The sequence below is a fragment of the Microbacterium daqui genome (assembly GCF_050408675.1).
Taxonomy (GTDB): Bacteria; Actinomycetota; Actinomycetes; order Actinomycetales; family Microbacteriaceae; genus Microbacterium.
Genome location: NZ_JBNTKF010000002.1, coordinates 1 through 230,686 on the forward strand (window position 1 = coordinate 1; position 230,686 = coordinate 230,686).

General features: G+C 63.7%; 201 protein-coding genes and 1 pseudogene (1 of these 202 cut by a window edge). 162 read left to right on the forward strand and 40 right to left on the reverse strand.

The genetic code is table 11. From position 1 onward, the window contains the following. Positions 1-122: 122 nt before the first annotated feature. Positions 123-1,319: an LCP family protein gene (locus ACQUSY_RS01395; RefSeq protein WP_428902739.1), complete on the reverse strand. Its 1,197-nt coding sequence runs from the start codon at positions 1,317-1,319 to the stop codon at positions 123-125. Between the two features lie 125 nt (positions 1,320-1,444). Then, positions 1,445-2,437, reverse strand: a complete 993-nt coding sequence (locus ACQUSY_RS01400) for an o-succinylbenzoate synthase (RefSeq protein ID WP_428902740.1) — start codon at positions 2,435-2,437, stop codon at positions 1,445-1,447. A gap of 85 nt (positions 2,438-2,522) precedes the next feature. On the opposite strand from ACQUSY_RS01400, the gene ACQUSY_RS01405 reads away from it, so the two are divergent. The 6 genes from ACQUSY_RS01405 to ACQUSY_RS01430 all read left to right on the forward strand — a co-directional run bounded on the left by ACQUSY_RS01405 (position 2,523) and on the right by ACQUSY_RS01430 (position 9,120). Then, positions 2,523-3,431 carry a 1,4-dihydroxy-2-naphthoyl-CoA synthase gene (locus ACQUSY_RS01405; protein ID WP_428902741.1) on the forward strand — a complete coding sequence of 303 codons (909 nt, stop codon included), beginning with the start codon at positions 2,523-2,525 and terminating at the stop codon, positions 3,429-3,431. A gap of 30 nt (positions 3,432-3,461) precedes the next feature. Further along, positions 3,462-4,580, forward strand: a complete 1,119-nt coding sequence (locus ACQUSY_RS01410) for an AMP-binding protein (RefSeq protein ID WP_428902742.1) — start codon at positions 3,462-3,464, stop codon at positions 4,578-4,580. 155 nt (positions 4,581-4,735) lie between these two features. After that, positions 4,736-5,260: a PadR family transcriptional regulator gene (locus tag ACQUSY_RS01415; protein ID WP_428902743.1), complete on the forward strand. Its 525-nt coding sequence runs from the start codon at positions 4,736-4,738 to the stop codon at positions 5,258-5,260. Beyond that, a complete protein-coding gene (locus tag ACQUSY_RS01420; RefSeq protein WP_428902744.1) occupies positions 5,257-5,946 on the forward strand; it encodes an ABC transporter ATP-binding protein in 690 nt (229 codons plus the stop codon). Before ACQUSY_RS01415 ends, ACQUSY_RS01420 begins: the two co-directional genes overlap by 4 nt. Beyond that, entirely contained in the window at positions 5,943-8,069 is a 2,127-nt protein-coding gene (locus ACQUSY_RS01425) for an FtsX-like permease family protein (protein ID WP_428902745.1), read from the forward strand. Before ACQUSY_RS01420 ends, ACQUSY_RS01425 begins: the two co-directional genes overlap by 4 nt. 52 nt (positions 8,070-8,121) lie before the next feature. Beyond that, positions 8,122-9,120, forward strand: a complete 999-nt coding sequence (locus ACQUSY_RS01430; RefSeq protein ID WP_428902941.1) for a 1,4-dihydroxy-2-naphthoate polyprenyltransferase — start codon at positions 8,122-8,124, stop codon at positions 9,118-9,120. Between the two features lie 80 nt (positions 9,121-9,200). Here ACQUSY_RS01430 and ACQUSY_RS01435 read toward each other — a convergent pair whose 3' ends face one another. After that, positions 9,201-9,488: a DUF4229 domain-containing protein gene (locus tag ACQUSY_RS01435; RefSeq protein WP_428902746.1), complete on the reverse strand. Its 288-nt coding sequence runs from the start codon at positions 9,486-9,488 to the stop codon at positions 9,201-9,203. Positions 9,489-9,569: 81 nt separating this feature from the next. On the opposite strand from ACQUSY_RS01435, the gene ACQUSY_RS01440 reads away from it, so the two are divergent. The 5 genes from ACQUSY_RS01440 (at position 9,570) to ACQUSY_RS01460 (ending at position 15,435) form a co-directional block, all read left to right on the forward strand. Then, a complete protein-coding gene (locus ACQUSY_RS01440) occupies positions 9,570-9,992 on the forward strand; it encodes a PLD nuclease N-terminal domain-containing protein (RefSeq protein WP_428902747.1) in 423 nt (140 codons plus the stop codon). Beyond that, complete coding sequence (locus ACQUSY_RS01445; protein ID WP_428902748.1) at positions 9,943-11,772, forward strand: thiamine pyrophosphate-binding protein; 1,830 nt, start codon at positions 9,943-9,945, stop codon at positions 11,770-11,772. The genes ACQUSY_RS01440 and ACQUSY_RS01445 overlap by 50 nt, the downstream gene beginning before the upstream one ends. Positions 11,773-12,079: 307 nt before the next feature. Then, positions 12,080-12,943 carry a polyphosphate kinase 2 family protein gene (locus ACQUSY_RS01450; protein WP_428902749.1) on the forward strand — a complete coding sequence of 288 codons (864 nt, stop codon included), beginning with the start codon at positions 12,080-12,082 and terminating at the stop codon, positions 12,941-12,943. A 24-nt stretch (positions 12,944-12,967) separates the two neighbouring features. Next, positions 12,968-14,656, forward strand: a complete 1,689-nt coding sequence (locus ACQUSY_RS01455; protein ID WP_428902750.1) for a glycerol-3-phosphate dehydrogenase/oxidase — start codon at positions 12,968-12,970, stop codon at positions 14,654-14,656. A 50-nt stretch (positions 14,657-14,706) separates the two neighbouring features. Next, complete coding sequence (locus tag ACQUSY_RS01460) at positions 14,707-15,435, forward strand: tyrosine-protein phosphatase (protein WP_428902751.1); 729 nt, start codon at positions 14,707-14,709, stop codon at positions 15,433-15,435. A gap of 324 nt (positions 15,436-15,759) precedes the next feature. Here ACQUSY_RS01460 and ACQUSY_RS01465 read toward each other — a convergent pair whose 3' ends face one another. The 3 genes from ACQUSY_RS01465 to ACQUSY_RS01475 all read right to left on the reverse strand — a co-directional run bounded on the left by ACQUSY_RS01465 (position 15,760) and on the right by ACQUSY_RS01475 (position 18,039). Next, entirely contained in the window at positions 15,760-16,194 is a 435-nt protein-coding gene (locus tag ACQUSY_RS01465; RefSeq protein WP_428902752.1) for an iron chaperone, read from the reverse strand. Between the two features lie 2 nt (positions 16,195-16,196). Further along, on the reverse strand, positions 16,197-16,448 hold the full coding sequence (locus ACQUSY_RS01470; RefSeq protein WP_428902753.1) for a VOC family protein: 252 nt from the start codon (positions 16,446-16,448) through the stop codon (positions 16,197-16,199). 343 nt (positions 16,449-16,791) lie between these two features. Then, positions 16,792-18,039 carry an isochorismate synthase gene (locus tag ACQUSY_RS01475; protein ID WP_428902754.1) on the reverse strand — a complete coding sequence of 416 codons (1,248 nt, stop codon included), beginning with the start codon at positions 18,037-18,039 and terminating at the stop codon, positions 16,792-16,794. 387 nt (positions 18,040-18,426) lie between these two features. On the opposite strand from ACQUSY_RS01475, the gene ubiE reads away from it, so the two are divergent. From ubiE to ACQUSY_RS01495, 4 genes are all read left to right on the forward strand, one after another. Next, a complete protein-coding gene (ubiE, locus tag ACQUSY_RS01480; RefSeq protein ID WP_428902755.1) occupies positions 18,427-19,179 on the forward strand; it encodes a bifunctional demethylmenaquinone methyltransferase/2-methoxy-6-polyprenyl-1,4-benzoquinol methylase UbiE in 753 nt (250 codons plus the stop codon). A 9-nt stretch (positions 19,180-19,188) separates the two neighbouring features. Next, on the forward strand, positions 19,189-20,250 hold the full coding sequence (locus ACQUSY_RS01485; protein WP_428902756.1) for a polyprenyl synthetase family protein: 1,062 nt from the start codon (positions 19,189-19,191) through the stop codon (positions 20,248-20,250). A 69-nt stretch (positions 20,251-20,319) separates the two neighbouring features. Continuing rightward, on the forward strand, positions 20,320-21,711 hold the full coding sequence (locus ACQUSY_RS01490; RefSeq protein ID WP_428902757.1) for an FAD-dependent oxidoreductase: 1,392 nt from the start codon (positions 20,320-20,322) through the stop codon (positions 21,709-21,711). Between the two features lie 67 nt (positions 21,712-21,778). After that, positions 21,779-22,798, forward strand: a complete 1,020-nt coding sequence (locus tag ACQUSY_RS01495; protein ID WP_428902758.1) for an alpha/beta hydrolase — start codon at positions 21,779-21,781, stop codon at positions 22,796-22,798. A 25-nt stretch (positions 22,799-22,823) separates the two neighbouring features. Here ACQUSY_RS01495 and ACQUSY_RS01500 read toward each other — a convergent pair whose 3' ends face one another. From ACQUSY_RS01500 to hemE, 5 genes are read right to left on the reverse strand one after another with little or no spacing between them, the layout of a single operon-like run. Beyond that, positions 22,824-24,152 (reverse strand): glutamate-1-semialdehyde 2,1-aminomutase, encoded by a 1,329-nt coding sequence (locus ACQUSY_RS01500; RefSeq protein ID WP_428902759.1) that lies wholly within the window; start codon positions 24,150-24,152, stop codon positions 22,824-22,826. Further along, a complete protein-coding gene (gene hemB, locus ACQUSY_RS01505; RefSeq protein ID WP_428902760.1) occupies positions 24,149-25,123 on the reverse strand; it encodes a porphobilinogen synthase in 975 nt (324 codons plus the stop codon). The genes ACQUSY_RS01500 and hemB overlap by 4 nt, the downstream gene beginning before the upstream one ends. Positions 25,124-25,139: 16 nt before the next feature. Further along, positions 25,140-26,069, reverse strand: coding sequence for a hydroxymethylbilane synthase (gene hemC, locus ACQUSY_RS01510; protein ID WP_428902761.1), 930 nt, complete (start codon positions 26,067-26,069; stop codon positions 25,140-25,142). Beyond that, positions 26,066-27,298, reverse strand: a complete 1,233-nt coding sequence (locus ACQUSY_RS01515; RefSeq protein ID WP_428902762.1) for a protoporphyrinogen/coproporphyrinogen oxidase — start codon at positions 27,296-27,298, stop codon at positions 26,066-26,068. Before ACQUSY_RS01515 ends, hemC begins: the two co-directional genes overlap by 4 nt. Further along, a complete protein-coding gene (gene hemE, locus ACQUSY_RS01520; RefSeq protein WP_428902763.1) occupies positions 27,288-28,343 on the reverse strand; it encodes a uroporphyrinogen decarboxylase in 1,056 nt (351 codons plus the stop codon). Before hemE ends, ACQUSY_RS01515 begins: the two co-directional genes overlap by 11 nt. 74 nt (positions 28,344-28,417) lie before the next feature. Between hemE and ACQUSY_RS01525 the strand changes: the two genes are divergently transcribed. The 3 genes from ACQUSY_RS01525 to rpoC all read left to right on the forward strand — a co-directional run bounded on the left by ACQUSY_RS01525 (position 28,418) and on the right by rpoC (position 37,390). Next, positions 28,418-29,653 carry a glutamyl-tRNA reductase gene (locus ACQUSY_RS01525; protein ID WP_428902764.1) on the forward strand — a complete coding sequence of 412 codons (1,236 nt, stop codon included), beginning with the start codon at positions 28,418-28,420 and terminating at the stop codon, positions 29,651-29,653. 325 nt (positions 29,654-29,978) lie between these two features. Then, positions 29,979-33,473 (forward strand): DNA-directed RNA polymerase subunit beta, encoded by a 3,495-nt coding sequence (gene rpoB / locus ACQUSY_RS01530; protein WP_428902765.1) that lies wholly within the window; start codon positions 29,979-29,981, stop codon positions 33,471-33,473. A gap of 47 nt (positions 33,474-33,520) precedes the next feature. Beyond that, on the forward strand, positions 33,521-37,390 hold the full coding sequence (gene rpoC / locus ACQUSY_RS01535) for a DNA-directed RNA polymerase subunit beta' (RefSeq protein ID WP_428902766.1): 3,870 nt from the start codon (positions 33,521-33,523) through the stop codon (positions 37,388-37,390). Between the two features lie 150 nt (positions 37,391-37,540). On the opposite strand, the gene ACQUSY_RS01540 is transcribed toward rpoC, so the two are convergent. After that, positions 37,541-38,170 carry a flavin reductase family protein gene (locus ACQUSY_RS01540; protein ID WP_428902767.1) on the reverse strand — a complete coding sequence of 210 codons (630 nt, stop codon included), beginning with the start codon at positions 38,168-38,170 and terminating at the stop codon, positions 37,541-37,543. 62 nt (positions 38,171-38,232) lie between these two features. Between ACQUSY_RS01540 and ACQUSY_RS01545 the strand changes: the two genes are divergently transcribed. From ACQUSY_RS01545 to eccCa, 14 genes are all read left to right on the forward strand, one after another. Beyond that, positions 38,233-38,397 carry a hypothetical protein gene (locus tag ACQUSY_RS01545; RefSeq protein ID WP_428902768.1) on the forward strand — a complete coding sequence of 55 codons (165 nt, stop codon included), beginning with the start codon at positions 38,233-38,235 and terminating at the stop codon, positions 38,395-38,397. 111 nt (positions 38,398-38,508) lie between these two features. Further along, on the forward strand, positions 38,509-39,612 hold the full coding sequence (locus ACQUSY_RS01550) for a glycosyltransferase family protein (RefSeq protein WP_428902769.1): 1,104 nt from the start codon (positions 38,509-38,511) through the stop codon (positions 39,610-39,612). Between the two features lie 2 nt (positions 39,613-39,614). Next, the gene (locus tag ACQUSY_RS01555; RefSeq protein WP_428902770.1) at positions 39,615-40,088 is read left to right on the forward strand and encodes a DUF6121 family protein; all 474 of its coding nucleotides are present in this window, start codon (positions 39,615-39,617) and stop codon (positions 40,086-40,088) included. A 35-nt stretch (positions 40,089-40,123) separates the two neighbouring features. Further along, positions 40,124-40,783: a spermidine/putrescine ABC transporter substrate-binding protein gene (locus ACQUSY_RS01560; protein WP_428902771.1), complete on the forward strand. Its 660-nt coding sequence runs from the start codon at positions 40,124-40,126 to the stop codon at positions 40,781-40,783. A gap of 127 nt (positions 40,784-40,910) precedes the next feature. Next, complete coding sequence (locus ACQUSY_RS01565; protein ID WP_428902772.1) at positions 40,911-42,020, forward strand: serine/threonine-protein kinase; 1,110 nt, start codon at positions 40,911-40,913, stop codon at positions 42,018-42,020. Position 42,021: 1 nt separating this feature from the next. Next, positions 42,022-48,315 (forward strand): Ig-like domain-containing protein, encoded by a 6,294-nt coding sequence (locus tag ACQUSY_RS01570; protein WP_428902773.1) that lies wholly within the window; start codon positions 42,022-42,024, stop codon positions 48,313-48,315. A gap of 32 nt (positions 48,316-48,347) precedes the next feature. Then, positions 48,348-49,313, forward strand: coding sequence for an AAA family ATPase (locus ACQUSY_RS01575; protein WP_428902774.1), 966 nt, complete (start codon positions 48,348-48,350; stop codon positions 49,311-49,313). Positions 49,314-49,396: 83 nt separating this feature from the next. Continuing rightward, positions 49,397-50,662 (forward strand): DUF58 domain-containing protein, encoded by a 1,266-nt coding sequence (locus ACQUSY_RS01580; RefSeq protein ID WP_428902775.1) that lies wholly within the window; start codon positions 49,397-49,399, stop codon positions 50,660-50,662. Beyond that, entirely contained in the window at positions 50,659-53,070 is a 2,412-nt protein-coding gene (locus ACQUSY_RS01585) for a transglutaminase domain-containing protein (RefSeq protein ID WP_428902776.1), read from the forward strand. The genes ACQUSY_RS01580 and ACQUSY_RS01585 overlap by 4 nt, the downstream gene beginning before the upstream one ends. A 5-nt stretch (positions 53,071-53,075) precedes the next feature. Beyond that, on the forward strand, positions 53,076-54,773 hold the full coding sequence (locus ACQUSY_RS01590) for a DUF5684 domain-containing protein (protein ID WP_428902777.1): 1,698 nt from the start codon (positions 53,076-53,078) through the stop codon (positions 54,771-54,773). Further along, on the forward strand, positions 54,774-55,667 hold the full coding sequence (locus ACQUSY_RS01595; protein ID WP_428902778.1) for a hypothetical protein: 894 nt from the start codon (positions 54,774-54,776) through the stop codon (positions 55,665-55,667). A 141-nt stretch (positions 55,668-55,808) separates the two neighbouring features. Beyond that, entirely contained in the window at positions 55,809-57,173 is a 1,365-nt protein-coding gene (locus tag ACQUSY_RS01600) for a hypothetical protein (protein WP_428902779.1), read from the forward strand. Between the two features lie 32 nt (positions 57,174-57,205). Then, on the forward strand, positions 57,206-59,059 hold the full coding sequence (locus tag ACQUSY_RS01605; RefSeq protein ID WP_428902780.1) for an RDD family protein: 1,854 nt from the start codon (positions 57,206-57,208) through the stop codon (positions 59,057-59,059). Next, entirely contained in the window at positions 59,056-63,015 is a 3,960-nt protein-coding gene (gene eccCa, locus ACQUSY_RS01610) for a type VII secretion protein EccCa (RefSeq protein WP_428902781.1), read from the forward strand. Before ACQUSY_RS01605 ends, eccCa begins: the two co-directional genes overlap by 4 nt. 374 nt (positions 63,016-63,389) lie before the next feature. On the opposite strand, the gene ACQUSY_RS01615 is transcribed toward eccCa, so the two are convergent. The 4 genes from ACQUSY_RS01615 to eccD form a co-directional block, all read right to left on the reverse strand. Continuing rightward, positions 63,390-65,540 carry an HNH endonuclease signature motif containing protein gene (locus ACQUSY_RS01615; RefSeq protein ID WP_428902782.1) on the reverse strand — a complete coding sequence of 717 codons (2,151 nt, stop codon included), beginning with the start codon at positions 65,538-65,540 and terminating at the stop codon, positions 63,390-63,392. Between the two features lie 683 nt (positions 65,541-66,223). Next, positions 66,224-67,384, reverse strand: a complete 1,161-nt coding sequence (locus ACQUSY_RS01620) for a S8 family serine peptidase (RefSeq protein ID WP_428902783.1) — start codon at positions 67,382-67,384, stop codon at positions 66,224-66,226. 247 nt (positions 67,385-67,631) lie between these two features. Further along, entirely contained in the window at positions 67,632-68,972 is a 1,341-nt protein-coding gene (gene eccB, locus ACQUSY_RS01625; protein WP_428902784.1) for a type VII secretion protein EccB, read from the reverse strand. 3 nt (positions 68,973-68,975) lie between these two features. After that, a complete protein-coding gene (gene eccD, locus ACQUSY_RS01630) occupies positions 68,976-70,313 on the reverse strand; it encodes a type VII secretion integral membrane protein EccD (RefSeq protein WP_428902785.1) in 1,338 nt (445 codons plus the stop codon). A 272-nt stretch (positions 70,314-70,585) separates the two neighbouring features. Here eccD and ACQUSY_RS01635 point away from each other — a divergent pair, with 272 nt between their 5' ends. From ACQUSY_RS01635 to tuf, 14 genes are all read left to right on the forward strand, one after another. Beyond that, the gene (locus tag ACQUSY_RS01635) at positions 70,586-70,906 is read left to right on the forward strand and encodes a WXG100 family type VII secretion target (protein WP_428902786.1); all 321 of its coding nucleotides are present in this window, start codon (positions 70,586-70,588) and stop codon (positions 70,904-70,906) included. Between the two features lie 30 nt (positions 70,907-70,936). Beyond that, the gene (locus ACQUSY_RS01640) at positions 70,937-71,227 is read left to right on the forward strand and encodes a WXG100 family type VII secretion target (protein ID WP_428902787.1); all 291 of its coding nucleotides are present in this window, start codon (positions 70,937-70,939) and stop codon (positions 71,225-71,227) included. An 83-nt stretch (positions 71,228-71,310) separates the two neighbouring features. After that, complete coding sequence (locus tag ACQUSY_RS01645) at positions 71,311-71,775, forward strand: hypothetical protein (protein WP_428902788.1); 465 nt, start codon at positions 71,311-71,313, stop codon at positions 71,773-71,775. Continuing rightward, positions 71,775-73,094: a S8 family peptidase gene (locus tag ACQUSY_RS01650; protein WP_428902789.1), complete on the forward strand. Its 1,320-nt coding sequence runs from the start codon at positions 71,775-71,777 to the stop codon at positions 73,092-73,094. The genes ACQUSY_RS01645 and ACQUSY_RS01650 overlap by 1 nt, the downstream gene beginning before the upstream one ends. A gap of 10 nt (positions 73,095-73,104) precedes the next feature. After that, positions 73,105-74,679: a hypothetical protein gene (locus ACQUSY_RS01655; protein WP_428902790.1), complete on the forward strand. Its 1,575-nt coding sequence runs from the start codon at positions 73,105-73,107 to the stop codon at positions 74,677-74,679. A 15-nt stretch (positions 74,680-74,694) separates the two neighbouring features. After that, positions 74,695-75,024 (forward strand): hypothetical protein, encoded by a 330-nt coding sequence (locus ACQUSY_RS01660; RefSeq protein WP_428902791.1) that lies wholly within the window; start codon positions 74,695-74,697, stop codon positions 75,022-75,024. Next, the gene (locus ACQUSY_RS01665) at positions 75,021-76,544 is read left to right on the forward strand and encodes a hypothetical protein (protein WP_428902792.1); all 1,524 of its coding nucleotides are present in this window, start codon (positions 75,021-75,023) and stop codon (positions 76,542-76,544) included. Before ACQUSY_RS01660 ends, ACQUSY_RS01665 begins: the two co-directional genes overlap by 4 nt. A gap of 27 nt (positions 76,545-76,571) precedes the next feature. After that, positions 76,572-76,943 carry a YbaB/EbfC family nucleoid-associated protein gene (locus ACQUSY_RS01670; RefSeq protein WP_428902793.1) on the forward strand — a complete coding sequence of 124 codons (372 nt, stop codon included), beginning with the start codon at positions 76,572-76,574 and terminating at the stop codon, positions 76,941-76,943. Beyond that, positions 76,943-77,236, forward strand: a complete 294-nt coding sequence (locus tag ACQUSY_RS01675) for a hypothetical protein (RefSeq protein WP_428902794.1) — start codon at positions 76,943-76,945, stop codon at positions 77,234-77,236. The genes ACQUSY_RS01670 and ACQUSY_RS01675 overlap by 1 nt, the downstream gene beginning before the upstream one ends. Before the next feature lie 15 nt (positions 77,237-77,251). Next, positions 77,252-77,701, forward strand: coding sequence for a hypothetical protein (locus tag ACQUSY_RS01680; RefSeq protein WP_428902795.1), 450 nt, complete (start codon positions 77,252-77,254; stop codon positions 77,699-77,701). Between the two features lie 381 nt (positions 77,702-78,082). Then, positions 78,083-78,451: a 30S ribosomal protein S12 gene (gene rpsL / locus ACQUSY_RS01685; protein ID WP_040162881.1), complete on the forward strand. Its 369-nt coding sequence runs from the start codon at positions 78,083-78,085 to the stop codon at positions 78,449-78,451. A gap of 5 nt (positions 78,452-78,456) precedes the next feature. Next, on the forward strand, positions 78,457-78,927 hold the full coding sequence (rpsG, locus tag ACQUSY_RS01690; RefSeq protein WP_147825120.1) for a 30S ribosomal protein S7: 471 nt from the start codon (positions 78,457-78,459) through the stop codon (positions 78,925-78,927). A gap of 77 nt (positions 78,928-79,004) precedes the next feature. Further along, complete coding sequence (gene fusA, locus ACQUSY_RS01695) at positions 79,005-81,119, forward strand: elongation factor G (protein ID WP_428902796.1); 2,115 nt, start codon at positions 79,005-79,007, stop codon at positions 81,117-81,119. 166 nt (positions 81,120-81,285) lie between these two features. Then, the gene (gene tuf / locus ACQUSY_RS01700) at positions 81,286-82,479 is read left to right on the forward strand and encodes an elongation factor Tu (RefSeq protein WP_428902797.1); all 1,194 of its coding nucleotides are present in this window, start codon (positions 81,286-81,288) and stop codon (positions 82,477-82,479) included. A 307-nt stretch (positions 82,480-82,786) separates the two neighbouring features. Here tuf and ACQUSY_RS01705 read toward each other — a convergent pair whose 3' ends face one another. Then, positions 82,787-84,034: an IS256 family transposase gene (locus tag ACQUSY_RS01705; RefSeq protein ID WP_298745532.1), complete on the reverse strand. Its 1,248-nt coding sequence runs from the start codon at positions 84,032-84,034 to the stop codon at positions 82,787-82,789. 59 nt (positions 84,035-84,093) lie between these two features. Between ACQUSY_RS01705 and ACQUSY_RS01710 the strand changes: the two are divergent. The 9 genes and pseudogenes from ACQUSY_RS01710 to ACQUSY_RS01750 all read left to right on the forward strand — a co-directional run. Beyond that, a pseudogene (locus ACQUSY_RS01710) lies at positions 84,094-84,177 on the forward strand (EF-Tu C-terminal domain-related protein); the annotation flags it as partial. An 87-nt stretch (positions 84,178-84,264) separates the two neighbouring features. Further along, on the forward strand, positions 84,265-84,693 hold the full coding sequence (locus ACQUSY_RS01715) for a VanZ family protein (RefSeq protein ID WP_428902798.1): 429 nt from the start codon (positions 84,265-84,267) through the stop codon (positions 84,691-84,693). Beyond that, on the forward strand, positions 84,686-85,219 hold the full coding sequence (locus ACQUSY_RS01720) for a VanZ family protein (protein ID WP_428902799.1): 534 nt from the start codon (positions 84,686-84,688) through the stop codon (positions 85,217-85,219). Before ACQUSY_RS01715 ends, ACQUSY_RS01720 begins: the two co-directional genes overlap by 8 nt. A gap of 28 nt (positions 85,220-85,247) precedes the next feature. After that, positions 85,248-87,251, forward strand: coding sequence for an acyltransferase family protein (locus ACQUSY_RS01725; protein WP_428902800.1), 2,004 nt, complete (start codon positions 85,248-85,250; stop codon positions 87,249-87,251). 143 nt (positions 87,252-87,394) lie between these two features. Beyond that, positions 87,395-88,654: an O-antigen polymerase gene (locus ACQUSY_RS01730; RefSeq protein WP_428902801.1), complete on the forward strand. Its 1,260-nt coding sequence runs from the start codon at positions 87,395-87,397 to the stop codon at positions 88,652-88,654. Positions 88,655-88,794: 140 nt separating this feature from the next. Beyond that, positions 88,795-90,192 carry a lipopolysaccharide biosynthesis protein gene (locus ACQUSY_RS01735; protein WP_428902802.1) on the forward strand — a complete coding sequence of 466 codons (1,398 nt, stop codon included), beginning with the start codon at positions 88,795-88,797 and terminating at the stop codon, positions 90,190-90,192. A gap of 2 nt (positions 90,193-90,194) precedes the next feature. Then, entirely contained in the window at positions 90,195-91,100 is a 906-nt protein-coding gene (locus tag ACQUSY_RS01740) for a nitroreductase family protein (RefSeq protein WP_428902803.1), read from the forward strand. After that, positions 91,093-92,226 (forward strand): polysaccharide pyruvyl transferase family protein, encoded by a 1,134-nt coding sequence (locus tag ACQUSY_RS01745; protein ID WP_428902804.1) that lies wholly within the window; start codon positions 91,093-91,095, stop codon positions 92,224-92,226. The genes ACQUSY_RS01740 and ACQUSY_RS01745 overlap by 8 nt, the downstream gene beginning before the upstream one ends. Next, complete coding sequence (locus ACQUSY_RS01750) at positions 92,223-93,254, forward strand: glycosyltransferase family 2 protein (protein ID WP_428902805.1); 1,032 nt, start codon at positions 92,223-92,225, stop codon at positions 93,252-93,254. Before ACQUSY_RS01745 ends, ACQUSY_RS01750 begins: the two co-directional genes overlap by 4 nt. A 96-nt stretch (positions 93,255-93,350) precedes the next feature. Here the strand turns inward: ACQUSY_RS01750 and ACQUSY_RS01755 are convergent, their stop codons facing one another. After that, positions 93,351-94,118, reverse strand: coding sequence for a DUF4422 domain-containing protein (locus ACQUSY_RS01755; protein ID WP_428902806.1), 768 nt, complete (start codon positions 94,116-94,118; stop codon positions 93,351-93,353). Between the two features lie 190 nt (positions 94,119-94,308). On the opposite strand from ACQUSY_RS01755, the gene ACQUSY_RS01760 reads away from it, so the two are divergent. From ACQUSY_RS01760 to ACQUSY_RS01945, 38 genes are all read left to right on the forward strand, one after another. After that, the gene (locus tag ACQUSY_RS01760; RefSeq protein WP_428902807.1) at positions 94,309-95,730 is read left to right on the forward strand and encodes a sugar transferase; all 1,422 of its coding nucleotides are present in this window, start codon (positions 94,309-94,311) and stop codon (positions 95,728-95,730) included. Between the two features lie 207 nt (positions 95,731-95,937). After that, positions 95,938-97,878, forward strand: a complete 1,941-nt coding sequence (locus ACQUSY_RS01765) for a DUF4012 domain-containing protein (protein ID WP_428902808.1) — start codon at positions 95,938-95,940, stop codon at positions 97,876-97,878. A gap of 117 nt (positions 97,879-97,995) precedes the next feature. Continuing rightward, positions 97,996-98,211, forward strand: coding sequence for a hypothetical protein (locus ACQUSY_RS01770; RefSeq protein WP_428902809.1), 216 nt, complete (start codon positions 97,996-97,998; stop codon positions 98,209-98,211). Positions 98,212-98,287: 76 nt separating this feature from the next. After that, positions 98,288-98,641, forward strand: coding sequence for an LPXTG cell wall anchor domain-containing protein (locus tag ACQUSY_RS01775; protein ID WP_428902810.1), 354 nt, complete (start codon positions 98,288-98,290; stop codon positions 98,639-98,641). A gap of 407 nt (positions 98,642-99,048) precedes the next feature. Next, on the forward strand, positions 99,049-108,198 hold the full coding sequence (locus tag ACQUSY_RS01780; RefSeq protein WP_428902811.1) for a prealbumin-like fold domain-containing protein: 9,150 nt from the start codon (positions 99,049-99,051) through the stop codon (positions 108,196-108,198). Positions 108,199-108,799: 601 nt separating this feature from the next. After that, complete coding sequence (locus ACQUSY_RS01785) at positions 108,800-117,604, forward strand: DUF7927 domain-containing protein (RefSeq protein WP_428902812.1); 8,805 nt, start codon at positions 108,800-108,802, stop codon at positions 117,602-117,604. A gap of 587 nt (positions 117,605-118,191) precedes the next feature. Continuing rightward, positions 118,192-118,500: a 30S ribosomal protein S10 gene (gene rpsJ / locus ACQUSY_RS01790; RefSeq protein WP_040162964.1), complete on the forward strand. Its 309-nt coding sequence runs from the start codon at positions 118,192-118,194 to the stop codon at positions 118,498-118,500. 14 nt (positions 118,501-118,514) lie between these two features. Further along, positions 118,515-119,174: a 50S ribosomal protein L3 gene (gene rplC / locus ACQUSY_RS01795; protein ID WP_428902813.1), complete on the forward strand. Its 660-nt coding sequence runs from the start codon at positions 118,515-118,517 to the stop codon at positions 119,172-119,174. A 5-nt stretch (positions 119,175-119,179) separates the two neighbouring features. Continuing rightward, on the forward strand, positions 119,180-119,836 hold the full coding sequence (gene rplD / locus ACQUSY_RS01800; protein ID WP_428902814.1) for a 50S ribosomal protein L4: 657 nt from the start codon (positions 119,180-119,182) through the stop codon (positions 119,834-119,836). Next, entirely contained in the window at positions 119,833-120,129 is a 297-nt protein-coding gene (rplW, locus tag ACQUSY_RS01805) for a 50S ribosomal protein L23 (protein ID WP_428902815.1), read from the forward strand. Before rplD ends, rplW begins: the two co-directional genes overlap by 4 nt. 20 nt (positions 120,130-120,149) lie before the next feature. Next, entirely contained in the window at positions 120,150-120,989 is an 840-nt protein-coding gene (gene rplB / locus ACQUSY_RS01810) for a 50S ribosomal protein L2 (RefSeq protein ID WP_147825098.1), read from the forward strand. Positions 120,990-121,000: 11 nt separating this feature from the next. Further along, entirely contained in the window at positions 121,001-121,282 is a 282-nt protein-coding gene (rpsS, locus tag ACQUSY_RS01815; protein WP_147825097.1) for a 30S ribosomal protein S19, read from the forward strand. A gap of 22 nt (positions 121,283-121,304) precedes the next feature. Next, complete coding sequence (rplV, locus tag ACQUSY_RS01820) at positions 121,305-121,700, forward strand: 50S ribosomal protein L22 (protein ID WP_428902816.1); 396 nt, start codon at positions 121,305-121,307, stop codon at positions 121,698-121,700. Then, the gene (gene rpsC / locus ACQUSY_RS01825; RefSeq protein WP_428902817.1) at positions 121,700-122,464 is read left to right on the forward strand and encodes a 30S ribosomal protein S3; all 765 of its coding nucleotides are present in this window, start codon (positions 121,700-121,702) and stop codon (positions 122,462-122,464) included. The genes rplV and rpsC overlap by 1 nt, the downstream gene beginning before the upstream one ends. After that, a complete protein-coding gene (gene rplP, locus ACQUSY_RS01830; protein WP_428902818.1) occupies positions 122,464-122,883 on the forward strand; it encodes a 50S ribosomal protein L16 in 420 nt (139 codons plus the stop codon). Before rpsC ends, rplP begins: the two co-directional genes overlap by 1 nt. Then, on the forward strand, positions 122,883-123,194 hold the full coding sequence (rpmC, locus tag ACQUSY_RS01835) for a 50S ribosomal protein L29 (RefSeq protein WP_428902819.1): 312 nt from the start codon (positions 122,883-122,885) through the stop codon (positions 123,192-123,194). Before rplP ends, rpmC begins: the two co-directional genes overlap by 1 nt. Continuing rightward, entirely contained in the window at positions 123,194-123,484 is a 291-nt protein-coding gene (gene rpsQ / locus ACQUSY_RS01840) for a 30S ribosomal protein S17 (RefSeq protein ID WP_428902820.1), read from the forward strand. Before rpmC ends, rpsQ begins: the two co-directional genes overlap by 1 nt. A 34-nt stretch (positions 123,485-123,518) precedes the next feature. After that, complete coding sequence (gene rplN, locus ACQUSY_RS01845; RefSeq protein ID WP_428902821.1) at positions 123,519-123,887, forward strand: 50S ribosomal protein L14; 369 nt, start codon at positions 123,519-123,521, stop codon at positions 123,885-123,887. Between the two features lie 2 nt (positions 123,888-123,889). Further along, positions 123,890-124,249, forward strand: a complete 360-nt coding sequence (rplX, locus tag ACQUSY_RS01850) for a 50S ribosomal protein L24 (RefSeq protein ID WP_428902822.1) — start codon at positions 123,890-123,892, stop codon at positions 124,247-124,249. Continuing rightward, positions 124,249-124,839 (forward strand): 50S ribosomal protein L5, encoded by a 591-nt coding sequence (gene rplE / locus ACQUSY_RS01855; protein ID WP_217336889.1) that lies wholly within the window; start codon positions 124,249-124,251, stop codon positions 124,837-124,839. Before rplX ends, rplE begins: the two co-directional genes overlap by 1 nt. 156 nt (positions 124,840-124,995) lie before the next feature. Further along, positions 124,996-125,394 carry a 30S ribosomal protein S8 gene (gene rpsH / locus ACQUSY_RS01860; RefSeq protein WP_428902823.1) on the forward strand — a complete coding sequence of 133 codons (399 nt, stop codon included), beginning with the start codon at positions 124,996-124,998 and terminating at the stop codon, positions 125,392-125,394. A 6-nt stretch (positions 125,395-125,400) separates the two neighbouring features. After that, positions 125,401-125,937 carry a 50S ribosomal protein L6 gene (gene rplF, locus ACQUSY_RS01865; protein ID WP_428902824.1) on the forward strand — a complete coding sequence of 179 codons (537 nt, stop codon included), beginning with the start codon at positions 125,401-125,403 and terminating at the stop codon, positions 125,935-125,937. Positions 125,938-125,939: 2 nt separating this feature from the next. Beyond that, positions 125,940-126,299: a 50S ribosomal protein L18 gene (gene rplR / locus ACQUSY_RS01870; protein ID WP_147825086.1), complete on the forward strand. Its 360-nt coding sequence runs from the start codon at positions 125,940-125,942 to the stop codon at positions 126,297-126,299. 20 nt (positions 126,300-126,319) lie between these two features. Continuing rightward, positions 126,320-126,997, forward strand: coding sequence for a 30S ribosomal protein S5 (gene rpsE / locus ACQUSY_RS01875; protein ID WP_367948806.1), 678 nt, complete (start codon positions 126,320-126,322; stop codon positions 126,995-126,997). Continuing rightward, positions 126,997-127,182, forward strand: coding sequence for a 50S ribosomal protein L30 (gene rpmD / locus ACQUSY_RS01880; protein WP_018171461.1), 186 nt, complete (start codon positions 126,997-126,999; stop codon positions 127,180-127,182). The genes rpsE and rpmD overlap by 1 nt, the downstream gene beginning before the upstream one ends. Beyond that, complete coding sequence (gene rplO / locus ACQUSY_RS01885; protein WP_428902825.1) at positions 127,182-127,736, forward strand: 50S ribosomal protein L15; 555 nt, start codon at positions 127,182-127,184, stop codon at positions 127,734-127,736. Before rpmD ends, rplO begins: the two co-directional genes overlap by 1 nt. A gap of 92 nt (positions 127,737-127,828) precedes the next feature. After that, the gene (gene secY, locus ACQUSY_RS01890; protein ID WP_428902942.1) at positions 127,829-129,166 is read left to right on the forward strand and encodes a preprotein translocase subunit SecY; all 1,338 of its coding nucleotides are present in this window, start codon (positions 127,829-127,831) and stop codon (positions 129,164-129,166) included. Next, the gene (locus tag ACQUSY_RS01895; protein WP_428902826.1) at positions 129,163-129,774 is read left to right on the forward strand and encodes an adenylate kinase; all 612 of its coding nucleotides are present in this window, start codon (positions 129,163-129,165) and stop codon (positions 129,772-129,774) included. Before secY ends, ACQUSY_RS01895 begins: the two co-directional genes overlap by 4 nt. A gap of 3 nt (positions 129,775-129,777) precedes the next feature. Next, positions 129,778-130,623 carry a type I methionyl aminopeptidase gene (gene map / locus ACQUSY_RS01900; RefSeq protein WP_428902827.1) on the forward strand — a complete coding sequence of 282 codons (846 nt, stop codon included), beginning with the start codon at positions 129,778-129,780 and terminating at the stop codon, positions 130,621-130,623. A gap of 8 nt (positions 130,624-130,631) precedes the next feature. Continuing rightward, positions 130,632-131,333, forward strand: a complete 702-nt coding sequence (locus ACQUSY_RS01905) for a DsbA family protein (protein ID WP_428902828.1) — start codon at positions 130,632-130,634, stop codon at positions 131,331-131,333. Positions 131,334-131,477: 144 nt separating this feature from the next. Beyond that, positions 131,478-131,765 carry a hypothetical protein gene (locus ACQUSY_RS01910; protein WP_428902829.1) on the forward strand — a complete coding sequence of 96 codons (288 nt, stop codon included), beginning with the start codon at positions 131,478-131,480 and terminating at the stop codon, positions 131,763-131,765. Between the two features lie 169 nt (positions 131,766-131,934). Then, positions 131,935-132,156, forward strand: coding sequence for a translation initiation factor IF-1 (gene infA / locus ACQUSY_RS01915; RefSeq protein WP_116648310.1), 222 nt, complete (start codon positions 131,935-131,937; stop codon positions 132,154-132,156). Positions 132,157-132,214: 58 nt separating this feature from the next. After that, positions 132,215-132,331, forward strand: a complete 117-nt coding sequence (rpmJ, locus tag ACQUSY_RS01920) for a 50S ribosomal protein L36 (RefSeq protein ID WP_071644008.1) — start codon at positions 132,215-132,217, stop codon at positions 132,329-132,331. Positions 132,332-132,469: 138 nt separating this feature from the next. Further along, positions 132,470-132,847: a 30S ribosomal protein S13 gene (gene rpsM / locus ACQUSY_RS01925; RefSeq protein ID WP_428902830.1), complete on the forward strand. Its 378-nt coding sequence runs from the start codon at positions 132,470-132,472 to the stop codon at positions 132,845-132,847. A 27-nt stretch (positions 132,848-132,874) separates the two neighbouring features. Then, complete coding sequence (rpsK, locus tag ACQUSY_RS01930; RefSeq protein WP_428902831.1) at positions 132,875-133,273, forward strand: 30S ribosomal protein S11; 399 nt, start codon at positions 132,875-132,877, stop codon at positions 133,271-133,273. A 117-nt stretch (positions 133,274-133,390) separates the two neighbouring features. Further along, positions 133,391-134,371: a DNA-directed RNA polymerase subunit alpha gene (locus ACQUSY_RS01935; RefSeq protein ID WP_428902832.1), complete on the forward strand. Its 981-nt coding sequence runs from the start codon at positions 133,391-133,393 to the stop codon at positions 134,369-134,371. 43 nt (positions 134,372-134,414) lie between these two features. Next, entirely contained in the window at positions 134,415-134,951 is a 537-nt protein-coding gene (gene rplQ / locus ACQUSY_RS01940; RefSeq protein ID WP_428902833.1) for a 50S ribosomal protein L17, read from the forward strand. Positions 134,952-135,120: 169 nt separating this feature from the next. Further along, entirely contained in the window at positions 135,121-136,152 is a 1,032-nt protein-coding gene (locus ACQUSY_RS01945) for a GNAT family N-acetyltransferase (protein ID WP_428902834.1), read from the forward strand. A gap of 3 nt (positions 136,153-136,155) precedes the next feature. Here ACQUSY_RS01945 and ACQUSY_RS01950 read toward each other — a convergent pair whose 3' ends face one another. After that, on the reverse strand, positions 136,156-136,992 hold the full coding sequence (locus ACQUSY_RS01950; protein WP_428902835.1) for a MaoC/PaaZ C-terminal domain-containing protein: 837 nt from the start codon (positions 136,990-136,992) through the stop codon (positions 136,156-136,158). Between the two features lie 165 nt (positions 136,993-137,157). Here ACQUSY_RS01950 and ACQUSY_RS01955 point away from each other — a divergent pair, with 165 nt between their 5' ends. The 4 genes from ACQUSY_RS01955 to ACQUSY_RS01970 are packed head-to-tail and all read left to right on the forward strand — an operon-like array spanning position 137,158 to position 140,407. After that, positions 137,158-138,318, forward strand: a complete 1,161-nt coding sequence (locus ACQUSY_RS01955; protein ID WP_428902836.1) for an acyl-CoA dehydrogenase family protein — start codon at positions 137,158-137,160, stop codon at positions 138,316-138,318. Positions 138,319-138,323: 5 nt separating this feature from the next. Then, entirely contained in the window at positions 138,324-138,917 is a 594-nt protein-coding gene (locus tag ACQUSY_RS01960) for an FAS1-like dehydratase domain-containing protein (protein WP_428902837.1), read from the forward strand. Between the two features lie 3 nt (positions 138,918-138,920). Then, a complete protein-coding gene (locus ACQUSY_RS01965) occupies positions 138,921-140,009 on the forward strand; it encodes an acyl-CoA dehydrogenase family protein (RefSeq protein ID WP_428902838.1) in 1,089 nt (362 codons plus the stop codon). After that, positions 140,006-140,407, forward strand: coding sequence for a MaoC family dehydratase (locus ACQUSY_RS01970; RefSeq protein ID WP_428902839.1), 402 nt, complete (start codon positions 140,006-140,008; stop codon positions 140,405-140,407). The genes ACQUSY_RS01965 and ACQUSY_RS01970 overlap by 4 nt, the downstream gene beginning before the upstream one ends. A 93-nt stretch (positions 140,408-140,500) precedes the next feature. On the opposite strand, the gene ACQUSY_RS01975 is transcribed toward ACQUSY_RS01970, so the two are convergent. Next, positions 140,501-141,409 (reverse strand): SDR family NAD(P)-dependent oxidoreductase, encoded by a 909-nt coding sequence (locus ACQUSY_RS01975; RefSeq protein WP_428902840.1) that lies wholly within the window; start codon positions 141,407-141,409, stop codon positions 140,501-140,503. Between the two features lie 223 nt (positions 141,410-141,632). On the opposite strand from ACQUSY_RS01975, the gene ACQUSY_RS01980 reads away from it, so the two are divergent. From ACQUSY_RS01980 to ACQUSY_RS02025, 10 genes are all read left to right on the forward strand, one after another. Then, the gene (locus ACQUSY_RS01980; RefSeq protein ID WP_428902841.1) at positions 141,633-142,055 is read left to right on the forward strand and encodes a Zn-ribbon domain-containing OB-fold protein; all 423 of its coding nucleotides are present in this window, start codon (positions 141,633-141,635) and stop codon (positions 142,053-142,055) included. Next, a complete protein-coding gene (locus tag ACQUSY_RS01985) occupies positions 142,052-143,236 on the forward strand; it encodes a lipid-transfer protein (RefSeq protein ID WP_428902842.1) in 1,185 nt (394 codons plus the stop codon). The genes ACQUSY_RS01980 and ACQUSY_RS01985 overlap by 4 nt, the downstream gene beginning before the upstream one ends. Further along, positions 143,233-145,434 (forward strand): acyl-CoA dehydrogenase family protein, encoded by a 2,202-nt coding sequence (locus ACQUSY_RS01990; RefSeq protein ID WP_428902843.1) that lies wholly within the window; start codon positions 143,233-143,235, stop codon positions 145,432-145,434. The genes ACQUSY_RS01985 and ACQUSY_RS01990 overlap by 4 nt, the downstream gene beginning before the upstream one ends. After that, positions 145,431-146,024, forward strand: coding sequence for a PaaI family thioesterase (locus ACQUSY_RS01995; protein WP_428902844.1), 594 nt, complete (start codon positions 145,431-145,433; stop codon positions 146,022-146,024). The genes ACQUSY_RS01990 and ACQUSY_RS01995 overlap by 4 nt, the downstream gene beginning before the upstream one ends. Before the next feature lie 111 nt (positions 146,025-146,135). After that, positions 146,136-147,788, forward strand: coding sequence for an ABC transporter substrate-binding protein (locus ACQUSY_RS02000; RefSeq protein ID WP_428902845.1), 1,653 nt, complete (start codon positions 146,136-146,138; stop codon positions 147,786-147,788). A gap of 78 nt (positions 147,789-147,866) precedes the next feature. Beyond that, positions 147,867-148,823, forward strand: coding sequence for an ABC transporter permease (locus ACQUSY_RS02005; protein WP_428902846.1), 957 nt, complete (start codon positions 147,867-147,869; stop codon positions 148,821-148,823). Next, positions 148,816-149,910, forward strand: a complete 1,095-nt coding sequence (locus tag ACQUSY_RS02010; protein WP_428902847.1) for an ABC transporter permease — start codon at positions 148,816-148,818, stop codon at positions 149,908-149,910. Before ACQUSY_RS02005 ends, ACQUSY_RS02010 begins: the two co-directional genes overlap by 8 nt. An 8-nt stretch (positions 149,911-149,918) precedes the next feature. Next, complete coding sequence (locus ACQUSY_RS02015; RefSeq protein ID WP_428902848.1) at positions 149,919-150,887, forward strand: ABC transporter ATP-binding protein; 969 nt, start codon at positions 149,919-149,921, stop codon at positions 150,885-150,887. Positions 150,888-150,889: 2 nt separating this feature from the next. Beyond that, entirely contained in the window at positions 150,890-151,879 is a 990-nt protein-coding gene (locus ACQUSY_RS02020; RefSeq protein ID WP_428902849.1) for an ABC transporter ATP-binding protein, read from the forward strand. After that, positions 151,876-153,528 (forward strand): AMP-binding protein, encoded by a 1,653-nt coding sequence (locus tag ACQUSY_RS02025; protein ID WP_428902850.1) that lies wholly within the window; start codon positions 151,876-151,878, stop codon positions 153,526-153,528. Before ACQUSY_RS02020 ends, ACQUSY_RS02025 begins: the two co-directional genes overlap by 4 nt. 98 nt (positions 153,529-153,626) lie before the next feature. Here ACQUSY_RS02025 and ACQUSY_RS02030 read toward each other — a convergent pair whose 3' ends face one another. Continuing rightward, positions 153,627-154,325, reverse strand: coding sequence for an enoyl-CoA hydratase/isomerase family protein (locus ACQUSY_RS02030; protein ID WP_428902851.1), 699 nt, complete (start codon positions 154,323-154,325; stop codon positions 153,627-153,629). A 138-nt stretch (positions 154,326-154,463) separates the two neighbouring features. Here ACQUSY_RS02030 and ACQUSY_RS02035 point away from each other — a divergent pair, with 138 nt between their 5' ends. From ACQUSY_RS02035 to glmM, 10 genes are all read left to right on the forward strand, one after another. Then, positions 154,464-155,603, forward strand: coding sequence for a steroid 3-ketoacyl-CoA thiolase (locus ACQUSY_RS02035; protein WP_428902852.1), 1,140 nt, complete (start codon positions 154,464-154,466; stop codon positions 155,601-155,603). Next, positions 155,600-156,412, forward strand: a complete 813-nt coding sequence (locus ACQUSY_RS02040; protein WP_428902853.1) for an SDR family NAD(P)-dependent oxidoreductase — start codon at positions 155,600-155,602, stop codon at positions 156,410-156,412. The genes ACQUSY_RS02035 and ACQUSY_RS02040 overlap by 4 nt, the downstream gene beginning before the upstream one ends. 17 nt (positions 156,413-156,429) lie before the next feature. Beyond that, on the forward strand, positions 156,430-158,082 hold the full coding sequence (locus ACQUSY_RS02045; protein WP_428902854.1) for a class I adenylate-forming enzyme family protein: 1,653 nt from the start codon (positions 156,430-156,432) through the stop codon (positions 158,080-158,082). 232 nt (positions 158,083-158,314) lie between these two features. Further along, positions 158,315-159,931, forward strand: a complete 1,617-nt coding sequence (locus tag ACQUSY_RS02050; RefSeq protein ID WP_428902855.1) for an AMP-binding protein — start codon at positions 158,315-158,317, stop codon at positions 159,929-159,931. Positions 159,932-159,946: 15 nt separating this feature from the next. Then, the gene (locus ACQUSY_RS02055) at positions 159,947-160,780 is read left to right on the forward strand and encodes an IclR family transcriptional regulator (RefSeq protein ID WP_428902856.1); all 834 of its coding nucleotides are present in this window, start codon (positions 159,947-159,949) and stop codon (positions 160,778-160,780) included. 111 nt (positions 160,781-160,891) lie between these two features. Beyond that, a complete protein-coding gene (truA, locus tag ACQUSY_RS02060) occupies positions 160,892-161,734 on the forward strand; it encodes a tRNA pseudouridine(38-40) synthase TruA (RefSeq protein WP_428902857.1) in 843 nt (280 codons plus the stop codon). A gap of 49 nt (positions 161,735-161,783) precedes the next feature. Next, positions 161,784-162,479 (forward strand): endonuclease/exonuclease/phosphatase family protein, encoded by a 696-nt coding sequence (locus ACQUSY_RS02065; protein ID WP_428902858.1) that lies wholly within the window; start codon positions 161,784-161,786, stop codon positions 162,477-162,479. Positions 162,480-162,733: 254 nt separating this feature from the next. Continuing rightward, complete coding sequence (rplM, locus tag ACQUSY_RS02070; RefSeq protein WP_428902859.1) at positions 162,734-163,180, forward strand: 50S ribosomal protein L13; 447 nt, start codon at positions 162,734-162,736, stop codon at positions 163,178-163,180. A gap of 25 nt (positions 163,181-163,205) precedes the next feature. After that, complete coding sequence (rpsI, locus tag ACQUSY_RS02075; protein ID WP_147825068.1) at positions 163,206-163,691, forward strand: 30S ribosomal protein S9; 486 nt, start codon at positions 163,206-163,208, stop codon at positions 163,689-163,691. A 17-nt stretch (positions 163,692-163,708) separates the two neighbouring features. After that, the gene (gene glmM / locus ACQUSY_RS02080; protein WP_428902860.1) at positions 163,709-165,070 is read left to right on the forward strand and encodes a phosphoglucosamine mutase; all 1,362 of its coding nucleotides are present in this window, start codon (positions 163,709-163,711) and stop codon (positions 165,068-165,070) included. Between the two features lie 525 nt (positions 165,071-165,595). Here glmM and ACQUSY_RS02085 read toward each other — a convergent pair. After that, positions 165,596-166,546, reverse strand: coding sequence for a Ppx/GppA phosphatase family protein (locus ACQUSY_RS02085; RefSeq protein ID WP_428902861.1), 951 nt, complete (start codon positions 166,544-166,546; stop codon positions 165,596-165,598). Between the two features lie 168 nt (positions 166,547-166,714). Between ACQUSY_RS02085 and coaA the strand changes: the two genes are divergently transcribed. Next, entirely contained in the window at positions 166,715-167,662 is a 948-nt protein-coding gene (gene coaA / locus ACQUSY_RS02090) for a type I pantothenate kinase (RefSeq protein ID WP_428902862.1), read from the forward strand. A gap of 241 nt (positions 167,663-167,903) precedes the next feature. On the opposite strand, the gene ACQUSY_RS02095 is transcribed toward coaA, so the two are convergent. After that, complete coding sequence (locus tag ACQUSY_RS02095) at positions 167,904-168,986, reverse strand: LacI family DNA-binding transcriptional regulator (protein ID WP_428902863.1); 1,083 nt, start codon at positions 168,984-168,986, stop codon at positions 167,904-167,906. Between the two features lie 162 nt (positions 168,987-169,148). Here ACQUSY_RS02095 and ACQUSY_RS02100 point away from each other — a divergent pair, with 162 nt between their 5' ends. The 13 genes from ACQUSY_RS02100 to ACQUSY_RS02160 all read left to right on the forward strand — a co-directional run bounded on the left by ACQUSY_RS02100 (position 169,149) and on the right by ACQUSY_RS02160 (position 180,887). Continuing rightward, positions 169,149-170,189 (forward strand): SIS domain-containing protein, encoded by a 1,041-nt coding sequence (locus ACQUSY_RS02100; protein WP_428902864.1) that lies wholly within the window; start codon positions 169,149-169,151, stop codon positions 170,187-170,189. A gap of 2 nt (positions 170,190-170,191) precedes the next feature. Beyond that, a complete protein-coding gene (locus tag ACQUSY_RS02105; RefSeq protein WP_147825062.1) occupies positions 170,192-171,019 on the forward strand; it encodes a PfkB family carbohydrate kinase in 828 nt (275 codons plus the stop codon). Between the two features lie 18 nt (positions 171,020-171,037). Continuing rightward, the gene (locus ACQUSY_RS02110) at positions 171,038-172,348 is read left to right on the forward strand and encodes an ABC transporter substrate-binding protein (RefSeq protein ID WP_428902865.1); all 1,311 of its coding nucleotides are present in this window, start codon (positions 171,038-171,040) and stop codon (positions 172,346-172,348) included. A gap of 61 nt (positions 172,349-172,409) precedes the next feature. Then, the gene (locus ACQUSY_RS02115; protein ID WP_147825060.1) at positions 172,410-173,297 is read left to right on the forward strand and encodes a carbohydrate ABC transporter permease; all 888 of its coding nucleotides are present in this window, start codon (positions 172,410-172,412) and stop codon (positions 173,295-173,297) included. Next, positions 173,297-174,208 (forward strand): carbohydrate ABC transporter permease, encoded by a 912-nt coding sequence (locus tag ACQUSY_RS02120; RefSeq protein WP_147825059.1) that lies wholly within the window; start codon positions 173,297-173,299, stop codon positions 174,206-174,208. The genes ACQUSY_RS02115 and ACQUSY_RS02120 overlap by 1 nt, the downstream gene beginning before the upstream one ends. A 236-nt stretch (positions 174,209-174,444) precedes the next feature. Then, entirely contained in the window at positions 174,445-176,295 is a 1,851-nt protein-coding gene (gene glmS / locus ACQUSY_RS02125; protein ID WP_428902866.1) for a glutamine--fructose-6-phosphate transaminase (isomerizing), read from the forward strand. 2 nt (positions 176,296-176,297) lie between these two features. Continuing rightward, positions 176,298-176,684, forward strand: a complete 387-nt coding sequence (locus ACQUSY_RS02130) for a holo-ACP synthase (protein ID WP_428902867.1) — start codon at positions 176,298-176,300, stop codon at positions 176,682-176,684. Further along, positions 176,668-177,792, forward strand: coding sequence for an alanine racemase (gene alr, locus ACQUSY_RS02135; protein WP_428902868.1), 1,125 nt, complete (start codon positions 176,668-176,670; stop codon positions 177,790-177,792). Before ACQUSY_RS02130 ends, alr begins: the two co-directional genes overlap by 17 nt. Continuing rightward, positions 177,789-178,274 carry a tRNA (adenosine(37)-N6)-threonylcarbamoyltransferase complex ATPase subunit type 1 TsaE gene (gene tsaE, locus ACQUSY_RS02140; protein WP_428902869.1) on the forward strand — a complete coding sequence of 162 codons (486 nt, stop codon included), beginning with the start codon at positions 177,789-177,791 and terminating at the stop codon, positions 178,272-178,274. Before alr ends, tsaE begins: the two co-directional genes overlap by 4 nt. A 9-nt stretch (positions 178,275-178,283) precedes the next feature. Continuing rightward, complete coding sequence (tsaB, locus tag ACQUSY_RS02145; protein WP_428902870.1) at positions 178,284-178,892, forward strand: tRNA (adenosine(37)-N6)-threonylcarbamoyltransferase complex dimerization subunit type 1 TsaB; 609 nt, start codon at positions 178,284-178,286, stop codon at positions 178,890-178,892. Beyond that, positions 178,889-179,374, forward strand: a complete 486-nt coding sequence (gene rimI, locus ACQUSY_RS02150; protein ID WP_428902871.1) for a ribosomal protein S18-alanine N-acetyltransferase — start codon at positions 178,889-178,891, stop codon at positions 179,372-179,374. The genes tsaB and rimI overlap by 4 nt, the downstream gene beginning before the upstream one ends. Further along, entirely contained in the window at positions 179,371-180,438 is a 1,068-nt protein-coding gene (gene tsaD / locus ACQUSY_RS02155) for a tRNA (adenosine(37)-N6)-threonylcarbamoyltransferase complex transferase subunit TsaD (RefSeq protein ID WP_428902872.1), read from the forward strand. Before rimI ends, tsaD begins: the two co-directional genes overlap by 4 nt. After that, the gene (locus ACQUSY_RS02160; protein WP_428902873.1) at positions 180,435-180,887 is read left to right on the forward strand and encodes a hypothetical protein; all 453 of its coding nucleotides are present in this window, start codon (positions 180,435-180,437) and stop codon (positions 180,885-180,887) included. The genes tsaD and ACQUSY_RS02160 overlap by 4 nt, the downstream gene beginning before the upstream one ends. A 71-nt stretch (positions 180,888-180,958) precedes the next feature. Here the strand turns inward: ACQUSY_RS02160 and ACQUSY_RS02165 are convergent, their stop codons facing one another. Next, complete coding sequence (locus ACQUSY_RS02165) at positions 180,959-182,146, reverse strand: THUMP-like domain-containing protein (RefSeq protein ID WP_428902874.1); 1,188 nt, start codon at positions 182,144-182,146, stop codon at positions 180,959-180,961. Positions 182,147-182,370: 224 nt separating this feature from the next. Between ACQUSY_RS02165 and groES the strand changes: the two genes are divergently transcribed. From groES to ACQUSY_RS02180, 3 genes are all read left to right on the forward strand, one after another. Further along, positions 182,371-182,667, forward strand: a complete 297-nt coding sequence (gene groES / locus ACQUSY_RS02170; RefSeq protein WP_428902875.1) for a co-chaperone GroES — start codon at positions 182,371-182,373, stop codon at positions 182,665-182,667. 132 nt (positions 182,668-182,799) lie between these two features. Then, positions 182,800-183,732 (forward strand): EamA family transporter RarD, encoded by a 933-nt coding sequence (rarD, locus tag ACQUSY_RS02175; protein ID WP_428902876.1) that lies wholly within the window; start codon positions 182,800-182,802, stop codon positions 183,730-183,732. 149 nt (positions 183,733-183,881) lie between these two features. Continuing rightward, entirely contained in the window at positions 183,882-185,171 is a 1,290-nt protein-coding gene (locus ACQUSY_RS02180; RefSeq protein WP_428902877.1) for an ABC transporter substrate-binding protein, read from the forward strand. A 247-nt stretch (positions 185,172-185,418) separates the two neighbouring features. On the opposite strand, the gene ACQUSY_RS02185 is transcribed toward ACQUSY_RS02180, so the two are convergent. The 4 genes from ACQUSY_RS02185 to ACQUSY_RS02200 form a co-directional block, all read right to left on the reverse strand. Continuing rightward, the gene (locus ACQUSY_RS02185) at positions 185,419-186,156 is read right to left on the reverse strand and encodes an ABC transporter ATP-binding protein (RefSeq protein ID WP_428902878.1); all 738 of its coding nucleotides are present in this window, start codon (positions 186,154-186,156) and stop codon (positions 185,419-185,421) included. Next, a complete protein-coding gene (locus ACQUSY_RS02190) occupies positions 186,153-187,034 on the reverse strand; it encodes an ABC transporter ATP-binding protein (protein ID WP_428902943.1) in 882 nt (293 codons plus the stop codon). The genes ACQUSY_RS02185 and ACQUSY_RS02190 overlap by 4 nt, the downstream gene beginning before the upstream one ends. Positions 187,035-187,248: 214 nt before the next feature. After that, positions 187,249-188,232: a branched-chain amino acid ABC transporter permease gene (locus ACQUSY_RS02195; protein WP_428902879.1), complete on the reverse strand. Its 984-nt coding sequence runs from the start codon at positions 188,230-188,232 to the stop codon at positions 187,249-187,251. Position 188,233: 1 nt separating this feature from the next. Beyond that, complete coding sequence (locus ACQUSY_RS02200; RefSeq protein ID WP_428902880.1) at positions 188,234-189,532, reverse strand: ABC transporter permease subunit; 1,299 nt, start codon at positions 189,530-189,532, stop codon at positions 188,234-188,236. 426 nt (positions 189,533-189,958) lie between these two features. Here ACQUSY_RS02200 and guaB point away from each other — a divergent pair, with 426 nt between their 5' ends. After that, on the forward strand, positions 189,959-191,461 hold the full coding sequence (guaB, locus tag ACQUSY_RS02205) for an IMP dehydrogenase (protein WP_428902881.1): 1,503 nt from the start codon (positions 189,959-189,961) through the stop codon (positions 191,459-191,461). Between the two features lie 131 nt (positions 191,462-191,592). Beyond that, the gene (locus tag ACQUSY_RS02210) at positions 191,593-193,296 is read left to right on the forward strand and encodes an ABC-F family ATP-binding cassette domain-containing protein (RefSeq protein ID WP_428902882.1); all 1,704 of its coding nucleotides are present in this window, start codon (positions 191,593-191,595) and stop codon (positions 193,294-193,296) included. A gap of 58 nt (positions 193,297-193,354) precedes the next feature. On the opposite strand, the gene ACQUSY_RS02215 is transcribed toward ACQUSY_RS02210, so the two are convergent. Continuing rightward, positions 193,355-195,475 carry a RecQ family ATP-dependent DNA helicase gene (locus ACQUSY_RS02215; RefSeq protein WP_428902883.1) on the reverse strand — a complete coding sequence of 707 codons (2,121 nt, stop codon included), beginning with the start codon at positions 195,473-195,475 and terminating at the stop codon, positions 193,355-193,357. 109 nt (positions 195,476-195,584) lie between these two features. Next, positions 195,585-196,457 (reverse strand): EamA family transporter, encoded by an 873-nt coding sequence (locus ACQUSY_RS02220; RefSeq protein WP_428902884.1) that lies wholly within the window; start codon positions 196,455-196,457, stop codon positions 195,585-195,587. A 38-nt stretch (positions 196,458-196,495) separates the two neighbouring features. On the opposite strand from ACQUSY_RS02220, the gene ACQUSY_RS02225 reads away from it, so the two are divergent. The 7 genes from ACQUSY_RS02225 (at position 196,496) to ACQUSY_RS02255 (ending at position 202,726) form a co-directional block, all read left to right on the forward strand. Next, positions 196,496-197,002, forward strand: coding sequence for a MarR family winged helix-turn-helix transcriptional regulator (locus ACQUSY_RS02225; RefSeq protein WP_428902885.1), 507 nt, complete (start codon positions 196,496-196,498; stop codon positions 197,000-197,002). Between the two features lie 3 nt (positions 197,003-197,005). Beyond that, complete coding sequence (locus ACQUSY_RS02230; protein WP_428902886.1) at positions 197,006-197,218, forward strand: DUF2277 family protein; 213 nt, start codon at positions 197,006-197,008, stop codon at positions 197,216-197,218. Between the two features lie 72 nt (positions 197,219-197,290). Beyond that, positions 197,291-198,409 carry a GuaB3 family IMP dehydrogenase-related protein gene (locus ACQUSY_RS02235; protein ID WP_428902944.1) on the forward strand — a complete coding sequence of 373 codons (1,119 nt, stop codon included), beginning with the start codon at positions 197,291-197,293 and terminating at the stop codon, positions 198,407-198,409. Continuing rightward, positions 198,410-199,228, forward strand: coding sequence for an SURF1 family protein (locus tag ACQUSY_RS02240; protein ID WP_428902887.1), 819 nt, complete (start codon positions 198,410-198,412; stop codon positions 199,226-199,228). A gap of 81 nt (positions 199,229-199,309) precedes the next feature. Further along, positions 199,310-199,792, forward strand: a complete 483-nt coding sequence (locus tag ACQUSY_RS02245) for a DUF3817 domain-containing protein (RefSeq protein ID WP_428902888.1) — start codon at positions 199,310-199,312, stop codon at positions 199,790-199,792. After that, positions 199,789-201,369 carry a glutamine-hydrolyzing GMP synthase gene (gene guaA, locus ACQUSY_RS02250; RefSeq protein WP_428902889.1) on the forward strand — a complete coding sequence of 527 codons (1,581 nt, stop codon included), beginning with the start codon at positions 199,789-199,791 and terminating at the stop codon, positions 201,367-201,369. The genes ACQUSY_RS02245 and guaA overlap by 4 nt, the downstream gene beginning before the upstream one ends. A 22-nt stretch (positions 201,370-201,391) precedes the next feature. Next, on the forward strand, positions 201,392-202,726 hold the full coding sequence (locus ACQUSY_RS02255) for a glycosyltransferase (protein WP_428902890.1): 1,335 nt from the start codon (positions 201,392-201,394) through the stop codon (positions 202,724-202,726). 70 nt (positions 202,727-202,796) lie between these two features. Here the strand turns inward: ACQUSY_RS02255 and ACQUSY_RS02260 are convergent, their stop codons facing one another. Further along, positions 202,797-203,810 carry a Bax inhibitor-1/YccA family protein gene (locus ACQUSY_RS02260; RefSeq protein ID WP_428902891.1) on the reverse strand — a complete coding sequence of 338 codons (1,014 nt, stop codon included), beginning with the start codon at positions 203,808-203,810 and terminating at the stop codon, positions 202,797-202,799. Positions 203,811-203,944: 134 nt separating this feature from the next. On the opposite strand from ACQUSY_RS02260, the gene ACQUSY_RS02265 reads away from it, so the two are divergent. After that, positions 203,945-204,955, forward strand: a complete 1,011-nt coding sequence (locus tag ACQUSY_RS02265) for a glycerophosphodiester phosphodiesterase family protein (protein ID WP_428902892.1) — start codon at positions 203,945-203,947, stop codon at positions 204,953-204,955. A 151-nt stretch (positions 204,956-205,106) separates the two neighbouring features. On the opposite strand, the gene ACQUSY_RS02270 is transcribed toward ACQUSY_RS02265, so the two are convergent. Both ACQUSY_RS02270 and ACQUSY_RS02275 read right to left on the reverse strand, forming a co-directional pair. After that, positions 205,107-205,493: a hypothetical protein gene (locus ACQUSY_RS02270; protein ID WP_428902893.1), complete on the reverse strand. Its 387-nt coding sequence runs from the start codon at positions 205,491-205,493 to the stop codon at positions 205,107-205,109. Further along, on the reverse strand, positions 205,490-207,100 hold the full coding sequence (locus ACQUSY_RS02275) for a PspC domain-containing protein (RefSeq protein WP_428902894.1): 1,611 nt from the start codon (positions 207,098-207,100) through the stop codon (positions 205,490-205,492). The genes ACQUSY_RS02270 and ACQUSY_RS02275 overlap by 4 nt, the downstream gene beginning before the upstream one ends. 113 nt (positions 207,101-207,213) lie before the next feature. Between ACQUSY_RS02275 and ACQUSY_RS02280 the strand changes: the two genes are divergently transcribed. The 4 genes from ACQUSY_RS02280 (at position 207,214) to ACQUSY_RS02295 (ending at position 212,509) form a co-directional block, all read left to right on the forward strand. After that, positions 207,214-208,422, forward strand: a complete 1,209-nt coding sequence (locus tag ACQUSY_RS02280; RefSeq protein ID WP_428902895.1) for an ATP-binding protein — start codon at positions 207,214-207,216, stop codon at positions 208,420-208,422. Next, positions 208,419-209,084, forward strand: coding sequence for a LuxR C-terminal-related transcriptional regulator (locus tag ACQUSY_RS02285; RefSeq protein WP_428902896.1), 666 nt, complete (start codon positions 208,419-208,421; stop codon positions 209,082-209,084). The genes ACQUSY_RS02280 and ACQUSY_RS02285 overlap by 4 nt, the downstream gene beginning before the upstream one ends. 61 nt (positions 209,085-209,145) lie before the next feature. Beyond that, a complete protein-coding gene (locus ACQUSY_RS02290; RefSeq protein WP_428902897.1) occupies positions 209,146-210,078 on the forward strand; it encodes a hypothetical protein in 933 nt (310 codons plus the stop codon). Between the two features lie 40 nt (positions 210,079-210,118). After that, positions 210,119-212,509 (forward strand): ATP-dependent helicase, encoded by a 2,391-nt coding sequence (locus tag ACQUSY_RS02295; RefSeq protein WP_428902898.1) that lies wholly within the window; start codon positions 210,119-210,121, stop codon positions 212,507-212,509. Here the strand turns inward: ACQUSY_RS02295 and ACQUSY_RS02300 are convergent. Next, the gene (locus tag ACQUSY_RS02300; RefSeq protein ID WP_428902899.1) at positions 212,506-213,240 is read right to left on the reverse strand and encodes a MerR family transcriptional regulator; all 735 of its coding nucleotides are present in this window, start codon (positions 213,238-213,240) and stop codon (positions 212,506-212,508) included. The genes ACQUSY_RS02295 and ACQUSY_RS02300 overlap by 4 nt on opposite strands. Before the next feature lie 355 nt (positions 213,241-213,595). Here ACQUSY_RS02300 and ACQUSY_RS02305 point away from each other — a divergent pair, with 355 nt between their 5' ends. The 4 genes from ACQUSY_RS02305 (at position 213,596) to ACQUSY_RS02320 (ending at position 216,610) form a co-directional block, all read left to right on the forward strand. Further along, the gene (locus ACQUSY_RS02305; RefSeq protein WP_428902900.1) at positions 213,596-214,678 is read left to right on the forward strand and encodes an SseB family protein; all 1,083 of its coding nucleotides are present in this window, start codon (positions 213,596-213,598) and stop codon (positions 214,676-214,678) included. Positions 214,679-214,745: 67 nt separating this feature from the next. Then, positions 214,746-215,771, forward strand: a complete 1,026-nt coding sequence (gene ligD, locus ACQUSY_RS02310; protein ID WP_428902901.1) for a non-homologous end-joining DNA ligase — start codon at positions 214,746-214,748, stop codon at positions 215,769-215,771. 87 nt (positions 215,772-215,858) lie between these two features. Continuing rightward, positions 215,859-216,236 (forward strand): LAVTG motif-containing sortase-dependent surface protein, encoded by a 378-nt coding sequence (locus tag ACQUSY_RS02315; RefSeq protein ID WP_428902902.1) that lies wholly within the window; start codon positions 215,859-215,861, stop codon positions 216,234-216,236. Then, positions 216,233-216,610: a YchJ family protein gene (locus ACQUSY_RS02320; RefSeq protein ID WP_428902903.1), complete on the forward strand. Its 378-nt coding sequence runs from the start codon at positions 216,233-216,235 to the stop codon at positions 216,608-216,610. Before ACQUSY_RS02315 ends, ACQUSY_RS02320 begins: the two co-directional genes overlap by 4 nt. 62 nt (positions 216,611-216,672) lie before the next feature. Here the strand turns inward: ACQUSY_RS02320 and ACQUSY_RS02325 are convergent, their stop codons facing one another. Continuing rightward, the gene (locus tag ACQUSY_RS02325; RefSeq protein ID WP_428902904.1) at positions 216,673-217,323 is read right to left on the reverse strand and encodes a hypothetical protein; all 651 of its coding nucleotides are present in this window, start codon (positions 217,321-217,323) and stop codon (positions 216,673-216,675) included. Between the two features lie 11 nt (positions 217,324-217,334). Next, positions 217,335-217,682, reverse strand: coding sequence for a PadR family transcriptional regulator (locus ACQUSY_RS02330; protein ID WP_428902905.1), 348 nt, complete (start codon positions 217,680-217,682; stop codon positions 217,335-217,337). Positions 217,683-217,773: 91 nt separating this feature from the next. Between ACQUSY_RS02330 and ACQUSY_RS02335 the strand changes: the two genes are divergently transcribed. From ACQUSY_RS02335 to ACQUSY_RS02350, 4 genes are all read left to right on the forward strand, one after another. Then, the gene (locus ACQUSY_RS02335) at positions 217,774-218,238 is read left to right on the forward strand and encodes a hypothetical protein (RefSeq protein WP_428902906.1); all 465 of its coding nucleotides are present in this window, start codon (positions 217,774-217,776) and stop codon (positions 218,236-218,238) included. A gap of 27 nt (positions 218,239-218,265) precedes the next feature. Continuing rightward, positions 218,266-219,180, forward strand: coding sequence for an oxygen-dependent tRNA uridine(34) hydroxylase TrhO (gene trhO / locus ACQUSY_RS02340; protein ID WP_428902907.1), 915 nt, complete (start codon positions 218,266-218,268; stop codon positions 219,178-219,180). Positions 219,181-219,293: 113 nt separating this feature from the next. Then, positions 219,294-219,857 (forward strand): NADPH-dependent FMN reductase, encoded by a 564-nt coding sequence (locus ACQUSY_RS02345; RefSeq protein ID WP_428902908.1) that lies wholly within the window; start codon positions 219,294-219,296, stop codon positions 219,855-219,857. Between the two features lie 58 nt (positions 219,858-219,915). Continuing rightward, positions 219,916-221,019: an NAD(P)-binding domain-containing protein gene (locus tag ACQUSY_RS02350; protein WP_428902909.1), complete on the forward strand. Its 1,104-nt coding sequence runs from the start codon at positions 219,916-219,918 to the stop codon at positions 221,017-221,019. Here ACQUSY_RS02350 and ACQUSY_RS02355 read toward each other — a convergent pair. The 3 genes from ACQUSY_RS02355 to ACQUSY_RS02365 are packed head-to-tail and all read right to left on the reverse strand — an operon-like array spanning position 220,997 to position 223,140. After that, positions 220,997-222,049, reverse strand: coding sequence for a class I SAM-dependent methyltransferase (locus ACQUSY_RS02355; RefSeq protein WP_428902910.1), 1,053 nt, complete (start codon positions 222,047-222,049; stop codon positions 220,997-220,999). The genes ACQUSY_RS02350 and ACQUSY_RS02355 overlap by 23 nt on opposite strands. Before the next feature lie 26 nt (positions 222,050-222,075). Continuing rightward, positions 222,076-222,741 (reverse strand): TetR/AcrR family transcriptional regulator, encoded by a 666-nt coding sequence (locus ACQUSY_RS02360; RefSeq protein WP_428902911.1) that lies wholly within the window; start codon positions 222,739-222,741, stop codon positions 222,076-222,078. 24 nt (positions 222,742-222,765) lie between these two features. After that, the gene (locus ACQUSY_RS02365; RefSeq protein WP_428902912.1) at positions 222,766-223,140 is read right to left on the reverse strand and encodes an SseB family protein; all 375 of its coding nucleotides are present in this window, start codon (positions 223,138-223,140) and stop codon (positions 222,766-222,768) included. Between the two features lie 185 nt (positions 223,141-223,325). Between ACQUSY_RS02365 and sucC the strand changes: the two genes are divergently transcribed. Together sucC and sucD are read left to right on the forward strand one after the other, a co-directional pair. Further along, positions 223,326-224,492 carry an ADP-forming succinate--CoA ligase subunit beta gene (sucC, locus tag ACQUSY_RS02370; protein WP_428902913.1) on the forward strand — a complete coding sequence of 389 codons (1,167 nt, stop codon included), beginning with the start codon at positions 223,326-223,328 and terminating at the stop codon, positions 224,490-224,492. Positions 224,493-224,523: 31 nt separating this feature from the next. After that, on the forward strand, positions 224,524-225,426 hold the full coding sequence (gene sucD, locus ACQUSY_RS02375) for a succinate--CoA ligase subunit alpha (protein WP_428902914.1): 903 nt from the start codon (positions 224,524-224,526) through the stop codon (positions 225,424-225,426). Between the two features lie 136 nt (positions 225,427-225,562). On the opposite strand, the gene ACQUSY_RS02380 is transcribed toward sucD, so the two are convergent. Then, positions 225,563-226,960 carry an NCS2 family permease gene (locus ACQUSY_RS02380; RefSeq protein ID WP_428902915.1) on the reverse strand — a complete coding sequence of 466 codons (1,398 nt, stop codon included), beginning with the start codon at positions 226,958-226,960 and terminating at the stop codon, positions 225,563-225,565. A gap of 58 nt (positions 226,961-227,018) precedes the next feature. Between ACQUSY_RS02380 and ACQUSY_RS02385 the strand changes: the two genes are divergently transcribed. The 4 genes from ACQUSY_RS02385 to purH all read left to right on the forward strand — a co-directional run. Further along, positions 227,019-227,468: a nitroreductase family deazaflavin-dependent oxidoreductase gene (locus tag ACQUSY_RS02385; RefSeq protein ID WP_428902916.1), complete on the forward strand. Its 450-nt coding sequence runs from the start codon at positions 227,019-227,021 to the stop codon at positions 227,466-227,468. An 82-nt stretch (positions 227,469-227,550) separates the two neighbouring features. Then, complete coding sequence (locus ACQUSY_RS02390) at positions 227,551-228,981, forward strand: cell division protein PerM (RefSeq protein ID WP_428902917.1); 1,431 nt, start codon at positions 227,551-227,553, stop codon at positions 228,979-228,981. Between the two features lie 9 nt (positions 228,982-228,990). After that, entirely contained in the window at positions 228,991-229,596 is a 606-nt protein-coding gene (gene purN / locus ACQUSY_RS02395) for a phosphoribosylglycinamide formyltransferase (protein WP_428902918.1), read from the forward strand. An 11-nt stretch (positions 229,597-229,607) separates the two neighbouring features. Then, on the forward strand, positions 229,608-230,686 hold the 5' portion of the coding sequence (gene purH, locus ACQUSY_RS02400; protein ID WP_428902919.1) for a bifunctional phosphoribosylaminoimidazolecarboxamide formyltransferase/IMP cyclohydrolase. It continues 529 nt past the right edge of the window; the window shows 1,079 of its 1,608 coding nt (coding positions 1-1,079); its start codon is at positions 229,608-229,610; its stop codon lies off the right edge, out of view.

Below are 230,686 nucleotides of genomic sequence, written 5' to 3' on the forward strand. Positions count from 1 at the left end.
TGGAGCACGTCGAGGTCTTTCGGGATGGTGAGCGTGAAGAACTTCCATCCTCCGGGAGACCTCGACCCCTACCCAGCCAGCGACGCGCTCAACCCACTACACCCTCGTTCGTGAAGAGCCGGTTATCCGCCACCTCTCGAACACGCATTGTCTGCCGGCGTGAATCCGGTGACCGTCGGTGGCAATACAACACCGTCTCCGCTCCCGCCATTGTCTGCGGGGCTTGAGGATGGTTCCGGAACCACGGGGTCCGGTGATGAACCCTCGTCGCCGTCAATGACCGCGCCGCCATACTCGCCGCCGTCGTTCTGCACCACGAGGGGACGATTCTCGGCGATGGCCTGAAACAGAATCGCGGCGTCGTCTTCGAGCGGAACGAGTCGGTCTTTGTCCCACGGAGCGTCGGCGACCGGGTACTTCACAAACGTGAACTCCTCCAGCGGCATATCTTTCACGGCGAGGGCAAGCTGCACGATGGTGGCGGGGTTCGCGAGGGCGGTCGTTGGTGTGATGGCGTCGATCGTGGTTTGCGCGAGACGAAGCACCATTGGCAGATCGCTGAGCACCTGCTCGTTCATGATTTTTCGCACCAGCGCCGACAAGTAGACCTGCTGGTTACCGACGCGGGCCACGTCGCTCTCACCCTCCAGGCCGTAGCGCGTTCGCAAGAACTGCAGCGCCTCGAACCCTTCGAACGTGTGGTTTCCGGGCGGAATATCGAGGCCGGTGTGCGGGTCACGAATGCGCTCGGCGACGCACACCTCGACGCCGCCGATCGCGCTGGTGAGTTCGATCACACCCTTCCACGTGATCATCGCGCCAAATTGAATGTCAAGCACGCCGCCGGAGAGGCTCTCAATCGTTTGCGCGACACACGAAATACCGCCGTACTCGTAGAGCGCGTTGATCATGATGCCGTCTTGAGCGGGCAACACATCGCCGCGCGGTGTCTTGCATTCGGGGGAGTTAACAATCAGGTCGCGCGGAAACGTGATCGCGACGGCGCGCCGCGGCTCATCTGAAATGTGCACGACGATGTTCACGTCGTTGAGGGTGGCTTCGTTTTCGGGGTTCTTGCACCGGTCGCCGAAAAGATCTTTGATGTCGTCTTCGCATGCGTCGACGCCCATCAGCAGGATGTTCGCGCCGCCCTGGAGCTCGGCGATGTTTGGCGCTTGTGCGGGCGAGCCGGCGAGTTCGACGGAGCCGGTAACGAGGGTGTTCACCCATGAACTCGCGATCGTCGCGGCCACGCCCCCGGCAGCGACGAGTACGGTTGCCAGTACGACGGCGACGGTGCGAAAGATCTTCGGAACCACGGAGCGGCGAGTGAAGTGGGTGTGCTGTGCCAGCGGGGCACGGGTGCGCCGCCATCGTCCCCGTCGTGCAGCGGGCACGGTGGGGTGCGCCCCCACAACGTCACCCCAGTTCTCGTCCACCGGTGTTAGACCACGCCATCGGCGTTCTCGAGCACGCGATAGCAGCGCTCAATGCGCGCGCGCCACCAGTTCGCGCGGTCCGCGTCGGCGGCGTGTGTCTTCAGCGCCGCGGCGTCGGGTGCGATGCGCTCGGAGGAGATCATGCCGTCGTGTGGGCGAGAATCGCCGACGTCGGCGCGGAACAGCGAGGCGGTGCCCAGCCCGCAATCGTAATCGAGCGTTGGCAGAGCGGCGGCGAGGGCAGCGCCCATGCGCAGGCCAATCGCGGTGTCGAGCGCGGAGGAGACGACGGCGGAAAGCCCCGTCTCGGCAACGATGTCGAGCGCGCGGTGGAGGCCGCCCAGCGGCTGGGCCTTCACCACAATGAGGTCGGCGGCGCCCGCCCGTGCGACGGCGAGGGGGTCGCTTGCTTTTCGTACGCTCTCATCGGCGGCGATGGGAATGCCCGCATACTTCACCCGCCGACGAATATCCTTCAGCTCGTCAACCGTGGCGCACGGCTGTTCAACGTACTCGAGGTCGTATTCGGCCAGCGCGTGAATGGCCCGCTCAGCCTGATCAACGTTCCACCCGGCGTTCGCGTCGACGCGAATGCGCCCGTCCGGCCCCATGATCTCGCGCACCTCGCGCACCCGGGCGACATCGTCGTCGAGGGTTTGGCCCGCCTCAGCCACCTTGACCTTGGCCGTGCGGCACCCGTCGAAGCGGGCGAGTACCGTCGCAACCTGATCTGCCGCAACCGCAGGCACCGTCGCATTCACCGGCACCTGGTTCCGCTGTGCTTGCGGCACCGCGCGCCAACCGTAGTCGATCGCCCCCGCCAGCCACGTGGCCGACTCATCATCGTCGTACTCGATGAACGGGCTGAACTCGGTCCAGCCCTCCGGGCCTTCGAAGAGCGCGGCCTCGCGCACGTCCACGCCGCGAAAGCGCACGGCAAGCGGCAGCGCCACCACATGCAGCGAGCCGAGGATATCGTCGAGCGGGGGCAGAGTCATGGCTCTATTGTGGCCCTCGCGGCCCGGGTTTGGTGGGAGGTGGCCCGGACTAGGCTGGAGGGAGTGTGACGCCCGGGAGGTAGCCATGACTGACACCGTGTCAGACCTGTTCGATGCCAATGAGTGGAACCTCGCCCCCGGCGCGGAAAACTTTACCGACATCACGGCGCACGTTTCGAAAGACGGAACCATCGCGCGCATCGCGTTTGACCGCCCGGAAGTGCGCAACGCGTTTCGTCCGCACACCGTCGACGAGCTGTACCGTGCGCTCGATCGTGCGCGCCAAGACCCGCGTATCGGTGCGGTGTTGCTGACGGGCAATGGCCCGAGCCCGAAGGATGGCGGCTGGGCATTCTGCTCCGGTGGTGACCAGCGCATTCGTGGCCGTGATGGCTACAAGTACTCCGACGACGAGACCACGGTGCACGACTCGGCACGCGCCGGACGCCTGCACATTCTGGAAGTGCAGCGGCTGATTCGCTTCATGCCCAAGGTTGTTATCGCCGTGATTCCGGGGTGGGCGGCCGGCGGCGGACACTCGCTGCACATTGTGTGCGACCTGTCGATTGCCTCGGCCGAGCACGGCAAGTTCAAGCAGACCGACGCCGACGTGGGATCGTTCGACGCCGGCTACGGTTCGGCGTACATGGCCCGCCAGGTGGGCCAGAAGGTTGCCCGCGAAGTGTTCTTCCTGGCCGAGGAGTACTCGGCGCAGCGCGCCTTTGAGATGGGCGCCGTTAATAAGGTGGTGCCGCACGCTGAGCTTGAGGTTGAGGCCATCAAGATGGCGCGCACGATTCTCACGAAGTCGCCGACCGCGATTCGCATGCTGAAGTTTGCGTTTAACGCGGTTGACGATGGCATGGTCGGCCAGCAGGTCTTTGCCGGCGAGGCCACGCGACTCGCATACGGCACAGACGAGGCCGTCGAAGGCCGCGATAGCTTTCTGCAGAAGCGCGATCCCGACTGGTCTGCCTACCCGTACCACTTCTAAGTTCTCAGCCCCTGGTTCCGGAGCCCTGCCATGACGCTTGCGGTGTTTGATGCCGACGCCGATCCCCGCGATGTGTATGCGGCCGTGAAGGCGGCGTTCAACGGTTCGGGCGGACCGGTGTTGCTCGGGGGTTCCGTGGCGCGTGCTGGCGACCTGCCGGCCGGAACCATCGCTGTCGTCACGACATCGGGGTCGACGGGCGTGCCGAAGAGTGTGGTGTTGTCGCGGGCATCGTTGACGGCATCGGCGCTGTCGACGATGAAGCACGTGGGCGAGGGGGCGTGGATGCTCGCGCTGCCGGCAACCTACGTTGCCGGGTTGCAGATGCTGGTGCGCTCGGTGATTGGTGGGCACGAGCCGACGTTCTTGTCTGGGCACTTCACGACCGACGCGTTTATTCGTGCGGCGGCTGAGATGGCCCGCGTCGCTCCCGGGGTGCCGCGGTACACGTCGCTGGTTCCCGCGCAGCTTCAGACGATCGTGGAAGAGGCCGAGGACCCCGCCGTCGTGGGTGCAGCGCGATCGTTCACTGCGATTCTTGTGGGTGGGCAGGCGCTGCCTGCGGCCATGAGCGAGCACGTGGAAGCGCTGGGTATCCGTGTGGTTCGTACCTACGGCTCGTCAGAAACCGCGGGCGGTTGCGTGTACGACCAAGTGCCACTCGAGTTCGTGAGGGCGCGCACGGTCGACGGTGAAATACAGCTCGCGGGCCCGATGCTCGCCGACGGGTACTGGGACGACGCAGCACTGACGGACGCCACATTCGTGCGCGATGGTGACGACGTGCGGTGGTATCGAACGGGCGACGCGGGTTTGGTTGAGGACGGCCTCGTCACGGTCACCGGCCGCATAGACAACGTGCTGATCTCCGGCGGCGTGAACGTGTCGCTCGACCGTGTGGAGCGAGCCGTTCGCAGCGTGCCCGGCGCCGAACGCGGCGTGATCGTTGCCGCCGATGATGACCGCTGGGGCCAGGTTCCGGTGCTCGTTGTCGAGGCCGACCGTGCGGGACTGCTTGACGAGGCGCGCGCCGTGGCCGAAGCCGCAGTCGGCGTGGCCGGACGCCCCGCGCGCGTCGTGGTGATGGTTCCGCTGCCCACGCTCACGTCAGGCAAACCCGACCGCCGCACCATCACCGCCCGCCTCTAACCCACCGCCCCGCGCCCCTCTGAATTCCGCGAAACACGTTCTGGTCGGTTGGGTCGCGCACACGGGGCACGCATTGCCGCGCCGGCCAGGGGGTCGGTCGCGCGAAGCCTCCCCACCACTTGCGCAGGTATACATTGAGTGTATACGCTCGGTGTATGGAGAGTTCGAAGGCCCTGCTGGGGCTCTTGGGGGTGCGGGCGAGCTACGGGTATGACCTGAAGCATGACTACGACCGGCTCTTTGGCGCGCGCAAACCACTCGCGTTCGGGCAGGTGTATGCCACGCTCGCGAGACTGGTGCGCGACGGCAAGATTGAGGCGGTCGGCGACGAAGCGGGCGATGGGCCCGATCGCAAGAAGTATGCCGTGACCGAGGCCGGACAAGCGGCCATCGCGGAGTGGATCACCACGCCCGATGTGCCCAACGAGGCCATGCAGTCGAATCTCTTCGCCAAGACCGTCATCGCGATCGTCAACGGTGGCGATGCGCAGCAGATTCTCGACGCGCAACGGGTCGCGCACATGGCGCGCATGCGGGAACTCACGCGAGACAAGCAGGGCGCCGACATTGGCCCGATGCTGCTCGCCGACTACACGCTCTTTCACATCGAGGCGGATCTCCGCTGGATCGACATCACCATTGCTCGCCTCGGCGAGCTCCGTTCGGAGGTAACGGCATGAACCGCGTTCCGCTTCTCACTGCCCACGGCGTGACAAAATCGTTCGGCCCGCAGCCCGCGCTGCAGGGCGTTGACCTCACCATTCATGCGGGCGAGGCCGTCGCGATCATGGGCCCGAGTGGGTCGGGAAAATCCACCCTGCTGCACGCGCTGGCCGGTGTGGTCGGCATCGACGGCGGTGAAGTGCACTTCCACGGCAACCGCATCGACAACCTTCCCGAGTCAGATCGCGCCAAGCTGCGCCTGGACGCCTTCGGCTTCGTGTTCCAGTTCGGGCAGTTGATTCCCGACGTGACGGCACTCGAAAATGTTGCTCTCCCGCTTCTCTTGCGCGGCGTGAGCCGGGCCGAGGCCACCACGCAAGCCCTGGCCTATCTCGAGATGCTCGACGTCGCCGACAACGGTCACGAGGTTCCGGCGCTGCTCTCCGGCGGTCAGGCGCAACGCGTTGCGATCGCCCGCGCCATGGCCGGATCGCCCGGCGTCATCTTCGCCGATGAGCCAACCGGCGCGCTCGACACCCTGACATCTGAAAAAGTGATGACCGCGCTGATGACGGTCGTGCGAGAAACCGGAACCACGCTGATTATCGTCACGCACGATCCGCGCACGGCGGCATTCGCCGACCGCGAGATTGTCGTTCGCGATGGTCAGGTGGCAAGTGACTCCGGGGGAGTGAGCGAATGACCGTGCGTTCCGCCCTTCGCATTGCGATTGCCCCAGGCCCGGCGGATCGCCGTCGCCTCCTCGGCATGGCCGCGGGAGTCGCCGTCGGCGTCATGCTGGCTGCGCTGTTGTGGGCAGGGTTTACCGGGCTCGGAGACCGTAGCGAACGATCGACATGGGTTTCTCCGCACAGCAACACCGCATGGACGCCCGAGACTCAACTTTCCGCCGACCAAGTTGCCGCGCGTGGTTCCACCGACATGTTTGACGGCCAGGCCATCTCCGTGGTTCATGCTTACGGTGCCGACGACACAACGGTCAGCATTCCTGGCATCCCTGACGGAGTGCCGGCCGGAACCTCGTGGGTATCCCCAGCGCTAGCTGAACTCATCGAGCAGACCCCGAGCGATCAACTTGGTGACCGCTTCGGAACGGTCAAGGGTACGCTCCCCAACAGCGTCCTCGCCGGACCCGACTCACTCGTCGCTGTCGTTGGTGTTGACGATTCCCGGGTCAATGAAGCGTTCTCTGTCCTGTACGAGTTCGAGGGCTTCCGCTACACGTCCGACACCTATGAGGCGATCGCGCTGCTGGGTGCGGTCGCCGTTCTGATCCCCGTGCTGATGTTGCTCGGCGTCGTGACCTCGTTCGGATCCATCGACCGTACCGCCCGCATGCGCGCACTGCACTTGCTCGGCGCGACGGCTGCTGACCGTGCCCGATTCGCGGCGGTAGAGGCGGGGGCTGTTGCCCTGGTCGGAAGCATCGTCGGCGTGCTTCTGGCGTGGCTGGCGGCGATCCCCGCGTCGCTGGTGTCGATCAACGGTTCACGGCTTTTCCCTGACGACCTGCGTCTCGAACCGTGGGAAGGAATCGTTGCTATTGTCGTCGTTCCGCTCGCCTTTGCGGTCGTCGCTGCCGTGCGCGCAGCGCGTGCCGACGCGCAACCGTCTTCGGTACGCGATCGCCCAGAGAAACCGCTGAGTCTCTGGCGCCTCGCGGTGCCGTTCGGCGGGGCGCTTCTGATGTTCGCTGGCCTCTTCGCGACACGCTATGCCGAGTACGTGCTGGTCACCGGGTTCGCCGTCACCGCGATTGGCATTGTGATGGTTGGCCCAATCTTAACCCGCAACATTGCCAGGCTGGCGCACCGACGGGCCCAGTCCGTAGCAGGGCTCATGGCGTACGCGCGCATTCAGCGGCACCCGCGACAGATCTTCCGTGCTGTGAGCGGCGTCGTGATCGCAGTGTTCCTGGTGTCGTTGTTCATGTCGGGCGTGACGTCGGTGCGTGGTGGCGGTCCGGGTGGCGGTGACGGGTACCTCGCGGACGACGTTCTCATCGTGCAACTCGATGATCAGATGGGCTGGGGCGCCCAAGGCGGCGCCAGTGATGCAGAGAACGAAGAAATCGTTGCTGCAATCGAACGGATGGACGGTGTCACGGGTGTCGCCCGCACGTTCATGAACGACCGCGCCGAGACTCTCAGCACCCGTGAGGAGCTCGCGAAGGTGGGCATCGCATCAGATGCCGACGTCTCCATGGTGCAAGCGGCGCCGTTTGATGTGCCGGTTGTCCAAACGAGCGGCGGCGATCTATCAGGGGCGAAACTGTCCACCGTATTCATCGCGACAACCGATGCCAATGTTCGCGAGCGCGTGCGCACGTTCCTGGCCGAGAATTACGATTCATTGTCAATCAGTGCTACTCCCGCGGAGCAGCGAAGCTTCGTCGATTCGTCGGCCGAGGAATATCGCACCCTCGCGATCCTCGGCATCATTGTGGCCGCAGGTGTGTCAGCCGTCGCGCTGGCGGCGGCGACGATCTCCGCGGTGCGCGACCGTCGCCGCACGCTTGGTCTGATGCGGCTGACTGGGATGCCGTTCTCCGCCGTCAAGGGCATCATGCTCCGCGAAGCCGTGGTTCCGCTGGCCGCAGCGGTGGCGTTGGCCGCGCTCACGGGGTATGGCGTCGGTGCGCTCATCGTGACGGGCCTCAGCGCTGGCGGGCGCACGGTGACGGCGCCTCCGCTGGAGTACTACATCGTCATCGCGGCAACCCTGGGGCTGTCACTGTTGGCGGTGCTGGCCGCGTTCCCCGCGGTCCGCCGCGCCACCGGAGGCGAAGCGACGCGGTTCGAGTAGCCCCGTCGGGCGCGGTTTGGCGTAATGGCGGCCGACGGCCGTAGGATCATCGATTGTGAGCAGCCAGAAGAAAACCCGTAAACCGCGCTCCGGAGTTTCCGGCAACCCTGCCAAGCGTGGCATCGTGCGCGCGCATGCGGCTGCCATCGAGGAACGCCGCGCGACGCCGGGCGACTGGATTTCCGGAGCGCGCCTGCGCACCCTGCCACTCAGCATCGCTCCGGTCGTGGCCGGAACGGGTGCGGCCATGCTCGTCAACCGTGAGTTTCACTGGGTTATCGCCCTGGCGTGCCTCGCCGTCGCGGTCTTCTTGCAGATCGGCGTGAACTACGCCAATGACTACAGCGACGGCATTCGCGGCACTGATCAGTTCCGTGTCGGACCGGGGCGCCTGGTCGGCTCGGGCAAGGCAACAGCCAAGAGCGTGCTTACGGTCGCCCTGGTGTTTTTCGCGCTCGCCGCCATCGCTGGCCTCGCCATCACCATTCGCACGCAGCAGTGGTGGTTCCTCGCGATCGGAGCCGTTGCGATCGTCGCCGCGTGGTTCTACACCGGCGGCAAACGTCCCTACGGTTACAACGCGCTCGGCGAGGTTTTCGTCTTCGTGTTCTTCGGCCTGGTCGCAACGCTCGGAACCACGTGGGCGCAGGTGCAGTACCTGCCGCAAGAGGCATGGTTCTCAGCGGTGGCGATCGGCCTGCTGGCGTGCGCCGTGCTGCTGGCCAACAACCTGCGTGACATCGATCAAGACCGCATCGCCGGCAAGCGCACACTCACGGTGCTGATCGGCAAGCTGCCGACGCAGATTCTGTTCTCGCTTTTTCTGATGCTGCCGTTCGGGCTCAGCGTGTGGTTTGCCATGTTCTATTCGATGGCGTGGCTGTCGCTCATGGCACTCTTGGCGGCGCTGCCCGCCCTGCTGATCGTGTGGACGTACCGCACTCCGCGCGAGCTCGTCACGTGCCTCGCGCTGACCTCGTTCACGGCGTTGCTGTGGGCGGTGTTTATCGGCTGGGCATTCTTCGGCGGCCCCGTCACGGTTCTCGGCTAGCGGGCGATCCGCCCAACAAACGCACGATCCGTGCGCGGCCAGCGGGTGGTACCGCTGCGATACCGCCCAGCTCGCGAGTCTTACAGGCGGGGTTGGCCGTCGTCGGCGGGCACATCGCCCGTGGCATCAACAGCGTCGTCTTCGACGTCTTCATCGCGCACGGTCACCGTGTTGCGGCGGGCGGCCATCTGCGAGGTGGCCTCGTTCAGCGGCTTGCGCAAGAAGATGATCGACAGCGCTAGACCGATCAGCGCAGCAAAAATCGCCGCTAACCACGGCAACTCCCGGAACACCGCAAACTGCCACATGATGACGAACGGAACCACAAACGCGGCAAGACGGAGCAGGGAGTAGACGAGCAGCTTCACCGTTTCAGTCTACGGCCGTGGTTCCGCTCCCGCTAAGAAGAGCCGGAGCGACCTTCCAGGCGAAGAGCCTAGGATGAAGTCATGAGGTTTCTCCTGATCGGTATCGTGATTGCGGTCATCTTCTGGGTGGTCAGCATCATTGACTGCGCCGTTCAGCCAGAAAACCGTCACCGTGGCGTCGGGAAGAAGGCGTGGATCGCCATCGTCGTGTTGATTCCGGTGATTGGTGGTGCGCTGTGGTTTGCCGTCGGTCGCACCACAACGAACGCCCGTCGGGCTCCCATCGCACCCGACGACAACCCCGAGTTCTTGTCGTCGATCGGATCGACCTACGACCAGAATGAGCGCATTCGCCGTATCGAAGAAGAGCTCGCTCGTCTCGACGCAGAAGAGACGGCAGCCGACACGCATCGGCCCGACCCTGCGCCCACCGACGAATCTGACCGCCCTGCGGATGGCGACGACTCCGCACCGCGCGGCGGCTCCACCGGCGCGACCAACTAAGGTGACCGACACCCGTCACCTGGCATCGCCTGCAACCGATGCCGCGTACGCCCTCCTTGACGAACTCGTTCGCCTCGGAATGCGCGACGTGGTTGTCTGCCCCGGGTCTCGCTCGCAGGCGCTCGCGCTCGCGGCCGCCGCCGAAGCCCGAACCGGTCGACTGCGCGTGCACGTGCGCATCGACGAGCGTGTCGCCGGCTTCACCGCTCTCGGTCTGGCTCGGGAAACAGGTGTGCCGACCGCGGTGGTCGTGACCAGCGGTACCGGCGTTGCTAACCTCGCCCCCGCCGTATGGGAGGCGCATCACAGCGCGGTTCCGCTGCTCCTGCTGACGGCCGACCGCCCCGATGAACTCCGTGGCATCGGAGCCAACCAGGCCACCGTACAGCCCGGCGCATTCGCGGGCTTCGTGCGCGCGGAGTGGGATGCTCCCACCCCCACGAGCCTCGACAACGATGGCACCGGTTCCGCGACCATCCGGGGCCTCGCCGGCGCGGCATTCGCGGCGGCGAGCGGAACCGGCAGTGACGATGGCGACGCAACCATGGGTTCCGCTGCCACCAGCTCGGCGAGCGATTCCCCTGTTGCGGCGCTCCGGCCGACGCCCGGACCGGTGCACCTCAATGTGCCGTTCCGTGACCCGCTGTCGGGGGAAGCTCCCGCGTGGGCACTCGCAGCGGAGTCTGTCGAGGTGCCGGCGGCGCCCTCCCGCACGCCGCGCCGCGTGATCGAACTGGAGCGTGGTCCTCGCACCGTCGTGATCGCCGGCGCCGACGCGGGGGCCGACGCGGAGGAGATTTCCCACGCCGGATCATGGCCGCTCATCGCCGAGATTGTGAGCGGTGCGCGGTTTGGGCGCCTGGTTGTCCACGGCTACCGCGCGCTGCTGCGTCACCCCGAACTCGGTGGACGCATCGAGCGGGCCATCGTCATCGGACACCCCACACTCTCGCGCGAGGTGAGCCGCCTGCTGAGCGATCCCACCGTTGATGTGATTGCCGTGCGCACCGGGGGCGTGCCCCTGAATCTCAACGGGCAGACGACCCATGCCGATGCCGTGACGGTTGCTCCCGGTTCCGCTGACCGCGAGTGGCTCGGGGCATTTCTGACTGCCTCGCGCGACCAGATGATCGACCTCTCGACGCCCGCGCCCGATCTCGACGGCCTCGCCTCGCTCAGTGGCAAGGAACGTCGGGCGGCGCTCGACGCCGAACTCGCCGCCGTGCGCGAACCGCTGACGCGCGAGCTTGTCGCCGACGCGGTCTGGCGCGCGACCTGGCCGCACGACCGCCTGGTGTTCGGATCGTCGCGTCTCGTGCGCGTGGCCGATGCCGTGCTCGGCGGCAAGAAGGTTCCGGTGCATGCCAACCGCGGCCTCGCCGGCATCGACGGAACCATCGCGACCGCCCTGGGAATCGCCATCGCGAGCCAGGGTGACGGGGCGCATGGCATCACCCGCGTCCTGCTCGGCGACCTCACTTTCTTGCACGACGTCGGCGCGCTGCTGCTGCCTGCCGATGAGGCGGAGCCGCGCATCCAGCTGGTCGTGGGCAACGACGGCGGCGGAACCATTTTCGACGGACTCGAGGTCGCTGCGGTGGCGAGCGCGGAAGACATGACGCGCGTGCAGTACACGCCGCAGACCGTCAGCCTCGAACACCTCGCCGCCGCCTACGGTTGGGGGTACCAGCGCGTCGCGACCCGGTCAGAGATCGACCAGGCCCTCACCACGAGCGCCGTGGGTCGCCAGATCATCGAAGTCACCCTCCCGCGCGCCTAGCCCGGCGTCCCCACGCCCGTGGTTCCGGTGTCCCCACGCCCGTGGTTCCGGTGTCCAGCGCCCGGCCCGGCCTGCCCCGTGGTTCCGACCGCCCGGCCCCGCCCCCGGCTCTGCCCCGTGGTTCCGGCCGCCCGCGCCCGGCCCCCGCGCCTCCGCTGGCCGCGGCATTATGTCGCGGGAGAAGCGTTATGTCACCCGATTTCGGGGTGTGCGTGCGGTTTTCGGCCCATCGATGTTGCATAACGTCGGGGCGGGGGCCTCGTCGGCCCCTAGCCCAAGCACGCGGCGCGGTGTCAGAATGGGTGCCATGACGAGAGCGCCGCAAGCAGCCTGGGCCAGCAATCCGATCAGCACCCTGCGGGTATCGGAGGGGTTTCGACTCGCCGATGTCGACCCGCGATCCACACCCGGTTTCGGGGGCGACAAGGAGATGGGGGAGGTTGCTCTGCAGTCGGGTCTCGCCGAACTCAGCGAGCTGCAGGAACGCCTGTTCGCCGCAAGTCGCGGTGGCGATGCGCGGGATTCAGTTTTGTTGGTGTTGCAGGCGATGGATTCGGCGGGCAAAGGCGGCATCGTGCGTCACGTCGTCGGCGGGGTCGACCCCCAGGGCGTTCTGATCACCTCATTCAAGAAACCCACACCTCTCGAGCTCGAACACGACTTTCTCTGGCGCATCGAACGGCGATTGCCGGGCGCCGGAATGATCGGCGTTTTTGACCGGTCGCACTACGAAGACGTTCTGGTTGGCCGCGTGCGTGAACTCGCAAGCCCGGAGGAGATCGAGCGCCGGTACACCGCCATCAACGATTTCGAGAAGCGCGTCGCCGACACCGGAACCCGCATTCTCAAGGTGATGCTGCACATCTCTTACGAGGAGCAACGTGAACGTTTGATGGAACGTCTGGATCGTCCGGACAAACACTGGAAGTACAACCCGGGCGACGTCGATGAACGGCAGCTGTGGCCCGCGTATCAGGAGGCTTACCAAACCGTCTTTGAACGCACCGCTACCGATGTCGCCCCCTGGTACGTGGTTCCGGCCGATCGCAAGTGGTTTGCACGATTGGCTGTTCAAGAGCTGCTTTTGCAGGTCTTGGCGGGCATCGACCCACAGTGGCCGGTTGCACAATTTGATGTTGCTGAAGAAAAGCAGCGACTCGCGGCCACCTAATCCGTCGCCCCGTAGGATAAAGGCATGGCCACCACTTCACGCGCGAGCGTCGAGGCGCTGCGTACTCGACCGACGGCAGATTTTCTCGTGATCGGCGGAGGTGTCAACGGTGTCGGCATCTTCCGTGATTTGGCGTTGCAAGGCGCCGATGTGGTGCTCGTCGAACGCGCCGACTATGCGTCGGGAGCATCGAGCGCCTCGAGTCACATGATCCATGGTGGCGTGCGATACCTCGAAAACGGCGAACTGCGTCTCGTCAAAGAATCGGTGGTGGAGCGCAACGGCCTGTTGAAGATCGCGTCGCACGTGGTTAAGCCTTTGCCCACGGTGATTCCGATCTTCTCGACCTTCTCTGGCCTCCTGTCGGCGCCGCTGCGTCTGCTGACGCACAAAGCCGGCAAACCGAAAGAGCGCGGCGCGTTTCTGATCAAGGTCGGCCTCATAATCTACGACTTCTTCTCTCGCGACGGTGGCTCTGTTCCGCGCCATGTGTTCCATGGGCGAAAGAAGTCGCTGGCAGCGCGCCCTGATTTTCCCTCGAGCATCAAGTACACCGCGACCTACTACGACGCGTCCGTTCACGACCCGGAACGGCTCGTGCTCGACATTCTGTGGGACGGCATCGATAACGGCGGTCGCGCCAGCAACTATGTTTCGGCGGTCGGGTTTACCGGCAATGCCGTGACGGTGCGAGACGAGATCACCGGCGACGAGTTCGACATCACGGCCAAGACCATCATCAATGTGTCGGGATCGTGGACCGACCTCACCAATGAGGCACTCGGGGCCGCGACCACGTACATGGGCGGAACCAAGGGTTCGCACATCATTCTCGACAACCCGGAGCTGCTCCAAGCCACCGGCAAGAGCGAGATCTTCTTCGAAAACAGCGACGGCCGCATCGTGCTGATCTACCCGTTCCGTGATCGGGTGATGGTTGGAACCACGGATCTGGACGCTGATCCACGCGAGATCACGCGTTGTACGGAAGCCGAAGTTGACTACTTCTTCGGGCTGGTCAGCAAGGTGTTTCCGACCATCACCGTCGATCGGTCGCAGATCGTGTACCGCTTCAGTGGCATTCGCCCGTTGCCCCGGCACGGAGATCTCGAGCCGGGATTCGTCTCACGCGACTATCGCGTCGTTGAATCAGCCCTCGGTTCCGTTCCGCTGTTGAGTGTTGTCGGTGGCAAACTCACCACCTTCCGTGCCCTTGCCGAGCATGTGTCGCGCGACGCGCTGGCCCTGCATGGCGAAGAGCGCATGGTGACAACGGCGCGGATGCCCATCGGTGGTGCCCGCGACTTTCCGCGGGATGACGCGGGTAAAAAGGCGTGGGCCGTGCGGCATGGCGCCGTGGTTGGGGAGGTGCGCGCGGATCGGTTGTTGCGCCGATACGGAACCACGGCGGCTGCGTTCATCGCGACGGTGACGCAACCCGAGGCGATGCTGACGTCGACGGACAAATACTCGCGCGAAGAGATCACGTGGCTGGCACGTACCTACCAGGTCGTGCGGCTCGTTGACGTGATTCAGCGTCGAACGTCGATTGCGATGGCTGGTCGCGCCACCGATGAGGTGATCGACGAGGTGGCCGACGTCGTCGCCGAGGCGCTCGGCTGGAGCGACGACGAACGTGACGAACAGCGCGCGCACGCCCGCGAATACCTCGCCGATGTGCACGGGCTGACGAACCTCGTTTCGGTGCCGTAACCGCGCTCATTGCACAGGCATTTCTCACCCGTATCGGGCAGGGTGCAGGTATGCGCGATGTTGCCTGGGATACCTATCCGAATGCCCGCGATTTGGGTGGTCTTCCGACGCTTCATTCGCCCACGGGGCTGACCCAATTTGGGCGCGTGGTGCGGGGTCCGCGTCGCGAGCTACTGACAACCGACGGCTGGACGAAAGCCCGCGCGTGGGGTCTGTCGAGCGTCGTCGATATTCGCAACGCCGTCGAGGTGGGGCGCCGCGCCACTGACCCCGCGGTTGATGAAGCGGTGTGGGAGGGCGTGCGGGTGAGTAACCACCCCACCGAGGATCAGGACAATCCCGACTTCATCACCTTTTGCATGCCCGTGCTCGATTCGCCCGCATACTGGGAGCACAACATTCGCATCCTTCCCGGCCTCATCGCCGCGGCGCTGCGCGCCGTGCTCGACGCGGGTCCCGGCGTGCTCGTGCATTGCGCCGCCGGGCGCGATCGAACCGGACTGATCACGATGCTGTTGCTGGCCAACGCCGGTGTACCGCCCGAGGCCGTGGCTGCTGACTACGCGATGAGCGTGCGCGCCATGGCAGGCGCCTCACATCACGGCGGCGCAGGCGACGACCGCCAGGCCACCTGGACCACGGAGCAGACCGACGCGTTCCTGAACGAAGCCATGCCGATCGTGGAGCGCAACGTGCGGGCCATCACAAAGACGATGGCTGATCTGGGAATTACGCCCGACGAACGCCAAGCGCTCCGCGCTCTCCTCGTCGCGCCGTAGTCGCGCGTACCTGCGTGTGGCCCCGGGAGGTTCCGCAGGTGCTTGGCACCGCCGTTCTGCACGCGGCGCCTGCGGAGGTTCTGCAGGCGCTTAGCCCCGGCCGTTCCGCCGCGTGTAGCCCCGGCCGTTCCGTTCGTTTGCTCACGCTTATCGGGCGCGAAACACATTCTGGTCGGCGATAAACATGCGGCCCGGTGGGGTTTCGCCGACCAAAATGTGTCTCGTAGATGGCGGGGCGGAACCGCAGCGCGGGGCGGAACCGCGGCGCGGGCGGGCGGAACCGCGGGGCCGCGGGGTTCCGGAACGCGGACGTAGCAGCGGGCGCTAGCTGATGGCCTTCTTGACGAGCGCGATGATCTGCTTCTCGACGGCGGGGGTGATCTCGGTCACGGCGTAGCTGGTTGCCCAAAAAGTGCCGTCGTCGAGGTTGGTGTTGTCTTGAAAACCCAGCGTGGCGTAGCGGGCCTCAAATTTGGCCGCGGGTTGGAAGAAGATCATGACCTTGCCGTCGCGTGCGTAGGCGGGGAAGGAGTACCAGGTCTTTGGGTCGAGCTCGGGAGCGTGTTTCGAGACAATCGCGTGGATCTGCTCGGCCAGACCACGGTCCGGCTGGGGCATCTCCGCGACCTTCTCGAGGAGGTCTTTCAGGCCCGCTTCGCGCTTGCCCGCGTTGCGCGCCTGACGCTTGAGTTCGGCAGCACGCTCCTTGAGAGCCTGCTTCTCGAAATCGCTCAGCACATCACTCGATTTTTCAGCCATGATCAGCCTTTCTGCTGCATGCGGATGAGGTTACCTGCCGGGTCGCGAAATGCGGCATCACGAACACCGTAATCCTGGTTGATGGGTTCTTGCACGACCTCGGCGCCCAGACCAGCAATCCGCTCGAAATCAGCGTCGAGGTCGTCACTGGCGAGGTTGATCGAGAAGTAGCTCCCCTTCGCGATGAGCTGCTCGATGACGGTGGCTTCCTCGTCGGTCAGGCCGGTGCCTGACACGGTGGCGGGGTGCAACACGTTAAGACGGTCGCTGCGCCGGCGCTTCTTGATTTCTGATCGGTCTACTCACGTGCTTCGCGATGCACGGAAGCATGCCCGGAATCACACTCGCCCCGCGCTCGCGGTAGGCGCTGGGTGAACTGCCTGCTGAAATGCCCCGCTGACATGAGAGCCCCGCGCGCGAGCTGATCCACATCGGCAGTCACGTTGGGTATCGTCGCGCGATTGCCCCGCCGTCACCAGCGTGCTCCCACACGGCGTGTCGCGAGAACTCTTCCGACACTCGGTAACGCACCGAAACATCGCGCCGAAACCACGCACCGGAACCACGCGCCGGAACAGCGCGCCGGAACAACGGGGGCTAAGCGATGGCGTCGATGATGGGGCGGAACTTGACCCGGGTCTCGAGCATTTCTTTTTCGGGGTCGCTGCCGGCGACGATGCCCGCACCCGCGTGGGCGGTGACACGGATGTGATCGTCGACAGGCTCAAACTGGGCACAGCGCAGGGCGATCGCCCACTCGCCGTCGCCCGCGGCATCGATCCAACCCACGGGACCGGCATAGCGGTGTCGATCGAAGGGTTCGATCCGGCGGATCACGTCGAGCGCGACCGCGGTCGGTGTGCCGGCAACGGCAGCGGTCGGGTGCAACGCGGCGACGAGGTCAAGGCTGGACTCACGCTCGCCGAGCGTGGCTTCAATGTCGGTCGCGAGGTGCCACACGTTGGGCAGCTTCAGCATGAAGGGTTGTTCGCTCGCGGCCAGCGCGGTCGTGTGGGTGGCCAGTGCCGCAGTCACGCTGGCGACGGCATAGCGGTGTTCGTCTTGATCCTTTTGCGAGGTTACAAGAGCCGTCGCGGCCGCCGTGTCGGCGTCGGCATCGGCTCCGCGCGAGGCGGTGCCGGCCAGCACGCGTGCGGTCAGGGTGCCGTTTGACACGGTCACAAGGGTCTCGGGCGAAGCGCCGATCAGCCCGTCAACCGCGAAGTTCCAGCAGTCGGGGTATCCGGCCTGCAGTGCCCGCGACAGGCGGCGCAGGTCCGCGTCGGCGGGGATGGTTCCGACGATGTCGCGGGCCAAGACGACCTTGCCGACGGTGCCATCGGCGATCGCCGCCAAGCCGTCGCGCACGGCCTGTTGATAGCCCTCAGGAGTCAGAAGCCCGGGGCCAAGGGTTGCCGGCCAATAGTCACCGAACCCGGTTTCGACCGGGTCGATCGGTGCGGCGCCCGCCGGTGTGATCGTGGTGACCCACGCCGCGTCGTGGCGCTGGCCGACAATCACACGCGGAACGATCAGGGTGCTGGTTGCGGCTGATTCGGCGTCGAACGCAATCGCACCGAAGGCCACCAGACCGGAGCCCATGACCCCCACCGTGTCGTCGATCGACGCAGAAGCAACAAAGTCACGCCATTGCGCGGCGAGCTCTGCCGTGCGGTTCGCTCCCGACGCCGTGAGCGTGGCGGCGACCCCAAATCCGACAAAGCCATCGCCTCGCCGCCACCATGCGAGAGGGGTGTCGGGGGAGGTGAAGGTGAGAAGCTCGTCGACGCGGTCAGTCGGCCGCGAGACGACGCTCACCAGAGCAGGCGAATCCGCAGAAGTCACCGCTCTAGCCTACCGTTCGGCGCTCGGCGGGCAGCTTCCGGCCGCCGCGCCCCGCGATGGCTCTAGCGCCACGAGGTGATGAGCTCGGTGAGCTTAACCACAAACGCGGGGTTGTCTCCGCCGCAACGATACGTGCCCCACTCATCCGTGGTTCCGTCTGACCAGGTGAGCTTCAGGTCGGTGCTGGTTGCGCCGGTGCATCCGTCGCGGTCGGTGTGGGGGCAGCGGGGGAGCACCCACTCAGAACGAGTGCGAAACCCACGACGATGGCCGCGATCGCTGTGCGCATGATGTCCCCTTACGTCTGCGTGAGGACAGCGTACGCCGACCCCGCGTGAAACCACCGACATTCAGCCGCACAACAGACGCACCCCATAGACTCGACGGGTGACTCCAGAGCCCAATCGCGCCGACCTCGGCAAAGATCCTGCCCGCGTGAGCGGGATGTTCGACCAGGTTGCTGCCAACTACGACCGCACCAATTCGGTGCTGAGCCTCGGGCAAGACAAGCTGTGGCGCATCGCGACGGTCAAAGCTATTGACCCCCGCCCCGGCCAGAAGATTCTTGACCTGGCCGCCGGCACGGGTGCCTCCTCCGTTGTTCTGGCGAAGAGCGGCGCACAGGTTGTTGCGGGCGATTTCTCGCGCGGCATGATCGCCGAGGGTGAGCGCCGTCACGGCCACATCGACAACCTCACCTTCGTTGAGGCCGACGCGATGAACCTCCCGTTCGGCGACGACGAGTTCGATACGGTCACCATTTCTTATGGACTGCGCAACGTCGCGGAACCACGCATTGCGTTGCAAGAGATGCTGCGGGTCACCAAGCCCGGTGGCATGCTCGTGATGAGCGAGTTCTCCACTCCCCGCAACGCGGTCTTTCGTGCGCTGTATCGCTTCTACAACGACATGATTCTGCCGACGATCGCGCGCTTCGTTTCGTCGAACGCGGAGGCATACGACTACCTCAACGAGTCGATTGCGACGTGGCCTGACCAAAAGAAGTTGTCGGCGTGGATTCGTAACGCCGGTTGGGTGAACGTCGCTCACCGCGACCTCACCTTCGGGATTGTTGCCCTGCATCGAGCAACCAAACCGTTCGCCGAGCACAGCGCGAACGATCCCTCCCGCAACGGGTAGTCTGGACTCGTGACTCCGAGCCCCTCCGCGCCCGGTTCCCGTGTAGCGAACCGCCTTGGACTGAGCGACCGCATTTTCGTTGGACCGCGCTTGCGCAAGTTGCTGACGGCAATCGAAGACGGACTCGATCGCGTCGAGACCGAGCTCTCGCAAGACCTGCGGATGACAGACCGCCTTGCCGACGCTGCCAGCCGGTACCTGCTGGAGGCGGGCGGCAAACGGTTGCGTCCGATGCTGGTGTTGCTGACCGCGCAATTGGGTGACGGAACGACCGATGGTGTCATCGACGCAGCAAAAGCCCTCGAGATGACGCACCTGGGTTCGCTGTACCACGACGATGTCATGGACTCGTCAGACAAGCGCCGCGGTGTGCCCAGCGCCCACCAGGTATGGGGCAACAACATTGCGATTTTGACGGGAGATTTGCTCTTCTCCCGGGCTAGCCAGCTCATGTCCAAGCGAGGAGAGCGCGCCATGCAGCTGCAGGCCGACACGTTTGAGCGCCTCGTGATCGGTCAAATGCACGAAACCGTCGGCCCCGAAGAGGGCGACGACGAGATCGAGTTCTACCTGCGCGTCCTGGCTGACAAGACCGGTTCGCTGATCGCGGCGGCCGCGCAGTGCGGAATCATCTTCTCGAACGCGCCCGAAGAGTTTGAAGCAGCGGTCGTCGAATTCGGCGAAAAGGTGGGCGTTGCCTTCCAGCTCCAAGACGACGTGATTGACCTCTCGGCCGATCCCGAGCAGACCGGCAAGGTTCCGGGCACGGATCTTCGCGCTGGCGTCATGACCATGCCCTACCTCTTGTTGGCGGCCGCTCCCGATGAGGCATCCCGTGCGCTCAAGTCGCGCATCGACGCTGGTGTCGCCGAGATCGCGGCCGGGGCAGACCCAGCAATTCTTGATGCAGCTCTGGAAGAATTGCGCCTGCACGACGTCACGACGCAGACCACGGCGCTCGCTCGCCGGTGGTCGGATGAAGCCGTTGCGGCGCTGAGTGTGTTGCCCTCGGGGCAGGTACGCGAAGCACTAACTCGTTTTGCTGACGCGGTCGTAGATCGCTCGGCCTAAGTACTCCACGCCGGGATGCGCTCCCGCGTTCAGAACTCGTGAGCATCGCTCACCGCAGGAAGGAACCGAATGACCAAGCTGAGGCTTGCGATCGTGGGCGCTGGCCCCGCTGGCATCTACGCCGCCGACATTCTTCTGAAGGCCGAGCGTAAGTTCGATGTCTCGATCGACCTTTTCGAGGGTCTTCCTGCACCGTATGGCCTGGTTCGCTACGGTGTCGCGCCTGACCACCCGCGCATCAAGGGCATCATCAACGCGCTGCGTGATGTGCTTGATCGCGGTGACATTCGTCTGTTCGGCAACGTGCACTTCGGAACCGACATCACGCTGGATGACCTGAAGAAGCACTACAACGCGGTCATCTTCGCAACCGGCGCCGTGCGTGACACGTCCCTCGACATCCCCGGCATCAACGCGGAGGGCTCCTACGGGGCCGCCGACTTCGTGAGCTGGTTTGACGGCCACCCAGATGTGCCCCGCGACTGGACGCTGGACGGTGAATCGGTTGCCGTCATCGGAAACGGAAACGTTGCGCTGGATGTGGCTCGCATGCTCGCAAAGCATGCCGAAGATTTGCTGGTCACCGAGGTTCCGGACAACGTCTTCCAGGGGTTGAAGAAGAGCCCCGTGACCGATGTGCACGTGTTCGGGCGCCGTGGCCCCACCTCGGTGAAGTTCACGCCGCTCGAGCTACGCGAACTGGGCGAGTTGCGCGACGTTGACATGGTCGTTTACGACGAAGATTTCGACTATGACGAGGCAGCCCAGACCGCTGTTGCCAGCAACAAGCAGGTCATGGTGATTGACCGTGTGCTGCAGTCGTGGCGCAAGCGCCCGGGCGTCAATAACGCCGGCGGCGAGGCCTCACGCCGCCTGCACCTGCACTTCTATGCGAAGCCCGTCGAAGTCAAGACCGACGACGAGGGTCGCGTTGCCGGGTTCGTCTACGAGCGCACCCGCCCGGACGGACAGGGCGGCGTTGTCGGCACGGGCGAGCTTCGTGAAGTGCCGATTCAGCAGCTGTACCGTGCGATCGGCTACTTTGGTTCCCCGTTGGATGGCGTTCCCTTCGACAAGAAGCACGGTGTCATTCCGAACCACGAGGGCCAGGTGCTGCGCAAAGACTCCAACGAGCGCGTTCCCGGGCTCTACGCAACCGGATGGATTAAGCGCGGCCCGGTGGGTCTCATCGGTCACACGAAGTCTGATGCCATGGAAACGGTGCGGCACCTGATCAACGATCAGGGCTCGTGGTGGCACCCCGAGAACCCGGCCGAAGAAGCGATCATCGAACTGCTTGAGAGCCGTGGCGTTCAGTGGACCGACCTCGATGGCTGGCACCGCCTCGACGCGCACGAAGTGAGCCTCGGCGAACCGCACGAGCGCGCACGCGTCAAGCTGGTTCCGCGCGATGAGATGGTCACCGTGTCACGCGACGTGACCCGCCCGACGAAGTCATAAGCCCATCCCAGGCCCCTGAGGCCTGGGAAACGAGTGTCGCCCCGAGCATGCTCCGGGCGTTTCTCGTATGGTCGAAGACATGTGGGACTGGAAGCCGGATATTCTGGGTGCGCCGTTTGAGCAGACGACGCTGACGCTCGGCGAAGACAGCGAGGGTGACGTGGTTGCCACGGTGGTGCGATCGCTCGCCGCACCGGCGACGTGGTGGCGCACGCTGTCGGGCGATCAGCGCCGACTGACCGACGTCGACGTGCTCTACGTGCACGGGTGGAGTGATTACTTCTTTCAACGCCGCTTGGCGAAGTTCTGGAACGATCGCGGCGCGAACTTTTACGCGCTCGACCTGCGCAAGTACGGTCGCTCCCTACGGCCGGGGCAGACGCCGGGGTACGTTGCCGACCTCGCAACCTACGACGAAGACATCGCGGCAGCGCTCGCGGCGATGGGGTGGAAAACCGATCGCGCCCGTTCCGATCGACGCCTCGTGCTGATGGGCCACTCAACGGGCGGCCTCACGCTGTCGTTGTGGGCGGCTCGACACGCCGGCTTGGCCAGTGCGATTGTCTTGAACAGCCCCTGGCTTGAACTACAGATCACCGGTATCACCCGCCAGGCGATTGCCGCTTTTGTGCAGTTGACCGCACGGGTGCGCCCGATGGAGGTCGGCCCGCAACTTGATCTCGGGTTCTACTCCCGAGCGCAACAAGAAGTGGCTTACGCCGAAGATCCGTATGAGGTCAATCCGCAGTGGCGCCCCGAGCGCACGATGCCGGTGCACGCCGGATGGATGAACGCCATCGTGAACGGTCAGCACACCGTTGAAGCGGGCCTCGGCATTGCCGTGCCCGTGTGTGTCTTACTGTCGCAGCGCACCTGGATTGGCGTTCGGTGGTCCGATGAGGCGAAGGCCGCTGACACCGTCTTGGTCGTTGACGATATTGCCAAAGCGTCGCTGAAGCTCGGTCGATCGGTCACCGTGGAGCGCATTGACGGCGCACTCCACGACATCTTCTTGTCGGCAAAGCCCGCCCGCGACGACGCCTACGCGACGCTCGGGCGCTGGGTCGATCACATGCTCGTGAACTGAGCTCCGCTCGACCCAGCGCCGCGCGTTAGGCAGGTTCCGCTTGGGCTGTGGCTCGGGCAGCGGCCGGAAGAGCCGTGACGATGCGCTCGATGGCGTCATCGTCGTGAGCCGCGGTCAAGAACCACGCTTCAAAAACGCTTGGCGGAAGCGAGATGCCCTGCTCGCGCATGGCATGGAAGAACGCCGGGTATCGCCACGACTCTTGGTCTCGTGCATCGTCGTATGTCGCGATGGAACCGCTCCGGAAGGCGAGCGAAAACAGGCTGCCTGCGTGGGAGATGACGTGCTCAACGCCCTCATCTTCCAGTGCTTCGCTCAGCGACGACGCGACCACCGCGGCCGCGTGATTGACGTGCTCGTAGACGGCGTCGTCAGCCAATCGCAGCGTGGCGATCCCGGCGGCGACCGCAAGCGGGTTTCCGCTCAGGGTGCCTGCTTGATACACCGGGCCGAGCGGCGCGAGTTGATCCATAATCTCGGCGCGGCCACCGAGGCCAGCCAGGGGCATGCCGCCGCCAATGACCTTGCCAAACGTCACAATGTCGGGTCGCCAGCTTGCGCCTTCCGCACGCTCCAAGCCCCACCAACCGGCAGCGCTGACGCGGAACCCGGTCAGCACCTCATCGAGAATGAGCAGGGCTCCGTTCGCGCGCGCGGTCGCGACCAAGAACTCATTGAAGCCGGCCTCGGGAGCGAGGATTCCCGCATTAGCGCCCGCCGCTTCTGTGATGATCGCCGCGATCTTGCCCGGGTGCGCTGCGAAGGCCGCCGCAACGGCGTCGCGGTCGTTGTAGGGCAAGACCAGTGTTTGCGCAGCGATCGGGGCCGGAACGCCCGCGGAGCCGGGAATCGCGAGGGTGGCAAGACCAGAGCCGGCATCGGCCAGCAGCCCGTCGGAGTGGCCGTGGTAGTGGCCGGCAAACTTGATGATCACGTCACGACCGGTGACGCCGCGTGCGAGGCGAACCGCGGTCATCGTCGCTTCCGTGCCCGTTGACACCAGGCGGAGTTTATCGATGCCACGAACGCCGTCGATGGTGAGTCGGTCGATGACGAGTTCGGCCAGCTCGGCTTCGGCTGGCGTCGATGCGCCGAACGACAGTCCGTTGGCGGCAGCACGTTGCACGGCAGCAACAACCTCGGGGTGTGCGTGCCCGATCAGCGCCGGGCCCCACGATGCGACCAGGTCAACATATTCGTTGCCCTCGACATCCCACACGTGTGCACCCTCGGCTCGCGTGATCGCGAGCGGCGTGCCGCCCACCGAGGCAAAAGCGCGAACGGGTGAGTTCACACCGCCGGGAATGACGGCGCGCGCCCGTTCCGCAGCGGCGGCGTTGGTCAGCGTGGTCATCGTGCCCACCTTTCTGCGACCTCGGCCGCCCAGTACGTCAAGATCGCGTCGGCTCCGGCGCGACGGATAGAGATGAGAGATTCGTCGATGGCGCGCTCGCGGTCGATCCAACCGTTGGCGGCTGCCGCCTCGATCATCGCGTACTCGCCAGACACCTGATATGCCCACACCGGAACGGGGCTGGTAGCCGCGGCATCGGCGAGAACGTCGAGGTAGGGCAGCGCGGGCTTCACCATCACGATGTCAGCACCCTCGGCCACGTCGAGTGCGACCTCGCGCGCACCCTCGCGACGATTCGCCGGGTCCATCTGATAGGTCTTGCGATCGCCCACCAGGCTGGAGTCGACAGCCTCGCGGAACGGCCCGTAGAACGCTGAGGCGTACTTGGCCGCATAGGCGAGAAGAGCGACGTCGGTGTGTCCGGCGTTGTCGAGGGCCGCGCGGATCGCGGCCGTTTGGCCGTCCATCATGCCGGAGAGCCCGAGCAAGGCCGACCCGGCTTCGGCCTGCGCGAGTGCCATCGCCACATAGCGTGCCAGCGTCGCGTCGTTGTCGACGCCGCCGCGTTCGTCGAGCACGCCGCAGTGGCCGTGGTCGGTGAATTCGTCAAGGCACAGGTCGGTTTGCACGACAAGGGCGTCGCCGACTTCGCTCGCCGCGATTCGCGTCGCCTCCTGCAGGATGCCGTCGGGGGCGCTCGCCCCGGTTCCGGTTGCGTCCTTGTGGAGGGGAACGCCGAAGAGCATGACACCGCCCACACCGACGCGGGCAGCGTGGTTCAGCGCATCGCGGAACGAGTCCAGGCTGTGCTGCACGACGCCGGGCATCGATGACACCGGCGTCGGCGTGGTGGCGCCATCGCGAATGAACATCGGCAGGATGAGCTGCTCGGGGGCGATGTGCGTCTCGCTCACGAGGCGACGCCAGGCCGGCGTTGCCCGCAGGCGGCGCGGACGAATCGGGAGGGTCATGACAAATCTCCTGCTCTCAGTCGTTCAAGCGGCGTTGCATGGGCGCAAGATCGGCGGCGCCCTGGTGTAACAGGCTGGCAGCGACGGCGTCAGCCACGATGTCAGCTGCATCCGGCTCGTCGGCTGCGGCCGCGTGCGAGGCCGAGACGGATTGCGTGCCATCGAGGCTGTACACGGTGGCGTCGAGGAACAACAGCCCGTCTTCGACGAAGGCGTGCGCGCCGAGGGGAGCAGCGCAGCCGGCATCCAGGCGGGCGAGCAGTCCGCGTTCGGCATCGGCCGTGATCCGTGTCTCGCGGTGATCGAGATGCGCGGCGATGCTCTCGTTACCCGTGGGAACCTCAACAGCGAGAGCGCCCTGGCCGGGTGCCGTTGGCCAGGCGTCGAGGGCAAAGTACTGCGTAATACGGTCGGCGTACCCGACGCGCTGCAGGCCGGCCGCGGCGAGCACGATGGCGTCGAGGCGTCGCGCGGGGTCGTCCGTCGTGAGGCGCTCAAGGCGCGTGTCGACGTTGCCGCGAATATCAACCAGCTCGATGTCGGGGCGCGCGGCCAAAAGCTGAGCGCGTCGGCGCGGGGAACCTGTTCCGATTTTCGCGCCGGCGGGCAGTTCATCGAGGCGCAGGCCATCGCGCGAGCACAGCACGTCGCGAGCGTCGGCACGCGGCGGAACCGCGGCGATCGACAGTTCGGCGATCGTCACGGTGGGCAGATCCTTGTACGAGTGCACCAGCAGATCGACCTCGCCGCGCAGCATCGCATCACGCAGGGCGTTGGCAAAGATGCCCTGCCCACCGATTTCTAGCAGTGACTGCGTTGAAATATCGCCCTCGCTGGTAATGGTGACGAGTTCGGCTCCCACCTGCTCTGCGATCATCCCCGCCTGCGCGACAGCGAGTTTTGAGGCGCGCGTTCCCAACCGGTACGTCATTTCCTGTTCCTTCATTGCGTGAGTATGTCTGCGGCTGTGCGTCGAGCATGGGCCACGACGGCGGCCAATCCGGTCCCGGAGACCGATTCGCCAACCCAGCGCATCCCGGCGCGGTCTGCTTTTGCCAGCGGCGTGGCTCGAGCCCAGCGGCGCTCGAGCACCGTGTGCACCGCTTCGGGCGCCGACCCCATCAGTATGGTCGCATCGTTGACGGCTTTGGCCAGCGGCTCGCTCGTCGCACCGTCGTACGACAGTCGAACCACCTGTTTTCCTGCGAACGCCCGCGACACCCATTGCCATTTGGCGCTGACGTGCGTGAGGGCGCGTGCGCTCACGCCGGGGGAGCCGGGGGTGACGAGAACGCCCGTGCCGCGCGGTACAGCGGCCCATGTCGGTGCCGAGGCAACCACCGTGACCAGGGTCACCGCGCGTGTTGGTGCTCCCTGCGGCGGAGTAGCCATGATCACGTCGCCCCGGTGTTTGGCGCCGTCGAAGGTCACCGATGAGGCCGACACTTCCGTTGCCGTCATGCCCCGGTGAATCTGCACGCCCGCCTCGGCTGCGCTCTCGGCGAGGGCGATTGGCAGGGTGTGCATACCGCCGTGCAGGCTGGCGACGGCGGAACCAGCGGGAGCGGTGCGTCGAATGTGGCGAATGGACCGCGCGAGCGAGCGGTCATCGCGAGAAGCGAGTGCGGGGTGTGCCGTCGCGATCGCCAACGCGTGTGGTTCGACGGAATGCACGCCCCGCGTGATGGGGCCGACGAGGCGCTCGGTGACGCGACGCCCCATCCGGGCGGTTACGAGGTCTCCGAACGAGGTCGCTTCCGAGCCGACGCTTCGCGGAAGCACCGTATCGGCCCAGGCTCGAACCGCACCGACGACGCCGATCGATTGGCGTACATCACGAGCCAGAGGATCCGAGGGGACACCCAGGAGTCCCGTCGCTGGCAGCGGCATGGCGGTTCCGTCTTCGCGGTGAATCCAGGCGGGCGCGCCTAAGGGTGCCAAGACGCGGTCGCTCAGGCCGAGCTCGGCGATCAACCCAACCACAGCATCCGTGCGCGTGGCAAAGGACTCGGCTGCCGCATCGAGTTGATGCGACTCGACATCGATGGCGGTGACTTGACCGCCGGTGCGTTCTTCGCGCTCGATGACATGCACCTGGCGCCCACCGATGGCGAGGTCGCGGGCCAGAGTCAGGCCAGCGACGCCGCCACCAACAATGAATATGTCAGAGTGCATGAACGTGCTCGACGATACGCGTGAGCAACGCCGGTTTGGTGTCAGGGGTGACGCCGTGGCCCAGGTTCACAATGTGTGACCGCGCCGATCGGCCGCGTGCTACGACGTCGTTCACGTTGTCGCGGATGACATCCCATCCGGCACCCAGCACAGTGGGGTCGATGTTGCCCTGTACGCCCGCGCGGTCACCGAGCACCGTGGCGGCGTCATCGAGCGGCGTACGCCAGTCGATGCCGACCGTGGTGGCGCCGAGATCGGGAATCAGGTCGAGCATGTCGCGCATGCCCAGACCGAAATGGATGCGCGGAACCTCGAGGTCGCTGAGGGCAGAGAAGATGGCCGCCGAGTGGGGCGCGACGGCGCTCGCCCAATCAGCGCGCGACAGCGAGCCCGCCCAGGAGTCAAACAGTTGGACGACGCTAGCGCCCGCTTCAACCTGTGCGCGCATGAACTGAGCCGTGGCGTCGGCGCACCAGGCCAACAGGGCGTTCCAGGTCGCGGGATCTGATTTCATCAGGGCGCGGGCGCGGGCCTGGTCTTTCGACGGGCCACCCTCGACGAGGTAAGAAGCGAGAGTGAAAGGCGCGCCACCAAATCCGATGAGCGGCTTCGAGCCCAGCTCTGCCGTAATGATCGCGATGGCCTCGCGAATGCGAGAGAAGTCGAGGCTGTCGAGTGCGGGCAGGGCGGCGACATCGGCCGCCGTGCGAACGGGTGAAGCGAAGATCGGGCCGCGCCCGGGCACGATTTCGACGTCGAGGCCGGCGACCAGCGGTGGAATCACAATGTCGCTATAGAACACGGCGGCATCGACGTCATGGCGCCAAACCGGCTGCAACGTAATTTCTGCCGCCAAATCGGGCGTGAGGCATGCTTCGAGCATTCCCGTGGTTCCGCGCACCTGGTGGTACTCCGGCAACGACCGCCCCGCCTGGCGCATGAACCAAATCGGGGGAGTTGCTTGCTTCTCGCCGCGGGCTGCGAGAACGAGGGGAGACGATGACGTACGGCCATCGACAAGGGGATGCTCAGGTGCAAGGGGCATACAAAAGAGAGTATCGTCTGATGAAGTTTGTAACATCAGATGATTACCAGGAAAGTCTGTGAGGGTAGGCAATCGTGCTGTTATGTCTCACGGCTAATCACCGAAACACGGAGTTCGACGTGCTCGATCGCGTCGCCCGTTCGGTTGACGCCGCTACCGCGTCCGCCTTTGCGGCCCACGACCAGGTTCGTGGTGCCGTCGTGCTGGCCACGTGCAACCGGTTTGAGGCATACCTCGACGTTGACGACACCGCCGCAGAGCCGGTGACGATCGGAACCACCGCGCTGCAGGCACTGCTGGAAGATGGTGCTGAACTCGCTGCCTCCGTCACAGCGCTGAGCGGAGACGATGCGATTCGTCACCTGTTTTCGGTGAGCTCGGGGCTTGAGTCCATGGTGATGGGCGAAGACGAGATCTCGGGTCAAGTGCAGCGGGCACTCGTCGCATCGCGCGAAGCCGGCGCGGTGACCGGTCATCTGGAGCAGGTCTTTCAACGCGCCGCCACGACCAACCGTGCTGTTCGCGCCCGCACCGATCTCGCGGCCTCGGGCCGCACCCTGGTGCGCACCGTGCTCGACATGCTCGAACTGCGGGTTGCCGACTGGTCGCCCATTCCCGTGCTGATTGTCGGCACCGGATCGTATGCTGCGACGACGATTCAGTCGTTGCGTGCGCGGGGCGCGCAGAACCTCCGCGTCTTCTCGGCGACCGGTCGAGCGCAGCGCTTCGCCGAGAAGTTTGACGTCACGGCAGAGCATGATCTGCCCGATGCGATTTCTCGTGCCCGCATCGTCATCACATGCACGTCGCGTTACACCGTCACGGTCGACCAGATCATTGACGACAAGTCACGGCTCATCATCGACCTCGGGTTGCCACGCAACGTTGACCCGGCGGTGGGCGAATTGGAGCACATCGAGCTCATCGACCTGGCGGTCATCGGTAAGCACGCCGAGCTGCCAGAACTCGCCGACGCCGCCCGTGATGTCGTGGGTACGCACGCCGCCGCTTATCTCGCTCAGCGCGCGGCCGCGCCGGCCATTGTGGGGTTCCGCCGACACATCACGCAGGCGCTCAACGATGAGCTGGCGCGCCTGCCGCGCGCTTCCCGGGGCGAAGGCGCCGGCGAGACGATGGGCGCAGGCCCGGTCGCTGAGGCCGCGGCTGACACCGACGCGACGGAGCGGGCACTCCGGCGCCTCGCCGCCGTCATCGCGCACGGCCCCTCGGTACGGGCTCGAGAATTCGCCGAAGCCGGTCGCCTCGACGAGTACGAAGAGGCCCTCCGTATCGTGTTTGACCTGCCATAACCCGGCGCTTTCGCGCCTCCGGGTTACGCCACCCCTGGTTCCGCCACCCGGCCCATCGCCCACGCGTCGTGCTGCGGACTCCGCCGATGACACCGGTGCGGAACCATATACACCGACACTCAGCAAACCCTCGGCATTGGGGGTGGACATGTCGAATAACGGTGTGTATTGTTGATAGTTGCGCTCACTTCCCCCTGCCCTCATATGGTGGTCGGCAGAATCTGTGTCTCCGTTTGCGAGAACGGTGCAGGTTTTGGGAAGAGATGAGCACCACCCTACGACAAGGAATCACGAGACCCCGCCGGGTCCCCTGGAGGTAATTCCCTTGGCAGCTGCGCGCAACGCATCCACCACCACACCCAAGAACGGACGCGGAGCTTCCCGCCTCTCGTTCGCCAAGATTTCTGACACCCTGACGGTTCCCGACCTGCTTGCTCTGCAGGTCGAATCGTTCGACTGGTTGGTCGGAAACGAGAACTGGAAGGCCCGCGTCGCTGAGGCGCAGGCTGAGGGACGCACTGACGTCCCCGAGGTTTCGGGTCTTGAGGAGATCTTCGAGGAGATCAGCCCCATCGAAGACCTGAGCGAGACCATGCAGCTCTCGTTCACGAACCCGTACCTGGAGCCGGAGAAGTACTCGATCGACGAGTGCAAGGAGCGTGGCAAGACCTACGCCGCGCCTCTCTACGTCGAGGCCGAGTTCATGAACCACCAGACCGGTGAGATCAAGACCCAGACGGTCTTCATGGGCGACTTCCCGCTGCAGACCAGCAAGGGTACGTTCATCATCAACGGCACCGAGCGCGTCGTCGTTTCGCAGCTCGTCCGTTCGCCTGGTGTCTACTTCGACCGCACGCCCGACAAGACGAGCGACAAAGACATCTTCTCGGCACGTATCATCCCGAGCCGTGGTGCTTGGCTTGAGTTCGAGATCGACAAGCGCGACCAGGTTGGCGTTCGTGTTGACCGCAAGCGTAAGCAGTCGGTCACCGTCTTCCTCAAGGCTCTCGGCCTGACCAGCGAAGACATCCTCGCTGAGTTCGCCGGCTTCGACTCGATCGAAGAGACGCTGTCGAAGGACACGATCCTCACGAAGGAAGATGCGCTCCGCGACATCTACCGCAAGCTTCGTCCGGGCGAGCAGGTTGCTGCTGAAGCTGCCCGCGCGCTGCTCGATAACTTCTACTTCAACGCTAAGCGTTACGACCTGGCTAAGGTCGGTCGCTACAAGATCAACCAGAAGCTCGGCCTGGACGCGCCGTCGACCGAGTCGGTGCTGACCGTTGAAGACATCGTCGCCACCATCAAGTACCTGGTTCGCCTGCACCGCGGCGACACCTCGTTCGAGGGTGTTCGCAACGGCAAGACCGCTGACATCACGCTCGCAACCGACGACATCGACAACTTCGGTAACCGTCGTATCCGCGCCGTCGGTGAGCTCATCCAGAACCAGGTTCGCACCGGTCTTTCCCGCATGGAGCGCGTCGTTCGCGAGCGCATGACCACGCAGGACATCGAAGCGATCACGCCGCAGACGCTCATCAACGTGCGTCCGGTTGTGGCAGCGATCAAGGAGTTCTTCGGAACCTCCCAGCTGTCGCAGTTCATGGACCAGAACAACCCGCTCGCGGGTCTTACGCACAAGCGTCGCCTCTCGGCCCTCGGCCCGGGTGGTCTTTCGCGTGAGCGCGCAGGTGTTGAGGTTCGTGACGTTCACCCGTCCCACTACGGCCGTATGTGCCCGATTGAGACGCCTGAAGGTCCGAACATTGGTCTGATTGGTTCGCTCGCATCGTTCGCGCGCATCAACGCTTTCGGTTTCATCGAGACCCCGTACCGTCGTGTTATCGACGGCAAGGTGTCGTCGACGATCGACTACCTCACGGCTGCTGAAGAGCAAGACTTCGTGGTGGCACAGGCAAACGCAGTCCTGAAGAAGGACGGCGCGTTCGCTGACGCCCGCGTTCTGGCTCGTTCGGGCCGCGACGGTGAGGTTGACCTCTTCCCGGCTGACGAAATCGGCTACATGGACGTTTCGCCGCGCCAGATGGTGTCGGTTGCTACGTCGCTCATTCCGTTCCTCGAGCACGACGACGCGAACCGCGCCCTCATGGGTGCCAACATGCAGCGTCAGGCTGTGCCGCTGCTCCGTTCGGAGTCGCCGCTCGTCGGTACCGGTATGGAGGGCTTCACCGCTATTGACGCTGGTGACGTTGTCACCGCTGACAAGGCTGGTGTGATCTCCGAGGTTTCGGCTGACCGCGTTGTTGTTCAGCTCGACGAAGGCGGAACGCAGGAGTACTACCTCCGCAAGTTCGACCGTTCGAACCAGGGCACGTCGTACAACCAGCGCGTTATCGTTTCGCAGGGTGAGCGCATCGAGGCTGGCGAGGTCATCGCTGATGGCCCCGCTACCGAGAACGGTGAGCTCGCACTGGGTAAGAACCTCCTCGTCGGCTTCATGACGTGGGAAGGCTACAACTACGAAGACGCGATCATCCTGAGCCAGGATCTGGTGAAAGACGACACGCTCTCCTCGATTCACATCGAAGAGTACGAAGTTGATGCCCGCGACACGAAGCTCGGTAAGGAAGAGATCACCCGTGACCTTCCGAACGTTTCGCCTGAGCTTCTGAAGGATCTCGACGAGCGCGGCATCATCCGCATCGGTGCTGAGGTTCGCCCCGGTGACATCCTCGTCGGTAAGGTCACGCCTAAGGGTGAAACCGAGCTGTCGGCTGAAGAGCGCCTGCTGCGCGCCATCTTCAACGAGAAGAGCCGCGAAGTTCGCGACACCTCGCTGAAGGTTCCGCACGGTGAGCAGGGCACCATCATCGCGGTGAAGGAATTTAACGCAGAAGATGGCGACGACGAGCTCGGCTCGGGCGTCAACCGCCGCGTCGTGGTCTACATCGCTCAGAAGCGAAAGATCACCGCTGGTGACAAGCTCGCTGGTCGCCACGGAAACAAGGGTGTTATCGCCAAGATTCTTCCCGTGGAAGACATGCCGTTCATGGCTGACGGTACCCCGCTTGACATCGTTCTGAACCCGCTGGGTATTCCTGGTCGAATGAACTTCGGTCAGGTTCTGGAGACCCACCTCGGTTGGATCGCGAGCCGCGGTTGGAAGGTCGAAGGCACCCCCGAGTGGGCAACTCACCTCCCGGAGCAGGCTTTTGAAGCGGCTCCCGGAACCAAGGTGGCAACGCCGGTGTTCGACGGTGCAGAAGAGCAAGAAATTGCGGGTCTCCTCGACTCGACGCTGCTGAACCGCGACGGTGTCCGTCTCATCGACTCCACCGGTAAGGCCCAGTTGTTCGATGGCCGTTCGGGTGAGCCGTTCCCGGCTCCGATCTCGGTCGGTTACATGTACATCCTGAAGCTGCACCACCTTGTCGATGACAAGATCCACGCGCGTTCGACGGGTCCGTACTCGATGATCACGCAGCAGCCTCTTGGTGGTAAGGCGCAGTTCGGTGGACAGCGCTTCGGTGAGATGGAAGTGTGGGCCCTTGAGGCCTACGGTGCGGCATACGCACTCCAGGAGCTCCTCACGATCAAGTCGGATGACATCCTTGGCCGCGTCAAGGTGTACGAGGCGATCGTTAAGGGTGAGAACATCCAGGAGCCGGGTATCCCCGAGTCCTTCAAGGTCCTCATGAAGGAAATGCAGTCGCTCTGCCTGAACGTCGAGGCTCTCGGCGCAGACGGTCAGCCTGTCAACCTCCGTGAATCGGACGACGAGGCATTCCGCGCAGCGGAAGAGCTCGGCATCAACATTTCGACCCGCTTCGAGTCGGCATCGATCGACGAGATTTAATCTCGCCGACCGTCCACACGATTTAAAGAACCGACACAGGAGAAGACGTGCTCGACGCACCTACTTTTGAAGAGCTTCGCATTGCACTGGCGACCGCTGACGACATCCGTAAGTGGTCGTTCGGTGAGGTCAAGAAGCCCGAAACGATTAACTACCGCACCCTGAAGCCCGAGAAGGACGGTCTGTTCGGTGAGCAGATCTTCGGCCCCTCGCGCGACTGGGAGTGCGCATGTGGCAAGTACAAGCGTGTCCGCTTCAAGGGCATCGTTTGTGAGCGCTGTGGCGTGGAGGTGACCAAGAGCGCCGTTCGTCGCGAGCGCATGGGTCACATCGAGCTGGCAGCTCCCGTTACCCACATCTGGTACTTCAAGGGCGTTCCTTCGCGCTTGGGCTACCTGCTCGACATGGCTCCGAAGGACCTCGAAAAGGTCATCTACTTCGCGGCATACATGGTCATCTCGGTTGACGAGGATGCTCGTCACCGCGACATGGCAACCCACGAGGGTGGCATCCGTCTCGAAATGAAGACGATCGCCGACCGCCGTGACGCGACGGTCAACGACCGTCTCGCGAAGCTGGAAGAGGAGCTCGCTGCTCTCGAGGCTGAAGGTGCCAAGGCTGACGCCAAGAAGAAGGTCAAGGACGCAGCCGAGAAGGAAATGGCTCTCGTTCGCAAGCGTGCGGACGAGCAGGTCAACCGTCTCGAGCGCGTTTGGGATGAGTTCCGTACCCTCGAGGTCGGTCAGCTCAAGCCCGAAGATGACGTCTTCCAGGAGCTGCAGGACCGCTTCGGTCAGTACTTCGAGGCCTACATGGGCGCGGAGTCGATCCAGAAGCGCCTGGAGGCATTCGATCTGCAGGCTGAGGCTGAGAGCCTTCACCTGCAGATCTCCGAGGGCAAGGGTCAGCGCAAGATCCGTGCGATCAAGCGCCTGAAGGTTGTCAACTCGTTCCTGATGACCGGCATGTCGCCTGCCGCCATGGTTCTTGACGTGGTTCCGGTTATTCCGCCGGAGCTTCGCCCGATGGTTCAGCTTGACGGTGGTCGCTTCGCAACGAGTGACCTCAACGACCTGTACCGCCGCGTGATCAACCGCAACAACCGCCTCCGTCGCTTGATCGACCTCGGTGCCCCCGAGATCATCGTCAACAATGAGAAGCGCATGCTGCAGGAGGCTGTCGACGCACTGTTCGACAACGGCCGCCGTGGTCGCCCGGTGACGGGTACCGGTAACCGTGCCCTCAAGTCCCTGAGCGACATGCTCAAGGGTAAGCAGGGTCGTTTCCGTCAGAACCTGCTCGGTAAGCGTGTTGACTACTCGGGCCGTTCGGTCATCATCGTTGGTCCGCAGCTGCAGCTGCACCAGTGTGGTCTGCCCAAGCAGATGGCTCTGGAGCTGTTCAAGCCGTTCGTGATCAAGCGTCTGATCGACCTGAACCACGCTCAGAACATCAAGGCAGCGAAGCGCGCCGTTGAGCGCACCCGCCCCGAGGTGTGGGACGTTCTGGAAGAGATCATTCGTGAGCGCCCGGTTCTGTTGAACCGTGCACCTACGCTGCACCGTCTCGGTATCCAGGCGTTCGAGCCGCAGCTCGTTGAGGGTAAGGCTATTCAGCTGCACCCGCTCGTCTGTGCAGCCTTCAACGCTGACTTCGACGGTGACCAGATGGCTGTTCACCTGCCGCTGTCGGTTGAGGCGCAGGCTGAGGCACGCGTGCTGATGCTCGCATCGAACAACATCCTGAAGCCGTCTGACGGCCGCCCCGTGACCCTGCCTTCGCAGGACATGATCATTGGTCTCCACCACCTGACCACGGTCAAGGCTGGCGCAACCGGTGAAGGCCGCGCGTTCGGTTCGGTTGCCGAGGCGATCCTGGCTAAGGACGAGGGCACCCTCGACCTGCAGGCTAAGGTCCGCATCCGCATCCCGGGCATGACGTTCCTTGAGGGTGAAGCACCCGAGCGCTACGAAGAGCACGGACTGATCGACGCATCGCTCGGTCAGATCATGTTCAACGACACGCTCCCCAAGGGCTACCCGTTCGTTCGCGAGCAGGCAGACAAGGGCAAGCTGAGCCAGATCGTCAACAAGCTCGCCGAGGAATACCCCAAGGTTGAGGTTGCTGCATCGCTCGACCGCATCAAGGACGCCGGTTTCTACTGGGCCACCCGTTCGGGTGTCACGGTTGCACTGAGCGACGTTCTTACGCCCCCGCGTAAGAAGGAGATTGTTGCGGAGTACGAGAAGAAGGCCGCGAAGATCACCGGCCAGTTCGAAAAGGGTCTGCTGACCGACGATGAGCGTAAGAAGGAGCTCATCGAGAACTGGACCAAGGCAACCGACGAAGTTCAGGCCGCTATGCGCGAGAACTTCCCGGAAGACAACACCATCAACCGCATGGTGTCGTCGGGTGCTCGTGGTAACTGGCTGCAGATTCGTAACATCGCCGGTATGCGTGGTCTGGTGAACAACCCGAAGGGTGAGATTATCCCTCGCCCGATCATCTCGTCCTACCGCGAGGGTCTGTCGGTTGCTGAGTACTTCATTGCAACCCACGGTGCTCGTAAGGGTCTGGCTGACACCGCTCTGCGTACCGCAGACTCGGGTTACCTGACGCGTCGTCTCGTCGACGTTTCGCAGGATGTCATCATTCGTGAAGACGACTGTGGCACCTCGAAGGGTCTCGAGTTCGTCATCGCTAAGGCTGACCACACCGGAACGCTCGTGCGCGACGAGAACGTCGAAAACTCGGTGTTCGCTCGTACCCTGTCGGCTCCGGTCGTCACCGCAGAAGGCAACACCATCGCTGAAGCAGGCGACGACGTGGGCGACGTGCTCATCGACCGTCTCGTTGAGGCTGGCGTTGAGACCATCAAGGTGCGCTCGGTTCTGACGTGTGACTCCGCTGTTGGTGTGTGTGCACAGTGCTACGGCCGTTCGCTCGCAACGGGCAAGATCGTTGACATCGGTGAGGCCGTCGGCATCATCGCTGCTCAGTCGATTGGTGAGCCCGGTACCCAGCTGACGATGCGTACCTTCCACACCGGTGGTTCCGCATCTGCTGATGACATCACGCAGGGTCTTCCCCGTGTGCAGGAGCTCTTCGAAGCTCGTACCCCGAAGGGTGCATCGCCGATTGCTGAGGCAGACGGTCGCATCACGATCGAGGAGACCGAGAAGCAGAAGAAGGTCATCCTGACGCCTGACAACGGTGACGAGCCGGTTGTTTACCCGGTGCTGAAGCGTGCAACGCTTCTCGTCGAAGACGGCCAGCACATTGCTGTCGGTCAGCCGCTGCAGCTCGGCACGCTTGACCCCAAGGAGGTCATGCGTGTGCAGGGTGCACGTGCCGCACAGAAGTACCTCGTTGGTGGCGTGCAGGGCGTTTACCGCTCGCAGGGTGTGCCGATTCACGACAAGCACATCGAGGTCATCGTGCGTCAGATGATGCGCAAGGTCACGGTTGTTGACCACGGTGACACCGATCTGCTGCCTGGTGAGCTCGTTGACGCACGTCGTTACCGCGACCTCAACCGTGCGGCCGTCGGTGAGGGCAAGCGCCCCGCATCGGGCCGTCCGGAGCTGATGGGTATCACGAAGGCGTCGCTTGCGACCGAGTCGTGGCTGTCGGCTGCATCGTTCCAGGAGACGACCCGCGTTCTGACGCAGGCCGCCATGGAGGGCAAGAGCGACCCGCTCGTTGGCCTCAAGGAGAACGTCATCATCGGTAAGCTCATCCCGGCTGGTACGGGTCTGTCGAAGTACCGCAACATCATTGTTGAGGCGACGGAAGAGGCTAAGAGCGAGCGCTACCCGAACCGGATCTTCGCATCCGACGGCGCGTACAGCGAAGCTGACCTGAGCTACACGGAGTTCGACGGTTTCTCGACCGACGGATTCACGACGTACAACTAAGCTGCAAAGCTGGGGCCCTCACCTTCGGGTGGGGGCCCTTCGTCGTTCCCGGGATTTCGTGGGCTGCAAGGGGTGCGAAACCACGGGGCGGCGGCGCAACGAAAAGCCGGAACCACGCATGCGCGGTTCCGGCAGTTACATAGTGGGGAGTTACATGCCGGGGCGGCGGAGGTCGAAGCGGGTGTCGGCGGCGAGGCCGTAGTAGGCGGAGGGGCCGCCGGCACGCATGACGGGGTTCGCGGCGGTGATGTCGTACACACCATCGCGCACGGTGTTGCGGGCGACGTGCACGCGCACGGCCTGGCCGATCACGAACCAGCTCTCCGCACTCGCACCATTACGGTCAACGAGCGCAACAATCTGCGTCACAACGCACTCGATCGACACCGGGCTTGCGGCGACGCGTCCCGGCTTCACGACCTCACTCGGCAGCGACTCCACACCGGCCAGCGCAAACTCATCGACAGACGGCGCGACGACAGCCGACGTCTCATTCATGACCTCGGCGAGGTCGCGGGGCACGAGGTTCCAGGTGAATTCGCCCGTAGCTTCAGCGTTAGCCAGCGAGTCTGACCGCCCGTTCGACGAGAATCCCAACAGTGTGGGAGACGCCGCGAGCATCGTGAAGAAGCTGAACGGCGCGAGGTTGCGGGTGCCGTCAGCGGCGACGGTCGACATCCAACCGATCGGACGCGGTGCCACAAACGACTTGATCGGGTCGTGGGCCAGCGGGTGTCCGGCGGCAGGGTCGTACGAGTAAAAATCAGAGGCTTCGGGCACGGCTCCGGCGTAGCCGCGAGTGTTGCACGCAATCTGAGAGCAAGAGGCGTAGCGTGTGGGCCATGGCACGAGTATCCGGACGCAACCCCATCGCCGCATGGGTCGTCGGCGTGCTGTGTGCGGCCATCGTTGTCGCGATCGTGGTGGTTTCGGCTCCTCTTTGGGGCGACCTGGGCATCATGGTCAGCGATTGGTGGGAGTCGAACGCGCCGTTCCAGGGTGAGTGACAACCCGAGAATCTGCCCTTTTTCCGCGTGTTGTCGCGGCATGCCTCCGCGCTAGCCGTGAAACGCGGGGCTAATCTGGGCACGCACATCCATGCGCGCAAGGAGATTCTCATGAGCGACAGCAAGACCCCTGAGCCGGAGTTCGGCGAACCGGTTGCAGAGCCCACCACTGAGGCCAACGTCGTCGACCGCGCCAACGAAGCGCTGGCCGACGCCCAGGCTGCCCGCGACGAGGTCGCGTCTGCACAAGACGCCGCTGAGCCCGCACCTGAAGCCGATGTGCCCGCCGCAGACGCCGCAGACAGCGCCGCCGACAACAACGCCGACGCGAAGACCTACAACAACGCCGACGCGAAGACCACTGACCCCGACGACGGCCTCGACTGGGCCGCTCTCGATGACGTGATGGCCGCTGAAGCTCAGGCCACCGGAACCACAGACTCCGCTGCCGAGGCCGCACCAGCTGACAAGGCTGACGACTCCGACATCGCCGCCGAAACTGCTGCCGCCGCAGCGGCTAAGCCCGCGTGGTACGACAGCCCCGAGGTCGCGGAGTCCACCGCGAACCTGCCGGCCGAAGTGCAGGGCGTTACCGAGGTTCCGCTCACGCCGCCGGCCGTTGCAGACGACCCCGTGCTCATGGGCACTGCCCCGGCGCAGCCGATTTTCGTGCAGGCTCCCGAGCCGCCGCTGATTCGCGGCAACCGTGGCGCTGCCGGTCTCATCGGACTGCTCGTCGCGATCGTATTCGCGGTCATTTACCTCGCCGCGCGCCTGCTGTTCAGCGGCATCAACGTGGTCGACACGACGGCGCTGCTCGACGAAACCATCGCCCAGATTTCGAGCTTCGGCTTCTGGGTTCCGGTCGTCGTGTTCTACCTCACCTTCTGGTTGCTCGGCGCCTTCATTAACCGTGGCCGCTGGGCGTACTGGGTGATCTTCGGCCTGTTCGTTGGTCTTGCGGCCTACGCCGGTCACGTCCTGGGTGCCGTCATTGACGCGCACCCGTGGCAGATCAGCTGGAACCAGGCTCTCGGCATCATGGCCGACGAACTCGTCGCGCCGTCAGCCATCGTCGCTCTCGTCATTGGCCGCGAACTGCCGGTCTGGTTCGGCGGTTGGATCGCGAAGCGCGGCCGCAAGGTCACCGCGTTGAACAACGAAGCGCAAGAAGAGTACGAGCGCACGCTCGAGGCGGGCCCGCAGCTCGACTAGTCATGACAACAAACGACGGCTCCCCGCACCCGCCGAGCTTCATGCTCGCGGCGCTGGGAGCCGTCGTTTTTGTTTCCCTCATCATCACAGGCGACGCCATCACCAGTGTGATGACCGCGACCAATGTGATCGAGGTTCCGAACGCCAGCCCGCTGATCCCGATCGTGGCGATCGGTGCCGCAACGGTCGTGTGGGGCCTTATCGTGATTCGTGGCATCCGCCGGCGGGGGAGCTTCGGAACCGCGACAATCGCGGGGCTGTTGGCAAGCCTCGCGTACTTGGCAGGCCTGTTCTTCTCGAGCCTGGGCTCCGGGATCGCGGCGGCCGCCGTCGTAACGCACAACATGGTGAACGGCTACACCCTCGTCGTGCTGATCGCTGGGGTTGTCACGGCGGCGGCAACCCTCGCGCTCAGCCGGGCATCCGGCGAGACCCCGCAGTGGCCGTGGGAACAGCATTCGGACGACGACGAATAACGCCAAATTCGCGCATTGGGGCTTACGGTGTGAACGTGGAGCGATCGCTCGAGACTCAGGTGAGTCAGGCCGTTGAGGCCTGGCTGGCGTGGTTGCCACGATGGCAACCCGCGACCCACCGTGGCCGCGTCGCGCCCTGCCGCCGGTGCTTCGGTTCGCCCGTGCTCGCCGCCGCCGGTCTCGGCGCGGATGTTCCGCACGCCGTCCAGCACGGCCTTTCGACCCGCATGAAGACGATCGTCGACAAAGCCGTCTCCACCTACACCGAGCGCAACCTTCCGATGCTGCAGGCCGAGCTTGACCACCAGGCCGCCCGCAACCGCGCCCGCCGCTACCGCCCGAGCGACGACCTCGACCCCGAGTTCGATGGGCTGCCGCTCGACCCGGAGCCGGAACCCGGTGCCCCCTTTCTCTTTACGATCGCCGGGCTTGCCGACGAAGCCGACCAAGAGGTTCCGGCCCTCCCACCGTTGTCGGCTGAAGCTAAACAGGCGCTTCGCCAAGAGGTTGGTCTTGCCGACGACTACGCCAATATGATCGGCCGCGAAATCTGTGGGCTGCTCTATAAACACCGGTTGCGATTGCGTAACGCCATCGTCGAATATGTCGAACCGCAGATCGAGGCGATGCTCGCAGAACTCTCGCTAACACTGGATGCGCCCTTCGACCCTGGAGACGGAAATACACTGACCTAACTGCGAATTGTCAGAGATTTCTCGTCTTCCGGCGTGTCTTCGGACTGTTACGATTGCTGACGTTCGTGTGTTTTGAAGACGCACTGAACGGCGCTGACCGGAGGGGAGACTGTTGGCCAAGCGAGTTGTGTCTACTCCGCCGGTTCTGGCGGGGCTGACTTTTGTGCGCCCACTGGGCTCAGGCGGGTTTGCTGACGTCTTCCTCTACGAGCAGGCCATGCCGCGTCGCGAAGTCGCCGTCAAGGTGTTGCCGAGCAACGTCGCCGACGCTGAGCTGGTGCGCATGTTTAACGCTGAAGCCGACGTGCTCGCCCGGCTCTCCGCGCACCCATCGATCGTCACCGTGTACCAGGCCGGCATTTCTGCTGATGGCCGCGCGTACATCGTGATGGAGAACTGCCCCGGCGCCCTCTCGCCGCGCTACCGCACCGAGAAAATTCCAGTTGCCGAGGCGCTGTCGATCGGCGTGAAGATGGCGTCGGCCATCGAGACCGCGCACCGCGCTGGCCTCGTGCACCGCGACATTAAGCCCGGCAACATTCTCACGACCGCGTTCGGCGCCCCGGTGCTTGCCGACTTCGGTATTTCGTCGTCGCTCGCTCGGGCAACGCCCGACGGCATGATGGCGATGAGTGTGCCGTGGACGGCTCCCGAAGTCATTGCCGAGCAGACGAGCGGCGACATCCTCTCCGAAGTGTGGAGCCTCGGCGCCACCGTGTATTCGCTGCTCGCCGGGCACAGCCCGTTCGAAAAGGCCGAGCAGGGTCAGAACACACGTGAGCAGCTGCGCAAGCGCATTCTCAAGGCGTCGTACGTTCCGATCACCCGTGGCGATGTTCCGCCTGCCCTCCAGCAGGTGCTCGAAGCCGCGATGCGGCGCAACCCGCGCGACCGCTATGCGACGGCCCTCGCCTTCGCCGAAGCCCTGCGCCAGGTGGAGAGCTCGATCGGCCTGTCACCGACGCCGCTCGAGGTCGCCGACGACGTGTGGGCTGCGCCTCCGGTCGACTTCGCCAACGACAGCGCGCGCGATCACGTGCGGGTTCAGGTCGCTACCCCCGTCACCCGCAAGGTGCGTCAGAGCACCGGTATGCGGGGCCATCAACGTTCAGAAGACAGCGAGTTCGTGCCGCTTCGCAAGAAGACGTCGCACGTTGTGCTGTGGATTACCGTGGGTGCCGTCGCGCTCATGGCCGCCGGAATCACCGCCGGCATTGTGATTGCAGGCTTGTTCTAACATGAAGCGCAGTACAGTCATCGGCTCCGTCTCGGCTATCGCTGCGGCGGGAGTCATCGCCGGTATCAGCATTGTCTGGCCGGGCCTTGACGCTCAAGACGCCCCGCCCGCCGAGACGGCTGTGTGGGCGTTGCAGACCGGTGACGGCCACCGCTACGCTCGCGTCAATACGGCCGTCGGTGAGCTCGACACGGTGCGCCGCGTGACAAACCCCTCCTCGATTGCGCAGACCGCTGGTTCCGCCTTCGTCTTCGCCGACGGCAAGGTCGCGCGCATCAACGAAGCGATGCCCACCAACCTCGATGACGAAGCGCTCGCCGAGGCCGGCATCATGCCGGCGGGCACACAAGATGTCGCCACGTCGGGCGCATGGGTCGCGTACCGCACCGACGCCGGCGAAGTGTTGGCCGGCGTGCTGTCCAGCGGGCTCGTCGAAGAGGTCTCGCCGTACGTTGGCCAGGAAGAGCCGACACCGGAACCATCGGCTAGTTCTGAAGGCGAAGACGGCGAAGAAGATAGCGGCCCGGAGTACAAGGCCGACGCGATCGCGCTGAACGAAGACGGTCTCGTGTTCTCGTACTCGCGTATTGATGGCGCGGTGCTGACGTTTGACGCGCGCTCGCGTGAAGTGATCTCGATCGATTCGGTCGAAGACGCGGGCGAGACGCCGCTTCTGACTGCGGTGGGTTCTGCCTGGTTCTTGTACAACCCGGAGACCGATGAGGTGTTGCGTTCTGGCGGCGACACCCTCACCGTAGACACGCTCGGTGACGCTGTGCTGTCGCGCTCGATGACGTCGGGTGATGAAGCCTTCATCGCCGATCGGGGTGGTCTCATTAGCCTGCCCATCGACGAGGGCGACGCCGAACGTCTCGTCGGCGGTGCTGACCGCGATCTCGGTGTGCCCGCGCGCCCGGTCGCGCGCGACGGCGTCGTTTACGCCGCCTGGCTGGGCCTCGACTCGGGAACACTGTGGCGCTCCGGCGAGGGAGAATCGTCGCTCGACTACAACGGCGTGACGCTTGATGAGCAGCGTCGCCCAGCGTTCCTCTCCAGCGCCAACGCCATGATTCTTAACGAGACCCGCAAGGGTTGGGTGTGGACGATGCCTGACGGCGCGCTCGTACCCTCCAGCCAAGACTGGTCACTCGGCGCCGATGACGCCGACAACACCGTGCAGAGCGACGAGCAGGCCACGGTCGTCGTCGACCCGAAGCCGCCCGTCGCCGTCAATGACTCGTTTGGCGTGCGCGCGTCGTCGCTCACGGCGTTGCCGGTCATTCTCAATGACCACGATCCCAACGAAGACGTGCTCAGCGTTGACCCGGCGAGCATCGTGCAGCCCGACCCTGAGTTCGGCACAGTCGCACTGACCGACGATGGCGGCCGCCTCGTTGTGAAGACCACGCCGAACGCGTCGGGCTCTGCCACGTTTAGCTACCGCCTCACCGACGGCACGTCGACCGAGGGGCTCTACTCCAACGTCGCGACGGTGACCCTCACGATCGCGAGCGACGAAGCGAACGAAGCCCCCGAGTTCTGTGGCGTCGACCGCTGCCTTGCGACGTGGCCCGCACCCGAAGTCTCTCCGGGTGGCACGGTCTCGACCGCCGTGCTGAACGGCTGGGTCGACCCCGAAGGTGACCCCCTGCTGCTCTTGGCGGTAAACAATCTCTCTGGTGTTGGTTCCGCCGCCACCACGCCCACCGGCGAAGTGGTATACCAGCACCACGACTCGTCGTCGGGGGAGACCACCGATGTTGACCTTGAGGTCATCGTTTCTGACACCCGCGGCGCGACGACGTCGAAGGTCCTCACGGTGCGCGTCGCGCCTGCCCCCGAACTCGTGGCCGAGTCGTTTACAACGCTTGACGCCTTTGGCTACGACATTTCGGTCGATGTCGCGCGCCACGTGACCGGCACCGTCGGCAAGCTGGCCCTCACTGACGTGCGCGTGATGGACAGCGAAAAGGCGACCGTCAGCAACTCCACGACCGGCACGAGCTTTGATTTCACGGCGCAAGAGCCCGGCACGTACCGCGTTTCGTACACCGTGACCGATGGCCTGAGCACGGCGAGCGCCACGGCGCGCATCACGATGCTCGCGGCCGATGCTCCCGCTCAGCTCGCGACCGCGCCCGTCGTGGCATTCGTGCGCCCGCAGGAAGACACTACGGTCAACGTGTTCGACGCCGTCTCGAACCCGACGCGTCGCGTGCTCCTGCTGAACGACGTGGTCGGCACGGCCGCCCCCGGCGCTCGCCTGCAGGTCGACACGGTTGCGCAGCAGTACTTGCGAGTCTCCGGAACCACGGCGTCGGGTGAAGCAGGAATGCTCGGCAAGGTGACGTACGCGGTTGGCGACGGTACCGAAGACATAGGCGCGAACATTCTGGGTGAGGCGACGGTCTTCCTGTTGCCGCCCGCACAGGATGTAGCGCCAATCGCGGTTGATGACGCGGTTGTCGTGCGCGCCGGAGCCCAAATCGATATTCCGGTGATGCAGAACGATGTTGCTGCCGCCGGCGCGGGCATTACGCTCGACCCGAGCCGCGTCACCTCATCGACCGAGAAGGCGCTCGCGTTCGGCTCGTCGTCGCATATTCGTTACCTCGCTCCGAAAGACCCGGGCACGTACGGCATCACGTACACGGTCTACACGACCGGGTCGCCGTCGCTTGCTGACACCGCAACGGTCACGGTCACGGTGCTGAGCGAAGACCTCAACCGTGCACCGCGCCCGAAGATGCTCGAGGGGCGTGTGCTCGCCGGCTCGACCGTCACAATTCCGTTCGACGGGTTTGGCGTTGACCCCGACGGCGACAATGTGATGCTCGAAAAGATCACGTCGCAGCCCGCGGCCGGCACGGCATCGATTACGGCCGATGGCACCGGCATCACCTACACGAGCGCGCTCGGCAAGCCTGGTCAGTACTCGTTTACGTACAGGGTTGTCGATGCCGCTGGTGAATCCAGCTCGGGTATCGCCCGCGTGGGTGTGCTGAACGATCGCGCCAACCCGAGCCCCATCACCTACACCGACTACGTGCAGGTGCAGGTGGGCGAGAGCTCGAAGGCTTTCGTCACGCCGCTCGGCAACGACTTTGACCCCACCGGCGGCGTCATGACCGTCACGAGCGTGGTTCCGAACCTCGCAGAGACCCTCGACGACGGCTCGCCGAACCCCGAGTACACGCGGTGGAACTGGCAAATCGTCAGCAACAAAGACAACGTGCTGGAGATCGCGGCGGGCGCCAACCCCGGCACCATGTCGTTCATCTACAGCGTCGAGAGCGCATCCGGCAACACCGGGCGCGGTCTCATCGTGATCAAGGTCGTGCGCGAACAGGTGCCGTCGTACCCGGTCGTGGCTGACACTGTGCTCACCGCCGAAACGCGCGACAAGTTCAGCGCCGGCGTTGACGTGCTCACTGGTCGTGTGAACTGGGGTGGCGGCGACACCGCGGGCCTCACCGTTGACCTGTGGGGTAAGTCCTCGGGCGTCTCGATCTCGGGCCGCGAAATCAAGGGCGAGCTGCCGGAGAAGATGCGGGTCATCCCGTTTGCCGTGACCGGAACCACGAGCGAAGGTGCCGAGGTCACGACCTACGCCTTCTTGCGCGTGCCGGGCAAGAAAGACACCCCGCTGTCGTTGCGTGCGAGCGCCGTCGCGCAGGTCGTCGAAGAAAAGGCCACCGTTTCGTTCAACATGGTCGACCTCGTCGGCATGCCGCGTGACGCGACCCTCCAGGTCGACAACGCCGTCGCTGCCAGCGGCGCGCGTGCCGAAGGAACGTGTCAGTCGACGGGCGGAACCACGGTGCAGTATTCCGCCGGAAAGGGTGCGCCGTTTACCGACTCCTGCACCGTTCCGGTGCGGTTGAAGGGCGACGACGACTGGACCTTCCTGTCGGTGCCGATCATCGTGACGCCGCTCGCTCCCGTGCCGGAGCTACGCCCCGGCGCGATGACGGTCAGCCCCGGCGAGACCGCGACGTTTGACCTCACCTCGATGACGGTGTGGCAAGGCGAAAACGACAACGCCAACACCGTGTGGGCGATTGACGGCACGTCCGCTGACTTCGAAATCAAGCAGTCGGGTTCGGCTGTCACCGTCACAGCGACCGACACATCGGTACCCGGCCGCGAGTCGGCGATTCTCGTGTTGATCACGAGCCACGAATCGGTCGCACCTGCCCGCCTGGTGCTGCGCGTCGGCCCGGCACCGGAGACCGCGCCGCGTGGTGGCACGACCTCGATGCAGTGCTCGCAGGCCGAAGGCAACTCGTGCACCGTGTCGGTCATCGGTGCGCCCGGTGAAGTGAACCCGCTGCCCGGCACCCCGCTGACGCTCCAGAGCGTGACGTCGACGGCATCGTGCACGGGCGTGACGTTCAGTGTGGCATCGTCGACCTCCGTCACCGCGACATGGACGGGCGATGCGCCCGGCGCCACGTGCCGCACGAGCTTCACTCTGCAGGATGCCCAGGGCCGCCTCACCACCGGCGAGCGCAATGGCTCCGTTACCCTCGATCTGCAGGGCTACCCGCTCGCACCGGCCGCCATTAAGCAGACCGGCTACGACGAAGGCATCGTGCAGTTGCAGGTTGACCCGGGCGGCGCACGCTCGGCATACCCCGCTATTTCTGGCTTCACGGTGACGTGGGGCGGCAAAGTTGTCGCGACGTGTTCGGCCGACGGCGTATGCCCGCCGATCGCGGCGCCGAACGGCGAATCCCGCGTCTACGAAGCCGTCTCGGTCAACGCTGTCGGAACCTCGAAGTCGTCGGTCTCGACGACCGGTTGGGCCTACGACCCGCCGGCAAAGCCGGAGTCCTTCACGGCCACCGCTATTCCGACGCAGGGCCAGGGGCACATGGTGCGCCTCGACTTCACGGGCGTTGACCCGGAGACCGGCCACATCGAGGTGTCGAGCCCGAAGGGTGACACCGTTTCAATCCCGGTTTCGGGCGGCGGCACCGTTTCGCTCGGTAGCTACCGGGTGGGCACGAACGAACCATCGCAGATCACGGCCAAGCCGTTCTCGAAGTTCCCGATTCCGTCGGGCCTCGTGGGCTCCACGTCGGGTGCAGAAATCACGACGAACGGCAACGGTATCGGCTCGCCCGTCAATCCGCAGATCAGCGCGACCAGCACCGCAACCGAGAATGACACCGCGACGATCAACGTCACCGCGGCCGCGCAGCCCAACGGCTCGCCGTCGAAGATTTGGTACGGCGTGACGGCGTCGAACGAGCGGTGTGTGCCGACGCAGCAGAGCGGTCAGTTTGAACTGACCGGCCTGCAGGGTGGCGCCGAATACACCGTCATGATGTGTGCCGAAGCGCGCGTCGGCGAGAAGGTCTTTGGTTCTGCCACCGCGTCGACGACGCTCGTGACTAAGCAGTCCACCGCACCGCCCATCGGGTACGAGTTTGTCGTGGACCCGGCGGGTGCGATTCAGTCGGACGACCGTTCTGCGCTGTGGACGATTAAGGACGCCCCGACGTCGACCGCGCCGGTGCCCAATCGCAACGACGTTGTCATTTCGGGTCTACCGAGCAGCATCATCGGTAGTGACCCGAACATTACGGTGTTCTACCAGCACGAATCCACGGGTGCCCGCACCGACTCGGCGACGGCCGTTGCGGCGGCTGGTTCGGCACCGTACCAGGTGCAGGCCAATTGGGGTGTGACCGCGTGCGTCGGTGACGCCACATTCGGGTTCGACTACAGCTCGACCGACAACAAGGCGACGACTACCGTCACGAACCTCACGTACTACAACGACCGCGGCCACAAGATCCGCGACGTACCGCCGGACAACGTGGTGCCCGCGCGGGCCGAATCGGTCAAGGTTGAGTACACGACCACGTGGGACGTGTGGGGTCTGCAGAGCGTTTCAGGCAGCTTCACTGAAGACTGCGAGCCCGCTCCCGAGCCCGAACCGACCCCGGAGCCGACGCCGACGCAGGAGCCGACGCCGGAGCCTTCGCAGGAGCCGGAACCCACGCAGGAGCCCGAGCCTTCGCAAGAGCCGGAGCCTTCGCAAGAGCCGGAGCCTTCGACCGGCGCTGTCGCCCCGAGCCTGTCGCGCCAGGCCGCGCCGATCGCTGAGATGCCCGCCACCGTCGATGCGCCGAGCGGACCGACGGAACCAGTGCTCTCGACGAGCGCGCCTCCCGCAGATTCTGTAGCGCGTGCTCCGGATTCAGCACCTGGTTCCGGAGTCGACAGCAACGCTCTGCCAAGCGCGTCACCACCAGACGAGTCGCCGCCCGAACCGCGAATCTGACCCCCTTTGGATTTCCCACAGCAAGGACACACATGACCATCTCGCAAGAGCAGGCCACCTGGTTCGCCCAGTCGTTTGCACAGCTCGGCGACAACGTCGAGCACGCTGTGCTCGGCAAGCGCCCCGTCATTGACCTCGTGCTCGTCGCGATGCTGAGTGAGGGCCACGTTCTTCTCGAAGACGTGCCCGGAACCGGTAAGACGTCGCTCGCACGTGCGCTGGCGCAGTCGGTGCAGGGCACGAACACGCGTATTCAGTTCACGCCCGACCTGCTGCCCGGTGACATCACGGGTATCACGGTGTATGACCAGAAGGTCGGCGAGTTCGAGTTTCACGCGGGCCCGATCTTCGCGAACGTTGTGCTTGCCGATGAGATCAACCGTGCGAGCCCGAAGACGCAGTCGGCACTGCTCGAGGTTATGGAGGAGGGCAACGTCACGGTCGACGGTATCTCTCGTGCCGTGGGGGTGCCGTTCCTCGTGATCGCCACGCAGAACCCCGTCGAGCAGGCCGGTACGTACCGTCTGCCCGAGGCGCAGCTGGACCGCTTCCTGATGAAGACATCGCTCGGCTACCCCGACCACGCGTCGACGCTCCGCATTCTCGGCGGCGGCGCCACGTCGACGAAGCAGATCACGCCGGTCGTCACGCCGCAGACGCTCGTGTCGATGACCGACCTGGCGAAAGACGTCTACGTTGACGCCCTCGTGCTCGACTACATTGCCCGCGTTGTTGACGCGACGCGTTCGGCCGACCAGGTGCGCCTGGGTGTGTCGATTCGTGGCGCTCTCGCGCTGACGCGGGCAACGCGTGCGCGTGCCGCGTCGCAGGGGCGCACGTACGCGACGCCCGATGACGTCAAGGCTCTCGTCATTCCGACGCTCGCGCACCGCCTGATTCTGCAGGCGGAGGCCGAGTTTGACGGTGTGACGGCAGAAGCCGTGCTCGGTCAGGTGTTGCTGGAGGTGCCGCCGCCCACGCAGCGCGAAACCGTATGACCAATGAACTGAGCGGGTCACACTCACACTCCCGCACCGCCACGCACACTCGCACCAAGGTCCGCCAAACGCAGCGGAGCCCCATGGTGCGGTTTGTGCTGGGCATGACCCGGTTCGGGCAGCGCGTCAGCGAGCTCTACACGAAGGTTCGTGACGAGATCAGCCGGTCGGTCACGACCGCGGGTTGGCTCGTGCTGGCCGTTGCCATCGGTGGCACGGCGCTCGGCTGGATCTTCGGCTGGGTGGAGTGGCTCATCGCCGGCATCATCGGCGTCGTGCTGCTGCTATTGAGTGTGCCGTTCTTGTTCGGTGCCCGCGCGTACGACGTGGCCCTTGAGCTGGAGCACGACCGCGTGATCGCCGGTGGCAGTGTTCCGGGCCGGTTGACCGTGCGCAACCAGAGCTCGCGCATGGCGCTGCCCGGCAAGCTCGACCTGCCCGTTGGTGATGGTCTGCTCGAGCTCGAAGTTCCGCTGCTGCGGGCCGAGCACCACATGGTGCACGAGGTCGACATTCCGACCCCGAAGCGCGGCATCATCACGGTGGGCCCGGCGACCGCCGTGCGTACCGACCCGATCGGCCTGCTGCGTCGCGAGCACGAGTGGGAAGACCGCCACGAAGTGTATGTGCACCCACGCGTTGTGTCGGTGCCGTCGACGAGTGCGGGCCTCGTGCGTGACCTCGAGGGCAACCCGACCACGCGCCTGGTTGATGCGGATATGTCGTTCCACGCGATCCGCGAATACATGCCCGGTGACTCGCGCCGCCAAGTGCACTGGAAGTCGACCGCGAAGACCGGCAAGCTCATGGTGCGCCAGTTCGAAGAGTCGCGCCGCTCACGCATGGCTGTTGCCGTGTCGGTCGCGAAGAGCGACTACGCGACCGAAGAAGAGTACGAAATCGCGATTTCGCTCGCGGCGTCGCTCGGTGTTCAGGCGCTACGCGATGGCCGCGACCTTGACGTCGTCGCCGGAGCCGAGATTCCCCGCGTCGTACGCGGACGCCTTCGCGCGATTCGCCAGCTCGGCGCCTTTACGCCGCGCGGCCTGCTTGACGAGTTCTGCGCCGTCGACAGCCTCGACAACACGATGTCGCTCGAAGACGTGTGCGCGCTACAGGCCGAAGCCAACACCGGTCTGTCGGTCGCGTTTGTGATTTGTGGTTCGCAGACCGGCCTCGAGCGCTTGCGCCGTGCGGCCCTCGCCTATGACCCCGCGACCGCGGTTATCGGTGTCGTCTGCGATGAAACCGCGCACCCCCGCGTGCGCCCGATCAGCGGCCTCACCATCATGACGGTAGGCCTGCGCGAAGACATGCCGCAACTGCTCTCCCGAGGAATGAAGTCGTGACGAAGCAGATTGTGGGCTCCCTTTACGTCGCCGCGATGGTGGCCCTGGCCGGACTTGCCGCGTGGCCGATTTACGGCAGCGTGTGGTTCATTCTCGCGATCGCCGTGAGCGCCGCGGTCGGCGCTGGAATTGCGGTGCTGGCCCTGCTGGTGAAGTGGAACGGCTGGCTCATCACGCTGCTGCTCGTGGCCGCGAGCTACATGGTTGCGGTTGCGATGGGCGTGCCGGAGCACTGGAGCGGCGGAACCATCGTGCCCGATGGTCTGCGCGAAGCCGCGTTGGGCTTCGTCACCGGTTTCAAGGATCTGGCCACCTCGCCACTGCCCGTCGGCACGTATCGCAACCTGTTGGTTCCGGCGATCGCTGTCTTCGTCTTTGGCACGTTCGTCGCCGTGCGCTTCGCGTTCGTCACCGGCCGCCGCGCGGGCTACACCGTCGTCGCCGTCGGTGCGATGCTCGCATTTGGTCTGTTGTTTGGCCGTACGTCGGTGTCGTCGCCGCTGCACCTGGGGCCCATTACGATCAACGCGCCGATCGAGACCGCCATCGGTATTCTCGGCGTGCTCGGTGGCATGTGGTGGTTGGCGTGGCGGGCGCGCGATGAGCGTCGCCAGGCGATCGCTCGTGCCGCCGCCGCAACCGGTATTCGCGGCGCCCAGCAGAGCACGGGCGCGTACTTGCGTCGCACGGGTCTTGCCGCCGCGATGGTCGTCGTGGCCGTTGGTGCGGGCGCTGCCCTGACGCCGCTCGTGACGAATTCGCACACGCGTGACGTTATTCGTTCGACCGTCGGCCCGGAGGTGGCGATCGCCCAGGCGCAGACGCCGCTCACCGGCTACCGCACGAACTTCACGAACGAGAACGTGTCGTCGGTGTTGTTTAGCTACACCTCGACCGGCACGGTGCCGAGCCGCATTCGCCTCGCGACGCTCGGTGCGTACGACGGGGAGTCGTACCGCGTCGACATTGACGCCGCGAATTTGTACCAGCGGGTGCCGTCGCGGCTGGATGTGAGCGGAACCACGTCGACGGTGCGCTTTGAGATTAGTGCGTTGCGCGGCATCTGGTTGCCGACGTTCGGCACCCTCGAGAGCGTCGACTTTCAGGGTGCGAACGGCCCCGACATGGCCGATGGTTTCTACTACAACGAGAAGTCCGGCACGGGTGTCGTGACCGGTGGCGTTGATGAGGGCAATTCATACGTCGTGACGGCGGCTGAGCCGCGGGCGACCGACCTCGTTGAGGCGAAGTCGCCGGGGGCGAACCCGCATACGGCCGCTCCCGAAAGTCTCATCACGTGGCTCGATCAGCAGGCGGTGCCGTCGACGGGCGCTGGCCTTGCCGAGGCTATTGACCGGTTGCGTTCGCGCGGTTATTTGAGCCACGCGCTGTTGTTGCCGGAGGGTGACACCGCACAGTGGATGTCGCTGCTGCCCGACTACGCCGGGTTCCAGTCGAGCGCCGCCGGACACTCGCTTGCCCGCATCGATGCAATGTTCACGCAGTTGTTGGAACACGAATCACAAGTGCAGGGCATTACGAACGCGTCGCTCGTCGCCGCCATTGGTGATGACGAACAGTTCTCGGTGGCGACGGCGCTGATCGCCGAACAGTTGGGCTTCCCGTCACGGGTTGTGGTGGGTGTGCGTACGTCGAGTGACACGTTGCCCGCGTGCGACGGCGACTGCGTTGCGTCTGACCTTGCGGTGTGGACCGAAGTGCAGGACGCCTCGGGCACGTGGATTGCGGTTGATGTCACGCCGCAGTTCACCGAGCCGATCGATGTCGAGTCGCGCACGCAGCGCGACCCGGAAAACATCACCGATGTGCTGCCCGATGAGGTCACCGAGGTTGCACCTCCGGACCCGGACCAGCACGAGTCTGATGACTCCGCCCCGCAGCAGGAAGAAACCGTTGACACCGCTGTCGTTACGTCAGTGATGCGCGGGATCGGTATCGGTGTGCTCGGTCTGATTTTCTTGCTGGCACCGTTCTTGACGGTGTTGCTTGCGAAGCTCGCGCGCCGCAAGGAACGTGCCACGGCCGCCGACGGCGCCGAACGCATTACCGGCGGGTGGGACGAATACGTCGATGCCGCCGTCGACGCGGGTTTGGTGTCGCCGACAATCCACACACGTCAAGAGCTCGCTGAAGAGTATGCGACCCCGGCCGGTGTCTTGCTCGCCGCTCAGGCCGACCACGCGCAGTTCTCGAACGCGGTGATCAGCGAAATGGAATCTGACGAGTTCTGGGAGATTGTTGCGGCCGAGCGTCGTGCCATCACGCAGCGTCTCGGATGGTGGCGTCGCGTTCGTGCGGCTCTATCGTTGAAGTCATTCGTCCGCCAACTCGGTAAAACTGCTGAAAGGGGGAAGCGCCCGACCCGTCGAGCGCGAAGCACCTCATGATCCCCATGGATTACGGACTAATTGTCGCGATCTACGTCGGTACCCTCGTCGCCATTCTCGCGGTCTACGTGTGGATGGGTCTGGCGTTGTCTGCGGTGTTCCGCAAGGCGGGTGCGCCGGCGAGCCACGCGTGGATTCCGATCATGAACATGTTCACGCTGGCGAAGATCAGCGGGCGCGCGGAGTCACCGTGGCTGCTGTTCATCCCCTTCTACGGCATTTACGTGCTGTACCTGTTTGTTGCGGGCGTCTCGAACCGCTTCGGGCGTTCGAACGGTTTCGGCGTTTTCGGCACCATCTTCTTCCCAATTTGGGCTTCAATTTTGGGTTGGGGTTCGGCGCGGTGGGTTGGTGCTCCGGTCGGTGGCTTCGGTGCTGCCGGTGTCGCGGGTGTTCCTGGCGCACCCGGCGTTCCCAATGCTCCGGGCATCGCCATCCCGGCGTGGATGACTCAGCAGTCGGAAGAGCCTCAGCCGAATTCTGAATTGAGCTGGCTCGATCAGAGTCGGCCGCATCGTCAGGCGGTTCACCCTGACGCGCCGTCGAGCAGTACGTGGGATCCGTTCGCTCCGCTCGGTGTCACACCGCCGCCGGCACCGGGGCCGGTTACTCCGCAGATTCCGGCCCCGCCGGCAACCCCCGTGGCACAACCGGAAACACCGTGGGTGGCAACGCCGTCTGCTCCCGCAGTCAGCGTTCCGCCCGCTCCTGACGCCCACCCGTTCGCGCCGCCGCCGGCTGCGCCCGCAGCTGCACCCGCTGCATCTGCCGCTGTGCCCCCGGTACCGCCGAAGCTGCCCGCCGGTTTCGGCAACCCGGGTTCCACGCGCATGCACGAGGATTCTGAGGTCGTCGCACAGGCTCGTCGCGCACAGGCCATGACCCCGCCGCCGCTGCCGCCGCGCCCCGAAAGTTTCGATGCCCCGGCAACGCCCATCGTGGTTCCGGGCGCCGCGAATCTGATTCCGGCACCTCCCGTGCCGCTCAGTGGTTCCGTTCCGGTCGTTGAGGGTACGCCCTTCGAGGATTCGGAGTGGATGCAGAACAGCCTCAGTACCGGAATTGCGAATGTCGCGATCCCGGTGAGTGCGAGCGACAGCGTGAGCACGCAGGAAATTGACGACGATCAGTGGGCTCCGCAGTTGCGTCGCGAGGCGGCTCCCGAGCCAGCGAATGATGAGCAGTGGGCCAATTCGGCGTCGATTTCTGCCGTTTCGGCGATTGAGTCGTCGGTTGAAGTGAGTGCGGTTGCGGCCGTGCCCGATGCGGGCATGCCTCGTGCTGCGCGCGCGTCGGTTTCGGCACACCACGCGGACGCCGGTGTGCCCTCGGAGGATGGCATCGACGACCAGACGGTCGTTGCGTCGCGTCGACGTTCCACGTGGAACCTTCATCTTCCGGTCGGCACGAGCGTCGCTTTGACGAGCGACTACGTAATTTTGGGGCGCAAACCCGATGACGAGCCGGAATTCCCGTCGGCCCAGCTGATTTCGGTGGCTGACGGCACCCGCACGATTTCGAAGACGCACGCTGTGCTGGCGCTCGTTGACGGCGCCTGGACGATCACCGACCTCGGTTCGACGAACGGCGTTGTGCTGATTGATGAAGACGGCAGCGAGCGTGAGCTTGAGCCGCACCAGCCTGCCGTGCTGACGAAGCGCTTTCTGCTGGGCGATGCCGAACTGACCATCGAGGCGGAATAAGTGTCTGACGCAGCCGGTCCCCGTCGTCGCTCGACGCATGTGTCGAGCGACGCTATTGACGACGTTGACGAGCAGACGTTCATTGCGGCGCGTCGGTCGAACTCGGCTGTGCTCCCCGAGCCGGTTGCTGATGACGAAGATCTCGACGAGAACACGGTGATCGGCACACGTCGGTCGGCTGTGCCGTCGGAGCCGGTCGCCGATGATGACGATTTCGATGAGAACACCGTGATCGGGTCACGCCGCTCAGGCGCTGCCGCAGAATTCGAGGCCGCCCCCGAAGTTGACGAGGCAACCGTCATCGTACGGCGCCGCTCTTCGGCCGCCAGCCCCGAGGTTCCGGAACCCGCAGACCCCGACGCCACTGAACCTGGCGAGCCCGACGATATCGGGGCCACCCAATTGGGTGGGCGGCGCGCGGCGCGGTTAGCGGCAGGTGAGCTGCTTGAGCCGACCGATCCGGGGCAGCGTCGCGCACAGGTCGACGATGCCACCGCGGTTAGTAAGCGTAAAAGCGGACTCGAGGCGACGATCAAGTCGCTGCGCAAGCCGAAGATCAACCCGCCCGCGAAGATCGAGACCCTGTCGCTCGCGAATCGGCGCACGACGCAGATTCTTGACGACGCCGGGCAGCGGGTGTCGCGTGAGGCGTTCACACCCGAAGAGGCGATCCTCAAGGCTCCCTATAAGCCGCGCAAGCAGACCATCATTCCGGTCGTGCATCTCGATCGGCAGCTGGACACTCGTCCGCCCAAGCCCTTCGCCGAGAGCATGACGGCGCTCGCTCGCCAACGGTCGGCTGCGCGTCGTCGGGTGGCCGTCATGGCGGCGGTTGGCGGCGGAACCATCGTGCTGTCTGTGGGCGGAATTATCGCCCTGCTGCTGCTCGGTTAGACGGCTGTCAGAAAGGGCTTTTCCCACGTCCGCGCGGGTGCGGGGATGCTAGGGTCGTTCTGTTAGGTGCGGTATCGCAGTTCTGCACCGACGTGAAGGGGGCTTGGTGTCTTTTGTGAACCTTGACACTGACCTACGCCCATGACTGCCCTCATTCCTGATTCTGAGCAGCGCCGCATCGGTATTCGCGTGGGCGAGCATCGGCGCGACATCATTGCGCCGGAGTCCATGCCGATCATTGACGTGTTGCGGGCGAGTGGCGCCACGATGCGCACTTCGCAACGTATTTATCGCGAGCGATCGGGCGAGTTCGTTGATCCGCGCAGCAGGCTGGGCACGCTCAGCGACGGCGATGTGGTCGCCATTGTCGACGCTGTTGCGCCGCAGCGCAAGCACCGCCCGGTCGATGAAGCCGTGCAGAGCAACGCGATCTTCGCGTGGTGGCTCATGGGTGTCGCGGGGCTCGTCTCCGGTGCCATCTTCTTTGTTGCCCCAGCGACGCAACCTGCCGGATGGTTCCGCGCCCTCTTCATCGTGTTGGTGGCCGCGAGCGTCGTGACTTCGGTGCTGTATGTGCGGCGGCATCGCACCGACAAGGTGGCGCGGGGTGCGTTCGCGCTGGGGCCGGCCGCGTTGGTTGCGGCGTGGGCGGTCACGGTGTCGTCGCCGGCGCAGTTCAGCCCGATCGTCACGCTCATCACGATCAGCGTTTTCGAGGCGGTTTTCTTCTCGCTCATTGCCGTGCTGGCGCGGTATTCCGCCGAGCGGGCGCAGCTCAATTCGCTCGGAGCGGTCGCGGTCGGCGTCGCCCTCGTACTGACCGTTGTGCTCGTGCTCAACCTGCGCGGTGTTGTCGCGGCCTGCATCATCGTGGGTGCTGCGCCCCTGCTGTTGCGGGCGCTGCCGACGACGATGATGCACGTTCCGCCCGGAATCTTCATCGACTTCGCCGAACACCAAGAGGCGCGGTTTGCGGTTCGTGAGGTGATTCCGACGGCGATCACGACCGTCGATATGAAACGCGTGACCGACCTGGTGACGCGTTCGACCGCCCGCATGCACGTCATCACGATGGCGGCATGTGCGCTCGTGGTCGTGAGTCTGCCGTTTGTCGTGGTTCCGCTCGCGACCGTGCCGATGATTGAGTTCATTGGTCGTGTGGTGCTGATCGGTTGCCTCGTGCTGACCCTTTCGCTTGGTGCGCGGCGGTTCTCGTCGCGGGTGCTGAAAGCGTCGATGCGGGCGACCGCGTTTTTTGCCGCGCTCATCACGATCGTCGTGGTGTTGTCCGGTTTGTCAGAAGTAGCGCGCTGGAGCGTTGCCATCGGCTGCCTGCTCGGATGCCTCGCCATTGCGGCGTCGGTCATCCTGCTGGCCCGCGGCGCGCGCAGTGTGTATTGGTCGCGGTTCGCCGACATCGTGGAGGGTATCGCGCTGGTCTTCGCGTTGCCCGCCGCTTTCGTCGGTGCCGGGCTGATCCAGGCCGTGCAGGGGGCGATGAACTAATGCAAGCTCAGGTGTGTTGGCAGTGCGGTTCTATGCTGCAAACCGGAACCATGGTCTGCCCCGTCTGCGGTGTGCAGCAGCGTTCGCAGGCGGCTCCGGTAGACATGCAGGGCGGGTATCCGGGGTATGCGCGGCAGATGCAGCCGGCTGTACCGCAGCCTGTTGGTCAGCAGCCGGCGCAGCAAATGGTTCCGCAACCATCGGCGCCACCGATGTCGTACGGTGTCTCGAACACCGACAGCGCTCCGCCCAGCAGCGGACGATCGGCCCAACGCATCGCGTCAATGTACTCGCTCGGTGACGCCTTCGTGGGTTCGCCCGCGAGTGTCGGCAAGCGCATGTTGTCGCTACTCATTGACCTTGTCGTGATCGCCGGTGTCGGCGTCGGTGCGTGGCTGCTGTCGTCGTCGTGGACTCTCGGCGTCGTCGCCGGTCTCGAAGTCGCCATCATCTTCACCGTGACGCAGGCCCGCACCGGTGCGAGCCTCGGCAAACTTGTCACTCGTACGCGAGTCTCGCGGGCGGATTCCCCACAGTCACCCGGACTCGCGCGCGCTGGCGTGCGTTCGGCGATCACGGGTGCCGGCGCGTTGCTGGCCGCTGTCGGTGCGTTCATCGTTGAGTTGACGGCTGCGGCCGATTCGTCGGGCAAGCGTCGCACGATCGCTGATCGCGCGGCTCGCACTGTCGTGGTGTCGATTCCGACCGAACAGGCGCGTATCGAGGCGGAGGAGGTCGCCCAGGAGGCGGCGCACTCCGAGTACCTCGCGACGCTGTCGGGTTCGGGTATGGAACTTGCGGGAGGTGTTGCGTCGGGTGACGTCGCCGCTGAGTCGCCGATGATGGGTGTCCGTTCTGCTGAGTTGGGCAGTGGGCAGTCGGGTGGTGCGGCCGGTGCACCTAGTGCGGCTGTACCTGGTGTTGGCGGGGTGGGCATTCCCGGTGCGGGTGTTGGCGCCGGTATGCCCGGTGCTGGGGCGTCAAGCTCCGGTGTCCCTGGCCTCGGTCGATCAGGTGCTGAGATCGAAGATGCTCCCGGCCCCCGTCGTTCGTCGGGCGGTGCTTCGCCGGCTGATGCCGACCTCGATTCGGTCGGTCCCCGTCGCACGCTGTCTGGTGCTTCGCCGGCCGACCCAGACGCGTCGGGTCCGCGTCGCACGGTGTCTGGTGCGTCGCCTATTGACGCCGACCTGGACTCGGCTGACCCCCGTCGCACATCTGCTGCGGTCGGCGATGAGTCTGACCGTGCTCCCGGCCCGCGCCGTCGCCGCACGGCTGCTGGTGTCGACGAGCCACAGCCAGCGGTCGCCTCGGCTGCCGAGCAATCTGCAGTTCCGCCGAAGTCGGGCAGCGCGGCACCCGTAACCCCGTCCGCTCCGGCTGACGGACGGCCCGCCTCGCAATCGCCAGCCGTTGTTCCGGTAACCCCCGTAACTCCGGCGATTCCGGACGCGCCGGCAACCTCCGTAGACCGTGCCGGCCAGCCCGTGGTTCCGGCAACCCCAGCCGCCCCGGCGGAGCAGCCACGGCGCAGGAGCTCCGGCCAGACGGTTCTCACGTTCGACACCGGTCAGCGTGAGGTCGTCGCGGCGAACAGCATCGTGGCGCTCGGCCGGGCGCCGAGTGCGACGGGCGGCGAAGACCAACTGATCGTGGTGACTGACTCGTCGACGACGATTTCGAAGAATCATGCGCGCTGGGAAGAGGATCGCGGAGGCGTGTGGGTGACCGATCTCGGGTCGACCAACGGCACCGAACTCATGTACGCCGACGGTCGCACCCAGGTGCTGACCCCCGGCGTGCGCACTTCTGCTCAGGGTGTCGCGCGCATTCGCCTCGGCGATCGCACGTTCACGATGAGCCCGCTGAACGGAGGTTCCGCATGAGCCGCGGTTCTCGACTGACCCCGCCACGCATGCCCTCGGGCAAGGTGACGCTGGAAGCTCCCCCCGAGCTTCAAGAGAAGGAGGCCGGGGGCGGCCTCATGACGTCGCTGCTGCCGATGGTGGGTAGCCTCGGAGCGGTCGTCATGGTTGTCACGATGAACCCGAACCCGCGCGGATTCCTCATGGGCGGCATGTTCTTGATGTCGGCCCTCGGCTTCGTCGCCGTGAACGGATGGCGTCAGCGTGCACAGCGCAACGCTGAGGTGCTGACGGCCCGCCGCGCATACCTCGCATACCTCGGCGAACTGCGTGAGACGGTGCGCACCGCCGCCGACCAGCAGCGCAAGCACGGCAACTGGGTTTCGCCGGATCCGTCGACGTTGACCTTCTTGGTGGAGGAGGGTGCGCGCGTGTGGGAGCGGTCATCGACCGACGATGACTTCTTGCTCAGCCGTGTCGGAACCAACGATCAGCCCCTATGTTTGGCGCTCGAGGCGCCGCCGCTGCCGTCGCTCGCTTCGCTCGACCCGGTCGCGGCGTCGGCGGCGCACCGCCTGATGCTGACGCACGAGATTCAGAAGGATCTGCCCGCCGTCGTGTCGCTGACCGACTATGCGCGCGTTGAGATCGTCGGCAATAACGAGGACGACGTTCGTGCGCTCGCGCGTGCGATGACGATGGGCATCGCGACGTTCCACGCGCCCGAAGACGTGCTGATCGCCGTGGTCGCTGACCCCGCGTATATCGAGCACTGGGAGTGGATGAAGTGGCTGCCTCACGCTGCGTCGCCGCGTGCGCGGGACAAGGTCGGCCCTTCTCGTATGGTGGTGTCCTCGTTCGATGAATTGCGTGAGCTGTTGCCCTCCGATATCTCTGAGGCCCCGCGCTTCGCACCCGACGTTCGTCAGGAGCGCCACGTCATCGTGCTTGTTGACGGAGTTCCCATTCCGCACAACGAGCCGCTCATTGGTTCCGACCCTCTTGCTGGCTTCACCGTGCTGGAGATGCCGGCGATGTGGGAGACGCTGGAAGACCCGCGCCGCATGCGCATTGCTTTCCCGTCGACGGGCAAGCAGGGGGAGCTGGTTCGCGTGCGCACGCGCGCCGAGTTTGTGAACCCGGATGCGATGTCGCTCGCCGAGGCTGAGGCCGCCGCGCGTCGCCTGCTGCCGCTGTATTCGGCCGAGCCGGTGGCTACGGGCGAAGACCAGCGCATCGTCGGTCAGGCCGAACTGACCGACCTGCTGCACATGCCTGACGTGCGCGAGATTGACTTCGACAAGGCGTGGGCGCGTCGCCCGAAGCGTGATCGCCTGCGTGTGCCGATTGGTCAGACCACGGATGGCCTGCCGATTTACCTCGACTTGAAGGAAGCCGCTGAGCAGGGCATGGGCCCGCACGGTGTGCTGATCGGTGCGACCGGTTCGGGTAAGTCTGAGGTGCTGCGTACGCTGCTGCTGTCGCTCGTGCTGACGCACTCGCCCGAGCAGCTGAACCTGGTTCTCGTGGATTTCAAGGGCGGTGCAACGTTCTCGGGCATGTCGGATATGCCGCACGTTTCTGCCGTGATCACGAACCTCGGTAGTGAGGTTGGTCTGGTTGATCGCTTCCAGGATGCGCTGACCGGTGAGGTCGTGCGCCGCCAGGAGCTGTTGCGTGCCGCGGGCAACTTCGCGAACGTCAACGACTACGAGAAGGCTCGTCGTAATGGACGGACCGATTTGGAGCCATTGCCTGCGTTGCTGATCATTGCGGATGAGTTCTCGGAGCTGCTGGCTGCGAAGCCCGAGTTCGTGGAGAGCTTCATCAACATCGGGCGTGTGGGTCGTTCGCTGCAGATTCACCTGCTGCTCGCGTCGCAGCGTCTGGAAGAGGGCAAGTTGCGTGGTCTCGACACGTACCTGTCGTACCGCGTGGGCCTGCGTACGTTCTCGGCGGCCGAGTCTCGCACGGTGCTGGGTGTGCCCGATGCGTACACGTTGCCGCAGGAACCAGGTGTCGGCTACCTGAAGTCGGACCAGGAGACGATGACGCAGTTCCGTGCCGCGTATGTTTCTGGCCCACCGAAGACGGTTATGAAGCACGGCAAGCAGGAGGAAGAGGTCGTGCACGACTTCTCGCGCGATATCGCCCTGTTTACCGCGAGTGCACAGCCGCTGGATATTGAAGAAGACAGTGATTCTGCTCCCGTTGCACCGCAGGGGCCGGTGGAAGAGCGTGCGACGATCGACATTGCCGTGTCTCTTATGGCTGGGCGGGGGCCGCTGGCCCACAAGGTTTGGTTGCCGCCGCTGAAGGTGCCGGCGACGTTGGATCACCTGATGAGTGATCTGACCGTTGACCCTGCTTTGGGTCTCGTGTCGCCGACGTGGCGCTCGCGGGGTGACCTGACGGTTCCGCTCGGCATCGTGGATATTCCGCTGGAACAGCGTCGTGAGCAGTTGACGGTTTCGCTCGCTGGTGCGGGTGGAAACATGCTCATCGTCGGTGGCCCGCTCAGTGGCAAGTCGACGCTGTTGCGTACGTTGGTTGCTTCGCTGTCGCTGACGGCGACGCCGCTCGAGGTGCAGTTCTATGTGCTCGACTTTGGTGGCGGTAGCTTCATCGGTATGCGCGATATGCCGCATGTCTCGGGTGTTGCGATGCGCACCGAGGAGGAGGCCGTTCGTCGTGTGGTCGCCGAGGTTGAGGGCGTGCTGAATACGCGCGAAGTTTATTTCCGCGATAACGGCATCGACTCGATGGATACGTATCGTCGCCGCCGTGCCGAGGGCAAGGTGGATGACGGCTACGGTGATGTGTTCTTGCTCGTGGATGGCTGGGGCACGCTGCGTAGTGAGTTTGAGGTTCTGGAGCAGCGCATTCAGGGGATCGCGGCTCGTGGTCTCGGTTTCGGCGTGCACATCATCGTTACGGCGAACCGGTGGATGGAGATTCGTGCGGCGCTGAAGGACTCGATTCAGACACGTATTGAGCTGCGTTTGGGTGACCCGACGGACAGTGAGATTGACCGCAAGATCGCGGTGAACGTGCCGGCGAATGCGCCTGGTCAGGCGTTGACCGCTGGGAAGTTGCATGCGCTGACAGCCTTGCCGCGCATTGATGGTGATCAGCAGGCGTCGACGTTGGCGGATGGTGTGGAAGATCTGGTTGCTCGGATGAACTCGGCCTGGAAGGGGCCGCGTGGTCCGAAGCTTCGTCTGTTGCCGACGATGATTTCGCTGGACGAGGTGCGTGCGCTGACGTCGCCGGATGATCCGCGCATTCTTCTCGGTGTCGAAGAGACGCAGTTGTCGCCGTTTGGTTTGGATCTGCGTAATGAGTCGCATCTGTTCTTGTACGGTGATTCGGACTCGGGTAAGTCGTCGTTCTTGCGTGGCATTGTTCACGAGATCATGCGGTTGTATACGCCGGATCAGGCGAAGATCTTCATGATCGACTATCGTCGTGCGAACCTCGGTGAGGTGCCGGCGGAGTACCTGGGTGCGTATCTCACGTCTCATGACATGGCGACGAGTGGCATGCAGGAGCTGGCTGCGTTCTTCCAGTCGCGTATGCCGGGGCCGAATGTCACTCCGGAGGAGCTGCGGAATCGCTCCTGGTGGAAGGGTGCTGAGGGCTTCATCCTCATCGATGACTACGACCTGGTGTCGACGAGTCAGGGTAATCCGGCTGCCGTGCTGCAGGGGTTGTTGGCGCAGGCGAGTGACCTTGGTTTGCACGTTGTCGTTGCCCGTCGTTCGGGTGGTGCTTCGCGTGCCGCGTTCGATCCGATTCTGCAACGCTTCACCGATCTCGGTGTCACGGGTATCTTGCTCAGTGGTTCGCCGGAGGAGGGCGGTCTCATCGGCCGTATCAAGCCTGTTCCGAGTGAGCCCGGTCGTGCTCAGGTGGTCAGTCGTGACGCCGGTCACTTCGCCGCGCAGTTGGGTTACGTGCCGGGACAGAACGGATAGTCGGAACCGCGGGTTAGTTGTCGCCCGCGGTTCTCGTTTGTGCTCTTGTCGGTTGGATGAACGTCACGAGACGAATTGCATCGCCGTATCGCGCGTTGAGCGAGGACGCGTAGCGCCCGGGACGAAACGCATCGGCTGAATTGAATCGGCCGGGCTCCGGTGGTTGGGTTGCGACGGTGGAACGGCGGATAGTGAATCTCCGGGCCGTCCCTGCGGGTCGGCCTGCCAGACCCGCCAGTATTCCCTCCGCCATCCGCCGCTCCTTCTTGGACCGGCTTGCGCTCCCGAGATGGTTGGTTTGGTGCGTCACGGAGATGGCTCGATTCGCGAAGCGCGCGGTGCCGTCTGCACTACATGCCTGATGGCACGGGGGTCTACTGGCGTATCGGGTACGCGTTGCTGGGGAGTGTGATGTAGCCGCGTCGGCGGGCAGAGTCGTGCCGTGCGGGCCGCGACGGTGGAGCTGTGGCCGGGGAAGTTGAGGGTGGCGACGAGGGCCGCCGATCCGAATTCGGCGGGTTGGACGCGGTGTTGGCCCGCGATCGCCCGCCTGATGAACCACTGCCCGGCCGGCCTGCGCTTGACGTGCCGACGCCTGGCCGAACTGTGCCGGACGAACTGGTTCCGGACGGACCCGTGCCGCGCGGTGCGGGGGTGTTTCGGGTGGGTCGGGGCGTGCGTGAGCCCGATGGTGGGGAACCGGCGCCGCCGGTGGGCCGGGTGTTCGTGCGGTTTGGCCGGAATTGGCGGTCGGGGAGGGTGAGGTGGTGCCACGCGTAGGTTAGTGGGGCGCGGGGTGGGAGGATCTGGGGTGGGTGGTCGGCGTGGGTGAGGATGAAGTCGCCTGTGCCTTCGCGGGTGATGCGCCAGTGGTTGTTGTGCAGTGTGAGGTGGTGGTACTGGCAGAGCAGGATGCCGCGGTGGATGTCGGTGTTGCCGCCTTCTTCCCACGGATCGATGTGGTGCGCTTCGCAGTAGGAGGCGGGGCGTTCGCAGCCGGTCCAGCGGCAGCCGCCGTCCCGGGCGGCGAGTGCCATGCGCTGCTTCGCGGTAAACATTCGCGACGTGCGGCCCAGATTCAACGGGTTGCCGTCACCATCAACGAGGATGCGGGTCGCACCAACGTCGCAGAGGTGTTGGTCGGCGATCGTGCCGGGCAGCGTGCCGAGACCATCTTCCGCATGCGCAACAGCGGCACGCTGACCATCGTCCGTGACGACCTGCACGAGACGAACACCAGCCTGACGCGTGCCGAACACCGACTTCGCGTCGGCGAGGATCCCGGCACGAAAGATGTCGGCCATGAGGTCGTGAGCGAGTTGATCGGTGCGGCGGGGATCGTTCGCGAGCTCTTTCGCCGCCGCATCCTCCGCAGAGTCCACGAACCTCGGGCCGCCGGTGCGAGGGCGAAGGGCCGCGTCGAGGGCGGCCTTGACGGCAAGGCCGGTGATGTCGTCCATGATCCACGTCGCACTCAGCGCCCCGGTATCGAGCTGACGGATACGAAACGCGCGCGCTTCATACCGCTGCGCAAACCGACGCTCCGCACCCTCCGGGTCGAGAACGTCGCGCACGGATCGGGCGTGGGCTTGGAGGTCGCTGAGCATCCGCACCTGCGCCTCCGCAATCAAATCAACCGCAGCCTGCCGCCACGCCTCCCGCGTCAGCAAATCGAAAGCATCAGCGTCGTCGCGAGTCACGGCCGCGCCGTCGTCGCCGACGAGGGGCGTGAAGTCATCGTTCACGGGATTACCGTTGACGTCGCGTTTGATCTGCGGCGGTTCACCGAGGGCAGCAGTGATCGCGTTGAACTGCGAACCACTAAGCACACCCGACCGATTCGCGACCTTCAACGCGTCATCCCACGGCAGCAGCGTCTCATCAACCTCGTCATCGAGGTCGGCGTCTTCGCCGCTCTCCCCGCGTGCTTTCGCTTCAGCTTCGGCTTTGGCGCGTGCTTCAGCTTCGGCGACGGCTTGCGCTTCACGCTCCGCATCAGTCGTCGCCCCATCCGGACGCGCCGCCGCACCGGTGACCTCCGTCACACTTTCAGCGACATTAACGAGACGCGTGGCCTCAGCCTTGCTGATGCCGAGGTCTTCTTGCACCATCGAAACCGCCGACCGGTGGCCCCGCTTCGCCGCGAGCCCACCATGACCAAACTCACGACTCGACCGCGCCGCAACAATACCGGTCATCGACTGCATCATCGCAGCCCACCGCCGGTTCACCGCAAGCATCTGGTCTTTCACAACCAACAACTGCTCATCACTCAGCGCACCCAACCGGGCAGCAAACTCACGACCCGCAGCCAACTCGGCCGCATCACGTGTGGCATCAGAATCGCATTCAGCCGCAGAACTACGCCCTGTGCCGCCATGACGCGTCGCAGAATCAGGGCCGGTCGAGCCCGTATCAAGCCCGGCACTGCCGCCATGGGGAGCGTCGGCATCACGCCCAGTCGAATCACTCTGACGCCCGCAGAGCGCGGGGATCAGAGTTTCGAGACCAGTGGTGATTGCCATGCTCTATTCTCGCACTACTGTTCTAAACGTGTCAATAGCTTTCTGAAATGAATTGGTACATATTTACCAATCTGGTGTCGAGTCTGGGGGAGGTTGGCTCAACGACTTGTGCGTTGGTGCCTGGTCTACCGTTTCCGCATGCTCAGGTGGCACGTTCGACGGGATTGTGGAGACGTACCTCAATCAGCACGGGTGGGGAGGAAGCGCCGACGTGCACCGATGCGGGGTGCATGGCCAACCGAGCGCCGGGTACGCGGCCGAGTGGAGAGTCATGGGTCGCGCGTCCAGGCTCAACGAGCCGCTGGGTGGTGCCGGGCTGTGCTGGTCAGGGCGACGCGGCGTGTGCGAGTGCGCGAGGGAGCAGGCATGTGCTTCGGAGCCCAGCCGGGTTGATGGTGAGGCGTCGAAGGAGTCGACGGTGCGCTGCGATGGCCCTGCGCTGGGGTGCGTGGTTGAGCGGAAGGCTGCAGACGGCGCGTATTGCCTCGGGCGCTGCGCGTCCCCGTCCCGCGGCCGACACGACCAGAGGCCCTCACCCAACGGGTGGTGAGGCTGCGCACCTCCGCCCAACGCGCGACACGACCGGCCCCCACTCAACGGCCGACACGACGAGGCCTCCGCCCGACGCGCCACACGACGAGGCCCCCACCCAACGGGCGACACGACGTGCCACCCCACAAAACCTACCGCCGCACCCCGCGGTTCCTAAACGCCACAACAGACCCCACAAGCGCGAGAGACGCAAAGGCGCTCACGCCGATCAGCACGACACGATCCAGGTCAACCTCGTGCTGATTTCCGGGAGGCTCAACGGCGATCGGAACCTCCGGCTCAGCCGACTCCGACGCCTCAAAGAAGGGGGATTCCGGGCCACGCGTATCCGGCCCGAGAACAGCGGTCAGCGCCTGGAAAGGCTGCACAACGCCCCAGCCGGACACATCGGTGCGCTGGTCAGGATTACCCCGCAGCGCGGTCGCCGTCAAGCGGTAGGTCCATTGCTCCGGGGTCTCGTCTGGATACGCCGCCGCAACCAACGCCGCGACAGCACTCGCGTACCCGGTCGCATAGCTCGATGCCGGCGCATCGGTGGCGTACACGCAGTCGCCGGTGTTCAAACCGAGCGTGAGCACGTTTTGTCCGGGCGCGGCGAGATCAACGTGCGCACCGTGCACGCTCGCATCCGTCACCATATTCCCGGGCACCGACGCTGCCGTCACGCCCAGCGCTCCCGGCGACGCAGCCGGATACCGCAACTGCGTGGTTCCGCCCGCCGACAAATCGAGCGAACCCTTGACATTGCCCGCGCTCGCCACGACGAGGCTGCCCTTCGCCGTCGCATACGCGACCGCGCGGTCGATGTCATCCGACGCAGACTCGCTCGAAATCGCAACATTAATGATCTCCGCGCCCGCATCAGCCGCCGCGCGAATACCCGCAACGAGCCGACTCGTCACCAGGCCGTGCCCCGCCTCAGCGGTGCGCTCATCGGTGCCCGCATACACGCGCACCGGCAAAATCTTCACGCTCGGCGCGAGCCCCACGAGCGACGACGAATCCGTCGCGCTCGCCACAATCTGCCCGGCAATCGCGGTGCCGTGGCCGTACTGGTCGGTCCACCCGTTCTTATCGGTGCCGTCCTCGACAAGATTGATGCCGGGCAGCAGGGCCTTTTCAAGGCGGGGGTCGGAACCATTGACTCCGGAATCAACGATGGCAACAGTGACGCCGGAACCACGGGTGACGTTCCAAGCGGCCGCCACCTGCATCGCGGCGAAAGTCGGCATTCCGGTGTCAAGCCGGATGAACGACGGATTGCCTTCGTGGCACGAGTCGCCCTCCGCCATCGGCCGAATCCCCGAAGCTAGCGCGCCCGAAGCCGCCGAACCCGTGCCCGAAGCCGCCGCGCCAGCAGCCAACGAGCCCGAACTCGAACCCGCCGAGCCCGAGAGTACCGAAGCCCCCGAACCGCCCCCGAAACCAACCGCCGCAGCCGGCCCCGCCGACAACGCCACCATCGCCCCAACGGCCAACCCAGCAACGACCCCGCGCACTCGCAAACGCACCCGAGACCGAAGCAAGACCCCTCGCACGCTACCCGACCGAACCATCGCTGCGCGCTCCGGCGGCGGCCTGCGTCAGATCCGGACCACCGTGAAACAGCTGAATCCACGGCGCCAGCGCCAATCCCACGTCCTCCGGCACATATCCGAGCTTCGCGAGAATGTCAGCGTCCGCACCCGGCACCGCATAGCTCGTCGCGGTCGAGTCGATGAGCAGCGTCACGGCGCCCGCCTCCTGACCGAATCCGGCAACGTTCACGAGCGCACCCATCGACGGCTCAACGATCGTCTGCCCAGTCAATTCTTCTGAGGCCCCCACCGATGCCAGCACCGAGGTCGGGGTTCCGTCTTCGTCAACGGTCAGGGCGCACGGCGCCTCGGTAGCCGGCATCATCCCAAAAGTGGCGCGCGGCCAGTCGGCCGACGTGACCGGCTTATTCGAGTTCGGCATCGACGAAATCGCCTGGCTGTCTACCTCAAACGTGCGGTCTGCCGAGTACGACGACCCCTGCTGATACAGCGCGAACGCGAGCGGCGACAGCTCGGCGAGCGACCCGTCTTTCAGCACCAAGAAACGCATCGACGCGTCGGTCGTGGTGGTGAAAATCACGTCTCCGACGCGCAGGTCCGAGTCGGGCAGCTTGTCGCCCGCACCCGGCGTCGTGAGCGGCGCGAGCGCGTCGCCCTCTTGAAAAAGGTTGAGCCAGTTCGTCGTCACAACGTGTTGGGGCGCGGAACCAAGACCCAGGTCGCGAAGGATCGCATCAGCATTCGACGCGGGCACCTCCATACGCAGCCCACCCGAAACCACAAAGAATCGGCCTTCGAAGGTCACAACGGCGGCTTCGTCAACCGCGGCACGGTCAGCGATCGGCGTCGTCAAAATACGCGTGTCAATCGCGCCCTCGTCGGCGACGCACGCCGTCCAGCCCGTGTTCACGAGCTTGTCGGGGGAGGGGACCGTGTCGGGCGCACCCGGAATCCCAATCGTGTCGCGCACCGGAATACCCGTCAGCAATCCGCCACTCACCACAATGGGGTTGGCAGAAGCGTCAGGCTCAATCAGCAGGCGGGCGCTCGCGATGTTGAGCACTGGCCACAACTCTTCGTCAATCGTGACGTAGCGCGAGCCCGTCGATTCGTCGATGATGAGCTGCCCGTTGCCCCAATCCGACGGCAGCCCCTTCTGCAGCATCGACATAAACAAACCGACCAGCAGCACGACTACCGAAAGCGAGATACCCGCAACCACTCCGCGCAACGGCTTCGCTGGTTCCAATTCGCGTCCGCCGGGCGCCCCGCTCACGAAAGCCGTCAGCAGGCGCCGGCGAGAAAACCCTTGAGCGTCGAGAAGATCGCTTTTACTCGCCACGCGCTACACCAGCCCCGACGCGATCATGCCCAGCGGCAGCACGCCCGCCAGCACAATGACCTCGGCCGTGTCGGCGAGTCTCGCGAGCCGCAACCGCGCGCGCGGCGACAGCACCGTGATCACGATCGTCGCCCCGGCAACGCTGGCCAGAACGACGAGCATGACCGGAATCAGCTCAGGCTGCGACAGCGCCGCCACAATCGACGTGACCGCAATACCCAGCGCACCCAGCACGAGCAGCACGAGCACATGCGAGCGCGCGAAACTCATGCGCGCAGGGAACATCAGCCCGACAAACGCGAACGCGCACAGCAGCACCGACCACCCGTTGCCGGTCGCGACGAGCGGCGTCGCAAACAGCATCGCAAGCCCCAACGCACAGCGCAGTGCGGTGAGCGACTGGTGGCCGGTCGCGGTCTTCTTGTACACCGTTTCAGTGTTGATCGGCACCGGGTCAGCAAAAACTTCGGCATCCGTGTGCGGCGAAATCACGCGGATCTGAGTGGAACCAAGAGCGAGCCACGGCAGTGCGTTCGCCAATACGGCGGTGACGGCAAGCATCACGGTGTACGACGCGAACGCCGACGAGGGCCACATTGCGGCAGCGACGCCGGCGAGGCCGATGGCGCCGCCGGTGATGAGCGGAACATATTGCACGCTGGGGCGAATCGGGTTGAGTGCCAGCGCGGCGGCACCACCGATGACGGCACCGCCACCCGCGGCGGCCATCGGCCAGCCCCAAAAGCCTGCGGACTCCGGAACCGCGAGGTACGCCGTGAGGGCGCCGAACGCGGCAGCGGCAAGACCGAGGGCACTACCGGATTCACCTTCTCCCATGCGGGAGACAAAAGCGCTGACGGCCAGCAACAGCACAAAGCCGCTGCCGCCGATGATGAGGGGGAGAAGTTCGCCACGTCCGCCGGTCAGCAACAGCACCGCACACACGGCAACAAAGCTGAGCGCAATCGCGAGTGCGGTGCGGGAATTGTCTTTTGCGCTCCACGGCTGCTGGGCGCCGGTCACATCAAGCACGGCCTCGACGATGTCGTCATACACGCGCGGCGTCTCAACGAGACCGCCGCGGCTCAGCGTGAGAACGTCGCCACTCTCCACGTCTTGATCGCCAGCGCTCATGGCGGGCTTCAACGGGGTTCCGTCAACCCGCTGCAAAACGTAACCGGTCGTCGTGATACGCGCGTCAAGCAACCCCAAATTGCGGGCGAACGTCGGCATGACCTCGATCAGCGGAACCTGGCGGGGAATGGCGACATCGAGCCGTCGTCCTTCGCCCACCACCGAGATGCGCAATAGGTCGGTTGGTGCGGTTTGCGCCTTGGCCACGTGGAGTCCCCTCTTCCCATGGTTTTCGCGCGTATCTGCGAGCGCGCGAAGGTACCGTGCACAACAATACCTATGGTCTTGCACGTTGGCCACGAACCGACTAACCAAGCACTCCCGTACCTGGATGCGAGCCGTGAATGACCCAAGATGAGTGAACTCTAAGGTTATTTGGCTTGGTTCGGGCCCCCATGCCCCCGTATTGTTTTGGCTGTCAGACGACAGACAGCGATCGCACGCTGTTTGCATTCGGGGATATTGAGGGGAAGTTCAAAATGGTTGAACGCATTTCTGCCGAGGCGGGAGCGCTTGTTGCTGGTGCACAGGCCGCCGTCGAAGCCAAGCAGGAAATTGTGCAGCGCGTTAACGCTGTCCAGTCTGCCGCCAGCGGTACGCGTGGTGCATGGTCGGGTCCGGCCGCACAGCGCTACTACCAGCTGATCGACAACTGGGAGCTGGAGGCGAAGAAGATCGCCAACATTCTTGACCAGCTCGAAGAGTCGCTCCGCCGCACCGCCGGCGACCAGGCGTCTGCTGACGAGTCCTTCCAGGGCACGATTGGCAACCTCGGTTCGATGATGGGCGGCGCGTCCTAAGGGGCGCCCGGAGACTAAGGAGAGATTCTGATGGATTCATTTTCCGTAAACCCCGCCGCTCTTGAGGCTCTCGCAACCGAGATCCGCAACAACGACCGTCGCATTGACGCCGCGCTCGCTGAGTTGCAGAGCAAGGTCAACCGCCTGAGTGCTGCGTGGGATGGTGACGCGAAGGCTGCGTACGCCACCGCTCAGGCTCAGTGGACCCGCTCGATCACGGCGATGAACGTGCTCCTGGCACGCATCTCGACCGAGACGACGAACATCCAGCAGGGCTACATGCAGCAGGACCGCTCATCGGCAGGTCGCTTCGGCGCCTAACTCGCTGAGTCACCTTTTATCGGTGGGGCGGGCGCTGTGGCGCTCGCCCCATCGTGCGTCAATAAAGATTGAGGGGATCTGAAATGGCACACCACATTGCGTTTAATCCGGACTCCGTTCGTACCGCGATGAACAATCTCCTACTGGAGATGGACAACGGCGGCGAGGGTTCGCTCAACAACATGCCGACGAACGTGCGTAGTTACACGATCAACGGCCAAGAAGACTCCGACGGCGGCATCACGTCGCTGTCAAACCTGCGCACGAAGCTGCACATGTCGCTGTCCGCACGCTCGCAGGAGGCAACAACGTTGCAGACCGAGCTCCTTGCGGCCCTTGACGCGCTCGAGCGCATCATTGCCGACCTCAACGCGCGCGAAGACGACCAGTCGATGAAGTCGGCGAACATGCTGGAGAACGTGCAGGAGTTCATGACGAACACGATGGCTGAAGCGCCGTCGGGTACGAGCTCGGGCGCCAACCCGACGCGCGAGCAGATCAACGCCGCGGGTGGTTTCGAAGCTGGCACCGGAAACATTCCACTTTGATGCCAATAACACATCAGCGCTCACCCCGCACCCGGCTGAGCGCTCTCACACTGACCGTGGCTTTCGCCGCGGCCTTTGTGGCGCCTGCGGTCAGCGCGCCAGCGCCGGCAACCGCAGCAATTGACGCAACGGGGTGGTGGTATCCGGCAATGGGTATCGATGATGCCCACGCAGCTGGCTGGACGGGCGAGGGCGTGAAAATCGCCGTCATCGAATCACACTTCAACCCGGAAGCGCCCGCCGTTGCCGGCGCGAATGTGACGGTGAATCAAAGCTTCGAGTGCGGTGGCACGCCGGGCGTGACCACCGAAACAAGCGAAGATGCCTTGCACGGTGTCGGCGTCGTGCAAATGATCGTAGGGCCCTTCGGGCTCGACGGTGATATCGGTGGCATCGCCCCGAAAGCTGCGATTGAGGTCTTCACCCTGGGCGGCCCCGAGTGCCTGGTGACCGACATTGACGACAACGATCAGTCGCCGCTCGGGCGTGCGATCGTCGGCGCGGTCGATGCCGACAACGACATCATTTCGATTTCAGCCGGCCAAACCCCGTTCGCGGGTGACTACGCGGCCATCGCCTACGCGATTGCGCACGATGTCGTGGTTGTTTCGTCGTCGCCCAACAAACTTGCGCAGCAAGACTTGCTGTTCCCGGTCGGCGCTAACGGCGTCGTGTCGGTTGCGGCCGTGGCCCAGAACCTCGATCTACTCAACGACAACGGCACAACCGTCGTGACCCCGGAGATCACGGTTGTCGCACCCGGAATCAACATCGGCTCCGTCGGCAAACCGGGGGATTGGTCAGGGCTGTCAGTAACGAATGGTTCGTCGACCAGCGCGCCGCTGGTTGCCGGCGCCCTCGCGCTCACAAAGCAGAAGTACCCGGACGCGACGGGCAATCAGCTCATCCACGCGCTCATCAACTCGACGGCGAGTGCGCAGAACGAGTTGGGTCGCGACACGGTCAACGGATACGGCTACGGCCTGATCTCACTCGCAGCGCTTCTGGCGTCTGACCCATTGTCGTATCCCAATGAGAATCCGCTGATGGATAAGTCACTCGGACTCCCGTCACAATCTGACGTCGACGACGTGAAGGGGATCACGCCGCCGCCGACGACAGCGCCAGCGGAGAGTGCGTCACCGGAGCCGTCGAAGACGGCTGATGACGTAGAAGCGGAACCATCGACTCCTGAAGAGAGCGGCCCCGATGGTCCTGGGGCACTGCCCTGGCTCATTGGCGGCGCGATCATGGTTGTCGGTGTCGGAGTAATTGTTTTTTCTGTCATGAGGTTCCGGCGCGACGCCGGACGGTCTTAAGGGGGCTGTGATGTCACAGGGCATATGGGAACAGAGGTTGCGTGAACTGTCGTGGTGGAACGTTGATGTGCGGCTGACGCACAACCAGCGCATCTCCACCGCGCTGGACGCGCTGTCGCGGGAGCTGGCAAATGCCATTCCCGACGATCTGAAGGGCGACGTGCGCGTTGCCGCAGATAACGCGATGAACGAAGTACGAAACAAGGCCATCGCGCTGGCGACGAGGCTGAACACCGTTGACTCGACGGTGACAAACGCCAATGAAACGCGCCGCGATCTCGCGCAGCGCGGTATTTCTGAGCTCGACAACTACCCGAGTGAGCTGTCGCCATGGCAAGAAGCCCTTGTGCGCGGCGCTGTCGCCGGGAGCATGCTTCATTTCGGACCGCTCTCGTGGATTGCCGGCGAGGGCGTAACATGGTCGATCAACAACTACTTGGCAAACGCTCGTGAGGCTGAGGCTCAGCGTCAGGTTCGTAAGATCAGCGACGCAATGGACCGTTACACCTTCGACGGCGTGGCTCCCGGCGGCCCGAGCACGACCGACCAGAACGACCGCGAAGACCGTGGCGGCGGCCCCGGCCCGTCGTCATACGACATGATCCCGGGCTCGGACTACAACCCGATCAACAACGTGACCAACCCGCAGGGTCCGAACGTTGGCGACCCGCAGAATCCGAACATCCCCGACCTGCCGTTCTACGGTCCGTTTATTGGGCCCAACCCGAACGACCCCGACTTCGACCCCGACAACCCGGTGTCTTGGAACCCGCAGCCGTGGAACCCTGAGCTTCCTGATTGCCCGCCGCCGCCGAATTGGAACGACGACAACGGCGGCGGCGGTGGCGACGGCTACAACCCCGACTTCGGCAACTCCGGCGACCCCAACTTCAACTGGCCTATCGGCACGGCCGACCCGCCCTACGTCGGCTGGACGCCCGATGACCCGACCGGCAACGGCTCCAACACGTGGCCGCGCCCCGGTGGCATTGGTGGCCCGGGTGTTCCCGGCGGCCCCGGCGGATTCGGTGGCGGCGGTGGTGGCGGCGGATACGCCGGCGGAACCGGTGGCACTGGTGGCGGTAGCGCCCTCGTCGGTGGTGCCGGCGGCGGTGTCGCCCTGGGTGGCGCCAAGTTGATGGCCGGTGCCCGCACGGGTGCGGGCCTTGCCGGTGGCGGCATGATGGGTGGCGGCATGATGGGCGGTGGCGCGGCTGGCGGTGCTGGTCGTGGTGGCGCTGGTGGTGCCCGCGGGCTCAGTGCCGGTGCTGCGAGTGGCGCAGGCCGTGGTGGCGCAGGTGCAGCCGGTGGCGCTGCCGGTCGCGGTGGCATGGGCGTCGCGGGTGGCGCTGCTGGTCAGGGCTCCGCATCTAAGGGCGCCGGAACCAGGGGTGGCGCGGGTCGCACCGGTGCCGGTATGGCTGGTGGTGCTGCTCAGAACCGCGACTCCGACAAGAAGAAGCGCGGCGTTGGCATGGGTGCTGGCATCGTGGCTCCGTCGCTGGACGCAGACGAAGAGATTGGCGCACGTTCGCAGGCCGCCGAGGCTGGCGGTCGCGCGGCATCTCACGACTTCGACGCGTAAACGAGGCGCGAGAGCATGAGCGGCAACGGTGCCGGTGCGGCTCGCACCACAATCATTCTCAACGCAGATGTTTTGCGTGGTCAGGGCCGGTCGCTGGCAGCACATGCCAGCGACCTGGCCTCGGCCGCAGGCCAGGCTCGAGTGAGCATGCCGGCGACGGCGTTTGGCAGGTTGAACTCCTACCTTCCCGGCCCGTGCAACGCACTCGCTGGGCGGGCGGGCGACCTCTTGACGTCAGCGTCGGAGTTGCTTGCGGCGATGGGCGAAGGCGTCGACGGCGTGCTGAAGCAATTCGAGACGATCGAGGCCGAAGCCGCCGCTGAACTTGAAAAGTGGGAGCCATGAGCTCGGCCAGTGCGATCGCAGGTAGCCTGCGAAGTGAATCGTGGGTGGGTGGCGCACCCCGTTCTGGCGGCGACCCGTGCGCGAGCATTCCGGGCTTCGCCGGCATGGCGCTGCAATACATTCAGCCGCTGAATACGTGGTTCAACGACCTGCTCGGTGACCCGTCGGCGGTTGCCAGTTTCGCGTACGGTTGGCAAAACGTCGAAGCGCAGGCGCGCGGCGTCGCGGGCAAACTTTCCGGCGAAAAAGCTCGGTTGGCTGACCTCGATGGTCGATCTATCCGCAAGCTGCGCGAGCGCTACGACGACCTCGAACCGATCGTCACCGACACGGCCGAGTGGAGCGGTGCGGCCGCGGCGGCACTGAAGCTTGCCTCCACGATCGTCACGGCTGTTCGCCAGTTTGTGTGCGACTTCTTGGTGCAGCTGCGCCGGTACTGGGACGAGCTGTTCGAGTGGAGCTGGAACCCGCTCGACAAGGTCGACGACCTCTGGAAGTTCGCCGACGCGGCGTTCGATCTGGTGCAGGCCGGCGGCCGCCTGATCGAGACGATGTTCACCGCGCTCGAACAGCTCGGCACACTCCTCAATAAGCTGCAGCCGCTCGTGATGGAGGCCTTCGACGAGATGCGCCGCCTCCTGGCGTGGATGTACAAGACGACTGTTCCAGTCATTGGCGGCTCCATCAGCGACATGCTGCAAGACGACCCCGACGTGGAAGAGCTTGATCCGGGCATTCTCGATAGCGAGGGGCAGCAGGCGTACAACGACCTGATGGACCGTGGAGAGATCAACGGTCTCACCGACCTGCTCGACCAGAACGGACTCATCGACAAGATCAGCGGTGGTGATTCCACGGCGATCAGCGTGCAAACGATCCGCCGCCCCGATGGTTCCGAGTACACCCTCGTCAACCTGCCGTCGACGCTCGACTGGGCCGGTCTCGACGTTGCCAAGTGGATGGAAGGCGGCCCGATCAATGACTGGGACGCCAACGTTGCTCAGGTGCTGTTCGACAACCCAGTGTTGCGCACGCAGTATGAGCGCGCGGTGATGGATGCGATGCGCGACGCGGGTGTGCCGCCCGGGTCAGATGTGGTGTGGTCGGGCTTTAGCCAGGGCGGCATTATGGCCGGCAACATGGGCTCAGACTCTTCAGCGCACGGCTACAACACCGTCGGCATCGTGACGAACGGTTCACCGATCGATCACTTCCCGATTCCGAACAACATTCCGGTGTTGCAGGTGCAGCACGCGCTCGACCCGGTGCCGCTTCTTGATGGGCAGCAGATTCCTAACCTCGGCCCGAATGTTGACTGGGTGATGGGCAACCCGATAACGGCGCCGGATGGCGGCTTCGGTCCGCACAACGCCGGAACCTACAGCGACACCCTGAAGGACTACGTTGCTGGCGGCGGGCAGTTCCGCAATGACTGGTCATTCTTGAATGGCGACGTCGTCGACACCTATCTTGGTCATACTGGCGAGGGTAATTACAGAACCCAGCCGACGACCAACTAGCTGACCGCGAGATTGCGACAACCCAGCATGATTGATGACATCACGGAACAGGTGCAGGCCGCGCGCGAACGCGTGTACGGCCAGATCGAAGACGCACGAGCGCGCCACACGGCGCTACGCGAGGCGATCAACGAGGTTCGTGGCCTCACCGCGACGGTGCGCTCGCCACGCGGCGAAGTGTCGGTGACGGCGGCGATGAGCGGTGCGGTGACCGACGTGCGGGTGCTGCACGACGACCTCGACGCCCGCACGCTGAGTGCGCTGCTCACCCAGACGGTTGCGGCCGCACAGCAGGCGGTGCGCGAGCAAGCTGCTGACCGCATGATGGAGGTTGCAGGGGCTGATTCGAGCATCATTGCCGACCTCCGCACGCCGTTGGCTCGTGAGGGAGGGCTCTAATGTTTACCGACATCCATATCGAAACTGGCCCCATGCTCGACCTTGCCGTCGAGCTCGAAACGCAGGCCCGGCACCTCTTGGCTGCCGCTGATCGGCACCAGGAGCGTCGCACGGAGCTACTGCAGAGCACCTCGGGTGCCGCATCGCAGGGGGCGAGCATAGACATGCAGACCGCGATCGACGCGCTCTACATTCGTGCCGGCAAGCTCAAGAACAATGCCGGGGTGCTGCGCTCGCTCGCGGCGGTGTACGACCAGGCTGACCTTGACGGGGCCCGCTCGTTCGGCCCATAACCTCGAAAGTCACTCGTGAAACGCTCCACACACCGCGCCGCGGGCTTTGCGGCGCTCGCCGCAGTTGCCGCACTGGCGCTCTCTGCCTGCGCCAGCGGTTCCGGAACCACCAAGGCAGCGGAAGTAGCGCAACAGCAGGTTGTCGACTCGGGGGCGTTTGTCGACGTCGACATCGCGAAGAGCACGGAGAAAAACGCCAACGCGATTTTCGCGTGGGTGAAGGTCGCGGGGGAGTTGACCGCTGAGCAGTTGGCCATCATCGTCACCGCCGTCGGCACGGCGACCAGTAGCGACAACCGGTGCACCGTTGAGATCGTCGCGAAGCACGATGATGCGACCGAGTCGAAGGCCGACATGCATCTCGCCGCGCGCGATCTCGGCCTCACGCAATACCTCACCCGCAACGACTACAGCCTCGAAATGCCCTGCAGCGAGGCCCGCGCGTTCGCCGACGCGAACAGCTGAGGTCCGTGCCCGTTGAGCGGGGTGTGGAAAACTCACATGCAGGTGGGTGGGGGAATGCGGGGCGCGACACGCGGAAGCGACGGAATTGGGGCCGAGCGCGTTTGACCGCATGGCAAAAACCCGCGTATCATTGATCGGGTGTGCGCTCGCGCGCGTCGTGAGTTGTGTCTCGGCACAGATCAGGGCAAAACGCGAAACCACACATCTCTGGGAACGGCTTGCAAACAGGCCACCCCCACGGCATATCCACCAAGAAGACCGTGCAGATATTCTGCCTGGTCGGCGGATTAGCGTGAAGCCCCTCGACACGAAACGTAAAACTTTCTCACTGCGGGGACGAGAACACGACGCTGTCACCGTGCAGCAAACATAGGAGAAGAAGTGCCAACTATTCAGCAGTTGGTTCGCAAGGGACGCACGCCGAAGGTCACCAAGACCAAGGCTCCCGCTCTGAAGGCGAACCCGCAGCAGCGCGGCGTGTGCACCCGTGTGTACACCACCACCCCGAAGAAGCCGAACTCGGCGATGCGTAAGGTCGCTCGTGTGAAGCTCTCGAACGGTACCGAAGTTACCGCGTACATCCCCGGTGAGGGCCACAACCTCCAGGAGCACTCGATGGTGCTCGTTCGTGGTGGTCGTGTTAAGGACCTCCCCGGTGTCCGTTACAAGATCGTCCGTGGTGCACTCGACACCCAGGCAGTCAAGAACCGTAAGCAGGCTCGTAGCCGCTACGGCGCGAAGAAGGGCTAAGGAATATGCCTCGTAAAGGTCCCGCGCCCAAGCGCCCCGTAGTTAACGACCCGGTATACGGTGCTCCGATTGTCACGTCGCTCGTGAACAAGATCCTCGTTGACGGCAAGAAGTCGCTCGCTGAGGCTATTGTCTACGGCGCCCTCTCGGGTGTCGAAGAGAAGAGCGGCCAAGACGCTGTGGCAACCCTCAAGAAGGCGCTCGACAACGTGCGCCCGACGCTTGAGGTTCGTAGCCGCCGCGTTGGTGGTTCGACGTACCAGGTTCCGGTTGAGGTCAAGCCGCACCGTGCAAACACCCTTGCACTGCGCTGGCTCGTTTCGTACGCAAAGGGTCGTCGTGAAAAGACGATGACTGAGCGTCTGCGCAACGAGATCCTCGACGCTGCGAACGGTCTGGGTGCCGCTGTTAAGCGTCGCGAAGACACGCACAAGATGGCTGAGTCGAACCGCGCGTTCGCTCACTACCGCTGGTAACCAGCACTTTCGTTCCGCCCCTGGCATCTGCTGGGGGCGGAGCGATCCACATACGAACCTGACGTAAGGAAGAACCCGTGGCACAAGAGGTGCTCACTGACCTCAAGAAGGTCCGCAACATCGGCATCATGGCGCACATTGATGCTGGAAAGACGACGACGACCGAGCGCATCCTGTTCTACACGGGCGTCAACCACAAGATCGGTGAAACCCACGACGGTGGCGCAACGACCGACTGGATGGAGCAGGAGCAGGAGCGTGGCATCACGATCACCTCTGCTGCTGTGACGTGCTTCTGGAACGGCACGCAGATCAACATCATCGACACCCCCGGTCACGTTGACTTCACGGTTGAGGTGGAGCGTTCGCTCCGCGTTCTCGACGGTGCTGTCGCCGTGTTCGACGGTAAGGAAGGTGTCGAGCCGCAGTCTGAGACCGTTTGGCGTCAGGCTGACAAGTACGACGTTCCGCGTATCTGCTTCGTCAACAAGATGGACAAGCTGGGCGCTGACTTCTACTTCACCGTTGACACGATCGTCAACCGCCTGAAGGCAACCCCGCTGGTCATCCAGCTTCCGATCGGTTCGGAGAGCAACTTCGTTGGTGTTGTCGACCTCGTCGAGATGCGCGCCCTGGTTTGGGCTGGCGACTCGAAGGGTGACGTCACCATGGGCGCCAAGTACGACGTTCAGGAGATCCCGGCTGACCTCGCAGAGAAGGCAGCGGAGTACCGCGCCAAGCTCCTCGAAACGGTTGCTGAGAGCGACGACGAACTGCTCGAGAAGTACTTCGGTGGCGAAGAGCTCACCGTTGCAGAGGTCAAGGGTGCAATCCGCAAGCTGACGATCTCGTCGACCGTTTACCCGGTGCTGTGTGGTTCCGCATTCAAGAACCGCGGTGTTCAGCCGATGCTGGACGCTGTCGTTGACTACCTCCCCTCGCCCCTCGACGTGCCGGCTATCGAAGCTCACGACCCGAAGGACGAAGAGATCGTCATCGAGCGCAAGCCCTCGAAGGACGACCCGTTCACGGCTCTCGCCTTCAAGATCGCTGTTCACCCGTTCTTCGGTCGTTTGACCTTCGTTCGCGTGTACTCCGGTCACCTTGACTCGGGTGCTCAGGTCATTAACTCGACCAAGAGCAAGAAGGAGCGCATCGGAAAGATCTTCCAGATGCACGCCAACAAGGAAATGCCCGTTGAGTCGATGACCGCAGGTCACATCTACGCTGTGATCGGCCTCAAGGACACCACGACCGGTGACACGCTTGCCGACATGGCAAACCCGGTTGTGCTTGAGTCGATGACCTTCCCTGAGCCCGTTATTGAGGTCGCTATCGAGCCCAAGACGAAGGCTGACCAGGAGAAGCTGGGTACCGCTATCCAGAAGCTCGCTGAAGAAGACCCGACGTTCCGCGTCGAGCAGATTCAGGAGACCGGTCAGACGCTCATCAAGGGTATGGGTGAGCTTCACCTTGACATCCTTGTTGACCGCATGAAGCGCGAATTCAAGGTCGAGGCAAACGTTGGTAAGCCGCAGGTTGCTTACCGCGAGACGATCAAGAAGGCCGTCGAGAAGCACGACTACACCCACAAGAAGCAGACGGGTGGATCGGGTCAGTTCGCAAAGATCCAGTTCAACCTCGAGCCGCTTGAGGTTGAGGGCGACAAGACGTACGAATTCGTCAACGCCGTCACCGGTGGTCGTATCCCGCGCGAGTACATCTCGCCGACCGACCAGGGCTTCCAGGATGCAATGAACGTGGGTGTCCTCGCCGGATTCCCCATGGTCGGCGTCAAGGCAACGCTCGTTGATGGTGCTTCGCACGATGTTGACTCGTCTGAAATGGCGTTCAAGATCGCGGGCTCCATGGGCTTCAAGGAGGCTGCACGCAAGGCAAACCCCGTTATCCTCGAGCCGATCATGGCTGTTGAGGTGCGTACTCCTGAGGAGTACATGGGTGACGTCATTGGTGACATCAACTCCCGTCGTGGCCAGATCTCGTCGATGGAAGACGCACAGGGTGTCAAGGTCATCCGTGCACAGGTTCCGCTGTCCGAAATGTTCGGCTACATCGGTGACCTGCGCTCGAAGACCTCGGGCCGCGCTGTGTACTCCATGGAGTTCTCGAGCTACGCAGAAGTTCCGCGTAACGTCTCCGACGAAATCGTTCAGAAGGCAAAGGGCGAGTAATTGCCCTGGGGGCGTGTCGGCAACGTCGCGCCCCCAATGCCGACTGGCAAATACAACTTCACAGAATCAGTAGGAGCTTTCCTACTACACTGAAACCATCCCCTGTAGACAACCGGTCGCAATCCAGTGCCCGGAAGATCTACACGAATGTCCTTAGGAGGACCTAGTGGCTAAGGCCAAATTCGAGCGGACCAAGCCGCACGTAAACATCGGAACCATCGGTCACGTTGACCACGGTAAGACCACGCTTTCGGCTGCAATCTCGAAGGTTCTGGCTGACAAGTACCCGTCGGCCACGAACGTTCAGCGCGACTTCGCGTCGATTGACTCGGCTCCTGAAGAGCGTCAGCGCGGTATCACGATCAACATCTCGCACATCGAGTACGAGACCCCGAAGCGTCACTACGCACACGTTGACGCTCCTGGTCACGCCGACTACGTGAAGAACATGATCACCGGTGCTGCTCAGATGGACGGCGCAATCCTCGTGGTTGCTGCTACCGACGGCCCGATGGCTCAGACGCGTGAGCACGTTCTGCTCGCCAAGCAGGTCGGCGTTCCGTACCTGATGGTTGCACTGAACAAGTCGGACATGGTTGACGACGAAGAGATCCTCGAGCTCGTTGAGCTTGAGGTTCGCGAGCTCCTCTCGAGCCAGGGCTTCGACGGCGACAACGCTCCCGTTATCCGCGTTTCGGCGCTCAAGGCACTCGAGGGTGACGAGAAGTGGGCTGAGGCAATCGTCGAGCTCATGCAGGCTGCTGACGACAACATCCCCGACCCCGAGCGTGACCGCGACAAGCCGTTCCTCATGCCGATCGAGGACGTCTTCACGATCACGGGCCGCGGAACCGTTGTTACGGGCCGTGCAGAGCGCGGTACCCTCGCGATCAACTCCGAAGTTGAGATCGTTGGTATCCGTCCGACCCAGAAGACGACCGTCACGGGTATCGAGATGTTCCACAAGCAGCTCGACGAGGCTTGGGCCGGCGAGAACTGTGGTCTTCTCCTCCGTGGTCTTAAGCGCGACGACGTCGAGCGTGGCCAGGTTGTTGTGAAGCCGGGCTCGGTTTCGCCGCACACCAACTTCGAGGGCACCGCCTACATCCTTTCGAAGGAAGAGGGTGGCCGCCACAACCCGTTCTACACGAACTACCGCCCGCAGTTCTACTTCCGTACCACGGACGTGACCGGCGTCATCTCGCTGCCCGAGGGCACCGAAATGGTTATGCCTGGTGACACCACCGACATGTCGGTCGAGCTGATCCAGCCGATCGCTATGGAAGAGGGCCTCGGCTTCGCTATCCGTGAGGGTGGCCGCACCGTTGGTGCTGGTACCGTCACCAAGATCAACGCGTAATTTCGCTTAACTGATCTGCGAGGGCCCCTGGGAAACCAGGGGCCCTCGTGCGTTGTTTGGGAGGCCGGAACCACGTCTTCCGCCCGAAGCTTCTATGTTTGTCAACCGTTTTCGAGGAGGCGGTAGATGTGTCGGGCGAGGAGTCGTTTGAGGCTGCGTCGGATGTTGCGGTCGGTGTCTCCGTCTGCTCGGCGGCGGGCGGCGTAGGCGAGGGTTTCGGGGTGTGATCGCCATCGGGTGATGATGACGCGGTGCAGGGCCGCGTTGGGGTCTGTCAGATTAACGGTGGATCTGGCCTGGCGGTTGGTTAGTTGATTCGGCCTTCGAAGGTGATCGCGAAGGCGTTGAGCGCGGGCTTCCACCTCGTCACCCAGCGTGCCCGACCGCGGCCGGTCGGGTCAAGCGAGCGTGTCACGAGATAGAGGCACTTCAGTGCTGCGGCGTCGTTGGGGAAGTGCCCGCGCGCCCGCACGGCACGCCGGTATCTCGCATTGAGGGACTCGATCGCATTGGTGCTGCAGATGATGCGGCGGATCTCGACGTCGTAGTCCAGGAACGGGATGAACTCGGACCAGGCGTTCTCCCACAGCACCCGGATCGCGGGATACATGCTCGCCCACTTCTCCGCGAACTCCTCGAACCGTGCTTGCGCGGCGGCCTCGTTCGGTGCCGTATAGACCGGCCGCAGGTCGCGGGCGATCTGGTCCCAGTACTTCCGCGACGCGAACTTGAAGGTGTTGCGGATCAGGTGGATGATGCACGTCTGCACCGTCGTCTGCTCCCACGTGGTGTTGATCGCGTCCGGGAGTCCCTTCAGCCCGTCGCAGACCACGATGCACACGTCCTCGACGCCCCGGTTCTTGATCTCGGTGAGCACGCCGAGCCAGAACTTCGCGCCCTCACCGCCGTCGCCGGCCCAGATGCCGAGGATGTCGCGTTCTCCGCCCGTGGTGACGCCCACAGCGACATAGAACGGCTTGTTGCGCACCTGCCCGTCGCGGACCTTCACCACGATCGCGTCGATGAACACGACCGGGTAAACCCGATCCAGCGGCCGGTTCTGCCACTCGGTCATCTCCTCGATCACCTTGTCAGTGATCTTTGAGATCGTGTCCTTGGACACCGAGGCGCCGTAGACGTCGTCGAAATGCGCCGCGACCTCACCGGTGGTCAGTCCGCGTGCGGTCAGCGAGAGGACGATCTCGTCGATACCGTCTAGCCGACGCTGCCGCTTCCTCACGATCTTCGGCTGAAACGACCCCTCACGATCCCGCGGAACGTCGATCTGCACGGCACCGACCTCGGTGAGCACCGTCTTGGACCGCGTCCCGTTACGGGCGTTGCCGCTATCGCTGGCCTGGTGCTTCTCATAGCCGAGGTGCTCGGCCATCTCGACCTCGAGCGCGGTCTCCAACACGGTCTTCGTCAACCCGGCGAGCAGCCCACCCGGGCCGACGAGGCTGACGCCCTGCTCTTTCGCCTGCGCGAGCAACTGCTCAGCGATCTGCTGTTCATCGATGATCTCTCCCGTCACAGGATCGATCATCTCGGTCATCTGATTCACTGCCTTACCTTTCGGTCAAGCCAGTCCCAGATCCACCGTTTTTCTGACAGTCCCTGGAAGAGGGCCTCGGCTTCGCTATCCGTGAGGGTGGCCGCACCGTTGGTGCTGGTACCGTCACCAAGATCAACGCGTAATTTCGCTTAACTGATCTGCGAGGGCCCCTGGGAAACCAGGGGCCCTCGTGCGTTGTTTGGGCATAGTTTCTTCAGGGGGGCGGAACCATGAGTCGATGGGTTGCGCTCGGTGGCTATGCGGTGTTCGTGCTGTGGGTAACGCTGATGCCCCGCCTAGAAGACGTGGGCGCCGATTCGCTTGCCTGGCGCTTGCTCGCCGTTGTGCATGGGTGGGGTGTGCCGGCGTGGTTTGACTACGCCATGCTGGAGTTCATGGCTAATGTGGCGATGTTTGTTCCCATCGGCATGTTCGGGGTTGCGATTTTGCCTCGGCACCGCTGGTGGCTTGCGATCGTAACGGCATTCTTCTTTAGCTGCGCTATCGAGCTTGCGCAGCTGTGGTGGCTTCCCGATCGCGTGGCTGACTGGCGCGATGTGCTGGCGAATTCGCTCGGTGCCGCTCTGGGTGCAGGGCTAGCTCTCGGGCTTCGCGCCCTACGATGGAAGTCGGTCAACCGAGAGGACGCTCATGTCTGACGCCCCCACGCAGGTCTTACCCGGTCTGCGCGCGCCTGCAACGCGTGGCACACGCCCGCCGAAAAGCCACCTGCGCGCCTGGCTGGCATGGCTTGGCCTGCTTGCATACGGCGCCGTGGTTCTGGCTGCGACGATGAGCCCGACCCCACTTGACAGCGGCTATCGCGGTGCGATTGACAAGGTGCTCGCCGTTCTGCACCGCAATGGCCTGCCGACTCGAATTGACTACCCCGAGGTTGAGTTTGGCGCGAACGTGCTGATGTTCATTCCGCTGGGCTTCTTCATTGGCTTGGTGCTGCCTCGTATCGCGGTGTGGGCAGGAATCTTTGTCGTGCCGGCTCTGTCTGGCGCGATCGAGTTCATTCAGGGTCAGTTGCTGGCAGAACGTTTTTCGACTCTGCAAGACGTGCTTGCCAACTCTTTGGGTGGCTGGACTGGCCTCCTGATCGCGATGATCATCCGCGCGGTCGTGCACGCGCGAGACGAGAAGGTTGTAGCACGTGCGCTCTGGGAGATTCGACGCTAGACGATTGCGGCGCATACACTCGATGTTTGTGCCCACCCCTCAGCGTCTCGATATCCAGGGACTACGAGCCCTAGCAGTCGCGCTCGTCGTAATCTTCCATTTAGCTCCCGCTGTGGTGCCGGGTGGCTATATTGGTGTCGATGTTTTTTTCGTCATCTCAGGCTTCCTCATCACATCGCATTTGCTGAGAGAAGTTGACCGCACGGGTTCGATCAAATTGAGCGAGTTCTGGGCGCGACGGATCAGACGACTGCTTCCCGCCGGGCTACTCGTCTTGGTCGTATCGGCGGCAGCAGTGCTCTTCTTGTTGCCCGAAGCATTCCGGCAACAGAATCTGATCGAGATCTTCCTCGCTTCGATATACGTCGTGAACTGGAACTATGCGGCTAACGCAGTGGACTACCTCGGGGCGGACACGACTGGTTCAATTGCGCAGCATTACTGGTCGCTATCAGTAGAAGAGCAGTTCTACATTGTGTGGCCGATATTGATCCTCGCGGCCGCTTGGTTCGGTCGACGCGTAATTCGGGCAGACGCACGCCGAGTGATAGTAGTCACGCTACTGCTTGTATTTACCGTCTCGTTTGTCTTTTCTGTTTTCGAGACAGCGCGCTCGCAACCTTCTGCGTACTTCATAACAACGACACGCGCGTGGGAGTTTGCAGCCGGGGCGCTGGTAGGTTTGCTACCGTTCGTCAGGCTCCGGCAGAGCGTGCGCGTGATATTGAGCTGGGGGGCGGTGGCGGCTGTCGCTGCATCAGCGCTGCTGTTCGACTCAGGAACTGAATTCCCTGGATGGATTGCAATAGTTCCGGTGGCGGCGACAGCGTGGCTCCTGTATGTCGGGGACATCGAGTCCAATAACTCACCCCAATACCTGGCGCGCGCCGGGTGGGTGCAACGACTAGGGGATCTCTCCTACTCCATTTACCTCTGGCACTGGCCAATCATTGTTGTGTTCGTGGCGTTGCGCGGTGCTCAGCCCGGTTGGAAGGGGATGGTGGTTCTCCTACTGGTCACGATTGTGCTCGCGGAACTTACAAAGCGGTTCGTGGAAGATCCGGTGCGCCGCGCACCAGGCATCATCGGGCGCCCCCTACCGACTTACGTAGCTATGGTGAGCTCGATTGTGGTCATTGCTGCAGCGACGTTGATTCCGTCTCTGGTGTGGGACGCAACGCAGCAGGACAAGCGCGAGCAAGTCGCAGCACAGATACTGATCGAGGATGGGTGTTTCGGCGCATACGCCGTACAAAATGGTTGTGATCCCGACGATGTACCCACGGGGCTCATCACTCCCGCCATCTCGGCAAAAGACGGGTACACGCCGGACACATCCTCAGATGCTTGCCGGGTAGAGAGTATCGAAGGGCAGCACCTCACGACCTGTGAGTTCAATACGGGTACCGACACAATGGTCCTCTTTGGCGACTCCCATGCCGCACACCTCATCCGCCCGTTGGTGAAGCTTACAGATGAGCGAGACCAAACACTGGCGGTGCATTCACGAACAGGCTGTTCCGGATTCCCGGGCATGGAAGGGGAGCAAACTGAGAACCGTCGCCTGTGTAGCGAATGGGCGAACTCCACGCTCGCCGCGGTAGCCTCTGACCCCGACGTCTCCGCTGTGGTCTTGAGCGTAAGAACCATGCTCACTGCGGGCGACCGCGACCTGGCGATCTCGCAAATCAATATGCTCCAGGAAGCAGGCAAGAGCGTATATGTGTTCCGGACAGTTCCAGGGATGCCGGATCAATGGCCGGTGGACTTCGGCGACCGTGCGCAATTCGCGCCCGAGTGTGTGGAACGGCGGGGCCAATGCGACTGGACACCTGGCCCATGGGAAGACTGGCTCGTAGCCGCAGCCGAGGAGGCCGGAGCGACCGTACTCGACACGTGGGAGATGGTCTGCCCGGACGGCGTGTGCAGGGCCGTGATCGGTGGAACAATAGTGTACTTCGATGAGAGTCACCTGACCCGCACTTTTGCCGAAACGCTGACGCCGTGGTTACGCAGCGAGATCCGAAGATAGGTGCTGAACGGGCAAATGCTTCCAGCTCGCGACGAGGCGAGCTCTCGCTCGTCGTTCAAGGCGCCCTGACGTTTCAATATGCGTCCCCAAGGTAGGCTGGTCAGGTTAACCAGCTCACGCCCATGACGGAGAGGACCCAGTCGATGCAGGTAGCTCTATTGTTGCTGGCGTTAATGGTCGTGATCTCGTTGCTCAATCGATCGATTCTCAATCCAACGTCGATCACGCTTGGTGTCTTAGCTCTATCAACGGGGCTCGCATCATTGCGCCTGTACGGGCTCTTCTCCTTTGACCCAATTGCCGAGAGCATCATCCTGGCGGGTGGTGCATCATTGTTCGTCGGTGCGGTCATAATGCGTCGATTCGGTAACACGGTCGCGCTGTTTCCGGATCCTGATGCGGGCCAAGACCACCTCATTAGATATCGCGTGCTGACGGTCGCGCTGGTTGCGGCTATCGTCGTGATGATGGTCTCGCGCGCGGGGCAAATTGGGATACTTCTGGGCGGTGGGTCGCTGGCGGAGGTCCGCAATTCCTATCTCGGCTATGGCGGCAATGATGCGACGATCGCCCTCGTTGATCGCCTATTTGTGGGCCCGTTGATGATATTGGCTCTGCCGATTTTTCTGTGGAGCCTTCTCCGTGGAAAGATTAACGTCGGCTTCGCCGTGTCCTTCGCATCTGTGGTTCTGCTCAATCAGCTCACCTCGGGTGGTCGATTCATCTTCCTGTATGCGGGAGTGATGGTGCTCGCGCTGTTAGCTCGGCCCGGAGCAACTCGACGCCACAACACCTGGGCCAAAGCAATACTCGTCGTGCTTGCTGTCGGCGTACTCGGGTTTACCATCGCCCGAGGCAACTCTGTACTGTTCGAGGCGTACACCTACTTTGCGATACCGGTCCCGCTCCTCGCGCATTGGGCGACGACGGTCGACGCGATGGGTGCGCAGACCTTCGGCGCTGGGTTTGCATACGGCGGTTTGACGCTCCTATTCCGAGCCTCCGAACTCGTCGGACATCCCATCGGCTCCGAAATCTCTACACTCGTCGCGCTCCCGCAGGAGGTTTGGGTCGACCTTCTCCCGGGCCGTCATTTCAACGCATTCGTGACACTGTTCTACTACTTCTACCTTGACTTCGGTTGGGTCGGCGTGGTTTTGGGGGCGTTGGCGTGGGGTTTCATCGCACAATGGAGTTTCAATCGCATGTGGGGGTTTGGCCCCCGCAGCACAATCTTCGGCCTACTCATGTTGCAGGTTGCGGTGCTCTCGTTCGTCAGGTGGGAGTTCACAAACGGCAGCCTCATCATCGCGCTTGTGATGCTCCCTCTAGTTATCAAGTCATCCAAGCGCGCGCTGGCGGCTTCGGAAAACCGCCCGTCTTCCAGTGCCCAGGAGTCTTGAAGCGTGGGAGTGGACGATATTTCGAGAGTTCCTGTTCTGTCGATTGAGCATTCGGTCAGCCCATCGAGATCGGTAGGTGGGCTCGCGCAGACTGGTTGTTTACAGCTATGACCCGACTCGGCCCAAAGTTCAGGCGAGCCATGCGCCTGTTCTGGTCATTCATGCTTGGCTCTGGCCTATCAAGCTTGATCACGTTCGTCGCCATGCCGGTCTACACGCGGTTATTGGCTCCCGATGAATTCGGTTACTTCGATCTTGCTAACACGATCGCAACAGTGGCAGCCGCCCTCATCTATGCGGATATCTGGGTGGGGGTCATGCGGCTGGCCCTGCGAGGATCAGACTTCGATCGCTGGATAAAGCCTGGCCTCGCGCTATTTGGGGCATCCACCGTTGTCTTATCGCTTGGCGCGGTCGCAACATGGGTGATTGCCGACCCGCGCGATATCTGGTGGGTCTTGTTGGCCACGGTAGCGCGAAGCGCCGCACAGTTCTGGGGGTTCGCTGCTCGGGGAGTGGGATTTGTTCGGCTCTTCGCGATCTCGGGAGTAGTGAACGCTGCCGTGACATTTGCGGCGTCAGTGCTCGCACTTCAATGGCTATCGATGGGGTCAGCTGCGCTCTTCCTCGGAATTGCCCTCGGCTGTTTGTCGCAGGTGCTTCTGGTCGAGGCGCGAGTTGGACTATTGCGCCGAGCGTGGCGTTCCGGTGCTCCTGCTTGGTCCTCAGTGCTGTTCAGGTTCACTGTGCCTTTGGGTATCAATTCGGTGGCTTTCTGGCTATTCACGAGCACCGGCCGATTCGTCGTCGCAATTGAAATGGGTCTGGATGCGAATGGAATCTTCGCTGCAGCCTCGAAGCTCGCTGGCCTGGTCGCCGTCGTCTCAGGTGTCGTTACTCTGGTCTGGCAACAGCTTTCCTTCGAGGGGCAATCCAAGGAGTCATCGTTCTATCGAAAAGGCACAGCGTTCGCGGCGCTTCTCTACGGCGTCGGAGGAGTATTCGCGGTTCCGTTGGGAACCTGGTTCTATCAGGTCACCGTTGACGATCGATACGCCCTCGGTTGGGTCACGGTCCCTGGGTTCCTACTTGTCGCTGTCCTCGCGGGATACTCCAACTTTGTCGGGAACATTTTTTATGGACTTGAGCGCACAGTCGAGTTGTTTATTTCAACGCTGGTCTGCCTCGCTGTCGTCGGCGTAGCCACCTTCCCGTTGGTTCGGGAACTCGGGATCAATGGTGCCAACCTGGCACTTGTACTGGGGTACGTTACGAATATTGGTACTCGGCACCTCATCCTGAATCGAAGGCTCGGCCTATGGATCCCGATGCGGAACGCCTGGATCGCGACCTTCGGTGTGCTGCTTTCGAGTTATTTGGTCATTGTTTATGGTGTGGTACCCGCGCTCAGTGTCGCCGTAGTTTACTCGGCATTGTTCGGGTGGTGGAGCTTGCGATTCGGCGGCATTCGTACGCGCGAGAGCAGTAGGATGCGCGGCCACGACACCGATCGCGCTCAGGAGATTTTGGAGGATTAGTCATGAGTTTCAGGGTTAAGCGCGCGCTACGCAGATTCAAGTTTTCTGGGGGATCGTTAGTCGAGTTTGCTCGCGATTGGCGCCGATACACGAAGTTCGCGTTTACGGGAGTCCGAGACGCTCAAGTAAACGAGAAGCACCTTGAGGCGCAACTTACGCTCGATTATCACCGAGTCGAGAAGGGTTTGACGTTCAAGGAACCCAAGCGCCCATTTGGGGCCTCCATGGCCGAGCATTTCGACCAGCTCGTTCCACTTGCGGCCGCGAAATCAGAACATGGTGACGCTTTCTGGTACAAGGCCGCAGTGAATGCGGACGAAGCGTTGCGACGATGGAATGACACAGGAGAGGTCGATGAGCGGGTCGCCCGCGCCCGGCGCCCCCGTGAACCGCTGAAGAATCCGGAACGTTTCTTTGAGAGCCGACAGTCAATCCGGAACTTTTCCGGGCGACCAGTCGAGGAGTCGATTCTGGATCGAGCGGTCGGGATCGCGGGCAACGCGCCATCAGTCTGCAATCGGCAGCCATGGCAGGTTCGATTCCTCACGGGTGCGCAGGTTGCAGAGGCACGCGTTTTCCAGAATGGCAACCGAGGTATAGACCCGATTCCCGTCTTGGCAGTTGTTACAGTTGACGCCCGCATGTTCAACGGCCGAGGTGAACGAAACCAAGGTTGGATCGAGGGTGGGATCTTCGGGGCCTCGTTGGTTTACGCATTCCACGCCTTGGGAGTCGACACATGCATGCTGAACATGTCGGTCACCAACGCGGTCGCGGATGGGCTGCGCAAGTCGATCGGGCTTGCGGATCATGACTTGGTTATCACGATGATCGCGGTGGGATACGCCGAAGAGGGCGCGTTGGCTCCTCGTTCTGCTCGACGTGGTGTGGGAGGCATCCGTGCCTGATAACAAATTTGCGGCCAAGGCCGCCGTAATTACGATGCATCGTGTTGGGAACTACGGGTCGGTCCTTCAAGCGGTTGCAACCAAGGAGTTGCTCGAGAGCTTGGGGCTCGACGTAGAGTTCATTGACTATTGGCGACCTGATCAGATTGACCCTGCGAAATGGGCGTCATCCCACTCGCGATTTGTCAGGGGGCCTATCACCAAAAGGATCCAGTCTTTGAGCTCGAGGGAGTACTTCTCGCGGTTTGCAGATGTCTTCCATGCGTTCGTCGAGGAGAATCTACCTCTCACCCAGCGATACACATCCCTCGACCAGTTGAGGAAAGAGCCGCCGAAGGCTGATATGTATATTGTTGGGTCGGATCAGGTCTGGAACACGGACTACAACATTGGGGGAACTGAGCCCTACCTCCTCCAATTCGGATCGCCCGATACCCCGCGTCTATCGCTATCGTCGTCAATCGGAAAACAAGATTTCTCCGATGCTGACGTTGATTTGTTCAAGTCCACCCTCCCCAAATTTGACTGGCGGTCGGTGCGCGAAGAGTCAGCTCACGCTGACCTGCACTCGATGGGCATTGAGAGCGAGGTGATCCCTGACCCCACGTTGCTATTGCCGGCCGAGACCTGGCGTTCGATCGGTAGCGCGAAGGGGAACTCGGGCGGTTTTGTTCTCCTTTATACGCTCAACCGAGGGACAAACATTCGAGCCAAGGCGCGGGCCGTCGCTCGTGATCTCGGATTGCCGCTTGTCACCCTCAATCCGAGGCCCCTCCCATGGGTTCGTCATCGTAACGAGTATCGCGTGCCCGAGGTGCCGAAGTTCCTTGAACTGCTCTCTACTGCATCCCACGTTGTAACGGATTCATTCCACGCGACGGCATTCTCATTGAACCTAGGAACGCCCGTGTCCGTTTCGATGCCGCCGAATTACGCAGGTCGCTTGACCAACATTCTGCGGGTTGCTGGAGCCGAAAGTCGGGAGATTGGTCATCCTGAGTACACCACACGCGTCCCCGCTGGCATGCTGGATGCAGCGCAACGAGTCTTCGTAGAGAGCCGTGAGGCGGCGGTCGCCAAACTTGCCGCTGCCATCAACTCGGCTTTAGGTAAGTCGGAAACATGACCGGCTCTGAACACCTCGATCGCAAGACTCCAGCAAGGAGTGGCGGATCCAACCACGCTGTTGTTTCTGTGATAGTCGCTTGCTTCAATATTGAACAGTACGTCGAATCTTGTCTGATCAGTCTTGCGAAGCAAACCTATCCACACCTCGAGGTGATCCTGGTCGACGATGGCTCGACGGACGGAACTGCCTCATTGCTCCGCGAATACGCGAGAGACCGTAGCGGTTGGCGTGTAATCACGAAACCGAACGGGGGGTTGTCCTCCGCTAGAAATGCGGGGATCGACGCGTCTAGCGGAGACTGGTTAGTTTTTGTTGACGGCGATGACATGTTGGTGCCGCATGCGATCAACCGACTGGTCGAAGTTGCAGGCACCGAGAGTGCAGAGCTGGTCTGCGGTAGTCACTTTATTCGTTCCGGCGGCAGGAATATCCCGGTCAACGCCGTCGACGGGGGTGTGCGCGAGCTGACCCAGCAAGAGGCGTTCTTTAGCGCTCTATACCACGGCGCGATAGATGTATCGGCATGGGGAAAACTCTATAGCCGACGGATCTTTAACTCGATTCGTTACCCAGAAGGCCGCATTTATGAGGACACTTACGTGTTCGGTGATGTGCTCGCTCAGGTCGATAAAGTGACTTACGTGGGCGAGCCCTTGTACCTCTACGTAATGAGGGAAGGGTCGATCGTCAACGCTGGTTGGGCGGGCAAGCAGATCCAGTTCATCGAAGCGGCGGACAGATTTGCGGCGCAGGCAGAGTCGAGTTATCCGAACCTTGTTCGCGCTGCGAACCGTCGCCGCGTACATGCGAGGTTAAGCGTGCTCCGATACATGGAGAAAGTGACGGGCAAGGACCGATTGCTTCGTGACGAGATTGTCGGTTTCGTTCGTTCCGCTGGCCCCTCGACGCTAGAGGATCCGCAAGCGCCGAGGCGAGACAAAGTTGGAATTAGGCTCGTACGACTCTCGCCGCGGCTCTTTTTCCTGTTCTGGAAATTGTACGCCTTCGTCCGATCTGACAGATGAGTCGGCAAGCATGCCTCGGCCCTATGCAGCACCTTAGGTCGAGGGATGTTCTTGCGCCACGCGCACCGGGGACGTTGGATGGCGACGGCCCGGCCGCTATTGCTGGCGACGCCCGGTAATTTTGCGTTGCATTAGTTTGATCGCTTTCTCGATCTTGGGTTCCCCTTCGGTATTCACGATCTTGCGGTGAGTCGTGCGTAGTTCGGGATGAGCCTGCACCCAGACATTGAGCAGTCGTTCGCCGAGATAGCCCATGGTGCGCTGTTGGTAGCTCGTTCGATCCGACTCATCGATGTGTGTTTCGACCTCGGAGAGCAGGGGGAAGAGCCACGAACAATACGCTTCAAAGGCCTCAGCGCGCATGAGAAACATGTTGTAAAGCGAGAGCTTGCGCCCCTGAAAAACGGTGTCGTATGCCGACAGATACTCAGGTGAACGTCGCTCGATGGCCGCTCGCAATACGTCGAGGTCTTCGCCATGGTGCCCGTTGCGGTAGTGCGAATCGATGGTCTCGATCACATAGTTTCGTGGCTTGCCCAGAACAACGTCGAAATCGAGCAGGAGCGTGTTGGCCTCGTCGGCCGAGAGAATCTTCGAACCGTTTGGGCCAGGCATCGTTCCTGCGAAGTAGCGTCGGTAATGGCTCAGGCCGTACGCCGTCGCATCGATGTTCTTCCAAGCCCAGTACACCGCGGTGAGCTCACAGTACGACCGGTTCTTCGCTGAGATGTTGTCGCCCGAGTCGTCGGGCCGGAAGCCGAAGTCGGCTGGGTTGAGGGCGTGGCCGACATGGACCGGCACGTAAAGACTCGACGACGGAACAGGAGCCTGTTTGTGGCTTGCAATAAGCATCGTCGACGTCACGGTGCACCCTTCAACAACGTGCCCTCATCTCGGGGCATCGTCACTATCGTAATCCTGTCCCTCGTCCCGTCTGGCGATGTGTTGCGTGCGCGCGACCACGGAGAGGGGGAAAAGAAGAGTAGTCTCGGTATGTCTGTGTGATTTGCGCGATGACGCGGTCACGACTCCGTATGAAGAAGAGGGAGACTTCATGGAGAAATGGCCGCGGAGGTATGCCGCACGGTTGTTCTTCACCGATCTGTTTGTGATCGCTGCGACCATGGCGGGTTTCTGGCTGTTTCTGCGAACCGTCACGCCCGGCCTGACCGATGTTGTCTGGCCGGGAGACTTTCGAATTCCTTATGTATGGGCGCTGACCGCAGTGGGCCTCTTGTGGCTCATCGCGTTGGCCGCCACCGACAGTCGTGACGAGCTCGTGGTGGGCTCTGGCGTTGCGGAGTATGACCGCGTCTTTCGCGCCACGATGTCGGCCTTTGTCATTGTGCTGATCGTGGCGTTCTTCTTTCGTGTTGATCTGGCGCGATCGCTCTTTGTGATTGCCTTCCCGGCCGGACTGCTGCTGCTACTCGGCTCTCGGTGGCTCTGGAGGCAGTGGTTGCGCCGCCAACAGCGCAAGGGCGCGTACGTTCACCGGGCGTTTGTCATCGGTGAAAAACGCAAGATTCAGCACATCATCGGTACTCTCCAGTCGACGCGCGGTACCGGTATCGAAGTGATCGGGGCCGTAACCGAACCCGCGGGCGGGCAGGTCGCGGGAATCGATGTGTATGGGCCCTACCGCTCACTCGAAGCTGGGGTTGACGAACACCGTGCCGATACCGTCATCTTCGCGGGTGCCGACGACATCTCTCCGAAGGTGATGCGTCGCATCGGCTGGAACATGTCGGATCGTGATGTGAACTGGATCGTGGCGCCCGCGACGACCGACATTGCCGGCCCACGCATCCACTCGCGACCGGTTGCCGGTCTGCCGCTCGTCCACGTGTCCTTCCCCCGACTCGACGGATCGCGGCGCTTTCTTAAGCGCACTTTCGACATCGTTGGTTCCGGTTTGCTGATACTCCTTCTCACGCCCATCTGGCTCATCACGGCGCTCGCCGTGAAATTCTCAAGCCCCGGGCCGATTCTGTACGCGCAAGAGCGCGTTGGCCGCAACGGCAAGCCGTTTCCGATGTTGAAGTTTCGTTCGATGGTGACGAACGCTGACGAACAACTTCAGGCGCTGCTCGCGGAGCAAGGAAAGAGCGATCAACCACTTTTCAAGCTGGAGAACGACCCCCGAATTACCAAGGTTGGTCGTGTGCTGCGCAAGTTCTCGATTGACGAGTTACCGCAGCTCTTCAACGTGCTGCGCGGCGAAATGAGCCTCGTGGGGCCGCGCCCGCAGCGCGAGGCAGAGGTGGCGATGTATGACGATTACGCCCACCGGCGCTTGATCGTAAAACCAGGCATGAGCGGGCTGTGGCAGGTCAGCGGGCGCTCGTCGCTCTCATGGGAAGATGCCCTACGTTTGGACCTCTACTACATTGAGAACTGGTCTTTCATGCAGGATGTAATCATCCTCTTCCGCACCCTGAAGGCGGTCGTCGCACCCGGAGACGACGCGCACTAGGGGCTGTTCTGTTGAGTCGCGCCGTGACGACTCGCATCATTAGGAGACATCATCGGTGAGCCCACGCCCCCTCTGAGCAGGCGCGAAGCGCGTCTTGCGCGCGAACGCGCCGAGCGAGACGCGCTGTCGAAGACCCCTGCCGCGGAGACGCCAACCGAGCAAATCAACCAGCTGTTTGGTGCAGAGCCCGCTCAGCCTGAGCCGCCCATGTCAACGCAAGACCAGTTGCGTGCAGCGTACGATGCGATGCTGCAACGTGACGGCCAGCCGCTACCCGAGATTGACGAGGTTGACGCTTTGACGAAGCCCCTCACGATGACGTCGCCGTCAAGCAAAGCCAAGGCGAAGCCTAAGAAGCGCCACCGGTGGATGTGGTGGGTATTTCCCATCGTCGGCATCCTGCTGCTCGCGGGCATCGCTGCCGGCATCTTGTTCATGCAGGCGATGCAGGTGCGCGACGACCTCACGGAGATGAAGTCTGAGCTCAAGGTTGTCGTTGACCAGGTAAAGAATGGCGACACTGAGGGGGTTGCTACGACGGCCGCCAACATTCAGTCGCTCTCTGCCAGCGCCAACGAGACGGTCAATAATCCGCTGTGGGGTGCAGCCGCCGCGGTTCCGTTTGTCGGCGCGAATATTGAAGCCGTCGCTGAGACGACCAAGGCCACCGACATCATTGTGCGTGAAGCGTTGCCGTCGGTTCTTGAACTATTGAAGACCTTCGACCTGTCGGGGCTCTCCGTCGACGGCGGTATCGACCTGCAGCCGTTCCGCGAGGTTGTGCCGCTGTTGCCCGCGCTGAACGAGACGTTCGTCAAGGCGCAGAGCCACCTCGACAAGATCGACCGCGACGCGATTTTGCCGTTCGTTGAAGAGAACATCGGCCAGGTTATTGACATGGTCGCCGAGGCGACGCCGCTCATCGAGGTGGGCAACAAGTACCTGCCGACGATTCTGCCGATGCTCGGTGATGGTGGTACGCGCAACTACGCGGTGATGTTTCAAAACAACGCCGAGATTCGCTCGACCGGCGGCAACCCCGGCAACGCAGCGATTCTGTCGATCACCGACGGCAAAGTGACAATGCGTGAGGACTGGGCCGTCGTGTCGTTTGCTTCGTTGGGCTACGGGGGCACGGGGCTTCCGGGCATCGAACCCGCAGAAAAGTCCGCCCTGTTCGAATGGGATACGACGCAGTACGTGCAGAACTACACGCGCTTTCCCGAGTTCGCCGACACATCGAGCTACGTGCAACAGCTGTGGACCAAGGCAACGGGGGAGAACCTCGATGGCGTCATTTCGCTCGACCCGGTAATGCTGTCGTACATGCTCGCCGTCGCGGGGCCGGTGGATGTGCCCGGCTACGACACTCAGGTGACAGGCGAGAATGCGGTACAGCTTCTGATGAGTGATGCCTACGAGAACTTCCCGGATGGGTTGGAATCTCAGGCTTTCTTCGACGCCGCAGCTGGCGCAATCTTCGCGAAGGTTATGTCGGGTGACTGGGATCCGATGGCCATGTTTGATGCACTCGGACGCGGAACTGCTGAGCAGCGCGTGTATATGTCGTTCGTCAACCCGAACGAGCAGGCTATGGCCGCCGAGTTCGGCACCGACGGCCGCATCTATACCGACACCGCGACGACCGCGCAGGTGGGTATTTACCTGAACGACGCCTCGTACTCGAAGCTTGAGTATTACCTCTCGACGTCGATGGATGTCGCGTGTGACCCGAACGCTCGCACCGTGACGACGTCGGTGACTATGACGAACAATATTCCGCACGGCGACTTCTCGAACTACACTCTCGGCGCGCGCAACGGAAACTTCGGGCTGCCGCGCACGACGATGATGCTCGACGTGCTATCGTTCGCGCTGCCCGGTGGTGAACTGGTCGCAACCAGCCCCGAGTTCAGCGACTACGGTGACATGGACCGCTCGGGCAACTACAACGGCCTCGACGCGCGCAACATCTTCGCGACGGTGCCGATGGGGGAGAGTCGCACGATGTCGTTCACGTCGAGTGTTCCGGACGGCGTCAATGTGCCGCTGTCGGTGCGATACAGCCCGACCACGACACAGACCCCGGTGACCATTCAAGAGTCGTGCGTTGCGATGTTCCCCGGCACCGAGGTTCCGGCGCCTTAGTTCTTTGGTATTGCCCGATTTCGGGTTTTGGGTTTTGTGTTTACCTGACCGGGGTAATGCGGCAGAATGCTGGAAGACGCCCGACTTGCCGTGGCGCAGCATCATGAAGGGGATCCCATGGGACTCGACGACATCGTCAACAAGGGCAAAGATCTTTTCGAGCAGAACAAGGAAAAGGTCAGCGACGCACTGAACAGCGAGCAGGCTGAGAGCATCAGCGACAAGGTGCTGGACGGCGCCTCCGGCCTCGCCAAGAAGGTTCTGCCCGACTCGGCAGACGAAAAGATCGATGAGGTTCGCGAGAACATCGATAAGAGCATCGGCAACGAATAATCGTTGTTACGACGTGCGCCCTCCGGATGATCCGGAGGGCGCATTGCTTTGTCTGGGGGTTAACGATCAGGCGCATATGGCTTGGCTGAACGCGGGGTCGCCGATGCGTAAGCACCGCACGAAAATTGCGGCAATCACCATCACCAACAACAGCATCCGGCCTGCAACCGACGTGCCGGTCATCGACACCAGCATTCACGAATGCCTCATGATCACCGCGCTGGATGTGACGGCAGGCTACGGCTTCATGTGGGATTCTGGCCACGACAGTGGCGACGCCATCATCACCATTGGCGCCGCCAACAAGCAGCCGCTCCCGGCGACGGGCTCCCCGGTTAGCCCGGTCTGGATGATCGCTGGCCTGCTCGCCCTCGGCGTCGGTGCCGCGATCATGATCGGTCGCCGCCGTGAGGATCGTGTGCGGCTGTAGGACTCACATCTGATAGGGGAGTGAGCGGTGCGTCCTCGGTACCGCTCACTCCGTCTTGCGCGCCGGAAAGGCCTGTTCAGAGCCGGGAGCGAGTGGCGACACAGGCTTGGGGTTCCGTTAGAGAGACTTTTCCGTTCGCTGTGAGCACCCATTTTCGTACGGAGGCGTGAGCGGAAAAATACGCAGAGGCGGCACTTCGACTCCTAGGGTTTTCCCCTTCGCGTTCGGGGATTTCTTCTGTGAGAACCTCCTCATCTGCGCTCTCATGCGGAGATCAGCGGCAACCTCTTGTCGCCCCAAATACGCGCCCGTACGTTCTGGGTGTCGCTGGGGATTCCTGTGCTTGTGCCTCACGACCGCTAGCGAGACCTCCCCCGCTGGCGAGCAGCAAGCGAAGGAACCTTCTCATGTCGAATTCTCGATCTCGATGGTCTGCTAAGCGCTCCCGTCGGGCAACTCACATCCCCCTGGAACAACCCGGCGTGCTCGACGTGCATCGTCGCTGGTATGGCGCCATCGTCTCGATGTTGCTTGCTGGAGGGCTGGTTGTTGGTGGGTTGACCCCCGCGGCTGCAGAAGAAGCCGCACCGCCGCCGACCACCGCGCCGGTCGCTGAAGAATCGGCGACCCCCGCTCCTTCGCCGACGGAGGCGACGGAACCGCCCGCTCCGGCCCCAACCGAGCCCGTGGTTCCGTCAGCTCCGCCTGCTGCGCCAGAACCGGAACCCACCGAGACCACCCCGCCGCCGGCACCCGAACCGACGACAACGACCGCGCCGCCCGCACAGCCGGCGCCCGCCCCTTCGGCAACGACTGCTCCGCCCGCACCGGCGCCAACCGAGCCCGCGCCGGCACCGACCGACAACGCGAAGCCAGCACCAACGCCGAGCCTTGACGCTAAGGTCGCAGACCCGGGCGTTTCGTTGCGGGCGCTGCTGCCAGAATGTACGAACTCGACGTGTGGTGAGCTGCGCGTCGACGTCTCCGTTTCTGGCGGCACCGCAACGGCCAGCATGTGGGAAATTCGTGCGACCAATACGGCTACCACCGACTACTACGTTCTGACCAACAACGTCTGGATGGACGTTATTCGAGCCAACCCCTCGTCGTACCAAATCTCGTGGATCGGAACCAACCCGGCAACGGCCGGATACACGAGTTCGCTGACCTGCTCTGAGTCAGGCCAGTGGTGGCAATCCACGCGCGTGCGTTTCGATGAGGCGACGTCGACCGTGACGTTCTACGGCACGGACGACAACCGCAACTCCTCAGATTGTGACCTTGTTCTGACCGCCCCCGTGGTGCCCGTCTCCACCACGATCACCACCTACGTTGCGGGCGACCGTGACGGCCTCAACGGCTTGACCGGCCTGCCAGGGGCAACGCTCGAACTGTGGACGGGAACGAGCTCGGGCCCGACCGCGGTGATCAACCAGCCGTGGGCCACGTGTGTCTCTGCCGGCGCCGACGGCAAGTGCGTCTTTACTGTGCCGGAAGCCAACACAACTTACGCCGGACAGCAGTTCTGGATCGTGCAGAAGACCGCGCCGACCGGCTGGCGCATCAACACCAACATCGCAACCGGAAGCAGCGGCGGATCAGTCACCGCCTACACGGTGCGCACGGCCGCGCTGTCGACCTTGCCGCAAGATTCGCGCGTTGACTTCATGGTGGGAACCGGTGACTCAAACGATCGAGCATCGGGCGGAACCTTTGTGATGTCGCGCAACAACATCACTCGCAACCCCGCGTGTGGAGTCGAGGTCGCTCTGCTCTTTGACCTGTCAGGTTCGCTCAGCGGTCAGCTGTCACAGATCGAGACCGCCGGTAAGGCGATGGTGACGGCACTCGAGGGAACCAACTCCACCGTCGGTGTTTACACCTTCGCGAACTCGGCACCGGCAACCGCGGGCGGCAACCTAGCCGAAACGGCAGTTTCCACGACGGCTGGAGCCGACACGGTTCGCAACCACATCGACACGTTCACGACGCCCAATGGTGCCACCAACTGGGACCGGGGCCTCAGTCAGATTCCCGGCGGCGAGTACGACGTGGTTCTGGTCATCACCGACGGAAACCCGACACGCTACGGCAACGGTGAGGGACCCGGAAACTACACGCGATTCCGCGAAGTTGAGAACGGCGTTCTGTCGGCCAACCTGCTGAAGAACGCGGGCACCCGCATTGTCGCGGTCGGTGTCGGCGACGGCATCGACGGCCCATCCAACAACCTCGCGGCCATCTCCGGACCGACGGTCAACAGCGACTACTTCCAGGCTCCGACCTTCGACGCGGCCGCGCAGGCCGTTCGTGACGCCGCTCTGGGTGACTGCCTCGGCTCGCTCACCGTCGTCAAGCAGGTGGTTCCGCAAGGCAACACCGGCGACGACGTGACCGGCGCAACTGTCGCCGGTGGCTGGACGTTCAATGCGGCCTCGCAAACCGCGGGCCTCGCTATCGGCAACGGCGGCACCGGCGTCACCGCCGGTGGTACGGGTGCTGTCAACTTCCCGCTGACGTACACGGGTGGTCTGAGCACCGGAACCGTGCGGGTCAACGAGGTGCTGCAAGGCGGCTATGGCATTGTGACGCAGGCCGGCAAGAACGCGGTGTGTACCGCAACGTTCTTGAACGGCAGTACCAGTCCGGTCGCCGTCACCAACCAGACAGTCGGTTCGAACCCGGGCTTTGACGTTGCGATTCCCAACAACGCCTCCGTCTCGTGTGTGGTCTACAACAAGCCGTCGCTCGTGCAGACCAGCATCACGGTTGACAAGGTCTGGGTCGTCAACGGTGTGGAATACACCAACCTCACCAACCCGCTCGCCGCCGAAGGCGTGAACGCTTCGCTGCAACTCGCCGGCACTAACCAGCCATGGAACACGCCCCGCGGCAACATCACGGAGGGCACGAGCGTTGCGATCAGCGAAACCGTTTCGCCGATGCCGACCGGCCTGGCGCAGTGTTCGTACGGTGCGGTCTCGATCGTTGATGCCGACGGCGACGTGGTCTCCAACACGGCGACCTACAACGCCGTACTGGCGGCTAACCCCGACGAGAACAAGTACATGATCAAGAACACGGTGACGTGTGGTTCGCAGCTCACGCTGATCAAGAGCGTCGCCAACGGAACCGAGCCGGCGACGAGCTGGCAATTGACGGCGTTCGCGCCGATGGGTGCGCTTGCCGGCCCCTCGGGGCCGACAACGGTCACCGGAGCTGTTACTCCCGACACGCGATATGAGCTGGGTGAAACCGGCCCGGCGGTTTACCGCCAGGTGATCGACCCCAACGCCACGATCACTCCGCCGTCGACCGGAACCTGGGCGTGTGTGCAACTGAACAGCAGCGGCGCGGTCGTTCCGGGCTTTGCCGATGGTCTGAACGGTGGTGTCCGGGTTCCGCTCGGCTACCACGTGCGATGCACCGCCGTGAATGAAACGTCGTGGTTGGTGCTGCAGAAACAGGTCATCAACAACAACGGCGGATCCGCGCAGGTCGACGACTTCTCGCTGACGGCAACGCCGGCGCCGATGACCGGCCTGGCAAACCCCGCCCCCGTGGTTGGAGCATCGACGACGTCGCCGGCTAATACGATCAACGTTCGCCCCGAACACGTCTACACGTTGACGGAGACCGGCCCCTCGGGCTACCAGATGACGAAGCTGCAGCAGTTCGTCGGCGGAAGCTGGGTGGATGTCACCGAGAACGCGGACCCGGCCGGGTACCCGCGCATGGACGATGACGGCAACTGGATGGTCACCGTCGACCCGCGGGCAACCGACACCTACCGTTTCGTCAACGACGACCAGGCTCCCACGATTACGCTGCTGAAGGAGATCAACAACGCCTACGGCAGTGCGGGCAACATCAACGCGTGGACGTTGAGCGCCACCTCGGACGACGACGGCGGAATCACCGGCACCAGCGGCATCGCATCGACTGTGACGGCCGGCGTCGGGTACGAGTTGGAGGAAACCGGCGGCCCCGCAGGATGGACTCAAACAGGCCTGAGCTGCACCAGCGGACTCGACGGCACCATCGTCACCGCCCAGGTGGGTGAAAACGTGATCTGTACCTTCGTGAACACCGCTCAGCCGGCCAAGTTGACCCTCGTCAAGTCGGTTGACAACACCAATGTGACGACCGGCGGTGCGACACCGGAGCAGTGGGATCAGAAACTCATTGCCAACAACGGTGCCGACGTGCTGTTCAATCACAACGAGCAGAAGAACGTCAACGCAGGCACCTACACGCTCAACGAAATTGCCGATGTTGTCGACGGCTACGACTGGACCGACCTGACGTGCTCTGGCAACGCCAGCGCTGATGACGTCGATCTGGCCAACCCGTCGCTGACACTGGAGAACGGTGACGCGGTGACCTGTACGTTCGAGAACACCGCTCAGGCACCTCTGATCACCCTCGAGAAGATCGTTCAGAACACAAACGGCGGCACGGCGGTGGCCGGCGACTGGACGCTGTCGGCACTGACCGACGGTGATCGCGATGTCGTCGGAACAACCGGAGTCTCTGATGTTGCTCAAGCAGGACAGGAGTACACGCTGGAAGAAGAGGGCCCCGATGGGTACACCCTCGCGAGCCTCGTGTGCACCGGGCTGCCAAACGTCTCGGCCGCGGCCCCCACGTTCAGCCTGACTCCGGGCCAGAGCACCACCTGTACCTTCACCAACACGTCAGTACCGGGTGGACTCAAGCTGACCAAGACGGTGAACAACGCCAACGGCGGCAGCGCTGTCGCGAGCGACTGGAACCAGCTGCTGACCGCGCAGCCGGCCGATGGCCCGGTTATTCCGTTCAACAGTGGCCAGACCATCCCCGTCAGTAGCGGCGTCTACACGATCAACGAGCTGGCGGGCCCCGCTGGCTACACACTGACAGGCATCACATGTGGTGGTGTCGCGCTTGACCTCGGCGAGCCGTGGACGGTCACGGTGCCCAACGGCCAAACGGTCGAGTGCATCTTCACGAACGCTTCGATTGCGCCGACGGTGACCCTGGTGAAGGCACTCAACGAAGACCCGTTCGGGGGTCCGGCTGAAATCACCGACTGGACGCTGGCTGCAACGGCCGGGGCAACTGACCCGTCGCTGAGCGGCCGCACCGGCGTCTCGGGCAGCCTGAAGGCCGGCGTTGCCTACACGCTCGCCGAGCTCGCCGATGCCGGAATCACCGGTTACGAGCTGGAGTCCCTGGCTTGCACCAACGGCGTCCAGGTGACGGCAGACGACACCATCACCCTGACTCCCGGTCAGAGCACGGTGTGTACCTTCACCAACAAATCACTGCCGGGTGAGCTGACTATCACGAAGATCGTCGACACCGTCAACGGTGGAGACGCAGAACCCGCCGACTGGAACCAGCTCTTGCACGCAACCGTTGGTTCCGACGATCCGATCCTGTTCGACAGCGGCGAAACCATCGACGTTGCGGCGGGAACGTATGTGATCGGTGAGGGTCCGGTGGCTGACGACTCACCGCTCGCAGGATACGAATTGACGGGCATCGTGTGTGACGGCGTCGAGCTGGATCTCACGAACCCGGCCGTCGCCGTGGCTAACGGCGAATCGGTCGAGTGTGAGGTGACGAACCGAGCGATCGCCCCGGTGATCACTCTGGTGAAGTCCGTTGACACGTCGGAATGGGGCGGCTCTGCCGACCCGGCCACCTGGTTGCTCTCGGCCACGGCCGGTGCCGATAACCCGTCGGTCACCGGACGCACCGGAACGGCAGCGGCAACCGGACCGATTAAGGCGGGAGTGATGTACACGCTCGCCGAGACGGAAGGCACCACGGGCTTCACGCTCGCGAGCCTGACCTGCACCGACGGGGTCACCGTCGGTGCAGGCAACACGATCACGATGCAGCCAGGACAGACGACGACGTGTACGTTCGTCAACGAATCCACGGCCGGTGGGCTCAAGCTCAACAAGGCGCTTGACCTCACCAACGGTGGAGACGCCCTGCTGACCGACTGGAACCAGAAGCTGGTTGCACAACGGGGTGACGCTGAGCCGGTTCTGTTCGATCACGCTCAGACGATCGATTTGCCTGCGGGCGAATACACGCTGAGCGAGATCGAAGACGTGACGGGCTACGAGCTGACCTCTCTGAGCTGCATCGGCCAAGGAACGTCGCTCGCTGACCCGACGGTGGAGGTTTCCAACGGTGCGATCGCCGAGTGCACGTTCACGAACGCGTCGATCGCACCAGAAATCACGCTGGTGAAGGTCACGGAGTCGCCGTTTGGTGACCCCGCCGATGAAACGCTGTGGACCCTGTCGGCCACCACCGCCGGTGGGCCCAACGTGACCGGAACAACCCCGGCCTCGGGCCCCGCGAAGGCGCTGACCGAGTACGTGCTGGCGGAGGATGCCCCCGTTGACGGCTACAAGCTGACGAGCCTCGCCTGCACCGGCCACGACGAGGTCACGGTCGACAACCCGCGGCTGACGCTCACGGAAGGTGAAACGACAACGTGTACGTTCACCAACACCGAGCAGCCCGGATCGCTCACACTGCACAAGATCGTGGACAACACGAACGGCGGCAGCGCGATTCCCAAGAGCTGGGACAACCTGCTTGAGGCAACACTCGATGGCGAGACCACGACGTTCGAGCACGCCATCGGGCAAGAGGTCGACCCGGGCGCCTACACGCTCAGTGAGGCAGAAGGCCCCGCAGGCTACGCCTGGACTGACCTGAGCTGTGCTGAAGTACAGCGCCCCGACGATGACCCCGTCGACAGCGAAACATCGCTCGACAACCCCGTCGTCACCGTCGGCGCCGGCGAGAGCTGGGAGTGCTGGTTCACCAACACCTCGCAGAAGCCGAAGCTGACGTTGGAGAAGGAGGTTGTGAACACCGGTGGTGGTCTTGCTGGTGCTGATGATTGGACGTTGACGGCTGCGGCTGAGGAGACGCTCATTAGTGGAACGGGCACGCTGATCTCTGACACCGTCGCCGCCATCTCGGGTGACGCGGTTGCTGAAGAGGCGATCACTCTCGGTGAGATGGGTCCGAGTGGGTACACCGCCGGTGACTGGGCCTGCCGCGACACCGCATCGGGTGATGTGGTTGATCTGGTCGAGGGCTTGTTGTGGCTGGAGATCGGTGAGGATGTTACGTGTCGGATTGTGAATACGGCGATTCCGGCGACGGGCATGGTTGATAAGCAGGTCACGTCGTCGATGCAGAACGCGGATGGTTCGTGGACTGTGGAGTATGAGATCACGGTGACGAACCAGTCGGAGTTCTCGGGTTATGAGTACAGCTTGTCTGACACGTTGCAGTTTGGCGCTGGTATCGAGGTTGTGGATGCTGTGTGGTCGGGTAACGGAATGACGGATCAGCCATTTGCTGATGACGGAACCGCGGTGTTGGCGACGGATGCGGTGATTGATCCGCCGTTTGGTACTGAGGTGTACACGGTGACGGTGACCGCTGAGGTGTCGGCTGGCGCGTACGAGGAGGGAACGAACTGGTGTGATCCGGAAGGATCTGAGGCCGGCGGGTTCTTGAACACGGCGTTGCTGACGGATGACAACGATGGTGGTGAGTCTCGGGCGTGTGCCGAGCCGTTTACTCCGGAGGTTGATAAGAGCACCGACAGTGTCGTTGACAACGGTGATGGAACGTACACGCTCACCTATCTGCTGACGGTGTCGGCACCGCTCGCTCCGGCGGGTGAGACCGTGTTCTACGACCTGACGGATGAGCTGACGTTGCCGGACGGTGTTGAGATGGTCGGTGACGCTGTCGCGGCGGGCGTGGGCGCAACCCCGGCCCCCACAAACGCCACTTTCGATGGTGACGGTGTGTGGACGATCGTTGCGGGCGGCAGTGTTGGTTCCGATGCTCACGTGTATCAGGTGACGGTCACGCTGGAAGCGACCGCTACCGCGGTTGGTCGTGAGCCGGTGTGTGAGTGGGAGGGTGATGGCATCACGGTGGGTAACACCGGAACCATCATCAGTGGTGAGTACGAGCAGTCGGATGAGGTGTGTGACGTCGTGCATTACGACGATGTCTCGATCGATAAGACCGCGGGTCTGGCAGACGACCAAACCTCGGTCGAACCCGGAGACACGTTCGACTACATCCTCACCATCACCAACAACGGCACCCGGGCGTCTGAAGATGTTCTTGTCACAGACACGAGCATCAACGACCGCCTCGCCATCACGGGCATCTCCGTCACCGAGGGTTACACCTGGGCGCCGGTAGCTGGATACGAAGACAACGATGTGGCACTGACCATCGACTCCATCGGAGCCGGAGAAACGGTCATCGTCACCATCACCGTCGAGTTCACGCTGCCCGAGGTGACCGACGTCGGTGTCGGCGATCCGATCACGGAGATGCCGGTTCCGCTGGAAGAGCTCGTGAACGAGGCCTGCGTCGCCGCAGAACGCGACCAGAACCCCGAGAACGACTGTGACACGATCACCATTCCGACTCGAGACATTGCCGCCGTTGTCACGGCCGTGTGTGTCGGTGACGCCCCGTTCTTGAACTGGACGATCACCAAGTCGGAGACGCTGCGCGATCAAGACATCACCTTCTTGTGGACGCCCAACATGGCCGGTGACCACGTGCCGCCGAACGTGATGATCACCGAGCCCGGTGGTGAACTCACCTGGAGTAGCCAGATCGCATGGCCGGGATCGGCATTCACCCCATCGGGCGTGAGCATCGACTACCCGGGCTGGCGAGTACTGCAGGCCAGCGACTATGCACCCGGTGGTGGATACTTCATCCCCGGAACGGCGACAGTGATGACACCCGAAGAAGAAGCCACGTGGGTCTTCAACGGTCTCATCCTCGACCCGAGCGAGCTGGACTACGCATGGCGTCTCGAGACGACGGTGACCTTCTCGGTCAACCCGGAGCTCAGCTTCAGCGCGACCTACCCCGAGGCTCTTCCGGAATGTGCTGTGGCTCGCCACTCTGAGGTTCAGGTTGAGAAGACGGCGTCGGTCACGAAGGCGATGCCGGGTGACACCATCTCCTACACGATTGCCACGGAGAACGTCAGCGACGACTCGGCAGCCGAAGGCGTGATCATCACTGACGAGATTCCGAGCACCCTGAAGGTGACTGACATCTCGTGGCCCGGTGAGGGCGACGCGAGCGTCTTCCCGAACTGGGAATCGTGTGACATCACCGGATCGAACGCGCAGGGTTACGGTGGCACGGTCACGTGCACGTTGTTCGGCCCGTTGCAGCCGGTCGGAGTCGGCACCTCCGCCGCTCCGACGCTGACGATCACGGCGACGGTGTCGGCTTCGGCGCCCGCAGGCGAGATTACCAACGTTGCGATTGTGGACTACCACACGTTCGGTGACCCCGACGATAAGGGTCGTGACGCCGATGACGCCGTGGTGACGATCGGCGCGGCCAACAAGCCACCGCTGCCGGCCACCGGTGCCCCGGTTGCCGCGACGTGGGCCATCATCGGACTCCTCGGAGTGATCGGAGGATCGCTGTTGCTGATCAGCCGGCGTCGACGCGGGGAGGTGCGCGCGCAGCTGTGACGCACATGGGAGAGCGAGCGCTGCTCGCTCTCCCGTCAGACGCCCGCTGACCTCATCCGGGCGCCTGACGGTGGCGGGTAGGTCGGTGCCGCCTCACCCGCCACCCCCCCCTAACGCACTCGGGCTCCGGAACCTGCCCCTTGGTTGCGGAGCCCCTTTGCGTCTCCTGGAGAGGGCTCGTGCGTCGCCTTTCTGTTCGCTGTGAGTCATCTCACGCATACGGAGATGAGAGCCACCCCATACGTAACTCGCGCAGGCAGCATGCGGTGATCACGGCGCATAACTCTGAGATTTTCTGAGGCTGAGACCTGGGCTTTCTGGTCTCATACGGAGATCGTTCCGCGGCCATTGTTGCTCTCTGCGAGCCCCCGTACCGTCTGCATGTCGCATGGAATACCCGTGAATAAGTTCCCGCGACCGCTGGCGACCTCCCGCGCCTGCGAGCAGCAATCAAAGGAACCTCGTCATGCCGAATTCCCGACCTCGTCGGTCTGCCTTGGCCATGCGCCGGGCAACACATGTCCCTTTAAGCCGACGGGCCGCACGCGGCGCCGATGGTGCCCCGCGGTCGAAGGCCCGCCGACTGCTTGGCAGCGGCCTCGTGAACCGCTGGGCGGCCGTTGTCGCCATCGGCGTCGTGATCTTTGGAGGCATGGTCGCGCTTGACGGTGCGAACGCGCCCCAGGCTGTGGCCGCGACGATTCCTGTCTCTGTGCAAGCGCAGATGGATGGCCACGCAGGCTACACCGCAGCGGCACCGGGTGGAACGCTTAATCGGGCGTCTGGAGACTACTACCGATTCGGTTCGGCTCCCGCCGGGACCACTTCTGGGCAGATCGACAATAATCTCGGAGCCTCTGGGTCGAGCGGTAACCCGCAATACTACGCGAACGGAAACACAGGGTTTGTGAGCGCCGGTACCGTTGCTTGGACTGCACACGGCGCTCGTCAAGGCTATTCCGTGAACCGGCTGAACCTATCGGGGCAGAGCGCGCTGGGGTTTGCGCCGAGCGCAATCACCTCGGTCGAAACTGGGCAGATCTTCAACCTCGGACGCATGACCCACTCGAATAACCCGGTGATTGCCGTCAACCAGTACTACCGCGGCGACCTCGACATCAGGTTTGGGGACGTCGACCTCTCGTACACGTGGCAGATGAATGAGACCAGCAATGATTGCTCTGGCACGGACTGCTCGGACGACATCACCACCTTCCTGAATCAACTCTCGCCCCAGACGTTCCAATGGGGAGGCCTGACATACACTCTCGTCATTCAGGGATTCGTGGCTCCGCAGGGTGCCAACAACTCCTGCAACTCGACCGTGGACAGTGTCTCGGACGTGCTCAACCAGTTCCGAACGGTGGAGGGCGCAATGACCTACGGGTGTCTGTACGCCTCGGTTGAGCAGGTGCGAAATGTTACCGTCAACAAGGTCGTGAACTCGCCGTACGTCACCGCTCCCGCGCAGAACTTCCCGTTCACGAGTACCTCAACGCTCGCCGGATCGCCGTGGGCTACCAACTTCTCACTCGCCAACGCACAGTCATTCACTCGCGCCTACAACAGCGGTGAGAGCATCACGATCACCGAGGGTGCGCAGTCGGCGCCGTGGGCCTTCACCAGCGTTGCCTGTGTCGATGGCACGGGGGCGGCGATTACGGGCGTGACGGTGAGCGGCCCATCGGTCACGATTCCGCGTGGCACGACGGCCAACACCGTGCAGGCCGCGAACATCACGTGTACCTACACGAACACCTACACCCCGACGGCAACGGTCACGCTGGTCAAGCAGGTCACCTCGACCGGCCAGCCCGCGCCGGTCGCCCAGCCCGCCCACTGGACGCTGAGCGCTCTCGGCCAGGGCGTCGTGAGCTCGCAGTCGGTCTCCGGCCCGGGTAACTCCGCAGCCGTGATCAGCCAGAGCGTCATCGCCGGTACTTATCGACTGAACGAGGTCGCAAACAACGCCAACACGACGGCGGGGTACGCGCAGAACGGTCCGTGGACCTGCACCGACGGTGTCACCGTCAACGGCAACAGCGAAATCACGCTGACGCACGGTCAGAGCACCACGTGCACGGTGCGCAACGTCTACCAGACCGGAACCCTTGAGATCACCAAGACCGTGACCTCACCGGCCGGCGGGTACACGCAGGGCACCGCGAAGCCGTTCACCGCGCAGTACTCCTGCGTCATCGGGAGCGCAACCCCGATCACCGGTCAGGTGGTCGTGAACCCGGCAGCGACCAACGGAACCGCCGGTGCGGTTGCGACGGTAGCGAACCTTCCGGCTGGCGCGAGCTGCACCGTGACTGAGCTCAACGCTCCCACGGGTACGTCGACCGACCTCAGCAACGGTTCGTTTGTGTGGGGAGCCCCGACGACGACCCCGGGCGCTGCGGTGCAGATCACGGCAAACAGCGCCGTGCGTGTGAACCTGACCAACCCGGTCTCGCAGAACACGGGATCGCTCGTTATTACCAAGCAGGTCGTTGCGCGCGACGGCGTTCCCAGCACGGGATACACCGGCGGTGACCGTACCTTCGCCATCGGCTACACCTGCTCGATCGGTGGCTCGACAACAGCCTCCGGTACGCGCGATATCGCTGCCGGTGGCTCGGCAACTGTGACCGGTATTCCGGCAACGTCGGTCTGTATTCTCAGCGAGACGCTGACCCCCGCCTCCGGCGACTTCGTCGACGCGTCGTACCGTTGGGATGGCACGAGCTTCACCCAGCCTGCCGTGATCACGACAAACGGCCAGTCTGCTGGCGCCGTTGTGAACTACTTCACCCGTGACATGGCCAGCCTCACGATCGCGAAGGTCGTTGACCGCGATGGCTACACGGGTGGCGACTTCACGATCAACTACGCGTGTGGACAGGGCGACAGCGCCGTCAGCGGTAGCGTCGTGCTCGCCCACGGTGAGTCTCAGGTTGTGCAGGTGCCCTCCGCTGTCGCGTGTACCGTCGTCGAGACGGCAGACCGCCCGGGGCTGGCCGCTGGATACGTATGGCAAGACCCGACCTACGCGGGTCTCACCAACGGTTCCGTCACGGCAACGATCGCGCAGCCAGCGACGGTGACGGTAACGAACCCGACCACCATCGGATACAACCGCATCTCGGTGACCAAGCAGATCGAGAATTTCGCGAGCCAGGTCACGCCCGGAACGACGTTTGACGTCACCGTTGCGTGTGACCAGCCGGCACAGGGCCAAGCCTCCAACTACACCGGAGTGTTCACCTTCACGACGCCGCTCGGCTCCGCTCAGCAGACGCCCTACCTGCCGATCGGTACCTCGTGCACGGTCGCGGAAACCGACCTGCCTGTCGGCAGCGACAACCTGCCCGGCTCGTCGTACACCTGGGCGGTTGCACCCACCTACGTTGGTCTAACCGACGGAGCCGTCACGGTTCCGGCAACGACGACCCCCGCGGCCGTCACGGTCATCAACGACATCACCCGTGTCTACGGCGCGCTGAGCGTGACGAAGAACGTTGTTAACAATGCATCGGTGAGCCTCACGGAGCCGTTCACGGGCACGTGGAGCTGTGTCTTCGCCGGTGAACCGCACGCCAACGGAACCTGGACGGTTGCGGCTGATGGTGGCGCCGCTACCCTCACCAACATCGCAGGCAACTACGCAGCCCTCCTGGTCGGCAGCGTCTGCAGCGTGACCGAGGATGCTCCGGCAAACCCCGTTCCGGGTGACAACTCGTACAGCTGGGCTATCGCGTTGCCGTCGAACATTCTCCCGGTCACGGTTGACGGCACGAACGCGACGGTCACCAACACGATCTCCCGCACCACGGGATCGTTCTCGATCGCGAAGAGCGTCACGGGTGGCACGGCCGGTCAGCAGTTTGCAACCACGCCGTTCCAGTTCGACTACGTGTGTGCTCCGCCGAGCGGCGCCGAGATCACCGGAACCATTCCGGTGGCATCGGGTGCGACAGGCAACGGCCCCGACGGAATCCCGGCCGGCTCGGTCTGCACCGTCACCGAGCGCATGGGCAGCGAATTGCCCGCGCCCGTTGACCCGTTCCGTTGGGACGGCGTGACCTTCTCGACCACGGGAGCCGACGGAACGCCGGTGACGAACGGCATCGAGTTCACGACGCCGGCCGACGGCGCAACCGTTGCCGTCTCGGCGACGAACAGCATCTCCGCTCGCACCGGTAGCGTGACCGTCGAGAAGGAAGTCACCCCGCTCCCCGACGGATTCACTGGCGGAACGGCGGAGCTCTTCCCGATGACGCTCACCTGCACCAACCCGGCCACGGGCAACGCAGCACAGTTCGGCGCCACCCAGACGATCGCCGCCGACGGCAAAGCAGAGTGGAGCGGTATTCCGATCGGGGCCGTGTGTTCCGTGCAGGAAGGCGCCATCTCCGGTGGTCTGAAGGATGCCTCGTTCGCGTGGGCCGCTCCGGACTACAGCCACGATGACGGCGTCACGGTCGCAGAAAGCGACACCCCCGTGATGACCGTGACCAACTCGATGACTCGCGTCTACGGCGAGGTCACGATCGACAAGCTGTTCGACGACGGCGGTTACGCCGGCGTCGTGCCAACCGACCGCACCTACTCGGGCACGTGGGCCTGCGCGTATGGTTCCGCCACCGTCGCTGCCGGAACCTGGACGGGAACCGGATCGTCTGCCGGAACCCCGGCAACGCTAACGGCAACCACCGGCTCCGCAACCCAGGTTCTGCTGACCTCGTCTTGCACCGTGACAGAAGACGCCCTGGCGGCGCCGAGCGCGACTGACAGCTCCTTCTACTGGCTGGACCCGGTTCTTGTTGGCGTCACTTCGGTGAGCCAAACGACCACGGAGAACCGCATGACGGTGACCAACGAGGTTGCTCGTCACACCGGTTCGGTCACGGTCGCCAAGACGCTCTCGGGTGCTGACGGCTTCGACGCAACCGACTTCGCCGGCTTCCCGGTGGGCGCGGTGTGCGCACTGAACGCAAGCGACATCGACAACCCTGATGCGATCAACCGCATGACGGGCTCGACGATGGTGTTCCCGAACGAAGCAGCCGTTCCGCTCATCTCTGATGTGCCGCGGGGCTGGACATGTAAGGTTCACGAGAGCGCCTTCACCGGCGGTCTCTACGACTCCTCGTACGCGTGGGGAGATCACTCCATCACGATCGATGGGGACGACACCGAGACGCTCACGATCGGCGAATCGCCCCGCGCGGTTGTTGTCGACAACAACATCGTTCGCGTCACCGGTGGCATCGAGATCACCAAGCAGATCGCCGAAGGTCTCGACCACGCGGTGTTGGACGGAACCGAGTACACCGGCGCCTACAGCTGCGTGTACGACGAGGGCACCGCGCGCGAAGAAAGCTTCGGCGGAACCTGGTCGGTGACGGGTGCTGGCGCTGCCACCCTCGACGGTGACACCGAGCTGCCGCTCGGAACCGTGTGTGATGTCACCGAGCAGACGCCAAGTAACGATCGTCTCGTTGACGTCTCCTGGACGTGGGCGACCCCGAACGTAACCGCTCAGGCAACCACCGTCACGGCGAACGGCCCGGCCGCCTTCACCGTAACGAACACGCCGCAGCGCGTGTACGGCACGCTTGCGATCACGAAGCAGCTCGACGCGCCCCTGGGCTCAGGCTTCAGCAACCCGTCGCAGACGGTGAGCGGTAGCTGGGTCTGTGAGTACGCGGGCGACGAGGTTGCCACGGGTCGCTGGACGGCGCCCGCAACCGGTGACGCGGCCGTGCTTGATCCGGAGAACCCGCAGATTCCGCTAACTGCCGAGTGTCGTGCGCGGGAGGACACCTTCGACACCGAGGTGTTCATCGACGACTCGTACGCCTGGGGTGCACACCCCGAGATGCAGGTCGTTGACATCGAGGTGGCCGACGAGGCTGCCACGATGACCTTCACGAACACGGTCGAGCGCGTCTACGGCACGTACGCCATCACCAAGGTGATCAACCGTGGTGTCGGCGTCGGCGACCTGGTTCCGTCGCCCGGTATTGAATACTCCGGCACGTACCAATGCTCGTACGGCGGTGTGGCCGATGCACCCGAAGAATGGACAATCACGGGTGCCGGAACCTTTACGGCTCCCCGCGACTACTACGTCGGCACCGAGTGCGCGATCATGAGTGAGAACGCACCGTCGGCTCCCGTTCCTGGCGACACATCGTATGTCTGGACTGGCCACTCATTCAGCAGCCCCGTCACGCTGAAGGCGAACCCCGATGTTGCGACCGCCACCGTGACCAACACGGTGGCGCGTCTGACCGGAGATTTCTCCGTGACGAAGGCCTTCGAGGGTGACGCCTCGGGTCTCACCGATGCCGACCCGTTCTACTCCTTCGAATGGCAGTGTGTCGCCGACAACGGCGATGTCTTCCCGGCCGGTGGTGCAACGAACACGTTCGCGATCACCGCGGGCGGAGTGTGGAGCCCGACTGACGAGGACATCTCGATCCCGGTCGGTAGTGAATGTGAGGTCACCGAGACCACGCTGCCGGCTGTGAACGACCCGTCCTACACCTGGTCGACGGCCATGTCGATCAGCGGAACCACCGGTACCGCCGACGGCGCAACGATGGTCTTCGAGATGCCGGCAACCACCGACGTGCCGATTCTTGTCACCGCGACGAACACGCTCACCCGTGAAATGGGGAGCTACACCGTGATGAAGGAGTCTGACCCGGCCAGCGGAAGCACCGTGGAGCCAGGCGACGTCATCACCTACACCGTCACGGTCACCCCGGGTGCGGCTGGTTTCGTCGATGACGTTGTCGTGACCGACAACCTCACCGCTGTCTTGCCGCACGCGACTCTCGACGAGGCATCGATCACCGCATCCCGCGGCACCACCAGTGTCACGTCTGACTCCCTGGTATGGACCATCGGACGCGTGAACGTGGGCGAGCCGCTCACCCTGGTTTACCAGGTGACGGTGAACGACGATCAGTGGGGCGTTGAACTGCGCAACAGCGTGACGACGACGGGCGAGAACCCGCCGACGGACTGTGAGCAATGCTCGACGGTGCACTACACGCCGGCATGGGAGATCTCCAAGACTGCCGATCCGGCAAGCGGATCTGCCGTTGTCGCCGGTGACGTCATCACCTACACATTGACGGCACGCAACACGACAGAGAACGCCATCGTTGACGGTGCGATCGCCACCGATGACCTCGCCGGCGTGCTCACCTACGCGACGCTGGGCGACCCGCCGGCGGGCCTCACTCGGTCCGGCGACGTGCTGACGTGGGCAATTCCGACGCTGGCACCGAACGAGTCGGCGAGCGTGAGCTACGCGGTCACCGTGCTCGACGGATTCGACGGCGTGACGCTGGTCAACTCGGTTGAGCCGGGCGACGGCGGAGAGTGTGTTGAGAGCTGCACCACGACACACTTGACTCCCGCGTGGACCCTCGCGAAGTCGAGTGATCCGGTCTCCGGAACCACCGTGCTTCCTGGTGACGAAGTGACGTACACGTTGACGATCAACAACACCGGACCGGTGGTGCTCGCGGGAGCGACCGCAGAGGACGACCTGACCGACATGCTCGCGCACGCCGACATCGTGGGCGACCTGCCCGCCGGGTTGGTCCTGGACGGGACGACCCTGACCTGGAACGCCGCAGCCGTCGGCGTTGGTGAGTCGGTGTCGGTGAGCTACACCGTGGTTGTGCACGACGATGCGCGCGGCGTGACCCTGCGAAACGTCGTGGTTCCGGCCAGCCCCGGTGGTGAATGCGTCGAGCAGTGCACCACCGAGCACCCGGTTCCCGCGTGGTCGTTGACCAAATCGAGCAACCCGGCCTCCGGATCCGCTGTGGTTCCCGGCCAGGATGTGACGTACACGCTCACGATCACCAACACCGGCCCCGTGGCCATCGATTCGGCAACTGCCGTCGATGACCTCACCGCGGTACTGGAGCACGCCGACCTGGTCGGAGAGCTGCCGGCCGGTCTCGAACGTGACGGCATGAACCTCACCTGGACGACGGGTGCGATCGGCGTGGGCGAGTCGGTATCGGTGAGCTACACGGTGACCGTGCACGACAACGCGCGCGGCGTGACCCTGCGCAATGTCGTGGTTCCGACGAGCCCCGGCGGCGAGTGCGAAGAGTCGTGCACGACCGAGAACCCCGTTCCGGCCTGGTCTCTGAGCAAGTCGAGCGACCCGGCATCGGGATCGACCGTGCTGCCCGGTGACGAGGTCACCTACACGCTCACGATCACCAACACGGGCCCGGTTGCTGTGCAGCCGACCGCATCGGACGACCTGACCGACGTGCTTGCGCACGCCGACCTGGTCGGCGAACTGCCCGCCGGTCTCACGCTCGACGGCACCACCCTCACGTGGAACGCCGGAACCGTTGCGGTGGGTGAGTCGGTATCGGTCAGCTACACCGTGCTCGTGCAGTCCGATGCGTTGGGCGAGACCCTGCGCAACGTGGTTGTGCCGACGAGCCCCGGCGGCGAGTGTGTCGAAGCCTGCACGACCGAGCACCCGGTTCCGGCCTGGTCGCTCACCAAGACCAGCGACCCGGCAACGGGCTCGTCGGTGCTGCCTGGCCAGGAGATCACCTACACGCTGACGATCGCGAACACCGGACCGGTTCCGGTTGACGCGGCCGCAAGCGACGACCTCGCCGAGGTCTTGGCGCACGCTGATCTCGTCGGAGAGCTGCCCGCAGGCTTGGAGCTTGATGGTGTGACCCTCACGTGGAACGCCGGAACCATCGGCGTTGGCGATTCGGTTTCGGTGAGCTACACGGTTCTCGTTCACGATGACGCCCGCGGAGCGACGCTGCGCAACGTGGTCGTGCCGACGACACCGGGCGGTGAGTGTGAGGGTGCCTGCACCACTGAGCACCTGGTTCCGGCGTGGACCCTGACGAAGACCAGCGACCCCGCATCGGGCGCAACGGTCAAGCCGGGCGAGACGATCACGTACACGCTGTCGGCGACGAACACTGGCGACGGTGTGCTCACGGGAGCGATCGCGATTGACGACCTGAGCGGCGTCTTGGCTCACGCCACCCTCGCCGGCGACCTGCCGGCTGGGCTCACGCTGAGCGATCAGACGCTGTCGTGGGAGATTCCGAGCCTGGAGGTCGGGGCAACCGCAACGGTCAGCTACATCGTGACGGTCAAGGCTGACGCCGCGGGTGTTGTGATCAAGAACGTCGTGACACCGGCCGGAACCCCGGGTGGTGGCTGCGTTGACAGCTGCTCGACCGAGCACAACGTGCCGACGCCGCCAGCCGCGCCCAAGCCGCCGCTTCCCGCGACGGGTACCGCCAACGTCCTCCCGTGGGGTCTGCTCGGTGGATTCGCCCTCATCGCCGGCCTGGTGCTGATGGTGACCCGTCGCAACCGACAAGGAGTACAGGAGTAAGACGTTGCTGATCAGTTCTCGCCGACGCTGGGAGGTGCGTGCGAAACTGTGAGGCACACGGAGGGCGGGTCGCACCCGCCCTCCACACAGACGCCCGCGACGACCCGGGCGTCTGATGGTGGCGGGGGAGGAGCTCGGACCCCTTCCCCGCCACCCCCCCTTCATTACGGGTTCCGGAACCGCAGTCATGGTTCCGGAACCCGTATTTACTTGTGCGAGGCTGGGGATCGGCTGAGCGCGACACGCCCGGGTTTGCGGCATGGTTCTGCGTCTGTCAGACTAGGTAGGTTCCACATTTCGACGGCGCCTTTTGCGTGCGTGCGAATCACCACCAGGGCAGTGCATAGGCGGCGTGAAAACGCAGAGATCTAGGCCGCGGGTCGGAGAACACCACAAGCCAAACCGAATGACTGTCGGCATGCCGCCAGAACAGGGGAGGCGCTGGGGAGAAATCCCTGGTCTGATATCAAAATAGTGGTGCAGCATCGAGTCACGTGAGTGACACGAAAGTGCCAGGCGCAGATGAGATTGCTGCGCCCAGTGCGTCCAATGCCCGAGAGGTATGACGCGGAAAGAGAGAAAAAGAGATGGCGGGACAAAAGATCCGCATCCGACTGAAGTCGTATGACCACGAGGTCATCGATTCGTCGGCTCGTAAGATCGTCGACACCGTGACCCGTGCGGGCGCGACCGTTGTGGGCCCCGTGCCCCTTCCGACGGAAAAGAACGTGGTGGCAGTCATCCGTTCACCGCACAAGTACAAGGACAGCCGCGAGCACTTCGAGATGCGCACCCACAAGCGCCTCATCGACATCATCGACCCGACGCCTAAGGCTGTCGACTCGCTGATGCGCCTCGACCTTCCTGCCGATGTCAACATCGAGATCAAGCTGTAAGGGCGGGGATCAGAATGGTTGATATCAACAACAAGGTTTCCAAGGGTCTGCTCGGCACGAAGCTCGGCATGACCCAGGTCTGGAACGAAAACGGCAAGCTCATCCCGGTAACGGTTATCGAGCTGGCACCGAACGTGGTTACGCAGATCCGTACCCCCGAGCGCGACGGCTACAACGCTGTTCAGATCGCTTACGGTCAGATCGACCCCCGCAAGGTGAACAAGCCCCTCACGGCTCACTTCGAGGCAGCAGGCGTTACGCCCCGCCGCCACGTAACGGAGATCCGCACCGCTGACGCCGGCGACTACTCGCTCGGCCAGGAGCTCACGGTTGACGGAACCTTCGAAGCCGGCCAGCTCGTCGACGTTGTCGGCACGAGCAAGGGTAAGGGCACCGCTGGTGTCATGAAGCGCCACAACTTCGCTGGTGTTTCGGCTTCGCACGGTGCACACCGCAACCACCGTAAGCCCGGTTCTATCGGTGCTTCGTCGACCCCGTCGCGCGTCTTCAAGGGCATGCGCATGGCTGGTCGTATGGGTAACGAGCGCGTGACCGTTCTTAACCTCACGGTGCACTCCATCGACACCGAAAAGGGACTCATGCTCGTTAAGGGCGCAGTTCCCGGTGCACGTGGCCGCATCGTCTTCGTCCGCAACGCAGTGAAGGGTGCCTAATTATCATGGCTGACTCCACGCTTACGCTCGACGTTCAGGGTGCTGGTGGCAAGAAGGCCGGTTCGGTCGAACTGCCCGCCGCAATCTTCGACGTCGCAACGAACGTCCCGCTGATCCACCAGGTTGTTGTTGCCCAGCAGGCAGCAGCTCGCCAGGGTACCCACTCGACCAAGCGTCGCGGTGAGGTTTCCGGTGCTGGTCGCAAGCCGTTCAAGCAGAAGGGTACGGGTAACGCTCGTCAGGGCTCGATCCGTGCACCGCACATGACCGGTGGTGGCATTGTTCACGGCCCGAAGCCGCGCGACTACTCGCAGCGCACCCCCAAGAAGATGATCGCCGCTGCCCTCCTGGGTGCACTGAGCGACCGTGTTCGTGGCGAGCGTCTGCACGTTATCGACTCCTTCGGCATCGAGGGCACGCCCTCGACCAAGAAGGCTTCGGCTCTGCTGAAGTCGTTCCCGGGCAAGAACGTCCTCGTTGTGCTTACGCGCGACGACGAGGTGAGCCTGCTCAGCGTGCGCAACCTCGAGAACCTTCACGTTCTCGCTGTTGACCAGCTGAACGCTTACGACGTGCTCGTCTCCGACGACATCGTCTTCACCAAGGCAGCCTTCGACGCGTTCGTCGCAGCGAAGACTGGCGCTGAGGAGGTTTCGGCATGACCGTAAACAAGGACCCGCGCGACATCATCTTCAAGCCGGTTGTCTCGGAGAAGTCCTACGGACTCATCGACGAGGGCAAGTACACCTTCGAGGTGGACCCCCGCGCAACGAAGACCGAAATCAAGCTCGCTATCGAGAAGATCTTCGGCGTCAAGGTCGCGTCTGTTAACACCATCAACCGCGTCGGCAAGGTACGCCGCACCCGCTTCGGCATGGGCAAGCGCAAGGACACCAAGCGCGCCATTGTTGCTCTGAAGTCGGGCTCGATCGACATCTTCACGTCGGTCGGCTAAGCGGAAAGAGGACGAGAAACATGGCTATTCGTAAGTACAAGCCCACGACGCCTGGTCGTCGCGGCTCGTCGGTTGCCGACTTCGCTGAAATCACGCGTTCCACGCCTGAGAAGTCGCTGCTGCGTCCGCTGTCGAAGACCGGTGGTCGTAACAACCAGGGTCGCATCACGACCCGTCACATCGGTGGTGGCCACAAGCGCCAGTACCGCGTTATCGACTTCCGTCGTAACGACAAGGACGGCGTCAACGCAACCGTTGCTCACATCGAGTACGACCCCAACCGCACGGCACGCATTGCGCTCCTGCACTACGTCGACGGAACCAAGCGCTACATCCTGGCTCCGAACAAGACCAAGCAGGGCGACATCATTGAGTCGGGCGCAAGCGCCGACATCAAGCCGGGTAACAACCTGCCGCTGAAGAACATCCCCACGGGTACTGTTATTCACGCAATCGAGCTTCGCCCCGGTGGCGGCGCAAAGATCGCTCGCTCGGCTGGTGTCTCGGTTCGTCTGGTTGCAAAGGACGGCAACTTCGCGCAGCTGCGCATGCCGTCTGGCGAAATCCGCAACGTCGACGCTCGTTGCCGCGCAACGATCGGCGAGGTCGGCAACGCCGAGCAGTCGAACATCAACTGGGGTAAGGCTGGCCGCATGCGCTGGAAGGGCGTTCGCCCGACCGTTCGTGGTGTCGCTATGAACCCGGTTGACCACCCGCACGGTGGTGGTGAGGGTAAGACCTCTGGTGGTCGTCACCCTGTTTCCCCGTGGGGCCAGGCCGAGGGCCGTACCCGTCACGCAAACAAGGAAAGCGACAAGTACATCGTGCGTCGCCGTACCGCTGGCAAGAAGCGTAAGTAGGAGTCAAGAAGATGCCACGCAGTCTGAAGAAGGGCCCCTTCGTCGACGAGCACCTGCTTCGCAAGGTCAGCTCGCAAAACGAAGCGGGAACGAAGAACGTCATCAAGACCTGGTCGCGCCGATCGATGATCGTGCCGTCCATGCTCGGACACACGATCGCCGTTCACGACGGTCGCAAGCACATCCCCGTATTTGTTACGGAGACGATGGTTGGCCACAAGCTGGGCGAGTTCGCGCCCACCCGCACCTTCCGCGGCCACGTGAAGGACGACAAGAAGGGCCGCCGCCGCTAAGCGGGGGCGCAGAGGAGAAGAAATGGTGGAGTCCATCGCACGCGTGCGACACATCCGCGTGACCCCTCAGAAGGCTCGTCGCGTCGTTGCGCTGATCAAGGGAAAGCAGGCTGAAGAAGCCCTCGCAATCCTGAAGTTCGCGCAGCAGGCAGCTTCGGAGCCGATCTACAAGCTGGTCCACTCGGCCATCGCCAATGCCCGCGTTACCGCGGACAAGAACGGTGAACCGCTGGACGAGTCGGACCTGTTCGTATCGAACGCATATGTGGATGAGGGCACGACGCTGAAGCGTTTCCGGCCCCGTGCACAGGGTCGCGCATTCCAGATCAAGAAGCGCACGAGCCACATCACGGTCGTGCTTTCGACGCCGGAGGCAGCTGTTGCTGCTCCTGCGGCTAAGAAGAAGGCGAGCAAGTAATGGGACAGAAGGTTAACCCGTACGGCTTCCGCCTCGGTATTACGACGGACCACGTGTCACGTTGGTTCTCGGACTCGACGAAGCCCGGCCAGCGTTACGCTGACTACGTCGCCGAGGACATCAAGATCCGTCAGCTGCTGCAGACGCAGCTGGATCGTGCCGGTGTCAGCAACATCGAGATCGAGCGCACCCGTGACCGCGTTCGTGTGGACATCCACACGGCTCGCCCGGGTATCGTCATCGGTCGCCGTGGTGCTGAGGCTGAGCGCATCCGCGCTGACCTTGAGAAGCTCACCGGCAAGCAGATCCAGCTGAACATCCTCGAGGTTCGTAACCCCGAGGCTGACGCTCAGTTGGTTGCACAGGGCATCGCAGAGCAGCTCACCGCTCGCGTGGCATTCCGCCGCGCGATGCGTAAGGGCCTCCAGGGTGCTCAGCGTGCAGGCGCTAAGGGTATTCGTATCCAGGTCTCCGGCCGCCTCGGCGGCGCCGAGATGAGCCGCTCGGAGTTCTACCGCGAAGGTCGCGTGCCGCTGCACACGCTTCGTGCGAACATCGACTACGGCTTCTACGAGGCAAAGACCACCTTCGGCCGCATCGGTGTGAAGGTATGGATCTACAAGGGCGACCTGACCAACAAGGAACTCGCTCGCGAGCAGGCTAACGCGCCCAAGTCGCGTGGCCGTGATGACCGTGGCGGCGACCGCCGTCGTGCCCCGCGTAACAACGCTGAGGCACCGGTTTCGGAAGGAGCATCGGCGTAATGCTTATCCCTCGTAAGGTTAAGTTCCGCAAGCAGCACCACCCCAAGCGTGATGGTGCAGCTACCGGCGGAACCAAGGTTTCGTTCGGCGAGTACGGCATTCAGGCCCTGACTCCCGCATACGTCACCAACCGTCAGATCGAGTCCGCTCGTATCGCAATGACCCGTCACATCAAGCGTGGTGGAAAGGTGTGGATCAACATCTACCCCGACCGTCCGCTGACGAAGAAGCCGGCCGAAACCCGCATGGGTTCCGGTAAGGGTTCGCCCGAGTGGTGGGTCGCAAACGTCAAGCCGGGTCGCGTCCTCTTCGAGGTCGCCGGTGTTAGCGAGGAGCTTGCTCGCGAAGCCATGACCCGTGCCATCCATAAGCTGCCGCTCAAGGCACGCATCATCAAGCGCGAGGAAGGCGACGCATAATGGCGATCGGCACCAAGACGCTCGCCCCGAGCGAGCTGGACACGTTCGAAGACCAGCGCCTCCTCGAGGAGGTCCGTAAGGCCAAGGAAGAGCTGTTTAACCTGCGCTTCCAGTCGGCAACGGGCCAGCTCGAGAGCCACGGTCGCATCCGCGCCGTCAAGCGCGACATTGCACGCCTGTACACCGTTATCCGCGAGCGCGAGCTGGGCATTCGTGCCACGCCCGCACCCGTCGAGGCGGCTCCCAAGGCGAAGAAGGCTAAGGCGAAGAAGGCTGATGAAGCTGAGGTCGCGAAGGAGGATGCAGAGTAATGGCTGCTAAGGACGAAGCCGTACAGGCTGAAGCCGTTGTGCGCGGTGACCGCAAGTCACGTCGTGGCTACGTTGTCAGCGACAAGATGGACAAAACCATCGTTGTAGAGGTTGAGGACCGCGTTAAGCACCCGCTCTACGGCAAGGTCATCCGTCGCACGTCGAAGGTTAAGGCTCACGACGAGACGAACAGCGCCGGCATCGGCGACCTCGTTCTCATCAACGAGACCCGCCCCCTGAGCGCTACCAAGCGGTGGCGTCTCGTCGAGATCCTCGAGAAGGCCAAGTAAGCCTTCGGGCCTGCTTGGAATAAGGGAGTAACAAGTGATTCAGACTGAATCCCGCCTCAAGGTCGCCGACAACACCGGTGCGAAGGAACTGCTCACGATCCGTGTTCTCGGTGGCTCCGGCCGTCGTTACGCGGGCCTGGGTGACGTCATCGTCGCTACGGTCAAGGACGCAATCCCCGGCGGAAACGTGAAGAAGGGTGACGTCGTTAAGGCGGTCGTCGTCCGCACGAAGAAGCACACGCGCCGTCAGGACGGCTCGTACATCAAGTTCGACGAGAACGCTGCCGTCATCCTGAAGAACGACGGGGAGCCCCGCGGCACCCGTATCTTCGGACCGGTCGGTCGCGAGCTTCGTGACAAGAAGTTCATGAAGATCGTCTCGCTGGCACCGGAGGTTATCTGATCATGGCGAAGATCAAGAAGGGTGACCTCGTTCAGGTCATCACGGGCGCTAAGCCCGAGCGCGGCGGCGACCGCGGCAAGCAGGGTAAGGTCCTCGAGATCTTCACCGAGCAGAACCGCATCATCGTTGAAGGCGTGAACTACATCACGAAGCACTCGCGTGTTGGTCAGTCGCAGCGCGGCACCAAGACCGGTGGCATCGAAACGATGGAAGCACCCATCCACATTTCGAACGTTGCCCTCGTTGACCCCTCGACGAAGAAGACCACCAAGGTCGGACACCGCGTTGAGGAGCAGACGAAGGACGGCGTCAAGCGCACGGTTCGCGTGCGTTTCGCAAAGAAGAGCGGTAAGGACCTCTGATGAGCAACGCAACTGCTGCGACTGCTGGCAAGATCCAGCCGCGCCTCAAGCAGAAGTACAACGCCGAGATCAAGAAGGCGATGCAGGACGAATTCGGCTACGAAAACGTCATGCAGATTCCCGGCCTGGTCAAGGTTGTTGTAAATACCGGTGTTGGTGAAGCCGCTCGTGACTCTAAGGTCATCGATGGTGCTGTCGCCGACCTGACCGCAATCACCGGTCAGAAGCCGATCGTCACCAAGGCAAAGAAGTCCATCGCACAGTTCAAGCTGCGCGAAGGTCAGGCAATTGGTGCACACGTCACGCTCCGTGGCGACCGTGCATGGGAATTTGTCGACCGCCTGGTTTCGCTCGCACTGCCCCGTATCCGCGACTTCCGCGGTCTCTCGGGCAAGCAGTTCGACGGCAACGGTAACTACACGTTCGGTCTGCAGGAGCAGTCGGTCTTCCACGAGATCGACCAGGACAAGATCGACCGCGTTCGCGGTTTCGACATCACTGTCGTGACCACGGCGAAGACGGATGACGAGGGTCGCGCTCTGCTGCGTCACCTCGGATTCCCCTTCCGCGCTGACGACGCTCAGGCGTAATTAGCTCGGTTTAAACGCCGAAGATTACTCTCACCGGTTGCCCACGTGTCACAACGTGGGCAACCGGCATGAGAGGATAGATCTTTGGTATCCACCACCACAGGTCGGCTCGCGTGTAACGCGGCGTCGAAACCTGGTGAACAAAGGAAATAACACATGACAATGACAGACCCGGTCGCAGATATGCTGACCCGTCTGCGCAACGCGAACTCGGCGCACCACGACTCAGTGACCATGCCGTCGAGCAAGCTCAAGACGCACGTTGCCGATATCCTCAAGTCTGAGGGTTTCATCGCAGGGTGGGAGGTTTCTGACGCACGCGTTGGTAAGAACCTCACGCTGACGCTGAAGTACGGCCAGAACCGTGAGCGCTCGATCGTTGGTATCAAGCGCGTTTCGAAGCCCGGTCTTCGCGTTTACGCAAAGTCGACCGAACTTCCCAAGGTTCTCGGTGGCCTCGGTATCGCCATTCTGTCCACCTCCTCTGGCCTCCTCACGGACCGCCAGGCTGAGAACAAGGGTGTAGGTGGGGAAGTCCTCGCCTACGTTTGGTGATCACTTATGTCACGTATCGGACGTCTTCCCATTAGCATTCCGGCCGGAGTGACCGTTTCGGTCGACGGCTCGGCAGTCTCGGTTAAGGGCCCGAAGGGCGAGCTCGTTCTCAACGTAGCTAGCCCCATCGAGGTCTCGGTCGAGGACAACCAGGTTGTGGTTTCGCGCCCCGACGACGAGCGCGAGTCGCGTTCGCTGCACGGCCTGACCCGCACCCTGATTCACAACGACATCATCGGCGTCACCGAGGGTTACTCCAAGGGCCTTGAGGTTGTCGGAACCGGTTACCGCGTCGCTCAGAAGGGCACCTCGGTAGAGTTCGCCCTCGGCTTCTCGCACCCGGTCATCGTTGAGGCACCCGCGGGCATCACGCTCACGGTTGAGGGCAACAACAAGCTCACCGTCACCGGCATCTCGAAGCAGGCCGTCGGTGAAGCTGCAGCGAACATTCGCAAGATCCGTAAGCCTGAGCCCTACAAGGGCAAGGGTGTGCGTTACGCAGGCGAGGTCGTTCGTCGCAAGGCCGGAAAGGCTGGTAAGTAACCATGGCTGTGAAGTCGAAGTCAGTCGCACGTGCACGTCGTCACGCGCGTCTTCGCAAGCACATCGTTGGTACGGCAGAGCGTCCGCGCCTCGTTGTAACCCGTTCGGCACGTCACGTGTTCGTCCAGATCGTCGACGACAGCAAGGGTCACACCCTCGTTTCGGCATCGACGCTCGAGACCGACCTTCGTGCAAACGACGGTGACAAGACCGCAAAGGCACGCAAGGTTGGGGAACTCCTCGCCGAGCGCGCAAAGGCTGCCGGTATCGAGGCAGTTGTGTTCGACCGTGGCGGTAACCGCTACGCCGGCCGCGTTGCAGCAATTGCAGACGGCGCCCGCGAGGGAGGGTTGAACCTGTGAGCGAAAACAAGGAGACCGAAGTGACTGAAGTCACTCAGGCAGCAGCAACCGAGGTTGCAGCAGCCGAGGCGACGACCGAGCGTGAGCCCCGTGAGGCTCGCCGCGGCGGTCGCGAGCGTAACCCGAACCGTGACCGCGGTTCGCGTGACCGTGCCGAAAGCCAGTTCCTCGAGCGTGTTGTCACCATCAACCGCGTTTCGAAGGTCGTCAAGGGTGGTCGTCGCTTTAGCTTCACCGCTCTCGTCGTTGTCGGTGACGGCAACGGTGTTGTCGGCGTCGGATACGGCAAGGCACGCGAAGTTCCTCTTGCTATCTCGAAGGGTGTGGAAGACGCCAAGCGCAACTTCTTCCGCGTTCCTCGCGTAGCATCGTCGATCCCGCACCCCGTCCAGGGTGAGGCAGCAGCAGGCGTTGTCCTGCTCCGCCCGGCAGCAGCTGGTACCGGTGTTATCGCCGGTGGTCCGGTTCGCGCCGTCCTCGAGTGCGCAGGCGTCCACGACGTTCTGTCGAAGTCGCTCGGTTCGTCGAACACGATCAACATCGTTCACGCAACGGTTGACGCACTGAAGCAGCTGGAAGAGCCGCGCGCTGTCGCAGCTCGTCGTGGTCTCGACTACGACCAGGTTGTTCCCGCCAAGATCCTCAAGATCGAAGCACGCGTTGCTAAGGCTGCTGCGGAAGCAAAGGTAGGTGCCTGATGGCTGCACGTCTTAAGGTGACCCAGGTTAAGTCCAAGGTGAGCGAGAAGCAGAACCAGCGCGACACGCTGCGTTCGCTGGGCCTCAAGCGGATCGGCGACTCGGTCGTTCGTCCGGACGACGCTCAGACGCGCGGCTACGTGCGCACTGTTGCTCACCTCGTCAAGGTTGAGGAGATCGACTAATGGCTGAAAAGAAGGACGAGACCGTAGCAACGGTCGAGGCCCCCGCCAAGAAGACGGCGGCTAAGAAGCCTGCCGCGAAGAAGCCTGCTGCCAAGGCTGAGGCTACGGCCTCGCGCCCCGGCGTGCTCAAGGTTCACCACCTCCGCCCCGTTCCCGGAGCACACACCGCAAAGACCCGTGTTGGTCGCGGTGAGGGCTCGAAGGGTAAGACGGCCGGCCGTGGTACCAAGGGTACGAAGGCTCGTTACCAGGTCAAGGTTGGGTTCGAGGGTGGCCAGATGCCGCTCCACATGCGTACGCCTAAGCTGCGCGGCTTCAAGAACCCGTTCCGTGTTGAGTACCAGGTTGTAAACCTGGACAAGCTCACGGAGCTGTACCCCAACGGTGGCGACGTCACCATTGCTGACCTGGTCGCAAAGGGTGCTGTTCGCAAGAACGAGAAGGTGAAGGTCCTCGGCAACGGCGACATCACCGTTAAGCTGAATGTCCAGGTAGACAAGGTCTCGAGCTCGGCTGAGCAGAAGATTGTTGCTGCAGGTGGTTCGGTAGCCTAAGCCTCATGGCTTACGCTGAGTGACGGGCGGTCGGAGTCTCCAGACTCCGACCGCCCGCACTGCCACCGCCTTGCTCGTCAGGAGGAATGCTTTTGTTTAGCGCCATCGCGCGGATCTTCCGTACGCCCGACCTTCGTCGGAAGATCGGTTTCACCCTGGCGATCATCGCCATCTATCGACTGGGTGCGCACATTCCTGCGCCATTCGTCGACTACGCAAACGTTCAGGACTGTATTGCCCTGAACTCCGGCACCTCCGGTGAGGGTGGTCCGGTAAACCTCATGTCCATCGTGAACATGTTCTCCGGCGGAGCCCTGCTCCAGCTGTCGATCTTCGCGCTGGGTGTGATGCCGTACATCACGGCAACGATCATCACGCAGCTTCTGCGTGTGGTCATCCCACACTTTGAGGCTCTCCACAAGGAGGGTCAGGCGGGTCAGACCAAGCTGACGCAGTACACGCGTTACCTGACCATCGCCCTCGCGCTGCTGCAGTCGACGACGCTTATCACCGTCGCCCGCACCGGCCAACTCTTCGGTAACGCTGGTGGTCCGTGCGCAGAGCTGCTCACGAACCAGGAGTGGTACGCCCAGCTGATGATGATCATCACGCTGACGGCCGGTACCGGTCTGATTATGTGGTTCGCAGAGCTCGTGACGGAGCGCGGTATCGGTAACGGTATGTCGCTGCTCATCTTCACGTCGATCGCAGCCACGTTCCCCGGCGCCATGGGTGTCATCTGGGCAACCAAGGGCTTCGAGACCTTCCTGCTCGTCATCCTCGTCGGCGTCCTGATCGTCGCGCTCGTCGTCTTCGTTGAGCAGTCGCAGCGCCGCATTCCGGTGCAGTACGCGAAGCGCATGGTTGGCCGCCGCACCGTTGGCGGCACCAACACGTACATCCCGATCAAGGTGAACATGGCCGGTGTTGTGCCTGTCATCTTCGCATCGTCGCTGCTGTACATCCCCGCGCTTATCGCGCAGTTCAACCAGCCTGCTCCGGGTGAAGAGCCGGCACCGTGGGTGACGTTCATCGCGCAGTACCTGACGACGGGTGACAGCCCGCTGTACATGGCTGTCTACTTCCTGCTGATCGTCGGCTTCACCTACTTCTACGTTGCCATCACGTTCAACCCTGTTGAGGTTGCTGACAACATGAAGAAGTACGGCGGCTTCATCCCGGGTATCCGCGCAGGTCGTCCGACCGCTGAGTACCTCGAGTACGTACTCACGCGCATCACTTTCCCTGGTTCCATCTACCTCGGCATCGTGGCTCTCATCCCGTTCATCGCCCTCGCGACGGTTGGCGCTAACCAGAACTTCCCGTTCGGTGGCGCGTCGATCCTGATCATGGTTGGTGTCGGTCTCGAGACCGTTAAGCAGATCGATGCACAGCTGCAACAGCGTCACTACGAAGGGCTTCTGCGATGACCACCGCTTCCGCACGCTTTTTGATTGTTGGCCCGCAAGGTTCCGGCAAGGGCACCCAGGGCATTCGTATCGCCGAAGCTTTCGGTATTCCGGTGGTTTCGACGGGCGACATCTTCCGCGCCAACATCAAGGGCGGCACGGAGCTCGGCAAGAAGGTTCAGGAGATCACCGCGCGCGGCGACCTCGTGTCTGACGAGCTGACCGGTGACCTGGTTCGCGACCGTCTGTCGGAAGATGACGCTGCGACGGGCTTCCTGCTCGATGGCTACCCGCGCAACCGCGCTCAGGTTGGTGACCTCGACGAGTTCCTCGGCGGCCGTGGTGAAGCGCTTGACGCCGTCATCGAGCTCGCCGTTCCGCGTGAAGAGTCGATCGCTCGTATCGCACTGCGTGCGGCTGAGCAGGGTCGTGAAGACGACACTCCTGACGCCATCGCAAAGCGCCTCGACATCTACGAGAAGGAGACCGCTCCGATTCTCGAGGTGTACGGCGTGCGCGGCATCGTCGACACGATCGACGGTGTGGGCTCGCTCGACGAGATCACCGAGCGCATCTTTGCTGCTCTTGCTGCTCGCGGCCTGACCGCGTCCGCTGACGCTGACGCGTAACCCGTGTTCCGAAAGTCCATCTACAAGTCGTCCGCCCAGCTGCGGGCAATGGTAGAACCTGGCCTCATCACCGCGGCAGCGCTGGATGCTGTCGCGGAGATGATCCGCCCGGGCGTTACGACTCTCGAGCTGGATGCCGCTGCTGAAGCGGTCATTCGCCTCCGCGGTGCAGAACCCAACTTCATGTTGGTTCCGGGTTATTTCCACACTGTCTGCGCTTCGGTCAATGACCAGGTGGTACACGGCATTCCCACCGATCGCGTGTTGCAGGCTGGCGACATCGTGTCGATTGACTGCGGTGCACAGTTCAACGGCTGGAGCGGCGACTCAGCCCGCACGTTCATCGTGCCGGGCGAGGCGAACGTGCAAGACGTCGCCGAGCGCCAGGAGTTGTCTGATGTGACCGAAGGGTCGCTGTGGGCCGGCATTGCCGCGATGGCGACGGCCGATCGCATCGGCGAGATCTCGGCTGCGATCGAGGACTACATCGTCGCGCGTCCGTTCTCCCGCACAGGTAAGCCGTTCGGCATTCTGCGCGAGTATGTCGGCCACGGCATCGGCCGCAAGATGCACGAGGCGCCGACCGTCTTCAACTACCGCACGCCTGAGCGTGGCGAGGTTGTTAAGCCTGGTCTGGTGCTGGCAATCGAGCCCATGGTGACCAGTGGTTCCGAAGCCACCTTCGTTGAAGACGACGAGTGGACGGTAACAACTATTGATGGATCCATGGGTTCGCACTGGGAACACAGTGTCGCTGTGCACGAGAATGGTATTTGGGTACTGACTGCGGCCGATGGCGGTGCCGCAGGACTCGCTCCGTTTGGTATTACCCCGACTCCGATTAGCTAGGGAGAGACATGGCTAAGCCCGCTGTAAAGAAGACGAACTGGTTCGCGATCTGGACGAGCATTGGTGTGGTTGTCGCCGTTGTAGCGATCGCGGTGGTGGTTGTGTTCAGCAACCAGGCCGCGAACAAGCTGCCGGCTGAGAACATCCCGGCTGCAGTCGACACCGAGACCGGTGCGGTCACGATCGGAAACGGCGAAGACACCGTTTCGGTGTTCGTCGACTTCATGTGCCCGAACTGCAAGAACTTCGAGACGAACTTCGGCGGTGACCTGCGCGACCTCGCGAAGAGCGACAACATCTCGCTCGGCATTCATGCCGTGAGCATCCTCGACAACGCGTCGAAGGGTACGAAATACTCGACCCGTGCCGCGAACGCGTTCTACTGCGTCGCTGAGGAGAAGCCTGAGCTCACCATGAGCTACATGGACGCGCTCTTCGCTAAGCAGCCGGCTGAAGGCACGACCGGTCTGTCGGACGAGCGTCTCATCGAACTCGCTTCGGGCCTCGGCGTTGACATCAAGGCCTGCCAGACCGATCAGACGTTCGCTGACTTCGTCACCAAGCAGACGCGCAACAACATGCCGCGCAACCCGCAAGACCAGGGCCTTTACACGCCCACCGTCTTGATTAACGACGAATACACGCAGCTCAGCACGCTGACCCCGACGTTCTTCACAGACATGTTCGGCGGCGCAGCCAAGAGCGAGTAACGCTTTCGGTTCTCGGGCTTCGGCTCTGGGGCCTCTGGGCGGGGGATGGGTTTTCCATCGCGACATTTTCTGGTTCTGGCGACAACGGTGACCTGCGGATCGCGGAGGCGGGGGAGCGGAACCAGAAATGCGGGGGCGCGCCGGTTGAATTGCGCAAGGGAACGGTACACCGCTACCCCTCCCGCTACCGCTTCGGCAACCGCCACAGCAGCGTCGGGTGCTTCGGGCAACGCGAGCGGCGCAACCGCTGCCGCTGCTGGCAACGGAGCCAATGGTTCCGGAACCTCTGCGAACGCAGAAGCAGGTGCAAACGGCGACGACCTGGCCTTCACCGGTTCGTCCGTTTCGACGCCTCTGATCAGCGGCGCACTCGCCGTTCTGTTCGCCGGCGTGGCGTTCATGCTCATCGCACGCGTGCGTCGTACGGCATAACACACCAAAAACACAGGTACGTCAGGGCATCTCGGTTTGCCGAGATGCCCTGACGGCGTCTAGTATAGATCTTTGGTGCCATGTGCCTTGATTTCGGCGTGTCCGAATCGGCAGGGTATCGAATTCACATCCACGCAGACCGACCGGTTTGCACATTGGTAGCGAGGCTATGGCTAAAAAAGACGGTGTCATCGAGATTGAAGGCACAATTTCCGAGGCTCTGCCCAACGCGATGTTCCGCGTTGAGCTGACCAACGGGCACAAGGTGCTTGCAACGATCTCCGGAAAGATGCGGCAGAACTACATCCGCATCATCCCCGAAGACCGTGTTGTCGTCGAGCTCAGCCCGTACGACCTCACCCGCGGTCGCATCGTTTACCGCTACCGCTAAACCGGTCGAGAAGTAACGCTTCGGCTTGCCGAAGTGAAGACAGCGAAACAGGAAAATCATGAAGGTTAACCCCTCAGTAAAGCCCATTTGCGACCACTGCCGCGTGATCCGTCGTCACGGACGCGTCATGGTGATCTGCAAGAGCAACCCGCGTCACAAGCAGCGCCAGGGCTAAGACCTGCGCGGTTCGTTCCGCTTCATAACTAAATATTTGTCATAGGTAGCATCGGATTCCGTTCGCGGAGGACACCCCGGGTGGAGGCTCGGGAATGGATGTTGCCCCATACCTCCACATACTCCACAGGAGAACCGCATGGCACGTCTTGCCGGCGTAGACATCCCGCGCGACAAGCGCGTGGTGATCGCCCTCACGTACATCTACGGCATCGGCCGTACCCGTTCGGTCGAGATCCTCAAGGCCACCGAGATCGACGAGTCGATCCGCGTTAAGGACCTTTCGGACGAGCAGCTCGTCACGCTTCGTGACTACATCGACGCAACCTACAAGGTGGAGGGTGACCTTCGCCGCGAGGTGGCAGCTGACATCCGCCGCAAGGTTGAGGTCGGATCCTACGAAGGTATCCGCCACCGTCGCGGCCTTCCGGTTCGCGGTCAGCGCACCAAGACCAACGCACGCACGCGCAAGGGTCCGAAGAAGACCGTCGCAGGCAAGAAGAAGGCCGGCCGCTAGGCCGCCCGGAAGGATTAGGAAAGAGCAATGGCTGCACCTAAGTCTGCTGCGCGTAAGCCGCGTCGCAAGGAAAAGAAGAACATCGCGCTCGGTGTTGCACACATCAAGTCGACCTTCAACAACACGATCGTTTCGATCACCGACCCGTCCGGCGCTGTCATCAGCTGGGCATCGTCGGGTGGCGTGGGCTTCAAGGGCTCGCGTAAGTCGACTCCGTACGCTGCTGGTATGGCAGCTGAAGCGGCCGCTAAGGGCGCTCAGGAGCACGGCGTGAAGAAGGTTGACGTTATGGTCAAGGGCCCGGGTTCGGGTCGCGAGACTGCAATCCGTTCGCTGCAGGCCGCAGGCCTCGAGGTCGGTTCGATCCAGGATGTGACGCCCCAGGCCCACAACGGATGCCGTCCGCCGAAGCGCCGCCGCGTCTGATGGTTTTTTGCCGCGCCAGCTTCGGCTGGCGCGGTTCCCATCCCGGCGCGAGCCGGTCAACTTAAAACCTCAACCGCAAGTGTCATATAGCGGGCACTTGATTGAAAGGAACACATAGTGCTTATTGCACAGCGTCCCACTCTTACCGAGGAGAAGATCGCGGAGTTCCGCAGCCGGTTCATCATTGAGCCGCTGGAGCCCGGATTCGGTTACACCATCGGAAACGCACTGCGCCGCAGCCTGCTTTCGTCCATCCCGGGCGCAGCAGTCACGAGCGTTCGTTTCGATGGTGTTTCGCACGAGTTCAGCACGATCCCGGGTGTGAAGGAAGATGTCACCGAGATCATCCTGAACATCAAGCAGCTGGTTCTCTCGAGCGAGCGCGACGAGCCCATCACGGCTTACCTGCGCAAGACGGGTGCGGGTGAAGTGACCGCCGCTGACATTTCGGCTCCGGCCGGTGTCGAGGTTCACAACCCCGAGCTCGTTATCGCGACGCTCAACGACACCGCGAAGTTCGAGCTGGAACTGACGATCGAGCGTGGCCGTGGCTACGTTTCGGCAACGCAGAACCGCAACGAGTTCGCTGAAGCTGGCCAGATTCCGATCGACTCGATCTACTCGCCGGTTCTCAAGGTCAGCTACCGTGTCGACGCCACCCGTGCTGGTGAGCGCACCGACTTCGACAAACTGATCCTGGACGTCGAGGCAAAGCCGTCGATTGCTCCGCGTGACGCGGTTGCTTCGGCTGGTCGCACGCTTGTCGAACTGTTCGGTCTCGCTCGCGAGCTGAACGTCGAAGCTGAAGGTATCGAAATCGGCCCGGCGCCGGTTGAGACCGTTCTCAGCAACGAGCTGTCGATGCCGATCGAAGACCTCGACCTGTCGGTTCGTTCCTACAACTGCCTGAAGCGCGAAGGCATCAACACGGTCTCGGAGCTTGTTGCTCTCAGCGAGACCCAGCTGATGAACATCCGCAACTTCGGTCAGAAGTCGGTTGATGAGGTTCGCGACAAGCTCACCTCGCTTGGTCTGTCGCTGAAGGACTCGGTGCCCGGTTTCGACGGCGCCCACTTCTACGACGGCTACGAAGACTAAGTCGCACGACTTCTTTTCAGAAATTTCCCTGGAGTAAAGAGATATGCCAAAGCCTGCAAAGGGACCCCGCCTCGGAGGCGGCCCCGCACACGAGCGTCTGCTGCTTGCAAACCTCGCTGTCGCGCTGTTCACCCACAAGTCGATTCAGACCACCGAGACCAAGGCAAAGCGCCTGCGTCCGGTCGCTGAGCGTCTCGTCACGTTCGCAAAGCGCGGCGACCTGCACGCACGTCGTCGCGTGCTGAGCATCCTCCGCAACCAGGACGCTACGCACGTCCTGTTTGCTGAGATCGCTCCGCTCGTTGCTGACCGCCCGGGTGGTTACACGCGCATCACCAAGATTGGCAACCGCAAGGGCGACAACGCTCCCATGGCTGTCATCGAGCTCGTTCTCGAGCCCGTCGCCAAGAAGGCCGCTGCAAAGCCGGCCAAGAAGGCAGCTGCTGCTCCTGCAAAGGAAGAAGCACCTGCTGAGGCCGTCGAGGAGACCGTAGAGGCTCCCGTCGAGGAGACCGTTGAGGCTCCCGTCGAGGCTGTCGAGACCGAAGCTGCTGACGCAGCTGAGGGCGACGCTAAGTAGTTCGCTTCATCACGAGGCCCTTTTCCTTCGGGAGGAGGGCCTCGTGCGTTTTCCGGGGCACCCCAGAAACGCAATATTTCTGCGACACGAGCACCGGGGGTTCCGGAACCATCAGGTGCGGCGCAGAAAGCGGCACCGGCGAGCGAATGGCTGCCGATAAACTGGGCGCATGAGTGAACTCGAGCCGTTGTCGCGCCGCATTCAGGCGCCCGCCAACCTGCCCGCCGTCGAACACCCGGCGCTGGCCGAGGTGCGCCCCGCAACGATGGCCGACCTTGAGGCCCTCATCGTGTTGACGCACGCCGCCGAGGCCATCGACCACCCGTCGTGGGCGTCACCGCGCGAAGAGGTCGAAGACCTCCTCGAAGGCCCGGGGATCGACGCCACCGTCGACACCCTCATCGGATTCGCCGCCGACGGCCGCGCACTCGCGTTTGCGAGCATCATGCCGGCCTCCAGCGCCGACACGCGCGTGCAGGTCTACACGAACGGCATCGTGCACCCCGAGGTGCGCGGGCAGGGCATCGGAACCATGCTGCTGGCGTGGGCGAAGGCCCGTGCGACCCAGCATCTCGCGACCCGCGAAGAAACCCTCCCAGCGTGGATCGCGATGTACGCGCAGGAGCGCACCACCGACGCCATTGCGATCGGGCTCGACGCGGGATTCACCGTCGAACGCTACTTCCACACGATGGAGCGCGACCTCGCCGCCGATATTCCCGACCTCGCCATCGGCGACGACGTTGAGATCGTCACCTTCACGCCGGAGCTCCGCGAAGCGACGCGCCTGGCCCGCAACGATGCGTTCCGTGATCACTGGGGGAGCCAGCCCTCGTCGCCCGAAAAGTGGGAGCGCTTCACGACCGGTGAGATCTTCCGCCCCGACCTGTCGGTTGTTGCCGTCGAACGCGGCACGACCATCGTCATCGCATTCACGCTCAGCTCGGTCAACGAAGACGACACCGAACTGCAGGGCTACCGCGCGTCGTACATCGACCTGATCGGCGTCGTGCGCGACCGCCGTGGCCAGAAGCTTGCCCCCGCTCTCATCGCTGAGGCGCTGCGTCGCGCGCGTGCTGATGGCCTCGCGAAAGCGACGCTCGACGTGGACTCATCAAGCCCGACCGGAGCCAACACCCTGTACGAGGGCATGGGGTTCACCGCGACCGACGTTGAGGTCGCGCTCGTTGTCGAGCTGTAGCGCTTACGCGTACGAGATCGCCGCGTTCTTCACGACGACGCGATCCTCGACCCACACCTTAAAGTGGGTGGCGTCGGGGGTGATCCAGTACTCGGTGCGCAGGGCGTCGCCCGCAACCACGGGAGAGCTGAACTCCGCGGTCACCTCGCGCACGGGGCGGGTCTGATCGCGGTGCAACTGAAGTTGCGCGGCGGCGATACCGAGGGTCGCGAGGCCGTGCAGAATGGGTCGGTCAAAGCCAACTTTCGCGGCCAGCGTCGGGTCAGAGTGCAACGGGTTGCGGTCACCGGTGAGGCGATAGAGCAGCGCCTGGTCGGGCCGGGTGGCGTAGTGCAGCGTGCCGTGCGGGCGCTCGTGCGGTTGCTCGGGAGCCCGCGCCGGAGCCTCGCCGCCGAAGCCACCTTCGCCGCGAATGAGGGTTGTCGTCGTGACGGTCGCGAGCACGGCGTCGGTGTCAGCGTCGTGCAGCGCGGTGTCCATCGCGACGACGGCGTGCTTGCCGGTGTCGCTGATCGACTGGATCGACCGCACCCCGTAACCAGCACCGGCGCAGGGGAGTTCCTCACTTAGCCGCACCGTGGTTCCGACGTGCAAAACCGAGCTCATCGGAAAATCGCCGGCACGTGTGAGAGACGGCCCACCGACGCGCGCCGACAGAATGACGGCGAACAGCGGCAGGGTGTGCAGCTCGACATCGATCGAGTTCTCGGTCGTGAAGGGGAGACCAGCGTCGGTCGCACCAGCGCCCACGGCGACCGCGTAAAGCATCGCATCGTCGGCAACCCACGTGAATGATCCGTCGCGATACTGCTCACCAATGTTGTGCAGGTGCATGGCCATGCGCAATCCTCCCTAACCTCGTCACTCGATTGTGGCTGAGCGAAACACCCCGGTGCCGATTTGTGCCACGCAATGGGAGCGCTCGTTGACGCCCAGACAACCCCGGGGTTGTCTGGGACTCGGAGCCGTATGGCCGCATAGCTGCACGATCAACGAGGATTACCGATGCAACTGAGAGAAACTGAAGCGCAGACACAGCTGCGTCAAGAACTTCGAAGCTACTTCGCGTCACTGCTGCCCGACGACGAGCGTCGTCTGGCCGGTTCGCAGGGTGCGAGTGGGCCGCGTTTCCGCGAGATCGTGCGCATGCTGGGTCGTGACGGCTGGCTCGGCGTCGGCTGGCCGACCGAGTACGGCGGCCGCGGCATGAGCGACCACGAGCAGTTCATCTTCTACGACGAGGTGCAGCGTGCGGGCGTTCCTTTCCCGCTCGTGACGGTCAACACCGTCGGCCCGATGCTGATGAAGTTCGGCACCGAAGAGCAAAAGCAGAAGTACCTGCCCGGCATGCTCCGCGGCGAAATCATCTTCGCGATCGGCTACACCGAGCCCTCGGCCGGTACCGACCTCGCGGCTGTGTCGACGAAGGCTGTGGCCGACGGGGACAACTGGGTCATCAACGGTTCCAAGGTCTTCACGACCGGTGGCGACACGTCTGACTACGTGTGGCTCGCATGCCGCACCGACCCCGACGTGCGCAAGCACGAGGGCATCAGCATCTTCATCGTGCCGTGTAGTGACCCCGGCTTCTCGGTCACGCCGATCAACACGGTCAGCGGACTCAACACGACCTCGACGTTCTACCAAGACATCGTCGCCACCAAGGCTGATCTCGTCGGCGAGCTCAACGGCGGCTGGGGGCTCATCACATCGCAGCTCAACCACGAGCGCCTGGCTCTCGCCGCGCTCGGCGGCCGCTCGATTCAGCTGTACGAAACGGCTCTCGCGCACGCGCAGGAGAACGGAACCATTGAGCAGCCGTGGGTGCGTCGGGAGTTTGCCCGACTGTACGCACGTTTGGAAGCGATGCGCCTGCTGAACTGGCAGCTCGTTGACGCGGTCGCGGAAGACCGCCTCACCGGTGCGGCCGCTGGTGCCGCGAAGGTCTACGGAACCGAGACTCACATTGAGGTGCAGCGCACGCTGTCGCGCATTCTCGGGCCCGAGGTCACGATTCGTCCGAACGAACCCTTCGACGTCATGCACGGCGAGGTCGAACAGCTGTCGCGTCAGGGCATCGTCAACACCTTCGGTGGTGGCGTGAACGACGTGCTGCGTGACATGGTGGCAACCGGCGTGCTCGGTCTGCCGCGCGGAAAGCGTTGAACGACATGACTGACACCGCTACCGAGCACCTGCTCTCCTTCGTCGGCGCGACGCTGATCGACAACCGTCCGGGTGTTGACGAGGTCAACGTGCCGATGATCCGCCACTGGGTTGAGGCGATGAACATGCCGTCGGCCATTCACCTCGACGCTGACGCCGCCGCAGCCACCGGCCGCTCGTCGGTCGTGGCACCGGCCGCCATGACTCAGGCCTGGGTCATGCGCGGATACGCGGCGACGGTCGATCCGGCGAAGGCTCCCGTCGACGGATTCGCCGACCTCATCGCCGCCCTCGACGCGTGCGGATACACCTCCGTTGTCGCGACCGACTCCGACTTCACGTTTGAGCGCGAATTGGTTCCGGGCGACCGCGTGAGCTACACCGAAGTCGTTGACGCGATCTCTGACGAAAAGACCACCGGCCTCGGCGTCGGACGCTTCGTCACCACCACCAAGACCTACACCGACGAAGCAGGTGAGGTCGTCGCCCGTCAGGTGTGGCGCACCCTCCGTTTCCGTCCCAAGGCGAGCGCTGGTTCCTACTCTGGCACCGCAACTGACGGTTCCGCTCCCGCTCCGACCACGCCGAAAGAAGGCTGACTCATGGATCACCTGATCGACGAAGATCTGAATGAACTCCGTCAGCTCGCCTGCATGATCATGAAGTCGGCGACCACGCCGGCACGTTTGGTCACGCTCGAGTCGCGCGGTCAGTCGCACGACGACGCGCTGTGGGCTGAGCTCGCGCAGTCGGGTGTCACGTCGGTGGCGCTGCCCGCCGAGGTCGGTGGCATGGGCTTTGACCTGACCGCGATTGCCGTGGTGCTGCGCGAGCAGGGCTACCACGTGGCGCCGCTGCCGCTGTGGACGAGCATGATCGCGCACCGCCGTCTCGCCGAGAATGACCTGGACACGTTCATGACGCTGCTCGAGGGTGCGGCGACCGGTGAGGTTCGTACGACGATTGCTCTTGAGGAGCGCGCCGGCGCCGATCTGTTTACACCGACGGTTACGGCTGTTGCTGAGGGCGACGGCTGGGTGCTCAACGGAACCAAGATTGCCGTTCCGTACAGCGACACGGCTACGCACGTGCTGGTGTCGGCTGCGACGCCGAACGGAGCCCGCGTGTTCTTGATCGACGCTGCCGCCGACGGCGTGACGTGGACGCACTCCGCCGTCACGTCGCGCGGCAAGATCGGCCGCCTGGAACTGGCATCGGTCGCTGGTGTTGCGATTGGTGCTGACGCTGAGCTCGCGGCGCTCGTGCGCGAATCGCGCATTGCGCTGGCGGCAGTGCTCGTCGGCATCGCGCGCGGTGCGCTCAAGCTGACGTCGGGTTACGTTTCGGAGCGCGAGCAGTTTGGTCGCCCGATTGGGTCGTTCCAGTCGCTGCAGCACCAGCTCGCTGACTCGTCGATTGCGATCGACGCCGCGGAGCTCGTGCTCGCGCAGGCGCTGACGGAACCAGAAAACGAGTCGGCCGCGCTGGTCGCCAGCTGGTGGGGCCGCACGTCGGCCGAAGACACCGTCTACCGCTGCCAGCACGTTCACGGCGGCATCGGCGTCGACGTGGACTACCCGATTCACCGCTTCTTCCTGTGGGGCCGCCAGTTCGCGCTGACGCTCGGCAATGTGGAGACGGATCTTGAGGCCCTCTCCGGCGTACTGATCCCCGGCGAGGTGGCAGCATGACCGCGCGTACCGATGTGACTGTCGGCGAACAGCTGCCCGAACTCGTGGTTCCGCTCAGCCGCACGCTCATCGTCGCCACCGCCATCGCGAGCCGCGACTACCAAGACGTGCACCACGACCCCGAACTCGCACGCGAGCGCGGGTCGGAAGACATCTTCATGAACATCCTCACGTCGAACGGCTTCGCCGAACGATTCGTCCGCGAATGGGCGGGGGAGGGCGCTGTCTTGCGCCGCCTGGCGCTGCGTCTCGGCGCGCCGAACTACCCCGGCGACACCATGACCTGCACCGGCTCCGTCGTCAGCATCACCGACGACGGTGTGTGCGAAGTCTCGGTGCGCTGCGAGAACTCACGTGGCGTGCACGCCGCAGGAACCGCGGTCGTACAGCTTCCCTAGGTGCCTCGAGCGCCCGACACGAACGCCCTGGCCGAGATTATCGGCCAGGGCGTTCGACGTTTGCGGGGCAGCGTGACAGAAGTGCGACGGCCCCTACGAGCGCAGGCCGGCGGCGATTTCGAGCGCTGCGAGCTCGTCGGCGAGCGTGGGGGCGGCGGGAGCCTCGTAAGCGTCGATCGCGTCAGCCAAGGAGTCGTCGTCGAACGCGGCGCCGCCGGCGGTGAAGACGTGTTCGATCGAGGGACGGGCGACGAGGGCGACCATCGCGCCGTACGCCACAAACGTGCGGCCGGTGACGGAACCAGCACGCGGCGAAGCGAGGTACGCCACGAATCGTGCGACACAGGCGGGGTCGAGAGGGTCGAAGCCTTCGGCATCGGACTCGCCAAAGACACCGGCGGTCATAGCGGTGCGGGCGCGCGGGGCGATCGCGTTCGCAGTGACGCCATACTTGCCGAGGCTACGGGCCTCAGCGACGGTCAGCGACACGATCGCGGACTTCGCGGCAGCATAGTTGGGTTGACCCGCGCTGCCGGTGAGAGCAGCTTCCGAAGCCGTGTTGATGATGCGGCCATAGGTGGTGCCACCCGTCGACTTCGCGAGTTCGCGCCAGTACGCACCGGCAGCACGGCCGAGCGCCGCGTGACCGCGGGCGTGCACGTTGAGCACGTCGTCCCACTGCTTCTGCGACATCGAAAACAGCATGCCGTCACGCGTGATGCCCGCGTTGTTCACGACAATGTCGAGGCGACCAAACGTTGACACCGCGGTCTCAACGAGGGTGTCCGAGAGATCCCAATCGCTGATGTCGCCAGATACGGCGACGGCCCGGCGACCGAGTGCCTCAATTTGAGCAATGGTCTCGGTCATGTCACCCAGATCGGTGACGACAACGTCAGCGCCACGCTCAGCGAGCGCGACGGCTTCAGCACGACCGAGACCAGCGGCAGCGCCCGTCACGATAGCAACGCGATCGGCGAGCGGAAGAGAAGACGTAGACATGGAGCTCCTTTGCTTGTGACTACAAAGTAAGAAATCCGCGGCACCGCCGCGATGCCGCTCCTACTGAGTGGCACCGGGCCGCACACTGCCCTCGTGGTTCCGCTCGCCAACTTTCTTCACGCAACAGTCCCGGTGGCTGAAACCGACCCGAATCCCGCATTCGCGCTGTGGTCTGCTGGACTCGGCCGCACTCGGCGGCCCTTCACAACGGTGTGGGAGAGATATGAACGCGCAAGCGACGGGCGTGCCCAAGCCCATCATCACGCAAGACAACTCGTTCTTCTTCGAGGCAGCGGCCGCGGGCCGGCTCGAAGTGCAGCGTTGCACGCAGTGCACCGAGTTGCGTCACCCGCCGGCACCGTGCTGCGCGTCGTGCCAGTCGTTCGAGTGGGACACCGTGACGTGCGCCATGCGCGGCACGCTGTACAGCTACACGATCGCGCACCGCCCGCAAGACTCCGCGTTCGAGTACCCGCACGCGATCGCCCTGGTTGACCTCGAAGAGGGCGTACGCATCGTCGCCGACGTCTTCGACAGCGACCACGCCGCGCTCGTCGAGGGTGCGCCCATGGAAATTGTCATTCGCGAACACGTGCACGGAACCATGTTGCCGTCGGTTCGCATCGCGCAGGAGGTCACAGAATGAAGTCGTTTAGCGGACAGGCAGCCGTTGTTGGCATCGGCGCCACCGAATTCTCGAAAGACTCCGGACGCAGCGAATGGCGCCTCGCCGCCGAGTGTGTGAACCTCGCGTTGCAAGATGCCGGCCTCACGCCGAGCGACGTTGACGGCATGGTGCTGTTCACGATGGAGAACAACCCCGAAATTGCCGTCGCTCGTGCGCTCGGCATTCCGGAGCTCAAGTTCTTCAGCCGCATCCCGCACGGTGGTGGCGCAGCCGCTGCCCCGCTGCAGCAGGCCGCCATCGCGATCGCCACCGGTATCGCTGAGGTCGTCGTCGTGTACCGCGCACTCAACGAGCGCTCCGGCCACCGCTTTGGTTCCGGCCCGCCCCCCTTCGCGTACGTGACGACCACCGACCAGGAATACCGCAACTGGATCAACCCCTACGGTCTGCTCACGCCCGCACAGCAGGAGGCCATGTTTGCCCGCCGCTACATGTGGCAGTACGGCGCAACGAGCGAAGACTTCGGTCGCGTCTCGGTGCTGAGCCGCAAGCACGCCGCGAACAACCCGAAGGCGTGGTTCTACGAGCGTCCGATCACGCTCGACGACCACCAGAACTCGGCCATGATCGCCGACCCGCTGCGTCTGCTCGACTGCTGCCAGGAGAGCGACGGCGGCCAGGCCATCGTCGTCACGAGCGTCGAGCGTGCTCGCGACCTGGTTCCGAACCCCGCCGTCATCGTGGCAGCCGCGCAGGGCATCGGCCCGCAGCAGATCTCGATGAGCAGCTACTCGCGCCGCGACATCGTCTCGATGCCTGAGGTTGAGCTCGTTGCCCGCCAACTGTGGCAGCAGGCCGGAATCACGCCGAACGACATCGACGCCGCCATTCTCTACGACGCGTTCACCCCGATGGTGCTGCTGCAGCTCGAAGAGTACGGGTTCTGCGGCCGTGGTGAGGCTCCCGCGTTCATCCGCGACGGCAACCTCGAACTCGACGGACGCCTGCCGGTCAATACGCACGGCGGCCAGCTCGGCGAAGCGTACATTCACGGCGTCAACGGCGTCGCGGAGGGCGTGCGCCTCATTCGCGGCACGAGCGTCAACCAGCCGAACAAGCGCGTCGAAAACGTGCTCGTCACGGGTGGTACCGCCGTTCCGCACTCGGCTCTCGTGCTGCGCACCGACGGCATCTCATGACGGCCACAATCGGCCTCTCCGACGAACAACAGGAGATCGCCGAGATGGTGGCGAGCGTTGCCGAACGCTTCGCCACCACGGCCGGTGACGTGCGCGAAAAGCCGTGGGCTGACGCGCCCGCTGGCGCCGAGTGGCAGACGATCGTCGAGCAGGGCCTCCACGCCATCCACCTCCCCGAGAGCGCGGATGGCGCAGGCGGCACCCTCCTCGACGCTGCGGTCGTGCTCGAACAGCTCGCCGCACACCTCCACCCCGGGCCGGTGCTCGCCACGATCTCCGCGAGCGCGGTTTGCGCGGCGGCGGAACCAACGGCTGCGGCTGCCGAGACGCTCGCGGCATTCGCCGCGGGTGCGACGGGCGCGGTCTCGGTCGCGTCGGGCATCACGGCAGAGCCGCATGCCGACGGCTGGGTGTTGAACGGAACCATCAGAGCCGTTGTCGGGGCAGCGCAGGCTGAGCACGTGGTGCTGTCAGCACGTCACGGCGACGACCTCATCTGGATCGTCACGACAGGCGCCACCGTCACCCCCGTCGCGCACACCGACATCACGCGCGGCGTTGCCGATGTGGCCCTCGACAACGTCGTCTCGAACACCGTGCTCACCGGAATTGACCTTGAGCAGGCTCGCGCGATCATCGTCGCACTCGCCGCGGCCGAGTCTGCTGGCGTGGCCGGACGCTGCGTCACGCTCGCCGTCGAGCACGCCCGTCTGCGTGAGCAGTTCGGTCGCACACTCAGCTCGTTCCAATCGATGCAGCAGCGACTCTCGCTCATGCAGGTGCGTGCCGAAAGCGCCCGCGCGGCAGCGTGGGACGCGATCAACGCGCTCGACACCGACCAGCGCGACCTCGCCGTCGCGGCAGCCGCCGTCACGACCGTCCCCGCCGCAATCGAGAATGCGGTCGAACTTGTTGTGACGCTCGGTGCGATGGGCTTCACGTGGGAGAACGACGCCCACCTGCTGTGGCGCCGCGCGCTCGCGAACGCCGCGATCGACCGCTCGACGGCCGCGTGGCAAGTGCGGCTCGGTCAGCTTGCCGAAACCGACAAGCGTGACGTGCGCCTCACTGATGACAGTGCCCACCCCGAGCTTCGTGCCGAGGTTTCGGCGGTTCTTGCGGCGACCGGCAATCGCGAACAGCGTGACAGCTCGCACGCGTGGCTGAAAGCGAGCGACATCGCGTGGCAGCAGAAGCTTGCCGACGCGGGGCTCGTCTCACCGCACCTGCCCGCGCCGTACGGCCGCGGCGCGGACCCAAGCGAGCAAGACGTTATCGCCGCCGAATTCCGGCGCGCTGGCATCGTGCCACCCGACATCGTCATCGGCAACTGGGTGCTGCCCACGATCATCACCCACGGCACCGCCGCGCAAAGTGAACGGTTCGTCGCGCCCACGCTCAGCGGAGAAATTCTCTGGTGCCAGCTCTTTTCAGAGCCGGGTGCTGGTTCCGACCTCGCGAGCGTCGCCACGCGTGCCGTGCGGGTTGACGGCGGCTGGCGACTCAGCGGCCAAAAGGTTTGGAACTCGCTCGCCGACGTCGCCCAGTGGGGTGCCGCTCTCGTGCGCACCGACACCACGGTCGCGAAGCACAAGGGCCTCAGCTACTTCCTCATCGACATGGCGTCGGAAGGCATCACGGTGCGCCCGATTCGCCAGGCGACGGGACTTGCCGAGTTCTGCGAAGTCTTTCTCGACAATGTCTTCGTGCCCGACGACTGCGTCGTAGGTGAGCCGGGGGAGGGCTGGAAGCTGGCGACCACGACTCTTGCGAACGAACGCCTGCGCATGGGTGAAGCTCTCGGCCACGGCGACTCGGCACGGTTCCGTGCCGTCATCGCTAACGCCCCCGACGACGACACGCGTGCTCTCGCCCGTGCCGCCCTCGGGCGCGCGGCAGCCCGCGAAGCCGTGCTCGCCGCCCTGACCGTGCGCGGTGCCCTGCAACGCCTACAGGGCCGCAACGCCGACAGCGAGACGAGCGTGCTCAAGGTCGCGAACATCATCGCGCAACGCGAAGGCTCGACCGACCTGATGGCCTTCATCGACCACAGCACCCCGGGTCAAGCGGCACTCACCGCCACCGACACCGCGGGCGACGTGCTCGACCACCTCGGCCTGCCCGCCGTTCTCATGGGCGGCGGAACTCCCGACATTCAACTTGGCATCATCGCGCGAAAGGTACTCGCTCTGCCATGACAGCACCCACGGTGAACACTCACCCCTACTCGGCACTCATGTCAGCCGCGCGCGACCTACTGGAGCGCGCCTCGCTCGTCGACATCTCTGAACAGAAATCGGCCGAGGTCATCGAGGCCATCGAGGCCGTGCACGACCTCCTCGGCGAACCGTCACGCGAACGCCTGCTGCGTCGCCCGTTTGACGCCGTGCAACGCGAGCGCGAGCGCGGAGCAGAGGGCCGCTGGTTTCCGACCGGATTCAACCCGGTCTATCCGCAGCCGGTGATGCGCTTTGAAGACGACCGCGTAATCGCGAACTGGCGCTCCTCAGCCTTCGAAGAAGGGCCGCCCAACAGCGTGCACGGCGGCATCAGCGCCTTCCTGATCGACGTTGTTGCCGGCGTCATGATTCAGGCGCTCGGCATCCGCGCCGTCACCGCGCAGCTCGACATGAAGTATCGCCAGCGCCTGCCGTTGGACGCGGACATTGAGATCGTCGCGCGCCTTTCGGAGGTCGACGGGCGCAAGCACTGGGTCGACGCCGAGATCATTCACGACGGTGTCAAAGCCGTCACTGCGCGGGGCCTTTTCATCACGATTGACGTTTAAGTCTCACCCAATGGCATCGGCGTTGAACCGCCTATCCGAACCTTCATACGCTGGCCGCGCGCCGACTCCGGCGAGAGGCAATGAAGCCCACCCCCAGGAGGACAGATTCACATGAAGTCACAGACCCGTACAGGCATGGTGATTGCGGCTCTCGCAATCAGCGCGCTGGTGGCTACCGGATGCTCCAACACAGCGACCCAGCCCCCGGCAGGCGGTGGCGGTAGCGGTAACGCAACCGAAGCCCCGGCCCAGAACACCTACCCCGCAACCGTTCCTGAGATGAAGGACGGCCTGCTCAAGGCAGACGAAGGCGGCGACCCGGTCCCCGGCGGCGAACTGCGCTGGGCAGCGTACGCCGAGCCGCGCTCACTCGACCCGGGCGTCACGATCGTTGCAGCCAGCACCGGTGGTGTCGAGATGCTCAACATCTTCGACTCGATCACCCGCTGGGACGTTGAGAAGGGCGAATTCGTTCCGCAGACCGCAACGAGCGTTGAGTCGAACGACACCTTCGACGAGTGGACCGTCACCCTCAATGAGGGCATCACGTTCTCGGACGGCAGCGCCTACGACGCTGCAGCCGTTAAAGCCAGCCAGGAGCGTTACGCCTCGATGCCTGCGCCGGAAGCCGGTATGTGGAAGTCGAACGTCACCGCGATTGAGGTCGTCGACCCGCTGACGATCAAGTACACGCTCAACAAGCCGTGGCCTGGCTTCCGCTCGATCCTGTCGACCGGCCCCGGCATGATTGTTGCCGCCGCAGCTGGCGTTGGCGAAACCTTCAAGCCGATCGGTGCTGGCCCCTTCACACTCGGTGAGTGGAAGGCCGCGGAATCCATCACGCTCGACGCACGTGAAGACTACTGGGGCGGTACGCCGAACCTCGAGTCGGTCACCGGCGTCTTCCTCCCGGACCCGCAGGCATCCCTCGACTCCCTCGCCGCTGGTTCCGTTGACGCAACGTTCGTGCTCCAGTCGAACTACGTACAGCAGGTGCTCGACGCTGGATACAACGGCCTCGCTTCTGGTGTGAACGGTGGCACGATCACCCTCATCAACGCACAGCCCGGCTTCCCCGGTGAAGACATCCGTGTGCGTCAGGCCATCCAGCTGGCGGTCGACGCCAAGGTTCTGATGGACCGCGCATTCGACGGTGTCGTCGAGGGAGACAACTCGCTGTTCGCTGCCGGCTCGGTCTGGGAGACCGACACCCGCGCAGCTGAGCTTAACCGCGAGAAGGCGAAGGAACTCCTGGCAGCTGCCATGGCAGACGGCTATGACGGTCACCTCGAATACCTCGACAGCAACGACCCCACCAGCCGCAACCGCGCAACGGCGCTTCAGGCACAGCTCGAAGCTGTCGGATTCACTGTCACCCTGGAACTGACGCGCACGATCGCTGACCGCATCAAGCGCATCTCGGTTGACAAGGACTACGACATCTCGGCATGGAGCATCAACCTCCGCGAGGCTGACCCGCTGCCGCGTATGGTCTCGAACATGCACTCCACCGGCACCCAGACGTACCAGACGTACACGTCGCCCGAAATGGACGCCCTCATTGAGAGCTTCCAGGTCGCCGGAACCAAGGACGAGCAGCTGGAGGTCGTTGACAAGATCCAGCAGCAGATGAACAAGGACATCCCATTCATCCCGTGGGCAAAGTTCACCGAGGTCTTCACCTGGTCGGACGACCTGCACGGTGTCAAGGGATCGAGCGCGTCGATGGTTCTCCTCGACGACGCTTGGGTCGACTCGAAGTAATACCTCTGTGGTGCCGTCGGTCTTGCGGCCGGCGGCACCACACCTTATCCGTAACGGAGCGGAGAACGGAGACGTACCATGGCCTGGCGCCGGGTAACGAACACTCTCGTAGACCTCATCATTGTGCTTTTGGTGGTGAGCCTCGGAACCTTCCTTCTGGTGAACCTGATGGGTTCAGACCCAGCGATCGCCATCTTGGGTGAGGGCTACCCTGAGGAAGAATACGAGAAGATTCGTATCGAGCTGGGGTATTACGACCCCGCCATCGTCCGCTACTTCTCGTGGCTCGGTAGCGTCTTCACAGGCGACCTCGGCACGCAGATGATGCCGCCGTACGCGCCGGTCACCGAGCGCATCGCCTCCGCGCTGCCGGTCAGTGTGCAGCTCGCCATCATGGGCATTGGTATCGCCCTGCTGCTCGCTATTCCGCTCGCCATGATCTCGGCCTACTTCGCCGGTGGTCGACTGGACCGCATGATCAGCGCCGGTGCCTTCGGCATGCTGTCGATCCCGAGCTTCCTGCTCGGCCTCATCGTCATCATGGTCTTCGCGAACTGGCTCGGTTGGTTCCCTCGCGCCGAATGGGTGCGCATCACCGATGACTTTGGTCTGAACCTCTATCACGCTCTTCTCCCCGCGCTCGTGATCGCACTGGGGGAGACGGCGACCTTCACGCGTATCCTGCGCAACGACCTCATCATGACGCTGCAAGAGGACTACATCCTCGCGGCCAAGGCCAAGGGCATGTCGCCGCTTCGCATCATGCTGAGCGATGCCCTGCGCCCCGCATCCCTCTCTATGGTCACGATCGTGGGCATCTCGCTGGGTCGCCTCATTGGTTCCACGGTCATCGTGGAGTACCTGTTCGCGCTCCCCGGCATGGGATCCCTTGTCATTAGCGCGGCCAGCAACGGCGACGTGGTCACGATCCAGGGCGCCGTCATGGTGATCGCCGTGATCTACGTGCTCACCAACCTTCTGATCGACTTCTCGTACGGTCGCCTCGACCCCCGCATCCGGAGGGCACATGTCTGAGTCACTGACCAAAGCCACCCCGCCGCGGCCCACGCCGCCGCGCACCGAGGTTGTGCGACTGAAGAACAAGCGCACGCCCCGGCCCCGCACCGTCAATGTCATCATCGGTGGCATTCTTGCCGTCGCCGGCATCGTCGCGGGCATCATCTCCACGTTCAACCTGCAGGGCCAAGGTTGGCTACAGGCGGGCGGCTACCTGCTGACGGCGATTCTGCTGTTCCAGGCGTTCGCGTACCTCGGTCGTGCGTGGCGCGGCAACGGGTTTGATGCTTCGCTGTGGCTCTGCACTGCGTGGCTCGTGTTGCTTATCGGTGCGGCAGCATTCGCCCCGATCCTGCCGTTCGGTGAGTTCGAAGACTCATCCGCCACGCTGGACGACCCGGTCATGGCACGCCCCGACCTGCTGTCGCCCAACCTGCTCGGTACCAACAACCTCGGCCTCGACATGCTGGCCCGCATCGTTTACGGTGCCCGCATTTCGCTCGTCGTCGCGCTGATCGCTGTCGGTCTCGGCATGCTCATCGGTGGCCTGCTCGGCATCATCGCTGGCTTCTACCGCAAGTTGCCCGACCGCGTCATTTCGATCCTCACCAACTCGCTGCTCGCGGTTCCGCCGCTTATCCTGCTCATCGCGCTCGCGACGGTGCTGGAGCCGAACATTTGGAACCTGTCATTCGCCCTCATGCTGATGGCGCTGCCCAGCATGGTGCGCATTGCGCGCGCCAACACGCTCACCTTCGCACAGCGTGAGTTCGTGCTCGCGGGCCGCTCTATGGGTGCCTCCAACTGGCGCCTGATGTTCAAGGAGCTGCTGCCGAACGTGTTCTTGCCGCTCGCGTCGTACGGCATGGTGATGGTCTCGGTGCTGATCGTGGCCGAAGCGTCGCTCAGCTTCCTTGGCCTCGGTACTCCGCCGCCCACGCCCACATGGGGAAACATGATCGCCGAGGGTGAGGGCCTGACCTTCCAGAAGCACCCGCACATCGTGCTCGTGCCCGGCATCACGCTGTTCCTGACGGTGTTCTCGTTCAACATGCTCGGGGAGAAGGCGCGTGCGCACTTCGACTCCCGCAAGGCCAAGGTCTAGGAGCTGACATGACCGAACTCCTCCAGGTCAACGACCTGCACACAAAGCTACAGACGGCACGCGGCATGCTGCGCGCGGTCGACGGTGTCTCGTTCACCCTCAAGGCCGGTGAAACCCTCGGAGTCGTGGGTGAATCGGGCTCGGGTAAGAGCGTGCTGGGGCGCACCATCATGGGCCTCATTGCCTCCAGCGCGACGTCTGAAGTCACCGGCAGTGTGCTGCTGGACGGCGAAAACATTCACAACATGTCACCGAAGCAGCTGCGCTCAATTTGGGGTAGCAAGATCGGCATGGTCTTCCAAGACCCAATGACGGCGCTGAACCCGGTCAAGAAGATTGGGCCGCACCTCACCGAGGGCTTGCGTAAGCACCAAGGCATGAGCAAGGCCGAAGCCCGCACCGTGGCGCTCGACATGCTGGCCCGTGTCGGTATTCCAGCACCCGAGCGTCGCTTCGACCAGTTTCCGCACGAAATGTCGGGCGGTATGCGCCAGCGCGTCGTTATCGCGATGGCCCTCGTTAACAAGCCGAAGCTGCTGATTGCCGATGAGCCCACGACGGCGCTCGACGTCACGGTGCAGCGGCAGATTCTTGACCTGCTCGATGAGCTCCAAGAGGAAATGGGGATGGCCACGATCCTCGTGAGCCACAACCTCGGCGTTGTGTCCGGTCGCGCTGACCTCGTTGCCGTCATGTACGGCGGCCGCTTCGTCGAAACCGCGGAGGCGGAAGAGCTCTTCGACGCGCCGCGCCACCGCTACACGAACGCCCTGCTGCACGCGATTCCGCAGCTCGCAGACGCGCCGCATACGCGCCTCGACGCGATCGCTGGCACGCCGCCGAACATGGTCACGCCGCCGACCGGCTGCCGCTTCGCCGCCCGATGCAAGGCTGTGCAGCCCGAATGCAGCAACCCGCTTGAACTATTGACCGACCAGCGCACCCACCAGTGGGCGTGCGTGAATCCGGTGAGGTAATCATGCCGTTGACAGAATCCACCACCCAGAGCGTTCTCGACAACGGTGGCCGCGAGCCCGTTCTCGCCGTCGATAACCTCGTCGTCACCTTCCCGGTGCGCGGCGGCCAGGTCAGCGCCGTCGCTGACATCACGTTCGAAGTGCGCGAGGGTGAGACCCTCGGCATCCTCGGTGAGTCGGGCTGCGGTAAATCCAGCGCCGGCCGTGCCGTGATGCAAATTCCCTCGCCGACCTCTGGTTCCGTCCGCCTCGACGGCAAGGAGCTCACCGGCCTCACCCGCAAGCAGCTGCGCACCGATCGCGCGGCGATGCAGATGATTTTCCAAGATCCGGTGTCGTCGCTGAACCCGCGCCGCAAGGTCAAGGATCTCGTTGCCGAGGGCCGCCACATCCGTGGCGAAAAGGTCACCGACGCCGAAATTCGTCAGCTGCTCAGCGAGGTCGGCCTCGACCCCGACACGGTGTGGGATCGCCGCCCGCATGAGCTCAGCGGTGGCCAGTGCCAGCGCGTCTGCATTGCGCGTGCGCTCATGATGCGCCCGCGCCTCATGATCTGCGACGAGCCGGTCTCGAGCCTCGATGTGTCCGTGCAGGCGCAGATTCTGAACCTGCTCGAAGACGCCAAGAGCGAGCACAACCTCAGCATGGTCTTCATCGCGCACGACCTCGCCGTCGTCAAGAACATCAGCGACCGCGTGATGATCATGTACCTCGGCAAGGTGTGTGAAGTGGTTCCGTCTGACACCCTCGTCACCGAAGCCGTGCACCCCTACACGAAGCTGTTGCTTTCGTCGGTGCCCGGTGCGGAAGACGACGTGCCGGTTCCGGCGGGCGAACTGCCCTCGCCGCTTAACCCGCCCAGCGGCTGCCGCTTCCGCACCCGCTGCCCGTTCGCGACCGAAAAGTGCGCGGCTGAAGAGCCCGCCCTCGAAACCATCGCGCCGGACCACCAGATTGCCTGCCACTACGCCCGGGAGTTGATGAACGCATGACGCTGTTCGCCGATGTTGTGCGCGCACGCGCCGAAGATGACAAGGTCGGTCTCGTTTTTGAAGACCGCTCATGGACGTGGCGTGAGGTTGTCGCCGAAGCGTGCGTTCGCGCCGCCGCCCTGTCGCGCGTGGTGCCGGTGCCGGAGGGGCGCCAGCGCCACCTCGGCATTCTGCTGGAGAACGTGCCCGACTACGTGTTCTGGTTGCTAGCCGGAGCGATGAACGGAACCACGGTTGTCGGTTTGAACGCGTCGCGTTCGGCTGCGGAGTTGGCGGCTGATATTGACAACGCCGACATCGACGTCATCGTCACCGAAGAGCGCCTGCGTCACCTGCTGGTTGACGCAGACATCGCCGCCGACCGGGTCAGCACGATCGACAGCGACACCCATGCCGCATGGCTCGGTGCACACGCGGGAGCGGGGCTGCCGACCGAGACACCGCAGGGCACCGACATCGCCCTGTTGCTCTTCAGTTCCGGAACCACCGGAACCCCGAAGGCCGTCATCGTCGGGCAGGAGCGCCTCGGCACACTGGTCACGAAGATCGTCGACCGCATTTCGCTGCGTCGCGACAGTGTGACGTACCTGTGCATGCCGTTGTTCCACGGCAACGCGATCATCATGAACCTCGCGCCCGCACTCGTCATCGGCGCCACCGTGACGCTCGCACGCAAGTTCAGTGCGACGCGTTTCGCCGGCGACATTCACCACTACGGCGTCACCTACCTCAACTACGTCGGCCGCGCGCTGTCGTACGTGCTGAACCACCCCGCCGACCCGCGCGACGCTGACTCGACGCTGGAATTGGCGTACGGAACCGAGGCTTCTGAAGCAGACATCCGTCGCTTTGGTGAGCGCTTCGGTTGCGTCGTGATGGAGGGCTACGGCCTCACCGAAGGTGTGTTCCGTATTGGGCGCACGCCCGACACGCCTCCCGGCTCCCTCGGCCGCCCCCAAGAGGGGACCGACGTGCGGGTCATGGATGAGAACACGGGCGAAGAGTGCCCGCGCGCGGAATTCACCGCCGATGGTCGCCTCGCGAACCCCGAAGCGGTGGGCCAGATGGTCGCCGTTGGGCTCGCGCACCTGTTTGAGGGGTACTACCACAACCCCCAGGCCGTCGCCGATCGCGTGCGCGGTGCTGACTTCTGGTCGGGCGACCTCGGATACCGCGACGCGGATGGCTGGTTCTACTTTGCTGGCCGTTCGTCCGACTGGATTCGCGTTGACGGCGAAAACTTCGCCTCGGCTCAGGTCGAACGCGTACTGCAGCGCGCCCCCGGCGTGCTGTCGGCCCCGTCGTTCGCGATCGCCGACCCGCGCACGGGTGACCTCGTGATGTGTGGCGTCGAGATGGAGGCGGGCGCCACGTTTGACGCCGATGAGTTCGCGTCGTTCTTGGCTGCACAGCCTGACATGGGCGCCAAATGGTGGCCCGCGTTCGTGCGCATCGTGCAGCAGCTGCCCCTCACCGGCAGTGGCAAGCTCGACAAGGCGCCGCTGCGCCGTGCCGCGTGGCAGTCCGACGACGACGTGTACATGCGCGTCGGCCGCACCGCCGAGTACCGCCTCATGTCGCCCGACGACAAGGCCACACTCGTGTCAGAGTTCCTGACGCACGGCCGCGCCGCTCTGCTCCCGGCCTAACGCCGAAACACATTCTGGTCGGCGAGACCCCCGCTCCGCGGTGGTGTCTCGCCGACCAGAATGTGTTTGGGGCGGGGTTCTTGCGTCTGTTGAGTGCGCTACTGCGGCCGAGCGGAACCAGTGCGTAGCTGCGCGAGGAGTGCCTGTTCTGCGCGGAGCGCGTTGGGCAGCGGCAGGTCAACGAGAGTCACGGCCTCACGGGCCGCGGCGACCGCGGCAACCGGTTGCTGGGCGATGCGTCGGGCTGCCTCAAGAGCGGTAGCAACAAGCGCACCGGGCTCCGTCACGCGGGAAATCAGGCCGAGCGTCGCCGCTTCTGCCGCACCCACGACGCGACCCGTGAGCACCATGTCGCGCGCCACCAGGGTTCCGCCCGCCCGTGCCACTCCCTGCACTCCGCCCATGCCCGGAATGATGCCGAGCGAGACTTCGGGCAGGGAGAAGCGGGCGCTCGGGTCGGCGATGATGAGGTCGCACGTGAGCGCGAGTTCGAAGCCGCCGCCGATCGCGTGACCCGAGACGGCCGCAATCGACGGCACGCCGATGTCGCGCAAGCACAGCCACCCCGACGGCGCCGTGCGCGGTGCCGACGGCTGGGTGAAAACGGCGCGGTCGGCGCCAACGCTGAACGCGCGGTCTGATCCGGCCACGACGATCGCGCGAACGCCCGCCCCGACCGCAGACTCGACGGCCGCGCGAAACTCGTCACCGAACTCGGCGGTCATTGCGTTGAGGGCGGCCGGGCGGTCGAGCCGCACCAGCGCAACATCGTCGTCAATCGTCAGTGATACCCACATGAAAGCTCCTCTGCTCCCTTCATCGTGGTGCTCGCCTGACGCATTCGCGCGATTGCTCCCACCAGTTGAGAACTCCGCCATGGGTGCTCAAGGCCGGTGCCTATCGTGAATCAGCAATACACGGCACAAGGAGGTTCCATGTCGCGCCCGGTAATCATCGACGCAATTCGTTCGCCCTACGGCAAGCGCGGAGGCCAGCTCAGCGGCGTTCACGCCGTCGACCTTCTCTCCACGATCCAGAAGGCAGCGCTTGACCGCGTTGGCCTCGCACCCGATGAGATCGACGAGGTCATCGGCGGCTGCGTGACGCAGGCCGGCGAACAGTCGAACAACATCGCGCGCTTCGCGTGGCTCAACGCTGGCTTCCCGACCGCGATCGGTGGCACCACGATTGACGCGCAGTGTGGTTCTGGCCAGCAGGCCGTTCACCTCGTGGCCGCGCAGATCGCCGCGGGCATGACCGAAGTCGGTCTCGCGTGCGGTGTTGAAGTTATGAGCCGTGTGCCGCTGCAGTCGAACCTCGCCGACGGTCAGTTTGGCTACCCTCGTCCGCCGGCGTGGTCGGTCAACCTGCCCGCACAGTACGAGGGCGCCGACCGCATTGCTGCCCGCCGCGGCTTCACGCGCGAGCAGCTCGACGAGTTTGGTGTGCGCTCACACCAGCGTGCCGCCGCCGCTTGGGAAGCCGGATACTTTGACCGCCAGGTCGTGCCGGTGACGCTGGAAGACGGAACCGTGGTGTCGCGTGACGGCGGACTCCGCGAAAGCAGCATCGAGGGTCTGAGCGGACTCAAGACGATCCGCGAGGGTGGCTTCCACACCGCCGGAACCTCGTCACAGCTTTCTGACGGCGCAACCGCCGCAATTCTCATGAGCGAGGTGCGTGCCAACGCTGCCGGCCTCCAGCCGCGTGGCTACATTCTGGCGCAGTGCCTTGTCGGTGGCGAGCCGGAATACCTGCTCGATGGCCCGGTACAGGCGGCCGAACGCCTGCTGCAGCAGTCGGGCCTGAGCATTGACGACATCGACATTTTTGAGGTCAACGAAGCCTTCGCCGCGGTACCGATGTCGGTCGCGAAGGTGCACGGCATCGACCACGACCGCCTCAACGTCAACGGTGGTGCGATCGCCCTCGGCCACCCGGTCGGCTCGACCGGCATTCGCCTCATCGCCAACGTGCTCGACGAGCTCGAGCGTCGCGGTGGCCGCTACGGCATGATCCTCACGTGCGCTGGTGGCGCGATGGCTGCCGGCACCCTGATCGAGCGTGCACGATGACGGCGGGTCTTGCCGGCCGCATCGCGATCGTGACCGGTGCCGGGCGTATGCGTTCGATCGGCCGCGGCATCGCACAGCAGCTTGCGGCCGCTGGCGTTGACGTTGTGCTCGTCGGTACCGGCCGTGACGCCGCCCGCGGTGACGCGGAAATCGCCGCTGGCTGGCGCGACATTGAATCGGTTGCCGACGACGTTCGTGCCGCCGGTGCCCGTGCGCTCACGATCACGGGCGACATCTCCGACGAAGCATCGGTCAACGAAATCTTCGACACCGTCGTTGCGGAGTGGGGGAGTGCGCCCACAATTCTGGTGAACAACGCGGCAGCGTCACGCGGCTCTGACCGCGTGACGGTCACCGAGCTCGACGTTTCGGAATGGGACACCGTGATGCGTGTCAACGTGCGCGGCACCTTCCTGATGAGCCGTGCATTCGCACGCCTGGTTCCGCAGTCCGCCCCGGCAGGCATCATCAACATCTCCTCCATCGGTGGCAAGCTTTCGGGCCCGTTCACCGCCGCGTACTCGGCGTCGAAAGCAGCGATTCAATCGCTCACGTCATCGATGGCGAAAGAACTCGGTTCACGCAACATTCGCGTCAACGCGATCTGCCCGGGTGTCGTCGACACGTCACGCCTCGGCGACCGCACACCCGAACAGTGGGCTGACTACGTTGCCGCCACCATCCCGATGGGTCGCATGGGCACGCCCGACGACATTGCTGAGGCCGCCCTGTTTCTGCTGAGCGACAACGCCAGCTGGATCACGGGGCAGTCGTGGAACGTCGACGGCGGACAGCTCACCATTCGATGACTATGCAAGGAACGACGATGACGTCACCCCGCACGAAGGAACAGATCTTCGCCGACCTCACCGCGCCCGGTGAGTTCTTCGAAGTGCGCACCGAGACTGTGCTCGGCCACCCGGCCAACATCTTTCACAACCAGACCATGACGCTCGGCGAAATGCTGGAGGAGTCGATTCGCTTCGGCAACGAGGAGTACCTCGTCGCGGGCGACCTGCGCCTCACGTACGCCGAACACCGCAACCGCGCGCGTGCTACGGCTGCACTGCTGCGCGACACGTACGGTGTCAAGCACGGCGATCGCGTCATGATTCTGGGCCACAACTCTGCCGATTGGCTGCTCGCGTTCTGGGCGATCACGTCGCTCGGTGCGATTGCGGTTGCCGGAAACTCGATGGGTGTCGGGGGCGAGCTGGAGCACCAGATCACCCTCACCGACCCCGTTGTCGTGCTCGCCGATCGCGACCTGCAGGAGCGCCTCGCGACGTGCGCCGTCGACCACGACCGCGTGGTTTCGCTCGAGCAGACCGTCGCCGACGCTATCGCGCAGTATCCCGATGCTCCGGCGATCGAAGCGGATGTCGCGCTCGATGACCCCGCCGTCGTCATCTTCACGTCGGGCACCACCGGTCGCCCGAAGGGTTCTGTGCACTCGCACCGCAACGTCGCGACGGCCACGTGGTTCCACCTGTTCAGCGACGCCACGATTCGTGCGATGGGGCTGGAACGCCCGCACCGCACCTACCTGCTCGTCTCGCCGCTGTTTCACATCGCGTCGCTGCACAACCTCGCGATCGTGCGCATGGTGACTGGCGACAAGGTGGTCATGAGCCTCGGCAAGTTCTCGGTGCCGAACATTCTCGCCCTCATCGAGGCCGAGAAAATCACGAACTGGGGCGCCGTGCCGACCATGATCGCGCGCGTGCTCGCCGAAGACACCTCTACCTACGACCTCACGTCACTGCGCACGCTGACCGTCAACTCGGCGCCGTCGAGCCCGACGTTGAAGGCCGCGTTCCGCGAGCGGTTCCCGTGGCTCGCGGGCTCGTTCAGCACGACGTACGGGCTCACCGAGTCGTCATCGGCGGCGACCGTCGGCACGCCGGCGATGCTCGAGGCCGACCCGGAGTCGGTCGGTACCCCCATCGTCACGATGGAGATTGAGATTCGTGGCGACGACGGAACCGTCGTGCCGGATGGCGTCGAAGGCGAAGTTTTCTTGCGTGGTCCGCTGGTCATGATCGGCTACTACGGTATGGGCGAACGCGGTGGCGTCGACGAGAACGGGTGGTTTGGCACCGGCGACATCGGTCGCATGGAGGGTGGCGAACTGCGCCTGCGCAGCCGCCGTTCTGACCTCATCATCCGCGGTGCGCAGAACGTGTACCCGGCCGAGGTTGAGAACGCGCTGGCCACGCACCCGGAGATCGAGGAGTCGATCGTCTTCGGTGTCGACGACGAGGAGTGGGGGCAGGAGGTCGCCGCGATCATCGTGCTGGCGCCCGAATCGACGCTCACGATTGCCGACATCGCGGCGCACCTCGAAGAGCGCCTCGCGCGGTACAAGCGCCCGGCCTTCATTCGGTTGCGTGACGAGCCGCTGCTGCGCAACGCAACGGGCAAGGTCATTCGCAAGGATCCACTGCTCGTCGTGACCCCGGAGGACCGGTTGGTTTAAGTGCTTCGGCGGCTCACCGTGACCGAGCGCGAGCAACCGGAGGTCGGGGAAATCGTGCGGCAAAGCGGGCACCACGCCGGTTGTGCTGTTCTGGCGCAATTCTTCCGACCCCCGGTCGCTTCGCTTTGACATTCGGCCGCGTTTGTCGCGCGTGAGCACATGCTCGCACCGTGCAGAATTCACAGGTAACTTAACGATTTGACGTTAACCAAGCAAGTGCTAGATTAGTCGCGTGGCAACGACGCCTCCGACTCCCTTTTCAGCTCCGCACTCCGCTCTTCACGAGCACGCAACGACTGCCGAGCTTCTCATCCGTGCACTGAGCCACGATGGTGATTCCATCGCGCTCACGATCGGTGAGATCAGCCTCACGCGTGCTGATATGGCGCGGCGCATCAGCCAATACGCGCAGGAGTTTGCCGCCCGCGGCATCGTTCCCGGCACCCCGGTTGCGCTCCTCACCAAGAGCACGGCCGACGCCCTGCTCGCGCAATTCGCGGCGCAAATGCGGGGCGCACGCCTCACACTGCTGTCGGCTTCGGCATCGCCCGAAGACCTCGCTTTCATCCTCGACGACGCTGAGATCGAGGTGCTCGTCGTTGACGCGGCCGCCTTCGGTGACACGATTGCCACACTCGAATGGAACCACCGCGAGCGCTGCCAGATTCTGACGCTTGGCGCCGCCGCTGTCGGTGACGACGTCGCACACGCTTCGCTCGCGCACACTGCGGCGCCGCTGGAATTCGCGGGACGCGGCCCCGAAAACATGAGCTCGATTGCGTACACGGGCGGAACCACGGGGCGCCCGAAGGGCGTGATCGGAACCTTCAGGTCGGCCGCGACGTTGATTCAGATTCAGATGAGCGAGTGGGAGTGGCCGAACCGGCCGACCCTGTTGCTGGCAACGCCGCTTACGCACGCGGGTGGCACCTTCGTTCTGCCCGCGCTGTTGCGTGGTGGCCGGGTCATCGTGCTTCCGACATTCAACGCCGCGACGGTTCTTGAGACGATCGAACGCGAGCGCGTCGACACCATGTTTGTTGTGCCGACCATGCTGTACGCGCTCCTCGACGCACCTGGCAAGTTCGACACGTCGTCGCTCAAGACGGTCTACTACGGTGCCGCGCCGATTCTGCCCGCCCGCCTTGCTGCCGCGATCGAGCGCTTCGGCCCGGTGTTCTTCCAGTTCTACGGCCAGACCGAGTGCGGCATGACGATCGCCGTGCTGAAGCGCGATGAGCACAACGTCGCAAACCTCACGACGTGTGGGCGGCCGGTGCCCTGGCTCGACGTTGCCCTGCTTGATGCTGACGGTAACCGCGTGCCAGCCGGTGAGGTCGGCGAAGTGTGCGTGCGCGGACCACTCGTCGCGCAGGGCTATTGGAAGCGCCCCGAGCAGACCGCAGAGACGTTCCGCGATGGCTGGCTGCACACCGGCGACCTCGGCCGCTTCGACGACAACGGATTCCTCACCCTCGTTGACCGCTCGAAAGACGTCATTATCTCCGGCGGATTCAACGTGTACTCCGCCGAAGTTGAATCCGTCATTGCGACGCTGCCGAACGTGGCTGACGTCGCCGTCGTCGGCGTACCCGACGAGTACTGGGGCGAGGCTGTCACCGCACTCGTGGTTCCACTCGCCACCATCGACACCACCGCGCTCATCGAGGCGGTGCGTGAACGCCGCGGCAAAGTGCACGCGCCCAAGCACGTCGTGTTCGTCGACGCGCTCCCCAAGACCCCGCTCGGAAAGGTCGACAAGGCTGCCGCACGGCAGCTTGCGGCCGCATCCGTAGCGGCACACCGCAACACCCCCGCCGGCACCCTCGCCGGCACAACCCGTAACTGAGTACAGGAGAATCTGATGAACCAGCGCACCCTGCCTTTCGACGAAGACGTCGAGCTGGACGATACTCATGCCGACTCGCGCTCAAGCGTTATCGAGCGCGTCTCTGACATTCTGGACGCCTTCAGTAAGAGCCCCGATCGACTGCTACTGAGCGACCTCACCGACATGACCGGGCTGCCGCGCTCCACCGCCTTCCGCCTGCTGACGCAGCTCGTCGATGTCGGCTGGGTGCAGCGCGACCGCCGCGGGTACCGCCTGGGTCAGCGCATGATCGCCGTCGGTAAAAACCACGGGAACCACGGGCTGATTCGCGAAGCTTCGGCCCAGACCCTCCAGGATCTGCACGAAGCCACCGGGCTGTTCGTGCACCTCGGTGTCATGGAGGGAACGAGCCTCATCCACTACCTCGACCGCATTGGTTCGATGAAGGGTGTGAGCTTTCCGCCGTCGCGCGTCGGGTTCCGGTACCCGGTTGAGCGCACCGCAGCGGGTCGGTCGATTCTGTCGACGCTCGACCCGGAAACGGCTGACGCTATCTTGACGCACCGCGAAGAAGAGGCTGACATCGAGATGGGTGAGGTGCGTTCGGCCGTTGCAATCGCGCGCCGTCGCTCCGGTGTCGCCGCGATTCAGGGTGGCCTCGAGTGGACGAAGGTGAACTCCGTCGCCGCGCCCATCATGGGCCCGGACGGCCCCGTCGCCGCCATCGCGCTCGCCGGTCAGAACCTCACGATTCAGCCGCTTATTCCGCTTGTGCTGGTCGCGGCCCGCCGCGTCAGCGCCGAGTTGTACCCGCGCTGGTTTGAAGAGAAGCAGCGCCAGGCTCAGCGCCGCCGCCGCACGGCGTAACTGATTCCGTGGCTGAGCCCCGTGGTTCCGGGCTCAGCTACGTGGTTCCGCTCACCCGCTCGCGGGAGCGTGCGCGTGAGGCGCAACCTGCCGCACCGCTAGGCTGGATTCATGCGGATCCGCCTCGATATTGCGTACGACGGTACCCATTTTCGTGGGTGGGCGACGCAGCCCGGCCTGCGCACCGTGCAGGGCACGTTGCAGGCGGCGCTGGAGCGCATTGCGGGCGGAACCATTCGGCTGGTTGTCGCCGGACGCACGGATGCCGGGGTGCATGCGTCGGGTCAGGTTGCTCACGTCGACCTCGATGAGGATCAGGTCGAGCGCATCATGCAGCGGCGCACGGCGCCGGGTGAAGACGCGGTGTCGCAGATTGCCAGGCGCATTCGCGGGGTTGTCGGCGCATACAGCGACGTTGACGTGATGTTGACGACGCGGGCGCCGGAGGGTTTTGACGCGCGTTTTTCGGCGGTGTGGCGTCGGTACGAGTACCGGTTGGCCGACGAGGTGTCGGGCTACCACCCGTTGACGCGTGCGTTCACGACGTTTCACAAGGCGAGCCTCGATGTTGACGCGATGAACGAAGCGGCGTCACGCCTCATCGGTCTGCACGACTTCGCGGCCTACTGCAAGCCGCGTGAAGAGGCCACAACGATTCGCACGCTGCTGGAGTTTGACTGGCGCCGCGATGATGCGGGCGTGCTAGTCGCGCACCTCAAGGCTGACGCGTTTTGTCACTCGATGGTGCGTGCTTTGGTCGGTGCGTGTGCGGCTGTCGGCGAGGGCCGACTCGAGCCTGACGACGTCGTCACTCTGCGCGAGGCGGGGGAGCGCACGAGCGCGTTCAAGGTGCTCGCGGCACGCGGTTTGACGCTGTCTGAAGTCGGTTATCCGGCCGATGATTTGCTCGCTGCGCGTGCCGAACAAACGCGAGCGCGACGAGAACTCGACTAGTCCGCAGAACCTGCGCCAGCACACCCCAGACGGGCGTAGTGTGGCAGTGATGAGAGTCATTTCGTACAACCTGCGCAAGCATCGCGCGGTGGACGAGTTGCATGAACTGGTTACCGCCCGAGGCGTCGACGTGTTGTGTCTGCAGGAGTGCGACACCACCGATATTCCCGATGAAATCGCCGGTCTCAAGCTCGCTGACGCGACACGAATGAACCGCCTCGGCCTCGCCGTCTACGCACGCGCAAGCGCCTACCGCGTTGGTGCGACCGTCTCGCTGGCGTTGAAGAAGTCACTGCATGACCGCGTGCTGCGACCGGCGCACGAGCGTGTGCTGGGCGTGCGTCTGCACGATATCGACGACAATCGTGACTTCATTGTGGCGTCGTTTCACGCCGCGCCGCTGACCGCACTCAACTCGCTGCGCCGGCACCAAATCAAGGTTGCGCTCTCGGAGCTCGGCCAGCTCGGCGAAGGCCTGCCGATTCTCATGGTCGGCGACTACAACTACCCCGTCTTCAAAGAGAACCTGTCGCAACGCATGCGCGAGGTGGGGTTCGAACTCTCCATGAGTGACAGCCGCACCTACACCCGATACCGCTTCTTCAAGGGCTACTACGACTTCGCGACGTCGATCGGCTTCCGCATCGACGACATCACGACCCTCCCGCAAGGATCCAGCGACCACTTGCCGATCCAGATCGACGCCACCCTTCCCGGCCGCGTCCCTCACGCTGCCATCGTCTAACCCGCACCCCGTGGTTCCGGAACCATTCCTTTCTCGTGCTGCGAACGGTTCCGTCTCGCGTAAGAGACTTGCGGCAAACCTCGGTTTGGTGATTGGCGGCCGGTAACGTAAGCTATTTCATTGGTGCGTGCGACTGCTCGTGCGCATCCGAACGTGAGCCCTCCACCGATGTGTTCAATCAGGCAACTGAGCGAACCCTCCCGGAGTGGGATTCACGAACCTCTCCGTTCGATCCACAAGAAAGCAGCTCAATCATGACGCGCACTTTCACGCCGAAGGCTGGCGAAGCCCAGCGCGAGTGGCTGGTTATCGACGCGACTGACGTCGTTCTCGGTCGCCTCGCTTCGCACGCCGCAACGCTCCTTCGCGGCAAGCACAAGGCCACCTTTGCTCCGCACATGGACATGGGTGACTTTGTCATCATCATCAACGCTGACAAGGTCGCACTGACCGGTCAGAAGCTCCAGAAGAAGATGGCCTACCGCCACTCGGGTTACCCGGGTGGCCTCACGGCTGTCTCGTACGCCGAGCTTCTCGAGAAGAACCCGGTTCGCGCCGTGGAGAAGGCCGTTCGCGGCATGCTCCCCAAGAACACCCTGGGCCGCAACCAGCTCAGCAAGCTGAAGGTATACGCAGGTGCTGAGCACCCGCACGCCGCTCAGCTGCCTAAGACGTACGTTTTCGACCAGGTCGCCCAGTAAGCGCCGATTGACTAAGGACACACTCGTGGCGAAGATCTCTGACTCCATCGAAACTCCGCAGGAATACTCGACGTCGACCCCCGTTGACGAGACCGCGGTCGCAGCAGTGCGCCCGGTTCTCACCGTCTCCGGTGGCGCCGTCGGTCGTCGCAAGCAGGCTATTGCTCGCGTGCGCATCGTTCCCGGCTCGGGCACCATCACGGTCAACGGCCGTACGCTCGAGGACTACTTCCCGAACAAGCTGCACCAGCAGCTCATCAACGACCCGTTCACCGCTCTGAACCTTCAGGGTGCATACGACGTCATCGCTCGTATCTCGGGTGGTGGCGACTCGGGCCAGGCCGGCGCTCTGCGTCTCGGCATTGCTCGTGCGCTAAACGAGGTTGACGTTGAGAACAACCGCGCAACCCTGAAGAAGGCTGGCTTCTTGTCCCGCGACGCACGCGTCAAGGAACGCAAGAAGGCCGGTCTCAAGAAGGCCCGCAAGGCTCCTCAGTACTCGAAGCGTTAAGAAGCGTTTCGGTTACTATGCCGCTTTTTGGCACCGATGGCGTGCGGGGACTCGCAAATGGTTCCCTCACCGCTGATCTGGCGCTGTCCTTGGCCCAGGCGACTGCTGTCGTCCTGGGCCAAGGCCGTTCCGCCGAGGCACGTCGGCAGACAGGCAAGCGCCTGACTGCCGTTATTGCCCGAGACCCGCGCATTTCCGGCGAGTTCATTGCCGCAGCTGTTGCCGCCGGTCTCGCCTCCTCTGGCGTCGACGTGCTCGACGCCGGTGTGATTCCGACGCCCGCGCTCGCCTTCCTGGTGGCTGACATTGACGCCGACTTTGGTGTCATGGTCTCGGCGTCGCACAACCCCGCTCCCGACAACGGGATCAAGATTTTCGCACACGGCGGCGTCAAGCTCCCGGACGAGGTCGAAGCGCGCATTGAAGCCGCGATGACCGGTCCGAAGTTGCAGCCGACCGGTGGCGAAGTCGGTCGCATTCGTCGCTTTGCCGACGCTGAAGACCGCTATGTCGTGCACCTGCTGCAGTCGCTGCCGCACAAGCTCGATGGCCTGCACGTCGTTCTCGACTGTGCGCACGGTGCCGCCGCTGGTGTCTCACCCGAGACGTTCCGCGATGCAGGCGCCCGCGTGACCGTTATTGGTGCTGACCCGGATGGTCTGAACATCAACGACGGTGTCGGTTCGACGCACCTCGAAAACCTTGCTGACGCTGTGATCGCACACGGCGCCGACGTCGGAATCGCCCACGATGGCGACGCTGACCGCTGCCTCGCTGTGGACGCTAACGGCAAGATCATCGACGGTGACCAGATCATGGCGATCCTCGCCGCCTCGATGCACGAGCGTGGCATCCTGCCCGAAGACACCCTCGTCGCAACCGTGATGAGCAACCTCGGCCTGCACCGCGCCATGGGCGAACGCGGCATCGTGGTGAAGCAAACCGGCGTTGGCGACCGCTATGTGCTCGAAGAGATGAACCGCGGCGGCTTCGGCCTCGGCGGCGAACAGTCGGGCCACGTCATCATGGCCAAGTACGCCACCACCGGCGACGGAATCCTCACCGGACTCCACATCGTCGCTGAGATGGCACGCCAGAAGAAGTCGATGGCTGAGCTCGCGGGCATCATGAAGATCTACCCGCAGATCATGATCAACGTGCGCGGCGTCGACCGCGACGGCGTTGCAGGCAACACGGTTATCGCCGACGCGATTAGCGCGGTTGAAGCCGAGCTGGGCGACACCGGCCGCGTGCTGCTACGCCCGTCGGGAACCGAGCCGATCGTGCGCGTCATGGTTGAAGCTGCTGACAAGGCAACCGCCACCGCACACGCGAGCAAGCTCGCCGCCGTGGTGAAAGAACAACTCGCGCTGGCCTAAGGGTTTTGCGTGTGAAGGGCCCGTGCTTCGGCACGGGCCCTTCGTCGTTCGCCGCGCGGGGGCGGCAGTACGGGTGAGGGAACCACGGGGTGCGGGAATCACGGGTGCCGGAACCAGGTGATTCCTCGTCATGCCGCCCCGTGGTTCCGGAGCCGTGTTATTTCACGCCGTGCCGACCCGTGGTTCCGGAAGCCCATGCGCGCCCGCGCGAGGTGACCGTTCTGCAGGATTTCGTTGCCAATTGCCTCGATTAGGGGCTTGTTTATCCTGCGGATCGTTTTGAATTCTGCAGAACGGTCACACGCAGCACCTTCAACAACCGTTATGCACGATGGGGTGTGACTGGTGGGGCTGGAGTGGCTGGTGCGGCACCTTTTGCGTGCGTACCCGTTTGAGTCGTGCGTAACGGTCGTTGGCAAGCGGGTTGCGGAACCTTGGGTTGGTGGAACCATGGGTTGCGGAACCACGGGTTGCGGAACCACGGGGCGGGTTTCGCGCGCTAGCCCCGCGCGGTGGGAGGGAAGCCTACGAGTTTAGGGCCGCCGGGTCCCAGGCATTGAGCTCGGTGAAGCGCAAGAGCACGCCTTCGCGGAGTGCCCAGGGCGACGCTTCGAGCTCGGAAACCTTGAGCGCCGTCATGGCCTCGTGCAACACGACAGCACCGGCGACAATCTGGCGGGCGCGGTCGGGGGTGATGCCGGGCAACAGCTCGCGCGACGCGATCGGCAGCTTCGCGAGACGCGGAATCCACGACCCCAGCGCTGAACGCGACAGCGTCACACGGTCAGAACCTGCCCACCCCGAGTGCACGTCACCCGCGAGTCGTGCGAGCGAACGAATCGTCTTGGACGACCCCACCACGTGATCCGGTGTCGACTGCTCCGCAAACACGAGCGCGGCCGGCTCCAAAACGGCCCGAGCATGCTCGCGCAGACGCTCAACCGCGGCTTCACCGGGCGGGTCATCGGGCATGAAGTCAATCGTCATGCGGCCGGCACCGAGCGGCATCGACAACGCAATGTCGGGCACCTCTTCGCTACCGCACGCGAGCTCGAGTGAGCCGCCGCCGATGTCAAATCCGAGAATTTGGCCGGCCGACCAGCCGAACCAACGGCGCTGCGCCAAAAACGTCAGATGCGCTTCAGCCTCACCCTCCAGCACGGTGAGCGGCTGGCCGAGCGCCGCCTCAATCACCGCAATAACCGCCGGGCCGTTCGTCGCTTCACGCACCGCGCTGGTCGCGGTCGCCAGCACTTTGTCGACCTTCTCGGTCGCCACAATCTCGCGCGCACGCGTCACCGCATCAACGAGGGCCGTCACGCCTTCGGGGGAAATGGAACCATCGGCTTCCAGAAAGCGCATGAGGCGCACGACCGAGCGGTCGCTAGTGGCGCCGAGGGGTCGCCCGCCGGGGTGAACATCTGCAATCAGCAGATGCACCGTGTTGGAACCAATATCGATGACGCCGAGTCGCACCTAAAAACAGTAGCGCGCCGCGGGCATCTCGCCGAGCCGAATCCCGACAGGTGGTTCCGCTTGCACCCCACCAGGTGGTTCCGCTCGCCCCCTCCACGTGGTTCCGCTCGCCCCGCACCACAGCTCACGCGCGCGAACCACGCCCGTGAAGGGCGATAACATGACGGAGTGTCTGATGAAGTTGCCGCCCCTGCAGCGCTGAGCCAATACCGCGACATCGATCGTGCGGATTGGGCGCGCCTGGCCGCCGGCATGACGCAGCCGCTCGCCGAAACCGAGATCGTGCAGCTGCGCGGTATCGGTGACCGCCTCGACATTGATGAGGTGCGTGAGGTTTACCTTCCGCTGAGTCGGCTCCTCAGCCTGTACGCGAAGTCGACGAAACGCCTCGGTGAGGCCACGAGCGCATTCCTCCAGGAGGAAGACACCACGACGCCTTTTGTCGTCGCCGTTGCTGGCTCCGTCGCCGTCGGTAAGTCCACGATCGCTCGACTACTTCGTGAGCTGATGAGCCGCTGGGCAGACACTCCGCGCGTCGAACTCGTGACGACCGACGGTTTTCTCTACTCGAACGCTGAGCTGGAGCGCCGCGGTCTGATGGACCGCAAAGGTTTTCCCGAGTCATACGACCGCCGCGCGCTGATTGAATTTCTCACCGAAGTGAAGTCAGGAGCCCCCGAGGCCCGCGCGCCGTTTTACTCGCACATGCGATACGACATCGTGCCCGACGCGCACGTCGTCGTACGCCGCCCCGACGTCGTCATCGTCGAAGGCCTCAACGTGCTGCAACCGGCCGCAACGCCCAACGACGTTGCCGTGAGCGACCTCTTCGACTTCTCCGTCTTCGTCGACGCCGACGTCGAGCACATTCAGAAGTGGTATGTCGACCGGTTCCTCGCGCTGCGCAAGGGCTCATTCAGCAACCCGCACTCCTACTTCAATGTCTTCGCACACCTCACCGACGATGAGGCCGAAACGACGGCTATGGGCTACTGGAATGACATCAACATGCCCAACCTCGTCGAAAACGTCATGCCGACCAAGCACCGCGCGACCCTGGTTTTGCGCAAGGGTGCAGACCACTCGGTCGAGCGCGTCTCGCTGCGCAAGCTCTAGCCCTTCTTGTTACTGAAGCCGATGCTCGGTGCGCCACTGCGCGTGAGATGTGCGCGAGTTAAAACCAGGCAGTGAGAAATGACGGAACCACGGTTGAGGGATGGAACCACGGGGATCACGCGGGTGCGGAACCGCAGGGGTCACCGTGGCGCGCGTCTTAGGGAGTTGTTCCATTCGGCCGGTCATCGGCGCTTGTCTGACGCTTCGACGGATTTCGCCGCCGCCATACGCTCCGCAATCCTCACGCGGGGTTGACCTCGCGAATCGAGCCACGCTCGATGAGCCGGGCCGACAGAAACACATCGTGAACGTCGGTGTCTTGCGCGATGCGCTGAATCAACGTCTGTGCGGCGGCTTCGCCTAGCTCCCGGGCGGCCTGGCCGACCACGGTCACAGCCGGGTGCACGAGCAGCATCCAGTCCTGGTCGTCGAAGCCGACGAAAGACAAATCATCGGGTATGACGACGCCCAACTGCTTGAAGGCGCGGTAGCTGGCGTACGAGAGAATCGCATTGGTACCGTGGATCGCCGTGGCATGGTGATCTGTGCGAAGAAAGTCTGCGACGACCACGGCGGCCTGTTCGCGATCATAGGGCGCGGTCACGACGAGGCTCTCGTCGAAGGCAATATCGTGCGCCCGTAGTGCGCGAGCGTGGCCGACGAGACGTTGCATCGATGGGCGTAACAGCGACGTGGCGTGATCGTCGAGATCCAGCAGCTCAGTGATCTCACTCGCCGTCGCGCGGGCCTCGGTGACGATCGCGATATCGGAGTGGCCGGAGGTAATCAGCGCCTGGGTCGCCAGCTCCGTGGCGGCAGCATGATCCATGCTGACCAGGGGGATCGCACCCAGGTTGGGCAGGCGTCGGTCGATCAGCACCAGCGGAAGCCCTTCAGAGCGCAGCTGCTCGATCGTGGGGGAGGCGTCGGTCAGCGCGGGAGCGACGGCGATGCCATCCACGCGCTTTTCTGCTAGCAGTTCGAGCGATCGCGCCTCAATGTCAGCGGTGTTATCGGTGCTCATCACGATGACTTCGAAGCCGGCTGAGCGTGCCGCGGCGCTGAATCCGCTGAGCACGGAGGAGAAGAACGGGTTGGCAACATCCGGAACCACGATGCCGATGGACTGTGTAGTGCCGGCTTTCATCGCCTTCGCCAGTTGGTTGGGGCGGTACCCCAACCGGGCCGCGGCATCCAGCACAGCCATTCGCGTGCGCGCACTGGCCGATCCGTTATTTGATAACACCCGCGCGGCTGCCGACTTGGATACGCCAGCAGCCTTGGCCACATCGATGATCGTCGCCGGCGACCCTTTTCGCGACATGGTGCTCCTCACTGTGATTCCCGTCATCGTATCGGTGGAGAGTGGCGGGTGGTTTGATTAGAAATTGGGATCGTTCCCGAAAACATATTGACACTGTTCCCAATTGCGTGCAAGATGATTCGAAACGAACCAGGGAACGTTCCCATTTTTGAAGGAGTATCAGTGTCAACCCAGGCAATCGAGGCAGTTCCGCTTCGCCCGAGTCCGGTAGATCTCGTTGAAACGTTTGACCGCATCCTCGCTCAGCGCGAGTCGATCGAAGCTGTGCTTCGCGATGCCTTCGACAAGGGCGCCAAGCGCGTCTACCTGGTCGGTAGCGGCGGCTCCTACCTCGCCAACTTCAACGCGGCATACCTGCTGGAGAAGCACCTCGCCGACGTCACCGTGCACCACATCACCAGTGGCGAGTTCCTCGCTCGCGAGCCGCTCGGCGTAAACGCCGACGCGATCGTGATCGCTGGATCCCACACCGGCGGAACCAAAGAGACAGTGGCATCTGTTGAGTTCGCGAAGAAGCGTGGTGCGACAGTACTCGCATACTGCTCGAACGCCGACACCGCTCTGGGCGCCGCATCGCCGAACTTCTGGTCGTACGACTCGAAGACCACCACGGGTGACGCCAAGCAACTGTTCACCGCTGTGTTCGCTTACGCGGTGCTGAAGACCGCCGGCGCCGACCTCGACTTCGAAGCCATCGAGCGCAACTACGCAAAGCTTGGCCCCGCCATCAAGCAGATCCACGAGAAGGTCGACGCCGAATACGGTGAGCTTGCCAAGAAGTATCACACCGAGAACGTCACTTATGTCGTTGGATCCGGCCCCGGGCAGGCCGCGGCCTACAACCTCTCCATGTGCTACCTGATGGAGATGCAGTGGATGAACTCGGGCTTCTTCAACGCTGCTGAGTTCTTCCACGGTGCGGTTGAAATCGTCGAAGACGATGTTCCGGTGTTCGTGTTCCTCGGCGAAGACTCGACGCGTCCGCTCGCTGAGCGCGTGCGCGACTTCGCGGTGCAGCGCTCCTCCAAGGTCGTCACCTTCGACTCCAAGGACTTCGAGCTCGAAGGCTTCGATGAGGAGTACCGCTACCTTGCCGCTCCGCACGTTCTGTTCACGCTGACCGGTCGCCTCGCTGCACAGTACGCGATCCTGAACAACCACGACCTGTCCACCCGTCGATACATGGGCAAAGTCGCTTACTAACAATGAAGATCGCAACCATCGGTGACAATGTCATCGACCTCTACATCGCCGAAGGCACCAGCTTCGTCGGCGGCAACTGTGTGAACGTTGCCGTGTATGCAAAGCGGGCGGGTGCCGAGCAGGCGGCGTATTTCGGCGTCGTCGGAACCGATGAGCGCGGTGTCGACGTTCTGGCGGCTTTGGCCGCTGAGAACGTCGACACCAGCGGTGTCACCGTGCGTGACGGCGCCACCGCGTGGTGCAAAATTAAACGTACCGACGGAGACCGGTCGTTCATTGAATCCGACAAGGGAGTGAGCCTATTTCGGGTTGACGATGATCTGCTGCGCAAGGTCCACGGCTTTGACGTCGCGCACATGGCCTACTCGGGTCGGATGGAGGACGACGTCAAATACGTAAGTTCCGTGGTTCCGGTCTCCTTCGATTTTTCGGACCGTCACAGCGCCGAATACATCTCGGAGATCGCGCCCCACGTGACCTACGCGACTTTCTCCGGCGGCGACCTCGCCCTCGAGCAGTGCGAAGCCCTCGCGTACACCGCTCTGAACGCGGGCGCGAAGAACGTTCTCGTCTCGCGCGGGGCGGCCGGGGCGCTCTTCTGGAGCGGCCAGCAGGCGCCCGTTGCTGTTCCCGGCCTGCCTATTGACGTCGTTGACACTCTGGGTGCCGGTGACACCCTCATCGCGACGTTCTTGGTCGGTCAGTTCGCTGGCCTCACGGTCGAGGAATCGCTCGTTCGCGCGACGAAACACGCAGCGGCGACGTGCCGCACCGACGGCGGTTTCGGCCGCCCCATCCCGCTTTACACCCCCATCAAGACACATAACTAATCACAGAAATGAGTTGAAATGAGTAAGAACAGCACTCGCATGTCCGTCGCCGTTGCCGGTCTCGCCGCTGCCGCACTCGCCGTCTCAGGTTGTTCGTCAGATTCGTCTTCGGGCGATGGCGGAACCACGGGTGACGGCAACCAGGTACTCACGGTTCTGCACAAGTGGCCCGAGGGCGCGCACGCTGAATACTTTGAGAAGATCATTGCGGATTTCGAAGCTGAAACCGGAATTACTGTCGAAGCGACCGCCGTGCAGGACGACCCGTACAAGGAACGCATCCGTGTGCTGACCGGGTCGAACTCGCTGCCCGACGTGTTCTTCGTCTGGCCCGGAGCCTTCGGCGAGCAGTTCTTCGACGCCGGCCTGGTGGAAGATCTCACCGAACCGATGAGCGACGGCTGGGCCGACTCGCTCGTCGCTCCCGCCATCGATGCCTACACGCACGACGGCAAGATCTACGCAGTTCCGGTCAGCATGTCTGGCAAGTTCTTCACCTACAACACCGCCATGTTCGCTGATGCCGGTATCGAGGTTCCGCAGACCTACGACGACCTCATCCAGGCGTGCGAGGCGTTCCAGGCAGAGGGCATCACGCCCATCTCGATGGGCAACAACGCCATGTGGCCCGGCGTGCACTACCTGACCACGCTGATCGGCAAGTACGTGCCGCAAGACGAGATGCTGAAAGACTTCGACCCGGCAACGGCGACGTTCACCGACCCGGGCTACGTGAAGGCGATTGAGACGCTCACCGAGCTCGCTGACAAGTGCTTCACTCCCGGCGCGAACGGCATCAGCAACGACAGCGCGAAGGCCGAGATTCAGACCGGCGTTGTACCGATGTACTACGGCGAGAGCAACATCTTCTCGATGTTCCGTGAGTCCAACGGGGCGACCGCCGAGGTTGCCGCCGACTGGGACTTCTTTGCCTTCCCTGACATCGAAGGTGCAGCCGGCGACCAGGACTCCCTGACCGGTGCTCCCGACGGCTTCGTCATCAACTCCAAGAGCGAGAACAAGGAAGCCGCAGAGAAGTTCCTGCGCTACATCACCACGAAGGAATCGGGTGCGCTGCTGCTGGAGATGCGTGACCGTCCGTCGGCCGTGATCGGTGCTGAAGAGGGCGTCGCCGACGTGCTTCCGCAGCTCGAGCGCGCACTGACGGTGCTGGATGAAACCGACACGTTCAACATCTGGCTCGACACCGCCACTGACCCGCAGGTCGGCGCCGCATGGCTCGCCGCAGGACAAGCCGCCATCGATGGTTCCGTCTCTCCCGAAGACATCATCGCGTCGGTGAAGGCTGCATCAGATTCGGTGAAGTAATACCCCCACTGTGCCGGGCGGGAGCCCCCCTCCCGCCCGGCATCAAACGACAGGACCGCTTATGCACACGCGTCGATATCGCTTAGCTGGATTGCTATGGACATTGCCGGCGCTCATCGCTGTGGTGGGGATTCTGATCTATCCCCTCGTGCAGAACGTGAGACTCAGCTTTCACACGTGGAGCGTTTTTGCTCCCGACGAGGTCTTCATCGGCCTCGAAAACTACGTGCGTGCGGTCGCCGACCCGGTGTTCTGGACGGCGCTTCTCAATAACGTCGCCTACGCCATCGTCTCGCTCATCTTTCAGATCGGCGTGGCACTCGCACTTGCGGCCGTGCTCGATCAGTTCATTGCGCGCCGCTTTCAAGGTTTCTTTCGTAGCGTCTACTTCTTGCCTGCGACGCTGTCGATCACGATTACGAGCGTGCTGTTCACGTTCATCTACCACCCCGAAGTCGGCATTCTGAACAGTGCCTTGGACTTCCTCGGGCTGGAGGGGCTTAAGCACGTGTGGCTCGGGGATCCGACCACGGCAATGGGTGCCGTGATCGCGATGAGTCAGTGGCAATGGACCGGATACAACGCGATCCTGTTGCTCGTGGCTATTCAGCGCATTCCGCGGGAGTACTACGAAGCCTCGTCGCTCGATGGCGCGGGCCGCATCCGGCAATTCTTCACCATCACGGTTCCGCTTTCTCGCGACATGATCACGGTGCTGTCCATCACCGTCATTAGCAACGCGTTCCTTGTGTTTAACGAGGTCACGGTGATGACGAACGGCGGGCCGAATAACTCGACGCAGGTGCTCGGAACCTTGATATACCAAAATGCGTTCCGCAATGACGACATGGGCTATGCCGCAGCCCTCGGAACGGTCGTGCTGATCGTCACCGTGGTGATCGGCATCGTCCAAGTCATTCTCTCCGGACGAAAGCAGGTGACGTACTAATGACGACCACAACCACCATCACGCTCGCTGATGCCACCGATCGTCAGCGTCGCGACGCGAAAGACAAGAAGCGCGCCGCCGCCAGCGGCCGCACATTCAGCCGCATCAGCAACGGTGTCGTCTGGCTGGTACTGATTGTCATCGTGATCGGAACCCTCTATCCCCTCGTGTGGATGGTGATGAGCGGTTTCAAATCCAGCGCCGAGATCTTTGCGTCGCCCTGGTCGCTGCCCAGCGGCCTCGACCCGCGTGCCTACGTCGAAGCGTGGGACAAGGGCATTCTCGAGTTCGTGCTCAACAGCGTTATCGTCACCGGCGTCAGCCTGGTGCTGATCGTCGCGCTCGCGGCCATGGCGGCATACGGCCTCACGAAGTTCCGCTTTCGCGGAGCGAAGCTGTTCACGTACATCCTGCTCGGCGGGCTGATGGTGTCGCCGACGATGATCATGATTCCGCTGTTTCAGATGCTGCAGGCGCTCAACCTGTACAACACGCACGCGGGCCTCATCATCGTCTACGTCGCCTACCGGTTGCCGTTCATGATCTTCCTCATTCGGGCGTACATGAGCACGCTCGACGACGGTGTGCTGGAGGCGGCGATCGTCGACGGCGCGAGCCAGATTCAGGTGTTCGTGCGGATCGTGCTGCCCATGTGTATGCCCGTGCTCGTCAGCGCCGGCCTCGTGCACTTCCTCTGGGCCTGGAACGAGTTCCCGTTCGCGCTTATCTTCTTGAATGACACCTCACTCAAGACCCTGCCGGTCGGTCTGCTCGACTTTAAGAGCGCGCTGCAGACAGACTGGCCGGTGCTATTCGCCGGGCTCGTGTTGGCCGCGTTGCCCGTGGTCGTCGCGTTCTTGATTGGCCAACGCCAGTTCATCCGCGGCCTCTCCGCCGGAATGGGCAAGTAACCCACCATGCGCAGCGGCCCATTTCGGGCCTTTACGGGCTTGAAATCTGTACCCCTGGTTCCGCCATCTCGTGCTGAGGGCCCAGGGGTACAGTCGCGGCGGAACATCGGGCGAGCGATGAAATGTCGGCTCGGATTCCCGCACCCCGCCCCCGCGCGCCGCGGCGGCTGTGTTCTCGCTGTGCGCGGTGCTTCGACTGCGCAGGAGGGGGAGAGCGAAACCGTAGGATAGATCGCATGTGTGGAATCGTTGGATATGTGGGTGCGCGCGACAGCCAACCCATTTTGTTGGCCGGCCTCGCCCGGCTTGAATATCGCGGGTATGACAGCGCCGGAGTGGCCGTCATCGACGCGGAGGGGCACCTCGGCATGCGCAAGCGTGCTGGCAAGCTCCAGGTTTTGAAAGACAACCTTGCGGCAGCGCCGCTCGCGGAGGGAACGACCGGAATCGGTCACACCCGCTGGGCAACCCACGGTGGCCCCACCGACGAGAACGCCCACCCGCACCTCGCCGATGACGACAAGCTCGCGCTGATTCACAACGGCATCATCGAAAACTTCGCTGAGCTCAAGGCTGAGCTCGCAGCCGAGGGATACACGTTCCGTAGCGAGACCGACTCTGAAGTCGCCGCCGCTCTGCTGGGCCGTGAGTTCCGCAAGACCGGCGACCTGCGCCAGGCTTTCCAGGCTGTTGTCGCCCGCCTCGAGGGTGCGTTCACGATCCTCGCGACGCACCAGGACGTTCCGAACCTCGTCGTCGGCGCCCGCCGCAACTCGCCCCTCGTCATCGGTCTCGGTGATGGCGAAAACTTCCTCGGCTCCGACGTCGCGGCCTTCGTCGAGCACACCCGCCGTGCGCTCGCGATCGGCCAAGACCAGATCGTCGCGATCGAGCCGCACCAGGTCACCGTCACCGACTTCGATGGCAACCCGGTTGAGGTCGAAGAGTTCGAGGTGTCGTGGGACGCCGCTGCCGCCGAAAAGGGTGGCTGGTCGTCGTTCATGGCGAAGGAGGTTTCGGAAGAGCCCGAAGCTGTCGCCAACACGATCCGTGGTCGCCTCAGCGACGGCGCGGTTGTCATTCCTGAGCTTGAGGGCCTGGACGAACTGTTCACCGGCATCGATCGCATCATCATCACGGCATGCGGAACCGCGTCATACGCCGGTTCGGTCGGCAAGTATGTGCTCGAGCGTTGGGCAGGCATCCCCGTCGATGTCGAGCTCGCGCACGAGTTCCGCTACCGCGACCCAGTCATCGGTGCGAACACTCTTGTGGTGTCGATCAGCCAGTCGGGTGAGACCATGGACACCCTCATGGCCGTCAAGTACGCGCGCGAGCGCGGCGCGAAGACGCTGTCGATCTGCAACACGCAGGGCGCCACGATTCCGCGTGAGTCTGACGCCATCGTCTACACGCACGCGGGCCCTGAAGTTGCCGTCGCATCGACCAAGGCGTTCGTTGCGCAGATCACGGCGCTGCAGCTCCTCGCCCTGCACATCGGCCGCGTTCGTGGCTCGTTGAGCGCCGCCGAGAGCGCTGCCAGCGTCGCTGAACTCGAGGCCCTGCCCGCCAAGATTCAGCGCATCCTCGACGAGGAGCAGCCGCACGTCGAGCAGCTTGGTCGCTGGATGGCTGACACCCGCTCGGTGCTGTTCCTGGGTCGTAACGTGGGCTTCCCGATCGCTCTTGAAGGCGCGCTCAAGCTCAAAGAGATTTCGTACATTCACGCTGAAGGCTTCGCCGCTGGCGAGCTCAAGCACGGCCCGATCGCCCTGATCGAGCCCGGTCAGCCGGTCTTCGTGATCGTGCCGTCGCCGCGCGAGTCGGCTCTCATCCACTCCAAGGTGGTCTCCAACATCCAGGAGATCCGCGCTCGTGGCGCCCGCGTGATCGTGGTCGCCGAAGAGGGCGACGCCGCCGTGCTGCCGTACGCCGACGAGGTGCTTCGCATTCCCGTCGCCGGCCCCATGTTCGAGCCGGTGCTCGCCGTGGTTCCGCTGCACATCTTTGCGATGGCACTCGCCACCGCCAAGGGCCTCGACGTCGACCAGCCGCGCAACCTCGCAAAGTCGGTGACGGTCGAGTAATCGTGATCATCGGAATCGGCGTCGATCTCGTCGACATCCGACGCTTCGAGGAGACCATTGCGCGTACCCCGAAGCTGCGCGAGCGACTTTTCACGCCGGCTGAGCGGGAGAAGCCAGCGCGCTCTCTTGCCGCTCGATACGCCGCCAAGGAGGCGCTGATTAAGGCGCTCGGCGGCTCCGATGGCGTGTACTGGTCCGAGATTGACGTGGTGCAAGATGCTGAGGGCAAACCATCGTTTGCCCTCAGCGGCACCACGGCCGCCACGGTGGTGAACCGCGGCATCACCGGCCTGCACGTATCGATGTCACACGATGGCGGGATGGCAACGGCGTACGTTATCGCCGAATCCACCCGCTCGGAGGGAACCTTTAATGTCCGCTCTGCCTAACGGCACAGCCCGCGAAGCCCTCATCGACGTTGGCGCGATCGCCGCCAACACCCGCCGCATCGCCCGCGTCACCGAGACCGACATCATTGCGGTCGTGAAGGCTGATGCGTACGGACACGGTGCCGTGCGTGCCGCTCGCGCCGCCCTCGATGGCGGTGCCACGCGCCTCGGCGTCGCCGACATCAACGAAGCACTCGAATTGCGCCGCGCAGGCGTGATGGCTCCGATTCTGGCGTGGCTGCATGCTCCCGGAACTACGTTTGACGAAGCCGCAGCGGCTCACGTTGCGCTGGGCATTTCGTCGATGGATCAGCTGCAGGCGGCGGCCGCAGCGTCAGCCGCCGACCGCCCCACGCGCATCCACCTCAAGCTGGAAACCGGTCTCAGCCGCAACGGCATCGCACCCGAAGACTGGAACCACGTCGTTGCCGAAGCCGCCCGCTGGGAGCGCCTCGGCAAGGTCACCGTCGAGGGCATCTTTTCGCACCTCTCCAACACCACGATCGCCGACGACCTCGTGGCGCTTGAACGCTTCAACGAGGGCATCGCGCTCGCGGCGTCCCTCGGCGTACACCCGCAGATTCGCCACCTCGCCGCCACCAACGCGGCCCTCGCACTTCCCGCCGCGCGCCTCGACGCGGTGCGCATTGGCATCGGCCTCTATGGCCTCTCGCCGTTCGATGACCGCACGTCGGCCGACCTGGGCCTGCGCCCCGCGATGACTCTTCGCGCCGCGGTCGCCAACGTGCGCCGCGTGCCGGCCGGCACTGGCCTCTCCTACGGGTACACGCACCGCACCACGGGCGAAACCACCCTCGCCCTGGTTCCGTTCGGCTACGCCGACGGCGTGCCCCGCAGCGCGTCCAACCGCGGAGCCGTGATGATCGCTGGCAAGAAATTCACCGTTTCCGGGCGCATTGCGATGGACCAGTTCATCGTCGATGTCGGCGACCACCCGGTGAACATCGGCGACGAAGCCGTTCTGTTCGGCGACCCGACGCTCGGTGTGCCCTCCGCCGAAGACTGGGCCGCCGCTGCCGACACCATCAACTACGAAATCATCACGCGCATCGGTGCGCGTGTGACCCGTCGATCGGTCTCGTCATGACCGGCGTCACTGGCACCCACGACATCGCGACCGTCGATGCGATGCACGACCTCGGCATTGCATTCGGTAAGACTCTGAAGGCCGGCGACCTCGTCGTCATGACCGGCCCGCTCGGCGCTGGCAAAACCACGCTGACTCGCGGCATAGCCGAAGGTCTCGGCGTGCGCGGCCCGGTACAGAGCCCGACGTTCGTCATCGCCCGCACCCACCCGTCGCTCGTCGGCAGCGCCCCGCTCGTGCACGTTGACGCGTACCGCCTCGGCTCCGCCATGGAGCTTGACGACCTTGACATCGACTTCGATGGTTCCGTCGTCATCGTGGAGTGGGGTCGCGGCATGGTCGATGGGCTCGCCGAGCAGTGGTGGGACGTTGAAATCGCCCGCCCTGTCGGCGTCGACGATGACGTTGCGGTCGAAGACCTTGACGGTGACGCCGCCCGCATCGTGACGATCACCCGCCAGCCCTCAGACGCGGCGGGATAACCTGGAACCATGATTCTTGCCGTCGACACCTCCCTCGGAACAGCTGTCGCCGTCGTCACTCTTGACGGCGACGTGCGCGCACAGGCGACAAGCGAGAACCACCTCGGGCACGCTGAGGTCATCGGCACACTGATTCAGGAGGCGCTTACCGCCGCCGGAAACCCCGAGATCACCCACGTCGCCGCAGGCATGGGCCCTGGACCCTTCACCGGCCTGCGCATCGGCATCGCCGCGGCGCGTACGTTCGCGATCGCGCGCAGCGCCCACCTGGTTCCGGTTGTCAGCCACGACGCCCTCGCGCTCACCGCCCTCGACAACGGCACCACCGGCACCTTCATCATCGAAACTGACGCTCGCCGCCGCGAACTCGCTTGGACGACGTACGACGGCGTCGACGCCGACGGCCTGCCCAAGCGGCTGACGGAACCAGCACTCGTCGCGCGCGCGGAAGCGGAAGACACGCTGACGGCTGGGGAGCGCATCGTCGCCACCGAACTCTCCGGCGGAGCGCTCGGCCGCGTTGCCGCTCTCGCGATCGTTGCTGACCGTACCGTTGGCCCCGACGACGCCCTGTACTTGCGTTCGCCCGACGTTGCCGCACCGAAGGTGCAGGTGTGAGCGCGCCCGCCGCGCACGACGTCACTTTTCGCGACGCGACGGCGGCTGACCTCGACGCGATTATGGCGCTCGAGCGTGCGAGTTTTCCCACCGACGCGTGGAGCGAAAACATGATGGCCGAAGAGCTCGTCTCGCCGCACGGCCGCTACCTCGTTGCGGAACGTGGCGATGAGTTGCTGGGTTATGGCGGGGTTCGCGTCGTCAAGGGTTCGCACGAAGGCGACATCCAAACCATTGCGATGGCGGCCGCCTCACGGGGTCTCGGACTCGGCCGTACGCTGTTGCGGGCGCTGCTCGACGCGGGCCAGGACCGCGGCGCCCGTGAGATCTTTCTCGAGGTGCGGGCCGATAACGATGTCGCCCACGCCCTGTATGTTTCTGAAGGATTCGTCGAGCTGGGGCGCCGAGCGCACTACTACCAGCCCGACGACGTCGACGCGATTGTGATGCGTTGCCACCTCAAACCAAAGGAGAACGCGTGAGTGCCGCAGAGCCCCTCATTCTGGGGATCGAAACCAGCTGTGACGAGACCGGTATCGGTATCGTCCGCGGGCGCACCCTGCTGAGCAACACGATCGCCTCCAGCATGGGCGAGCATGCCCGCTACGGCGGCGTCGTGCCCGAAGTCGCTGCCCGCGCGCACCTCGAAGAACTGCAGCCGTCGATTGAGGCAGCGCTTGCCGAGGCGGGCGTCACGCTCAACGACCTCGATGCTGTCGCCGTCACGAGCGGCCCCGGCCTTGCCGGTGCGCTCATGGTGGGCGTTGGCGCGGCAAAGGCGCTTGCGGTGGGCCTCGACAAGCCGCTCTATGCCGTGAACCACCTCGTCGGTCACATCGCCGCCGATATTCTCGACGCCGGTGCTGAGCCGCTGGAATACCCGACCGTCGCGCTGCTCGTTTCGGGCGGACACACGTCGCTTTTGCTCGTGCGTGACCTCACGACCGACGTTGAACTCCTCGGTGAGACGGTCGACGACGCCGCTGGTGAAGCGTTCGACAAGGTCGCCCGCCTCCTCGGCCTGCCGTACCCCGGGGGTCCGCAAATCGACAAGGCCGCCATTGGCGGCGACCCCAAGGCGATCCGCTTCCCGCGTGGACTGTCGCGTGCCTCCGACATGGCGAAGCACCGCTACGACTTCTCGTTCTCGGGCCTCAAGACCGCCGTCGCGCGCTGGATGGAACAGCAAAAAGCGCAGGGCAATGAATACAACCAGGCCGATGTCGCCGCCTCCTTTCGCGAGGCCGTCGTCGACGTACTCGTCACGAAGGCGCTCGACGCGTGTGCCCAATACGGCGTGCCCCGACTGCTCCTCGGCGGCGGCGTCATCGCGAACAAGCGCCTGCGCGAAGTTGCCCTCGAACGCGCCGCGAAAGCGGGGGTGACGGTGCGCATTCCACCGCTGTCACTCTGCACCGACAACGGTGCGATGATCGCGGCGCTGGCCTCCGAACTCGTCATGAGCGGCCGCAAGCCCTCCACCCTCGCGTTCGGTGCCGACTCCACCCTGCCTGTCACCGAAATTCAGGTGGCCGAGTCGGTATGACCGGATTCCTGCGCCGCAACAGTCAGGCCCCGTCGAACGACGAGGCCGAGTCGGTTGCGCCCGCAGAGACGACGGCTGACGGAACCACGGCTGCGGCTGACGGCGTCGACGTCGACGCCACCGAGACCGGCACCGAACTCGACGCCGCGACCGACACCGGTGCCACGCCGACCACGAAATCGGTGCGGTGGCTGCCTGTCGCATCGATTCGCAAGGGCTATGGCGGATCATCCGTCTCGTTCGCCCTCGCGGGCCTGGCTACCTCGTTCTTTGTCGGCTGGGCGTTCCCGCTCGCACTCATTGGCATCACGCTCGGCATCATTGCCATCCACAAGCCCGAAGAGAGCATCCGCCTCGGCGCGTGGGGCATCGCGCTCGGCGCGCTTGCCACGATCTACAGCGCGGGCTGGCTGTGGTGGGCCGGCACTCAACTGCACTGGTTCGGTTAGCTGACACTCGTCTGGGTGTCTCGGGCACGCTTGAACTCACACGGGTCAGCGCGCCTTCGATGAACCGGCGTTCAGACGCGATCCGCGAGAATCGCGACCCGCTTGGTTCCGGCACGCGTCAAGATCAACGTCGCTGACTGCGAACCCTTGAGGTTGAGCTTCTTGCGGAAGACGGCGGGGTCAATGTCCATGCCACGCTTCTTGATCTCGAGCGTGCCAATGTCGAGGCCGCGCAGCGCTTTCGCGAGGGTCTTCACGTCGGCCGGAAACACCTCGCGGACGCGGAACGATGACACAAACGGAGTTGTCAACGCCGCATCAGACGTGAGGTAGGCGATGCCGTCGGCGACCGGGCCAGCCTGAAGCGATCGCGCCACCTCCCCAACCAGGCGTGCGCGAATGACGGCACCATCGGGCTCGTGCAAGAACGCGCCGAGTTCGCGGGGCTCCTCATCGGGAGCATCGGCCGGCGCGGTCAGTTCGTGCGCTTGGTCGCCGCGAACGACGAGGGCCGCACGCCGCACGCCGGGGCGAGCGAGCCTGCCTGTCCACACCACGAGTTCAACAACGTCGCCATCAACGCTCACCCACTGAGTCTCGGCGTCTGCGGGGAGCGCGTCGCGGTCGTGCGCGGGCCCGAGCTTCACGCCGATCGGCAGCTGATCGGCCAGCCCGAATACCCAGTCCAGGTGCGGTGAGTAGTCGGCGGCGGTGACGCGCTTGGTCTCGCTGTGCCCCTTCGTGCGCCGCGCCGGGTCGAGCCACGCGGCGTCAATCCCTTCGAGGGCGACGTCTTCGGCGAAACTGTTGCGCACTTCGGCCATGTCGCCAAACGGTGCCAGGTTGTGGGCGGTGATTCCCGCGGTCACGGCGTCGGCATCAACGGCCAGTACGCGCAGGCCGGCGCCGGCAAACGCGAGTGAGTCGGCACCGATACCGCACCCGAGATCAGCGACCGATTCGATGCCTGCGGCGACAAACCGCCGCGCGTGACGGGCGGCGACCGGCATGCGCGTGGCCTGCTCAAGCCCCGCCTGCGTAAACAACATGCGCGCCGCGAACGGCCCAAACTTCGCCTGTGCGCGCGTGCGCAACCGTGCCTGCGTCACGACGGCCGAAGTGAGATCGGGGGAGTGTCCGGCCGCACGCATCCGCGTCACCGCTTTTAACGCGTCATCACTCGACGCAATCGGGCCGACCTCGTCGATGAGCTCCAGTGCCTCGTGCGACAGCAGCGTGACGAGTTCAGACATCTCCATCCCGCCAGCCTAGTTTGCCGACACTTGCCGCACCGTGGTTCAGCTCGCCAGCCCACCCCCGCAAACGCAGCCCATGGTTCCGTCATCATTCCGCCCAAAGCGATAACCGCGCCGAAGTTGGCACTCGCGTTGCATGAGTGCCAATTGCAGTCGTAGACTTGGCATTAGCACTCGCCAGGTGTGGGTGCCAATAATCTTGATTCGCCAGAAGGAAGAGGTAAACCGTGTCGGTTTCCATCAAGCCGCTCGAGGACCGCATCGTCATCAAGCAGGTTGAGGCAGAGCAGACCACGGCTAGCGGCCTGGTCATCCCGGACACCGCGAAGGAGAAGCCCCAGGAGGGCGAGGTCGTCGCAGTTGGCCCCGGTCGTATTGACGACAACGGCAACCGCGTGCCTCTCGACGTCGCTGTGGGCGACCGCGTTCTCTACAGCAAGTACGGTGGCACCGAAGTGAAGTTCGGCGGCGAGGAGTTCCTCGTGCTGTCGACCCGCGACGTGCTCGCCATCGTCGTTCGCTAAGGCGCACTGCGAAAGCATTTTTCAAGGCCCGTGTGATTCGTCACACGGGCCTTGTGCTGTCTCTGGATGGGGGCAGCGGAACCATGGGCTTGCGGTGCGCGCGGAGGCAGCTCGCGGCGATACCCTGAAGCTGTGACTTCTCCCGACCAGCGCGAGCGCAAACTCGGCTTCATTTACGGCCTGCTCGCGTATCTACTGTGGGGATTTTTGCCGCTGTACTTTCTCACGCTGGCCCCGACCGGGCCGTGGGAGATCGTCGCAATGCGCATCTTCTTCTCGCTGGCGCTGTGCGCCATTCTGCTTGCCGTTACGCGCTCGTGGGGGCGACTGCAGGCGATCTTCTCCAGCAAGCGCACGATCTGGCTGACGGTGCTCGCCGGTGTACTGATCTACATCAATTGGCAAGTGTTCGTGCTCGCGACGCTGACGGGTCACATTATCGAGACAGCGCTCGGGTACTTCATCAACCCGATCGTCACGATTCTGCTCGGCGTCTTTGTGATGCGCGAACGCCTGCGCCCCCTGCAATGGGCGGCCGTCGGCCTCGTTGGCGTTGCCGTCGTAGTCATCGTGGTCGGGTACGGCGCCTTCCCGTGGATTGCACTACTGCTGGCCGGCAGCTTCGGTGTCTACGGTCTCATTAAGAAGAAGATTGGCCCGCGTGTTGACGCGTTGAGCGGGCTGACGCTGGAGTCGCTCTGGCTCGTGCCGATCGCCATTGCCCAGCTCATCTGGGTGGGAGAAACCGTCGGCATCACGTTCGGAAATATCAGTACCAGCCACACGCTCCTGCTGATGTTCGCTGGTGTCGCCACCGCGGTTCCGCTTCTCCTCTTCGCCGCAGCCACGCGCCGCACGACCCTCACCGTCGTCGGTATTCTGCAGTTCTTGACCCCGCTGATGCAGTTTGCGACCGGCGTGTGGATCATGGGGGAGCCGATGCCGCTCGAGCGTTGGATCGGGTTCGGCGTCGTGTGGGCGGCGCTTGCGGTGTTCATCACCGACTCGGTGATCGCCGGTCGACGCGCGCGTGCCAGTGTGCCGCCGGTCGAGCCAACCCCCTAGTCGAGTAGCAGATGTCATCGGATGATTTGTCAAAAAGCGGCATTCGGCGAAAACGTTAGCGCACTGAGACCTTGTTAATGCGTCTGAACTCGTATTGTGGTGACACTGACCTGCACAAGGCGTGGTCAGACCAACGTTAGGATGCGTTTATGTACGGAACCCTGATCTCCCGTAAGGGCAAGGTTTTCGCTGGAGTAGCCCTCGCTGCTGCTAGTGCTCTCGTACTTGCTGGTTGTAGCACCGGCGGTGGCGGCGGAGACCCGACAACCGAGCCCACCGGTTCCGCAGACCCCGGAACCTCCGCACCTTCTGGCGAAGCACTAACGCTGAAGCTCGGCTCGCTTCTGCCCCAGACCGGTTCGCTGTCGTTCCTCGGCCCGCCCATGGAATCTGGCGTTCTCCTCGCTGTTGAGGAAGTCAACGCGGCCAACGCTGGCATCACGATCGACTACACCCCCGCTGATGAGGGTGACACGAAGAACAAGGTGTTTGAGACCAGCATCGAGAGCCTGCGCGGTAAGGGCATCACGGCCCTCATCGGTGCCGCATCGTCGGGTGTCTCTAAGCTCATTCTCGATGGCAACGTTGAAGCTGGCATCATGCAGATCTCGCCGTCTAACACTTCGCCTGACTTCACCGCGTGGAAGGACAACAGCCTGTACTTCCGTACCGCGCCGAGCGACCTCCTGCAGGGTGAAGTTCTCGGTAACCTGATCGCCGACGACGGCCACGCCACGCTCGCCGTTCTGTACCAGAACGACGCGTACGGTTCGGGCCTCGACAAGGCCATCACCGAAACCTTCGAAGGTACCGGTGGCGAGGTTGTTGAGCACCAGACGTTCAACGTCGGTGACACGCAGTTCGACGCTCAGATTCAGGCTGTCGTCGCGGCGAACCCCGACGCTGTCGCCATCGTCTCGTACGAAGAGTTCAAGGCGCTCGCGCCGGCACTCGTTTCGGCAGGTATCACCGCTGACCAGATGTACCTGGTTGACGGCAACCTCTCGAACTACGGTGCCGACATGTCGATCGACCTGACCGGCGCTCAGGGCACCCGCCCCGGCCCGAAGCTCGAAGACGACTTCACCGACCGCCTGCAGGCTGCATGGACGGGCGCTGGCAACAGCGAGGTCAAGGACTTCACGTACGCCGCTGAGGCATACGACGGTGTCATCCTCACCGCACTGGCTGCTCTCGCTGCGGGCTCGACCGACGGCGCTGACATGGCTGCCAAGATGGCTGAGATCTCGGGCGGCACCGGCGGTGGCGAGAAGTGCACCGCGTTCGCCGAGTGCGCCGCACTCATCGCTGACGGCAAGACGATCGACTACGACGGCTACTCCGGCGACGTCACGTTCGACGAGAACGGCGACCCGAAGGGCGCTGCCATCGGTACCTACAAGTACGAGGCAGACAACCTCGCTACCCGTACCGACTAAGTAGCAATACTGCGAGGGAGGGGTCCACTGGGCCCCTCCCTTTCGCGTGCCCGCGGGCGTCTCGTTCCGCACCCGTGGTTCCCGGAGCCGCTCGTCGGGGATTTCGCGGCCTCAGGGGCCCGCCAGCGCCGTTTCAGGCGATGCGCAGTAGTTTCTCCGACGTGCGGCTGGCGGAACCATGGGGCTGGGGCATGAAAGAAGGAGCCGGGCCCCGAAGTGGGGCCCGGCTCCGAAAGCGGTGAGGGGGTTATGCGGCCTCGGTGCCGAGGGTTCCGAGGTAGAGGCCGATGACCTTCGGGTCGTTGAGCAGTTCGCGGCCGGTGCCCTCGTAGGCGTCGCGGCCTTGGTCGAGCACGTAGCCGCGGTCGCAGATCTGCAGACAGCGGCGGGCGTTCTGCTCCACCATGATCGTCGTCACGCCCGCCTTGTTGATCTCGGAAACGCGCAAGAACGCGTCGTCCTGTCGAACCGGGCTGAGGCCAGCGCTGGGCTCATCGAGAAGCAGCACGCTCGGGTCCATCATGAGCGCGCGGCACATCGCCACCATCTGACGCTCACCACCCGACAGCGACCCGGCACGTTGGCCGAGGCGGCCACCGAGCTCAGCGAAGATGCCGGTGACGAAATCGAGGCGTTCCGCATACTTCTTGGGAGCCTGGAAGACACCCATCTGCAGGTTCTCGGCGATCGTCAGCGACGGAAACACGTTGTTCGTCTGCGGCACAAAAGCCACACCGCGCTTCACGAGCTTGTCGGCTTTCAGGCCCACGATGCTCTCGCCATTGACGGTGATCTCGCCCTCGCGCACCCTGACCATGCCGAAGATCGCCTTCAGCAACGTCGACTTACCGGCACCGTTCGGGCCGATGATGCCGATCAGCTCACCCTGGCGGGCAATGAGGTTCGCACCGTTCAGAATGTTGATGCCCGGCAGGTATCCGGCGTGCACGCCCGTCATCTCGACAACGACGTCACTGTCGGTCATTTCGACTCCTTCGTGTCAATGGTGGGGATGCGCCCGGTGACGACACCGAGGTCAACATCCTGGTGCGCGCCGAGGTACGCGTCGATCACGGCCTGGTCTTCCATCACCGTCTCGGGCGGGCCCTCGGCGACGATCTTGCCCTCGGCCATCACGACCACCCAGTCGGCGATGTGACGCACCATGTGCATGTCGTGCTCCACGAACAGCACGGTCATGCCGCGGTCTTTCAGATCAAGCACGTGGTCAAGCAATGATTGCGTGAGCGCGGGGTTAACACCGGCCATCGGCTCATCGAGCATGACGAGGTTCGGGTCGTTCATGAGGGCGCGAGCCATGTCGAGAAGCTTGCGCTGACCACCCGAAAGCGACGCGGCGAAGTCTTGCTCCTTGGCGTCAAGCTTGAAGCGGGTGAGCAGGTCACGCGCCTTCGCGGTGATCTCCGCCTCCTGCTTGCGCCAGCGCCACGGCATGAGCGAGGCCCAAAAACCCTCACCCTTTTGATCCTTGGCGCCGAGCTTCATGTTCTCCAGCACCGACAGCAACGACAGCGCCTTCGTCAGCTGGAACGTGCGCACCTGCCCCATGCGCGCAACCTTGAACGACGGCACGCCCGCGAGGTTGTGGCCGTCATACGTCCACGATCCGGTGTTGGGCTTATCGAAGCCGCACAGCAGGTTGAACAACGTCGTCTTGCCGGCACCATTCGGGCCGATCAGCGCCGTAATCGCGTGGCGCGGAATCTCCAGGTGATTCACGTCAACAGCCGACACTCCACCGAAGTTTCGGGTGACGTTGTTGACGACGAGAATCGGGTCAACCTTGGGGATGCCGGGCGTTCCCGGTCCCTTCGCGAGCCCGGTTGTCTTCTGACGCTTCACCGCAACCGGCTCAGCCGCCTCACGCTCCGCGAGGACCTCTTCGGGCGACGCGGCATGCACGTCTTCCTGCTGCGCGGGGACCTCACCCGCTGGTTCCGTCACCGCTTCATCAGCCGCAGTCACTGGTTCCGGAACCACAGTGTCGGCACCAGCATCGGTCACGTGCTGCGGAACCACGGGCTCCGCATTCGCGCCGCTTTCGTGGGGAATCTGGTTATTTGACAAAGGTCATCTCCCTCTTGTCTCCGAGGATGCCTTGTGGGCGGAAGATCACAATCAGCATGAGGGCGATACCCATGAGGAGCTGAACGAAGGCGGCACCCTGCGCGTTGCTGATCGGGAGGCCGAGATGGGGAATGACCGACCCCAGGAAGGCGTAGACCACCCAGAACAGCACCGCACCGAGGGTCGGACCCAAGACGGTCGCCGCGCCACCGAGGAGCAAGATCGTCCAGAGGTTGAACGTCATATCAGTGACGTAAGAACCTGGTGTGACAGCGGACGGCAACGCGTAGATGATGCCGCCCATCGCTCCCATGACACCACCGATGATGAGCGCCTGCATCTTGTACGAGAAGACGTTCTTGCCGAGCGAGCGCACGGCGTCTTCATCTTCGCGGATGCCCTTGATGACACGCCCCCACGGGCTGCGCATCAGCATGAACACGACGACGATGCAGACCGCGAGCAGGATCAGGCCGAACAGGATGATCCACCAGCGGGCGTTCGTGTAGGTCCAGGTCCAGAAGCCCCACTTGTCGGAGGTTTCGCCGCCCATAAGCACCCACGGGTTGGCGGCCTGGAAGCCCGCGTTGTAGCCGTCGAGACCATCGTTCGAGCCGGTGACCGAGTCGAAGGCGGCCGTGTTGAACACGAGGCGTACGATTTCAGCCGCTGCGATCGTGACGATGGCAAGGTAGTCAGCTCGCAATCGCAGAGTCGGAATACCCAACACGAACGCGAACAACACCGCGGCGATCAAACCGAGCGCCATCGCGGCATACCAGGGCAAACCGAACGTGAGCACGCCGATCGCGTAGCCGTAGGCGCCGAGGGCCATGAACGCGGCCATACCGAAGTTCAGCAGTCCGGTGTAACCGAAGTGCACCGACAGGCCTGTTGCCGCAATCGCGAACGCGATCGTGGTGGGGGAGAGCAGGAAGCGGAGCGAGTCCGCCAAAACAGCCATGAAATCCATGTCAGCCCAACCTTTCCTTGCGACCGAGCAGGCCTTGCGGCCTCACCAGCAGGATCAGAATCAGGGCGAGCAGAGCGCCAGCGAACTTGAGGTCGGACGGAATGAACAGCGGCGACACTTCAACGACGATGCCGATGATGACGGAACCAATGAGTGCGCCGAACGCGGTGCCGAGGCCGCCCAGGGTGATGGCTGCGAAGATCAACAGCAGCATCGAGGTACCCATGTCGAACTTCACACCACGCAGGTAGTAGGCCCACAGCACGCCGCCGAGGGCGGCGAGGCCACCGGCCAGCATCCACACCAGGCGCACGACCGACTCAACGTTGATGCCCGACGCTGCCGCGAGCGACGGGTTGTCGCTGATGGCGCGCGTGGCCTTGCCGAGTCGGGTGCTGGTGAGGAAGAAAGCGACACCGAGAATCACCACGATGCTGACGCCGGCGATGATGAGGTTGATGTAGGTCGTCTTGATCGGCCCGAGCGGGAACTCCGAAACATTTTGCCCCGGAACCTCGTACACGTTGCCCTTGATCAGGATTTGGTAGAACGAACGCAACGCGATCGCCAAACCGATGCTCACCACGAGGAGCTGCACGATGCCGAGACCCTTGCGGCGGAGCGGCCGCCACAGCCCCGCGTCGAGCGCGAACCCGAGGCCGACACCGGCGAGCACGGCAGCGGTGATGCCGATCCACAGCGGTGCATCCCAAATTGTGGAGATGATCATCATCACGATCGCACCCCACGACACCATCTCACCGTGTGCGAAGTTCGAGAGTCCCGTGGTTCCGTAGATCAATGCGGCACCCATGGAGGCGAGCGCCAGCATGAGACCAAAAACCACACCGCGGAACAGGCTGTTCATCAGCTGCTCGCTAAACGACGTGGTCTCACGCACGCCCTCACCGAGGAAGAGGTTGACAGTCTTCTTGCCGGTGAGGTCAAAGGTCACCGTTTGCGATGCCGATTCACCCTCAACAATGACGCCCTCTGGCAGGGTCGATTCGTCAACGGTCAGCGTGTATTCGGCTTTCTCCGGAACGAACAGCTCCCAGCGACCCTTGTCGTTTGTGACGGTCGTGGCGCTGAAGCCGTTGCCCTCAATCGTGACAGTGACGCAGGGGAGAGGTTCGTCGTTGAACTTGATGAAGCCGCTGAAACGCCAGTCCGTCTCTTCTTGTTCATCAGGCGGGTCACATGTGGCGGTTGCGGCCGACACCGGGGCAGCGCTCGCGGCGGTCGACAGTGACGGCGCAACGATCACCAGCCCGGCAAGAAGGAATCCGAACAACACCATGAGCACACGCCAGCGATGGCGGTACTGGGTTCGGGTCGATGAAAGGGACACACAACCTCCGCTTGTTGTTGGGATCTCCAGCAAACGCGTGGGCTCGGATCAAGTGTGATTCGGGCTGGATTGTGAGCCTATTGCGAAAATGCCGCCAGCGGGAGGGGAAAAACAAGTCGTTGTCATCGTGTGACCAGCGCAATATCCGCGACGGAACCATGTTTTCTAGGCGGTGACGGGGTTCCGGAGCCACGGGGCTGGGGTGATCAGCAGGCCCCGGCGTGTGAGTCCGGGCGTGTCGCGCGTTGACTTGCTGGAATATATCGTGCGCATTGCGAATTACACTTGATACACACGGACGACCCATCCGTTGAGGCCGCCGCCGTCCCTCGCCCCGCGATAAACCGCGCCACCTGCGCAGGAGGAAACTTTTCCATGGAACAGAATGACCCCTTCGGCTTCACCGGCCTGACCTACGACGACGTTCTGTTGCTGCCCGGTGCGACGGATGTCATTCCGAGCGACGCGGACACCTCGTCGCGTTTCTCCAAGCGCATTATGGTTGCGACGCCCCTCGCATCGGCCGCTATGGACACCGTGACCGAGGCTCGCATGGCGATCGCCATCGCCCGTCAGGGTGGCATCGGCATTTTGCACCGCAACATGTCGATCGAAGACCAGGCCGCGCACGTTGACCGCGTAAAGCGCAGCGAGTCGGGCATGATCAGCGACCCAATCACCACGACGCCGGAAACGACGATCGAAGAGGTCGACGCGATGTGCGCGAAGTACCGCATTTCGGGTCTGCCGGTCGTTGACGCTGAGGGCCGCCTCGTCGGTATCGTCACTAACCGTGACATGCGTTTCGTGCGTGGTGCCGAGCGTAAGACGACGCTCGCAAAAGACGTCATGACGAGCGAGAACCTCATCACCGCTCCGGTTGGCATCGCCGCTGAAGACGTCATCGCGCTGTTCGCCAAGAACCGCGTGGAGAAGCTGCCCCTGCTCGATGAAGACGGCAAGCTCGCCGGTCTCATCACGATTAAAGACTTTGACAAGAGCGAGAAGTACCCCCTCGCAACCAAGGACGAACTCGGCCGTCTGCGCGTTGGAGCGGCAATCGGCTTCTTTGGCGACGCATGGCAGCGTGCCGAGGCTCTGCGTGACGCAGGTGTCGACGTCATCGTCGTCGACACCGCTAACGGCCACTCGTACGGCGTGATCGACCTCATCACGCGCCTCAAGGCTGACGAGACGTTCGCTCACATCGACATCGTCGGTGGCAACATCGCAACGCGTGAGGCCGCTCAGGCGCTCATCGAAGCTGGCGCTGACGCGATCAAGGTTGGCGTTGGCCCGGGCTCGATCTGCACCACGCGCGTTGTCGCCGGTGTTGGCGTGCCGCAGGTTACCGCGATTTGGGAGGCTTTCCAGGCTGCTCGTGAGGCCGGTGTTCCGGTTATCGCTGACGGCGGTCTGCAGTACTCGGGTGACATCGCGAAGGCTCTTGTCGCCGGTGCTGACACCGTCATGATCGGCTCGCTCTTCGCCGGAACCGACGAGTCACCGGGTGAGATTGTCTTCGTCAACGGCAAGCAGTTCAAGCAGTACCGCGGCATGGGCTCGCTCGGCGCAATGCAGACGCGTGGCAAGCAGACGTCGTACTCGAAGGACCGCTATTTCCAGGCTGACGTGCCGAGTGACGACAAGCTCATTCCCGAGGGCATCGAGGGTCAGGTTGCGTACCGTGGCCCGGCTTCGGCCGTCGCGTACCAGCTCGTTGGTGGCCTGCGTCAGTCGATGTTCTACGTCGGTGCTCGCACGATCGAAGAGCTCAAGGCCAAGGGCAAGTTCGTGCGCATCACGCCTGCCGGTCTGAAAGAATCGCACCCGCACGACGTTCAGATCGTCGTCGAGGCTCCCAACTACCGCAAGTAGTCTTCACGAAACGGAACCTCTCCTCGCCGTCGCGAGGGGAGGTTCCGTTTTTCCGTTGCCGGTGGTGCGTGGGCTGGCGTGATGCCGGTATTCTGAAAGGCTCGCCGCCGGCGGCCGAGAGGAAGAGCCCCGTGGGATTCATCGACATCAATGGTGTGTCATACACGCTGCCCGACGGGCGGCCGTTGCTCGACGACGTCACCTTTCGGGTCGGCGAAGGCAAAACGACCGCGCTGATTGGTGAGAACGGGGCCGGCAAGACGACGCTGTTGCGGATCATTCGCGGCGAGCTCAAGCCCGACAATGGCGCAATCACGATCAACGGTGGTCTGGGCGTGATGGATCAGTTCATCGGGCACGCCCGTGATGCTGATCCGGCGAATCCGCCGACGGTGCACACACTGCTCGTCGATGTGGCGCCAGAACGCATTCGGCTCGCGGCTCGGTCTCTTGAGTCGACGGAGAACGCGCTCATCGATGAAGACAGCGAGCGGAACCAGATGGCCTATGCCTCAGCGATTGCTGAGTACGCAGATGCGGGCGGCTACGAGTATGAGACGGTGTGGGATCGCGTCGCGACTGCCGCCCTCGGTGCCGGGTTCGAGCGGGTGAAGTATCGCGAGCTGTCGACGCTGTCGGGTGGCGAACAAAAGCGGCTCGCGCTTGAAGCGCTGCTCGCCGGGCCCGACGAAGTGCTGTTGCTCGACGAACCAGACAACTATCTCGATGTACCAGGCAAACGGTGGCTGGAAGAGCGACTCCGCGAGACAAAGAAGACCGTGCTGTTGGTGTCGCACGACCGCGAACTTCTCGCGCGCGCTGCCGACCGTATCGCGACCCTCGAGGTCGGGGCGACGGGTGGCACAGCGTGGATTCACGGTGGCGGCTTCGGCACGTATCACGCGGCCCGCGATGCCCGGATGGAACGACTGGAAGAACTGCGCCGCCGGTGGGATGAGCAGCACCTCAAGCTCAAGCAACTCGTGGTGGCGCTACGGGATGCCGCGAAGCGCAGCGACGAGTTAACGAGTCGCTATCGGGCGGCGCAAACGCGCCTGGCCAAGTTTGAGGCGGCCGGTCCTCCGCAGGAGAAGCCGCGCGAGCAGAACCTCGATATGCGGTTGCGCGGTGCCCGCACCGGTAAACGCTCGGTCGTCGCGACTGACCTCGAGCTCACCGGTCTCATGAAGCCCTTCACGACGGAGATTTGGTTCGGCGACCGCGTTGGTGTTCTCGGCTCCAATGGTTCCGGAAAATCCCACTTCTTGCGATTGCTTGCCCGTGGCGGTACCGATCCCGATGGCACCCTGGGGCACGTTACGACGGCGGGCCAGCGCGCCGCGAGCGTCGCCCACACCGGGCGTGCGGTGCTGGGGGCGCGTGTAGTTCCGGGGTGGTTTGCACAAACGCACCAGCATCCCGAGTTTGTCGGGCGCACCCTGCTCGACATTCTGCATCGCGGTGAAGACGACCGCGCAGGGATGGCGCGCGACGCAGCAAGCTCGGCGCTCAGCCGATACGGGCTCGCGTTGCAGGCCGAGCAAAACTTCGAACAGCTCTCGGGCGGGCAACAGGCGCGCTTTCAAGTGCTGCTGCTGGAGCTCGGCGGCGCGACGTTACTGCTCCTTGACGAGCCGACCGACAACCTCGACCTCGTCTCCGCCGAAGAACTACAAGATGCGCTCGAACGCTTTGACGGTACCGTATTGGCGGTCACTCACGACCGCTGGTTCGCGCGCTCATTTGACCGGTTCTTGATCTTCCGCGCCGATGGCACGGTACAGGAGTCAGCCACCCCGGTGTGGGATGAAAAGCGGGTCGACCGCGCACGTTAGGGCGTGGCTCATCCACACAGCAATCGCCTGGACCCGAAGTTGTCAGACAAGCCCTCATTCACCCTCGTAGTGCGAGCACGAACGGCAGCACCTCGGATGCTCCGGCTTTGCGCAGCACGCGGGCGGCAGCGGTGAGAGTCCAACGGCTGTCGGCTTGGTCGTCGACGAGGAGGATGGGCCCGGGGGGCACGTCGAGTTGGTCAGCGGCGAAGCGATCCCAGACGGATGCCAGGCGGAAGACGCTGTTTCCGCCGGGGCCATCGGCGCGGTGCGGCGTGCGATCGCCAAGGGCGCCGAGGTAGGGCAGGCGCCCGATCTCAGCGATGCCGCGGGCGAGCGTGTCGACCAGCTGCGGGCGTGACTGCGACGGCATTGCGATCACCGCGACGGGCCGTTCTGCCCACCCCCATTCGGCGAGCACACGCACACAGGCCTGAAGCATCTGGGGCGAAACCGGGGCATCTGGCGCGCCCGCAGCGAACAGGTCACGCAGCGCACCGCCCCAGCCGAGATCGGTGAGGCGTGCCAGGGCGCGCCCCTCAGCGGCTTGCTCGCCCGGAGCGATGCGCCCCTTTAACGGAACATCAAGCCGGTCGGCACCTGTCGGCCAGGCTTTGCGCGGTTCGATCGGAACGCCAACACGATCGAGCGATGAGCTCGCTGAGGCCGCATCGGCCTCGCCCACCGCGGTGGGAAACCACACGCCCACGCAGTTGTCGCACCGCCCGCACGGCACAGCGGTGTCGTCGTCGAGGGTGCGCTGCAGGTATTCCATGCGGCATCCATCGGTCTGCTCGTACTCGATCATGTGCTGCTGCTCAGCCACCCGCTCAGCGGCGATGCGTTCATAGCGTTCGGCGTCGTAGACCCAGGGTGCACCGGTTGAGACCCATCCACCCTGCACCCGGCGCACCGCGCCATCGACGTCGAGCACTTTCAACAGCAGCTCGAGGGGCGTGCGCCGAATGTCGACGCGTGCTTCGAGCGCGGGAGTCGATATCGGCTGGTCGCTCAGCGCGTGCAGCACCCGTTCGGCACGATCGCGGTCGGGCATTGAAGCGGTCGCGAAATAGTGCCAAATGTCGCGGTCTTCAGTGCCCGGCAGGAGCAGCACGTCGGCACTCTCACTCGCGCGCCCGGCACGACCCACCTGCTGGTAGTACGCAACAGGCGACGAGGGGGCCCCGAGGTGAATGACGAACCCGAGGTCGGGTTTGTCGAACCCCATGCCCAGAGCGCTGGTCGCGATAAGTGCCTTGATCTCGTTGTTCTTCAACATGCGCTCAGACTCGGTGCGCTCGTCGGTGTCGGTCTGGCCCGTGTAGTCGCGCACTTCATGCCCGTGTTCACGTAGCAGACGAGCCGTGTCGACAGCCGCGGCGACGGTGAGTGTGTAGATGATGCCTGCCCCGGGCAGATCGTTCAGATGGCTGAGCAGCCAGGCCAGCCGCTGCGTCGAATTCGGCAGGCGCAGCACACCGAGGCGGAGGGATGCTCGTGCGAGTGGTCCGCGGATCGTGAGCACGGTGCTTGCAGCATCCGCCCCCGACCCCGCGCCTAGCTGTTCGGCGACATCAGCGACGACCCGACTGTTCGCGGTCGCCGTCGTGGCGAGCACCGGCACTGAGGCGGGCATCTGCGTGATCAGGTCGCGCAGGCGGCGATAGTCGGGGCGAAAATCGTGGCCCCAGTCGCTGATGCAGTGTGCCTCGTCGACCACGAGGAGTCCGAGACGCTGAATCAGCGTCGGCAGCTGCTCTTCACGAAAAGTGGGGTTGTTGAGGCGCTCGGGCGAGACGAGCAGCACGTCGACCTCGTCGCGATCGAGCTGCGCGAGCACATCGCCCCACTCGTGTGCATTGGTCGAGTTGATCGCGACCGCCCGCACACCCGCCCGCTCGGCCGCCGCGATCTGGTCGCGCATGAGTGCCAGCAGCGGCGACACCAGCACCGTCGGCCCCGCGCCCTGCCGGCGCAGCAGCAGTGTCGAGACGAAGTACACCGCCGATTTGCCCCATCCGGTGCGCTGTACGACTAGCGCACGCCGCCGCCCCTCGACCAGCGCCTCGATCGCCTCGAACTGCCCGTCATGAAAGTCGACGTCGTCGCGCCCCACCAGGTCGCGCAGCCCGTCGAGCGCCGCGGCACGAATGGGGGCGGATGCTGCGGCAGAAGTCATACCTTCACTCTGCCGTAGGCCACCGACATCGTCCTCACGCAGAACGCGTATCGGCCGCTGTGCTCATCCACACAGCAATCGCCCGGACCTGAATATTCTCAGACAAGCCCTAGGTGGATGTCTGGGCGCGGGGCGGTCTACTGATCGCGATGACCACACCGGCGATGACGAGGGCCATGCCGATGGCTTGGCTCCAGCCGAACGGTTCACCAGCGATCAGCACACCGAGTACGACCCCGGAGACGGGGTTGAGTAGGCCGATCGCGCCGACGGCCGCGGCCGGGAGGTGGCGGAGGCCCGTGAACCACGCGAAGTAGGCGAGCGCCGTGCACACGACGCTGATGTAGGCGAAGCCCAACATTTCGCTGCCGGTCAGGGCGGGAGGTGCGCCTTCAAACACAATCGCGAGGATGACGACCACCACGGAGCCGGTCATCAGTTGCCACGAGGCGAGCGTCACCGGGGCAATCGAGCCGCCCCAGCGCGCGGTGAGCACGAAGCCGAGCGACGACGCCGCCATCGCGCCGAGCGACGCAGCCACACCCCAACCGTTGATTTCGCTGAACGACGCACCCACCATGATGGCGACGCCCGCGATACCGGTCGCGGCACCGGCGACTGGGAGGAGGCGTGGCCGCTGGCCGAGAAGGGCCCACCCGAACAGCAGCATGCCCGCGGCAGCGGTTGACATGAGCGTCGCCGCCACTCCCGACGGCAGGGTTGCCGCCGCAACGTAGATCAGTGCGAAGAAGCCGCCGACGGTGAGGAATCCGAGAACGAATGAGCGCCAGATCCACTGGCCGCGGGGGAGCTCGCGCGACACCAGAAACAGAATGAGCGCGGCGGGTACTGCGCGAAAGACGGAACCCCACAGCGGCGAGTCGGCAGGCAAGAATTGCCGCGTCACGACGTAGACGCTGCCCCACACGATCGGCGCGACGGCGGTGAGCAGGATCCACCCGAGCCGAGATTTCTGTTCCATGGAAGACATATTACTTCCTTGGAAGATATAGTGGGGCCATGTCGGATATACACGAGCCCGATCAGGTCGATGCCATTATGGCCGCTTGGCGTCGCGAGCGCCCGGATGCCGACCCCGCACCGCAGGGCATCGTGGGGCGACTGCACCGTATCGCTGGCATGCTTGACGCCGCTCTCGATGAAAACTTCGCCCGCTTTGGCCTGTCGCAGGGGGAGTTCGACGTGCTGGCGACGCTGCGCCGCGCGGGGGCGCCGTATGAGCGCACGGCCGGTGATCTCGCCGAACAAACCATGATCACAACTGGTGGGCTCTCCAAGCGCATCGACCGCCTCGAAACGCGGGGCCTCATCGAACGCACGGTCGATGCGATCGACACTCGCCGCCGCAATATTCGTCTCTCTGCGGCGGGGCTGACCCTCGTCGACGAGGCCTATACGGCGCACATGGCGCTCGAGCACGAACTCATCAAGCACATTGCTGACCCTGAATCCCTCGCCGCGGCACTGCGCAACTGGGGGAGCGAGCTGCAGGACGCCCATTCGTAGCTCGTGCCCCGTGGTTCCGTTTCGTGCACCGGAACCACGAAGCCGTCACAGGCGAATCAAGCGGCTTTTGAACGAGCCGTCGCAGAGATTGCGCACGCCACGAGACACCTGCTGGAAGACCTCGTCGCCGTGCGCCCGCCGAAGAATCGTGAGGAGGAGGCCGCGAAGGCTCGGGCTCGCGCCGAGGCATCCGGGCGCTATTCCCGCGCGAGCTGACCTGCTAGCACGTCCGACTGATCACCTCCTTTCGACGGCACGCGCTCACGAGGGTAGGCTTAGGGGGTGACCATGGAGATCGAGCTCGGACGCGGTAAGCGCGCTCGCCGGGCATACACGTTCGATGACATCGCTGTCGTACCCTCACGACGCACCCGCAACCCGGAGGATGTGTCGACGGCCTGGTCGATCGACGCTTATCACTTCGACACCCCGGTCATCGGTGCGCCGATGGACTCGGTCGTGAGCCCGAAGACGGCCATCGAACTGGGTCGCCTGGGCGCTCTCGGTGTGCTCGACCTCGAGGGGCTCTGGACGCGCTACGAAAACCCGGAGCCGCTGCTCGCGGAGATCGCATCGCTCGACGGCGAGAACGTCGTCCGTCGCATGCAGGAGCTGTACGCCGAGCCGATCAAGCCCGAGCTGATCACGTCGCGCCTCCGCGAAATCCGCGAAGCGGGCGTCGTTGTTGCCGGCTCCCTGTCGCCGCAGCGCACCGCCGAGTTCTACGAGACGGTCGTTGCCGCCGGTGTTGACCTGTTCGTGATCCGCGGAACCACGGTGTCGGCTGAGCACGTCTCGTCAGACATCGAACCCCTCAACTTGAAGAAGTTCATCTACGACCTTGACGTTCCGGTCATCGTCGGTGGTGCTTCTACCTACACTGCTGCCCTCCACCTGATGCGCACCGGTGCTGCCGGGGTGCTCGTCGGCTTCGGCGGCGGCGCCGCTTCCACCACGCGCGCCACCCTCGGCATTCACGCGCCGATGGCCACGGCCGTCTCCGACGTTGCAGCCGCTCGCCGCGACTACATGGATGAGTCCGGCGGCCGTTACGTTCACGTCATCGCTGATGGCGGCGTCGGAACCTCGGGAGACATCGTCAAGGCTCTCGCGATGGGTGCAGACGCCGTCATGCTGGGTGTCGCGCTTGCGCGCGCAACCGACGCTCCTGGTTCCGGTTACCACTGGGGCCCCGAAGCACACCACCCGGCGCTGCCGCGCGGCAAGCGCGTGCAGGTTGCTCAGGTCGGCACGCTCGAAGAGGTTCTGCACGGCCCGACGCCTGTCGTTGACGGCACCGCCAACCTCATGGGCGCGCTCAAGAAGTCGATGGCCACGACCGGCTACAGCGACCTCAAAGAGTTCCAGCGCGTTGAGGTTGTGCTCGCGCCGTACCAAGCCCTGTAAATGACATCGGTCGAGGCGCCGCTGTTTCCGCCGACGCTGCGCGAAGTTCTGCTGCGTCCGCGGTGGCTCGGCGTACTCGGCCTCGCCCTGATCGTGGCCGGCGTTTTTGCGTGGCTCGGTCAGTGGCAGCTCGACATGGCCATCGATGAAGACCCAGTGCCGATCGAAATCACCGAAGAGGTGAAGCCGCTCGCCGACGTCGTGAATCCGGGGCAGTATGTTCCGGAACCACTGGTCGGCCACCGTGTTGACGTCACCGGCTCATTCATCGCCGAAGACTTCCTTGTTGTTTCCTCGCGCCACAACGAGGGTGTCGAGGGGTACTGGGTCACCGGCCAGCTCCGTATTGCCGACACCGAGGTTCCGACCTCCATCGCGGTGGCCGTGGGCTGGACCGACAGCCGCGAAGAGGCCGACAAGGTCGCCGCTGAGCTGAACGCCGCCCCGCCGCAGAACGTCGATCTCACCGGTCGCATCATCTCGGACGAGGGTGTCATGCCGCCGCGCGGCAGCGAGCCCCTCACCGAAATGGTGCGAATGTCGCCAGCGCAGCTGTTGGGCTTTTGGCATGACGCCGATGACCTCACGATGTACCGTCCGTACCTCGCGTCGGAGGGCACGCTCGGCTCGCTCGACAAGATTGTCGCGAACCCGCCGGTCGAAGAAAGCTCGGTCAACTGGCTGAACATCTTCTACGCGATCGAGTGGATCGTGTTCGCCGGCTTCGCATTCTTCATGTGGTACCGCCTCGCGAAAGACGCGTGGGAAAAAGAAGTCGAGCAGTTCGAAGAAGACCACCCGGAAATCGCGACGGCCTAGTCTGCGACGCGGTGTCCGGAACCATTTGCTGGCGCTGACGCATGGCCAGCGGCTCAGAACGCAACGGTTAGGATAGAAGACATGGCTGCCCCGAAACTCGCCACCTTTCCGGCGATCCGCGGTGCACTGAAGTTCTATCAGATCGCGTCCATCGTCACGGGTGTGTTTCTGCTTTTGCTGTGCGCCGAGATGATCCTCAAGTACACGCCCATCCACCTCGAGCTTTTCCTCGGTGGCAAGGGCGGTTTCCTGTGGCTCGCGCCGGTTGTGGAGACGGCCACCGGCCTGGAGTCCACGGGCGACGGTATCAACCTGTCGCTCGTCATCCTTGTCGTGCACGGCTGGTTCTACGTCGTGTACCTTTTCGCATGCTTCCGCGTGTGGAGCATGATGCGTTGGGGCTTCCCGCGCTTCCTGCTGCTCGCTCTCGGTGGCATTGTTCCGCTCTTGAGCTTCTTCCTCGAAGTTCGCACCGCCCGCGACGTGCGCGCCTACCTGGCGCAGCGTGAAGCGGAGGCGGCAGAATCAGATCCAACTCCTCAGCCAATAACGGAGGCAAAGTGACCGAGACCCCTGAGACCGTGCAGCGCCCGGTCCTGGTCGTCGACTTCGGTGCCCAGTACGCGCAGTTGATTGCGCGACGGGTCCGCGAGGCGGGTGTCTACAGCGAGATCGTGCCTCACACGGCAACGGCTGCTGACATTCAGGCCAAGAACCCGGTTGGGCTCATCCTGTCGGGTGGCCCGTCGTCGGTATACGAAGATGGCGCCCCGCGCCTTGACCCGGCTGTCTTTGACCTGGGCGTTCCGACGCTCGGTATTTGCTACGGCTTCCAGATTATGGCCCAGACGCTGGGTGGCGAGGTCGCAGCGACCGGTCTACGCGAATACGGTGCAACCAACGCTGTCACGTCTACCGACTCGGTGCTGCTTGACGGTATCCCCGCCGAGCAGAACGTCTGGATGAGCCACGGTGACTCGGTTGCCAAGGCTCCTGAAGGCTTCACCGTCAACGCCTCGACCGCCGGCGCTCCTGTCGCCGCGTTCAGCAACGATGAGCGCAAGTTCTACGGTGTGCAGTGGCACCCCGAGGTGAAGCACTCCGCGCACGGTCAGAAGGTCATCGAGAACTTCCTGCACCGCGCAGCGGGTCTCGCTAACGACTGGAACAGCGGCAACGTCATCGCTGAGCAGGTTGACCGCATTCGTGCGCAGGTCGGCAACGCTCGCGTGCTGTCGGCGCTGTCGGGTGGCGTTGACTCGGCTGTTTCGACCGCCCTGGTTCACAAGGCCGTCGGCGACCAGCTCGTCGCCGTCTTCGTTGACCACGGCCTCCTCCGCAAGGGCGAGCGCGAACAGGTGGAGAAGGACTACGTCGCTTCCACCGGTGTGCGCCTGGTCACGGTTGACGCTCGTCAGCAGTTCCTCGACGCTCTCGCCGGTGTCACCGACCCCGAGACCAAGCGCAAGATCATTGGTCGCGAGTTCATCCGCTCGTTCGAAGCCGTGCAGCGTCAGCTCGTTGACGAGGCGAAAGAAGCGGGCGAGCCGATCAAGTTCCTCGTGCAGGGCACGCTGTACCCCGACGTTGTTGAGTCGGGCGGCGGCGCTGGCACCGCGAACATCAAGAGCCACCACAACGTGGGTGGCCTGCCCGAAGACATGCAGTTCGAGCTCGTTGAGCCGCTGCGCACGCTGTTTAAAGACGAAGTGCGTCAGATCGGTCGCGACCTGGGTCTGCCCGAGGTTATCGTCGCACGTCAGCCGTTCCCCGGCCCGGGGCTCGGTATCCGCATCATCGGTGAGGTCACGCAAGACCGCCTCGACCTGCTCCGCGACGCTGACGCGATTGCTCGCGAAGAGCTGACCGCTGCTGGTCTCGACAACGAGATCTGGCAGTGCCCGGTTGTGCTTCTCGCCGACGTTCGCTCGGTGGGCGTGCAGGGCGACGGCCGCACGTACGGCCACCCGATCGTGTTGCGCCCGGTCTCGAGCGAAGACGCGATGACGGCCGACTGGTCAAGGCTCCCGTACGACGTGCTGTCGAAGATCTCGAACCGCATCACGAACGAAGTGCGCGACGTCAACCGCGTCGTGCTCGACGTGACCTCGAAGCCCCCGGGAACCATCGAGTGGGAGTAATTTTTGCGAAGCGCGGCGTCTCATGACTTCGGCGCCGTGCTTCGTGCTGGCCTCCAGACTGATCCCGGATCAGGATGGGGGCTTTGCTCGTGCCGTCATGCGCCGAGCATTCGATCTTCATGCCGAGGGCCTGCCGGTCACCATCCTCACGGTTGACCCGGCAGCCACGGCCGACCACGAAGCGCATCGCGCCGAGTGGGCACGTCGCGGTGAGCTCCACGACGTCGCGCACATGCGCAACCTCTACGACGACCTGCGGGCTGACGCTTCGTGGCTGCGGAGCGCGGCGAACGGAACCACGATGCCGGCGGGCGTGGAGTACAACCACGTGGTCGACGGCACTGGTCAGCGGCTCCTGTCGCTGCCGATTATCACGGGCGACCCGCGCTGGCACACCAGCGACGCACCCGTCATCGTCTACGACGAGGCGGGGGAGCCGCTCGGCAGTGTTCCCGGCTTCGGCGGCCTGTATCGCGCGTGGCTCAGCCACGTGGTTCCGTTCAACGGCGTGGTTATCGTCGAAGCCCGCCAGCTCGGTGACCTGCTGGCGTCTTGGGAGTCGCCCGCGCGGTTGGTCCACACGATCCACACGAACCATCTCGAAGCGCCCTACACGCCCGATGCGCCGATCAACGCGCTGTGGGCGGGGTGGTTTGAGGTTGCCGCCGCGTTTGATGCGGTGGCCTGGCCGACCGAAGCGCAGGCGCATGATGTGCGGGCGCGGTTCGGTGCGGGGCGCGCTGACGTGGTGGCCCCTAACGGCGTCGACATGGGGGTGGCCGCCGGTGCGACGGGCAGCCGTCGTGCGGTCATGGTTAATCGGCTCGCGCCCGGTAAGCGCATTGACCACGCGATTCGTGCGTGGGCTGACGTGGTGCGCGTCGTGCCCGACGCCACGCTCGACATTTACGGTGAGGGGCCCGAGCGTGAGCGGCTGGCGGCCCTTATCGGTGAGCTGGGGCTGGACGCGGCGGTGACCCTACGGGGCCACGTTTCTGACGTCGCCGAGTGCTACCGTGATGCGGCCTTCTTGCTGCTCACGACCGCGTACGAGGGGCAGGGGCTCGTCGTAGGTGAAGCGCTCGGAACCGGCACCCCGGTCATTAGCTACGACGTCGCCTACGGGCCGCGCGATGTGCTGAGTCGCGGCGGCGGCATCCTCGTGCCAAGCGGTGACGAGACGGCGCTTCTGCGGGCGATTCTCACGCTCATGCAAGACGATGAGCTGCACGCACGTCTGGTCTCTGAAGCGCCGACCGCGGCGCAGGTGGTCGAGCGCTCGGTCGTCAGCCGCCGTTGGGCCGACCTCGTGCGCTCGGTCGCCGGCCACCCCACCCGCCGCCCTGCCGCCCGCTGACGCCGGCGCTCAGCAGTCTCTGAAACGACGAAAGGGCCGCCCGGAGGCGACCCTTTCGTGACAGTGGTGCTTAGTCGTTTCCGCGCAGGATAGCGATGAGGCGAAGGATCTCGACGTAGAGCCAGACAACCGTCACCATGATGCCGAAGGCGCCCATCCAGCCGTACTGGCGGGGTGCACCGTTGCGGACACCCTGCTGGATGCCATCGAAGTCAAGAACCAGCGAGTATGCCGCCATCAGCACGACGAAGATGCCGATGATGACACCGAGCGGAATGCCAGCGATCTCCATGCCACGCATGCCCCAGGGGTTGTTGATGGCGCCGGTCCACATGAGAACCAGGTTAAGCAGCGAGAAGACGAGGTAGCCGATCATCGCGATCATGAAGATCTTGGTGACCTTCTTCGACGCGCGGATCTTGCCGCTCGCAAACAGTGCCAGGGTTACACCGACGACCGAGAGGGTCGCAAGCGTTGCTTGCACAATAATGCCGGGGTAGATGGCTTCGAAGTAGGCCGAAATGCCACCGATGAAGAGACCTTCAAGCGCGGCGTACGCAAAAATCAGGCCGGGACGAATCTTCTTGCGCGACGTGAAGATGATCACCATCGACAGCACGAAGCCACCGAGGGCGCCGATGATCCACGGAACAAGTGTGACGTTGCCGGTGAAGTATGCCTGGCGAGCGTCGAACGAGCCCTGCAGCGTCCACACCCAACCGACGAGGGCGGTGACCAGCAGGATGCCAAACAGGCCCGCCGTCTTCATGACGGTGTCTTCGACGGTCATGCGGTCAGTCTCAAGCGCGCCAGCGGCAGGAGCGGCGTACATGCCCTCCATCTGCGACTGGTAGGCAGCCTGCTGAGCAGCGTGCTGAGCCGACGACCACTGGGCCTGGTTCTGAGCCTGCTGCGGGTTCTGAGCGCTCGGCGGCGTCAGCGGCTGACCGTACTGGTTCTGACCGTACGGGTTCTGCTGTGTCGGGCTCGGTGCGCCCTGAGGGGCGTAGCCGGGGTAGGTCTGCGCGGCGCGCGAGTCCTGAGAGAACGCGTCGCTGTTGAAGACGGGGTTTCTGAGGGCCATGGTGTGACTCACGCTCCGTAACTCTGGTGCACAGCATTTGCTGTTTCCAACAGACTAGTGGTCGAATCCTATGGATTCACGTGGTTTCGGCAACTTCTCGGTAATCGTTCGCTCTCAGCGACTATGCTTCACAGGTGCCTCGCCCCACCCCGCTCGTTATCGGTCACCGGGGCTCTCCCGGTTATCGTCCGGAGCACACGCGCTCCTCGTACGACCTCGCGCTCGCGATGGGAGTCGACGCGGTTGAGCCCGACCTCGTCATGACAAAAGACGGCGTCATCGTGGTGCGGCATGAGAATGAGATTTCCGGAACCACGGATGTTGCGTTTCATCCGGAGTTCGCTGATCGTAAGACCACGAAGAACATCGATGGCCACGATCTCACCGGCTGGTTCACCGAGGACTTCACGTGGGATGAGTTGTCAACGCTAAAGTCACGCGAGCGGCTGCCGAATATTCGCCAGAACAGCGCGACGTTTGACGGTCAACAGGGCATTCTGCGCCTCAGCGACCTGCTTGAGCTCGTCGAGCGCGCCTCGCTTGAACAGGGCCGTCGCATCGGCGTCGTGCTGGAGATCAAGCACGCGACGTACTTTGAATCGATCGGTATGGCACACGCCGACCTGCTGCCCGCTGAGCTTCGTGCCGCGGGGTGGGATCAGGGCAAGCTGCCGATCTGGATCGAAAGCTTCGAGCAGACCGTTCTTACGCAGTTGCGTGACTCTGGCATCAAAGCGAACTACATCTACCTTCTTGAGCACAAGGGCACAGCCTTCGACCTCGTCACTCAGATGGGTGACCGTGCGATCGGATATGCCGCGCAGTTCAGCCCGCGCGGCCTCGACCGCCTCGCCAACGAAGTCGACGGCATCAGCGTCGACAAGCGCGTCATCTTGGCCCCCGACCGCCTCGGCCGCTCGGCCGGACCATCCAGCGTCGTCAGCGATGCTCATGCGCGAGGTTTGCAGGTGTTCACCTGGACAGTTCGGCCCGAAAACCAGTTTCTGATTCGCCAGTTTCGGTCGTCGTCCGACAAGGCAGCTTTTGGCCACTACGAAGCCGAATGGGCCATCGTGCGTGACTCGGGCGTTGACGGGGTGTTCGTCGACCACGCCGACCTGGGTGTGGCTTTCTTCCGTCGATAGACACGGACCCGCCCGCGCGCCCTCCGCCATCCAAAACGGAACCAAGGCATAAGACAAGCACAGCGGAACCACGGCAGAAACCACGCAGAGCGGAACCGCGGCATAAGAAAAGCGGGGGTGCGGTCCCGAACGCACCCCCGCTTGCGGCTCGCTAGGGGCGAGCCCGGCGCGCAGCGAAAGTCTTCTGCGCGTGCCTGACCAGCACGACGACGGCCGTGATCACGGCGAGCGCCGCGATCACGAGCACCACGTAGATGCCGAGTGTGAAGGGTGTGAAGGTCATGACCCAGGGAGTCAGCCCCTCGACACCGAAGCCCGAGACGAGGAACCAGATTCCGGTTCCGGCCATGCAGGCCAGGACGAGACCCCAAATGATGCCTGCCCATCGGGTGCGGGGCTCGGCGACACCGAGCGGAACCATGGGTGCGGGAGCACCGCCCTCGACGGGGGCTACGGGAGACGCATCGAGAACCTCGACCGTCGAATCAGTGGCCTCCACCGGCGCGGACGTGGTTGCAGGTGTCACGTGATCATTCATTTCTGCACCGTAATTTTCGGGTCGATATGGCTAGCGACGTCGGGGTTGTTCCAATCGGGCAGAACGACAATGTCTACCCATCCGCTGGTCTGCTCAAGCGTGATGCGCTGCGTCTCGGACTCCAGGTCAGCGCGGTAGGTTTCGATGCTGACGTCGTAGGTCTGTTGCCCGTCGCGCACCACGGGGACGAGGTCTTGACCGCCGTATTCGCCGTTCGCCTTTTCGATGGAGATACTGACGTTCGACCCCTCGCCGAGGGCGGCATCGAACTCTAAATCGGTGCCGGCTTCGACGTAGATCACCGTGTAGCCGTCGCCCTTGGTGATGGCCAACGGCTCGTGGGATCCGTTGAGAGGGTCGGTGTAGACGTACAGTGCCCCGAACGGCTGATCGACGCGAGCCATGTTCCCGGCAAAGACGCTGGCGCCGTCCCACACGAGGCTCCCGGGGCGGGTCGCTACCGTGGCGCCGCCGCCCACGGCGAGCGCCGTAACCGTCGCCAGGGCAAGGAATCCACTGCGACGCCGCATGGCCCCAGCGGCCACCATTCCCAGGGCAAGCACGATCGCGCCGCCAAACGCTCCCAAGCCGAGCGCCTCGGTGAAGCCACCGTCCATGTGCGTGAGGATGACAACGCAGGCCACAACGACGGCAGCGCCGACGACACCGAGGTTGTACCCCAGACTGGCGCGCGGGTTCGTCGCGCGGCGCTCAGCGCGGCGCGCGCTCAATTGCCGAAGGAAGGCGCCACGGGCAGCCGCGTGCTCTTGAGCCGCGCGCTCTTTGGCGGCCTGATCGTCTTGCTGCGACACGAGAAAGGCCTCGCGGTCACGTTGTGTTTGCGCATGCTGCTCTCGCCACTGCGCAAACTTATCGGGATCGGTCGGAGCCTCGTCGATGGGCGATGCCGGCTCTGCCGCGATGACGGTCTCATCGACGCCGGTGACCACTCCAGCGGGGGCAACCGGTGCGGTTGCCATCGAAGCCGCGGGAACGGTGCTCGAAGCCGCCGGCGCGGCAATGGAACGCCGGCGAGCGGCAGCGACGATCAGCACGGCGGCGACGATGGCGAGTGCGATGGCCCCGAGCGTCATCAAGATGGGGAGCACGGAGGTGGTCGTCCAGTCCCAGCCATACGCCGGATCCGAGTAGTACGTCACGCCGTCGGACGTACCAACGCTCACCACCATCGCCGGTTGGGTCAGGGCCTGCCAGGCGCGTGAAATCAGGGAAGTGAACGGAACCATGGCGAACAAGAAGGTGGCGACGATGCCGATCATTTGTGGCTGAAAGCGCCCGCGAAAGAGCTGCTGCAAGGCGATCGCATCGTTCTCATCGGGGAGCACCAGCCACAAGATTGCGTACAGCAACACCGCCGGAAAGCCTAGCAGGGTGATGGCGACGAGAATTCCGCGAATGAGCGCGGCGTCAATTCCCGTTCGTGTCGCGATGCCCGCGGCCACGCCACCCAACCAACCGCGGGTGCGCACGATGCCCGCCTCGCGGATCCAATCGAAAAATGCGTTCGGCCGATGCGTGGTCACCGAGGCACCGGGTGCGGAACCACCCGATGGTGGGACCGCAGCGGAAGGAGTCGGTGATGTCATGGTTCCACCCTGTCGCAGACGCGGAACCCGCGCTATCCGGGAGACCCCTGACGCATCCCTGGATTCATGCCAATTCCGTGTTCTGGCCTGTGGAGAGTGCTTGACTGGTAGGCATGACCACCCTTGCCATGCACTCGCGCCCCGCCCTGCGGCGCCCGCGTGCCAGTGTGGCAACGGGCATCTCGGCGGGTCTGGCCCGGCACTTGGGGTGGAGCGTCACGATCGTGCGGTTGGTGTTCGTGCTCAGCTCGCTTCTGGTTGGCGCCGGCCTCTTGCTCTATCTCTGGCTGTGGATCTTTGTTCCGCTCGATTCTGAACCACATGACCAGACGCCGACGCGATCTGCCCCGGTGGCCTGGATCAGTGTGGGTGTTGCGGGCGCGGCGATGGTCGTTGCCGGATGGTCGATCGTCTGGGGAACCGTCGGTTACACGTTCGCCGGGGCGCCCGACTGGGTCACAGCGAGCGTCGTTGCTCAGATTGGGTGCGTCGTGGCGGGACTGTGGGCGGGGTTCTTGGATGTAAACGACCCTGCGCGCGGTCCCCGGCACGTGCTCGCGGTGCGGGCTAGTGCCACCGGAATCCTGCTCGTCGTGATTGTCATGTACGGCTTTGACTTTGCGGCTCGCGGCTCGTCGGTGCTCGTCTTCATTGCGGCGATCTGTGCGGTGATCGCGCTCGCAGCGGTCTATGCGCCCGCACTCGTGCTGTCGTTGCGTGGCGCCACGCAGGAGCGCATTCGCCGCATTCGCGAAGAACAACGCAGTGAGATGGCCGCACACCTGCACGACTCTGTGCTGCAGACCCTCGCCCTCATCCAGAACCGCGCTGGTGCCTCGAGCGAAGCCGCACGTCTCGCCCGCGCTCAAGAACGCGAACTGCGCAGCTGGCTGTATGACGGCGACGACCCTGCCGACAGCGATCTGCCCACTGACCTGCGCGACTACGCTGCGGCGCTCGAGCTTGACTACCCCGTGGTGATTGACGTAGTCGCCGCTGGTGAATCCACTGAACGCGCGAGTGGTGAGGTCGCGGCGGCCGCACGCGAAGCGATTCTCAACGCGGCCCGCCACGCGCCCGGGCCGATCTCGGTCTACATCGAAGGCAGTGAACGGGCCGTCGACGTCTTCGTGCGCGACCGCGGCACCGGCTTCGATCTCGACGCCGTGCCCAGTGACCGCCTGGGCGTGCGCCAGTCCATTATTGGCCGCATGCGTCGAGCCGGGGGAGACGCCCGCATCATCCGCCGGCAAACCGGCACCGAAATTCACCTCACGCTGGACTACGCGCGAGCAGCCCTTCGAAGCCAGGAGATGTCATGACGAATCCGCTGCGCATTGTCATCGTTGATGACCACTCGATTTTCCGTTCCGGTCTGCGCGCCGACCTCGACGACACTGTTGACGTTGTTGGTGAAGCCGCCGACGTGCCGAGCGCCGTCGCCATGATTGCGGCAACAAAGCCCGACGTCGTGCTTTTGGACGTTCACCTTCCCGGCGCGGACGGAGAATTTGGTTCCGGCGGCGAAGCCGTTCTGCGCGAGGCTCTGCCACTCGCACCGGACACCCGCTATCTCGCGCTGAGCGTCTCTGACGCCGCCGAAGATGTCGTGCGGGTCATCCGCGCAGGTGCCCGCGGGTATATCACGAAGGGTGCGTCGGGAGCTGAAGTGAGCGCGGGAGTGCGCGCGGTTGCCGCAGGCGATGCTGTCTTCTCGCCGCGTCTCGCAGGCTTCGTACTTGACGCTTTTGGCGCGGTCACGGGTGAGATTGCCGCGCAGCCCGGCGAACTCGACCGCCTATCAGCGCGCGAGCAGGAGGTCATGCGGCTGATCGCCCGCGGCTACTCCTACAAGGAGGTCGCGGCCGACCTGTTTATCTCGGTCAAAACCGTCGAAACTCACGTTTCTGCCGTGTTGCGCAAGCTACAACTCTCGTCGCGCCATGAGCTCACGGCGTGGGCTTCGGCTCGTCGCCTGCTGTAGCGGGTGGGTGCTGGCGCTTCACGTGGCAATCGGGGTGCCGGAACCTCGCTAAGATTTGGTCATGACCCTGACCGATCAACGAGGACGACGCGCGATTATCATCGCCATCTCGTTGGCCGTCTTGGCGGGAGTCGCGGTCGTTCTTAGCGAAGCCTTGTTGCGGGTGAACGTCAATGCCGAGCTGGCGCCGGAGCGCGCCGCTCGCGAAGACCTCATGGCGTGGCTTGCCCGCATTCTCTTCGTGCTGGGTGCCGGTTGGCTCACGATCGGTATTTTTGCCGCACGCACAAGCCTCGTTCGCCGCCCAGGCGCAGCTGCGGCACGCGCCACGTGGTTGTCGTTTTCCCGGCCGTGGCGTGCTCGCGAATCGATGCTGGGGCTGCTCGCGCTTGACCGTTGGCTGCTCGTCATTATTCCTGCCGGTCTGCTCGTCGCCACCCACCTCATCATTGCGTCGTTTCTTTCTGTCATCCCCGTGCTCATTGCGAGCTCGGGGTGGTTTATTTTTGGCGCGATCATCATCGTCATGGTGTGGCCGCGTTCGTCGTGGCCAGTCATTTCAGCCGTCTCGGGCACCGCGGTGGTGTGGAGCCTGATCATGCTCTCCGGTGTGGTGTTTGCCGGCCCCGGATCATTCTGGCTGCTGCTGTGGAACGCCCCAGTCTTGCGTTTCATCGTGCTAACGCTCATGCTCGCCGTGCTCGCGTGGGCGTTGTTTGCCGCCGGTGGTGCGATCACGCCGCAGATTGGCCCGGTTGCTGCGATTGGTGCGGTGACGGCAAGTATTGGCGGAACCATTGCGCTGCTTTCGCTCGTGATGGCAGCTCTCGGGCCGGTGTGGCTGGGTGCGCAGTGGCAAGATGAAACCGTTGAGGTCGTCGTAGCCCCCTCTGGCGTCTGGATCAACTTCGCCGTCGGCGTCGTGCTTTTTGCGGGCGGCCTGGTGCTCACACTTGTCGTCCGCAGTCAGAAAGCGGCCCCGCGCTCGCGCTAGCGACGGCAATGTCAGAGCTCCGGCCTAAACTGGAAGCATCATGACCGAGTCTGTGCAGCCCATCATCGTCGGCCGTGGTGCCGAGCCCACTCCGGGTGCCGACCCGCTTCTTGACGGGCTCAATGCGCCGCAAGCGGAGGCAGTCACGTACCGCGGCCAGGCACTGCTCATTGTTGCCGGAGCGGGCTCCGGTAAGACGCGTGTGCTGACGCACCGTATTGCGTCGCTGTTGCGCTCCCGCGAGGCATGGCCGAGCCAGATTCTGGCGATCACGTTTACCAACAAAGCCGCGGCCGAAATGCGCGAGCGCGTTGGCCACATCGTCGGTGACGTGTCGAAGGGCATGTGGATTTCGACGTTCCACTCCGCGTGTGTGCGTATTCTGCGCCGTGAGGCGCAACAGTTCGGGTTCACCTCGTCGTTCACGATTTACGACTCAGGTGACTCACGCGCGTTACTGAAGCGCCTGGTGAAAGAACACGAGGCTGATGCCTATGGTCTGACGCCCGCCGCCGTGCAGTCGCGCATTTCGAAGCTCAAGAACGAACTCGAAGACGCTGATTCGTTTGTCCGCTCGGCGAACATGAACGACCCGGTGGAGCGTAAGTTCGCCGATGTCTTCCGTGACTACCAGCGGGCGCTGCAGAAGGCCAACGCGTTCGACTTCGACGATCTGATTGGTCAGACCGTCTATCTGTTCCGCGCCTTCCCGCACGTTGCTGATGTCTATCGCCGCCGGTTCCGTCACATCCTCGTTGACGAGTATCAAGACACCAACCATGCGCAATACTCGCTGATTCGCGAGCTCACCAAGCCCGTCGTGGGTGGCGCGGCCGAACCATATGCCGCTGGCGGCATGATGATTTTCGAGGCTGAGCAGGCGCCCGAGTTGGAGGGCGCATCGCTCACTGTCGTGGGTGACTCAGACCAGTCGATCTATGCGTTCCGTGGTGCTGATATTCGCAACATCAGCGAGTTCGAGCATGACTTCCCGGGCGCCAAGGTGGTGTTGCTTGAGCAGAACTACCGCTCAACGCAAAACATTCTGGGTGCGGCCAACGCCGTCATCAGCAACAACTTCGACCGCAAAGAGAAGAAGCTCTGGACTGACAGCGGCGACGGCGAAAAGATCGTTGGCTTCACCGGTTACTCGCAACACGACGAGGCTCAGTTCGTCGCTGATGAGATTGAGACGTTGCGCCGCGGTGGCATGCCGTATAGCGAGATGGCGGTGTTCTACCGCACGAACTCGCAGTCGCGCGCGCTCGAAGAAATCTTCATTCGCTCGGCGCTGCCCTACAAGATTATGGGCGGCACGAAGTTCTACGATCGCGCCGAGATTAAAGATGCGCTCGCGTATCTCGTCGCCGTCGTGAACCCGGCCGATGACCAGTCGGTGCGCCGCATTCTCAACAAGCCCAAGCGTGGCATTGGTGATGTCAGCGAGACGAACATCGCGGCGTATGCCGCCGAGCACGACATTTCGTTCCGTGATGCCCTGGCAAACTCTGAGTCTCTCGGCTTCGGACCGAAGATTCAAAACGCCATCGCACAGCTCGACGCGGTGCTGACCGAGGCGGCGAACATCATGGTTCCGCCCTCCGGTGAGATTCCGCCGTCGACCGCGGTGGCTGAGGGTCTTCAGGTCTTGCTCCAGAAGAGCGGGTACCTCGATGCGCTGCGCATGAGCAAAGATCCGCAAGACGAAGCACGCGTCGAAAACCTCGATGAGCTCGTTGCGGTGACACGTGAGTTTGCGCGCAACAACCCCGAAGGCACACTGAGCGACTTCCTCACCGAAGTGGCCCTGGTCTCTGACGCCGACGACCTCGACGATGAGTCGGGCGTCGTTTCGCTCATGACGATGCACACCGCAAAGGGTCTTGAGTTCGACGCCGTGTTCGTGACGGGTGTTGAAGAAGACCTCATTCCGCACCGCATTTCAGCGGCTGAGCCGGGTGGCCCGCAAGAAGAGCGACGCCTGTTCTACGTGGGTGTCACGCGTGCGCGCAAGCGGCTTTTCCTAACGCTTGCGATGACCCGTGCACAGTTCGGTGAGGTTTCGGTGGCGATGCCGAGTCGCTTCCTGCAGGAGATTCCGGCCGAGCTCATCGACTGGCGCCAATCGCCTGGCGACGTGAACTCCCGCGGTGGTACGCAGTCGCGAGCACTCAACGCGCGTCGCCCCAGCGGTGGGTTCGGCCCGAAGACGACGTCGCTGGAGAAGTTTCCCAACCGCATTCCGTCAAAGGTGCGCGACAACGGTGCGTTGGAGCTTGCTCCCGGCGACCGCATTCGGCATGACGACTTCGGTGAAGGTCGCGTCGACCTGGTCACCGGTGAGGGTGCCAAGCGCATCGTTCACGTGCGCTTTGACTCGGCGGGCGCGAAGAAGCTGCTGATCAAGATCGCACCCATCGAGAAGCTCTAGGCGCTCGGGGCTCCGCCACTGGTGTGCGGGCCGCCGGTGGCAGGAAAGCCCCCTGCGCCGGGAGGACCCCCGATTCCGGGTGGGCCTCCTGCGCCGGGAGGGTCCCCGGGACGACCGCGCTGCTGCATGGCGCGAATGTTCAACGTTTGGTGAGCGAGCCGGCGCAGCGCGAGAATGACCGGCTCATACATCGCGGTGCCCATCACCGCAAAGCCGATGATCTCTTGGAGATTCATACCCGCCAGCGGTTTGAGCTCGCGCTGAGCGATCGTCATGGCGATCTGCCCGTAGAACGCGATGTCTTCCGGGCCCCAGAACAGGTCGGCGTCTTTCACCGCCTGAATCGCACTGTTCAGTTGCTTCACGGCCGCCGAGCGGGTGTCGTAAATGTAGTCGAGCGCCTCGATGGCCTCACGCGCGAGCGGATACTCTCCGTCGGCAGAGTCGGCAACGTAAGGCGGGAGCGCGCCGATCGCGCGACTGAGTGACTCCGAGGGGTCGGGGAGTGGGGCATCGACGAGCCCCAGGATCTCCTTGACTCGAGCCATCGGGAGCGAGCGCACATCGGTGAGCGCGGAAATAAGTCGGATGCGTTTGACGTGCTCTTCGGAATACTCGGAGCGCGTCGCGCTCACCGTGACACCGCGCAGAAGCACGCCTTCGCGAAGGTAGAACTTGATCGTGGCAATTGACACGCCGGTGACTTCGGCGAGTGCGGAGATTTGCATCATGCTCCTCTCTCGCGATCATGCCGGGCCGATGACTGACGGAGTCAATCTTAAGGTCGTCTCGATGCACGCGCTAGATAGCGGTGGTATCTATTCGTATGTAAACTGAAAAGACACCGCCAGGGACGGTGACAATCGCATAGCGGGTCGTGACGTTTTCAGGGGGAATGCTCGGTGGGGAGCAGGCGTCACGCCAACAGCAGCGAAGATTCGCGTTTCGTTCGGTGACACGCGAAATCGTCTCGGAGTCGCAGGTTCGTCGGTATCTGGTGCGAATCCTGCGACTTCGGGCACGCATTGTTGCTTACTTGTCCGGTTCTGCGCCAAGCGCATTCTTTCTGCACGTTAGGCTGACTCAATGGCACTGTTTTCTCGCCGCAAGAATGACTCGTCCGATTTGACGCCCGCAGAGGGTCCGATTGCCGAGGGCACTGACGCCCCGGTCGATAACGAACCCCCCGCCGCGGAGGCTACCGAGGCCGCGGCTGAACCGCAGGCGCAAGCTGAAGCGGTTCCGCAGGTGAACATCAGCATGACCTCGTTCGGTGGTCTGGGATCCACGCCGACACCGGCACCGCCGGCAACATTGCGTCCCGAAAAGCCGGAAGATGTCGTGCTGCCGCTCGCTCCGAGCGACCCGCCGACCAACCTGGAGACGATCTCTGGCCTGCGCGACAACGCGGTGCTGCGTGATGCCCTGGCCGCGCTCGGCGAACAGCCGACCGGTGCTGAGCTCCTTGGCGTTACCCGTCAACTGCTACAGGGGCATGTGTATCTGCGCGTGCGCGGCGACGCTCGCGCCCAGATCGCAGCAGGGGAGTCGCTGCAGCTCGGCATCGTCAGCGACGGCGACCGCCAGTTCATGCTCGCGTACAGCTCCGGTCGCTCGCTGCGTGACGCGTTCCAGAAAGACAACGACGCCAACACCAGCGCGTTCGCTCAGCCCGCACACGCTGTCATCAACAACGTGTTGAAGGGCAACCTCGCCGGACTCATCCTCGACAACGACTCGGCTCCGGCACGTGCGGTCATTCCGACCGACGTGTTGACGCGCGCTATGTCGCAGGTCGAAGAAGAGATGAAGCTCAAGACGATCCTGTGCGAGCCGCGCGCAGAAGACACCAAGGAGAAGGTGCTTGCCGCTCTCCGGGACGCTCGCCTGTGGGTGGCCGTCGGTGTTGCCAGCGAAAAAGACGGCGAGAAGCAGTACGGCATTGCCGAGGCGCACACGCGGGACGGCCGTCGCCTCCTGCAGATCTTCACGCACCCGCTCGAGGTTGTTGCACTGCAGCGCCCGGAGCAGCCGATGCCGTTCGCGTTCGACAAACTGCAGAGCGCGTTCTCAGAGCACGGCAACCTGGCAGGTGTCGTGATTGACCCGGCTGGCCCGAGCATTCGCCTCACGCGCGATGAGCTCGCCGCCGTTCTCGCCGACGTGTAACTCCCTCGTCATCACACGAGAACTAAACCCCCTCGCGCTCAGCCGCGAGGGGGTTTAGTGTCGCCATATGGCGAGCGAACGAGTACTTCTGCAGGTGCCCGGCCCCGATGGCGACCGTGAAATCTCGCTGTCGAGCCCGAACCGCGTGGTCTTTCCGGCGGCAGGCGTCACCAAGCTCGAGCTCGCGGAGTACATGATCGCCGTCGCGCAACCGTTTCTCGCCGCGAACGGCAATCGGCCGGTATCGCTCGAACGATTTGGCGGTGACGTCACCGAAGACGGCTTCTTCTCAAAGAACCCGCCCAAGGGAACGCCTGACTACGTCGACAGCGTTGAGGTCACGTACAACTCGGGCCGCCACCACCCGCAAATCGTGCTGACTGAGGTTGCCGCGGCAGTCTGGGCCGTGCAAATGAACACCGTTGTGTTTCACCCCTGGGCGTCGCTCGCGGGCAACCCCGACAATCCGGTTGAATTGCGCATCGACTTTGACCCGCAACCCGGCACCGACCTCGCCGACGCGATCGTCGCCGCGCACGCGATGCGCGAGGTGCTCCGAGAAGCAGGGCTGACGAGCTTCATCAAAACCAGCGGTAACCGCGGGCTCCACCTCTTCGCGCCGATCGAACCAACCCACGAGTTTCTTGACGTGCGTCACGCTGTCATCGCAGCCTGCCGCGAACTCGAGCGACGACTGCCCGACCGCGTCACGACGAACTGGTGGAAAGAAGAGCGCGGCGAACGCATCTTTCTCGACTACAACCAGGCGAACCGAGACCGCACGATGGCCGGCGCCTACAGCGCGCGGCCACTGCCCACCGCGACCGTCTCAACACCCGTCACGTGGGACGAACTCGACACCGTGGTTCCGTCTGCCTTCACGGTGCGCACCATTCCCGACCGGCTGCTGACGCTCGGTGATCCGTGGGCGGGCTTCGCCGACAACCCCGGAACCATCACACACCTTCTCGAATGGTGGCAGCGCGACGTGGATAACGGGTTGGGCGAACTGCCGTTTCCGCCCGACTTTCCCAAAATGCCGGGCGAGCCGCCGCGGGTGCAGCCATCGCGCGCGAAAAAGGCCCCTGAGTAGTGTGACGCGCCGCCGCTGACACTGGCCGGGCGCACCCATCGCCGCGTACAGTGTGAGTCACTACACGAAAGGCACACCATGAGCATCGTGACGAATATTCAAGCTGGCGGTCTCGCTGTGACGGGCGCCGACCCGATGCCGTGGTGGTTGTGGGCAATCGCCGGTGCGCTGGTCGTGTTGGGCATTGCCTTCCTGTTGTCGCGCCGCCGCGGCTCCGATGACGGAGACGGCATGGCCGCACCCATCATCGCGACCGTTGATCCGTCTAACGGACAGGGCATCGGAACTACGACACCGATTCCGGTCGGAGTCACCGATGAGGAGGCGCTCGACCAGGTGTTCAAGCCCGCCGCTCCCACGCCCGAAGCGCCCGAGGATGCCGATGCTGATGCTCCCGAGGTGTCGCTCGCGCCCGAGGAAGAAGACGGTCCCGACGGTATCGCTGACCCCGACGCGCAGAAGTGACGCGCGCCACCTGCCCCTGCGACACCGGCCTGCCCTACGCAGAATGCTGTGAGCCATTCCATCTCGGCAACGCATTCCCCGCGACGCCGCTCGCGCTCATGCGATCGCGCTACTCGGCATTCGCGCGTCGCCTCGATGCTTACCTCATCGCGACCTGGCATCCTGGTACGATTCCGGGCGATGTGGTGACCGATGCCGCCACCCGCTGGACCGGCCTCGAGATCATCGACGCGCCAACGCCAGCTCCGCGCCGCGGCGTCGTGGAGTTCATCGCGCACTACCGCGAGGGCGGGCACGACGGCGAGTTACACGAACGCAGCCGCTTCGTCTTTCAATCTGACCGTTGGTGGTATCTCGACGGCGAGCACAACTAGCCCGCACAGCGCACGGAGCGGTGCCGGCCTGATGGCCAGCACCGCTCCCGCTTGTTTATGGATTAGCGCTTCGCCTTGCGGTACGCCGAGAAGGCGCCGAAGCCACCCGCAATCGCACCAAACAGCACGGCACCAATGGGCCAGATGATCCACGCGCGGTCCCATGCGTCACCGATCAATCCCCAGGCCAAGAACGCGGCAACCATGAGCGGCCAGTAGATCGCGGCGATCACACCCACGATGTTCGTACCTTCTTCGGCATCCTTGGTTCCGCCGCCGGCGAGCACATCGGCGGTCGCGGCCGCCCAGTTCGCAGGCAAGAAGATGAGCAGGCCAGCAGCCACCATGATGAGCGTGAGTGCGGGGCCGACACCTGACCATGCGTTGTCGGTGCCGCCCGACAGTGTCAGGCTGAAAATGATCGGCGGCAGGGCGGCAAGCACGAACAGCGCGGTAGCAATCTGCAGTCGCGTCGCACGGTGCCGCGCCTCAGACGATGCGAGCGAGCGTGCCCATAGTTCGACACCGGGGGAGCGGGTGAAGCTACCCGACGTGATTTGCGCGAACGGTGCCAGCTGCTGCGACCGGTTGACGAGCAGTAGTACACCGGCGAGCACCATGACAAACAGCACGGCGAGGCCGATGAGCGCCCCAATGTTCTCCGAGAAGGGCGTCCACGACGCCGCGCCCAGCGTCGAGAGTGACACCAGCAATGCGGGTGACGCTACGAGCAGCGCGACGGCGATTCCTTCCCTTCAAGGAAACGGTCGACGACAGATTTGGTGAGATTCCACTCCTCGATTTTCTGCTCGAGGTAGGTGTGACCTTCGTCGCTGATTTGGTAGTACGTGCGGGGCTTGCCGGATTCTGAGGTGCCGGGAAACGAGGTCACGAGGCCCGTCGTTTCCAGGCGCTTGACCGCGGAGTACAGCGTTGTTTGTTTAATCGTGTACGCGTCACCCGACACGGTACTGATCTGTTGAGCAAGCTCATACGCATACGACGGTTCGGTGCGTAGCAACGACAGGATCATGAGGTCGATGTAGCCGCGAATCGCGTCTGCACTGATCATTTTTGGTCCCTTCGTTCTGGTGATAGCGCCAAACGTACTACGTCAGACATAGTACGTCAATAGAATTATCGAAGACACGTAAAATCGTGGTGTGACCCCGCGCTTCAAACCCGTTTCCGTGCACGGCTCCGTGTGGGGCCTGCTGGCGTCCTACTGGTTCGCGCTCGCTGCGGTGGTCATCATCGTGATCGCCGTGGGGCGTACAAATCCGACTGCGGCGATGTGGGTGATTCTCGTGGCGCTCATCGCGCTCCTTGTCTCTTCGGCGTTTGCCACAGGTTCCGCCGTCATCGTCACCGAGCGCGCGATCACGGTGCGCCGCCGCTTGCGCGCCGAGTGGAGCATTCCGGCCGCTGACCTCACCACGATCGAAGAGCACATCCCGATGCGGCCCCGTGCCCGATCGCTCGCCGGCTGGGCGTTTCGTGCCGAAGGGCACCCCAAAGCGACGATCGAGATGGCCATGTTTGCGCCGCTCGATCGCCGCAAACTGCGCAACGTTTTTGCCGATGTGCTGGTCTCGCCTGATTTAGGACGGCCCACCGCGAACCGATGAGGCCGGTGCGCAACGTACCCTTGATATGTGGCCGTTGCGAAAGTTCTCCTCTACTACCAGTTCACCCCGATCGCTGACCCCGACGCCGTTCGGCTGTGGCAGCGCGATCTGTGTGAGCTGCTTGGGCTACGTGGGCGCATCCTGATTTCGAAGGATGGCATCAACGGAACCGTCGGTGGCGATATTGCCGCCGTCAAGAAGTACTGGCGCAAGACGCGCGATTACCCGGGTTTCAAAGACATCGACTTCAAGTGGTCAGAGGGTACCGGGCTTGATGAGAACGGTATGTCGCTCGACTTCCCGCGTCTGTCGGTCAAGGTGCGCGACGAGATCGTCAGCTTCGGCGCTCCCGGCGAACTGCAGGTTGACGAGAACGGGGTCGTCGGTGGCGGTGCCCACCTCACGCCCGGCGCACTACACAAGCTGGTTGCTGAGCGAGGTGACGACGTCGTTTTCTTCGACGGTCGCAACGCGTTTGAGGCTGAAATTGGCAAGTTCAAGAACGCCATCGTTCCTGACGTTGAGACCACGCGCGACTTTGTTGCCGAGCTTGACTCGGGCAAGTACGACGACCTCAAGGGCAAGCCCATCGTGACGTACTGCACCGGCGGTATTCGCTGTGAGGTGCTCTCGAGCCTCATGGTGTCGCGCGGTTTCGGTGAGGTTTACCAACTCGACGGCGGCATCGTTCGCTACGGCGAGAGCTTCGGAAACGCCGGTCTCTGGGAGGGCTCGCTCTACGTCTTCGACGGTCGCGAATCGGTGACGTTCGGGTCGAAGGCCGCGGTGATTTCGGAATGCTCGACGTGCGGTGCTGCTGAATCGCGCATGGTTAACTGTGCTGACGACGATTGCCGCAACCGTGTCGTGCAGTGCGAGTCATGTATGCAAGCCGGAACCGCGGCGCTGTGTGCGCGTCACGGCGAGACGGTCGCCGCGTAAATTCTTGCACCGTCGGGCGGCTCCCATATTCATTTGAATGGATTGGGAATACATGCGAGTGAATCGAGGTTGTCTTCTGTGTACGGAAGATCACTCGAAAGGATTCTCTTCGCATGACGATCAAGATCGGCCTCCTCGTTGGTAGCCTCGCTTCGGATTCCATCAACCGCCAGCTCGCTACGGCGCTGACCAAGCTTGCTCCGGCTGAGTTGGAGATTGTCGACATCGACTACTCGAAGCTCGCGCTGTACTCGCACGACGCTGACGCCGACTACCCGGCAGAAGCTGTCGAGTTCAAGGCCGCGCTGGCAGACGTTGACGGCCTGCTTGTCGTCACCCCGGAGTACAACCGTTCCATCCCCGGCCCGCTGAAGAACGCCCTCGACTGGGCAAGCCGTCCGTGGGGTCAGAACGTTGTTGCTGGTAAGCCGTCGGCCATGATCGGTGCATCGATCGGCGCTATTGGTACCGCCGTTGCCCAGGCTCACTTGCGCACCGTCCTGTCGTTCCTCGACTCGGCCGTCATGGCGCAGCCCGAGGGCTACTTGACGATCACGCCCGGCTTCTTCACCGCTGACGGTGAGATCGCGGACGACTCGACAGCCTCGTTCCTGCAGAGCTGGATGCAGGCGTTCGCGAAGCACATCGCGGCTCACGTTTCGGTATCGGCGAACTAACGCTCACGGGGCTGCCGCGACGATTATGCGGTAGCCCCGTTGTCTCCTGAGGAGTGAGATGGAAAACGCCGTTGACGTGGTGGTGATCGGCGCGGGCCAAGCGGGCCTGTCTGCCGGCTATCACCTGCAACGCCGCGGCTTTGTTCCGCTCACTCGGGCTGCGACGGGTGACAACACCTTTGTGATGCTCGACGGTGATGTAGCCCCCGGCGGCGCGTGGCAACACCGCTGGGCATCGCTCAAGATGGGTACCGTCAACGGCATCCATGAGTTGCCGGGCATGCCGGTTCCGCCGGCTGACCCCGTACTCGCCGCGCGCGACGTATTGCCGCCCTACTTTGCCGCGTACGAAGAGCAGTTTCAGCTCGACGTGCAGCGCCCCGTCACGGTCGTCAGCGTCACGCGCGAAGACGACAATCCCCACGGCCGCCTGATCGTCGATACCGGGGCCGACACCTACGCGGCGCGCTACGTGATCAACGCGACCGGTACGTGGAATCAGCCGTACCTCCCGTTCATCCCCGGTGCTCCGACCTACGCCGGTCGCCAGCTTCACGTGCACGACTATGTCTCCCGCGACGAGTTTGTCGGCAAGCGCGTCGCCATCGTCGGCGCGGGCGTCTCCGGTGTGCAGTTGCTTGACGAAATCGCCGATGTCGCCGCCGAGACCCTGTGGTTTACGCGGGCCGAGCCCGTCTGGCTGGACGAAAGCGCTTTTGACACCGCCACGCGCGTTGCCGCGATCGCAGGGGTTGAAGAACGCGTCCGCCAAGGCCGTGCCCCCGGCAGTGTCGTTTCCGTCACCGGCATGCTGTGGAGCCCGTGGGCACGCAGCGCCGAACGTAAAGGCGTACTCAACGCCCGCCCCATGTTCACCGCCATCGAACCACCCGGCGTGCGCACCCGCGATGGCGTGCTTGAACCGGTCGATGTGATTCTGTGGGCGACCGGGTTCCGCCCCGCCCTCGCGCACATCGCACCGCTCAAGCTCCGCACGCCCGAAGGCGGCATTCGCGTCGAGAATGGTCGCTCAACCGATGATCCCCGCCTCTTTCTCATCGACTACGGGCCGAGTCAATCAACGGTCGGCGCGAACCGCGCGGGCCGCGATGCCGTGCGGACGATCGTCGCCGAAGCAGCTAGCGTCGGCGCGACAGCGTAACCGTGAATTTCGGGGTGCGGCTCAACTGATCCGTCGGCCCCACGATGCGTTCGAGCGCCGTGCGGTGACGTAAATGCGAGTTGTACACGACCGCGAGTGACCCGCCCGGGCGCAGCATGCGCGCGGCCGAGCGGAACATCCGATGCGACATTTCCTCGTCGACGGCAGCGCCGTCATGAAATGGCGGATTGAACAGCACGAGGTCGACGGACCCGTCGGCAATACCAGCGCCAGCATCATCCTGCGTCACGGCCACGCGAGTGCCAACGCCCGCATTGTCCGCGGTCAACCGCGCCGACGACACCGCCGCCCACGAACGATCTGTCGCCGTTACGTGCGTCTCTCGCAACCGCAACGCGGCGCTGGTCGCCAGCACACCGGTTCCGCATCCCAAATCCACGATGTGGTCAACGGAACCACGGTGCGAAGCGAAGAGTGCGGGGAAAGTATCGAGCAGGGCGCGCGTGCCAATGTCGAGAGTGGCACCGGCGAAGGCGCCGCCGTGCGCGTAGACGGCGAAGGGGAGCGCATCGACTGACGCATGCCGCGGGTAGGGGAGTGCAGCGCCGGGTTTCGGGCTATGCCCGCGCAGGGCGCGTGACTTCTGTCTTCCGCGACTGGCAGAGACATCGCGGAACCACGACTCCAGTGCCGTATTCATGCCGCGACTCATGTGCTTGTCGCGGCCAGCGAGGGTCAGCACGCCGTCGGGTGCCATGCCGTGGGTGGCGAGGGAGACGATCTCGGTGAGCTCGGCGGTCGGCTTGGGGAGGAGCCCGACGACGAGATCGGCGGCTTCGAAGAGTTCGGTGCCGAGCGGGTGCCGCGTGAAGCCGGTGGCCGGGGCATCGACGCGGGTGAGGTCGTCGAACGCGCGCACGGTCGCCGCGGGGTAGCGCATGGCGACGGCCGCTGCCAGGTCATCAGGACCAATGACGGCGATCGTTGACGCCGTCGGGGTCAGTTCGAGCGCATCATCGAGGGCGAGAGCGGCGACCGGGGTGAGCGGCGGAACCGGCGAAAGCGACATGGTTCCATGCTGTCACGAATGGGGGCTCAGCCGAGCTGTGCTCCGACGCGGCGCGCGATTTCTGCCGCCGGCATCGAGCGCGGGAACACCGCAACAACGAGGTCGTCTGCCTGCGGGTTGGCATCGGCATCAAGCACGCCAAAACGCCGCATCGCGTTGTCGAGGTGTTGCCGCAACACCGACGGCGAAACCTTGTGGCCGCGCAGCATTTGGCGGAGCACGTGATTGTGTACCGCGGCGATCAGCGCCGAGTAGCTCACGGCGTCGACCGGATCAATCTCCGGCAGCTGTTCGCGCAAGTACTCGTCAAAGAGACGTTCGTAGCGGAACACCGCGACGATTTCGCGCTCGCGCAGTGCCGGAATCTGACGCACCAACTGGTAGCGGCGACGGGCCACATCGGCGTTGTCGCTGAAGTAGCGGAACACCAGCATCGCGCCGTCACACACCGTCGCCCACGGGTCGTCATGAGCCTGCGCGAGAAAGTCGCGCAGCACCGCAAGGAGTCGTTCGTGGTCGGCAAAGATCACGTCGTCTTTGCCGCCAAACTGACGGAAGAACGTGGAACGCGAGACGCCGGCGGCCTTCGCGATTTGCTCGACCGACGTCGCCTCAAAACCCTGCTCGGCAAACAGGTCGAGCGCGGCCGCAATTACACGCGTCGTTGCGGCCTGGGGATCGCGGTCGGTCATCGGCTCAGCATAGCGGTGGGCGTCTTAGCCCAGCAGGTTCTGCGCGCGAATCTCGTCGAGCATCGCGAGCGGAAGCGCGAAGGCGCCCTTGTCGAGGTTGACGAGCAGCGCGAGATCTTGATTCATGGCGTTGACGATCGCGCGACCCTTCATCGGCACGGCAAACTCGGCGACGTCGCGCGTCCGCTGCAGTGCGTATTCTGTGGCCGCGACCACGAGAAAGTCGGTGTCGTCGAAGTTGATCGTCACCGGGCTGATCTCACCGTCGGCCGGGTCGTCGGTCGACGGCACAAAGATCGTCGCGTTCAAGAACGTGTCGAGCAGGTCTTCGTGTGCGATGGTTCCGGCTTCGGCCTGGGCGACCAGAACGGCGAGGTCAGGAGCAGTTGCGTCAGTCATGATTTCCCAATTGTCCCATGCCTTCGCTCGTATGATTCCTCAGCTCTGCACCCATGGTTCCGGAATTCCGTGCTGATCACAAAGGAAGAAATTCGGGGCACTCAGAAAGGAGTAGTAGGCTTGATGACTGGTCGATATCTCGATATCGAGAGACTTTCATCAACCGCGCCCACGAAGGAAGCACAGTGGATCTGTACGAGTACCAGGCACGTGACCTTTTCGAGAAGTACGAGGTGCCGGTTCTCGCCGGTATCGTCGCGGAAACTCCCGAAGAGGCCAAGGCCGCCGCCGAGAAGATCGGTGGAGTTGTTGTTGTTAAGGCCCAGGTCAAGACCGGTGGTCGTGGCAAGGCTGGCGGCGTTAAGGTCGCCAAGACGCCGGAAGAGGCATACGAGGCAGCTCAGGCTATCCTCGGCCTCGACATTAAGGGCCACGTCGTCAAGCGCGTCATGGTCGCACAGGGTGCACGCATCGCGCAGGAGTTCTACTTCTCGGTGCTGCTTGACCGTGCAAACCGCTCCTACCTGAGCCTCTGCTCGGTTGAGGGTGGCATGGAGATCGAGGTTCTCGCAGTAGAGAAGCCCGAGGCTCTGGCACGCGTTGAGGTCAACCCGCTGCGCGGCATTGACAAGGAGAAGGCAGTCGAAATCGCGACCGCCGCAAACTTCCCCGCAGAGCTCATCGAGAAGGTCTCCGACGTTTTCGTCAAGCTCTACAACGTTTACAAGGGCGAAGACGCAACGCTTGTTGAGGTCAACCCGCTCGTGCTGACCGAAGAGGGCGACGTTATCGCGCTCGACGGTAAGGTCTCGCTTGACGAGAACGCGTCGGAGATCCGTCACCCCGAGCACGAAGAGCTCGAAGACAAGGACGCCGCTGACCCGCTCGAGGCGAAGGCAAAGGCTGCTGGCCTGAACTACGTCAAGCTTGATGGCGAAGTTGGCATCATCGGTAACGGTGCTGGTCTTGTCATGTCGACGCTTGACGTCGTTGCCTACGCCGGTGAGAACCACGGCAACGTCAAGCCCGCTAACTTCCTCGACATTGGTGGCGGAGCTTCCGCAACCATCATGGCGGCAGGCCTCGACGTCATCCTCGGCGACGAGCAGGTCAAGAGCGTTTTCGTCAACGTTTTCGGTGGCATCACGTCGTGTGTTGCTGTTGCCGACGGAATCGTCAAGGCTCTCGAAATTCTCGGCGAAGCCGCTTCGAAGCCGCTCGTTGTTCGCCTCGACGGCAACCAGGTTGAAGAGGGTCGCGCGATCCTCGCTGCAGCTAACCACCCGCTCGTTACCCTTGCCGCTGGCATGGATGAGGGCGCTGACAAGGCCGCGGCCCTCGCGAACGCCTGAGTCGGACTGAAGGAAAAAGGGACTAAAGAACATGTCGATCTTCCTGAACAAGGATTCCAAGGTCATCGTCCAGGGCATCACCGGTGGTGAGGGCACGAAGCACACCGCCCTGATGCTGAAGGCTGGCACGCAGGTCGTCGGTGGCGTTAACGCACGCAAGGCTGGCACCACGGTTGAGCACGTTGACGCAGCCGGCAACCCGGTTTCGCTGCCCGTGTTCGGCTCGGTTGAAGAGGCTATGAAGGAGACCGGCGCTGATGTGTCGATCGCTTTCGTTCCTGCTGCTTTCACCAAGGCCGCCATGGTCGAGGCTATTGACGCTGAGATTCCGCTGCTCGTCGTGATCACCGAGGGTGTTCCCGTCGGTGACTCGGCAGAGGCCTGGGCTTACGCGATTGAGAAGGGCAACAAGACCCGCATCATCGGTCCGAACTGCCCCGGCATCATCACCCCGGGCGAGGCTCTCGTTGGCATCACGCCGGCAAACATCACGGGCAAGGGCCCGATCGGTCTCGTCTCGAAGTCGGGCACGCTGACCTACCAGATGATGTTCGAGCTGCGCGACCTCGGCTTCTCGACCGCAATCGGTATCGGTGGCGACCCCATCATCGGCACGACGCACATCGACGCACTCGCGGCGTTCGAGGCTGACCCCGAGACCAAGGCCATCGTCATGATCGGTGAGATCGGTGGTGACGCTGAAGAGCGCGCCGCTGACTACATCAAGGCGAACGTCACCAAGCCCGTCGTCGGCTACGTTGCTGGCTTCACGGCACCCGAGGGCAAGACCATGGGCCACGCTGGCGCTATCGTCTCCGGCTCGGCTGGTACTGCACAGGCAAAGAAGGAAGCCCTCGAGGCTGCCGGCGTCAAGGTCGGCAAGACGCCGTCTGAGGCTGCCGAGCTGATGCGCGCCATCATCGCTTCGCTGTAATCCCCTCCGGATTCACCAAAACGCCCCCGTCGTTGGACGGGGGCGTTTTGCGTTGCAGGGTCCGGAACCTCGGGGCTAGAACAAGGGAGGAGCCCCCGCCGTGCGGCGAGGGCTCCCGAAATGCGTCAGACGTGACTTACGCGAACAGCGCCTCGATGGGGCCGCGTGCGAAGAAGATCACGAAGCCGGCGGCGACGATCCACATCAGCGGGTGGATGGTCTTGACCTTGCCCGAGAGCGCCTGAACGACAACCCACGTGACAAAGCCGGCACCGATACCGTTGGCGATCGAGTAGGTCAGCGGCATCGTCGCGACCGTGACGAAGACGGGCAGCAGCACCGAGAAGTCCGACAGATCGATGTTCTTGATCTGGCCCATCATCATGGCACCCACGATGACGAGGGCGGCGGCTGCAACCGAGCCGGGAACAAGTCCCGTGATCGGCGTGAAGAACATCGCAACGATGAACAGACCACCCGTAACCACGTTGGCCAGACCCGTGCGCGCACCCTCACCAATACCCGAGGACGACTCAACGAAGACCGTGTTCGAGCTGGTCGACGTCAGACCACCGGCGATAGCGCCAACACCCTCGACGACAAGCGCCGACTTGATGCTCGGGAAGTCACCCTTCTTGTCTGCCAGTCCTGCTTCTGTCGCGAGGCCCGTCATGGTTCCCATCGCGTCGAAGAAGTTCGAGAACAGCAGCGTGAAGACGAGCATCACGATCGCGATGAGCGAGACCTTCGTGAAGTCGAACGAGAAGTCAACGGCACCGATGAGGCTGAGGTCGGGCAGGCCGACGAAGCCGGTGAAGTTGAACAGACCCTCCTGCGGGTTGATCAGGTTGATGATGCCGGCGATGACGGAACCAGCGACGAGACCCAGCAGCAGGGCACCCTTGACCTTGAGTGCGACGAGCGCACCCGTGATGAGAACGGTGATGACGAACAGCAGGGTCGCGATCGAGGAGATCGAGCCGCCCTGGCCCAGCTCAACCGGCGGCGACGGCAGCGTGGTGGAGGTGGAGAAGCCCGCGTTAACGAAACCAATGAAGGCGATGAAGAAACCGATAGCGACGGTGATGGCGATCTTCAGCTGCATGGGAACAGCGTCAAAGATCATCTTTCGCAGACCCGTAGCGGCCAGCAGCACGATGAGCGCACCGTTGATCGCGACCAGAGCCATGGCCTCGGGCCACGTCACGTGACCGACGACCGAGAACGCGACGAACGCGTTGATACCGAGACCGGCAGCGAACGCGAACGGCAGACGCGTGACCAGACCGAACAGAATCGTCATGACACCGGCGGTCAGTGCGGTTGCCGCACCCACAGCCTCAAACGACAGCTCGTTGCCGGCGATGTCGGGCTTCCCCGACAGAATGATCGGGTTGAGGATCACGATGTAGGCCATCGTCACGAACGTGACGACACCGCCTCGGATTTCGGTACCAACGGATGAACCGCGCTCCGAAATGTGGAAGAAACGGTCGAGACCTGATTTCGCTTCAGTAGGCGTTCCAGTCGCCATGAAATCTCCTGTACGGGTTAAGGGGATGGGGATGGCGCTGACCCGGGAAAGGAAAGATATGCCACTCACAGGAATTTACCAGCCAGGAACCTCGGAATGGGCACGTATTCAGGCAGAAATATTTGAATCGTCGGGTGGGACGAGCCGCGGCGACTTCGACGGCATGCCGATCGTGGTCGTCACGACGGTGGGCGCGAAGTCCGGCACCCTGAGAAAGACGGCACTTGTGCGGGTCGAGCACGACGGTGCCTACGTGATCGTCGCGTCCGTTGGCGGCGGCCCCAAGAATCCCGCCTGGTATTACAACATTCGCGCAAACCCGCATGTCGAACTCCAAGATGTGAGCGACAAAGCCGATTATCGGGCGCGTGAACTCGACGGCGCCGAGCGCGACGAGTGGTGGGCGCGCGCGTGCGAAGCGTTTCCGCCGTATACCGGGTATCAGCGCAAAACCGAGCGCATCATTCCGGTCATTCTGTTGGAGCGGATGGAACCATCACCTGCGTAACGCGCGTCGGTGCGCGCGAAGATGGCGGGTCACAGCGCGGGATCAGGGGGAGGAGTGCGGCGCCCGGTAGGGTCAAAAGGCCATGCACCGCCTGATCATTGCTCTCCTTGCCGCCTTTGACGCCCTCGTCGCCGCGGCTGTCGGGCTCGTTGCCGTGCTCGCGCCGCTCACGGTGATGTGGGCGGTGTCGCTCGGTGCCACGCACTGGGAGGGTCTGTGGCCGGCGACCGCCACGGTGTGGCAGCTCGGCCACCATGTTCCGCAGACAATCACTCTGGAGCCCGAGTATCTGATTGCCAGTGGCGTTCCGGTGGAAGCCGCAACGTTCGTGCTGTCGCTGGCCCCGCTGGCGTTCTTCGCGTTCACGGCGTGGGCGGGTGCGCGATCTGGTGCGCGTGCGGCGCGTGCGGGCGGTTGGATCACTGGCTTCGTCTCCGGCGCCCTGATTTTCGCGCTCGCGGCAGTAGTCATTGAGCTCACGTCATCCAACGCGATTGCCGCTTCCGAGGCCGGGCTGGCGGTCGCGCTACCGACCCTCGCGTACGGTGTTCCGCTGTTGCTCGCCGCGGTCGTTCGCGCCTGGATTGACGGCGACGACGGCCCCATCGACGCTCTCCACGATTGGGTCGATGGTCTGCCGACGGTGTGGGCCGAGACACCCGCGCTGATTATGCGGGGTACCGCCGCCGTGCTGCTCGGGTTCGCGATGATCTCCGCAGTTGGCGTTGTCGCCTCGATTCTTACGCGCGGCAGCGAAGTAATCGCGCTCTACCAAGCGTCGGGCGTCGACGCGATAGGCGCAACAGTCTTCGCGCTCGCGAGCTTCGCCTACCTCCCGACCCTCATGATCTGGTCGCTCGCTTGGATTTCGGGCCCCGGAATCATGCTCGGCACCGGCGCCTCGGTTTCTCCCGCCGCAACCCATCTCGGCGTCTTGCCGGGGCTGCCGCCGTTCGGACTGGTTCCGGAGTTCTCCCACACCTTCCTGCTCGCCGTCATCCTGCTGCCGATCGGCGTGGGCCTGCTCGCTGGCTTCCTGCTCCGTGCACGCTACGCCGCCGTCGTCGGCGATGACGAGCCCTATGTGCCGCGAATCGTCATGGCGGCGTCGGTTGCCGCGCTCGCGGCGGGTGTTGCTGCCGTCGCGTTCGTGCTCGCGACCGGATCGCTCGGCCCGGGCCGCATGGCCGACTTCGGCCCGCACATTGGTCTCGCCGCCCTCGCCCTCTTCGTTGAGGTGCTGATCGGTGTCGCGATTCCGCTCCTGTTGCCGCGCGCGAGTGATGATGAATTCGACGCGTACGACGAGAGTGCTGCCGATGACGAGCCCGGCGAGGCTGACGCGGGTATGTCCGACGATGAGACCGGCCCGGTCGACGCTGCGGAAGATACCCCGCTCGCAACGCGCGATGCGCTTGCTCCCGCACTCGTGGTTCCGGAACCATCGGATGCCTCCGAAAAGGAGCATTCGAACGATGACACAGAGACAAAGCCCATCAGCGACGCGCACTAGACTAGTCGGGTGCTAACGGTCGCCGTACTTATCTCGGGCACAGGATCAAATCTGCGTGCGCTGCTTGAAGCAGCAAGCTCCGCTGATTATCCGGCTCGCATCATCGTTGTCGGTGCCGACCGCGAAGCCGAGGGTCTCGCTCATGCGGAGGCATTTGGAATCCCGAGTTTTGTGGTTCCGTGGCAGGGTAAAGACCGCCGCGCTGAGTGGGGTGCCGAGCTTGCCGAGCAGCTCGCCGTGTGGAACCCCAACCTCATTGTGCTGTCTGGCCTCATGCGCCTGCTGCCCGCCGCTGTCGTGAGCGAGTTTGCGCCCAACATCATCAACACACACCCCGCCTACCTGCCGGAGTTCCCCGGTGCGCATGGTGTGCGCGACGCGCTTGCCGCACAGGTTTCGCAGACGGGTGCCAGTGTCATCGTGGTCGACGAGGGCGTCGATTCCGGTCCGATTCTCGCTCAGGAGCGCATTGCGATCCTGCCTGGCGACGATGAACATGCCTTGCATGAACGAATTAAGCCCGTCGAGCGGCGTTTGCTGATCGACGTGGTCCGTGACATTGCGAACGGTGCCATTGACTTGGCGGCGCATCGCGAACCAACCCCGCACCCCTGAGAGGACGCACCATGGCAGGCCCACGCCACGATTCTGCTGATTACCGTGAACGCGACGTCGTTCCCGTTCGCCGAGCACTTGTTTCGGTCAGCGATAAGTCGGGTCTGCTTGACCTGGCTGCCGCCCTTGCCGAAGCTGGCGTCGAGATTGTTTCGACCGGTTCGACCGCACAGACGATCCGCGACGCGGGCCACAACGTCACCGACGTGTCGAGCGTCACGGGCTTCCCGGAGTCGCTTGACGGCCGCGTGAAGACGCTGCACCCGAGCGTTCACGCGGGTCTGCTCGCTGACCTGCGCCTCGAAGACCACGAGCGTCAGCTCGGAGACCTCGGCATCGCGCCGTTCGAGCTCGTTGTCGTGAACCTGTACCCGTTCGTTGAGACGGTCGCCTCGGGTGCCCAGGGCGACGACGTTGTTGAGCAGATCGACATCGGCGGCCCGGCCATGGTGCGCGCATCCGCGAAGAACTTCGCGAACGTTGCCATCGTTGTCTCGCCCGCTTCGTATGGTTCCGTTATCGACGCAGTCAAGAGCGGCGGAACCACGCTGGCCCAGCGCCGCGAGCTTGCGGCTCGTGCGTTTGCGCACACCGCGAAGTACGACACCGCCGTTGCCGCATGGTTCTCGGAAGAACTGCTCACCGACGGCTACGAGCTGCCCGAGCACCTCACGATTCAGGCTGAGCGCCTGTCGACGCTGCGCTACGGCGAGAACTCGCACCAGCGTGCCGCGATTTACACCCGTCAGGGTGGCCGTGGCATCGCACAGGCGCAGCAGCTGCAGGGCAAGGAAATGTCGTACAACAACTACGTGGACGCCGACGCTGCCCTGCGCGCTGCTTTCGACATGGTCAAGCCCGCTGTCGCGATCATCAAGCACGCGAACCCGTGCGGTATCGCGGTGACGGCACCGAACGCGCTCGACCCGATCGCGTCGGCACACTTGCGCGCCCACGAGTGCGACCCGGTTTCGGCGTACGGCGGCGTGATCGCCACCAACGGCAAGGTCACGCTCAAGATGGCGGAGAACCTGCAAGACATCTTCACCGAGGTCATCGTCGCGCCGAGCTACGAGCCCGAAGCACTGAA

What these genes read in the sequence shown, in the direction of transcription:
- rpsK (WP_428902831.1), top strand. Translation starts at nt 132,875, where the DNA reads ATGGCTGCACCTAAGTCTGCTGCGCGTAAGCCGCGTCGCAAGGAAAAG.
- ACQUSY_RS01620 (WP_428902783.1), bottom strand. Translation starts at nt 67,384, where the DNA reads ATGGCGGAGGGCGACTCGTGCCACGAAGGCAATCCGTCGTTCATCCGG.
- ACQUSY_RS01705 (WP_298745532.1), bottom strand. Translation starts at nt 84,034, where the DNA reads ATGACCGAGATGATCGATCCTGTGACGGGAGAGATCATCGATGAACAG.
- ACQUSY_RS02255 (WP_428902890.1), top strand. Translation starts at nt 201,392, where the DNA reads ATGACTTCGGCGCCGTGCTTCGTGCTGGCCTCCAGACTGATCCCGGAT.
- ACQUSY_RS02020 (WP_428902849.1), top strand. Translation starts at nt 150,890, where the DNA reads ATGCCGTTGACAGAATCCACCACCCAGAGCGTTCTCGACAACGGTGGC.
- rplC (WP_428902813.1), top strand. Translation starts at nt 118,515, where the DNA reads ATGGTTGATATCAACAACAAGGTTTCCAAGGGTCTGCTCGGCACGAAG.
- rpsH (WP_428902823.1), top strand. Translation starts at nt 124,996, where the DNA reads ATGACAATGACAGACCCGGTCGCAGATATGCTGACCCGTCTGCGCAAC.
- ACQUSY_RS02200 (WP_428902880.1), bottom strand. Translation starts at nt 189,532, where the DNA reads ATGGTGTTGTTCGGATTCCTTCTTGCCGGGCTGGTGATCGTTGCGCCG.
- ACQUSY_RS02275 (WP_428902894.1), bottom strand. Translation starts at nt 207,100, where the DNA reads ATGACATCACCGACTCCTTCCGCTGCGGTCCCACCATCGGGTGGTTCC.
- rplW (WP_428902815.1), top strand. Translation starts at nt 119,833, where the DNA reads ATGACCGTAAACAAGGACCCGCGCGACATCATCTTCAAGCCGGTTGTC.
- rplO (WP_428902825.1), top strand. Translation starts at nt 127,182, where the DNA reads ATGGCTGAAAAGAAGGACGAGACCGTAGCAACGGTCGAGGCCCCCGCC.
- ACQUSY_RS01590 (WP_428902777.1), top strand. Translation starts at nt 53,076, where the DNA reads ATGGATTACGGACTAATTGTCGCGATCTACGTCGGTACCCTCGTCGCC.
- ligD (WP_428902901.1), top strand. Translation starts at nt 214,746, where the DNA reads ATGGCGAGCGAACGAGTACTTCTGCAGGTGCCCGGCCCCGATGGCGAC.
- ACQUSY_RS01990 (WP_428902843.1), top strand. Translation starts at nt 143,233, where the DNA reads ATGACGGCCACAATCGGCCTCTCCGACGAACAACAGGAGATCGCCGAG.
- rplB (WP_147825098.1), top strand. Translation starts at nt 120,150, where the DNA reads ATGGCTATTCGTAAGTACAAGCCCACGACGCCTGGTCGTCGCGGCTCG.
- guaB (WP_428902881.1), top strand. Translation starts at nt 189,959, where the DNA reads ATGGAACAGAATGACCCCTTCGGCTTCACCGGCCTGACCTACGACGAC.
- ACQUSY_RS01515 (WP_428902762.1), bottom strand. Translation starts at nt 27,298, where the DNA reads ATGCACTCTGACATATTCATTGTTGGTGGCGGCGTCGCTGGCCTGACT.
- ACQUSY_RS02295 (WP_428902898.1), top strand. Translation starts at nt 210,119, where the DNA reads ATGACCGAGTCTGTGCAGCCCATCATCGTCGGCCGTGGTGCCGAGCCC.
- rpsJ (WP_040162964.1), top strand. Translation starts at nt 118,192, where the DNA reads ATGGCGGGACAAAAGATCCGCATCCGACTGAAGTCGTATGACCACGAG.
- glmM (WP_428902860.1), top strand. Translation starts at nt 163,709, where the DNA reads ATGCCGCTTTTTGGCACCGATGGCGTGCGGGGACTCGCAAATGGTTCC.
- eccCa (WP_428902781.1), top strand. Translation starts at nt 59,056, where the DNA reads ATGAGCCGCGGTTCTCGACTGACCCCGCCACGCATGCCCTCGGGCAAG.
- ACQUSY_RS01955 (WP_428902836.1), top strand. Translation starts at nt 137,158, where the DNA reads ATGCAACTGAGAGAAACTGAAGCGCAGACACAGCTGCGTCAAGAACTT.
- ACQUSY_RS02105 (WP_147825062.1), top strand. Translation starts at nt 170,192, where the DNA reads ATGAAGATCGCAACCATCGGTGACAATGTCATCGACCTCTACATCGCC.
- rplF (WP_428902824.1), top strand. Translation starts at nt 125,401, where the DNA reads ATGTCACGTATCGGACGTCTTCCCATTAGCATTCCGGCCGGAGTGACC.
- ACQUSY_RS02115 (WP_147825060.1), top strand. Translation starts at nt 172,410, where the DNA reads ATGCACACGCGTCGATATCGCTTAGCTGGATTGCTATGGACATTGCCG.
- ACQUSY_RS01995 (WP_428902844.1), top strand. Translation starts at nt 145,431, where the DNA reads ATGACAGCACCCACGGTGAACACTCACCCCTACTCGGCACTCATGTCA.
- ACQUSY_RS01670 (WP_428902793.1), top strand. Translation starts at nt 76,572, where the DNA reads ATGATTGATGACATCACGGAACAGGTGCAGGCCGCGCGCGAACGCGTG.
- ACQUSY_RS02025 (WP_428902850.1), top strand. Translation starts at nt 151,876, where the DNA reads ATGACGCTGTTCGCCGATGTTGTGCGCGCACGCGCCGAAGATGACAAG.
- ACQUSY_RS01975 (WP_428902840.1), bottom strand. Translation starts at nt 141,409, where the DNA reads ATGTCTACGTCTTCTCTTCCGCTCGCCGATCGCGTTGCTATCGTGACG.
- rpmJ (WP_071644008.1), top strand. Translation starts at nt 132,215, where the DNA reads ATGAAGGTTAACCCCTCAGTAAAGCCCATTTGCGACCACTGCCGCGTG.
- rplV (WP_428902816.1), top strand. Translation starts at nt 121,305, where the DNA reads ATGGTGGAGTCCATCGCACGCGTGCGACACATCCGCGTGACCCCTCAG.
- ACQUSY_RS01660 (WP_428902791.1), top strand. Translation starts at nt 74,695, where the DNA reads ATGAGCGGCAACGGTGCCGGTGCGGCTCGCACCACAATCATTCTCAAC.
- ACQUSY_RS01615 (WP_428902782.1), bottom strand. Translation starts at nt 65,540, where the DNA reads ATGGCAATCACCACTGGTCTCGAAACTCTGATCCCCGCGCTCTGCGGG.
- ACQUSY_RS01730 (WP_428902801.1), top strand. Translation starts at nt 87,395, where the DNA reads ATGCAGGTAGCTCTATTGTTGCTGGCGTTAATGGTCGTGATCTCGTTG.
- ACQUSY_RS02280 (WP_428902895.1), top strand. Translation starts at nt 207,214, where the DNA reads ATGACCACCCTTGCCATGCACTCGCGCCCCGCCCTGCGGCGCCCGCGT.
- sucD (WP_428902914.1), top strand. Translation starts at nt 224,524, where the DNA reads ATGTCGATCTTCCTGAACAAGGATTCCAAGGTCATCGTCCAGGGCATC.
- ACQUSY_RS02015 (WP_428902848.1), top strand. Translation starts at nt 149,919, where the DNA reads ATGACCGAACTCCTCCAGGTCAACGACCTGCACACAAAGCTACAGACG.
- ACQUSY_RS02165 (WP_428902874.1), bottom strand. Translation starts at nt 182,146, where the DNA reads ATGGAGATGTCTGAACTCGTCACGCTGCTGTCGCACGAGGCACTGGAG.
- ACQUSY_RS02290 (WP_428902897.1), top strand. Translation starts at nt 209,146, where the DNA reads ATGACCCTGACCGATCAACGAGGACGACGCGCGATTATCATCGCCATC.
- ACQUSY_RS01655 (WP_428902790.1), top strand. Translation starts at nt 73,105, where the DNA reads ATGTCACAGGGCATATGGGAACAGAGGTTGCGTGAACTGTCGTGGTGG.
- ACQUSY_RS01550 (WP_428902769.1), top strand. Translation starts at nt 38,509, where the DNA reads ATGAGCGACAGCAAGACCCCTGAGCCGGAGTTCGGCGAACCGGTTGCA.
- ACQUSY_RS01405 (WP_428902741.1), top strand. Translation starts at nt 2,523, where the DNA reads ATGACTGACACCGTGTCAGACCTGTTCGATGCCAATGAGTGGAACCTC.
- rplP (WP_428902818.1), top strand. Translation starts at nt 122,464, where the DNA reads ATGCTTATCCCTCGTAAGGTTAAGTTCCGCAAGCAGCACCACCCCAAG.
- rpsC (WP_428902817.1), top strand. Translation starts at nt 121,700, where the DNA reads ATGGGACAGAAGGTTAACCCGTACGGCTTCCGCCTCGGTATTACGACG.
- hemC (WP_428902761.1), bottom strand. Translation starts at nt 26,069, where the DNA reads ATGAAGGAACAGGAAATGACGTACCGGTTGGGAACGCGCGCCTCAAAA.
- ACQUSY_RS02195 (WP_428902879.1), bottom strand. Translation starts at nt 188,232, where the DNA reads ATGGATTTCATGGCTGTTTTGGCGGACTCGCTCCGCTTCCTGCTCTCC.
- rplE (WP_217336889.1), top strand. Translation starts at nt 124,249, where the DNA reads ATGAGCAACGCAACTGCTGCGACTGCTGGCAAGATCCAGCCGCGCCTC.
- ACQUSY_RS02350 (WP_428902909.1), top strand. Translation starts at nt 219,916, where the DNA reads ATGGAAAACGCCGTTGACGTGGTGGTGATCGGCGCGGGCCAAGCGGGC.
- ACQUSY_RS01650 (WP_428902789.1), top strand. Translation starts at nt 71,775, where the DNA reads ATGCCAATAACACATCAGCGCTCACCCCGCACCCGGCTGAGCGCTCTC.
- ACQUSY_RS02030 (WP_428902851.1), bottom strand. Translation starts at nt 154,325, where the DNA reads ATGTGGGTATCACTGACGATTGACGACGATGTTGCGCTGGTGCGGCTC.
- ACQUSY_RS02330 (WP_428902905.1), bottom strand. Translation starts at nt 217,682, where the DNA reads ATGATCAGTGCAGACGCGATTCGCGGCTACATCGACCTCATGATCCTG.
- ACQUSY_RS02120 (WP_147825059.1), top strand. Translation starts at nt 173,297, where the DNA reads ATGACGACCACAACCACCATCACGCTCGCTGATGCCACCGATCGTCAG.
- ACQUSY_RS02035 (WP_428902852.1), top strand. Translation starts at nt 154,464, where the DNA reads ATGTCGCGCCCGGTAATCATCGACGCAATTCGTTCGCCCTACGGCAAG.
- truA (WP_428902857.1), top strand. Translation starts at nt 160,892, where the DNA reads ATGCGGATCCGCCTCGATATTGCGTACGACGGTACCCATTTTCGTGGG.
- ACQUSY_RS02360 (WP_428902911.1), bottom strand. Translation starts at nt 222,741, where the DNA reads ATGACCGACCGCGATCCCCAGGCCGCAACGACGCGTGTAATTGCGGCC.
- ACQUSY_RS02095 (WP_428902863.1), bottom strand. Translation starts at nt 168,986, where the DNA reads ATGTCGCGAAAAGGGTCGCCGGCGACGATCATCGATGTGGCCAAGGCT.
- ACQUSY_RS01410 (WP_428902742.1), top strand. Translation starts at nt 3,462, where the DNA reads ATGACGCTTGCGGTGTTTGATGCCGACGCCGATCCCCGCGATGTGTAT.
- ACQUSY_RS01425 (WP_428902745.1), top strand. Translation starts at nt 5,943, where the DNA reads ATGACCGTGCGTTCCGCCCTTCGCATTGCGATTGCCCCAGGCCCGGCG.
- ACQUSY_RS01455 (WP_428902750.1), top strand. Translation starts at nt 12,968, where the DNA reads ATGGCCACCACTTCACGCGCGAGCGTCGAGGCGCTGCGTACTCGACCG.
- ACQUSY_RS01580 (WP_428902775.1), top strand. Translation starts at nt 49,397, where the DNA reads ATGGTGCGGTTTGTGCTGGGCATGACCCGGTTCGGGCAGCGCGTCAGC.
- rplQ (WP_428902833.1), top strand. Translation starts at nt 134,415, where the DNA reads ATGCCAAAGCCTGCAAAGGGACCCCGCCTCGGAGGCGGCCCCGCACAC.
- alr (WP_428902868.1), top strand. Translation starts at nt 176,668, where the DNA reads ATGTCCGCTCTGCCTAACGGCACAGCCCGCGAAGCCCTCATCGACGTT.
- ACQUSY_RS01570 (WP_428902773.1), top strand. Translation starts at nt 42,022, where the DNA reads ATGAAGCGCAGTACAGTCATCGGCTCCGTCTCGGCTATCGCTGCGGCG.
- rplM (WP_428902859.1), top strand. Translation starts at nt 162,734, where the DNA reads ATGACGCGCACTTTCACGCCGAAGGCTGGCGAAGCCCAGCGCGAGTGG.
- ACQUSY_RS01750 (WP_428902805.1), top strand. Translation starts at nt 92,223, where the DNA reads ATGACCGGCTCTGAACACCTCGATCGCAAGACTCCAGCAAGGAGTGGC.
- ACQUSY_RS02110 (WP_428902865.1), top strand. Translation starts at nt 171,038, where the DNA reads ATGAGTAAGAACAGCACTCGCATGTCCGTCGCCGTTGCCGGTCTCGCC.
- ACQUSY_RS01770 (WP_428902809.1), top strand. Translation starts at nt 97,996, where the DNA reads ATGGGACTCGACGACATCGTCAACAAGGGCAAAGATCTTTTCGAGCAG.
- ACQUSY_RS01985 (WP_428902842.1), top strand. Translation starts at nt 142,052, where the DNA reads ATGAAGTCGTTTAGCGGACAGGCAGCCGTTGTTGGCATCGGCGCCACC.
- ACQUSY_RS01445 (WP_428902748.1), top strand. Translation starts at nt 9,943, where the DNA reads ATGGCGACGACTCCGCACCGCGCGGCGGCTCCACCGGCGCGACCAACT.
- ACQUSY_RS02215 (WP_428902883.1), bottom strand. Translation starts at nt 195,475, where the DNA reads ATGACTTCTGCCGCAGCATCCGCCCCCATTCGTGCCGCGGCGCTCGAC.
- ACQUSY_RS01605 (WP_428902780.1), top strand. Translation starts at nt 57,206, where the DNA reads ATGCTGCAAACCGGAACCATGGTCTGCCCCGTCTGCGGTGTGCAGCAG.
- ACQUSY_RS02180 (WP_428902877.1), top strand. Translation starts at nt 183,882, where the DNA reads ATGTACGGAACCCTGATCTCCCGTAAGGGCAAGGTTTTCGCTGGAGTA.
- ACQUSY_RS01780 (WP_428902811.1), top strand. Translation starts at nt 99,049, where the DNA reads ATGTCGAATTCTCGATCTCGATGGTCTGCTAAGCGCTCCCGTCGGGCA.
- ACQUSY_RS02055 (WP_428902856.1), top strand. Translation starts at nt 159,947, where the DNA reads ATGAACCAGCGCACCCTGCCTTTCGACGAAGACGTCGAGCTGGACGAT.
- ACQUSY_RS02260 (WP_428902891.1), bottom strand. Translation starts at nt 203,810, where the DNA reads ATGGCCCTCAGAAACCCCGTCTTCAACAGCGACGCGTTCTCTCAGGAC.
- ACQUSY_RS02305 (WP_428902900.1), top strand. Translation starts at nt 213,596, where the DNA reads ATGGCACTGTTTTCTCGCCGCAAGAATGACTCGTCCGATTTGACGCCC.
- rpsG (WP_147825120.1), top strand. Translation starts at nt 78,457, where the DNA reads ATGCCTCGTAAAGGTCCCGCGCCCAAGCGCCCCGTAGTTAACGACCCG.
- ACQUSY_RS02270 (WP_428902893.1), bottom strand. Translation starts at nt 205,493, where the DNA reads ATGAATGATCACGTGACACCTGCAACCACGTCCGCGCCGGTGGAGGCC.
- rpsQ (WP_428902820.1), top strand. Translation starts at nt 123,194, where the DNA reads ATGGCTGCTAAGGACGAAGCCGTACAGGCTGAAGCCGTTGTGCGCGGT.
- tsaB (WP_428902870.1), top strand. Translation starts at nt 178,284, where the DNA reads ATGATTCTTGCCGTCGACACCTCCCTCGGAACAGCTGTCGCCGTCGTC.
- ACQUSY_RS01775 (WP_428902810.1), top strand. Translation starts at nt 98,288, where the DNA reads ATGGCTTGGCTGAACGCGGGGTCGCCGATGCGTAAGCACCGCACGAAA.
- ACQUSY_RS02065 (WP_428902858.1), top strand. Translation starts at nt 161,784, where the DNA reads ATGAGAGTCATTTCGTACAACCTGCGCAAGCATCGCGCGGTGGACGAG.
- ACQUSY_RS02390 (WP_428902917.1), top strand. Translation starts at nt 227,551, where the DNA reads ATGCACCGCCTGATCATTGCTCTCCTTGCCGCCTTTGACGCCCTCGTC.
- ACQUSY_RS01400 (WP_428902740.1), bottom strand. Translation starts at nt 2,437, where the DNA reads ATGACTCTGCCCCCGCTCGACGATATCCTCGGCTCGCTGCATGTGGTG.
- ACQUSY_RS01545 (WP_428902768.1), top strand. Translation starts at nt 38,233, where the DNA reads ATGGCACGAGTATCCGGACGCAACCCCATCGCCGCATGGGTCGTCGGC.
- ACQUSY_RS02355 (WP_428902910.1), bottom strand. Translation starts at nt 222,049, where the DNA reads ATGTCGCTTTCGCCGGTTCCGCCGCTCACCCCGGTCGCCGCTCTCGCC.
- ACQUSY_RS01500 (WP_428902759.1), bottom strand. Translation starts at nt 24,152, where the DNA reads ATGACCACGCTGACCAACGCCGCCGCTGCGGAACGGGCGCGCGCCGTC.
- ACQUSY_RS02225 (WP_428902885.1), top strand. Translation starts at nt 196,496, where the DNA reads ATGTCGGATATACACGAGCCCGATCAGGTCGATGCCATTATGGCCGCT.
- ACQUSY_RS01645 (WP_428902788.1), top strand. Translation starts at nt 71,311, where the DNA reads ATGGCACACCACATTGCGTTTAATCCGGACTCCGTTCGTACCGCGATG.
- ACQUSY_RS01440 (WP_428902747.1), top strand. Translation starts at nt 9,570, where the DNA reads ATGAGGTTTCTCCTGATCGGTATCGTGATTGCGGTCATCTTCTGGGTG.
- ACQUSY_RS02365 (WP_428902912.1), bottom strand. Translation starts at nt 223,140, where the DNA reads ATGACTGACGCAACTGCTCCTGACCTCGCCGTTCTGGTCGCCCAGGCC.
- ACQUSY_RS01760 (WP_428902807.1), top strand. Translation starts at nt 94,309, where the DNA reads ATGGAGAAATGGCCGCGGAGGTATGCCGCACGGTTGTTCTTCACCGAT.
- ACQUSY_RS01740 (WP_428902803.1), top strand. Translation starts at nt 90,195, where the DNA reads ATGAGTTTCAGGGTTAAGCGCGCGCTACGCAGATTCAAGTTTTCTGGG.
- ACQUSY_RS01420 (WP_428902744.1), top strand. Translation starts at nt 5,257, where the DNA reads ATGAACCGCGTTCCGCTTCTCACTGCCCACGGCGTGACAAAATCGTTC.
- ACQUSY_RS01600 (WP_428902779.1), top strand. Translation starts at nt 55,809, where the DNA reads ATGACTGCCCTCATTCCTGATTCTGAGCAGCGCCGCATCGGTATTCGC.
- ACQUSY_RS01980 (WP_428902841.1), top strand. Translation starts at nt 141,633, where the DNA reads ATGAACGCGCAAGCGACGGGCGTGCCCAAGCCCATCATCACGCAAGAC.
- rplX (WP_428902822.1), top strand. Translation starts at nt 123,890, where the DNA reads ATGGCGAAGATCAAGAAGGGTGACCTCGTTCAGGTCATCACGGGCGCT.
- ACQUSY_RS01575 (WP_428902774.1), top strand. Translation starts at nt 48,348, where the DNA reads ATGACCATCTCGCAAGAGCAGGCCACCTGGTTCGCCCAGTCGTTTGCA.
- ACQUSY_RS01635 (WP_428902786.1), top strand. Translation starts at nt 70,586, where the DNA reads ATGGTTGAACGCATTTCTGCCGAGGCGGGAGCGCTTGTTGCTGGTGCA.
- ACQUSY_RS02000 (WP_428902845.1), top strand. Translation starts at nt 146,136, where the DNA reads ATGAAGTCACAGACCCGTACAGGCATGGTGATTGCGGCTCTCGCAATC.
- ACQUSY_RS01450 (WP_428902749.1), top strand. Translation starts at nt 12,080, where the DNA reads ATGACGAGAGCGCCGCAAGCAGCCTGGGCCAGCAATCCGATCAGCACC.
- ACQUSY_RS01490 (WP_428902757.1), top strand. Translation starts at nt 20,320, where the DNA reads ATGACCAAGCTGAGGCTTGCGATCGTGGGCGCTGGCCCCGCTGGCATC.
- ACQUSY_RS02010 (WP_428902847.1), top strand. Translation starts at nt 148,816, where the DNA reads ATGTCTGAGTCACTGACCAAAGCCACCCCGCCGCGGCCCACGCCGCCG.
- ACQUSY_RS01720 (WP_428902799.1), top strand. Translation starts at nt 84,686, where the DNA reads ATGTCTGACGCCCCCACGCAGGTCTTACCCGGTCTGCGCGCGCCTGCA.
- hemB (WP_428902760.1), bottom strand. Translation starts at nt 25,123, where the DNA reads ATGACCCTCCCGATTCGTCCGCGCCGCCTGCGGGCAACGCCGGCCTGG.
- rpmC (WP_428902819.1), top strand. Translation starts at nt 122,883, where the DNA reads ATGGCGATCGGCACCAAGACGCTCGCCCCGAGCGAGCTGGACACGTTC.
- infA (WP_116648310.1), top strand. Translation starts at nt 131,935, where the DNA reads ATGGCTAAAAAAGACGGTGTCATCGAGATTGAAGGCACAATTTCCGAG.
- ACQUSY_RS02235 (WP_428902944.1), top strand. Translation starts at nt 197,291, where the DNA reads ATGGAGATCGAGCTCGGACGCGGTAAGCGCGCTCGCCGGGCATACACG.
- ACQUSY_RS02380 (WP_428902915.1), bottom strand. Translation starts at nt 226,960, where the DNA reads ATGGCGACTGGAACGCCTACTGAAGCGAAATCAGGTCTCGACCGTTTC.
- ACQUSY_RS01950 (WP_428902835.1), bottom strand. Translation starts at nt 136,992, where the DNA reads ATGGCCATGCACCTGCACAACATTGGTGAGCAGTATCGCGACGGATCA.
- ACQUSY_RS02300 (WP_428902899.1), bottom strand. Translation starts at nt 213,240, where the DNA reads ATGATGCAAATCTCCGCACTCGCCGAAGTCACCGGCGTGTCAATTGCC.
- ACQUSY_RS01675 (WP_428902794.1), top strand. Translation starts at nt 76,943, where the DNA reads ATGTTTACCGACATCCATATCGAAACTGGCCCCATGCTCGACCTTGCC.
- ACQUSY_RS02045 (WP_428902854.1), top strand. Translation starts at nt 156,430, where the DNA reads ATGACGTCACCCCGCACGAAGGAACAGATCTTCGCCGACCTCACCGCG.
- ACQUSY_RS01415 (WP_428902743.1), top strand. Translation starts at nt 4,736, where the DNA reads ATGGAGAGTTCGAAGGCCCTGCTGGGGCTCTTGGGGGTGCGGGCGAGC.
- ACQUSY_RS02345 (WP_428902908.1), top strand. Translation starts at nt 219,294, where the DNA reads ATGACGATCAAGATCGGCCTCCTCGTTGGTAGCCTCGCTTCGGATTCC.
- ACQUSY_RS01905 (WP_428902828.1), top strand. Translation starts at nt 130,632, where the DNA reads ATGGCTAAGCCCGCTGTAAAGAAGACGAACTGGTTCGCGATCTGGACG.
- ACQUSY_RS01965 (WP_428902838.1), top strand. Translation starts at nt 138,921, where the DNA reads ATGGATCACCTGATCGACGAAGATCTGAATGAACTCCGTCAGCTCGCC.
- hemE (WP_428902763.1), bottom strand. Translation starts at nt 28,343, where the DNA reads ATGCCCCTTGCACCTGAGCATCCCCTTGTCGATGGCCGTACGTCATCG.
- tsaE (WP_428902869.1), top strand. Translation starts at nt 177,789, where the DNA reads ATGACCGGCGTCACTGGCACCCACGACATCGCGACCGTCGATGCGATG.
- ACQUSY_RS02385 (WP_428902916.1), top strand. Translation starts at nt 227,019, where the DNA reads ATGCCACTCACAGGAATTTACCAGCCAGGAACCTCGGAATGGGCACGT.
- ACQUSY_RS02005 (WP_428902846.1), top strand. Translation starts at nt 147,867, where the DNA reads ATGGCCTGGCGCCGGGTAACGAACACTCTCGTAGACCTCATCATTGTG.
- ACQUSY_RS02245 (WP_428902888.1), top strand. Translation starts at nt 199,310, where the DNA reads ATGGCTGCCCCGAAACTCGCCACCTTTCCGGCGATCCGCGGTGCACTG.
- ACQUSY_RS01765 (WP_428902808.1), top strand. Translation starts at nt 95,938, where the DNA reads ATGTCAACGCAAGACCAGTTGCGTGCAGCGTACGATGCGATGCTGCAA.
- rpsM (WP_428902830.1), top strand. Translation starts at nt 132,470, where the DNA reads ATGGCACGTCTTGCCGGCGTAGACATCCCGCGCGACAAGCGCGTGGTG.
- ACQUSY_RS01960 (WP_428902837.1), top strand. Translation starts at nt 138,324, where the DNA reads ATGACTGACACCGCTACCGAGCACCTGCTCTCCTTCGTCGGCGCGACG.
- ACQUSY_RS01970 (WP_428902839.1), top strand. Translation starts at nt 140,006, where the DNA reads ATGACCGCGCGTACCGATGTGACTGTCGGCGAACAGCTGCCCGAACTC.
- ACQUSY_RS01465 (WP_428902752.1), bottom strand. Translation starts at nt 16,194, where the DNA reads ATGGCTGAAAAATCGAGTGATGTGCTGAGCGATTTCGAGAAGCAGGCT.
- rplR (WP_147825086.1), top strand. Translation starts at nt 125,940, where the DNA reads ATGGCTGTGAAGTCGAAGTCAGTCGCACGTGCACGTCGTCACGCGCGT.
- ACQUSY_RS01895 (WP_428902826.1), top strand. Translation starts at nt 129,163, where the DNA reads ATGACCACCGCTTCCGCACGCTTTTTGATTGTTGGCCCGCAAGGTTCC.
- ACQUSY_RS02220 (WP_428902884.1), bottom strand. Translation starts at nt 196,457, where the DNA reads ATGGAACAGAAATCTCGGCTCGGGTGGATCCTGCTCACCGCCGTCGCG.
- rpmD (WP_018171461.1), top strand. Translation starts at nt 126,997, where the DNA reads ATGGCTGCACGTCTTAAGGTGACCCAGGTTAAGTCCAAGGTGAGCGAG.
- ACQUSY_RS02240 (WP_428902887.1), top strand. Translation starts at nt 198,410, where the DNA reads ATGACATCGGTCGAGGCGCCGCTGTTTCCGCCGACGCTGCGCGAAGTT.
- glmS (WP_428902866.1), top strand. Translation starts at nt 174,445, where the DNA reads ATGTGTGGAATCGTTGGATATGTGGGTGCGCGCGACAGCCAACCCATT.
- ACQUSY_RS01555 (WP_428902770.1), top strand. Translation starts at nt 39,615, where the DNA reads ATGACAACAAACGACGGCTCCCCGCACCCGCCGAGCTTCATGCTCGCG.
- ACQUSY_RS02185 (WP_428902878.1), bottom strand. Translation starts at nt 186,156, where the DNA reads ATGACCGACAGTGACGTCGTTGTCGAGATGACGGGCGTGCACGCCGGA.
- ACQUSY_RS01715 (WP_428902798.1), top strand. Translation starts at nt 84,265, where the DNA reads ATGAGTCGATGGGTTGCGCTCGGTGGCTATGCGGTGTTCGTGCTGTGG.
- rpsS (WP_147825097.1), top strand. Translation starts at nt 121,001, where the DNA reads ATGCCACGCAGTCTGAAGAAGGGCCCCTTCGTCGACGAGCACCTGCTT.
- ACQUSY_RS01945 (WP_428902834.1), top strand. Translation starts at nt 135,121, where the DNA reads ATGAGTGAACTCGAGCCGTTGTCGCGCCGCATTCAGGCGCCCGCCAAC.
- ACQUSY_RS02160 (WP_428902873.1), top strand. Translation starts at nt 180,435, where the DNA reads ATGACCGGATTCCTGCGCCGCAACAGTCAGGCCCCGTCGAACGACGAG.
- ACQUSY_RS01735 (WP_428902802.1), top strand. Translation starts at nt 88,795, where the DNA reads ATGCGCCTGTTCTGGTCATTCATGCTTGGCTCTGGCCTATCAAGCTTG.
- ACQUSY_RS02040 (WP_428902853.1), top strand. Translation starts at nt 155,600, where the DNA reads ATGACGGCGGGTCTTGCCGGCCGCATCGCGATCGTGACCGGTGCCGGG.
- rplD (WP_428902814.1), top strand. Translation starts at nt 119,180, where the DNA reads ATGGCTGACTCCACGCTTACGCTCGACGTTCAGGGTGCTGGTGGCAAG.
- ACQUSY_RS01460 (WP_428902751.1), top strand. Translation starts at nt 14,707, where the DNA reads ATGCGCGATGTTGCCTGGGATACCTATCCGAATGCCCGCGATTTGGGT.
- ACQUSY_RS01495 (WP_428902758.1), top strand. Translation starts at nt 21,779, where the DNA reads ATGGTCGAAGACATGTGGGACTGGAAGCCGGATATTCTGGGTGCGCCG.
- ACQUSY_RS01665 (WP_428902792.1), top strand. Translation starts at nt 75,021, where the DNA reads ATGAGCTCGGCCAGTGCGATCGCAGGTAGCCTGCGAAGTGAATCGTGG.
- ACQUSY_RS01640 (WP_428902787.1), top strand. Translation starts at nt 70,937, where the DNA reads ATGGATTCATTTTCCGTAAACCCCGCCGCTCTTGAGGCTCTCGCAACC.
- ACQUSY_RS02285 (WP_428902896.1), top strand. Translation starts at nt 208,419, where the DNA reads ATGACGAATCCGCTGCGCATTGTCATCGTTGATGACCACTCGATTTTC.